Genomic DNA, 224,353 nt, shown 5'->3' with positions numbered 1-224,353 from the left:
GGCCGAAGAACCGCTTCCGCTGGAACGATGCACCCGAATACAAGGAGCTGCAGAAGCAGCTGGACGCGGCCATCCAGACCGATGATTCGAACAAGGCCATGGCGGCGTGGGGCAAGGCGATCAACATCGTCGCCGACCAGGCCCCGCTCTACCCGGTGCTGCACCGCCAGCTGCCATCGGCCTGGGACGAAAACGCGCTGGAAGGCTTCGCACCGCTGCCAACCACCGGCATCTCCTTTGTCGGCGTGAACCGCAAGGCCTAGCTGGCCCCGGCCCCGCGCAGCAGGCCGGGAGGCACGGCACCCACGCCGTGCCGCCCGGCCCGCACAGCGCAATGACCTGCACACTTCGATACTCGACGGAGCTACTCCATGGGGAATTTCCTCAACCTGCTCTTACGCCGCCTGGCCGCGCTGCCGGTGATGGTCCTTGGCATCTCCGCCATGGTCTTCATCATCATGAAGCTGGCCCCGGGCGATGAAGCCACCTCCGCGCTGGGCGAGGGCGCCTCCGAGGCCGCCAAAGAGGCCTACCGCGAGGAACGCGGCCTGAACGACGCGCTGGTGGTCCAGTACATCAGCTTCATCGGCCGGCTCATCCGCCTGGACTTCGGCCTGACCACCCCGCCGGCCCAATCGGTCTCCCAGATGATCGCCGGCGCGTTCCCGCTGACCTTGCAGCTGACCTTCCTGGGCGTGGTCATCGCCGTGGTCATCTCGCTGGCCTTCGGCCTGCTCGGTGCGCTGTACCGCGATGGCTGGCCGGACCAGCTGGTCCGCATCTTCTCCATCGCGGCGATCGCCACCCCGTCCTTCTGGCTGGGCATCCTGCTCATCCAGTGGTTCGCCCTGGGTTCCAGCCCGCTGTTCCCCTCCGGGGGAGCGGCCCCCGAAGGATCGGGCCCGGGCACCTGGCTGCTGCATATGGCGCTGCCGGCCCTGGCCCTGGCCATCCCGGTCTCCGCCTCGCTCACCCGCGTGGTGCGCACCTCGATGGTCGAGGAACTGGACCGCGACTACGTGCGCACCGCCATCGGCAACGGCGTGCCGCGCGGCGAAGTGATCTCCAAGAACGTGCTGCGCAACGCCCTGGTCACCCCGGTGACCGTGCTCGGGCTGCGCATCGGCTACCTGCTGGGCGGTGCGGTGGTCATCGAGATGATCTTCTCCCTGCCCGGCATGGGACAGCTGATCATGAACGGCATTACCAACAAGGACACCAACCTGGTCCAGGGCGTCACGCTGACCATCGCGATCACCTTCGTGCTCGTGAACATCATCGTCGACTTGCTCTACCTGCTGATCAACCCACGAATTAGGACGGTGTAGGGATGAGCATCATGGCCCCACGCAACAACCTCGTGAACCGCCTTTCCGAGTCCGGCGCCCGCTTCAAGGCGCTGCCGGCAGGCTCCAAAATCGCCTTGGCCTTCCTGCTGGCCATTGCCGCGGTGGCCCTCTTCGCCCCGCTGATCGCCCCGCACGACCCGCTGGCCACCGGAATCCCGGCGCAGAAGCCGAGCGCCGAGCACTTCTTCGGCACCGACCGGCTGGGCCGCGACATCTACTCGCGCCTGCTCTTCGGCGCCCAAGCCTCGCTGCTGGTCGGCCTGGGGTCGGTGGCGCTGGCACTGGTCATGGGCGGGCTGCTCGGTGCGTTGGCCGCCACCAGCGCCAAATGGGCCAATGAGACGATCATGCGCATCATGGACATGGTGATGGCCTTCCCGGGCATCGCCCTGGCCGCCGCGCTGCTGGCTTCGCTGGGCAACACCTTGCCGGTGATCATCTTGTCCATCGCGATCATCTACACCCCGCAGATCGCCCGGGTGGTCCGTGCCAACGTGCTGGCCCAATGGGGCGAGGACTATGTGCGCGCCGAACGCGTGATCGGCGCCGGGCGCTTCTACATCCTGGGCACCCACGTGCTGCGCAACTGCGCGGCCCCAGTGATGGTCTTCGCCACCGTGATGGTGGCCGACGCCATCATCCTCGAAGCATCCCTTTCCTTCCTCGGTGCAGGCATCCAGGATCCGGCCCCGAGCTGGGGCAACGTGATCTCCTACGGCCGCACCCTGGTGCTCAACGGCGCGTGGTGGGCGACCACTTTCGCCGGCCTGGTGATCCTGCTGACCGTGCTGGCGCTGAACATGCTGGCCGAAGGCATGACCGATGCGCTGGTGAACACCAAGGGCTCGGCCAGGAAGCAGGCGAAGAAGAACGGCGAACCTGCGCTGGCCAAGGCCAAGGCGGCCGCGGACCCGCAGGCCGCCGAGCGGCTGCGCGGGGAACTGGACCTGCTGGCAGCGGCCGAGGCCCAGCGCACCGACCGCCTGGTGCTCGATACCTCCCAGGGCGCGCCGCGCACTATCCTGGAGGTCAAGAACCTGTCCATCCGCTTCCCGGAGCGCTACGGGGACACCCCGATCGTGCAGGATGTCTCCTTCGCGGTACGCGAGGGCGAAACCATGGCGCTGGTGGGCGAATCCGGCTGCGGCAAGTCCATCACCTCGCTGGCCATCATGGGGCTGCTGCCGGGCAGCGCCCAGCTCTCCGGTTCCATCACCTTCGAGGGCAGGGAACTGCTGCCGGCCACCTCCGATGGCGGCACCCGGGCCGGGGACGACAAGGTCTACAAGGGCCTGCGCGGCCAGCAGATCGCGATGGTCTACCAGGACGCGCTGTCCAGCCTGAACCCCTCGATGCTCATCGGCGACCAGTTGCGCCAGCTCACCCGCCGCGGCGGACGCAAGACCCCCGAGGAATTGCTCGCCCTGGTCAAGCTGGACGCCAAGCGCACCCTGCGCTCCTACCCGCATGAGCTCTCCGGCGGCCAGCGCCAGCGCGTGCTGATCGCCATGGCCCTCTCGCGCAGCCCCAAGCTGGTGGTCTGCGACGAGCCGACCACCGCGCTGGATGTCACCGTGCAGAAGCAGGTGGTCGACCTGCTCAACGAGCTGCGCGAGCAGCTGGGCTTCGCGATGGTCTTCGTCTCCCACGACCTGGCACTGGTGGCCTCGCTGGCCCACCGGGTCACCGTGATGTACGCCGGCCAGGTGGTGGAGTCCGGTCCGATCAGCGAGGTGCTCTCGGACCCGCATCACGAATACACCCAGGGCCTGCTCGGCGCGGTGCTCTCCATCGAGTCGAAGGCCGAACGCCTGCACCAGATCCCGGGCACCGTCCCCAGCCCGTACGATTTCGCCGCCGGCGACCGCTTCGCCGAGCGTTCGCAGCGTGCCGGCGCCGACCCGGACCAGCACCTGTCCTTCGTCCCGGTGGACGCCGGCAGCGAGCACCGCTGGGCCAGCCACCAGGGCAATGGCAGCCACCTTCAAGGAGCCAGCAAATGAGCAACGCGATCATCGAGCTGCAGGATATCCATGTGCACCACAAGATCCGCGGCGGCAAGCTGTTCTCCCCGCGCCTGATCAAGGCCGTCAACGGGGTGGACTTCGCGGTGCGCCGCGGGCAGACCGTGGGCATCGTGGGCGAATCCGGTTGCGGCAAGTCCACCCTGGCCTCGGTGCTGGTGGGACTGCAGGAACCCACCAGCGGGCAGGTGCTGTTCAACGGCAAGCCGGTGGGCAAGCGCAACGCCGCAGGCCGCAAGGAGTTCGGGCGCAGCGTGGGCGTGGTCTTCCAGGACCCGGCCACCGCGCTGAATCCGCGCATGTCGATCATGGACACGCTCACCGACCCGCTGCGCGTGCATGGCATCGGCAGCGATGCTTCGCGCAAGGCCAAGGCGCTGGAACTGCTTGAGGTGGTGGGCCTGCCGGCTTCGGCGGCCTCGGCCCTGCCCAGCCAGGTCTCCGGCGGCCAGCGCCAGCGCGTGGCCATCGCCAGGGCGCTGGCCCTGGAACCTGCGGTGATCGTGGCCGATGAGCCCACCAGCGCGCTGGATGTCTCGGTGCGGGCGCAGGTGCTGAACCTGCTCACCGACCTGAAATCAGAGCTGAACCTGGGCATGGTGTTCATCTCCCACGATATCCAGACCGTGCGCTATGTGTCGGACACCATCTGCGTGATGAACTCCGGGCAAATCGTCGAGCGAGGCGATGCCGCACAGGTATTCGACGCGCCCACCAATGACTACACCCGCACCCTGTTGGGTGCTGCCCCGGCACTGCTGGAGCACTAACCAATCGCCGCACTTGCGGCACCTAGAGAAAGACCGAATCCCCGTGGCTTACACGAACAACCCGAAGTACTCCGGCGTCATCCCGCCGGTCATCACCCCGCGCACCGCCGATGGCGCCATTGACACCGCCGGCCTGGACGCCGTGGTGGAACACCTGATCGACGGGGGAGTGGCCGGCCTGTTCGTGCTCGGTTCCTCCGGCGAGGTGCCCTACCTGGCCAATGCCGAACGCGACGCGGTACTCGCCCGGATCGTGGCCGCCAACGCTGGCCGCGTGCCGGTGCTGGTCGGTGCCAGCGAGCAGACCACCGCCCGCGTCATCGACGAGGGCCAGCGCCTGATCGCCCTGGGCGCCGACGCGCTGGTGGTCACCACCCCGTTCTATGCCATCTCCAACGGCCCGGAGATCGAAGCGCACTTCACCGCCATCCACGACGCCCTGCAGGTCGACATCTTCGCCTACGACGTGCCGGTGCGCACCCACCACAAGCTGCCGCTGGATGTGGCCATCCGGCTGGCGCAGTCCGGCGCCATCGTGGGCGTGAAGGACTCCTCGGGCGACGACGTGTCCTTCCGCCAGCTGCTGCTGGCCACCAAGGACATCGAGGGCTTCTCGGTGTTCACCGGCCATGAGGTCGTCGTCGACGGGGCACTGCTGGGCGGAGCCCACGGCGTGGTCCCGGGCCTGGGCAACGTTGACCCAGCGGGCTACCGCCGCCTGTTCGACCTGGCCGTGGCCGGCGACTGGACCGGCGCCGCGGCCGAGCAGGACCGCCTGGCCCGCGTCTTCGACATCGTCTACACCCCGGATGCTTCCCGGGTGTCGCCAGGGGCTGCAGGCCTGGGCGCCTTCAAGACCGCCCTGGTGGAACTGGGCATCATCGCCAATAACGCCATGAGCGCCCCGATGGCGTCGCTGGATGCCTCCGAGGCCGCCGCGATCCGCGGGATCCTGGCCGAAACCGGCCTGCTGCCGGTGGCCGCCAAGTAGGCCCTGGCCCAGTGCAAGAACAACTAGCAGGCGCCGGCGAGGTGCTCGCCCTGGATCTGGGCGGCACCAAGATCGCCGGCGCCGTAGTGCGCCGCGATGGCACCATCACCGCGCGCAGCCAAGCACCCACACCGGCCCGCGAAGGCGCCGCCGCAATCATCGCGGCCATGGCCGGCGTGGTGCAGCAGCTGCGCGGTGCATGCTCGGCGCAGCCGGCCGGATTGGGTATCGGCGCCGCCGGGGTCATCGACCCGGAAACCGCGAAGGTGGTATCGGCCACCGATACCCTGGCGGGCTGGGCCGGCACCGACATGGCAGCCGAACTGGGACGGCTCACCGGTTTAGCGGTGCGCGCGGTCAATGACGTGCACGCCCACGGTTTGGGCGAGGCCCGCTTCGGCGCAGGCCGGGGAACCGGCCAGATGATGCTGTTGGCCATCGGCACCGGAATCGGCGGAGCCTACCTGCACGGCGGTCAGCTGGTCACCGGCTTCCACCACGTGGCCGGGCATATGGGGCACATTGATTCGGCCTACGCCACCGGGCTGGAATGCTCCTGCGGACGCACCGGGCATGTGGAGGCGATCGCCGCCGGGCCGGCGATCCACCGGCACTACCAGCGATTGGCCGGCAACCCGAAGGTGCGCGACACCCAGGCGGTCACCGCGCTGGCCGAAGCCGGCGACGCCTTGGCCTATCGGGCAGTGCATACCGGAGGCCTGGCCGCAGGCGCCGCCGCCGGATCGCTGGCCAACGTGCTGGACCCGCAGAAAATCGTCATTGCCGGCGGGATGGCCGGGGCGGGGAAGATCTGGTGGGAGGGTGTGCGCGAGGGCTTCGCCTCCAGCGCCATCGACCTGGTGCGCGGCACCGCGCTGGAACCTGCCCGTTTGGGAACCGATGCCGCCCTGATCGGGGCGGCCAGCCTATTCTGGCCACAAAACTAGAGGAGAAAGACATGTTGCTTTCGGCAGCAGCACTGCAAGCCCTGCGCGGGCGGCTGATCGTTTCGGCGCAAGCCTATCCGGGGGAGCCGATGCGCCACCCGCAGACCATGGCGCAGGTGGCGGCCTCGGCGGTGATCGGCGGCGCCGGCGCGGTGCGCGTGCAGGGCATCGCGGATATCCAATTCACCCGTTCCGTCGTCGAGGTGCCGGTCATCGGGCTGTTCAAGGACGGCCATGAGGGCGTGTTCATCACCCCCACCATCCACCACGCCTTGGCGGTGGCCAACGCCGGGGCGCACATCGTGGCCCTGGACGGCACGCGCCGCGAACGGCCCGACGGCAAGAGCCTGGAACAAACCATTAGCGCGGTCCACGAACGGTCTGCCGCCTTGGTAATGGCCGACTGCGGGTCGCTGGACGACGCGCTGGCTGCCGCGCAGGCCGGAGCCGATCTGATCGGCACCACGCTGGCCGGCTACACCGGGGAACGGGACAAGACCGAGGGGCCGGACCTTGAGCTGCTGGAGCAGATCGCAGCAGCGGGCCTGGAGCCGCCACTGATTGCCGAGGGCCGGATCCACACCCCGGCGCAGGCCAAAGCCGCGCTGGATGCCGGCGCGTTCGCCGTGGTGGTGGGCACCGCGATCACCCATCCGGCGAGCATTACCGGATGGTTCGACGCCGCCCTGCGAGGCTAGGCGTTTTCTTCGTGGCTGGCAACTGGCCTACGATTAAGCGCAGAACCTAATTCCTGCAGAATCGGAGAATCACCCCGTGGACGTCTTTATCAAGGGCCCTTCCAAGCGCGATGTAGCCGGCATGAAAGCGGCCTTCGGCGAGGTGGAAGCCGGAGACGTGATCTCGGTGCTCTACAAGACCGCCCGCTTCGGCAACTTCCTGATCTCCGGTGCCGCGCACGCCACCGTGCTCGATGACGTCATGGTCGGCGGGCTGAACGCGGCCGCTGCCAAGAAGAAAGCCAAAGACGCCGACGGCGGCGAAACCATGGCCCGCCAGCCTGATAAGGACGTGCGCTCATTCCCCGCAGTCTTCGAAGGCGAGTTCGCCCCGGAAGACGTTGAAGTTTCCGAGCTGTCCCACGGCGATTTGGTTGCCGCATCCTTCAGCCAGGAACCCTACGGTGATTTCGTGATTACCGGCGTGGTCACCGAGGCCGAAAATGATCGCGGCTACCTGATGGTCGGTCCGTGGATCCTGCAAACCGCCGACGGCGCGCCGCCGCGGTTGCTGTCGGTTCAGCGCGTGGCGGCCAACGGCACGCACGTGGCCCCGGTGCCTACGCGCCGCGGCCTGGTCGAGGTAGACGGACTGTAGCCAGCAAAGAGTTCAACAGGCCCCGGTGAATGAAATTATTTTTCATTCACCGGGGCCTTCTTTCTACTTCCGGAAAGGAGGCGGGTTCTCACGGTCGTTGCAACACCTTGATCAAACAGGAGTTGCAACGACCGTCAGAACCCGCCTTGTACGACTTGGTCCGGCATTTATCACTCCACGCGTGCACGACTAGGAGAAGGGCAGCACTATCGATGGTGTTTCAGGTCGTATCTGTGGCTCCCATGGTACTGGGGTCAATTTGCCTTGGCGGCGGTATGCCGTCTCAAGCGGGATTCTTATAGACCCAGGCACCGCTAGAACTTACTATGGTAGATAACATCTTCCGGAAGATATAACCGACACAGGTGGGTTGAGATATGAGTACATCTCCCCACCTGCCAAATGTGAAAGTGTACCTTGCGATCAAAATCCATAATTCTGGTGCTCGCGTTTGCCGGATTGTTGCTGTTGTTGGATCTAGCGATGCTGTCTTATCGCGCCATACAGGCTGCCACCCTACAGGAGGCAAACTCACTATATACGAACAGAGCTATCGAGTTGAGCGGTGATCCATCGACAGCAATCGATTACGCTCGGGGCGATGGGTTGGATGTAACCATCTTCCAACCGCTCGCTGACGATGATCATATTCGTGCCGTATTTTCGACAACGGACGTGTCTGGATCTTTACCACTGCACGATATCCGTTGGAATGTATCCGATAGTCGTCCGGGGGCATTAGTAGGGGCCAACCTCCAAGCTGTGGGCGCCGAGATCGTAATACTGGGAAAAGAATATGAAGTTGCTGGTTTATTAGGGGCACGGGACAAGAGCCTGTTAGCCGACGAAATCGTTATTTACGATCCACAGTTGTTTGAGGAGCCAGGTGAGCGTCGATTCGTCGTTGACGGACCAGACGCCGATCGGATTACTGAACGTTTCGAGAATACGCGTGCGATTGAATCAGGTCTCTCCAGGCGAACTAATATTGATTTCATTTCTCCCATCATGAATATGCTTACTGTGGTTTTGCTAATCACTGGGACAGGTATTTTAGGGTATCTAACGCATACCTGGGGTGCAGCGCGTGATTCGGTAGATCGGTTGTGGGGACGCACCCGCGCATTTTTGTTGTCACGACATATTCTCTCGTACACGACAGTCTGGATCGCGGCGGCAATAGTACCGACGCTAATTCTATTTAGTGCGGGTCGAGCTAGCTTATTGTTTCAAGATTTTCTCTACTCGCATGTGCTTCTGACATCTATGTTCATTCTCTCTTTCACGACGTCGTTTGTGGTTAGGAACGGAGGAATGAAATGAACGAGTTCATTTTTGATCTACGTCGAAACTGGCTTGCTATTGCAACAAAAGCTGTTATCGTAGTGCTGTTTTTAACGGGTTTATACAGCACTATCAGTTTCTCAGCGTCAACGCAGAACGCGATTATCAAAAGCTTTAGTGATGGAAACAATCAAGATCTCTACCGTGTGACAGATACTTTTACCGATGCCAATGAGTTCACAGAAATTCGTCAAAGCCCAGAAAAACTAGATCAAATTGGAGAGTTTTACGAGAAACTCAATGAGAGCAAGCTCGTGAAGTTATTGTCGTCTTTTAATCAACCTATACCGATTGCTGATTTTAAAGGCAGTGAGTCTTTCGATGCTTGGGCTGGGGGAGACTATGTTAATGGCGGCGTTTACGTCGATCAGCTGACAGGGCGCGAGACACTGGAGGTTCGGTCAATGCAGATGAGTAAGGAAGCGTTTGAATTTTCGCATTTGACGGTCGACGAGGGGCAACTTCCTGATTGGGAGAATATTGACTACAGTTCTGGCCAGATCCCAGTGTTGCTTGGTGCGGACTACAGGGGTATTTACAGTGTCAATGACACACTTGACGGCATGTTCTACATGGAACCGTTCTCACTCAAAGTTGTTGGATTCCTTGAGCCGCACTCTTCGATGTTCTACCAAGACGATATAGACCACTTCCTTGATGACACTATTGTCATCCCGTATCCAAAAACACTACGTGGGATAGCGAAGACGAATCTAGATTTTGGTGGGATATTGTCCTTCGCAATGATCAACAGCGATTTTACTGCGTCGAAAGAAATGTCCAGTAACGATATCCTCAAGCATCTTGACCAGATCGGGCGGGAAACTGGATTCACGAACTATGCACTTATAGGTGTGCCTCAATATTTAACTCAATATTCCCTGATGCGAACAATGCTATTTGATAATGTATGGCTAGTCGCCTTCCTTCAAGTTGCTTTAGGAATAGTTGGCGGACTCGTGGTTTGCGCGCTGAGTTCATTCAATTTCCGTCGTCGGCGTACTGTCCTCAATTTACGGTGGATAATTGGAACTTCTTGTTTGGAGTTGCAGAAGTGGATGGGGATGATTGTGCTCATCGAATGGGCCGCAATCGGACTGTTGTTCCTCACTGTTTATCAAGTTTTACCCAATGAGGGTTCATCAGCCGTCGGCTGGATTATTCTAATTTTTGCCGTTGCTGCTTGTGTTGATATTGCTGCTGCTACCAGGTCGACCAAACTGTACTTTCAAAGAAAGATTGCATAGAGACATGACAAGAATCGAACTTCGAGGCCTATCCAAAGGGTTTCGTGAGGCTAACGGCACACCCCATACACTGTTCCAGAACACGAACTTTGAAGCAGATGAGAACGATGCTTCAATTGCCGTCCTCGGACGCAGTGGTTCGGGAAAAAGTACCTTACTTAAAATTTTGGCCGGTCTTGATACTCATTATATGGGGGAATTTCGCTTTAACGAAGAAATTCTCCAGCATAAGGAATCGAGGATGGCGGCCTTTCGCAAGGCGAACGTCGGCGTAATTACGCAACGCTATGATCTGCTACCTGAGCGGACCGCCTTGCAAAATGTCATGTTGGGACTAGGCGGGAATAAGAACGCCTTCCGCGACCCGGCAGCAGACGCACTCGGTCATGTAGGTCTTAGTAAGTACGAAAATCATAGAGTCGGCAGACTCTCAGGTGGCGAAGCTCAGCGTGTGGCGATTGCCCGCGCAATCGTTAAATCTCCAGCAATTCTAATTGCGGATGAGCCAACCGGGGCGCTCGACGAGCAGACGGAAAATGAAGTGTTGGATCTATTCGACATTCTTCGCGCTCGTGGAAGTTTGCTCGTTATTGCAACCCATAGTGAACGAGTAGCTCAACGTTGCGCCAGGCAGGTAGTTATCACAGGTAAGAAATTAGTTGAAGTCTAGTGTCGATTCTAATCGATAATCCTAGGCTAAAGAACTATTCTGATTAAAAAATTCCTAAAACATCACGGCATTATTCCGATGCATAAAACTAGATTGGTTTATTTGAGATTTCCGTATCTGATTTCTCGCGGTCGAGTCTCTTCTCTGGGCTTATTTCTTGTCAGAGAATTTATCTTCTTGCATCGAAACAAATGCTTTCAGTTCATATTGTGTTATTTTCAAGCTAATTGACGGCTGGAATATTCATATATAACCAGAAATGCAACACTTATGTATCAATCTGAATGCTGCAACGGTGGCGAATGCCTTGCAGGACTTGTCGCTTTGATGATCGCTGGAGCCCTATAGGCACCCCACGGCCCTCGCACAGCCCTACGAAGACCAGGTATGTTGGTTAGCCCTTCGCATTGGACCTAGGCGCGCAGCACCTGGCCGATGATCTCGACGCCCTGGTTGAAGGCTCCAGGGTTCGGGCCGGCAAAGTTCAACCGCAGAAAGCGTCCGGTCGGTTCCGCGGGGAACCAGCTGTCTCCGGCCGAGATGGCCACGCCGCGCATTTCGCAGTCGCGGACCAGCTGCACCAGATTAGTGGCATCCGGCAACCTTGCCCAGAGGTTCAGCCCGCCCAGCGGGACCTGCTCGACATGTGCTTCGGGCAGATGCTGCGCCAGGGCGTCGAGCACCAGATCCCTGCGCGTTGCCAGCTGCTGGCGCACCGAGCGCAAGTGGGTGCGCCACCCGGGCTGGGTGACCACGTCAAGCGCGACGGATTGCAGCGCACCACTGACATACATGGATTGGGCCTGGTTATCGGCCAAGATCCGTTCCCGTGCTGGCCCTCTGGCAATGACGCCGGCAACACGGACCGCCGGGGACACGCTTTTGGTCAGGGAGCGCAGATACACCACATGGCCGCTGTCATCTCTGGCGGCCATCGGTGAAGACTCGGCATTGATCCCCAAATCCTTCGCCCAGTCATCTTCCACCAGGAAAGCGCCACGATTCTTCAGGATTTCCAGCACCCGCTGGGAAACTTCGGGCGACCACTGGGCCCCGGAAGGGTTGGCAAAATTCGGGTGGGCGTAGAAGGCGCGGGCCCCGGTTTGCTCGAAAGCGCGATCCAACTGCCCGGTGTCCGGGCCGTGGGGACCGGCGGGAACGGGGACGAGCTGCACGCCGACTTGCGCGGCCGCGAGGATAGCACCCCAGTAGGTGGGCGATTCGATGAGCATCGGCTTGCCGGCCCCAACCAGTGAGCGGAAGATCGAGCCCAGCCCGCTTTGGCTGCCGGGCAGGACGACGACGTCGCTGGCCGCCGGCGCGCTCAGCCCAGGGGCGGTGATGGCGCCGAGCTCGGATGCGAACCAGCTCTGCAGATCAGGCAGCCCCGCGGCCGGGGTGCGCTGGAGCACCGCATCGCTGCGCGCGACCCGCGAGAAGGCGCTGCGCACCAGTCGTTCTGGCAGCAAGTCTCGATCCGGATAGCCCGACTGCAGGGATATGACGTCATTGGGCGTAGCGCGCTGGGCGGAGGCGAGTTCAGGCAGGGGCCGTTGCACAACGCCCAAGGCCGCGGTTTGCCAGGCACGGTCGTGCGCCCTGGCCACCGGGTGGCTGCGAACGAAGGTGCCGATACCCGGACGCGATTCAATGATGCCCTGGCCGGTGAGGATCCGCAGCGCTTTCTGCACGGTGACCGGGCTGACTTCATAATCCGCCACCAGAGTACGGGTGGAGGGCAGCTGGCTCCCGGCGGGGGCTGTCGCAATCCATTCGCGCAGTACCGCAACCAGGCGCTCACTGCTACTGTTAAACATGAAACTAGATAGTACCGCTACTCTCATTTCGCGGCAACCGCTATCCTCGGGCGTTACCGGGCTGATCTGGGGCTTGCTGGGAGTGCTCGCCTTCTCCTTCACCGTGCCCTTCACCCGCATCGCCGTGGAAAGCGGCCATCTGCAACCGCTGTTCGTCGGCGCCGGGCGATCCGTTATCGCCGCAATGCTGGCTGTTGCCGTGCTATGGAGCACCGGCCAGAAACTTCCGACACGGTCGCAATGGTGGCGTCTGCTGGTCGTCGCCGGGGGAGTCATCGCAGGTTTCCCCCTGCTGACATCCTTTGCGATGACCACGGCTCCGGCCAGCCATGGCGCGGTAGTGATCGCCATCCTGCCTGCAGTGACGGCCGCAGCCGCTGTTCTGCGAACCAGGGAACGACCCAGTGCCAGATTCTGGATCGCGGCTGGTTCTGGGGCATTGGCAGCCTTGGCGTTTGCCGCTTTGCAAGGAGGCGGGCTGGGCAGCTTGCACGGGGCCGACTGGTTGCTCTTCGGGGCGGTGCTCGCTTGCGCTATCGGCTACGCCGAAGGCGGACTGCTCTCGCGGGAGCTCGGTTCATGGCAAACGATCTCATGGGCGCTGGTCCTGGCCTCACCGGTAATGATCACCCTCACGACCGTCTCGGCGCTCCAGCAACCGCCCACGGCAACATTCAGCGAGTGGGCGGCATTCGCCTATCTTGGCGTCGTGAGCATGTTCCTCGGCTTCATTGCGTGGTATCGCGGATTGGCCATCGGCCCGATGGCGCAAGTGAGCCAGGTGCAGCTGGCGCAGCCGGTGATGACGATCTGCTGGGCCGGGATGCTGCTGCACGAACAAATCGGTTGGCCCACCGTGGTTGGCGGCTGCGCGGTCATCGCCTGCGCGCTGCTGGCCGTAAGATCGAGGAACCAGCACATGAGACAGGATGACGCATCATGAAATCATCAACGAAAACTGGCGCAGTGCCAGTCACCGCTTTGACCGGGCTCAGCGCCTTCCCGCTGACCCCAATGAATGATGACCAACTCGATGAACCTGCATTCATCGGATTGGTGCAGCGACTGGTTGCGGCCGGGGTGGATTCAATTACCGTCCTGGGCTCGACCGGTTCGTACATGTACCTGGACCGCGCGGAGCGCGAACGCGTCATCGGGTTGGCGGTGCAGCATGCAACGGGGATCCCGGTGCTGGCTGGAGTCGGCGCCATGCGCACGGCCCACGTCCTGGCGCATATTGACGACGCCAAGGCCGCCGGTGCGGCCGGCGTTCTGCTCGCCCCGGTGGGCTACCAGCGGCTGGACGATGATGAAGTCTTCGCACTGTTCAGGGCGGCGACCGAACGCAGCGACTTACCGGTCGTTGTCTATGACAACCCTGGGACAACGCATTTCACCTTCAGCAACGGGCTTTATGCGCGCATCGCGCAGTTGCCGGGGATCATTTCCATCAAGATTCCGGGGGTTCCGGCCGATCCGGTGGATGCGCTGGCGCATGTCGCGGCGATTCGGGCGGTGCTTCCCGATCACGTAGGCATCGGGGTATCGGGCGATGCGTTCGGGGCAGCCGGACTCATCGCAGGATGCGACGCGTGGTTTACCGCGGTGGGCGGAACGATCCCGGCCCCGATGCTTGGAATTACGCGTGCGGTGCAGGCCGGAGACCATCAGAAGGCGCTAGCGGTTTCCGAGGATCTGCGGCCGTTGTGGGACCTGATGGCGCAATGCGGCGGCAGCTTGCGCGTCAGTGCCGCCATTGCCGAGCACCTGGGCCTGGCAGCACCCAATTGCCTGCCCTTGCCGGTCCAGGGACTTAACCGGGAGCAGCGGGCAAGGGTGGCGCTGGTGCTCGATGGACTGGGGCAGGCAAGTCTCTAGCTGGGTGGCCAGCGGCCCTGTTCGGCCAGTGCGAGGCTTCGATTTCGATTCATGATCGTGAAGCCGGCAGATTCGAAACTGGCCAAGATGCCGGAAAATAGGCCCTCTCTGCCCTTGTAGGTGATTCCGGTATCGGTGGGGCGGGCATGCTCGACCGCGGCAGCAGGCAACTGCCCTGAAATGATCCGCCCGCGGAATGCGGGGCGGATCACGAGACAAATCAGCACCCAGGCGGATTCCGCCCCGCGGTTCCATTCTTCATCCTTGAAGTACTGGCATTGGCACCACTAGGGATCGCACTGCTGGCCGGATTCCAAGTTCCATGGAGTCTTCTTCGCGGGCTGGTTCCGGGCGCGCGGTGGGCGTACCCTGTGGCTAACCAGCGAACTTGGCCATCTTTGCCTGGCCATCTAGGAGCGAAAGGGTGCCTACCACCATGCCGCGAATCATCCGTTTTGACCATATCGGCGTCACCGTTGCAGACCTTGAGCTGGTGACTGGCTTCTTCATCGGCTTGGGCTTGAGTGTCGAGGGCAGGGTCGACGGGATGGAAGGGGAGTTCCTGGAAACCGTGTGCGGGGTCAAGGACTCGCGCACGAATGTCGTCATGCTCAAGTCCGCGGATTCGGAGGTCGGCATCGAGCTGGCCAGCTTCGAGAAGCCTGCCCATGAACCGGGCAACCCGCACGCCATGGCCAACGAACTGGGACTGCGCTCGATCGCCTTCGAGGTAGATGACCTCCAGGGGATGGTCGCCGGCCTTGAAACCCGGGGCTATGGACTGATCGGCGGCGTCGGGGAATACGAAGGCGCCTGGAAAATGGCTTATGTGCGGGGCCCCGAAGGGCTGACGGTAGCCCTGGCCCAGCGGCTGGGAAACTAGGCGAAGCAGTCGTTAACCAGCAGGTGCCCGGGCCCGGGGGAAATCCCCCTGGTCCGGGCACCTGCTCGTTGGCTCTAGCGCTTGGCCTTCTGCAAGGACTTCTCGCTGATTGGCGCATTGTCGCTGGCGCGCAGCTTGCGGAAGTACTCCATGGCCTCATCCTGGCGCTCGGCTTCGCCGCCCGAGGAGATATCGGCACGCAGGTGGTCCTGGGTGTAGCCGAAGGCTTCCACCAAGTCCTGGGCATGCGGGCGCAGGCGGGCAAGCAGGCGGTTGATGTAGCCGGACAGGGTGCGGGCACGCTGCATCGAGAGCAGGCCGTTGGCCAGGTACCAGCCCAGGTCATCCTCGATCAGGGTTAGCGCGAAGACATCGCGCAACCAGGTCAGCACCTCCTTGGTGGTCGGATCCCCGGTCTTCTCCAATGCCGCGGTGAATGCTTCCCAGCGCAGCAGCTGGCCGTGGTCGCGTGCCGCGGAGATCAGCAGGTCCTGGTTCTCGTTGAATGCGGCGGCAGCCTTGGCCTTGTTCTTCCCGGCACCGCGCAGGGCGTTGGCCACCTCGGCGACCTTGGCGTTGATGCGGTCGGTGAACAGAGCGCGCTGGTTCTCCGGGTCCTTGAAGAAATTGGCGCTCTTGCGCTCATCGGAGATATCCGCGAACGCCTGGCCGACGCTGCGCAGGCCCGAGCGGTGCAGGGCAGTGGTGCCCACCTGCTTGGCCACGTACAGGGCCATGGCCCCGGTATCGAGCTTGCGGAATTCGGCGGCATAGTCGGTGAGCAGGCGCTTGCCCACCAGCTGCAGCAGCACATTGTTGTCTCCCTCGAAGGTCACGTAGACATCGAGGTCTGCATAGAGCTGGGTGAAGCGGTTCTTGGCGATGAACCCGGCTCCGCCGCAGGCTTCGCGGCATTCCTGCAGGGTGTCCAGCGCGTCCCAGGTGCTCAGCGGCTTGAGCGCCGCGGCGAGGGTTTCCAGATCCTGGCGGTCCGTGTCGCTGTCCTCGCGCCCGGAGAACACCGCGTCGAACTTCTCCAGCAGCCCGTCGTGGGCGAAGGAGGACGCATAGGTGCGGGCCAGCCGGGTGAGCAGCCGGCGCTGGTGGCGCTGGTAGTCCAGCAAGGTGGTTTCCTCGGTGTCCGAGACGGAGTTGAACTGGCGGCGCTGATTGCCGTAGGTCACCGCGATCTGCAGGGCGATCTTCGAGGCGTTGGTGGCGGCGCCGTCCAGCGAGACGCGGCCCTGGACCAGGGTGCCGAGCATGGTGAAGAAGCGGCGGCCCGGGGAGGCGATCGGCGAGGAGTAGGTGCCGGATTCATCCACGTTGCCGTAGCGGTTGAGCAGGTTGGTGCGGGGGACGCGCACGTTGGTGAAGTGCAGCCGGCCGTTGTCGATGCCGTTCAGCCCGCCCTTGAGCCCGTCGTCCTCTCCGCCGATGCCCTCCAGGAAGTTGCCCTGCTCATCGCGGATCGGCACGTAGAAGCAGTGCACGCCGTGGTTGACGCCCTTGGTGACCAGCTGCGCGAAGACGGTGGCGGCCTTGCCGTGCAGGGCGGCGTTGCCCAGGAATTCCTTCCAGGCCGCCTTGAAGGGGGTGTGGATGACGAATTCATCGGTGGCCTCGTCGTAGGTGGCGGTGGTGCCCACCGCGGCCACGTCGGAGCCGTGGCCGATTTCGGTCATGGCGAAGGCGCCGGGGGTGTCCAGGTTCATCGCGCCGGGCAGCCATGCCTTGTGGTGCTCTTCGGTGCCCAGGTGCAGGATCGCCCCGGCAAACAGGCCCCACTGCACGCCGGCCTTGATCTGCAGCGACGGGTCCGCGGCGACCAGTTCCTCGAAGGCGGCGATGGATCCGCCGTGGTCGTTCTTGCCGCCGAATTCGGTGGGGAAGGCGCGCTGGACGGCTTCCTGCTGCACCAGGATGCCCAGCTGGCCCAGAACGCGTTCGCGGTGCTCGTCCATGCCCAGCAGCGGGTCGCGCTGCAGCTGCGGATCGGCGGCGCGGGCGCGAGAGGCCTTGCGGATTTCGGCATAGGGGCCGAAGAGCTGTTCGGACAGGGCGTTGACGTTGATGCGGTTCTCGCTCATGACGTGTCTTTCTATTCGGTGGTGAGTCGGGTTGGGAGTGCACCTGGGTGCTTCAGTTGGTTTTCGGGGTCCGGGTGGAGGCGATGCCATAGGCCAGCCAATTGGTCAGTTCCGCGGCCAGCGACGGCAATGCCGGCTTGTTGGCGGAATCCGGTTGGCGCAGCCACTGTTCGCCGGCCGCGCGGACCATGCCCAGCGCCGCGCGCGGCCACAACTCCAGGGTCGCGGAAGTGGCGCGCTGGTCATAGAGCTTGAGCAGGCGTTCGCTCATCAAGCTGGATGCCTCTTCGAAGAAGGTGCTCAGGGCGCCAGCGGATTCATCGTCGGCGCAGCGCGGGGCCGATGTCACGAAGAAGTACAGGTTCGGGCTGTTGGCTGCCAGCTCCAGGTAGGAGGAAACCATGGCGTGCAGGGCGCTGATTTCGTCTTCCTTGGCCAGGCCTGCGGCGATGACGCGTTCGCGGAAGTCGTTGATGACCATGGCGCTCAGTGCCTGGCGCAGGCCCTCCTTGTCGCCGAAGTACCGGTAGTACACCGGTTTGGAAGTTTTCGCGTGATTGGCGATGTCTTCCATGGAGACCTGCGGGCCGAGTTTGTGCACGGCCTTGCGCGCCAGCTTGAGCAGTTCTTCGTGGCGCGCGGTGCGATGCGCTTGCCAGCGAGCTGCCCGGCCGTCGGTCTCGCGGTCGATTTCCCCAGTGATCTTGTTCACGTAACTCACAGTATCATGTACTCTTGGTTACAGTAATACTTGTCACACCAGAATATTTGTAGGAGTTCAACGAACATGAGCCAGCCCTCTGTGCGCAATGCCGTGATCATCGGTGGCAACCGCATTCCCTTCGCCCGTTCCAATACCGCCTACGTCAATGCGTCCAACCAGGACATGTTCACTGCAGCACTCGAGGGCCTGGTCGCCCGCTTCGGCCTGCAGGGACAGCGCATCGGCGCCGTCGCCGGCGGCGCGGTGCTCAAGCATTCCAAGAACTTCAACCTGATCCGCGAATCGGTGCTCGGCTCCTCGCTGGATCACGCCACCCCTGCCTATGACGTGCAGATGGCTTGCGCCACCGGCATGGAAGCCATCGGCTCGCTGGCCAACAAGATCAAGCTGGGACAGCTCGATTCCGCCATCGGCGGCGGCGTGGACACCACCTCCGACGCGCCGATCGCCGTCTCGGATGCGCTGCGCGGCATCCTGATGGAGCTTTCCCGCGCCCGCAGCACCAAGGCCAAGCTCGCCGCGCTGGCCAAGCTGCGCCCAGGCCATCTGGCCCCCGCAGCCCCCGGCACCGGCGAACCGCGCACCGGCCTGTCCATGGGCGACCACCAGGCAATCACCACCAAGAAGTGGGGCATCACCCGCGAGGCCCAGGATGAACTGGCCCTGGCCAGCCACCAGAACCTGGCCGCCGCCTACGACCGCGGTTTCTTCAACGACCTGGTCACCCCGTTCAACGGCCTGTCCAAGGACAACAACCTGCGCGCCGACTCCACCATGGAAAAGCTGGGCAAGCTCAAGCCCGCCTTCGGCAAGAACCTGGGCGATGCGGCGACCATGACCGCCGGAAACTCCACCCCGCTGACCGACGGCGCCTCGGCCGTGCTGCTGGGCAGCGAAGACTACGCGCAAGCCAACGACCTGCCGATGCTGGCCAATTTCGTGGACTTCGAAGCGGCAGCAGTGGACTTCGTGCACGGTGCCGAGGGCCTGCTGATGGCTCCGGCCTACGCCACCGCCCGGATGCTGGAGCGCAACAACCTCACCTTGCAGGACTTCGATTTCTACGAGATCCACGAGGCCTTCGCAGGCACCGTGCTCTCGACGCTCAAGGCGTGGGAGGACGAGGAATTCTGCCGCGAGAAGCTGGGGCTGGATGCCCCGCTGGGCGCCATCGACCGGTCGAAGCTGAACGTGAACGGCTCCTCGCTGGCCGCAGGGCACCCCTTCGCCGCCACCGGCGGGCGCATCATCGCCAGCACCGCGAAAATGCTGCATGAAAAGGGCTCGGGCCGCGCGCTGATTTCGGTCTGCGCCGCAGGTGGCCAGGGCGTCGTCGCAATTCTGGAGGCTCGCAGCTAATGGCGGACAAGTACATGGAACTGGTTAATTCCGGGATCACCAAGAAGCTGGCCACCCTGCTGGGCTTGCCGCGTCCTCCGCGCTTGCGCCGCTACAGCCCCGATGCGCCACTGCTGCCCGGCCCGGTGCTGGTGCTCGGTGCCTCGTCCAAGGCCCAGGACCTGAGCGACACCCTGGTCGCCTGGGGGCTGGATGTGCGCCGGCACGACGCCGGCGATGCCAAGCTCGGCGGGCTGGTGCTGCTGCTCGATGAACTCGAGCACCCCACCGAGCTGTCGCCGCTGATGCTGGCGGCCGGCCAGGCATTGCGCAAGCTGCTGCCAGGCGGCCGCGTGGTGGCCTTCTCCCGTCCCGCCAGCGATGACGATGCGCCGGAGCTTTCCGCCGTGCGCCAGGGCATCGACGGCATCGTGCGCTCGATGGGCCGCGAAATGCGCGGGGGAGCCACCGCCAACGGCATCGTGCTTGCCCAAGGCACCAGCGTTGCCAGCCCTAGTGCGCTGGCCGCGCTGCGCTTCTTCTTCTCCGGGCGCAGCGCCTACGTGGACGGCCAGTTCCTTTCCGTGCGCACCAATGATGGCGTGCTGCCTGCCGACTTCGCCAAGCCGCTGGCCGGCAAGGTCGCGGTGGTGACCGGTGCCGCTCGCGGCATCGGCGCGGCCATCGCCAAGACGCTGTCCCGCGACGGCGCGCAGGTGGTTGTGGTGGATATGCCTGCTGCCGGCGAATCGCTAGCCAAGGTCGCCAACTCCATCGGCGCCACCGCCTTGCAGCTGGATGTCACCGCCCAGGATGCCGCCCAGCAGATCATGGACCATGCGATCGGCCGCCATGGCTCGCTGGATCTGGTGATCCACAATGCCGGCATCACCCGGGACAAGCTGCTGGCCAATATGGATGCCGGCCGCTGGGACTCGGTGATTGCCGTGAACATCGCTTCGCAGCTGCGCATGAATGAAGCCTTCCTGGCAGCCAAGCTGCCCGGTTTGCGCATCGTTTCGCTGGCTTCCACCTCCGGCATTGCCGGGAACCGCGGCCAGACCAACTATGCAGCCTCCAAGGGCGGGGTGATCGGCATGGTGCACGCCAGCGCCAAGCTGTTTGCAGAAAATGGTGGCTCCATCGCCGCTGTGGCTCCGGGGTTCATCGAGACCGAGATGACCGCGAAGATCCCGCTGGGTACCCGCACCGTTGCCCGCATGGTTCTGCCTTCGCTGATGCAAGGCGGTCTGCCGGTAGACGTTGCCGAGGCGATTAGCTTCCTCGGGTCGGACGCCGCGGCCGGGTTGAACGGCCAGGTGCTGCGGGTCTGCGGCCAATCGCTGGTAGGTGCCTAGATGGGTGCGCAGATCGTCACCTCGATTCCCTCGATGGCCTCTGTCTATGCCAAGGCCGTGAAGACCCTGAAGCGGAAGCCGAAGAACCCGGTGCTGCCCGAAACCGTCCTGGTCTTCCAGGGCGCCAAGGCCGATCCGGTGAAACTCGCCGAGTTCCGCCAGGCCGTAGGTGCGCCGATGAACGGCGTGCTGCCCAGCCTCTACCTGCACTCGCTGGCTTTCCCGCTGGCGATGTCCTTGATGGTGCAAGATGATTTCCCCTTGCCGCTGCTGGGCATGATCCACCTGTCCAACCAGGTCGATGTGGACCAGCCGCTGGGGGAGCACGAAGCATTCGATATCGAGGTGCACAGCGAGAACCTTTCGGCCCATCCCCATGGGGCGACCTCCGACTTGGTGATGCGCCTCGTCGTGGACGGGCAGGACCGGGTGCTGCTGCGCAGCACGTTCTTGGCCAAAGGCGTGCGGCTCGAGGGCCGTACACCGGAGAAGAGCGCGCATCCGGCCTTTGCCGCACCGCAACGTACCGCGAGCTGGAAACTGGATCAGGGAACGGGACGTCGTTGGGCCGCAGTAGCCGGCGACTACAACCCGATTCACCTGTCCGCGCTCAGCGCCAAGGCGTTGGGCATGCCAGCGGCTATTGCCCACGGCATCTACCTGGCAGCCCGGGCATTGGCGGGGATCGAACCAGCCAACGGAACGTACCACTGGAGCATCGAGTTCAAGACCCCGGTAGTGCTTCCGGCATCGGTTGACCTGGCCTTCCAGCCGCAAGCCGATGGGTACAAGGTCCACGCGTGGAATGCACGCAAGTCCAAGCCCCACTTCGAGCTGGATCTGGTGCGCAGCTAGGCTCCACCGCTAGTGCCTTGGCCTTCAATGGAATTGCCTTGAAGGCCAAGGCACTATTGCGTTCAACGTACTTGGCGCTCGGACTGGGCGACACGGTAGCTGGCCAGGGTGGCCACGGCCGCGCGTTCCCAGGTGAAGAGGGCCGAATGTTCCAGCGCCCCATGTCCGGCAGCGGTAATCTGTTCAGGATCCCGGGCCAGTTCAAGCAGCTTGGCGGCCCAAAGCTGGGCATCAGGCTCGGTCATGAGCCAACCGGATTCGCCGTCATTGACGGCGTAGGCCAACCCTCCCACCGCATTGGCCAACACCGGCGTGCCGCAGGCCTGCGCTTCGGCGGCCACCAACCCGAAAGTCTCGGAAAGGGACGGTACCGCAACGACATCGGCATTGGCGAAGACGAGCGCCAGCTTCTCGGGGGAGAGCGGATCGAAGAACCGGACGACGTCCTCCAAGCCGTGGCGTTGGACTTGCGCTGGCAGGTCGTAGTCCGTTGCCCCGGACAGCGCACCGAACAGCGATGCGGTAATGCGCAGGGTTGGATCCTCGTGACGCGCGATGCCCATGGCTTCGAGCAGAAGATGGGCTCCCTTCAGCGGTTGCATGCGCCCGGCGTAGACCAGGTGCAGGTCATCGTCTCCCAGAGGCCGGCGCAGCTTGTCCTGATCCGGGTGGAAGATGCGGTGGTTGACGCCGGGCAGGACGATGTCGAGCTTGTTCGAGTCCACGGCGTAGAAGCGCTGCAGCTGTTTCGCCTCGACAGGCGTGTTCGCGATGATGCGCGCGCAGTCGGCGAGCAGCTGCTTCTCTGCTTCCTTTCGCTTCCCAGGCTCGGGGAGACCTGATTCGTGTTCCTTGGCCGCGGCCGAGGTGTGCATCGAGACCAGCAAGGGAGCGGACCAGCGCTGCGCCAGTTGCAGCCCCACCATTCCGGAGAGCCAATAGTGCCCGTGGACGACATCGAACTTCATGCCGTGCAAGTGCGTTGCGATTTCCTCCGCGGCCTCGTCGATGATCGCCGGGAGCTGTTCCTTGGCAAGGTTCCGATGGGCAGCGATCTGCACCTGATGCATCCACACGCCCTCGCTGACCTGGAGCGACTCGGATTCGTTGGCGGTGCGCGTGAGCATGTGGACTTCGTGGCCCAGGGCGCCCAGCGCATAGGAAAGGTTCTGGATGTACACGTTCATGCCACCTGCATCGCCGGAGCCCGGCTGCTGCATCGGTGAGGTATGCAGGGAAAGCATGGCTATGCGCATGTTCAGTACTCCAGTAGTGCTGTGCTAGTGACGGAATTTTTCGTTCAAAACTCCGCCTCTGATGCTATCAAGAAGCCAGGTCCAGCATCTTCGCGTTCGCCGACGTCCAGTGATCGACCATTTCTGCTCCGCCGTGGCCATCGGTCTCGCAGATAACCAGTGAGGAAGCTGGCCAGAGCTGGTGTAGTTTCCATGCCGTCATTGACGGTCCGGAAACATCGGCTCGTCCGTGGATCAAAACGGCCGGCAGGTGCCGGATCCCAGCCATATTCTCGATGATCGGCGGCCGGCAGAAACCATCATGGGCCCAGAAATGAGTGGTCAGCAGTGACATTGAATGCCGGAAGCGGCGGTCATGCCAGCGCGGATCGCGGATTACCTGCTCCGATCCGAGGGAAATGTGGGTATCCTCCCACAGCGCCCATTCGCGGGACGCCGCATCGCGAAGTTCCAGGTCGGTGGAGCCGAGCAGTTGTGCGTAGGCCTCGACCAGTCGCAGTTCACCCGCCGCGTAGGCCGGAATGTGGCTGCTGGCGAATCGCGAGAAGCGGTCCCATGCTTCCGGGAAGAGTGCTCCAACAGTTTCGGTGATCCATTGGACTTCTTCACGGCTCGTTGTCGTGACGGCGAAAAGCACCATGCCGACGACGCGTTCGGGATGGGCCTGTGCGTAGGCGAGAGCCAAGGTCGCGCCCCAGGACACGCCATTGATAATCCATTTCTCGATACCCAGCCCGACACGCAGCGTTTCGATATCGGCTATCAGCCGCTGGGTAGTGAATTCTCCGATGTCCGTATCCGCAGCGGCTGCCGAGGGGAGAGAACGTCCGCAACCGCGCTGTTCAAAACCAATGAGGCGAGTACGGGACAGATCCCAGCGGTTCCGGTAGCCGCTCGCGCCGAGTGTTCCTCCTGGTCCACCGTGCAGGTGCAGTGCCGGGATTCCCCCGGGACTGCCGAACTCTTCCCAGTACAGCTGGTGGCCGTCATCAGTTGGCATGAGCCCCTGCTGGGCGGGGACGTTGCCCGGGGAAGAGTCAGTCATATAAGCACTTTACGACAGCGCACGTGCAAGCGCGGGGGAGGCATGCGCCGCATCCTCAATCGAGGGCGGGGAGTCGTTCGGATTAAATAAAGAAATCCCCGGTTGACCGAAGTCAACCGGGGATTCTACCTGTGCGCGAAAGGGGACTTGAACCACTATTTCGCCTTGTCAGACCGGTTACGACTCTATTTAGTTGTTGCTTCCTCGCGGGAAGTGTTGGTGTGCGTTGCTCTTTGTTGCGTTTCTCGTTGACAGGGTCAACACCGGAAAACAAGGTGTAATTACATGCCGGACTCCAAAGCTTCCAAATGCGAAAGGCGAGCGATGATCGCCTCTGTTCCCTTGGGCTTAACATTGGGCCGCTCTGGCGGCCAGGCTTCTACCCATCGGCGCAGTACCCGGATCGCATCTTTGCGTCGTCCGAGCTTTCGGTAAATCGAAGCTGCTTTTTCTGCGTAATACGGTTGCGGCTCCCGGGAGTCGTATTGGACAAGGGAGTGCGTGACGTCGATGATCCTTTCCAGCAAGACCACCATCTCCTCGTACTTCTTGTCGGCTTCCATCTCGACCAGATCCTGCACGTGGTCAGCCAAGTCTTTTCCCTCTAGCTTGCGCAGTTTCCAGAGGTGTTCCATGTTGATCGCATCAATGATGCGCTGGATCTGGTCGGGCTGAGGCGGTGGAGTGTATTCAAGCCGCATTCGCGCTGATGAACTCACGGACAACAGAAACGACGGCTGTTTTCTGGCCCTTGGTCATCTTCTCTGCTCCGAGCGGGAGCTGCAGGGCGCCAGTCGAGAATGTTTCAACCGTCCATAGCCCCAGGCTGACTCCGCAGGCCTGGACGACGGTCTGTGGGCTTACGCCAAGGCCCTTGGCTAGCCCGGTGATGGTGGTCAGGTTAGGGAATCCGCGTATGCCGCTGTGGGCCATTCCGCTGATGCGTCCTATTGTCGGCGTGCCGCCACAGTCTTTGCTTAACTGTTTGAGGGTTCGTCCGCCAAGCATAGAGTTGATGAGTTCTTCGATTCCGCCTTGCATTTCTTCCCCGCTCGTAGTGTGTCAAGTGACTTTTGTTATGTCAGCCAAGCTAAGTGCTTTTCTATACTGAGACTTTTTGCTGATAATGCTGAATCTACAGTGCGCGAGATGAAATGTTCAACACGGTTGAAACTGTTTCGTATACATGTTTTCAATTAGACTGAACGAATCAGCTAACGGATTGAATTGCTTGGGAGGGGGAATTTCGCATACTCTCGGAGGAAGCATGCTGGAACTCCCAAGGACGGAAATATGAAACTCCGCAATCCGATGCTTCTACGGGCCATCACCAAGCCCGGCGAAGCTCAGCTCATCTCCATTACGACCCTCGCGGCTCGCTGCGCGGTCACGCCAGGGCATCTCTACCATTTGATGACCGGGCGCAGGGAAGTAGCTCCCGAAGTTGCGCAATGCATCAGCGAGACCATTAACGAGGAGCTTTCGACGGCACTATTCGAGCAGAGCGACAGCAAGTGAACGTTGCCCTGTATTCGCCCGAAGAAGTAAGTGTCGAGCTGCGCCGCAAGGTCTCGCCGTGGACGATCCGCAAATTGGCACGTGAGAAGAAGATTGAACATACCCGGGTCGAGCACGGAAAGATTCTTTTCACCGAGGCGCAGGTCAAGGCATTCTTGGAGAGTTGTGTGCGGCTGGCGGATTCGGCGCCTGAGGTAGAGTCGGAAGCTTTGGCGTTCCAGGGGACTTCGAGATCACGCAGGGCTCGCGCTGGCGCTGCAACAGTCTAGTTAAAAGCGAAGTGCGGCGTCGGAAACTCCCAAGTCCCAACAACGCCGCACTTCTGCCAGCTGGGTACCACCCCGTGCTGGCTGATGTGGTCGATTACCAGTCGGCCACAGTGGCGCCTGTGGCGCCTTGTTGCAGGCGTGAGATGGAGATCAAAACGCCTGCGGTGTGGGGAGACTCTACAATCCACCCACGGGCAATAACCTTATCAGTTTGATCTGATCATTCAGGGCGTGAGCTATTCTGTCAGTGGACTTAGGTTTAATGAAATAGTAAAAGTTCTTGCCAGATTGAATGAATGTGTGTACGCTGATTATTACGGGGTTAAAAACCACAACACCGTGACTCCCAAGTCCCACCCGCGGCCACCAACCGCAACCGGCCACCAACCGGATTCCTCAAAGGAGACTCTACAAATGGGCAAGCACACCCAAAAACTCGTTATCACTTCACGTGGCGAACGGGTACTCCACACTCTCGCAGGTCTCACCATCCTCGCCGCTATCATTCTCACCGGCTTCCTCGACGGGGCGTCGCTCTAATGACTGCCACCCCAGCAACCATCGAACGCGGGCTGACATTCAAAGAATCAAGCCACCGCTACAAACTCGACGGCCAGCCAGTCAGCGGCGTAACGACGATCATCGGCGGAGGCGTGCCAAAGCCAGCCCTCGTCTGGTGGGCCGGCACCGTCGTAGCGCAGTGGGTCCTTGACCCGAACAATTCCACCCATCTGACAGGGCTGCAATCCGGCTACACAGGCGAGAAGGATGACCCGTCACTGAAATTCCTGCAGCTCCTCCCGAACCGTGAACGCGACGCAGCAGCGAAACGCGGCACGGCAGTGCACGACCTCGCCGAACAAATCAACCTCACCGGCGGAGCCGACGTGCCTGAGAACCTCGAAGGGTTCATCGAGGGATACCTGGCATTCCTCGAAGAATGGCAGATCACCCCAGTACTGGCTGAAGTCATCGTCGGAAGCCGCGAGCATTGGTACTCCGGCAAAGTTGACCTCTTCGCCCAGTCGCCACTACTGCAAACTGCTGAGGAAATCGCAGCTGGCTGGGTCATCGAAGTGGATCTGAAAACGTCCAAAGGCGTCTACATGGACACGGCCCTGCAGACCGCGGCCTACGCCAGAGCCGAGTTCTACATGGACGGGGAAATCGAAAAGCCGATCCCGCCCGTCTCCAAAGCATTCGTAGCCCACGTGACACCCATGGACCGCGAAGGGGAGAACGCCAGGTACGGAGACGAGCCGTTGGGCAGCAGCTTGTACCTGCTGTCGGATAGCCCAGAAAAAATTGACGAGCACTTCCAGCACTTCCTCCACGCCAAGGCCGTCCATGAAGACGCCAAAGTGCGGGGAAAGATCAAGCTTGAACCGCTCACCGTCCCCGCCCTCAACGCTGCCTAACTAAAAGGAAAGAGAAGAATCATGAGCATTCAGCCAGCAAACCCTGCACCGACCAGCGCAGAACTAGCCATGCCAACGATGCCCGGCGCCGCCGGCATCGCAGGCCTCGAATCATGGGTCAACGCCCTCAGCCACGCGAACAAGATCGCCAGCTTCATGGCCCAGTCCAACTTTGTCCCGACGCCTCTGCGTTCGAAAGGCAAGGGCAGCTTCAAATCCCTGGACGAGCTGACCCTGGACGTCACCGCAATCATCATGGCCGGCGCATCGATCGGCTATGACCCATTCCAGTCCGTCCAGCAGATGTTCATCGTCCACGGTTCTCCGGCAATGTACGCCCGCTCAATGGTTGCCTTGGTCAAATCCCACGGCCACAAGCTCGACCAGGCTTCATCGACACCGGAAGCAGTAACTGTCCGGGCCCGGCACCGCGACGAAAGTGAATGGCACGAGTTCACCTGGACTATCCAGCGTGCGGCGACGGCCGGTTACACCAGCAACCCCAAGTACAAGTCCAACCCTCAGGAAATGCTGTACGCCAAGGCGGCAACTGAAGCATGCCGCCGAATGTTCCCAGAAGTGCTCTCCGGCATTTCACCGTACTCGGTTGAAGAATCGGAACTTGAGGACCTGGGTGAGCAGCCGACGGCTGGCAGCGCGACAGAAGCACCAGTGAAGACCCGCAAGATGTCACGCAAAGCGCCAGCAAAGTCCGCTGCACCAGCTGCCGCGGCGCCGGCCGCAACCGTAGAACCGGCACAAGCCGCACCAACGACCTTGCCGCCAGAGCCTGAAGAGGTCGGCGCCAACGTTGATACGCAGACCGGCGAGGTCCAGGACGAAGGAACACCTGCTGCCTTGGAGCTGTCCTGGGACGAGAAGATCGAACAGCGTGAAGGTGATGCAGTAGCACTCCGAAGCCTCTACAACGAAGCCCAGGCATGGGGCGCGGACCGCGAAACCCTCGATCGCATCGTCACCGCAGGGCAGAAAGCCTCCCAGTCGTAACCAACCCCCGACCCCGGTGGCCAGCCTCACCAGCTGGCCACCAACACCACCCAATTTAGGAGACTCCCATCATGGCTAAGACCCAAGAAATCACCCTCAACGGATTCCAGCGCTTGGACTACGTGCAGATTGCACCGAAAGGCTCCCTCGTCGCCATCAGCGGACGAAACGCCCAAGGCAAGTCCAGCGTCCTCGACGGGCTGGAAGCAACCATCATCGGCCACAACAAACGCGACGTGCCACGCCCAGTCCACGAAGGCAAGAAGGCTGCAGAGAACATCCACGTCCTCGACAACGGGATGCAGCTGATCCGCAAATACAAAGCAGACGGATCCTCCACCCTGACCGGCAAAACTGCTGACGGAACGAAAGTTGCCCAAGCAACCCTGAACGGCATGCTTGGCGCCCTGGGCATGGATGCCGGCGCATTCCCGCTGCTCGATGACAAGAAGCAGCTGGCCGCGGTCCTGAATCTGGTCGACCTGCCCTTCGACCCAGCTGAGCTTGCGCTAGATCGGAAGCAGATCTTCGAAGAACGCACTCGCGTCAACACGCGAGTTGGCGACTTCGAAGCTCAGCTGAAGCAGTACGAGGAATTCCCGGACGACCTGCCAGCTGCCGAGGTGAGCGTTTCCGAACTGCTCGACCAATACCGGGCAGGGCAGGAAGTCAACACGAAGATCTCGAACACCGTCCGCAGCGTCCAGCATTGGGAGAGCGAAGCCGAACGTCTCAAACGAGAACTCGCAGATGTCGAGAGGAAAGCGGTCGAAGCTTCGGAAGATGCATCCAAGCTGCCCGAGGAAGTGGACCTCGCTGAGATTCAGTTGAAGATCGACGGTGCAGAGGAAACCAACCGGCTCGTACGCAAGAAGCAAGAACGCGGATCCCTGCAGTTCCAATACGAAGCGACCGCGGAACAAGCCAAAGCGCTCACTCAGAAGATCGCCGACATCGACAAGAAGAAGAGCGACGGCCTCGCCGCAGCAAACTTCCCAGTCCCCGGCATGAGCTTCGACGACGAAGGAGTACTGCTCCACGGCCGCCCATTCCGTAAGGCATCCACCCGCGAACAGACCATCGCATCCGCCCGACTGATCATCGCCTCGAAACCCGAGCTGAAGGTCATGATCATCCGCAACGGATCCGACCTGGACAACGACGGCATCCAGGAACTCCAAAACCTCGGAGACGAGAACGGATTCCAGATCTGGGTCGAATTCGTCGACGAATCCGGCGAATTCGGCTGGACCATCGAAGACGGAAAGATCGCCTAAACGGCAAAAGAGAAGTGGCGGGGCAAACGCCCCGCCACTTCCAGCACCAACTCCCTGGTACGTCCGCCCCCTCATGCGAGTAACCAGCTCGCGGCCGAACACCACCACCCTAAAAACTTTCAGCCCGTAACTGTGGGACCTACCAACCCAAAGACATTTACCGGCAGAGATGGAGAACCCTCATGGATAGAGTCATCGATCCAAGCGGACAAAACGCCACCATCAGCTTCGCCGACGCACTCATTCCGGTGATCTACGACCACGGCAAACCACGCATCATCATGAAGCACATCTTCACCGACCTCGGACTGGACTATTCCAGCGCACTCGCGCACCTGAAGAGCAATGCCTGGGCTGAAGTCGACCTGCACCTAGCGCGCGGCGCCGACGGACGAAAATTCCGGATGCAGACAGCCACCCCCGGCACGTTCCTAATCTGGCTCACCAGACTCACCAAGGTCCCCAAGCAGACCGAACCCCGACTCCGCCGGTACCAAGCCGAAACCATGCTCGCACTCACCGAACACGCCAACCACGCGTTCGCATCCCCGGAAAGGAAACTCCCATGACGACCCAAACCTACGGAATGCCGCCCACACCCGAAGAGACACTCAGCAAGGGAATCCGCCTCTTCGAATACTCAGGCCACGACGTCCGCACAGTAATGGTCGACGGCGAACCTTGGTTCGTGCTCAACGATTTGTGCGCAGTGCTCGAAATTTCGAACCCGCGCGACGTCGCAACCCGCATCGATCCAGTGACCGTCGGAAAAACCTACGCTGAGAATTCGCGAGGGCAGCTGCGCGAAACAACGATCGTCAACGAGTCCGGCATGTACGAAGTCGTAATCCGGGCCAATGGCGAAATCGCACGCACCTTCCGCCGATGGATCACCAACGAGGTTCTCCCCGCAATCCGCAAGACCGGCACCTACAGCACCCAAGCCGCCGACGAAGACGAGTTCATGGCTCTGGCCGTCGTCAAAGCGCAAAGCATCATCGCCAGAAAAAACCTTGAGCTCGCCGCCAAAGACGAAAAGATCGCAGTCCTGGAACCAAAAGCATCCGCGTGGACTGACCTCGTCTCATCCACCGGCTCACTGTCCTTCCGGGACGCAGCCAAAGTCATCAGCGAAGAAGGCGGCGTGACGATCGGGGGAGACCGGCTGATCAAGAAGCTCCTGGACTGGGGATGGTGCTTCCGGCCCGCAGCCACGGTCGAAGAAAGATCCAAAGGCAAAGTTCGTTCGGTCCGTGCATACCAAACCCAGATTGACGCGAAAACGCTCACCGAAAAAGCCAAAACCTACACCGACCAGCAAACCGGCGAGAAGAAGCTCTCCAACAACCCGCAGACCCGCGTCACCGGTAAAGGGCTAGACCGGATCCGCACACGCCTACTCAACGAAAAGGAAAGCAGCGAATGATCGCCATCGAACCAGGAATGACTTGTCGCCTGGGCAAATCCAAGACCGCCGTCCAATGGGAAGTCATCGACTTCAACGCACAATCACTGGCAGTCCAGCTGTCGAAGCTGGGCGGAGACGGGTACGTCAACAAGTGGAGCCGAGTAGAGGAACTGATCGACCTGCAGCCCCGGCTGCTGCCAGTCACCCTGGCCAGTGTCCTCGAATGGCAAAGAAAAGTCCGTACCCTCGGGGCAAGCCTCACCGACACTGGACGATTCTTCGCCAACAGCGCCAAGTGCGTCGACCTGGCGAACAAGATCAACGCTCACACCGAAGCATTCCATAAGGCTGTTGCCGGCTACCAAGCAGGAATTCAAGAGCACTACCCACACCTCATCCAGAAGGAGAACTAAGCATGGCAGGCGAGACCGTAATCACCGTCATTGGAAACCTGACCGCGGATCCGGAACTGCGCTTCACCCCGGCGGGGGCCGCGGTTGCGAACTTCACGATTGCTTCGACCCCGCGAGAGTTTGACCGGCAGTCGAACGAGTGGAAAGACGGGGAAGCCCTGTTCCTCCGCTCTAGCGTCTGGCGCGAAGCCGCCGAGAACGTGGCCGAAACACTCACCAAGGGCATGCGAGTCATCGCCCAGGGGCGCCTGCGCTCACGTTCCTACGACACCAAGGAAGGCGAACGACGCACCGTCATGGAACTGGAAGTCGACGAGATTGGCCCGTCACTGCGCTTCGCCTCTGCCAAGGTCACCCGCACTCAGCGGGGCAACGGTGAAGGCGCTGCAGGCCGCGGCAACGCCGGTAGCGGAAACGGTGGCTGGAACAACGGGTCCACGGCTGGCGGAAGCTCCGGTGGCGGCTGGAACAGCCCTCCAGTCAGCGGGGGATGGGGCAACCCGCCGGCCAGCGAGCCACCTTTCTAAACTCCTTCCCACCTGCTGAACCGGGTGCGTGTGACTATGCAACGGTTACGCGCACCCATCAGGAGGAAGTTTTGCAGAAAGAGCTAGCGATCCCACGCTACAACCGCCCGAACGCGGAGTGGCCACGCCACCGGGCCAAGAACCGCAAGCGCAAAAGCATGCGATCGCGGCTCGCCCGGGAAGCGCAGCAACGAATTGATAAGACCACGATGAAAGGGGTTGTGTGACCTTGCCCATCCCAGTGATTGCCTTGAAGCCGCCAAAGCCACGCCTGACACCGGCCAAGGTGCGAACCGACCTCTGCGGTTCGTGTGACCGGCCCGTGTCACAGACCGGCGAATGCGGCGGCTGCAGCGACTAGTTGTCGGATCAACAAGTGATGATTAGTGAGGCCCAAGTGGGTCTCACTAATTATTTCCATCCACTCCACTTTTTGAAAGGCCACCACTCGCAATGGAAAACCACGATAACCAGGCCACCGAAGCAACGCCAGCCGACTCGGAATTCATCGAGAACCTAGCCGACGTAGTTGCACAAATGATCCCCGGCGTAAGCCCTGCAGAAGCGACGCACAAGCTTGAACATGTAGGCCTGGCTTTGGCTCGCGGTGACCTCTACAAGCGCGCCATTGAGATCGTCCAGGGCGTCCCCGGCCCCTGACATTCTGCGGTTAGCTGCTTCGGGTTACCAGGTCGAAGCAGCAAGCCGGGAGACACCAGCACCACCTGCACTACCTGCACCACGAGATGGAGACCCCAGCATGAGCCACCGAACAGGTAGCATCCTGCGATGACCAAGGACAAGAAACTTGACCAACGCCCCTATATCGCCTTGGCCAACGAGTACCACCGGCACCGTAAAATCCGTGGCCTTTCAGACGCCGCATTCCGTATCCACGTGACCCTGCTGCTGATCGCCAACGAAGAAACCACCGACGGGATCGTAGCAAAATCGGACCTGTTCGCCCGCGGGACCAAGGTCGGAAAAGAGCTCATTGAAGCCGGCTTAGTGCACGAAAAAAACGGCGTGTATATTCTGCACGACTATTTAGAGCACCAAAAGTCCAAAGCGCAGATCCAGGAGCTCAGTGCCGAGCGCGCCAAGAACGGTTCCAGCGGAGGCAAAAAGGGCATGCATCTGCGGCACCACGTGAATAAAGGCGTGCTGAACGACCGATGCGAACTCTGCCAGGAGCACGGTCTGAACCCGGATATTCCGTAAGCAAGTTGTAAGCAAACACTTAGAAATTGGTTAGCAAGCTTAGAAACATGAAACTGCTGGTCAACCCAACTATGACCAGGTTATCCACAGGTAAGAAGCTAAGCAAAAACACGGCAAACCAAAAACAAGACACCCAAGTCACAGCCCGAATATCACGAAAAAACCTAAGCAAACCTAAGTGAATCTAAGCAAAAAATAAGCACCATTTAACCACTACTTACTTACGTAAGTAGGCACGCTCAGTTTCGTAGTACTCATCTTTTAAAAGATCCATCTAAAAAAATCGTCGAATCGTCTAGGACTTAAACGCGAAGCACCACAACGATCGACGATCAAATAATCCCCATCAAAAAACCAACGGCCACCAACCAGCGGAAAGAAACTCCCACCATGCTCACCGAACGCCAAGCGCAACTCATCGCCGCCACCCTCGAAGAACTCCGCCCCAAAGACTGGCGCGCCCAGCAAACCCTCGACGTCCTCAGCGTCCACCACCAGCCCTACGACTTCAAAACCCTCCTGCAAGTCGCAATCAACGCCGCCCTCAATCCCAGCATCAAATCACCCAGCAGCATCTTCCTCGACGGCAAGCACTGGAACCTCCCCGAGCCACCCAAGCAACGCCCGGTGAACCCCAAGTGCCCCGACCACGACTGGTACGACGCCCACGCCTGCCACGCCTGCGACGCCGACATCCGAGAAGGCAACCGCCCCGAACAATTCCGCGGCCACAAAATGCCAAAAACCCCAGCACCCCGACCAGCGAACTGGAATGAACTAACCCAAGCCGGCACCTGACCAACCAGCGCCAACACCCCACAGCAAGCCCAGAACGTCCCGCAGGGCGATTTCAACCATGCTGAATAAGCAACCAATCACCTGGAACATTTCTAACCCCGCAAAACGGCTCACAGCACCTTGGCTCAAAACAAGCGCATCCCACACCATCACCCATACAACGAGAACGATCAACCCAACAGACCAAACAACCCAGGAACCCAAATGCCAACCCGAACCACTCTCATCGCCCTCGCCCTAATCCTCCTCGGGATCTTCTTGCCCAACCTCGCAGGCTCCCTAGCGTTCATGGCCGGCGCATTCCTCCTAGCTGTCATCAACTACATCGAACGCCAGCAGTACATCGGCACCGGCTGGATAGCGTTCGCTACGGCTGAAATCCTCGGACTGCTCGGCGCACCAGACCTGGCGGTATTCATCGCGGCAAGCGTCGGCATAGGCCTCATCGTGTACGGCATGGGGAGGTCTGCCGGCGAACAGCGAGCGTGGCGAAACCTGCTGCGCGTCCTGGCCAATGATTCTGAGAACCAGGACGCCATTCGGCGGGCTCGGAACATTGCGAAGGGCCGGTACTTCAGTGAGTGAGCTGCATGACGAACTGGTTATCCCGTTGACGCCGGCCCAGTGGAATGCAAATTTCTTGTCGATGAATCAGCGGTTGTCGCATCATCCGAAGAATGACCGGACCCAGTATTGGCGGCAGTTGCTGGGTGCTTTGGCCAGGAGCCAGCGGGTGTTACGGGTGCCTGGTCGTGGTCGTGTGGAGATTTGGTTCCGGTTTCCGGTGGCGCAGCGACGCGAGGTGGCCAACCTGCAGCCTACGTCGAAGGCGATTGTGGATGGGCTGGTTGATGCTGGTGTTTTTGAGGATGATCGGGACGAGTTGGTGGTTGGGCCGGATAATCGTCGGACTTGGCCGAATGGTCCTCATGAGGTGCGGGTGAAGATCTTCAAGGAGGGGTCGTGATGACTGTGGAACTGCCGGATTATGTGGTTGAGGAGAATGTTGTGCAAGAGGTTCAGAAGGTGACTCGGGTGGGTTTGCGCCTGCCGGATGGTTCGGTGATTTGGGCTGATGGTGATCAGGTGATCGAGTTGCCTGTGGGGACGGCTTTGCATCGGTATTCGTTGGTGAATGATCCGGAGGTGCGTGGCCTGTTGGTGGCGGCGTTGTGCCGGCGTGCTCAGGGGGTGGGGTTGCCTGAGGCGTCGTTCGTTGGTTTGCATGCGGTGGTGATGCAGCAGCGTGTGACTGAGGTTTCGGTGCCGGTGGTGGTTGATTCTTTGGTTGTGTGATTTTTTTAGTTTGATGTGAATTTTTCTTGTGTGGTTGTTGCTCGACCAGCCCATAACGTGTAGTCTGATGTTATCAACTTGTGGTGTACCAGCCACAAGGACAAAGGGCCTCACCAACCCCGAGATGGAGCACCAGCAATGACCTACCTGATCAAGTCGCACCACCACGACGCGACCCCAATCAAATACTCAGAAATCACCGAAGGCGACACCGTCGCCCGGCCCGTCAAAGACACCTACACCGTCGGAATCGCCACCAAAAAAGGCGTCCGGAAGTGGGTCACCGACAAAGGCGAACTCGTCGCCACGCCCAGCCACCGCGCGTTGTTCCGCATCAACCGGAACCACCCGGTGCCGGACATGGAAGAGAACCCGCTGATCCTCGCATACCGGGTCACCGCCGGCATCGACAGCGGATTCCACACGAACGCGAAAGGCTGGCAGCTCCGAGCTACCGGCAACGGATACGCGTCCGTCGATGACGAACCAATCCACGGGGAAAGCTACTTCCTCCCCGAAGAAGTGCACGACTGGGCACCAGCCCAAATCAATCCGGCCTAACCAGCCGGCAACAACCCACACCGTTCCTCACCAGTTCGGCTCCCACCAAAGGAAACTCCCACATTGAGTCATTTCAAGATCCTCGTTATCGGCGACAACGTTGAAGAACAGCTCGCGCCCTACGATGAAAACCTCACCATCGAACCACAGGTAGACGCCGGCTGGGACTACCTATCGAACCTGAAAAACGCGCGTAACTTCTACGCTGAACACCCAGAACACCTGCCGAAGAAGCCCAACGGCGATACTCACACGCTCTTCACGATCAACGACCTCGATCTCCTCCGTGACTACAACGAAGGCGACGATATTCGAGAAGAAAACGGCAAGTACGTTCGATACACCACCTACAATCCCAAGTCCAAGTGGGATTACTACGTGATTGGCGGCCGCTACAACGCATGGTTCAAGATCAAGCCCGGCGCCAACACAGAGGACTATCACCCCAGCGAGCCCCACTGGTCAGAGAAATTCGGTAACGCCTCCAACCATGCCAACGCCTCCGACCAGGCGATGAAGCGAGCCATCGATTTCCCAGCCATGGTCACCGCACGTCGAGCCGCCGCCGAAGCTGAATGGGCAAAGCTCACCGAAGCCACCAACGGGATCGTGCCGCCAACCTTCGGCTGGGCGGAATGCCTGGACAAGCACGGCCAGGAGAACATCGACGCAGCCCGCACAGAGTGGAACACGCACCCCTGGAACATGGCAGCACGCAAAGCCGGATTCTGGGATGCCTACGAAGATTTCCACATGCGCGCTGATAACCCGCGCGCCGCATACATCTCCGCCCAGGAGGACTTCGCCGCGACTGGCTTCTACGGCGTAGTCAAAGACGGCGTCTGGTTCGCACGCGGCGACATGGGCTGGTTCGGGATAAGCAACGACAAGGTCAGCGATGACGAATGGCGGGCCCAGGTCCGTGAACTGATCGAAGGCCTTCCGGATGACACCTGGCTGACTAACGTCGACTGCCACATCTAAGCAGCCGACCATGACTAGCCAAACCATCGGCTCGCCTGCAAGCATCACCGCCAACCAACAGGCCGGCGGCCGACACCAGGCCTTGCCCCACCCCATCCCCGTCACCCAGCACGCAAGCATCAAGGAGACCCGCCATGAACGTCATTGACCACTTCCCAGACGCCCACCTGATCGAGACCAAGGACCTGCGCGAGGGCGACGTCATCGCCTACACCCCAGTAGGGCAAGCCAACAGTTTCTGTGTTGCCGTGTACGACCATTACGGCCCTGGTGGACAGAAATACACCAGTGACGGGTCCATCATTGGCCCCACTGCCAGTGGGTTCCACCTGATCCACCGACCAACCACGCCACTGCCCAACGCAGTTGGCGACATGGTGCGCATCATCAGCCCCGGCGCATACAGCAGCCTGAAGCCTGGTGACGTGCTAACCCGCAACGAATACGGGGACTTCGTGAACCGGCGGTTCGGTATCGGCAATGACGTGTTCAAGGAATGCGGCATCATCTGGGAACAGGTCTGGTTCACCAACATGGGACCGGACATGGACGTAGTGGACGCTGAAGTGCTGCCAGCCGAGGACGAACCAGAACCCGCACCAGCGCCAGTTGCGCTGCCGGTAGGCCCCGTTCTAATCCACATCGCCAGCGGCAGGTACAAGGGTGCGATCGGGCGCCGGAACTACACCGACCGGTTCGGCACCTTCAACTTGATCACCGAGGAAGGTGAACACTTCCAGATCGAAGAATCAGAAGTGCAAGAGTCCACCTGGGAAGCCGTCACCCTAACCCGTGACCGCGACTTCTACTTCAACCCGCCGTTCTAGCCAGCCGCCGCACACCGGCCGCCCCGCGTCTTGGGGGCACGGGGCAGCCCCACGACCGGGTGTGCGCTGCGGTAACTCTCGCAACCGCAGCGCACACCCCACCCACCAGGAGAAACCATGAACACCCGCGCCGAAGTCATCGACGCCCTCGTGGCCAAGATCAAAGCAGGACAGACAGGCAACCTCGACACCTTGAACCAGGTCTACGTCACCGCCGGCGGCACCTACGTCTTAGCCAGCCGAGGCATCTGGAACGACAGCGGCAAGCCCCACGACCTCGTCGCCATCGTTCCCGGCCTCCTCGGCAGTGGCCGCGTCGTACCACTCGATTTGTCCGTCAACGACGATTTCGTTACCGCACTCCGGGAGGCATTCGATGGGTGACCTTTTCCCCGCCCCGGGGCCGAAGCCGTGGAACCTGGACGCGTTCGGACAACCACGCTGGGAGAAACCAATCGTCAAACGAACCGTGCAGGTGGAGCGTCGGCCCGATGACCTCGGACTCGAACTGGCCCGCCTCGCCGCGTTCAACGACCGGCTCATTGGACAGCTGCGCGAACTCGACCAAACCCACGTCATCGACCCCGCCAGCCTCACCCTCGAAACCACCACATTCGACGGCCAGCCTGTTTTCCGGGCCACCTTCGACGCCAAACCAAGGACCACCATTGACTGAACAGTTTCGCACGAAGCGCCGGTACGCGCACGAATTGTACCCACACAACCCCGACGAAAACACGCCACGGGAACTTGAGGTAGAGGTTCCATACCTGTATGCACGCACCATCGGCCTCGACGTCTTAGGTACTAGCTGGATGGAGGCAGACCCCAGGCTGTCCGGCGCACGCACCCAGCAGCTGGTCGAGACACGCCAGCTCGCATTCATGGCCGACGCTCTACTGCAAGGACTCACCGGACAGGAAGCCTGGGACTGGGCCGACACCCGCGCATCCGACGAGACAGGCGAATGGGCACATGTACGCGCCAAGCATTACGGGGTCGATAACTCAAAGATCAAGCCGTACCCGTGCGGCCCCGAACCAGACAAGCACGAGCACCTGAGTGAACCAGGCGTGCGTGGCTGGCAAAGTGTCGCGTTTGTGCATGGCAAAGAATCCGAATGCCCCGACTGCACCGAACCTGTGGAGGAATCCCATGACTAACCTGCACCGGCTCACCGCCGCCGACGTCGACTACACCGACCACGGGGCCACCCTGCTGCGCCGCTTCAATAGCGCCACAGAGGATCACCAGCTAACCGTCCTGCACGACGACGGCCTATACCGGCACCTGAGCTTCCGCGCCCCAGGCTCTAGCTTCTACTGGTTCGACCTGATCACCTGGCCCGGCAACCTCACCATCACCGGCGACATGGGCACCTGGACGTTCCGCCGGGTGGAGGACATGTTCACCTTCTTCACCGGGTATATCAACAGCGGTTACTGGGCGGAGAAGCTGCAGAACGGCGACACCGGCGGCCAGGCCACCGCCCGTGAATATGACGAGGACCTGTTCATAAAGTGGCTTGGAGAGGATTTCTGGGAAACCAGCCGCAACCTGGACCAGAAAACCACCACCATCTGGTGGAAGGCTATCAAGGATTACGTGCTGGACGACTGGGTGGACACTGGCAGCGCCAACGCGGCGCTGTCCGCCATGAGCAGCATGAGCGACGCGCTCAACGGGGCTATGGCCGCCCACTACGCGGACGTCTGGGAAGCGGCGGAGGGCTGGGAGCAGTACACCATCCACTTCGAGTGGTGCCTGGCTGCCATCGTCACCGGCATCCGCACCTACAAAGCACACAAGGCCGCCGACCCTATTGGCAAAATGATGGCTGCTCTTACCGAGCAGAAGGACATCCTCATGCCCACCAAGGCGCAGGTCGAAGCGCTGCACAAAGAAGCAATGGAGCGCGGGTTCGGCCTGTCAGTAATGAAAGGCAGGCCCGGCACGCTGCGCCTCGCACCGGGTGCGGTCCCTGGCGAACTGCTGGTCATTGACCCGGCGGCCCTGGCATGAGCCGCCCGAACCTGCGGGACGCTACACCTCGCACCCATGCAGAGACTTGCGTGGGGGAGCCGCCCCTATCGCAACCGCGTCCAATGGTAGGCGACGTGCGCGAGTGCCCTCACGGCAAAATCCAGGTTGCGGAGCAGCCCTGGCGGCATATGCCAGGAGTGCGCGTTTGGCGTGACCTGAGTCCGTTCTGGGACCGCCGGGCGTACCGGCTGGCCAAGCAGCTGCTGCAGGACGCCACACCAAGGCCCGGCACCTCCACGACCACCACCAGAGCAGCCATTGACCGGCTCGAAACAAACTACGGAGACCACGAATGAGCAACCTATTCGACCCAATCGCAGGAGAGAACTTCGGTGAATGCACCACCTGCAACCAGCCAATGGCGACCGAGAAGGACATGCACGACCACTGGGCCTCAAACGAAGGCAAAGGCCACCGCGTGCGCGTCATGAACCCACCCAGGGCGCAGCAGATCCGCAACCACGTCCAGCGGAGCGTGGACGAAGCAATGAGCAGCTTCTACTCCGAAATGGACAGCCTGATCGCCCAGGGCCACCTCACCGAAGAAGAAGCCAAAAACGCCATGAAAACAGCTTTCGTAGACGTCGCAGACGGTTGGGAGGAATACAGCAGTGCTTAATCTACATCCATATCCGGAGACGAACCGAGAGCTACCTGGTCCGAAATTAGCTCTTCAAGATACCCACTAACAATAGATGGGCTTTGAGAGTTACCCGGGCAATGTGTGGTCCTCGGGCCTCTGGTTAGAATGATTGTTTCGGGAGTTTCAAATCATTAGCCATGGAAGTCACAATACGTTCGAAATCTGAATTCTCGATGAGAGCCGCAAGGCGCCGGGGCTGCTGCGCTAAATCTGCTATCAAGAGCGATTCCGGCTGCATGTATAACCAATCATATTGTTCGACGAAGTCGACTGCTCCTGGGCTGTGAAGCTCGACAACAGACATATAGTGGTCACCGAGTCCGGACTCTTCAAGATGACTCTTCAACGCGCTCTCGATATTCTCCCGATCGTCCTCGGAATATCCCTGCAAAAGGGTGAAGAAGAGACCCTCAGGGCGAGCTGGCGTTGAATAATTTTTGGTCAGGGAGCGAAACAGTTCATTCACTTTATTGAATTTGCCTGATTCGACGCGCTCTTCATAGTTGGATACATCACTAATCAACGAGCTCACCTCCTCATCAAACAACTCCGCAAGGGCAATTAAACGTAGCACTCGCCTCTGTAAATTGTCAGGGAGATCAGTCGGATTCTTGTAATTGAGACGGTGATCAATGATGTACCAAGCATCACTCACGGCTGTTCTTACCTGAACCTCGATCTTTAGGGCATCTCCCCGGGAATCCAGAATTTTCGGGTCAGACAGATCGAACTGGTCTGCACTGTACTCTAATTTGTCTGGTTCTGGTCTCCTGCGATCAAGATGACAATAGAAATTATTCTCTTTGGCGTGTGATTCAAGTAGATCGGTAAACTCTCTCGCACCAGATTGGGTTGGAAAAATTGCTTTCAGTGCAACCAAATCATGGAATGTGTCCCACTGCCTTGGATTGGTCGGATTCTTCTTGTAAGCCTTGGCTAGCAAACTCGGTAGCTTTTTATAGCGTCCATCAACATGAACGTTGGGGTCAACGGATTTTGCCAGCTGCTCAAGGTTACTCTGCCAGACAACGAGTCCAGATTTTAGATACTCAATCTCTTCCTCGTAACGACTTGTCAGCTCATTCGCAGACATTACTGGCTACTCTTTGGTACGGATCCGAACCCAATTTGCTTCAATTGCCCGTTCAACTTGATTACTGTCGAACCGTCCTCAGATTTCGTAACACGAATGTTACCTGCTGCAAGGGACTCTTGACTGGCAACCAAAGTGAAACCTTGACCGATGAATTTGACTCCATGACCTCCGCCGGAAATCAGCTTGAGGTCTTTTCGGATAACGCTATCGCCCACGGTATGCGGGATTGAATCTAGATAGTGATCGCGGTCCTCCACATCGAGATAAGTGTCGGCAAAAACGCTGGATTGAAAATCTTTGCTAGGTGTCTGCATGTAACTCGTCAGCGCGGACGCGTAGCGTGCAGCCTTTACAGGATCTTCTATGTCATTAAAATGCTTCATCGAAGATTCCATGAATATTTTAGTTTGGACTTCGGAACGATCTGCGAGTGTGCAACCTAGAAATTTAGTAAGAAAGAAGTCGGCATATGCGACTCCGTTCTGTCGGTCAACCATGACGCCAACTAGTGACTCCTCATCGGAAAGATTGAGGAGTGCAACCTTGTATATTTTTGAATTGTGACCAACGATCAGCTCATTTAGGTGTTCGAGGTCCAATCGGCCAGTGCTTTCGTCGTGGCGCAAGCGCATACCCTCTTGATGTTCAGCCTTCATCAGCAGAACTTTGTCCTGGGCATCTTGTTTGATTGTTGCCACTACAAGAATGCCTGACGGGCTTGTAGCTGTTTGACTGCGATAGAGGACTTGCGCAATTTCCTGCGACGCCTCAACGAATGTTTTATCTGCGTTCTTGAAGATCGCTGAAACCAGACCAGGAGTCTGTGAAGTAGCGTCAGGGTCTTCCTTGATGTCACGCGGTTCTTTTAGGGCGACATTGAGAATGTTGTCGACGATAAATCGTCTTGTCTCAGCCTGAAGTGGTGTGAGCTGGGTACTGAGAGTCACCTCACTGTCGTCTTTGGACGAATGGGCCCCCTTGGGGATCTCGTGAACGATTGCTTGGGAAATGGTAATTGCCACAACTGGCTCCTGGTTGAGTGCGATTCATACTGCCCCTAACGAAGATTCTCGATAAAACAACGACGATATGGGAGTTAACTTTTCAGTTTTTGCAAAATTCTATACCGATGAAACAAATATTATTTGAAGTTCCAGCGGTGAGTCGAATAAAAGTACTTACTTGAGGTTATGGGTATCAAGTCAGCGGGAAGCTAGAAGGAATTTTCGTGGCTAGCTGTCCTATACATGTTGAAAAATCTTGTTTACGGAAAGTTTCACGAACTGCTAGGCCGGATGTCGACTCACTTGACGACATTCTTGCCTGAAATCAGCCGTGGATCGACTTACAGCCCAAGTTTCATTGCATCTTTGCAAACGGCTGATTGCGGGTAGTTGATGCAGGCGACCTGCAGATCGGTCACGGAAGGTATATAACCGTCGACCATTCCCATAACACCGGGATATTTCTGCAAGGCGCTCATCCACTCGTTCACGGTCGAGCAATTTTCCAAGGTTTTCTCAATCAGGACCTCAGCTGCATCCGCGTCGATTACCTGCGCCGCACGGGCGGCCGGGGTTTCACATGCCTCCGATAAATCGACGCTTTCACCTCCCGGAACTCCGATCCAGGCACTATCAGGATCGACGGCGCCGCGCTGGGCATCCGTTCGCTCCGATGACCGTGAAAAGCAACCGATGTTGCGCATCTCGGCCTGAGCCTGTTCCGACTGCGGAGTGTCCGCGGGGATCGCCTTCAGCAATGGGAAAAGCCCAGGGCAATCCGTTCCGGAATCGATCCCAGTCAACAATGCGTCCAGTTGCGTTTCAGGTGCCTCAGAAGTGGCAGGTTCTAGACTGTTAGTTGAACTGCTGCTGGGCGTGGAACAGCCCGCAAGAACGATTGAAACGGCAAGTGCGACACCTGTCGCATAGATTTTCTTCAACATATCGAATCCCTCAATTAGCAGCGCCGCTCTAATACCTGATCGGTCGCGTCATGTTCGGCCTTGGTCATCCACAGGTCGTACTTGTGCTTCACTTCGATCTGACGCGTGACGTACTCGCACCAGAAGCCGCGGTTCGGTGGAAGCCAGGTTGCGGCGTCACTATCGCCCTTGGACGCATTCGATGGGCCGTCCACTGCCAAGAGATTCAGTGGATCGTTCGAGAAAGCCACACGACGTTCAGGAGTGAGCTGCTGCGCCCCCTTCTGCCAAGCATCCGAGAGCGCCACGACATGGTCAATTTGCACCGCGTTGCTGGTGCCCTGGCCGCGCTGGAACTCAATAGTTTTCCCAGTGAAAGGGTCGAGTAGAGTTCCCGTGAGAACAACACATTCACGAGTCCCTGGCTTGTACGAGTGGACGGTAAGATCCCGGGCGAGGATGTCGTTGCGGGCATCGCATCCGTTCCGGTCCGGGTCACCCCAACCATTGCCGAACAGATCACGGTCGTAGCCGGTCTTTGGTGCGCGGCCCTTGATGGGAATCTCCTTCAAGAGCTCGGATGCTTTCGTGGTTTTAGCGCTGGTACCGGCGGCCGATTCGAGCGTGGCCTCCGGCGACGGCGGTACCGTTGGATGAGGCTCGTTGACATCGGGTTGCTCTGACGGTGGCTCCGTGCTGATCGTAATCGGGGGAGCCTCTGAACGAATCACGATGGGTGGCGGCGTCTCCGAAGTAACCTGTGTGCCGGCAGCAGCGCCAAGCGAGTCAGCCGGTGCGGGTGCGGCACCGCTTGCAGTTCCGCACCCGCACAGAACCAGCACCATCATGATGGCGCCAGAGACCTTTGGGGCTAAGCGTCGCAACCGATCCCGTCCCCATCGCGATCAAGATGCGAAGCGTAACCAGGTTCGCCGCGGCTGATCGGTGCCGCACCTGCTGCGCGGGCCTCTGTACAGTTCGCATAAGAGACGCTGGCCGGCGCAGGAGCTTCGTAGGCTTCTTCAATTGCTTCCTGCTCAGCGATCCTGGCAGCCTCTTCTTGTTCCGCTATGCGCTGCTGTTCAGCCTTCTTGGCTGCGGCAGCTTCACGTTCGGCCTTTTCTTGGGCAGCCTTTTTCTCGGCAGCTTTCTTTTCAGCCAGTGCTTTCGCTTCTGCTTCTTTCTTTTCGGCAGCAGCTTTTTCTTTCGCCGCTTTTTCTTCGGCTGCTTTCTTGGCGGCCAGAACATTCTTGTCGTGGTCTTCCTGGTTGGCCCAGAGGAGAACTCCGTCGCTGCTTTCATCGCAGTAAAGCTTTTCCGCACCTTGTTCCATGACCAGCTCGTCACCTTCACATTCCTGGCCTACGAAATCTGCAATAGCGGTTGGCGAAGGCGATTCTGAGGGTGTCGGGGTTGGCGACTCGGTACTGGTGAGAATCGGGTCGCCGCTTGCGGAAGCTGCCGGCGGAGGAGTGGTCTCAGTAGGTCCCATGATGGAACCGCTGATGAACATCATGATGATCATGCCGAATCCGAACCATCCGGACTTGCTGCGTCCCTTGATCGGGAGACCAGGGACTTTACCTTTCACCATGCCAATAATTGCAAGGATTACGCCAAGGAGTGCGATCAAGACGAATAATTCTGGGATCAAGAAAAGCAGCAGAACGAGCACAGCCAGGATCGCAAGTATCACCCAAAGAAATTTACGGTTCTTTGGCTTCCGGGTCGGAGGTCGGTCGGGCGCAATGGGGCTAGGAAAGTCGGTCATGGGTCCTTCTAGAGAAGTTGCGAGTGTATACCGATACTTAGTTTGACGAACCCCGTGATTAAAGGCAATTTAAAGGTTTACTGTTAAATTTCGGCTAAAATTATATACAGGCGGCAGGCGATTACTACGTGTCGGATGAAAGGTATGTAGCTAGTCGATGGCGGTCGATGGATTCCGCTGGTCCGCCCATGGTTTCGGAGCGATGAAAAGGAACTGGTAATGGTTGAAGGATCTAGTCCGTTCATCATGCCGAACGGCAATAAAGAGCCCGCAGTCGATTATGACTGGACTGCGTTCGATCAGATCTGGGAACCTCTAGACCAAAAGCTCTCAGGGATTTATGCCGATTTTCGGAGTATCCTTACGGACATCCGAGCTCAACGTCGAATTCCTATGGATAAAGTTAGGTTCTCGATCTACGAGTGCACGGGGCTGAATCAGGAAATAGGGAAGGCAAAGATCATCGGAGAGGTGGACTTCAATGAGCTGAAGGGGCGCCATGTGAACGTCAGTAAATCTCTCACCTACTTGAATGACGTGGCGACCCTGTTCAGGGTGCCGACTGCAGCGGAGACCCGCAAAATAGTCGGTGGCTACCAAAGTGAGACCAATGCAGCGGAATGCATTCAACAGCTTGAATTGGAGCTGTGGCTGATTCTACTTGCGCGTCCGAAGGGCAAAGAGTTCTGGGACCTCGTGCGGGCGCTTTGGGAACGACTTCAGTCAGTGACCGGCCCTGGGGATGCCCGAACGATCAAAAAACTCGGAGACCTCCGCAGAATTCTGAGATGGGTAGCACCCTCACAAATCTTCAAAGAAGAATCGGAATACTACCCCAGCAATAGGTACGGTCATCGAACAACAAATGTTGAATGGATCGTGCCGGCTGGTGCGCCTGGTCTGGGGAAACGTGCGTAGGAACAATGACGCATACCCAAGTCAAAAACGCGAACGAACTCGACAAATGCATGCCGGAATTGAAGCGAGCATGCCATGAAATTTGCGGAACAATTTAGATGCGAAATACCTTCACCTGACGCGATCAAAGAGGGTGTTCTTTACTGCTCCACAAACGCGACTAATGCTGTGGATCTTTGGGTTGCAGCGGGCACCATCGGCTCCGCGGTAGCTGCGGTAGGCCTGGCTGCTTGGACCGTTTATGACACTCGCAGACGCTTCCATCATGACACTCAAACTACCCTCGACAATAAGAGGGAACGCGAGTGGACTAAAAAAAGCATGACTCTTCACGAAGAAGGGGATAAGGTCAGCGCAGCGTTCACCAAGCTAAACGTAGGAGCGCCGGAGGAATTACTTAGCAACGCCAAGGGGTTCATCGATGCTGTTACGAGATACCGTACCCGTACAGGAGACTTCGGCGAGCCAGAGCGTAAATTCGGTGAATCTCTAGGTGACTTGGCGCAGATGTTGGGCATGAAGATTTTCAATCTGACACAGCACTATGAAATTGACAGCGACCTACCGAAACCAAGCCCATTTGATCTTGAAGTTCGCCTTGGATTCACGCTGATGAATATCAAGGGAGTTCTGCAGCTGACCCTTCTTGGTTTGGCTCAGGCGAAGAGCGAGGAAGAATCTCGGGAGCGAGCCGCGTCGTTTATCGGTCGGGTCGAAAAATTGACCGACGAAATCGAATCATCGCTTCCATAGTCGATCGGCGTTGACACGCCCATTCAAAGCGTCCGATTGATAATATAGAGTTATCAATGTAGGGCTTACCACCCTGCTGAGTAGCAAACCATTTCCCTCGTCTTACCAGCGAGGATTACCCATTAGAAGGAAACTCCCATGTCGCATTTGTCGACCCCGCGCACCCAAGCACTGCCGGCACCAGTCTCGGCCATCGCCCACGCGAGTATGCCCGAGCCACCCAGCCCTCAGCCGTTGCACTACAAGCCGAACTGGCCATTCGCCGCCGGCGCCACCACTCAGGAAATCGAGAACGTCACCTGCCGCGCCTGCCTTGAAGCGATCCAGACGGAACTCGACGTCACCTGCCACCACCAGCTCTCGAAGAACACGTTGTTCGAGCCGGGGGAGTACTGCGACCTGGTCGCCCTCCCTGCCGCCGAGTACTGCTTCCAGCACGCGGCAGACCACGGCGCGCACGATGCCCTGGCCCAATGGGAAGAGGCAGTCTGATGGCCGGCGACATTGAATACCTCCTCACCCTCGGACTCACTATTGACGAGATAGCCCAACGGGCAGGACGAACGCCCACCGCCATCCAGCACGAGCTCGACGAACACCGGGCAGCAGTCGAAGAAGAAAGGTGTGTTTCACCAGATTGAAAGTAATTCAATATGGGTAGAATAGGTAGTGGACTCACCACCACTCGCACACAGGGGGACCGTTGCGGAAAATCTGCCCAGCCTGCCACACCCGAACAGACCACATCATCCACCCGGACTGCGTTGTCTGTGAAGGGAACGGATATATCGTTCTCGGCGAAGGAGCAGTCAGCCTTTGCACGCCAGAAGCAGTATCCCAAGCCGTGGAACTAGGCCTCGAAGCCGTGGCACGAATCGCTGATATGACGCTCACCCTGTCAGACGACCGCGCAGCTTGCATCCGCTCAGCAATCGAGAAGATGCAAGTTGCCGGCCTGCTCTGTGCGGAAGAATCGCCTTACATCAACAAGGCCTGGTGGAGTAAGCCGAGGGCTAAGCAACCCCGTGACGAGCACGGCAAGTTTGCGTCATTCATCGACGCGGGGGAGCTAGCCGAACAAGCCGTACAAGAAGCGCTGATCCCGATGGACTTCGTTCTCGCGACTGCTGCACCCTACGAATACCAGGAAGGCGAACGCCCTAACGCGCGCGGCCTGCCGGTACTGTCAGCCAACGGGCACCCATCGCACCTCGCCCGTGTCACGGATCCCCAGGAGCCGGGCCGGGACACCACGGAATGGGTTCGAGAGCGGAAGCTGAACGAGCGCCGGGCGATTATCCTGGAAGAAGCCGCCATCAAAGCTGCGCAGAAGAAATTACGCAGAGCGGCACGAGTGTAAAGCATGTGGTCATCTGACAGGTAAGAGTTCCGAGCCGAGAATGAACCCGGCGCATTGACGCAGATGCAGCGGAACCACCATAACCCTAGGCCATCACTGGACCCCAACCAGTGGTGGCCTTTCCTTTTGCCTTCCCACAAGGTGGTGGGGTTCAAAGCCACAATATGTTTTCCGTTCACCCACCAAAGGAAAACAACCATGACCATCCCCACCCTCAACATCAACCACACCACCGTCCACGTCAACGACCTCAAACCCTACGCCGGCAACGCGCGCCAAAGCGACATGGACAGCATCCGAGAATCAGTCCAAACCCACGGACTCTACAGATCCATCGTCGTGCGCAAAACCACCATGGAAATCCTCGCCGGCAACCACACCTGGCAAGCCGCCAAGGAACTCGGCGTCAGCCACATCAGCGTCGGAATTATCGACGTTGACGAGCACACAGCCCTCAAAATTGTCCTCGCCGACAACGGCACCAACGACAAAGCAACCTACGACGACCAAGCCCTAGCCGAACTGCTCGAAGCCCTTGACGGCGACCTGACCGGCACCGGCTTCATCGACCAGGACTACGACGACCTGCTCGACGCACTCAACGACGCCGACCTCGCCACCCAAGACACCGACCTCCTCGGAGACCCCGACGACGCACCAGAACCACCCATCACGCCACTATCCAAGCTCGGCGACGTGTTCACCCTCGGCCGGCACCGGGTCATCTGCGGCGACTCCACGGATCCCGACACCTTCACCCAACTCATGGACGGCGCCACCGCAGCATGCATGTGGACAGACCCGCCCTACGGCGTCGAATACACCGGTGGCACCGCGGACCAGCTGACCATCCAGAACGACGGCGCGGAAGACCTTGACCAGCTCCTGCACGCCGCGTTCGCTGCAGCGCTCCCAGCACTCAAACCCGGAGCGCCTGTCTACGTCGCCCACTCCGACACCCGCCGCATCAGCTTCGAAACAGCCATGACCAGCAACGGGTACCTGGTGCGCCAGAACCTCGTGTGGGTGAAAAACACGCTCGTCATGGGCCGTTCCGACTACCACTACAAGCACGAGCCGATCCTTTACGGATTCACCCCGGGCGGTGAAGGGCGGCTGGGCCGCGGCGGAGAACGCTGGTACGGCGACGACAAGCAGACCACCGTCATCGAAGTTGATAAGCCACAGCGCAACGGGATGCATCCGACCATGAAACCGACAGAGCTGATCCTCAAAAACCTCGAGAACAGCCTGCAACCAGGCGATACCGTGCTGGACCCATTCGGCGGTTCCGGATCGACGCTGATCGCCGCGCACCAGCACGGGTCAAGCGCGCGCCTGATCGAACTCGATCCGCGCTACGTCGACGTCATCTGCCTGCGCTACCAGATGCTCACCGACGACCTGCCGCAAAGAAATGGTGAGCCACAAGATTTTGTGGCCCACCATAACGTCTAACGATTCTGCGTGTTGCGCCGCCCAGGGTCCGGGCGCGCAGCAACCCATCGCTCAATAGTTGAACGCAACCACAAAGGGCTGCGCCCCTTGTCAATGTCGGGGTCGGGTACATCACTAGGAGTGAGTGTGCCCGGCTTGCCGGCCAAACGCTCAGCGGCAACACGGCTGTTAGTTCGGGCTCGCTTCACACTCAACGCACGCGTGGTGATGCCAATCGTTTCCGCAACTTCAGCACTGTCGATGTACTCGTCTTTACTCATGATCCAATCCGTTCAAGGTAATCCCATGTTATCAACATGAGTCGACGAAACGCCCCTGATCCCACAAAACCAGCACCAACTCACGCATGCTGACGATTCCAGAAGAAAGGCGGACCAGTGGCGCAGAAAACCAGCCCAAGCGACGTGAAAGCGCACGCACGCCGAATCAAGGCACTCCAACTCCGAGCCGCACGCCTCACCTACCAGCAGATCGCCGACCGGCTCTACAACGGCGACCGTGGCAACTGCTGGCGGGACATTCAAAAAGCAATCTCTGCCCAAGAAGCGGAAGCCGTCAACGAAGTCCGCGCCCAGGAGGTCCTCCTCCTCGACGAGCTCGCACGACCACAAATCAAAAAAGCGTTAGAGACCGGCGACGACAAAGCCGTGATGGCCGTCCTGCGCATCATGGAACGCCGCGCCAAATACCTTGGCCTGGACGCACCAACGCAAGTCGAGCAGACCGGGACCGGCGGATTTGCGGTCATGGTCAGCCCTGACATGCTCCCGCCCGGCGCTGACCTCAGCGCACAAGAAGCCAGCGGAGTAGTTGCTGAGGGGGAAGAAGTCACCCAATGACCGCCCCTGCCGTCAAGGTATGGCAGTACCCGTTCAAACCGTATGCAAAGCAACGCCAAGCACTCACGTCACCCGCGGATGAAGTGCTCTTTGGTGGTTCCCTCGGCGGCGGTAAATCAGAAGTGCTCCTTGCTGCCTGCGTGACTGTGTGCACCCTCGTGCCCGGCGCCAAAGCTCTTCTTGTACGCCGAAGCTTCGGCGAGCTGTCAGAGCTCGTAAAACGTCTCCGCGAACGCCTGCCCGCAGAAATTGCGAAGTACAACAAGTCTGAGCACGTGTTCCACTTCGCCAACGGTGCCGAACTGCACCTCGGCTATCTGGAACGCCCCGAGCACGCGACCCGCTACCAAGGGCACGAATTTGTTCTCGTAGCCTTTGACGAGCTCACCCACTACGACAAAGAGTCCTACGTGCTGCTCATGTCGCGACTGCGCGCCACAGGTCGTGTAGCTGAGCGGATGAAGCAACTCCGGTTGCCGTTACGCACCCTCTCCGCATCGAACCCTGGCTCCAAAGGCCACGGTTGGGTGAAAGCGCACTTCATCGACCCATCACCACACAACACGCTGTTCACGGATGAAGAATCTGGTGCGCGGCGTATCTTCATCCCGTCAAGCCTCTACGACAACCCCTACATTGACCACGCTGAATATTTGAAAAAACTGGGCGCCATGGACCCAGACCTGAAACGCGCCATGGTTGATGGTGACTGGGACATTATTTCCGGCACCAGGTTTAACCAGTGGCGTACGAAACATCATGTGATCAGCCCGTCGCAACTGCCTATCCCTGCGCTCACTGGGCGCAAGGTGATCGCGGTCGATTATGGTTTCTCTGCGCCGTTCGCCGCGGTCTGGCTGTGCCTCCTGCACGATGGGCTGGTGGTCCAGTACCGGGAAGAATACGCCACCGAGCTAACTGCCCGGCAGCAGGCTAAGCGCATTCTTGAACTGTCAGCTGAGGAGGAAGCGATAACGGGGGAGAAGATCCCCATTGTGATGGACAAGGCCATGTGGCGACGCAACGACGCGACCACGAAGAAGAACCTGAACTCGGATTTACCGCCCGTCGGGTCGCCGGCACACGACTACATGAAAGTACTCGGGCGGGTTCCACATAAGGGTGTGAACGATCGTGTTCATGGGTGGGCTCAGCTCGATGAGAAGCTTCTTGTTCGTGAAGATGGGTTTGCGCGGTACATGGTCTATGACACTTGCCGGGACACGATCCGTACTTTGCCCGCGTTGCCGCGTGATAAGCGGAACCCGGAAGATGTGGATACTCATGCGGAGGATCACCTGGCCGACGGGATCCGTTATGGGCTGATGTATTTGGCGGGCAAGCGGGTGGGACAGAAGACGGCTGATCACCGGCGCAAGCCGTTGTCTCCGATTACTGGTGGATTGCGGTCGAACGAGTTCTGAGGGTTGCGCCCAAACACGGTAGTTGATAACATCAGACTACACGTTCAGTTCTTACCAAACTGAACAAAACACTTGTACGATTGAACCACGGGCCACCAACCCAACGACGACTTACCACCGTCACCACCCACCAAGGAAACTCCCACATGATCAGCATCCGTGCAACCAAATGCACCCCCACCAGCAACTCAGCCAACGTCTGCCACCGCTGCGGCATCGACCACCAGCCCCGCTCCACCATCACAGGCGAACGCGCCAACTACTGCAGCGCCTGCCGCCCAGAAGCAGTACGCCTTGGCTGGTGCGAACCCACTGAGCGCCAAGCCCAGGCCGCCGCCAGCCAGCTCCAAGCAGCATAGGAGGGCGTCATGACCCTGACCATCGAGGGGCAGACCGACGCGCTGGCCTTGTTGGCGGAGGTGAACCGTCCAGCATCCCGCGCGGACGGGGTGCGCAGGTCAAGTGCTGCGGCCCGTCAGCTTAACGGTCTCCTGCCGTCGCTGGAGTACCCGACGCACTGCGCGATGTGCGGTGCTGAGCAGACTAACTATGCGGACGTGAAGATCAATCATTGCCCGATGGGGTGGATGGCCGGACAGCGCATGTGCACAGGCATGAATCTGACCAGGAACCACGTCGTGTACTCGGTCGGCCAGATCGCCAAGGCGCTTGCTGGTGAGCCAGCGTATCAATGCTGCTGGGACAAGCACGGGCTGCATGGCAAAGCTGTCCGGAAACCCACCGTTATGCAATTGGCTGATCACATGCGCTGGCAGATTGACCACTCACGCACCACTTGGGGTATCCGGGGCGGCCTGTTCGACGAATGGGTATCCGCATACCTACTCGATCATGGCGTGCTGAAGTACTCGCTCGACCCGGTCGAATACCCCTGGGAATACGAGAACAAGGTATGAGCGTCGCCGATGTTCAGCAGTTCCGTGCCGAACGACGGCACCGGATCCGCGAGAAAGAAGCACGCGACGCACGAACCGTCCTCGACAAAGCGCACGTGCGGGCCCGGCACATCATCGAGGACGCGACCAGAGAAGCGAAGCTTCAGGCCAAGGCGATCATCCTTCAAGCCGAACGCCAAGCCGCCCTTGTCACCGAGCAAGCCTACAACCGTGGCATGGCAAAAGCGGACGCCAAAGTCATCGCGAACGAGAAGCGTCGGAAGTCCCTCGACGCCAACAAGAAACGGACAACCCAATGAATCTAGATCACTTCCGCAAGGAAACGCACGTCACTGAAGACCTGGTGGAGCAGCTGGCCATTGTTTCCTGGGAGGACATTCGCAAGCGCGCGAATGCGCCACTGCCGTCCTGGGAAGTTGCACCAGCTGATGAAAAGAACCAGAACCGCGCCAACGTCCTGGCCGTGCTGAACATGATCGTTCCCGTTCTGATCGAGCAGGGCTGGATTCCACCCACCGTGAACGATGCCATTCGGGAGGCAGTTCGTGACTTCAGCATCCACGATCTGCACAAGTCCCTCATGAACCCGTTCATGATTGACCGGGAAGCCAGTGGCCACACCACCCAAGAGGGCCTAGCCGGGTACTCCGAAGGCGTGGAACACGGCATTCACACCCTCGCCATGCGTATCAGGCACGCACTGAACGGTGTGCCGTCAACCGTGGCGCAGGACATTGCCGAAGCCAACGCAGCCAAGGTGCGCCGCCTCGAAATTCTGCGTGACCAGCTGGACGCCGAAGGCATGAACGCGAGCGTCGTAGGCCGCATGTGGGAAGCCTTGGACGGCGCCAAATGAGCAACCTACCCGGCAACCCGCACGCTGAGGCAGTGCGGGAAGCATACAAAAACGCGGCGAACCACCGGGCGCAGATCGAAGCCACCCTTGCCCTCGCATACGAGCATCGCTTGGCTACCTTGGCAACGCTGTTCAACCTCCCCGATGACAGTGCGATTCCCGGCGTGGACTACGCCGAAGCCGCCCGACAGCTTTCTGAAGGACTGGGAATGAGGGCCGAGAAGTGAGCGAATACCAGCTAGGCGACCGGGTATCCATGACCGGCACGGTGCGGAAGGTCAAGGACTATCCGAAGGTGTTCTACAAGGAATCGGGTCTGCCTTACCGGGAGAACTACCCGGAGCGAAAGACCTACACCGAGGGCGTTGTGGTTGGCAGCAGGACTGTGCAGGAAGGCCGCTGTGAATACGACGAGGGGTACATGTTCTGGCCCACCAAAGGAACAGCGGAACGTGTCTGGCTTATCGCTTTTGACCTTCGCATGAAGCCGGTCATGTGCTTCGGCCACCAGATCAGCAAGGCGGCAGAGAAGTGAACGCCTCCGACTACGGGCCGCCTTGCTGCATCGGCGGGTGCTGCGGCCCCGGAACCTACTGCTGCACACACCCCGAAAACAACCACCACGGACACGACTCGGAGACCAAGTGAGCATCGAGAATTTGCAAGTCGCTCCCGGCACGGTGAATCCGAAAGCCCTGATGGAGCACAGGTACAAGACCATCGGCCCCGGCATCCCCGCGTGCACCTGCGGGAGCACGTTCGAATGGAGCTACGAGTTCGACGACCATGAGCGGTTCTACGAAAGGGCAGAGAAGTGAGTGGGCACATCACCAAGGTTGAGAACTTCGACAACGGTGTCAAAGCGTCCTGCACCTGCGGGTGGATCGACCGTTGGCCCGTTGCCGACGGATCAGCCCAGCAATCAGCCTACGCACACAAGGAACGGAACCAAGCCAATGCCTAACCAGCCCCCGCTAAACCCGGACGGCGTAATTGCCGCGAAAGAAGCGATGCGCCGAGTCCTTGAACTCGACAGTAACGAAGCGCGAACCCTCGCATGGGAGGCCATTGCCCCCGCTGATTATCCGGATGCTGTAGCTAAGCCCATGGTCACCGCCTACCTCGCCGTCGCCCAACCGGTAGTGACTGGTGAGCAGGTCAACCTTGCAGGCTGGACTTGTGACGGTATCCATGAGCCGGGTAGTTACGTCACCTGTGAGGACTGCCGGGGAGCTTGCGACGACCTGGCAAACTTCTACAACAACATGATGCAGCAACCGAAAGCGGATCGGTCGTGGACGGGCCGCCCGGAGGTGAACGATGCCTAGTCAAGAAGTAATCGACGCTGCGTGGGGGTGGGCGGTTGCCCTGGTTGTTCTCACTTGGCTGACTGGCCTCGTCATGACGTGCTCTTACCTTATTCGGAAATGGGGCAGGTACTAATGCCTAAGCTACAGCCGCCGAGCGAAACGAGGGCGCGCGCGTTGGAGGACGCCGCGGACGCTTTCAGCTACCTGCAGGACGCGCCGCTTATCGCGTGGGACGGCCTGGTGAACGTGGCCCAAGTGCAGGGGAAAGCCGACGAAGCGCTAGAGGACCCGGCTGAGTGGCTGCGTAGCCAGGCCCGGATGATTAGGGAGAACCAGCCGTGAGATTGCAGTTGTTACCGTGGGTGCACGCCCAGGAAATTAGCCAGGTGCTGCGGAAGGCAGACTGGTGGTGCCGCCACCTGACCATCGGACGGCTGGTGATCATGTGGGACGCACCGAAGCACCGGAAACCACCACCACGTGAAGCCAATATCTGGGGAACCGAGCCAGCACGGCTGAAGGTCCCCGACAAGGAGCCAGAAACGCCGCAGTGTGTTTGTTGCCCGACTCCGGGAACAGGACGGCCATTGTTTTGCGAAGTGCACGACCAACCAATGGGGACAGGAGAGTGACCGTGGCATCTGTTAGGCGGCCCGTGTGGGCGAGAGCATTGCCGTGGCCGATCAGTGAGATGGCGAAGCAGCAGGAGGCGCTAACAACCCTGTTCGGGGCTGATCTGCACATGACCCAACACGGCCAGCACATCGTGCTCTACACCCCGGGCAAGGATTGCAGCTGCCGACGCTGCTCCTACGAGCTGGACAAGGTGAAAGAGGTGGCCCGTGGTGAGGAGTCCTGGATACCTGCTCTGCAGATGTATGTCTGCGCGAGGTGCGGCTCCAAACGATGCGGCCAGGCCGACGACCACCGGCTGGCCTGCGACGAGGACCCGGACGTGAAAGCACTATTCGAAGGGCCCCAGTGAGCAAGAGCCAGGGCCACCCGGCCAAGCAGGCAGACCCGGCGAAGAAGCTGGAACGCCGGGTCAACGACCTGATGCGGCAAGTGGTTTACCTGAATCAGGAAATCCAGACCAACCACGACCTGCCACAAGACATTATCGAGCACGCCCAAGCGAGCGCAGCCAGCCTCATGGCCATCTACTCTCACCTCACCGGCCTACCAGCGCCATGGGACATACGCGCAGCCGAAATGGGCTGGAACAAAATCTAAGGACACACCATGCCAATCAACCGTCAAGCAAAATACCTGTCAGTGAACGACTTCGGGAAACCAATAACGATCCAGGGGAAAGAAACAGCCATCACCGGCGTGCTCGTCGGAATCGACGCCCTCGCCGACTTCGCAATTGAGCGCAGGAGTGCATCGGAAACCAGCACGATCCTCGGCCACTCGGACATTTCCCTGGTCATCCTGCTCGAAACCGGATGCATCAACGTCCCAGTCAAGCCGAACACGCAGATCACCATCGATGGCACGCCCACCCCACCCGGGCTGAACCTCCACCAACCTGTCACACAACAGGACCATGGAGGCCAAGGTGGGTAGGCGCCGGCACACCACGCAGCGCGCGGCCCGGGAAGACAAGTTCTCCTACGCCGGTCGCTGCATGACCACCGGCAAAGTCATCTTCATCAGCCGGCGTGCAGCCAAACAAAACAGAGAGTTCTACAAAGACGCAGGATCCAGACCGTACCGGTGCCAACACTGCAACGGCATCCACCTCGGCCACGAAGGCGGATACGACCGACAACAACACCGAGAATGGAACAAGGTGGAGCAGCACTAGTCGGCACCCAACTGCCATGGAAGAATTGGTACATGCCAAAAAAAGGGGATAAAGCGAGCAAACTCAAAAGTTCTTGGACAGGCGTTCAATTGACCCTGAGCCGCATTCCTTTCGATCGCAAAACGATTTGGGGCGTGATTTTCATTCTAGGGATAATCGTCATCGTTCCAATCGCTAGAGCTGCAGGGTGGGAAAATTCATTGCTCGCTGCTGGGGTACAAGCTGCCCTGGGCGTAGGTGCAGCATTGCTTATCTCTCCTGCCCCGAACGAGAGAGATTTGTCCGCTCAAGCACAAGTGGCGATGCAAAGAGTGCTTGACACTTACGCGCATGTCGAAGAAGCTCGCAGGATGTTGACCGAGACTTCAAAAGAGTTGGGTGATACCGGAAATGATTACATTTCGAGGCAGCTTATAGGACCTCAGAACCTGCTACTCCAGCAAGGCGAGAATTTTGCGCGAAGTATGGCCGATTGGGAAGAAATAACGCCGGGAACCAAGGACAAAGTGATCGAGATGCAGCAGAAGGGCCGTAGCACTCTCGAAGAACTTATGAAGGAGAAGAATTTTGGAAAATAATAGTCCGATAACTGGCAGCGTCGCACAGATCGCCAGCAGCACCGAGCTGATTATCAATCGAGGCTCTGACCATGGTGTCGAAGAAGGCATGTACTTCAGGGTTTTAGACGATCAGGTTAAGGCAATTACCGATCCTGAGAGTAAAGAAGAATCCGGCGCTGTGAGGCATGTGAAAGTTGCAGTCCAAGTAGTTGAAGTCGCGCCCAAAATGTCCCTAGCCCGGACTTTCAAGACGGTTTCAGTGAATGTAGGTGGTACTGGCCCAGATGTTTCCAGCCTTATGGGATTCGCCAAGGCGCCAAAGTATGTTCAGGAACTCGAAAGGATTGTTCCGGAATACGATGAGAATCTTTTGGATAGTCCGAAAGCTTCTAAAATCGCGATCGGTGACGAAGTTCAAGAAGCAGCAAATCGTGAAGATGCGTTGAGAACTCTAGTTTTTGATATGTAAGTGCACCCGCTCAGCCCGGTTCCCACATGGGGGCCGGGCTTTCCCGCACCCTGTGGAGTATGGCGAACAACGAGACAGCTCCGGTGGCGAATGTAAAAGAGGCCGGCAACCCGGGCGGAATAATCACGGTCAAGCGTGGCAACACAAGCGTCACTACGGTTGAGCCGCTAGAACGCAACGGGGAACTCGCGTTCCCTAACAGCATTGCCGTGTATGACAGGGTGCGTACTGATGCCCAGGTGGAGTCTGTCCTCAACGCAATCAGCCTGCCTATCCTCTCCGCCCAATGGGACTTGAATGTTGAAGGCGTCGACGACAGCGTTGTCGCACTGGTACGCACCGAAATAGGGCTACCAGAACCCGGCAAAGCCATGGCCGGACGGCAGCGCCGCCAAGGAATCTCCTGGCTCGAACACCTAGAACAAGTCCTCACCATGGTGTGGGCCGGTTTCATGTGCTTCGAGCAGGTCTACGAAATCGCCCCAGCACGACCCGACCAAACAGACATCGGCCTTGCGGAGATCATCCACCTGCGGAAACTCGCGCCGCGCTTGCCACGCACCATCGCCGAGATTCAGGTTGAAAAAGATGGTGGCTTGAAAGCTGTAGTGCAGCAAGGTGACGGGAACGAGAAAGACATCAAAATCCCGGCTGAGAACCTGGTCATGTACACGCACCGCAAGGAAGGCGCCGACTGGTCTGGCCGGTCGATTCTTCGTGCAGCGTACCGGCCTTGGTTCATCAAAGAAACACTCGTGAAACTGGACGCGCAAGCGGGCGAGCGTAACAGCATGGGCATCCCTGTAGTCACCTACGATGACAACTCAGAGGGCAACGCAGACGAAGCCGACCGCATCGCCCGCAGCATGCGCGCAGGAGAAACCGCAGGCCTCTCATACAAGAGAGGGCAGTACTCCGTGGAGATTCTCGCCATGAAAGGCAGCGTCGTCGACCTGCTGCCAAAAATTAATTACCATGACCAGCAAATCGCCAAGTCCGCGCTGGCCATGTTCCTTGACCTCGGACATGATGCTGGCGCACGCTCCCTCGGTGAGACACACCTGCAGCTGTTCATCCGGTCCATCCAGCATTTGGCCAACAAGCTCGCAGAAACAGCAACCGAGCATATTATCCGTGACCTGGTCGAACTGAACTTCGGCGAAGGCACCCCATACCCTGTGTTGACTCCCGGCAATCTGGCCGCGAACGAGGGAGTCACCGCTGAGGACCTTGCCTCCTTTGTCAATGCCGGGGTCATCAGTGTCGATGAGAAGCTCGAAGACTACATTCGCGCCAACAACGGGCTACCCGTCTCAGACCCGGCCACCCGCCGTGAGACCAGCAAGAGTCCACTCTCGGATCTAGGCATGAGCCTGAAACATGAAGAGAACATTGACGCGTTGGTGAATCGGGTCGCTATCGTCCGTGCCCGTCGCGCCGCGGCAGGTGATGAGAGTGTGTGAGAACTGCACCGAGCTGTTGGCCACACTTGCTATTGAGCAGCTCACTGACCAGCTCATTGCGGAGGAACAAGCCGCCGGCCTCTCACCCCGCGTAGCCACGCGCGCATTGTTCGAGCATGAATACCGGGCGCAGGCTCACTTCGGCGAAATGGAAGACAACCTCGATCAAGCTGTCGGTGAAGTGACTCGAATTGTCGAAACCACGCACACCAACCTGCTCACCAATCTCTTGGCACTCATCTTTGGAACACGGTCTACCGTCACCGCAGGCGAAGCACTCGAAGAACTCTCGGCCATGATCGCAGAAACCCCAGAGCAGATCCGCAAGCTCCTTGACGACGCCGCCACCGAACTGCGCGAAGCGCTGCAGGCCGTGTTTGCTATATCCGCTGGTACCGCGTACCAAGAGTACGTCCGACAAGGCGGTGGCAAAGGGCTACCAGTGTTAGAGCTGGGACCGCGCGCCGACCTGCTCGCCGCCCCACCTGTCAACCGGTCTTGGACGTGGATCACCCAGAAAACTCAGGAACACCTCGCGCAACCTGCCATCGCCCTCGGTGGGCGACTGACCAAAGAAGGACTGGTCGAGGAACTGGTGGAGAAGATCAAACCGGCGGGTGCGGTCGATCAAGCACGCCAGTCCGTTCACGCGGCCACCGGCATAGCCCGGAACGAAACCGGCACCGATCTGGAAGCGTCAGAGTGCTATGCCTCGGAACTCCTAGACGGCGCCACATGTCGTCGTTGCGCCGCAGTCGATGGGAAGAAATACGAGTCGCTCGAAGAAGCCACCAACGAGTACCAGTTCGGGTACTACGGTGCCTGCCAAGGCAGCGGACGGTGCCGCGGAAGCCTGCTCTTTATCTACGACGTATCCACCGAATAACCACCCAGCCCGCGCATCCCACACAGGGAGCCCGGGTTTTCCCATGCTCGTCCCATGGCTAAGACAGAGACCACCAAAACTTACACAACGGTCACAGACGTGCCCTTGTTCCGTGTCGGTCAGTGGCATCCCATCCAAGGTGATGGAACAGTCACGCTCGAACTCCTGGAAGCGATCTACGCCGCATCGCAAGACGCGCGCCTGGATCCGGGAGTGATCAAACTCGGACATGCTGACAACCGATTCGACAACCCCGACTATTTCGCAGGCGATGGTGAACCAGCCTACGGGCAGGTCAACAACTTGCGCATCACCGATGACGAGGGCGGCACCCTGCTAGGTGACTTCATCAACGTTCCCGAAGAGCTCGCCACCGTCATGGCATCCGCGTATCCGTTCCGTTCGGTGGAGATCACTCCGGCTGTGGTCCTGCAGGAGGCAGAAGGTGATGTGATCGCGGAATTCCCGTTCGTGCTGACCGCGGTTGCCCTCCTGGGGGAGTCGCCGCCGGCAGTGTCCGGACTCGGAGCAATCCATCAAGCGTTCTCCGGGAAACACAAAGTCATCCGGCACGTAGTGGACGCAACAGGACACTACGCCCTAGCCGGTGGCCACACATTCGAATCGTTGCGCAACCAGCTACGCACCGCGCTGGACAGCCGGGTAGGAGCCAACGAGTACGTGTGGGTCGCTGACCTAGATGACTCGATGGTGATCTACGAGAACGAAACCACTGAGGGTTCCGCATACCTGCGTGAGACGTTCACGATCAACACCGACGGCACCGTGACGCTCTCCGGACAGCCTGAGCAAGTAGTTCGGCGCACCAGTTTTGAGCCAGTTGCGCAAAGCAGCACCCTCCCACACTTCACCCGCACTAAAAAGCAATCTGTGAGCGTACAGAAGCCAGCGGCCGTCGTGGTGGCAGGCAAACGCATTACCGACACCCCAAGCAAGGAGGACATCATGACCCCAGAGCAGATCAAGAAGCTGCGCGAGCAGGGCCTGATTTCCGCAGAAGTCACCGACGATGCCGTCCTGGCAGCCCTAACCCCAGCCGACGAAGCTGAGGTCGAAGCAGGCGACACCTCCGACAACGGTGAAACTGCGGCGACAGAGGAAGCCCCGGCAGGTGCAGAACCGATCGCAGCAGCCAAGGCAACCCCGGCAGCATCCGCACCAGAAACCGTGCAGATGAGCGCCGCGCAGTTCGCAGATATGCAGGCACGCCTGACCGCCGCAGAACGGACAATCCAGGCAGGCGCAAAGGTTGAAACCAGCCGTCGCCACGACGCGATTATCGCCACCGCGAAACGTGAAGGTCGCATCCACCCCAAGGACGAAGCCAACTACCGCACCCTGCTGGCGTCCAACGAGGAACAGACCACCGCGTTGCTGACCACTTTGCAGCCAGTAATCCACACCACCGAATACGGTTCCGCCACCGCAGATTATGCGGCCGGCACCGAGAACGCAGTACTCGAAGCGCAGATGAAAGTCGACGCTGAATTCCTGAACGGAGGGACCAAGTAATGCCAGTCGCACGCCCACTCTTCACTAATCCCGACCATGTCACCGGCACCGTGACCGGTGGCCCGGTACTCGGCAAGCGTTTCGTCAAGTACGCCGCCGGCGGCACCATGTCGCAGCTGAGCATCGCCCCAGCCGGGGCAGGTGAAACTCCTGCCGGTGTTGCCGCACACGATGGCGCCGTTGGAGAAGTCATCCACCTGATCACCCACGACCACATCCCAGTGGTCGCCGCCGTTGACCTGGTCGTAGGCGACCTCGTCAAGGTCGGTGCCGAAGGCAAAGCTGACAAAGCTCTCGTCGATGACCGCCCAGTCGGCATCGTAGCCGTCGCCGCCGCCACCGGCGCCGACGCTGGCATTTTTCTCTACTAGGAAGGAGGGACAAACCCACCATGTACCCAGATCAGCCGGTCAGCCCTAATTACCTTAAGGGCCTCATCACCAACGTCACTCGCTTGAAGAACGCTTTCACGCCGAACATCGACGGTAAGACCCTTGCCGACTACGCACTAGGCAGTGGAGACGCAGTCGGCGGCGCAGTGATTTACAACCGTGTCACCGGCCGTCATGAGCCGTTGGACGGTCGCGACGTGGCAGAAGTTGCCTACGGTGCGTCGTTCCCGATCCTCGACTTCGGTGAAGGCGCCGACCTGATGGAGAAGGTCAAGCAGCGCGGTGCGGCCATCGAAATGACCGATGCCGCGATTCGCCGCAACGAAACTTCCACTTGGAAGGAAAAGCAGCAGTTCCTCGAAGCGTCATGCCGCCGGAAGAACACTGCGGTTGCGTTGAATGCAATCGTTACTGACCCGGACATCAACGTGTTCACGCCTACCTCCCCTTGGGCTGCTGGTGCGGACAAGATCGGTGACGTGTACTCCGGTGTCAGCCTCGTCAACGACACCTTCGAAGAGTACGGCTACGCCGCTGACTCCGTTCTGATCAACCCCCTGGACGCGTTGGAGCACTTCCTGCGTGACAAGGAAATCCGTGAACAGTTCCCACGCGAAAGCAAGGAACTGAACCCGGTCCTCTCCGGTGACATGGACGGCATTGCGAACCTGCACTGGATCAAGAACAGCAAGGTCAAGCGCGGTGAAATGTTCATCTTCCAGTCGAAGATCATCGGCTCGCTACGCGACGAAATGGGCGGCCTACAGGTCAAGTCCTACGCCGTGGAAGAGCGCAACGTTCAGCGTGTTCAGGCTTGGTACGAGAACGTACCGGTCATCACCAACCCGAAGGCGATCACCAAGCTCGTCTTCTCCTAGGAGGAATTGTGGCCACCACGAAGCGTAGTACTACGAAGCCTGCGGACACGAAGGCTGAGGCTGATTCGACCGAGGCAAAACCTGCCGATGGTGTGAGCGCGGATTTGCTTCAGTTCGTCAATCCGGATTTGGCTGCCAAAGCGGTCGTTGACGCGGAAGGTAAGAAAGCAGATCTTCCAGTGGTTCCCGAGGGCACCGGAGAAGATGAGGGTAAGGGGACTTCGGATAGCGACCCAAAGGTCGTGCCGGAGGCTGAAACCGATCCTGCATCCGAACCACAGGCGGAAGAACCAGCACCTGCAAGCGAAACCGTTGACGGCGCTGAGTCGAGCGGAGCTGAATACATCGTGCTGGCCACAGCCCTGGGCGGTGCCGACGGCCGGATGCACTCAGCCGGAAGCATCGTCACCTTGGATGAAAAGCAAGCGTCATGGCTGCTCAGCCGTGGCATGGTGAAGCCAGCCTAATGGCAACCATCGGTGAAGGGGTCAGTGTCAGCCGTGTGCTGGGGCTGGCCCCGCACGTCCGTCTCAATACTGAAACACCAGAGCAGGTTCCTGTGCCACCTGCGGGTGTGGATACGTGGGCCAACCGTGCGGAGGATGCCACGGTCACAGAGGCGATGGTCACGCACTACATCGCTGACGTGATCGGCATTGTCGACGGCCGCTTATTGCGCCGTCACTATCTGAAGAATGAGGACTCGCTGTCCAGTGTCCTGGCGACATGCAACGGCATCGTCACGGTCGGCGCGGCCGCAACACTGATCAGCGCCGTGTTCCCCACGAAAGCCGGGATAAACGATCAAGCATCGTACTCCGCGGAGCTTTGGGACCGATTCAATCGTGATTTGGAAGCGCTCGCTTTGATGATCGACAAGCTCCTCAAAGATGAAACCGACCCGAACACCGGCGGTGCTGGTCGAGGCGGATCCATCCGGGGCACATTCCGCGAAGCATCGATAACCGACGATTTGGAGTGGTAACCAATGGGGACAGGGCTGATCTTCGCCGGCGACGGGTTCAAAGCGTTCGGCATGGTGCTCGAACGATTCTCGCAACGCATCGAAGACCCCACACCCGTCTGGGACGGGCTGGCTGACCGGTTCGTGGAACTGCAGAAGAAGAACTTCTCTTCGCAAGGTTCCACCATGTCTGGCGGCTGGTCACCCCTGTCTCCAAAATACGGGGCATGGAAAGCAACCCACTATCCGGGCCGCCCAATCCTCGTTCGCACCGGTGAGCTGAAAGATTCGCTCGCCGGGAAGTTGGGTATCCGGGAGTTCAACCGGAAGTCCATGACGGTCGGTACGCAGGTCGCTTATGCGGCATTCCATCAGAACGGGACACGGCACATGCCTGCCCGCCGTCTCATCGGGGATATTCCTGTTGATGAACAGCGCGAGTGGGCGAAAGTCCTCCAGCGATACCTAATTGAGGGGAACACTTAATGCTCGGCCACGAAGCCATCACCACACTGCTACATCAGGCGGTTGCCACTCGTTTGCGCCCATTCATGGAGTACATGATCCGTGAAGGGGGAATTCCGGCCGGTGAGCTGCGCATCCCGGCAGTCGACAACATTTATCCTTCGGTGGTTGATGCGGTCGCTTTGAACGCATTCCCTGCAGCGATGATCGAGGAACTTGAGACCGGCCCGCGCAGTTCTACCCGGCAGATTTCCTCCGATGGGTTCTTTGACGAATACGAAATTCGGTACCAATTCAGAGTGTGGCTGTACGTGACCGGCGCGAATTACACGGCCACGTCCTTGGCCCAGAAACGAACTGCAACGGCTTTGCGAGGCGCATTGCTGATGCACCGGGGCCTGTATGGGAAGAACGGCGAATCAGCGGTTATTGACCCGGCAACTTTCCGTGAGTCATTCAGCGATATCACCGGCAACGACGGCGGGTCCAAATACATTGCTGGCAGCTACGCCGAATTTGAAGTACTCGTCATCGAGAAACTACCGATCACCCTGGACCCGAATACTTTGCCAGGCAAGCTGAACCTCTGGGTGGGGCTGCTGGACCGGGGAAGCGAAGAAGGCGACCCTCCCACACAGGTAATCGGAGAGGAAGCACCCTGAACCCATGAGTGACACGATTCGAGTCCATAATCCTCAGCCTTGGCCGGTGATTTTCACCAGCGAAGGCCACCAGCTAGACGGCAACGCATCCGCGCAGGGAAACCTGTCCGACCCCGTCACGAAGGGATTAGTTGATTCCGGGCGGATCATCATCCCAACGGTAGGGAAACCGCGCGACCCGATCCTACCCAAGCCAAGCAAGCCAGCCAAGATGAAGGAGGCAACCGATGAGTAAGATCGGTGTCGAAATTTCCACGACCATCCGCTCAGGCCCTGTCAATGACGGCCCGATTTCTGGACGATTCCAGATGGCAGCGATCACCACGACCGGCCCCACGGATCGAGCACTACTGGTCCGCTCCATCGCGGACTACGAAGCCTTGTACGGTGCACGCACCTCGTACAGCGCGACCGGCTACGACACTGCACGCCTGTTCTTCGAAGAGGGCGGCTCTGAGCTGATCGTGTCCCGTGTGGTTGGCCCTGCCGCTATGAAGGACGTCCTGAAGCTTGTCGATGGCGCGGCGGCGGACACGTTGCAGATCAGTGCTGTTAGCCCAGGTTCCTACAACGGTGCCTTGACTGCTGAAGTTACCACTGCTGGCGCAGGCGTGAACATCACAATCCGCCTGGACGGTGAAGTGATGGAAATCCTTACCGGCACCACGCCTGCAGAACTGGTTTCGGCATCGGCGAAATCCCCGCTGGTCAACATCACCGACCTGGGCTCCGTTTCCGAAGCGCCAGTCAACATACCGGCAGTGATCGCTGTGACACCGCTTGCTGGCGGATCGGATGACCGCGCATCGGTCACTGTCGAGCACGTGATCAGCGCCTTGGCGCTAGCCGGCGATCTGGGCGAAGGCGGATCGGTAGCTGCGCCGGGTTATCCCGCGAGTGTGATCGGTGCGCAGCTGATCGGCTATGCGTCCGCGAATAAGCGCGTGGCTATCCTGGCGCCAGCTATCGAGACTACCGCCAACGACCTGATCCTTGAAGCGGACAACTATGTGAGCGGCGCCGGTGACAGCGCAGGGTTGTTCTACCCGCACTTGGTGATCCCTGACGGCTCGGGTAGCCGCACCATCAGCCCTGAGGGATACGTGGCTGCGGTTCGTGCGCGAGCACATGACCAGGTCGGCTACTGGCGTAAGCCGTTCGGTGACATTGCCCAGTTGCAGTGGGCGATCGGCACCAACGTACCGGTGAATACTGCGTTGAATAACCGGCTGAACGATGCGAAGGTCAACGGCATCGTGACTACCGGCACCAAGGTCCGCTTGTACGGTTGGGCATCGCTCGCGACTAACCCGGAGATGTCCGCCATTTCGGACCGTGACGTGCTGAACAACCTCGGCCGCGAGCTGAAGAATCTCCTAGAACCTTACGTCGGCGAACCAATCGACGGCCTTGGCCATCTGATGGGCCGCGTTGAGGGCGAAGTGGAAGGATACGTCGCGAACATCGCCGACGCTGGAGGCCTGTTCGCCCTGGTGCGGGACGGCGACGAAATCGACCCGGGCTACCAGGTAACCGTGAACCAGTCGAACAACCCTCTGTCGTCCCTGGCCGCGAACATCCTGAACGTGACCGTCATGATCCGCCTGTCGCCGACGGCGGACTGGATCCGCGTCGAAATCATCAAGGTCCCGCTGCAGGGCGCCTTCTAACGAGATAAGGAGATTTGACCTGTGACTACATCAACAAAGAACCAGTTCATTGTCACTATCAGCGGCATCAAGGGGAACTGGAACACCAAGACTGGTGGTAACGGCTCCGGCACCCCGGTGAAGTACCGCAACGGTGGGTCGCTGCGCGAAGAGATCATCGGTACCCCGCCGACCTTCGAGGACCTGGTCCTCACGCGTGGCTTCAATCCTGCGTTCTTCGAGGATTACAAGAAGCTGTCGAAGAACATCAACAAGTCGTACCACCTGATCACCATTCAGCCGACTGACACAAACCTGATGAAAAAGGGCAAGCCGATCATCTACAAGATGTGCCTGCTGACCGGTGTCACGTTCCCGGACGTGGATTCCAACGCGACCGGTGACCGTGCAGAAGTCACCCTGACTTTCGCTACTTCCGGTCCGGCGTAAACGGTGCGCCCTGGGACGGTAGTCGCTTAGACCAGTCATCCCACACGGACACCCCCACAAATCACATGGTGGGGGTGTCCATTTTTTATGCACACACAACTCTCATAGGGGAAAGCATGACCAGCAACCAGGTTGACGAAGAGTACGGTTTCGAAGCTGACGAGGAGAACGGCGCCGCGGCTGAGGAGGTGGCTTACCAGGATCAGGAAGAAACCTTCGACCACTCCGATGACCTTCTGGGCAAGTTCCTCGATGCCGCATCCGAAGTTACCGACAACATCGTGTCCTACCCAGTGACAAACCGCCCTGGCGACTGGTCGCTGGAATTCAACGCGCTCGTCACCGAAGCCGAAGTGAAGGCCTACGACAAGTTCGCGCGCGGCAATCGTTCCGCACGCCGTGCAGGTGCAAAGGGCGGCGAGTTCTCCAACGCGAAGATGTCCGCCCGACTGCTCGCTGAAAAGAACACCGCGATCTACAAGGGCACCGGCAAGGACCGCAAGCAAGTCTTCGACCAGGACGGCGAACCACTGCTGCTGAACAGCGACGAATTGCTTGAAGCGACCGGGCACCCTGACGACGTCCAGGCCTCCATTCGCGCGTTCCTCGGTGACGCCGGCACCTCAACGATGGGCGGCGCCGTCCTGCGTGAGGCCGGTTGGGCGGAGGATCTGACTCCGCTGGACCCTACCGACCGCTAGTCGAGTACCTGCGGGAGAGCGCCCAGTTCAAGCACTACGTGCGGATAGCCAAGAATCTGCGCATTGATCCGGCCGTACTCCTGTTAGAGCGCGACTGGCGGGTAAACGCCGCAAGGGAAGCCGCCGCGTACGTCATCTCTGACGATGCGGAAGCGGCACAGAAATAGTAATCGCCGAAAGGGGGCAGAGCATTGTCTGTCAGTAGCAAAGTAACACTCACCGCAGAACTGAAAGACGAAATCTCTGCCCCTTTGGCGAAGGTCGACAAGAACTTCGAGCAGACTTCCAAGCGAATCGAAGACGCAAATAAGCGTCAAGGCGAGTCGGCCGAGTCCGCTGCCGCTGTCATTGAAAAAGCCACGGCCCGGGCCACTGGCGCTCAATCGGATATGGAGAAAGCTGTTGAGCGCGCCACTGGCAAGCGCTCGGATGCCCTGCATAACTTCGAGCAAGCTTCGGCACGGGCCACGATTGCTGAGAAGCGACTGGAAGAAGCCCGCGCCCGCGCCGATGGTGGTTCTGCAACGGTACTGACTGCTGAGAAGAACTTGGAAGCGGCACGGTACCGGCAAGAGAAAGCCCTGCACGCGGTGGCCACGGCGACCGGCGATCTTGAAGAGGCGCAAGCTGGCCTGCTCACTCAGAACGAGGAACTCGCCAAGGGGCCCACGGTTAACTCTAAGCAGCGCAACGAGGGCCTAGACAACATGGCACCCGCTGTGACGGCTGTTGGCGGTGCCATGAGCTTAGGTTTCGGCAAGATGCTGAACACCTACGCCGACTTCGACAAGGCCATGTCTCAGGTGAAGGCATTCACCCAGGAATCCGACGCCAACATGGCGTTGCTGCGTGAAGCAGCTATCAGCGCAGGCGCGGACACCGCGTACTCCGCTGAGGAAGCTGCCGGGGCGATCAACGAGCTCGGCAAGGCTGGCGTGTCCACGCAGGACATTCTCAACGGTGGCCTGAACGGTGCCATGTCGCTGGCCGCTGCTGGCGAGCTAGAGGTGAGTAAGGCCGCGGAGATCGCTTCCACCGCAATGACGCAGTTCAAGCTGTCCGGGGACCAGATCCCGCACCTAGCTGACTTGTTGGCCGCCGGCGCCGGTAAGGCCATGGGCTCAGTAGAAGACCTCGGCATGGCTCTGGGGCAAGCCGGACTTGTTGCCTCGGCCACCGGTCTGAACATCGAGGAGACCACAGGTACTCTGGCGGCTTTCGCGTCCAACGGCCTGCTCGGCTCTGACGCGGGCACCTCATTCAAGACCATGCTGCAACGGCTCACCCCGCAGTCGAAGGAAGCCAAGAAGGAAATGGAAGCCCTCGGTATTAGCGCTTACGACGCTAATGGCGAGTTCATCGGCATGTCCGAATTTGCGGGCATCCTCCAAAACAGCATGAAAGACCTCACCGCTGAGCAACGCATGGCGTCCATGGGCATCATGTTCGGCTCCGACGCGATCCGTGCAGCCAACGTCCTCTACGAGCAGGGCGCAGAAGGCATCAGCAACTGGACGAAGGAAGTCAACGACTCAGGGTACGCCGCTAAGACCGCTGCAGACTTGCAGAACAACTTGGCCGGCGACCTCGAAAAGCTCGGCGGTTCCTTCGATACGGTCTTCCTGCAGTCCGGTTCAGGGGCGAATGACGCGCTGCGTGGCCTAGTCCAAACCGCGGAAGACTTCGTAGATATGGTCGGCACCATCCCGGGCCCAGTGCTCTCCTTCATCGGTGTGCTAACCGGCGTGACCGGCGGTGCACTGCTCTTGGGTGGTGGCTTGGTCCTGCTCATGCCAAAGATCATGGACACCATTGGCGGGTTCCGAGACCTGCAGGCCAGCGGTAGCCGAGTACCAGGCGTCATGGGAAAGATTGGGAAGGGCGTTGGATTGGCTACGGCTGCGTTCATCCTCCTACAGGCTGCGGTATCTGCGAACAATTCCCAAGCACCGGATGCACGTGGTGTCGAGGACTTCGTAGATGTGTATTTGAAAGCACGTGACAAGGTTGCCAACGTCGGTGACTCGTTCAAGAACATGGATTTTGGCGATAAAAGCAATCTCACCGGCCAGATTGATAACGTCGGCGACGCGCTATCCAAGCTGGATCCCAAGTTCGGCAACATTCGCGGTCACCTGGCCTCGTTCGGCGCCACGCACTTGGGTGCTGAAAACGGTTTGCCAGCATTGAAACGCGAACTTGAAGGTATCTCCGATGTCATGGCTACGGCTGTGAGCGACGGGGACTTTGAGGGTGCGTCCTCCGTATTCCGGCAGATGGTTGATTCTGCCGAAGCCGGCGGCAAGAGCATTTCGGATCTGACGCCATATATGGGCGCTTACCTCGACTCGCTGCGCAATGTCGCTCACGGCGTGGGGGAGACAGTCACTGAGCAGGAACTTTTGAACTGGGCTATGTCCGGTGTCGAGCCTGTGGCTGTTACTGCAGCGCGAGCAACACAAGATGCCGCCGATAGTACCGGTGCACTTGGTGAAGCCGCCGGGCCAACTGCTGAGCAGATCGCGGCCATGGAAGAAGAGCTAGCCGAAGTGGGTCTCACCCTTGACGGCGTGATCGTCGGGATGGAGCAATTCCTTGACTTGCTGTTCACAACCGGTCTAGCGACGATGTCGTCTCGTGATGCTCAGGCCAGCTACCAGGAAGCGTTGCGTGGAATCGATGAGACCGTAGACGAGCTGATCGAGAAGAACGGCAGCCTGTCCGGGGTGCTGAACCAGAACAAGAATGATTTCGATCTGACCACGGTCGCTGGCGCCGCCGCGAATAGTGCCTTCCAAGACTTGGCGCGCGGCGGCATGGACCAGGTGAAAGCCATGGCCAACGAGGGGCTTGGGCAGGACGCACTGCAAGCCAAGCTCAGTGGGACTTACACGGACTTGGTCAACGCAGCTGACGCATTCGGTATTACGGGCAAGGCTGGTGAAGATCTTGCGCGGAAGATTCTCGGCATCCCTGATGGCGTGTCGATTGATTCGTGGATGTCCGAGACGGCGAAGCGCACCGCAGAGGACACCCGCGGTGCGATGGACAAGATCGATGGAAAAACCGTCAATACCTACGTCAACAACCATGTGAACACGCACAATACGCAGACTGTCTCGATCCAGCGTCAGATCACCGAGTCCATCACGCAGATCGATAACGGGCCGATCACTTCCCAGTTCGGTGGGCCACGACAGAACGCTGGCGGTGGGGTCTACCTTGCCGGCGGCGGCGTCATGCCCGGTTACGCGCCGGGTGTCGATGACATTCCTGCCGTGTTGTCTCGCGGTGAGGCGGTCTTGGTGCCTGAGCTCGTGCGTGCCATGGGCCCGTCGAACATCATGGCGCTCAACCATCTCTATTCTGGCGGCCGGCCTGCCGGTGGGGGACCTGCACGGGCGTCCATGGCTGATTTGGTGGCACGGTTTGCCGGCGGCGGCATCCCTGACACGGTACCTGGCGCGTGGGTCGACGAGTTCAAGCCGAACACGGCTCCTGCTTCTGCACCACCTTCGTTGGCGCCGTCCCCTTCTAAAGGCAGCTCTGGAGGGAACATAACCCTCAACGAGGGCGCAGTTCAGGTGACCGTACCTGCTGGTACCGGAATGGACCCGGACGAGCTGGGCCGCATCGTACAAGAAGCCGTCCTTGCTGCGATGGAAGCCAAGCAGGAGCAGATGGAGCAAGCGTACTGATGTCAGTGAAAATCCGGATTCTCTACAACCCGACGGTGCGTCCAGCCAAGCAGATGATGGTCATCGGGTCCAAGGGTCAGAAGATCTCGTTGTGGACCACGCCTGAGCAGTTCAGTTTCGAGCACGTTCCGTCGTTCGGTGAAGTGACTCGTGAAGGGAAGCAGCCATTCACGCGGATGACGGCGCCAGGGCTGAGGGAAGTTTCGTTTTCGCACCCCGTGGCCAACCTGAATTTTCAGCGGAACATCAACGCCCCGATCTGGAAGCTGCAGAAGCTGATTCGAACCGGGCAGAAGGTGCGTTTCATCAACGGTCCGAACTTGTTCGCGTCAACGGTGTGGTTCAACGTTACGGGCTTCCGCATTGAGATCAAGCAGCTGTCGGGTCATAACCAGATCAGCTACGCGGTGCTTCATTGGAAGATCAAGCAAGCTGTGGATTCGCCTGCGTTGATCAAGAAGAAGTCGGCCAAGAAGCCTAAGCCGAAGCCGCGGAAAACTACGAAGAAGAAGGCCAAGAAGCAGGTTCAGAGGACCTACAAGATCAAGAAGGGCGACAGCCTGTTCAAGATCGCCGCGAAGCAGCTGGGCCGGGGATCCCGTTGGCCGGAGATTTGGAAGCTGAATAAGAAGGCCATCCCGAACCCGAACCGCATATCGGTTGGTAAAACCATCAAGCTACCGAAGAAGTAAGGAGAATCCTGCATGTCATCGACCATGGATGGGTCAAAGCTGAATAAGCTGACCATCAGCGGTGCAGCGTTCTCCAACGTCTCTGAAACGTGCGTGAGCGCCAGCCTGGACGTATCCACATCGTCGGTGTCCCAGATGAAGTTCGTTTTCAATGACACGCCAAGCATGCAGTTATTCCGATCAGGTTCATTGAAGCGGGGAACCACGATCCGGTATGGCACCTGGTCTGTGACTATCGATGATGTAGGTACCAAGGCGGACCCAGCAGGGCCGCAGGTGACAGTTACAGCCCTGTCGTCGTTCGTCACGAAGCTCCGGAAGCAAACGGGTGCAAAGAACTGGGGCAATCAGGACGTTTCTGCGTGGGTTCGCTCCCAGGCCAAGGCGGTCGGCATGACGTCGTATTGGATTCAGCCGGGGCTGGGGAAGCGCAAGATTATGCGGGAGAAGCCGGAAGGTTCCCGGCGTGAGTCGACGTGGGACGTGATGACGGTCCTCGCACGGGAACTCGGTGTCTGGCTTTTCGAGTATGGTGGGCGGCTGGTGTTCGCGCGGCCTACATGGATGATGGGCCAGTCCGGTCGTTCAACATGGCAGCTCACCTGGAACTCGTGGAGCGATTACTCGGCTTCCATGAGCGGGTTGCCTAAATATAATGGCGGTTCGGAGGGCCGCAAGGATGAGCGTCTAGAGGTGGGGTTGGTCGCGGCGAATGGTGACACCGTGCGCCCGGGTGACGAGATAGCTCTGGGCGGCAACGTGGGCGAGATGGGCGGCCGGTGGATTGTCGTGTCTTGCTCTTACCCGATGACGGTTTCAGAGACGGTCAAGGTCGTTTGTGAGCGTCCGGTGAACCCTGAGAAGCAGGCGAAGGCCGGCGCGAAGAAGACAGCTTCGACCAAGCGCAAGGAAGCGAAGGGCACGACGAAGAAAAAGACGACGACGAAATCCAAGTCCTCATCGTCTTCTTCATCGTCGACCAAGCAGAAAACCAGCCAATCCCTGGAAGGGAGCCTTTGGTTCCGCCGGTGGGTAGTGAATAAGCACGGCGGCAAATGGGGCGTCGAGGGGTACGGCGTGCAATGCGTCGGCTTGACGAAGCAATACGCCAGGGACCTCTTCGGAGTGTGGCCTCGCGGAAACGGAAACCAGTGGTACGGGGGCAGCGTGCAGCGCCGGTACTTCACCCCGATTAGTAAGCATTCAACTGCTCGCGCGGGTGATATTGCGTGCTGGGGTGCACCATACGGAAAGATCGGCGGACGGTATTACGGCCACGTCGCTGTCGTGATCCGGGATAACGGTTCCACTGTTTATTGCTTGTCCCAGTCGGGTACTCGTGGATTGGGTGCCCACTACGCGACGTTCAACAAGGTTGGCCTGCAGGGTTATTTGCGGCCTAAGGGGCAGACTGCGAGGAACCAGCTGAAATGACGTGGATTTGGATGCTGGTTGCCCGGGTGACCGCGACGTGCGAGCTGACTGTTGATTCTCGTACTGATGTTCTTCTGGAACGGGCCGTGGAGGATGAGGGGACGGCTGAGCTGGCTGAGATTATTTCTTCGGCTGCTGCCGGGTTAGCCGAGTATGCTCCGGACACTGATCGGTTGCTTTTGGCGGTGACTGCCCGGGACGGTGTGAAGGTTCCGGTGAATGGTTTGCTCGATGCCGGCCTCCTGGTGGTGGACGGTGACGGCGGGCTTGGTTTCACCGTTGGCCGGGGGATACTCGCGATGATGTTGACTGGGGATCTGGTCACGGTGCGGCGCCCCGATCCGTCTGACTATGCTGCGGCGTATCAGCTTCCTGGTTTCAAGTATTGGAGGGCGTGATGGGTTCGCAGTCCGCTGGCCAGGTTTGGCGTGGCACGGTCACTCGGGTTCTTGAAGATGGTTTGGTGTGGGTGGTTGTTCCGCAGCTGATGGGCTCGGAGCCGTTAGGCCCCATGCCCTCGCACGGGTTGACTGCTGTCGATTCTCCGGTCCTGGTGGTGTTGCTGGGTGGTTCGCGGCAGGACATGGTCGCGGTCCCGGATCCGGACGCGCGTTTTGCCGAGGTTGAGGCGACGTTGGCGAAGATTCGTACGCCGGCGAAATCTTGGTGGCCTTCGGGGCATCCCGGCGTCGAGGCCATATCGAATGAGTGGGATCCCGATCGCGGGTGGGTTTCGTGGATTGATCTGGCCAAGCTGGGAAGCACTGGTGATTTGGCGTTCGTTTATCCTTTCGCAGCGGGTGTGGCGGCTGTTTCTCGTCCTTCTGGTTGGCAGATGACAGTATTGCTGTCCGGTGTTTCTGGGGTTACGGGTCTGCAGCCGCGGGTAGATTACATGAACGGGGCAACCCGGGACGGTTCCAATGCGATGCTGTCGTTGGCTGTTTGGCCGGATTGGGCTTACCAAGTGGAGCATGACTTCATTCTCCCGGCTGGCCGTGCGGCGCGTCCCACTTTCGTTGCGCTCGGGGTGACAGCATCAGCGGTGGGCCGGATCGGTTTGACCGCCCCTGCGATCGCGGCCAAGTCAGAACGGAGCCAGTAATGATTGATTTACCGATTCTGGACGCTCAGCCGTATCCGTCTAAGTACCCTTGGTATGACGTTTCGCAGTACTTGCGCAAGGGACTTTCGCCTTTCGCACCGGGGTCGGTCGCTGCTTCGGTAGACGGCAACTTTGTTCACTACAGTTTCATGGTGCTTGTAAATCGGGTTGACCCGGATCTGTCGGTTCACTATCTGATGAACGCGATTCATCCGTCGTTGCGGGTGGCCGCAAATGGTTCAACGACTGGATGGTTTAGCAAACCGGACGGCACCGATCAATCGCACCGTATTGAATTCGGGCGTGTGGGGTGGGTAGCCGCTATCCGCTTCCCAAGCATGGGAATCAAAATGGCTGACTTCCATTTAGTTTCGCTGACGATGACCGGGCCTAGGAGCAAGCCATGACTCTTATTCCGAATCAGCCTTACCCGGACTTGCCTGCATGGGAAGATCTCGAATCCATTCTCAGGAATGGGTGGGGTGTTCCTGGTGCTGCACAGTCGTTCCAGGGGTACGCGGAGAAGAACTCGGTGACGGTGTTCGGGCGTGTGCAGATTGGCGCTAGCCACGTTATCGGCGACCTGCCTCAACACTTTCGTGCGATTCGGCACCTGTCGGTTCAGGCTCTGATCTTGGGCGGTCCGTCTTGCCTGGTCGAGTTGCAGGGCGGCACTGCATCCGGCGGGTGGCAGCTGGTCATGTCGGCCTATAGCTTGGGGCTGACCAACGCTCAGATGATGGCACCATATGGCGGAAAGTATCTCTCCATTGCCGGCAGCTACCCGCGAAAGGCAGTGGCATGACCGAGCTTCCGCGTCTCGCGCAGCCGTACCCGGATAGCAAGCCGTGGGTTGATCTCATGGCTTTCGTTGAACCGTCTTGGCTGTTGGGCATGAACACTTCCTCGTTTCATTTCAATGGGCTGATCGAGGGCAACACGGCGCACCTGCATTTGCGCACGCGCCGGGGAACGAACTCGATTGTTGCGCTGAATCTTCCGGAGATGTTCGTACCTGAGGGGAACAAGATGCTTCTGGCGTTTTCGCCGTGGCATGACTTCAGTATTGGAATGCATCTGCGCACGGATGGAACGCTACGGCTTTATACGCCGGGGCGAACGCTATCCGACGGCTCACTGGAGGACCTGTCTTTCCATTACTCCTACATGCGAAAGGCGGCGTGATTGTGGCTGATATTGCGCCGGTCGCGACGATTCAACCGTATCCGTCCAAGTCTCCATGGTTCGATATTTCGCAGTATCTAACCGCTGGATTATCTCCACGCTATGACCAGTCTTGCCTTGCTTGTCCTGACGGGAACTTCATTCATTTCGTGCTGATGTTTTCTATCGACAAGAATGACCCCGGGCTGGAAGATATGTGGGTTCTTCGTAATCTGCCGAACGTCTTCCGTGTGGCAGTGAACTCGGTAGCGAATGGTTGGTTTACTAGCCCGTCTGGCGTTTCAACGGCCTATCAAGTTGAGTTCTCATACGGTGTAGCTGGGGCAATTCGTTTCCCTGGCCTTGGCGTGAAGCTAGCCGATTTTAGTGGGGCTTCACTGTCTCTGACTGCGCCGAGGAGGAAGCCGTGAGCCCTTCCACCATCCCTCAGCCGTATCCTGACCGTGAGCCATGGCTGGATCTGCACGCGTACGCAATCAATAACTGGTACATGCTCGGCGCTAATTCGTCCTTCAATTTCCTGGCAAAGGTCACGGCCAACGAAGTCACGATACAGCTGCATACTCGCGGTGGCACGGCACGGCAAATCACCTCGCCGTTGCCTGCCGAGCTGTTACCCGAGGTTGGCGGCTCAGCGGTGCGCTACTGGACGCTCCCAGCATTCCAGAAGGACGTTGGCGCGGTAGTGCTAGAACTCCACTCGGACGGAACATTGCACTTGCCATATTGGGGCAACGGAATCGCAGACGGCACGAACAAGAACGTTGTCTGCCAAGCAACCTACGTTCGGAGGGCAGCATGACCGAGCTAGCAACGCTGAACACGGCGTACCCGGAAACTAACCCGTGGTTCGACCTGCGCGAGTACCTGGTCAATGGGTGGCGTTCAGCCGGTTCGCAAACATGCGGAGTCTCGGCGTTGCCAAACCTATTGTTCTGGTCCATGCGACTAGTCGGAGACGACGCAACGAGCAACCAATTCTTGGCCAACATCCCTCTAGCATTGCTGCCACCTCAAAATCTACCGTTGCCCATCTACATGCCGGTCGGTGCATCTTACTGCTATGTGAACCGCACGAGTCGGCTCATAAGCTATTCGTCAAGCACCATGGCCGGACTGCCTTCTTGGGATCGCAAAGGTGAACTAATCGTCACCGGGATGACACCCAGAGGGACCCCCGTCTAACTCCTCCCACACGCGGCCGCCGGTTTCTTGCACCCTAGGCGCATGGCTGTTGAAGAGACCACGCCCCACGGGCTGAAAAAGTACACGGCGGGTACTGACCCTATCCCGGGGCGTACCGGCCACAACCAAATGATCGACAAGATCAACCAAATCCCCGGACTCGGTATCGGGCCGCTATCATCGCGTCCAGCACCGTCCGCCGGGCTACGATTCTGGGTCGAAGAATCCACCCGGCGACTTTCCGTAAACATCGGCACCGAATGGGCCGAACTTGGTAGCGTCGGCGCCGTAACACCGTCCAACGTAGTAGCCGCGGGCACAGCATCAGAAGGCACTAGCCAGCGTGCAGCACGCGCCGACCACACCCACAACCTTCCCGTCGCCACAAAAACAGCTGCAGGCGCAATGTCCTCCACAGACAAAACATTTCTCGACGAAGCAACAGCCGGGACAACAACAAGTGACTCCGCGAACAGGCTCGTCAAACGAGACAGCGTCGGCTCCGTCTACTTCGAAAGCGTCAGACTCCAAGGTATCTATAGGCAAAACGGGCACGCAGTACGCTACGAAACGATGATGGAGGAAATTGCTACAGTAAGCCCCGGCGCCTGGACTGACCTCATCCTTGGAACCGGCTGGACAACCGCAATAAGCGGCACTGGCCGGGCACAAGCACGCATCAACAACGGCATGATCGAGCTCAAAGGCTACATCAGCATCTTCGAAGCCCCAACAAACATGGGGACCGTTTTCACGTTGCCGTCCGGCATGAGCATCGGGCAATACACAAAAACTCTCGCCGTGACCGCCAGTACCTTCGCGGAGGCTCCTCCGGGTGGCGCCGGCTCCGTAGCCCTTGGCGCGGACAGCGCTGGAACGAAGATCAGGAACCTGCAAACCGTAAACAAAATTGTTCATCTTGACGGTATACGGTTCGCGAAAAGATGAGTGACCTATTACTGGGTACCATCATCGGTGGCCTTATCGCCCTCGTAGGGGTGATCTACGGGCACTGGGTGAAGCGCAAAGGCGACAAAGGTCAGCACAAAGTCCAGCTAGTTACCGAGCAAAACGATAGTGAAATTGAGAAGAAGAAGTTGGACTTTGAAGTACTAAAAACCACTGTCGAAACGCTCCGCACCGACCTAGCATCTCTCCGTACCCGCGTCAGTGACCTCGAAGCACGACTCGAAGTGATCACCCGCAAATACTGGCGACTCGTCCACGTCGTCCGAGCATGGGTCAGCCGATACCACATCGACCCCAAAGAAATCCCTGATGATATTCGTGAGGACCTATGAGCGGCACAATCCGATTCCCATTCCGACTCACACCTTCCGGACAGGTGGCCACTGCAGCGTATGGATCTGACCAAGAAATCAATGATGCTATCGCCGCCATAGTCCTCACTGATATTGGGGAACGGCCACTATCGCCCGGGTTCGGTGTCACTGACCCTGTGGGCCTCGCAATCGGTGACGTAGCCATAGACGCTGATATCCAGTCAGCACTTACCACCTATGGGTTCGAAGACATCATGATTACCGATACGACCGTGCTGCCGGAACCTGGCGGGCGCGCGGCAGTCCAAGTCGAATGGGAACGCGAAGAACCAGACACTGACCCGCTGGAAGAGGAAGGGGACGACGAATAATGAGCATTGAATTCCCAGAAGATACGAGCATCCCCGAACTTGAGAACCTTTCCCTGCTCGAATACGGGGGAGAGCAGGACCTGGTGAACACGGCTGTTGCTCACGCGCAGGTCGCTTTGCCGGAGTGGCTGCCTCGCGAATCGAACACCGAGCTCGTGTTGCTCGAATCATTGGCGTTGATCTTGGGTGTGGAAGCGCTTGCGTTGCAGGTCCTGCCGTCGCAAATCGTCGAACAGCTCATGGGCCTATACGGTGTCACCCGGCACAACGGCTACTTGGCCGAAGGGCAAGTACGGTTCCAAGTATCCTCGTCGGCACCGTTGCAATCCATTCCCGCAGGTACTCGCCTCCGGTACACGTTGGAGGACACGGATGAGACCGTGGATTTCCTCACCATCGAACAGGTGGAGATCGTCACCCAGGAATCCTTATTCGGTACTGCGAGGATCGAAGCGGAAGAGTCCGGAATTGAAAGCAACGGCATTCCCGAAGGCGCAGTGTTGGAAGTGGTTGACCCGCTTGCGTTCGTTGATGAAGTGACCGTGTCGATGGCCACTAGTGGGGGTGAAGGCGAGGAAGAGGACGAAGACTTCCAGGCCCGTGCTGCAGCTGTCTTGTCGCGACTGAATTCGACACTCGTCATTCCGGACAACTTTACTGACTCGGTCCTATCCGATCCGCGTGTGGAGCGAGCAATCACCTTGGATTTGTTCGACCCAGCAGGCTCACCGAAGTCGCCAGTTGCGGGGCACGTCACGGTAGCTGTGGTGGGCGACCTTGGTGATCCGTTGTCCGCGGAGGTGATGGAATCCATCCGGGAGGATCTTGAAGCTCAAGCGTTGGCGTCGCTGAGCATCCACGTGATCCCTCCAACGATCACCACGGTGAACATCACGTGCACGGTCCGGCGGGCGCCAGGGTATCTTGCGGCCGCTGCGACCGCTGAAATACAGGCGGGCCTTGCAGATTGGCTGAATCCAACGAGGTGGGACTGGTCGCCCACTGTGGATGCCAACGCGATCATCGGCAAACTCTACGAATTCCCAGCGGTGAGGGCGGTCATCTCCACTAATCCGACTATCAATTTGCCTGGCGATGCGCCCCTTCCGCGACTTGGAACTGTGACGGTGAACTTCCAATGAGCTACCCAGATAACATTCACTCGTGGACCATCGACTGGTTTGAGACTCTTCCGCAGGCGTACCAGAACCTGGATGCCGCCCAGAAAAACCCACTACTGAAGGTTTGGGACGGACTCAACGCGTCACCTTTTGACATGACCGAAGCCGGCGGCTGGACAAAAAACTACGATGGTCCAGCAATAACAACCGTTTTCCAGCAATTCGAAAGCCCTCCAGGGCTGAAAGTCCACTACCAGATTTGGTTGGAGGCGGGCGCGGTTCCCGGCGGTGAAGTCGGCATCGGCGTGCAAGAGATTACTGAGCATGGCTACGGCGGGTATATCCCGCTAAACGGTGAAGATGCAGCTACGGTAGATGGCCCGATACTTGTCGAAGGCTGGTTCTACCCGCCCCGAACCGGGCAATTCATTGTTGTTAATCAGACGGTTCTGAAGGGTCACTTTGCAGGCGATCCGGTGCCCGACAGCAAGCCCATCATCAAGGCAATCAACGTCTCGCGCCGTCAAATTACCTACGAGGAACTCCCTGGCGCCAACTTGACCGGAACGTTCCACCCGCTGCTGCGGTTCATGGACGGCATCGGGCAGATCGGCGGTCAGTACCGTCAACTCTCCGACGACCTCTGGGACGGGCATTACACGAACCCCGAGATCTGCCCAGACGATTCCCTGGCATGGCTAGCGCAAATGGCCGGCATCAACCGAAACGTGTACCGAATCCTGCCGCCAGCCGACCTGCGTGAACTCATCAAAAACACGCAGGAGAATGGTCTTGCCGGACTCGGGTCTCGCAAAGCCATTGCCGGAATCGTGCGCCCCTGGCTTTCCGGCGACAAAACCGTGCTCGTCAGCCCACACCCCGCCAAACCACATACCATCCTAATCCGTGTGAACTTCACCGAGGTTCCCAACAATGACCTCTCCGCGCTGGCAGCGAACATCAGGCGAACCCGAGTGATTCCCGCCGGGCACGTCATCGAGATCGTTGAGCTCGTCGCTACATGGGACCAATGGGAAGCGGCCGCCGGCAGCACATGGGGCGAACTTGAAGCTAAGGCCAAACGATGGGGCGAACAAGACACCTTGGGCGTCACGCACAGCTGACCCTTCCCACAAACTAACCCCGATATGGCGCACCCTCCTAGTGGAATCCAACCACGAAGGAGGGTGCTTCCGTTTTGAAGAGCCAATTGGTCGAACATGACGACAGGATTTACGACGGCATCAACTCGTGCTTGAGCGTGACCGTCCACGAAACAGCCAATACGGATCCGGGCGCTGACGCTGAAGCCCACGCCAACCTGCAGAGCAACGGTGGTGCACGGCAAGCGTCCTGGCACGTGCAAGTAGACGACACTGAGGCGATCCGCTCATACCCGGACACTGCCCAGTGCTGGCACGGCGGAACCCGCGAACCCAACGAGACCTCGCTGGCCGTTGAGATCTGCGTGAACGAGGACGGCGACTATGACGCAGCGTTCAAACGTGCTGCCGGCGTTGTCCGTGACTGGCGGATCAAGCACAAACTCTCACGCTCGGACGTGAAACAGCACTTCGAATGGACCGGTAAGAACTGCCCGTCCGAGATGCGTCTCGCAGGTCGGTGGGAAGAATTCCTCGACCTCACCGAACCGAGCAGCAAGCCAACAGCGAAGAAGAAGGAGAAGAGTACCGTGACCAAGTTTTCCAGCCCCCTGCCGGTGGGCGTTTACCGAACTGACGGATTCGACGGCATAGGCCGCGGACGGCAGCACATGGGCACCGACTGGGCAGGCCCGAACGTAGGCGACAAGACCGAAGTGTACGCCGTCGCTGACGGTGTCGTCGAAGAGACCGGCGGCCCAGGCCGCGGGGCGGTCCTTGCTGGGCACTCCGGGATGATCATCGTCCTGGACCACGGCATCCTCAAGGACAAGAACGGCGCCGACCGGATCCGCACAAACTACGGGCACCTGTCGAAGATCTATGTGAAGGAAGGCCAGCGGGTCAAGGCCGGCCAGCTGATCGGGCGCACTGGCGATACCGGCAACGTGACTGGTGTGCACCTGCACTTCGGTGTCCGTGAGAACGGCACCGGGTACGGCAACTACTTCGACCCGGAGGGATGGCTCAAGGGCAAAGGCGTCATCGTGGGCAAGACCAAGCCGCTCACCAGCGACTCGGTAACCCCCGTTGCATCCACTCCCAAGCCGAAGCCGGCCAAGAGCGGAAATTCGAAAGCGGACAACGAGGCGATCCAGCTCGCGCTCACCACGATGGGCCTAGACGTGGGATACGCAGACGGCGTGGACGGACCGAAGCAGGAAGCCGGCGTCAAGGCTTTCCAGAAGCACCACGGACTTGACCAGGACGGATACTGGGGCCCGCTCACCCAGGACGTCTACGAGTACAACAAGCGCCTGCAGCGTGCTTTGAACAGCATGAAGCACAGCGCCGGCATCACCGATGTCAAGGCGGACGGCTGGATTGGCAAAGCCACCAACCGTCTCAAGGCGGACGTGCTCAAGCGCAACCGCTGGACCGAGAAGAACCTCATTAGCAACCTCAAGAAAGTTGGTGCATGGTAATGTCCCAAGCATTCGCGGCCCTGTGGGCCTCCATCGTCCGGACCGTCGTGCCAATCATCGTCGGCGCAGTACTCGGATTCTTCGCCAGCACCAGCATCCCGCTGGACCCGGAGTTCGAGGGTCTGCTCAACACCGTGCTGACCCTGCTGCTGACCACGGCCTATTACGTGGCCGTGCGCCTCTTCGAGACGTACGTCAGCCCGAAGATCGGCTGGCTGCTCGGCTGGGCCAAGTCCCCGGATTCGTATTCCGCTGGTAACGCGTCTGACCTGCAGGTGTCCAAGTCGGGTATTTACCACGTCGTTACCGAACAAGACCCCGACCCGAACGGCCAGCAGGAATAACCCATGTCACCATCATTTTCGTGACGCCAGGAAAATGATCAACCGTCCCACCTTGCATAGGGTGGGATGGTTTTTCTATTCTTCGAGTCCAAGCACCCTACTTGCTGTCGGAGCCCAATTTTCGCTTGTCGACCAGACTTTCCAATAGCCTTGCTCATTATCGAAGAGGAGGGTAATGACTAGGAAGTTATAAAGCGGTGCATCGCTGAATGCCTTCATGTTTTTGCCTGTATCGGGGATCATTTTGGCATAGGCCACTACGCCAGGATGGGTTTCACTGTCAATAATGTTGCTCATCAGCGCCCAACCCTTCAAGAGTTGGGGCAGCTCGCTAATCTCGCCCCACACGTCTGGGTCGAAGGCCAGATACTGGAAATTTGAAAGAGCAATTTCTCGTTCAGCTTCTTCGTCATTTTCTAGATTAAGAATCGCAGATTGCCACAGCAGAGCTGTGCCGAGAGGGGTTTCAGGTGTTGGCCCGCCATCAGGGAAAATGTGCGCGATGAGGTCGGCTTCGTCAGCTTCAACGAGGGGCAATGGAAGCTCACTCTTTGGCAGCGGGCGTTCTGGATCCAGCTGGCCTGAAATGCCCCATACAGTGCAGTCACGCAGGCGAGGCGCAGGGTGAAGCTTCACCCAACCGTTTCTTTTGATCAGGCCATGGCTTTCGGCATTGCTGTCATGGACGGTTGCCGTGATTTCTATCCGTGTGCAGCCGAGGTTCCGCGCCCGATTGCCGAGGTCTTCGAAGAACCTTTCAAGCGTGTGTTGTCCCAAACGTCGTCCTTGGTGTTTAGAGCCAACGCCTATGAGGTTCAGTGCTGCGAGTAGTGTCTGGTTTTCCCACGATAAGTCTGTGGCATGGTAAATCGCGGCTAGATCGCCATCGCCTTTTGTGCGCCCCAGAAGGATGGTGTCTGAGTCGGAGGCTGGCGGACGGAGGTTCCGGATACATCCTTGGACGAAGGAGGCCCAGACCTTGATGCCAGCCGCGTCGATACTCCCAGTCCTTTTTTGCTCCTTCTTTGCTTTTTGCAGTGTGAAAGGAGCACAGGTGAATTTTTGCAGATCAGCGTGATGCTTGAATTCTGCGTCATACCAAGTCAGCATTCAGGCAGCGGTTAGAACTTGAACTTAGGTTCGAGCCTGGCCAGCTTTTCACGGGTTTCGGAAGACAAGGTGTTGGCGTGGGTGATTTTCAGGAAGTCATTGAAATTCTCTGGAACACCGTCGACATTGTTGTCCTGCTCTGCTTCAGTTGAGCGACGTCGATTCTTCGAGACGATTGCAGGGCGGGACAGCGAAGTCGTGAATCCGAATTCGTTTCTACGATTTTTCATGCCATTCCTTCCGCTTGCCACGTGTAGTTGGAAACTTCAGCATACCAACCGAACCTTGGAATTTGACCAGCATGGGCTATACGCCACAATCATTCCGTGCCGACCGGCGAGTTCTTATCCCCGATTCGAGAACTTGACTCGTTGCGCGCCAGGGTACGCCTACCATCAATTGAGGATAGGGCGTTTCTGGCTTAAATAGGCAACCCGCCAGCACTTGGGGGATGCTGACGGGTTCGACTAGTATAAATCCATTCTTGGGGGAAAGTGATTTATCGCCTGACTAGTCGTTAGAAGGTAGAAATCGTACCAGTGCAGACTCTATCTACAGCACCAGCCGAAATGCAACCCCTTTTCGAGGATTGAATCCGGATTGAATAAATGATCCATATTCATGGATTATCACGAAAAGCCTATGCATAAACGGGTATAACGTTCTAGCATGTGTTTAGGTTTCACGCTGGACTTAAGTTTTTTGGGGAAACGAAAGTCCTTGGGGCTATGGATGGGGATCCATGGCCCAGCGCAAAACTCGCAACCAGCCCTGCCGAAATGCACCTCGGCGGGGCTGGCCATTTTTAAGAGACAATCGTTTGGTGGACTACTACGAAGATTCTTACGCGCCGGGGCTGTTTAGGTACGCGACCAACCGTTACCCTTACGTCGAGGTCTCCTTGGACGGCGAAACGTTCCACGCTCGCGCTGAAGCATGGCGAGGTAACCAAGTCATGATCGCCCGGATCACCAATCAGCTCGGCCGAGTAGACAACGGGACCAGAACAACACTCTGGGTGCCCGCCTCAGCTTCTACTCGCATCCGCCGTGAAGACTCCACATGGGTCACCACGGAAGACGACCACGACTGGCACGAAGACCAGGACCAAACGATCGATTACCGGCCACGCACAGCGCGCGACTAGAATTCGCCTTATGGAAGTGACCATCACCTACGAGCAGGACGGCGCCATCGGGGAAGTCTCCGTCCAAGGGCCCGACTACTACGCGGCCCGCGACGAAGCCACCAACCTAATCCCCGACGGTGCGGTGAAACTGAGCATCCGCGTCAACCGCGACGCATAGCAAGACGCCCCGAGCCGATTAGGCTCGGGGCGTTCTAGGTTGGCTTAGATTACTGCTTAGTCCAAGTTCCGCACTCTTCCTCTGCGACAAAAGTTTCCCCGGACCGGACCGTCACAAGCGCGCCGGCTGATGCATGCGTGATGAAGTCATTGGCGATAGTGTTGCCGCTGGGTGAAGTGCGTTCCCAATAGCAATCGGAAACCTTCTTTGAGCTCCGGTAAGTTCCGGCAGGAATCTCATCGCCGACTACATAGGTGCCGTTATCGAATTTCTCGCCACGGGCCCATTGGCCCATTTCTTTCGCGAAGGGAGCGTCAGGGCAGAGTTCCAGTGCTGCCTTAGCCATGGTCCGGCCCATGTTGCTTGACCACGAGGCAAGAGCATCCTCGCTGTGGGGAATGCTGCAGTACTCAACTGCGGTCCCGAAAGCGATTTCAGGTTCTTCACGGCCTTCCCAGTGGGTCTGAGCAATCTTTTCTACAGATTTTTCGAGCTTATTTGGAGACCATTCGGACCCGATAAATTCTGGTTCGCAGGTGGTGAATTCCTCATAGTTTTTGCTCTTCCACACTTGCTTGTATGTCAGGAAAGAATCCTTTATGCCATCCGAGGAGTAAGTGCCGTCGTGGCACGTGATGATCCAGGCAAGTTCGTCGTTTAGGAGCTCTTCCGACGCTTCCGCTTCGAGCGTGGAAAATTTTTCTGTCGACGAGTTTTCCTGGGAAGTGATCTCGAACTTGTTGGTTATTTTTTCGCTGAGCTCGAATTCTTCTAGTTCAGTCGGCACGGTCAGACTTACGCTAGACATGAATCCCGCGTCGCGAAGTTTGTTTTGACCTTCTGCGACCGTTTCGCCCAGCACATCGGGCGCAACGGTCGTTGGGGAGGGAGTAGGGCTCGCGCTTGTAGATTCCAACGCCTGGGCTTGTTCTGTTGCTTCCGTTGGCGCCGTAGCTGGAGCCGAGCATCCCGCGAGAGGCAGCGCGACGACCACTGCGAATGCGAAGATAGACTTTTTCAATTTTCCTCCGGGAGTGTGTGCGAGTGATGACCCGCTGGTGAGGCGGATATTCACAGTCTACGTTCAGGTTCGGACGTTTCGCCCATGGGTTACAGGGCATCTGCTGCGCGCTGGTCGGCATCGGTCGCCAAATGCCCGTACACGTCTACAGTTGTCGCTATGGAGGAGTGCCCGAGGCGTTTCTGAATGACTGGAAGCGGTACGCCGGCATCGATGAGCCAGGAAGCGTGCGTGTGGCGAAGGTCGTGGATCCGCGGCCTGGCGAAGATCGCGCCAGTGTCGAGCAGGTGGGTTAGTGCAGGTTCCCAGTGGTACGTGTAGAAGTAACCAGGGCGGAGGTACTCGCCATTCGGCTTGGTGAAGACTAGTTCCTCGTATTTCAAAGATCGCAGCAGTGGTTTGATTTTTGCGCTGAGCGTGGTGCTCAGAGTTACTTGGCGTTGGGAAGTGCGAGTTTTAGGGGATCCGATCTGGAAGCCGTGGGCCGTATCCTTCCAGGCGCGGGTGACGCTGATAGCTAAGTGATCCGCGTCTGCTTGGATGAAATCGCGACGGCGAAGTGCGGTCGCTTCGTTGTATCGTAGCCCGGCGCCGGCGAGAAGTTCGACGAACGGTCCGTACTCTCCGATTTGGATGATGATCTGGTCGACTTCTTCACGACTGAGAAATACAGCTTCACGTGGACGCATGCTTCCTCGCGGTGATGAGACTCCGACAGCTGGGTTCTCTTTCATGTGGCCTTCCTCGATGGCCCATTTGAATGCGCTGGATAGTACCGCGTGAACGTTTTTCTTGGTTTTGGGGGATCGGTTGATGGCTTCGAACCATTTGATTACCGCGGCCTTGTCGACGAATTCAATCTTTTTGGCGCCAATTGAGTTGTGAATGTGGTTTTTCCACATGCGTTCGTAGTCGCGTTTGGTCGCTGATTCGATGCCTGTCAGGTCGCCTAAGTATCCCTCGATGACCGTGTTTACGGTGGGGGATTGGGATTGAGATTCGAGGACGGCTTGATTTGCCAGTTTGAACGACTGGCCGTTGGCGTTGAGTAGCCGTTTGATCAGTTCTGCTTCATCTTCGGAATCCGTGGTGAAGCTGCTCTGTTTTTTGGTTTGCGCGTCGCGCCAGATGATTTTGTGGGCAATGGTGCCGTCGGCGCGCTTGAGTAGGCGGATGGAGGCCATGGGAGTTTCCTTATCTAGTTATCCCTGCGTGGTGAATGCAGAGTCGTGATCCGGGCTGGTGAGGCCGTCGTGGTGTCAACGCTTGTCAACGGATTGGCGGTTGCTGTCAACAGGGATAGTAAAAACCCCCGATCGACCGTGGTCAATCGGGGGTTACCCTGTGCGCGAAAGGGGACTTGAACCCCTACCCTCTTGCGAGGACTAGCACCTCAAGCTAGCGCGTCTACCTATTCCGCCACCCGCGCAGGTTGTCTGTTGTTCGCGTTGTTATCGCTGGCAACGAAGTAAAACTTTACCACCCCCAGCAGGGGATTTCCAATCGGGAAACTCCTCGCAACTGGAGGGTGAAAACCCCGGAATTCCGCGGGAAAACCGGGATTGAGTAGAGGTTTAAGGTAAAAATTCAGAAAATCAGTGTCGAGCGTCACAGGAATGTCATGCGATCTGCCTAGTGAAATCCGGGTTTAGCGGCTCTACTGCGCAGGTGGGCCGAGCCTGGCGGACAGCGTTGCCGCATCGATTACTTCGTTGAAGATCGCGCCACCAGGTTCCAAGCCGCGGCCCGCGGCCAAGTTGGGCAGGAGGACCGGAGAGAAGCCCAAGGCGAGGGTAAGTTCCGAAACCGTCTGGGCATCCTGCTTGTTATCCGATGCGACGCCCAGGGCGCGTTGCGCGGATTGCTTGGTTGCCCGATCCGCGTCCATGTCCCAGTGGCTGATGTGATTGAGCGCTTTGACCACGCGAGAGCTCTTGAAGTGGGTTGCAATGCCTTCGGAGCTGGACATGCCGGCCTCAAGTGATGTTTCCAGCCAGTCGGGAAGCGGCTCGTCTTCCCAGCGATTGGTTGCATCCACCAGCAAGATGCCCGCCAGGGATGGGACATCAATGTCGTCGAGTTCCTCTTGCGGCACCATGAGCACCACCAAATCGACATCCTCGGCGATGTCTTCGGCCAGTACGGCGGTGGCATGCGATGCGTACTGCGCCAGGTGGTACTTCATCATCCGTGGAGGCCTGGAACCTGCGATGCGTACGTCGATTCTGGCCGATGCTGCTGCGCGGGCGAGGGCTGTGCCGGCTCGTCCCGCTCCAAGGATTCCAATCCGCTTGATGCTCATAGCCTCCAGCCTAAACGCGAAAGCCATGGTGGCATGCAATTCATTGCATGCCACCATGGCTTTTGCCTAGCGAAAGGCCATCAGCTCCAGAGCGGTGCCAGTGACTTGTACAGCTGCTGTACGCCCAAGACGATGAACAGCGCAGCGGTAATCGCCAGTGCGGTGTTGGTATGCCAGCGGTTGGCCCATGCCTTGGGGATGCGCTTGCCGTTGAGCAGGCCCAGGAGGGTGACTGCCAGGAATGGCATGAACAGCGCACCGAGGACGCCATAGGCCAGAATCAGGGCAATTGGCTTGTCCAGCAGGAACAGCACCATTGGCGGGAAGGTCAGCCACAGGACATAGAACTTGAAGTACTTGCCGCCGGTCAGGGTATCCGGGTGGTTTGCCGGCTTCTTGCGCATATGGCCCCAGAAGTCGGCGAACATCAGGGAAACGCCGTTCCATACGCCGATGATCGACGAGAAGGACGCGGCCCAGAAACCAATGAGGAAGCCGTTGCCTACGACATCGCCGTATTCGGCCTTCAGCACGTCGCCCAGTTCCAGCAGGCCCTTGTCGCCACCGGAGATGCTCACGCCGGCGGCGCGAACAACTTCCGCGCCAACGATCAGCATGGCCAGCACGAAGATGCCGGTCATGACGTAAGCCATGGAGTTGTCGATGCGCATGACCCGCATCCACTTAGGGGTGTACCAGCCTTTTTCGCGCAGCCAGTAGCCGTAAGCGGCCAAGGTGATGGTACCGCCGACGCCGCCAGCCAACGCCAGGGTGTAGACCACGCCGCCTTCTGGGATCATCGGGATCAGGCCCTTGAGCATTTCCGGAATATTGGGCACAGCGATGAAAGCCAAGCCCACCACGGTTACGAACATGATGCCCACCAGTACAGCGGTGATCTTCTCGAAGAAGCTGTACTTTCCGAACCAGACCATCACGAAGCCCAGCAGGCCCATGATTACTGCCCAGATTTTCAGATCCACTGCCGGCATCAAGGCTGCCAGCGGCAATGCAGCGGAACTCATCGCTGTAGCGCCGTAAACGAAGCCCCAGATGATGATGTAGGGACCGAAATACCAAGTGGTCCACTTGCCCAGGGTCTTCCAACCCTCGAAAATGGTTTTGCCAGTTGCCAGGGTGTAGCGGCCGGCGCCTTCAACCAGAACAATCTTCAGGATCACGCCGACAATCACTGCCCAGAGCAGCGCATAGCCGTACTGGCTGCCGGCTACTAGTGTGGCAACCATGTCGGCGGCGCCAACGCCGGTCGCCGCAACGACCAGTCCCGGGCCAATGACTTTCCAGCGCGGCGGGCCGCCACCGTCTAGGTCGGCGCGTTGCGCCTGGATGTTTTCGCTCATTTGATTTTCCTTTTGCCACAGTGCGATGCCGCCGCGGAGTCGCATCGGCAGTGACGCGGACCACGGGGGTGTGAGATCGTATTCAATCTTGGTAGTGATCTTTCTTACTGGCAAACTCACAGTCAAGTACTAACACTTTCTTAGGAATGCAGTGACCTGGAGAACACTGCGTGCCCCGATTGGTAGAATTGAGCAGTTACCCATGGGCGCCGAGCCCGGATCTGAACGTCGAGGATGATGCCGTGCAGCTGTTGATCGTCGAAGACGACCACGCCGTCGCTCGCGCCCTGATCGATGCTGTGAGTGCCGCAGGCCATCAGGCCGAGCATGTCAGCCGCGGTGCTGACGCGCTCTTGAAGCACCACAATGCACAGATGATCCTGCTGGATCTGGGCCTGCCGGATATGGATGGACTGGAAGTCCTGCGCAAACTGCGCCAAATCAGTGAAGTCCCCGTGGTCATCCTCTCGGCGCGCAATGACGAGCGGAGCGTTGTCCGGGGACTGCGCCAGGGTGCCGACGATTTCCTGGTCAAGCCCATCGGGCTGGCGGTTCTTCTCGCACGCATCGATGCGGTGGCCCGCCGCGCCAAGGTCCAATCCAATGACAACGGCGGTGTGCTCATCGCCGGCGGATTGCGTGTGGACACCGGGAAGCACGAAGCAATTCTGAATGGACGGCACCTCCAGCTGACCGCCAAGGAATTCGAGCTGCTGGCATTGCTGGCCCAGCATGACGGAGCGGTGGTTACCAGGGAGCAGATTCTTGACCGCTTGTGGGGCGACGCGTTCGTGGCGGTGTCGCGCTCCTTGGATGTGCACCTCACCGGTTTGCGCTCCAAGCTTGCTGCGCCCGGGATGATCGTGAACGTCCGCGGAGTCGGCTACCGGCTAGAGACGCCAAACCCGTGAGGCTGCGCGTACTGGGCATCTTGGGCACGGCGCTGCTTGCAATCGTCGCCATCGTCAGCGCGATGCTGTTGCAGAGCGTCAGCCGTGATGCCACCGCTGAAGTCCAGCTGAACCGGTTATCGGCATTGAACCGCTTTGTCCAGCTTGCCGCCCATGCTGATCTGGCAAATGACATGTCGCTGCTCCAGCTGGAGATGGACACCTATAGCGACCTCTATGGCGAAGGGCTGCTGATCAATCTGGGCCAGCGGCAACTGGTCTCGGGCAGTATCGATCCTGCGGATCCCGAGGTCGCTGGCACCGTGCGCGATTCAGAGCTGAATCTGGGACTGGTCCAGATCCCGCCGATCGATCCTCTCTCGGATGCCACCGCCTTGCTCTCGCAGCCGTTCGGCAATTCCGCCCAAGTGCTCGGCTCTGTCACGATGCAAGTGAACTTGGAAACTGCACGCGCCAAGGTGCTGGAAAAGTCCAGCCTGCTGTGGCTTGTCGTCATTTCCATTGGCGCTGGACTCCTGCTCTTGGCCGACCGCCTGACCTTCTGGGTGCTCCGTCCGGTGCACCAGCTCAATGATGCCGTCAATGACATTGCGCGGCATCAGGCACCGGTTCTCCTCGAAGAGCAAGGCCCACCGGAACTGCGCCGGCTATCGCGGTCGCTGGGCAGCATGGCCCGAACTATGGCCGAGAGCCTGAAGCAGCAGCAGGAGTTCATTGCTGAAACTTCCCATCAGCTCCGGAACCCCGTTGCCGCCTTGCGGTTGCGCGTGGATCTTTTGAAGATGCGCATGGGCGACCAAGCGGATCCCGTCGGAGTGCACGCGGTGGAAAACGAACTGCATCGGGTGGAAACCTTGCTGGACGGCGTCATGCGCTTGGCCAGCGCCGAGCATCGGCTAGCCGAGCAAAATGCGGGGGAGTCCTTGCCCGAGACAGCCGTGCACGGCCAACAAGTCGACGTCGGGCAAATGCTCGCCGAGGAAGTCGAACGCCAATCCGAGGTTGCCCGGCAACGGGGAAACCAGCTGGTGCTCGATGGCAGTGCCACCTCGGGGCCGACCGCCATGGTGTGGTGCAACGGATTCGATTTGCAGCAGATGCTCGCAGAACTACTGGAAAACGCCTTCAAGTACGCCCCTGGCAGCAAGATCGTCCTGGGCCTGCGGCTCGATCCGGGAACTGCCAGCATCCAAATACAGGATCACGGAGCCGGAATGAACACTGCTGAACTCGCGAATGCAGGCGAGCGGTTCTGGCGTGCAGAACGTGTGCGGCACAGTCCGGGAACAGGTTTGGGACTGGCTATCGTGGATCGCTTGGCGCGCGCGAATGCCGGTGAGCTCACGCTTGAATCGGCTCCGGGCGAAGGGCTCAAAGCAACGATCAGCCTGCCCCTGCATGGCGGCAAGCCCGAGGTGCCCGATGAATCCTGAGCCCATGCCGTCGCGGCGGAACTTGCTTCGATATCTCCTGGCAGCCCCAGTCGCCGCCGGACTGCCAGCGCTGAGTTCCTGCAGCTCGTTGCCCGCTGCGCATCGATTGGATATCGCCTCCGGTGAAGACGGGGGCATGTACTTCCAATTTGCCTCCTTGCTCTCCAACGCCTTGGTGGACCACGGCGTCGCCGAGCATTCCGCAGCCCTCAATACCCAGGCCAGCGCCCAGAATCTGGCGATGCTCGCAGAAAACAAGGCCGGGCTGGCTCTTGCCCTGGCCGATACGGTGGACCAGTACCGGAAGGACAGTGCTCCACAAGCGCAGCCGCTGGCCCTGGGCCGCGTCTACCAGAACTATTTCCATTGCATCATCCGCACAGCAGCCGGGATTAGCTCGCTGCAGGATCTGGCAGGACGCACCATCGGCACCGGCGCGCCAGGGTCAGGTACGTGGGTGACCGGCCAGCGCATATTGCGGGCAGCGAAGCTGAAGAATAGCGGGATCGCGCCCAAGGAGCTGCAGTACGGGTACGTGGCAGGGCTGGAGGCGCTGGGCAAGGGAAGCATTGACGCGTTGTTCCTTTTCGGCGGCCTGCCGGTTGCTTCGCTGAGCCGGCTCGCTTCAACCATGGACTTGGGCCTGCTCGATGTTTCAGCGGTGCTGCCGCAGCTGCGCGAGCAGTACCCGGATCTCTACGACGGGGTAGTCATCCCGGAGGGAACCTACCGCGGAATCAAGTCCGTGGAGACGATCGGGGTTGGCAACCTGTTGATGGCGCGCGCGGACATGCCCGAGGAGCTGGCCGGAGCCGTCGTCAAGCTCCTGGTCGCCCATGCCGATCAGCTGGTGCCAGAATCCAGTGCCGGCATCCAGTTCTTGACCCCCGAAACCTTGGTCAGCACCGGAGGCCAGCCCCTGCACCCGGGCGCGAGGAAGGCCTACCAGGAACTTCACGGCTAGAAATTGCGCACGTGCGCACACGACGGTGAGGGCTTTGCCCACTAGTGTGTATTGCAAAGCACTGCTACGAGAGGATCATTGGCGATGTCCACTGCTGGCGACATTCCACTCATGGAAAATGAAGCCGTAGAGATCTGCAGGAAACTGATTCAGATCGACACGACGAACTATGGAGGCAACAAGGGCGCGGGGGAGCTTGAAGCCGCCCGCTATGTCGCTGGGCTGCTCGAGGACGTCGGCCTGGATACCAAGATCTATGAATCCGCTCCCGGGCGGGCCAACGTGGTCACCCGCATCCCGGGGGCCGATCCGTCATTGCCGGCCCTGGTCGTGCACGGCCACCTGGATGTCGTGCCGGCCATCGCCGAAGACTGGAGCGTGGATCCTTTCGGGGCCCGGATCATCGATGGGATGATCTGGGGACGCGGAGCGGTGGACATGAAGAACATGGACGCGATGATTATCGCCGCCATCCGGCACCTGCAACGCGAGAACATCACCCCGCGGCGCGATCTGGTCATCGCCTTCTTCGCCGATGAGGAAGCTGGCGGGGACTATGGCTCCGGCTGGATGGTGCAGAACCATCCCGAACTCTTCGCCGGGGCGGCCGAGGCCATTAGCGAAGTCGGCGGGTTCTCGGTCGAAATCAACGGCCGCCGGGCCTACATGCTGCAGACTGCGGAAAAGGGCATCGCCTGGCTGAAGCTGGAATCCAAGGGCATGGCCGGCCATGGCTCGCAGCTCAACACCGATAATGCAGTCACCCATCTGGCAGGAGCCGTCCATCGCATCGGGGAGCATCAATGGCCGCTGTCCTACACCAAAACCACCCGCGCATTGCTTGAGCAGGTGGCCGAGCTGTCCGGACTGGACTTCGATGAAGCCGATCCCGCCCCGCTGCTCTCGGCCATGGGCAATGTCTCGCGCTTCGTCGGGGCTACCTTGCAGAACACCGCGAATCCCTCCGCCCTGGAGGCAGGCTACAAGCACAACGTCATTCCCGGGCAGGCCCAAGCGCTGATCGACTGCCGCACCCTGCCCGAGCAGCACGAAGCCACCTTGCAGACCCTGCGTGAACTGGCCGGGGAACACGTCGAGCTGTCCATGGTGCATGAGCAGGAATCCCTGGAGGTGCCCTTCGCCGGTGCGCTGGTGGATTCCATGATCGCGTCGTTGCTGGCTGAAGACCCGGATGCCGTGGTTCTGCCCTATATGCTCTCTGGCGGAACCGATAACAAATGGCTGGCCAAACTGGGGATCACCGGCTACGGATTCGCGCCGCTGCAACTTCCTGCCGAGCTGGATTTCACCGGAATGTTCCATGGCGTCGATGAACGCGTGCCGGTGGACTCCATCAAGTTCGGCGTGCGGGTGCTGCAAAACCTCTTGCAGGAATACTAGAACCAGCGTTGGCCCAGCCAGCACAACAGAATCCAGGAGCAGAATCCTTGACCATCGAATCCATACTGAGCGACGAGCTGCTTGAGCGTTTCCGGGACCGGGCCGCCGGCTACGACGAGTCGAACTCGTTCGCCATCGAAGACTTCAACGAACTGGTTGAACTGGGCTACCTCAAGGCACTGGTGCCGGCAGAGCGCGGGGGACTGGGGTGGAACTTCGAGACCTTGGCCCTGGCCCAGCGCCGCCTGGCCACCGCGGCACCCGGCACGGCCCTGGCGATCAACATGCACCAGGTATGGGCAGGCGTCTCGTATTTGCTGCAGGCCCGCGGGGACCGGCGCCTGGATATGGTGGCCGATTGGATTGCCGAGGGCGAAGTGATGGCGTTCGGGATTTCGGAGCCCGGCAACGACGCAGTGCTCTTCGACTCGAAAACCAGGGCGAGAACCGCTGCCGATGGCTCGGTGGAGTTCAATGGCGTGAAGATCTTCACCTCGCTGGCACCGGCGTTCACCCGATTGGGGGTGTTCGGCAAGGATGAGGAATCCGGGGAACTGGTTCACGGCTTCGTCGCCAGGGGCGAGGGCGTGCATTCCCTGAACGACTGGAACACCCTGGGCATGCGGGCCAGCCAGTCGCACACCACGAAGCTGGAAAATGCGGTGGCCCCGCGCGAATGGGTGCATAGCCGGCTGCCGGCCGGTCCTAACCAGGACCCGCTGGTCTTCGGCATCTTCGCATCCTTCCTGCCCCTGACCGCAAGCGTCTACGTGGGCATCGCAGATCGTGCGGTGACCCTGGCCCAGGAGGCCCTGGGCCAGCGGGTGCACCAGGACGGGACCCGGTATGCGCAGGATGTGCGTGCCCGCGGGCTCTTGGCCGAAGCGGCGATGCGCCTGCTGGCCCTGGATGCCCTGCAACGCTCGGTGGCCGGTGACCTGGAGGCGAAGGCGGATCACCAGGGCGCGTGGTTCCCCAAGCTGGTGACGCTGCGCACCTTGGCCGGGGACACTGCACGGGAGAACATCCAGGTGGCCGGACAGCTGCTGGGCGGTGGCGGATATTTCCGGGGATCGGAGTTCGAACGGCTCTACCGCGACGTGCAGGCCAGCTGGTACCACCCGTCCAATGCCGCCTCGGCAGCCAATACCGTGGCCTCGTGGCTGGTAGGCCCGCTCGATAGCTGAGGCAAGGACCCGCGATTGCCGTGAGGGCCAATCGCGGGCATGGAGCCATGTGCCCAGTTGCCGGTTCAGGGAGCCAGGGTGCTGCGAATGCGCATCACCCGGCGGCGCAGCCAGTATTTTTGGGCGCCGCCTTCATAGCGGCAGGTGCGCATGAGCTCCCATTTGCCGTTATCGGCGTGCTCCCGCAGGGCGGCGCGGGCGACATGTTTTGGTTCGCCCGGGAAAGAAGTTATGACCAGGTATTCAAAGCGCTGGTCATCGGGATGATGCAGCGGTGGCTTAATTCTTTCTTCGAGCATCCTGCCCCCTATCTAAAGAACGCCGTGCGTTGTAGCCTCATGCTATGAGTACTGAACCGAGTTTTGCACTGCAAGCATTTATTGCACGCCTGGAGCAGCACCTGGCAATTGTGTCGCAGAGCCGCGGTGCTGGCGAGGCATCCGTCGACGCGGCTTTTGGCGCGCTGGCCGATGCCTTCGAAGACTATGAAGACGCCCTCTACGATCAGTATTCCGAGTTATTGCCCTTCACCATACCCTCGGATGATGCGTGAGTACGACCACGGAGTGAATTTTTCCTATTCCGTGTTTCTGAGTCCGGATAGTCGCAATCGGTGAAGTAATGTCGAGGGGTGAATTGGTTTGAAGCAGCTTTCCTAGGATTGATCCAGGGCCTGACCGAGTTCCTCCCGATCTCGTCCTCAGCCCACTTGCGTATCGTTGGCGAACTCCTGCCCAACGCCCAAGACCCCGGAGCGGCATTTACCGCCATTACCCAGCTGGGTACCGAAACCGCAGTGATCGTCTTCTTCTGGCGTGACATCGTGCGGATCATCGGCGCCTGGTGCAAGGCACTGGCCGGCAAGATCCCGCATTCGGATCCGGATGCCAAGATGGGCTGGCTGATCATTATCGGCTCCCTGCCGATCGCGATCCTGGGCCTGCTGCTGGAAGACTACATCGATACGAACTTCCGTTCGCTGTGGATTGTTGCGACCACACTGGTGGTCTTCGGCCTGATCCTGGCCATCGCCGACCACTACGGCAAGCAGCAGCGCACCTTGGACAAGCTGACCGTCAAGCACGGCATCTTCTACGGTTTCGCCCAGGCCATGGCCTTGATTCCGGGCGTCTCGCGTTCGGGCGGCACCATCACCGCGGGTTTGCTCATGGGGTACACCCGTGAAGCCGCAGCCCGCTACTCGTTCCTGCTGGCGATCCCGGCGGTGTTCGCCTCGGGCCTGTACAAGCTGGTCAAGTCCTTCGACGAACCAGGTGTCTACACCCTGGCGCAGACCGGTGTCGCTACCGTCGTGGCCTTCGTCGTCGGCTTCCTGATTGTGGGCTGGTTCCTGAAGTTCGTTTCCACCCACTCCTACCGCTTCTTCGTCTGGTACCGCATCCTGCTGGGCCTGGCGCTGTTCGTCGCTCTGGGATTGGGCTGGATGGCCGCCTGATCCAGGTTTTCCAAGATGTCCGTGGACTGCTTCACGGGCATCTTGCAGTTAACGGGAATAAACCTCGCCTTGCTTCACTTGGAGTTAAAGGAAGAAATACGTCGCATCTGCGAAAGGATGTCCATAAGTGCACGCGTGGAATAACCCTGAGGTACCTCAGGTGGCTGGTTCAGCACCAACACTGGAACTTTTCAATACCGCCACCGGAGCCCGACAGGCCACTGCGCCAGCGGATGAAGCTATTGCGCCGGCCAGCATGTACGTTTGCGGTATCACCCCCTATGACGCCACCCATATGGGCCACGCCGCCACATATGTCACCTTCGACCTGGTGCAGCGCACCTGGCGCGATGCCGGTCGCACCGTGGCCTACACCCAGAACATCACCGACGTGGACGACCCGCTGCTCAAGCGCGCCGCAGCAACCAACGTCGACTGGCGCGAACTGGCCGAGTCGCAGATCCAGCTCTTCCGCGACGACATGGAAGCCCTGAACGTCATTCCGCCGCAGAACTACATCGGCGCGGTGGAATCCATCCACTGGCTGGTCCCGGTCGTCGAGCAGCTGCTCGATGCGGATCTGGCCTACCGTGTGCCGGCTGGTGCCGATGGGGTGGAAGGCGACGTGTACTTCGACACCCTGGCCGCCCAGAACGATGCCTGGAAACTGGGCGCCGTTTCGAACTACGACCGCGAGACCATGCTCGGCTTCTTCGCCGAACGCGGCGGGGATCCGGATCGTGCCGGCAAGCGCGATGCGCTGGACCCGCTGCTGTGGCGTGCCGCCCGCGAGGGCGAGCCGTCATGGGATGGCGGCAAGCTCGGTTCCGGCCGCCCGGGCTGGCACATCGAATGCTCGGTGATTGCCCGCAAGACCCTGCCGGCCCCCTTCACTGTCCAGGGTGGCGGCTCGGACCTGATCTTCCCGCACCACGAATTCTCCGCGGCCCACGCAGCTGCTGGCGATAACGCGGAACTCGCGCAGACCTACGTGCACACCGGCATGGTGGGCCTGGACGGCGAAAAGATGAGCAAGTCCCTGGGCAACCTGGTGCTGGTTTCCAAACTGCGCGAAGCCGGCGTCGAGCCGGTAGCGATCCGCGCCGTACTGCTCTCCCAGCACTACCGCAGCGACTGGTTCTGGACCGAGCAATTGCTGGCCGCAGCCCAGCAGCGGGTGGCTGCCTGGCGCCAGGCCTTGGCCACCACCAGCACCGAGGACGCAGCCAAGGTAGTGGAAAGCATCCGCAAGCACATGGCCGATGACATCGATGCGCCCTCCGCGCTGGAGGCACTCGACCGGTGGGCGGCGCAGCCGGCCGGCTCGAATGGCGACGGCGCCGAAGCGTTGCGCCACGGCATCGACGCGCTGCTGGGGCTCAAGCTCTAGGCAGCACCGCGCCAAGCATCCCGGGGTCCGGCTTCAGATATCGAAGTCGGACCCCGGGCTGTCTTTGCGGTACTTTCCCCGGCGGCGCAGATAGCGCTCGAATTCCCGGGCAATGGACTCGCCGCTGGCCTCGGGAAGCTCGCTGGTGTCCGTTGCCTGCTCCAGCTGTTCAACGTACTTGGCCACATCCGGATCCGCTGCCGCGAGCTCATCGACCCCATGCTTCCAGGCCAGCGCATCCTCGCGCAGTTTCTGGTCCGGCACGGAGACCGGGATGACTTCCTCCAGCAGCTCGATGATGGCCAGTTGCACCCGCGGGCTGGGGGACTGCGCAACATAGTGGGAGAGCTGCGCCCACAGCGACAGGCTCGGGATCCCGTACCGTTCGAACTCCACGCCGAGCACCGAGGGGATTCCGGTGGGCCCCTCGTAGGTGGAGGCGCTGATCCTCAGGTGCTCCTGGAATCGCGGATCGTCGCTGGCCAGCGAGGTCGGCACCGGCCGGGTATGCGGCACATCGGCCAGCAAGGCGCCCAGGGTGAGCACGGCATGGGCATTGTGTGATTGGGCCACCTTGATGATCCGCGAGCAGAAGGTCTGCCATTTGAATGTCGGCTCGACACCCAGCACCACCAGCAGGTCGGCGGCCGCCTGGGGCAAATGGATCTTGAAGATCTCGGTGCACGGCCAGTCCACTACGCGCCCGGTCCCGGTGCGCCGGGTCTTGGGCCGGGTGAACTGGTAGTCGTAGAAATCGTCCTCGCCCACGGTGGCCAAATGCTCATGGGCGTTGGACTCGAGCAGCAGGCGGACGGCGTCCGTGGCCGCCGAACCGGCGTCGTTCCACCCCTCGAAGGCAGCCAAGACGATGGTGGGGCGAATCTCATGCTGGGTCTTGGCAATATAGCTATTCAGCGTCGGGGCGTGGTATTCCTCGTTCATTGAAGACTCCTTGGCAGCACTCGATGCTCTCGGCGTGGCTCGCCGAAGCGGCTTAGCCCCACTCTTCCATCTAGAATGGACTCATGCCAAGCACCAGTTTTGACTTTGCCGCCGGAACCGAGCCCGCAACCCCGCAAGCTGTCCTGTGGGATATGGACGGTACGCTGATCGACACCGAACCCTATTGGCTGGCTGCCGAAGCTGAGCTGGTGGCTTCCCATGGCGGCTCGTGGAGCCATGAACAAGGCCTGGCCCTGGTCGGCAACGCCTTGCCAGATGGCGCCCGGGCCCTGCAGCAGGCCGGGGTCAAGCTGGAGATCCGCGAGATCATCGACTGGCTCTCTGCCCGGGTGGTTGCCGGCATCCGCCGCGAGATACCCTGGCGGCCAGGAGCCCGCGAATTGCTCGCGGCGTGCAAGCAGGCAGGCATCCCGCAGGCCCTGGTGACCATGTCCGAGCGCAGCATCGTCGATGAACTGATGCTCAGCATCCCCGAAGGCACCTTCCAGGCCAGCGTTACCGGTGAAGAGGTCGCCAACGGCAAGCCGCACCCGGAACCTTATCTGGCTGGACTGCAGCTGCTTGGCCAGTGCACCGGGAAAGAACTGGAAGCAGCCAGGTGCATTGGTTTCGAGGATTCCGTGCCGGGCATCGCCTCGGCGTCCGCGGCCGGGCTGCATGCGGTGCTGGTCCCCAACGCCACCGACCCGGGCGAAGGCAATTGGCGCCGGATCGACAGCTTGGCATCCGTGGATGTACATGAAATGACTCGATGGTTGGTGCAGGTTAGCGCGTGAGCGACACTCAGGAAAAGTCCCCTGGAATCAAGCTGGGGCGTATCGGCGGCGTCCCGGTCTACCTCTCCAGCTCGTGGTTCATCATCACCGCGGTCATCACCTTCAGCGTTGGCATCCAGCTTTCGCGCGGCGGAATCATCCCGCCGCTGAACGCCTACCTGATGGGCCTGGCCTGCGCGGTGGCTATTGCCGTGGCCGTGCTGATCCATGAGGTCGCGCACGCGATGACCGCGCGCGCCTTCAAGTGGCCCGATGCGCACATCGTGTTGACGCTGATGGGCGGGCACACCCAGTTCGGTTCCTTCAAGGCCAAGCCCGGCGCCTCGCTCTGGGTGGCACTCTCCGGACCGCTGTCGAACTTCCTGCTGGCCGGACTCGGCTGGCTGGTGATCGAGAACGCGCCCATGGGCGTGTACCCGAACCTGCTGCTGGACTTCTTCGTCTATGCCAACCTGCTGCTCGGCGCCTTCAACGCGCTGCCCGGGCTTCCGCTCGATGGCGGGCGGCTGGTCGAATCGATCGTCTGGAAGGCCACCGGATCCCAGTTCAAGGGCACCATCGCCTCGAGCTGGGTGGGCCGGGCAATCGCCGTGGGCCTGGTCTTCTACTTCGTGATCTATCCTCTGGTACGCGGCGAGCAGCCCCAGATCATCACGGTGGTGGTCGGCATCATGGTGGCGATGTTCATGTGGCAAGCCACCACGCAGCTGATTGCGCACTCCAAGATGATGCTGAACCTGCCCACCGTGATCGCCACCGACTTGATGCGCCCGGCTTCGGCCATGGTTTCGCACGCAACCGTTGCCGACGTGCTCTCCCGCCAGAACGCGCGCGGGGGAGAGATCATCCTGGTCGACCCGAAGGGGATGCCGGTCGGGGTCATCGATGCGCAGGCGCTGTCCCGGGTGGACCCGAACCAGGCGGCCCAGGTTCCGGCCCTGGCCGTGTCCCGTGCCCTGGGCCAGGGCGCGATCGTGGCCGAGGATTCCGATGGCCGCGCATTGATCGACTACCTGGCCAGCGTGGACAGCGCCGAATACGCGGTGATCAGCGCCACCGGGCAGGTGGTGGGCCTGCTGCACCAGCGGCAGATCGTCAACGCCGTCACCGGACGCCGCAAGTAAACTCTATACAGACTGAAAAGCACCAAGAAAAGGATCACATCAGTGAGCGAAGCTAAGAGCCAGGCGCCGCACGGCGCGGCAGCCCGTCGCGGCCCCTTCCGTGTCGGCGACCGCGTGCAGCTGACCGACGAGAAACGCCGGATCAACACCATCACCCTGCAGCACGGTGGAGAGTTCCACACGCACAAGGGCGTGCTGCCGCACGAGGCCATCATCGGCCTGCCCGAAGGCTCGGTCATCGAGAACATCGACGGCTTCCGCTACCAGGCCCTGCGCCCGCTGGCCAAGGATTTCGTGCTCTCCATGCCGCGCGGCGCCACCGTGGTCTACCCGAAGGATGCCGCGCAGATCGTGCAGTTCGGCGACATCTTCCCGGGCGCGCGCGTCGTCGAAGCCGGTGTCGGTTCCGGCGCGCTGTCCATCTCGCTGCTGCGCGCGGTCGGCGATGAGGGCTTCCTGCACTCCTTCGAGCGACGCGAGGAATTCGCCGATATCGCCCGCGGCAACATCTCCACCGTCTTCGGTGGCGAGCACCCGTCGTGGCAGATCTCCATCGGCGACTTCCAGGACAGGGTCGTCGAGCTGGAAGAACCGGGCAGCATCGACCGCGTGGTCCTGGACATGCTCAGCCCCTGGGAGTGCCTGGATGCGGTAGCTACCGTGCTGGCGCCAGGCGGCGTGTGGACCAACTACGTGTCCTCGGTGACCCAGATGTCCCGCGTGGTCGAGGCCATCCGTGCTTCGGGCCAGTTCACCGAGCCAGAGTGCTTCGAAACCCTGGTGCGCGGCTGGCACGTCGACGGCCTGGCCGTCCGCCCGGATCACCGCATGGTCGCGCACACCGCATTCCTGATCACCTGCCGCCGTCTGGCCGATTCCGCCGATGGCATCCCGAAGGCCAAGCGCATCAAGGAGCATTCGTACTCCGATGAGGACCTGAGCGCATGGACGCGCGATCACGCCGACGGCGAGTGGACCCCTGAAGCACTGGGCGAGCGCGGCTTGTCGGATAAGAAGCTGCGCCGGGCCGCCCGCGATGCCAACCAGTCCGTGCGCGTGCGTGCCGCTGAAGAAGACGCCGAAGGCGCTGGCGGCGAAGCCTGAGCTGCAACCATATATTGAGATATTGCGTCTCATTATGTGACATTGGGCCCCGAGTGTTCTGCACTCGGGGCCTTCAGTTCCTAGGATGGAAGCAAGACGGTGCGCCAAGCACCGGAAAAAACCTCATCAGGGCGCACGAACCGCCCCGGTGACGTTGGATGTTGGAGGTTGGAACGTGAACGATAATCGCGAGGCAGAACAATTGGCCGAGCGGCTGCAGATGACCGAACGCCAGGTCAACGTGCTGCGCGACAAGAATCGCAACCTCGACAAGCAACTCGCCGGGATCAGCGGCAATAACAAGCGCCTGGTGGCCCTGCTGGAAACCACCCGCGAGCAGATCATCAACCTGAAGTCGGCGCTGGAAAAAGACGGGGACACTCCCTTCAGCCACGGCACCATCGTGGCCAAGCACCCGCGCAAGCACCCCGAACCCGGGCTCGGCATCGAATCCACCGGCGCCCAGTCCGCAGATGTCATCTACTCCGGGCGCAAGATGCGCGTGGCCGTCAGCCCGCTGCTGGATTTCGACAAGCTGGTCATCGGCCAGCAGGTGCTGCTCAATGAAGCACTGGTGATCGTCGCGGCCCTGGGATTCGAGGAGACCGGTGAACTGGTCACGGTCAAGGAACTGCTGGAAAATCACCACGCCGTAGTCATGGCCCGTGCCGATGACCAGCGCGTCGTTGAACTCGCTGGCCCGCTGCGCGAGATGCACCTGCGCGTGGGCGACCAGCTGGCCATCGACTCACGTTCGGGCATGGCGGTATCCCGCGTCCAGCTCACCGACATGCAGTCCCTGGTGCTCGAGGAAGTCCCGGACATTGCCTACTCGGACATTGGCGGGCTGAACTCGCAGATCGAAGCCATCAAGGACTCGGTGGAGCTGCCCTTCACCCACCCTGAGCTGTACCGCGAACACGGGTTGAGCGCGCCAAAGGGGATCCTGCTCTACGGCCCTCCGGGCTGCGGCAAGACCCTGATCGCCAAGGCGGTGGCGCACTCCCTGGCCCAACGTGTCGTCGAGCGCAAGGAAGGGGCCAGCAACCGCAGCTACTTCCTGAACATCAAGGGACCGGAGCTGCTGGACAAGTACGTGGGCGAAACCGAGCGGCACATCCGCCTGATCTTCGCCCGCGCCCGGGAGAAGGCGCTGCATGGAGATCCGGTGGTGGTGTTCTTCGACGAGATGGAAGCGCTGTTCCGTACCCGCGGCACCGGTGTCTCCTCGGATGTGGAAACCACCATCGTGCCGCAGCTGCTGGCCGAAATTGACGGCGTCGAGCGCCTGGATAACGTGATTGTCATCGGCGCGTCCAACCGCGAGGACATGATCGACCCGGCGATCCTGCGTCCGGGACGCCTGGACGTCAAGATCAAGATCCGCCGTCCCGATGCCGAGGGCGCCACAGAAATCTTCAGCAAGTACCTGACGACCGAACTGCCGCTGCACGCCGATGAGCTCGATGCCGATGCCGGGGATGCCGGCGCCACCATAGCGCGCATGATCCGCGGAGCCGTCCAGGCAATGTACTCCACCGAGCGGATCAACGAATTCCTCGAAGTCACCTATGTTACCGGTGCCACCGAAGTGCTCTATTTCAAGGACTTCGCCTCGGGCGCGGTCATCCACAACATCGTGGACCGCGCCAAGAAGCATGCCATCAAGGCGCTGATTACGCAGAACGAGCGCGGACTGAAAATGGAGTACCTGCTGCGTGCGGTGCGCGAAGAGTTCGCCGAGCACGAAGACATGCCCAACACCACCAACCCCGATGATTGGGCCCGGATTTCCGGCCGCAAGGGCGAGCGGATCAGCAACATCCGTTCCCTGGTCCAACAGCAGGCCGGCAAATGAGCGCCCGTCGCCTGGTCGGCCTGGAAACCGAATACGGAATTATCCGCCCGAACATGCCCAAGGCCAACGCCACGGTGCTTTCGGCGCAGATCGTTGACGCCTACGCGCAATTGGTCGCCGAGCAGGATTCGGCGGCCAAGGCAGCACGCTGGGACTACAGCGACGAATCTCCGCTGCAAGATGCGCGCGGATTCGCCATGGACCGGGCCCAAGCGCATCCGAGCCAGCTGACCGACCTGGAGCCGGGGCTGGACGACGAGGGCATCTGGACCGCCGAATCCATTGCGCTGGATGGCAATGACGTGCATCTGGGTTCCACGCTCTATCAGGAGAAGGAATCCACGGATGTCGTGATGAATATGGTCCTGGGCAATGGCGCACGCCTGTACGTCGACCACGCCCACCCGGAATACTCCAGCCCCGAATCGATGACTCCGCGTGATGCGGTGCTCTGGGACCAAGCCGGCGATGAAGTGATGCGCCGCGCCGCGGCCGCCGCCCAGCGCCTGGGCAGCGGGGAACTGCTGCTGTACAAGAACAACACCGATAACAAGTCGGTCTCCTACGGCTCGCATGAGAACTACCTGATGCCGCGCGGCATCGAGTTCTCCTCGATTGTCCGCGGGCTCACCCCGTTCTTTGCCAGCCGGCAGATCTTCTGCGGTGCCGGCCGGGTGGGCCAGGGCATGCTCAACGAGCGCGCCGCCTTCCAGGTCTCCCAGCGTGCCGACTTCTTCGAGGCGGAAGTGGGCCTGGAAACCACGATCAACCGCCCGATCATCAATACCCGCGATGAACCGCACGCGAACTGGGACAAGTACCGCCGCCTGCACGTGATCATCGGGGATGCGAACCTCGGGCAGATTTCCACCCTGCTGCGCGTGGGCACTACCAACTTGGTGCTCTCGCTGATCGAAGCGGGGATGGCCCCGCAGCTGGAACTGGTCGAGCCGGTCCTGGCCTTGCAGCAAATCAGCCACGACCCCACGCTGAAGGCCAAGGTGCGGTTGCGCGGCGGGGTCCAGCTCACCGCCATTGAAATTCAGCGCCATTACCTGCATGCGGCAGAAAACTACTGTGCGGCACGCGGGATTGATGATCCGGACACCACCGAGATCCTCAGCCGTTGGGCGCAGATCCTGGATTTGCTCGAGCGCGACCCGATGGACGCGGCAGATCAGATTGACTGGATCGCCAAATACCAGCTGGTCAACGGCTTCGCCCAGCGCCACCAGCTTGAGCTGTCCGATCCACGCGTGGCGATGCTGGACCTGCAATGGGCTGATCTGCGGACCGACAAGGGCCTGTACTACCGCATGGCCGAACGCGGGGCCATCCAGAGGATCTTCAGCCAGCAGGAGATCAACCAAGCCGTGGGCGCCCCGCCGGAGGATACCCGCGCCTACCTGCGCGGCATGACCCTGCAGCGCTATGCGCCCTTCGTCGTCGCAGCGAACTGGGATGCGTTGTCCTTCGCCGTCCCCGGGGCGCGCAAGATCAGCCGCTTCCACATGCCCGAGCCGCTGGGCGGAACCCGTGCGCAGGTTGGCGAGCTGTTCGACACGCAGCTGGAGATTGCGGAATTTATCGACGAATTGGCCAGGCGTCGCTAATCGGCGCAGAATAGGTATGAGTCTCGGCGCGTAATTCCGGGATTCACGACGACTTAGGAGAAAACGATGACTCAGGAAAGCTTCTCGGCCCGCCGCAGCACCCAGAACCAGCAGGCCGAAACGGAACAGGTCCAGGTGAACACCACCGGCCAGTCCGCCGGCGTGGATGACCTGCTGGACGAGATCGACTCGGTGCTGGAATCCAACGCTGAAGAGTTCGTCCGCGGATTCGTGCAAAAGGGCGGCCAGTAAGCCCCAACGGGCACACAGCTTTGGAAGTCGTGTTCTGGCCAATGTGGCGGAACCGCAGTTGAGGGGAAGTAGCTTCGCGTGGATCGCAGAATCTTTGGTCTGGAAACCGAGTTCGGGCTGAATTATGTCCCGTCGGATGGGCGCCGGCTCACCCCGGAGGATGCCGCACGGCACCTGTTCAAGCCGGTAGTCAGCTGGGGGCGCAGCTCGAATGTGTTCCTGGAGAACGGCTCGCGCCTCTACCTGGATGTGGGCTCGCACCCGGAGTACGCCACCGCGGAATGCGACCAGCTCAAGCAGCTGATCGCCCACGACCGCGCAGGGGAGGCGTTCATGCTGGACCTCGTTGACCAGGCAGAGGACCAGCTGGCCGAGGAAGGCCACGAAGGCCGGATCTACATGTTCAAGAACAATGTGGACTCCGCCGGGAACTCCTATGGCTGCCACGAGAACTACCTGATTCCACGCAAAATCGAGTTCAAGCGCCTCGCTGACATGCTCATCCCTTTCCTCGTCACCCGCCAGCTATTGTGCGGTGCCGGGCATCTGATCACCGATGAAGAGCAGACCAAGTACGTCTTCTCCCAGCGCGCCGATCACATGTGGGAGGGGGTCTCCTCGGCCACAACGCGCTCGCGTCCGATCATCAATACCCGCGACGAGCCGCACGCCGATGCCGAGTACCACCGCCGGCTGCATGTCATAGTGGGCGACTCGACGATGAGCGAAACCACCCAGCTGCTGAAGATCGGCGCCACCGACCTGGTGCTGCGCCTGATCGAATCCGGGGAAATCTACCACGATCTGCGACTGGAAAACCCGATTCGCTCCATCCGCCAGATCTCCCACGATTTCACTGGCCAGACCGTGGTGCGGCTCATGGGCGGCGACGAGCCGACCGCACTGCAGATCCAGTGGATCCTCTTCGAATCCGTCAAGGAATTCATCGCCCGCCACGGCGCGCACCACGACCAGGTGGATACCGTCCTGGAATTGTGGGAACGCACGCTGAACGCAGTGGAAAGCCAGGACTTCTCGCTGATCGACCGGGACATCGACTGGGCGATCAAGCACAAGCTGCTCACGGGCTATGCCCAGAAGAACTCCCTGGAGCTCTCGGCGCCACGGATCGCGCAGCTGAACCTGACCTACCATGACATCGACCCGCAGCGCGGCCTGTTCCACCTGCTCAAGCGCCGCGGCCTGGCCAGCGCAGTCGTCTCCGACGCTGAAATCGATCAGGCTGTGAGCAATCCGCCAGCCACGACACGCGCGGCACTGCGAAGCAAATTCATTCGCGCCGCCCGCGCCAATGGGCGACGCTATAGCGCCGATTGGGTCCACATGAAGTATGAGGATGGCCCGGGCGGAATTGTGCTGTGCAAGGACCCGTTTGCAACCACCAATTCACAGATTGACGAGCTCATTGAGCTGATGGGCCAGCAGCTTTAGCTAGCTGGAAACAAGTATTTACACAGCAAAAACCTCTAAGCTGGACGCAGATCATTACGGGCCTTGCCCTGTGCAAGCCCGCAATGCATGACCAGCTAGTCCAACCGGAAAGAAGATTCGTGCGAAAAGTTTTGGCAGTATGCGCCACCGCGTCCATCCTTGCCCTGGCCTCCTGCGGTTCGGGTTCGTCATCCCTGAGCGGCATCGACGTCAAGCCAGCAGAAGATAGCAAGACCGCACCCGAGGTCAAATTCGATGCGCCGCTCCTGACCGAAAAGTCAGAAGCAGTCACCGTGGTGGAGGGCGAGGGTTCCGACATCAAGGAAGGCGACACCATCCAGATCCAGTCGGGCCTGTACAAGACCATCGACGGCCTGCTGACCAATGAGAACTTCACTGCTGATCCGGCTCCCATGAAGGTTGACGAGACGCTCAAGGAGCAGATGCCCGAGCTCTACGAAACCCTGCTGAAGTCCCAGATTGGCGATTGGATCGCTTATGCAGCCATCGAAGGCGTGCAGCAACCGGACGGGTCCATTGCCGAACCGGCCGAAGGCTCGCGTGCCGAACGGCTGATCGTGATCAAGATTGCGGACTCCAAGAGCCCTAGCCAGACGATGGGCAAGGAAGAAGTCCAGCAGCTCAAGGACGACGGCAAGCTCCCCACCGTGAAGACCGGCAAGGGCGATCCGCAGATCACCATCCCCAAGGACACCGAAGCCCCAGCAGGCCTGGCAGTGGACGTCCTTGAAGAAGGCGACGGCCCAGCCGTTGGCCAAACGTCCAAGGTCACTGCCCACTACCACGGCGTGCGCTGGGAAGATGGCAAGAAGTTCGACGGCAACTTCGGCAACGAAGAAGGCTTCGAAGCCGATATGGCCGGCGGAGTCATCCAGGGTTGGCTGCAGGGCTTCCAGGGCCTGAAGGAAGGCAGCAAGGTCTTGCTGACTGTCCCAACGGACTTGGCCTACGGTGAAACTGCTGAAGCCCAGGGGCGTCCTGCAGGACCACTGGTCTTCTACGTAGAATTAGACAAGGTAAGCGAAAGCAAGTAACAGAAAGGCCGTGACTATGTCGTTCGGAGAACGCAACTACGACCGCACCAAGCCGGAGATCGATTTCCCGGGCACCGACGCTCCTGAAGAACTGGTCGTCACCGACCTGGTCGAGGGAACCGGCGCCGAGGTCACCCCAGGCACCACCGTTGAAGCGCACTATGTAGGCGTTGCCTGGTCCACCGGCGAAGAGTTCGACTCTTCCTGGGGCCGCGGGCAGACCCTCGACTTCCCAGTGGGTGTCGGAATGGTTATCCAGGGCTGGGACCAGGGCCTGCTGGGCATGAAGGTCGGCGGCCGTCGCCGACTGGATATCCCATCGCACCTGGCCTACGGCGAGCGTGGCGCCCCAGGCGCCATTGCGCCTAACGAAGCACTGATTTTCGTTGTGGATCTGATGGGCACCAAGTAATTCCAAGTGCTGGCAATGGCCCCGATTAAATAATCGGGGCCATTGCTGTCCCAGAAGTCATCCTTATCGGCGAAAGTTGGTTAGTCTAGGCACGTGAGCACAAAGCAATCCCCGGGACCCAGCAAGGCAGAACGCCTGACCAGCCTCATCTATGCGCTGGCAACTAAATCACGGAAGTTCAACGCCGACCGCATTGGATCCTATTTGGTGCCAGGCGGTACCAAGGAGACCCGAGAGAAGGCGCTGGATCGCCTCAAGGACGACATCCGCAATGACTTCGGGCTGCAGCTGGACAAAGAAGTAATCGACGATGTTACGTACTACAGCATCGACACGACCGAGTGGTTCTTGCCGCCGGTGGAATTCAGCCCCGCAGAAGCCGGCCTGGTCGCATTGGCCGCGAGCCTCTGGAAAGACACCAAGCTCCAGTCATTGGGGCTCAATGCCGCGGCCCGAGTCACCGGCCATGATGGCGTGGCCTCGCCGGTTGCTCCGTTGGCCGGCTCATTGGTCCCACGCCTTTCAATGGATGAACCGAACTTCCGCGAATGCGCCCTGGCAGTCTTCAACCGCAACACGCTCAAGTTCGCCTATACGTCCTCTGGAGGTGCGCAAAGCGAACGGATTGTTGATGTGTGGGGGATCGGGCAGCGCTACGGCAACTGGTACTTCACCGGCTATGACCACACGCGGAAAGATACCCGTGTCTTCCGCCTCTCGCGGGTTCAGGGCAAGTTCACGAATTACCGGCATGGCGGCGCTAACGCCGACGGGCAGTACCACGCCCGCCCCCAGGATTTCGACATGACCCAGGTCTTGCAGGATTTCGACCTGCAGAATCCGGGACTGGTGGCAACGGTGCGGCTCTTGGGCGATGAAGCAATCCCGCTGCGCGCCCAGGCAGTAAATGGCCGCAGCGATCAGGACGAGCTGCAGATCGGCTATGCGGATCCGCATTCATTTGCCCAGCAGCTGGCAGCTTATGGCCCGGCCGTGAAAGTCCTGGGACCCTCCGAGCTGGTGGCCCAGGTGCGCCGGATCCTGCGCGACGCGCGCAGCTCCCAGACCAGCCAGGGCAACCAGGATGCCTACGCAGAGGTGAAGTTCCGTCCGCATCGCGCCACCGGCCGTGGCACCACTACGACTCAGGTCATGCGAAATATCGACATGATCCAGTATGTGCACGCCCATGGTGCCGTAGAAATCGAAGCGCTGGCAGAACGCTACTCCATGAGCGTTGCCAAGGTTCGTGAAGAGCTGGCCATGATCATGATGTGCGGTGTCCCGTACGGCCAGCATGACGAACTGATCAACGTCAATGACGGCGACGTTGAATCCGATACCGTTACGATCTCCAATGCAGCCCTGCTGGCCGAGCCGCAGAAGCTGGCGCCGCTGGAAGCAGTAGCCGTGCTCGGCGGGCTCAACGCCCTGGCAAGCATTCCCGAGTTCGAGCACCAGCAGGTGCTCGACGCGGCACTGGCCAAGGTGAATTCCGCGGTGGCCCGTTTTGACGGCTGGAGCGGGGCGCTGGGCTTCGCACTGTCCAAGGCGCGCGAGAACGATATTCCGCAGCAGCTGATTCAGGCGATTCGTTCCCAAGACGTCGTGCGCATCGATTACTACTCGGCCCGTTCGCGAACTCACCAGGTTCGCGATGTGGAACCGATCCGGCTCATTGAAGACGGAGCGGTGCAGTACCTGCGGGCTTGGTGCCGAAAGCGCCAGAGCCTATTAACTTTCCGGGTGGACCGGATGTTAAGTGTGGAAACTGCCGGTGAACAATTCGAGCTGGCGGCTCGGCATGAAGACCAGCAAGATGTCCAGATCCGGTATGCCTCCAGCGACGATGACTTAGAGGTCATGGTCTATGTAGATGCCGAGATCTTGCCGGTTATCGAAGCTTTCCATCCTCTTTCCTGGTCCACGGGAAAGGTCGGTACCGGGTATCTGGCCAATGTCCGGTTCTCGGATCACCAGGTAGCTGCGCCGCTCGTGGCTCGCCATAGCGGTAAACTGACTGTGGTCTCTCCTGACGCTACGCGCGAACAGGTAGTGCACTGGTTGGACGAGGCTATCGCAATGTATGAGGATTAATAGATGCTTCCTTGGTGGTTTTGGGTACTTTTGTGGACTGTGCTCGTTTTGGCGACAATACTTGTTGCGGCACTTGCCGGCTTCCGTTTGTTCAAACGGGGAATGGCTGTCGTCGAGGGCCTGGGCGACGCTGCGGATCACATCAGCACCAGTTTAAGCCAGGAGGGCACCGTCGTCGAGTACGCTGCGAACCCTCGTCGCTACCCGCACGGAACCGATGCCACGCACGCGGATCCGGAGAAGATCAAAAAGCTTCGCGATAAGGGCAAAGCTGAAAGAATCGAGGCGCGTCGAGTTCGCCGCGTCGCACGTCGCGCACAGCGCGGCCAAGCTCAGAACATGCGCGATCTTGGCTTGTTCTGACGTAGACTTTAGATAGAGAGAAGGGAATCCACATGGGTGGCTTACAGGGATGGCATTTGGTCATCATTATCGTGCTTGCACTGCTGCTTTTCGGCGCTCCAAAGCTTCCAGGCTTGGCTCGCTCGATGGGCCAGTCGCTGCGCATTTTCAAGTCCGAGGTTCGCCAGATGAAGGATGATGATCCTAAATCTGAAACCGTTGATGGCACCATCAATGATCCGAACCCCAACGAAAAGAACAACTCGTAGACCTCTTCAGTGGCAACAAATAAAGACAAGAACCCGCGCAGCAAGAAGAAGCGGGCCAAGGACGCAGAAGGTCGGATGGCTCTCAAAGAGCATCTGATTGAAGCACGGAACCGGTTATTCAAGTCGCTCATCGCGCTGACCTTGGGCACGGTAGCCGGTTTCTTCGTATACGACTGGCTACTTGCCTTGCTGATCGCACCCGTGAAAGCTGCCGGCGGCTCGGTAGTGTTCACCGCGGTGATGTCACCCTTCGACATCATGATCAAGGTGGCGCTGTTCGTCGGCCTGATCGTTTCCTCGCCGGTGTGGCTCTACCAGCTGTGGGCATTCATCGTGCCGGGACTGAAAAAGAACGAGCGCCGTTTGAGCTACAGCTTCGTAGCAGCCGCGGTTCCGCTGTTCCTCGGCGGCGTGGCGATGGCCTACTTCGTTCTTCCGTTTGCGCTGGAATTCTTCATTAGCCTGTCGCCGGAGAACTCGGATAACCTGCTGAACATTTCCGAGTACCTGCCGTTTATCTTCCGCCTGCTCCTGGCATTCGGCTTGGCCATGCTGGTACCTGTACTGATGGTTGGCCTGAACATGGTTGGCGTCCTGCCAGCCAAGCTCATCTTGAAGAACTGGCGTATCACCGTCTTCCTCATCGCCCTGGTTGCCGCTATGGCAGCACCAGGCGGCGATGCAATCACCATGTTCGCGTTGGCTGGACCGTTGTTCCTCACCTTCGCCGTTGCCACCTTGATCTGCCACTTCAACGACAAGAAGCGCGCAAAGAAGCTGGCGGCACGGGAAGCCGAGAATGAACGCCTAGCAGCTGGTGAAACTTCTGGCATTGAAACCCCTAGCTCGATTGACGAACCTAAATCCCAGCTCTGAACCAGGGCAAGAAAGTGAACGACCACAAGTGACTTCACCCGCGGAACGCTACGCGAATTCCAAGGCACGGCAGGTCGAAAACGGCACTGCACTTCCTGAATTCCGGGCAAGCATCTCCTTCGACCTGGATCCATTCCAGGCCGAAGCTTGCCAGAAGGTCGCAGAAGGGCACAGCGTACTGGTCGCTGCGCCCACCGGCGCCGGAAAAACTGTTGTTGGCGAATACGCCATCTACCAGGCTCTAGGCGAGAACCGCAAGGCTTTCTACACCACGCCCATCAAGGCGCTGAGCAACCAGAAGTATTCGGAACTGGTCAACCGCTATGGAGCGCAGAAGGTCGGGTTGCTGACCGGCGACACCTCCATCAATTCCGAAGCGCAGATCGTCGTCATGACCACCGAAGTGCTGCGCAATATGCTGTACGCGGATTCCCAAACCCTCGACGGCTTGGGCTACGTGATCATGGATGAGGTCCACTACCTCGCCGATAAATTCCGTGGTGCCGTATGGGAAGAAGTCATCATCCATCTGCCGTCCAACGTGCAGATCATTTCACTCTCGGCAACCGTGTCCAACGCCGAGGAATTCGGTGGCTGGCTGGATACCGTCCGGGGCCAGACCGACGTCATTGTCTCCGAGCATCGCCCGGTGCCGCTCTTCCAGCACGTCATGGTCGGCCCTAACGTGGTCGACCTGTTTGCCGAAGACGTAGCCTTCGACAAGGTGGCTGAAGACGATTCAAAGGCCTCGGTCAACCCCGAACTGCGAAAACTAGTACGCTCCCACAGCCCTGGCGGCCGAGTGCAGCGCGGCCGGGGTCGCGGCGGCCGTGGCCCCCAGCGCAGTTCCGGCATGGGGCACCGCATCAACCGTCCGGCGGTTATCGGGAAGCTTGACCGTGCTGCTCTGCTGCCAGCTATTTTCTTCATTTTCTCCCGCAAGGGCTGCGATATGGCCGTGCAGCAGTGCGCCATGGCTGACCTGCGCCTGACGACCAATGAAGAAGCCGCCGAGATCGCGCAAGCGCTGGACGAAGTCGCCTACCGGATCCCCAGCGAAGACCTGGACGTTCTGGAATTCTGGTCCTGGCGCGATGGTCTGGTTCGCGGCTTCGCTTCCCACCACGCCGGCCTGCTCCCGATCTTCAAGGAAATCGTTGAAGACCTCTTTGCGCGCAACCTGATCAAGGTGGTGTTCGCAACCGAGACCCTAGCCTTGGGAGTGAACATGCCAGCACGTTCGGTCGTGCTGGAAAAACTGGTCAAATTCAACGGCGAATCCCACGTGCAGATCTCTTCGGGGGAATACACCCAGCTCACCGGCCGTGCCGGGCGCCGCGGCATTGATGTCGAGGGCCATTCGATTGTTGTCTGGAACCCCGACCTGGAACCGGAATCCTTGGCAGGACTCGCTTCGAAGCGTACCTATCCGCTGAATTCCTCGTTCCGTCCGACCTACAACATGTCCACCAACTTGCTGGCGCAGTTTGGCCGTGAGCAGACTCGTCAAATCCTCGAAACCTCCTTTGCCCAGTACCAGGCGGACCGTTCGGTGGTGGGCATGGCGCGCCAGGTGCGTTCCAAGGAAGAATCCCTGGCCGGCTACGCCAAATCGATGGAATGCCATCTCGGAGATTTCACCGAGTACCTGAAACTCCAACGAAATCTGGCCCAGGTCGAGAAGAACGCTGCGAAGGACCGCCGCCACGAGCGCCGTTCGGCAGCTGAGCAGTCCCTGCAGGCCGTGATCCGCGGCGACGTGGTGGACCTGCCAGGTGGCCGCCGCTTCGGCCGCGCCGTGGTCGTCGAGCTTGATAAGGCCATGTACAACCCGCGACACACCGTGCTGACCGAAGAAGCGCAGCTTCGCCGGCTCTCGGTGGAAGACCTCAACGGTCCAGTGCAGATCATTTCGCGGATCAAGATTCCCAAGGGGTTCAACGGGCGCACACCGAAGGAGCGCCGGGACCTTGCTTCATCCTTGCGCAACGCGATCTACGAGTCGCGTCCTCCACGCCAGGACGCACAGAGCTTCGATTTCGAAGGCTCGGATTCCTTCGAGCGTGAAATCAACGCGCTGCGCCTGGAGCTCAAGGACCATCCTTGCCACGCCTGCTCGGAAAAGGACCAGCACATGCGCTGGGCCGACAGGTACTGGAAGCTGAAGAAGGACACGGACAAGGCCCGTCGCGCCATCCGCGGGCGAACCAATACCATTGCCACGCAGTTCGACAAGGTCTGCAAAGTGCTCGAGCAGTTCGAATACCTCGTGCCTTCCGAGGGCGGCGAAGATTTCGCGCTGACCGACTCGGGCCGCCGCCTGCGCCGCATCTATGGCGACCGCGATCTGCTCACCAGCCAAATCCTGGAGACCGGCAAGCTCACGCAGCTCAATGCGGAAGAACTCTGCGCGGTTGTCGCCAGCCTGGTCTACCAGGCACGCCGCGACGGGGACCGTGCCGATCCGAAAATGCCAACGGGCAAGATCGATGACATCTGGAATAGCACCATCAAGATTTGGGGCGAGCTATCGGACGCTGAAGAGGCCTTGGGCCTTGACCCGACCGCTCCACCGGAATCCGGTTTGATCTGGCCAATGTACAAGTGGGCCCGCGGTTCGAGCCTGAACAGCGCGCTGCGCGGTACCGATCTGGCACCGGGTGACTTCGTGCGCTGGGCCAAGCAGGTCATCGACACCTTGGACCAGTTCGCAAAGAATAGCGACCTTCCGCCATTGCTGGTTCGCAATGCCTACAAGGCAGTAGACCAGATCAAGCGCGGTGTAGTGGCCTACTCGAACGTGCTGGACTAGCCAGCAGGTCCAGCCGAAAATCTTATTAGCCAGTGCACGAGAAAAGGGAGACGCTGATGGCAAAAACACTCTACCGAAACGGGTCCATCTACTCAGCGGCCGATCCATTTGCTACCGCAATGGTGGTGGACGGCGACACCATTTCATGGTTGGGCGGCGAGGACGCCGCCGAGCGCCATGCGTCTGCCGTCGACGAAGTGGTCGACCTCAATGGTGGTTTGATTACCCCGGCGTTCGTCGAATCCCACACGCACCTTGCCGCCTTGGGCCGCACCCTTTCGGGAGCCGATTTGGGTGCAGCAACCTCGGCTTCTTCGCTGCTTTCCCTCGTCGCCGAGCAGGCGCAGAAGTCGACCAAGCTGGTCCTGGCTCAGGGGTGGGACAACTCGAACTGGGCTGACCAGCAGCTGCCCGCGGAAACCGACCTGACCAGTGCCGCGGAAGGCCGCGGCTATTACCTGGCGCGTCGCGATGTGCACAGTGCCCTGGTCAATCGGGAACTGCTGGATCTGCTGGACCTGGGCCACCTCGCCGCTGGCATCATTTCTGGTGCGGATCACGACGCCGTGCGTGAAGCCCTCACCAATACGCAGAAGGCCGAACAGGAATACCAGCGCCTGGCACTGGAGCACTACGCCTCGCGTGGTTTCGCCAGCGTTGTGGAGATGGCGGCCCCGCATATTGAGGGCCGAGAGGCGCTGGAGCAGTTGCTGGCCATCGACAACCCTGAACTGCCGCAAGTCCATGCCTACTGGGGCGAACTGGTTAGCGATGCAGACATCGCCCAGGAGCTGGTCGCATCCTTCCCAACGGGAAAGGTGCTGGGCTTGGGTGGCGATCTTCGCGTGGATGGTTCGCTAGGCAGCCACACGGCGTACCTACGCGAAGACTACAGCGATCAGCCGGGCGAACGCGGCACCCTGTACCTGAAGCGTGACGAAATTGCGGCCCACCTGGTCGCTTGCAGTTCCCGGGGGATCCAGGCCTCGTTCCATGTGATCGGAGACGGCGCCCTGGACGAGGTGTTGGCAGGTTTTGACCTGGCTGCTGAGCAGATTGGGGCAGCTAAGCTGCAGATGTGCCGGCACCGTCTGGAGCATGTCGAGATGGTTGATGAAGACTCGCGGGCCCGTTTGCTGCAGTACGCCATCATGGTTTCGATGCAGCCGGTCTTCGACCAGGCGTGGGGCGGCTCGAACGGCATGTACGCGCAGCGCCTGGGGGAGCGCGCAGCATCGATGAACAACCTCTCCGCTATGCTTTCGGCTGGTGTGCCAATGGTGCTTGGCTCTGATGCTCCGGTAACGGAGGTTGATGGCTGGCAGGTTGTTCGCGCCGGCATGAACATGACGAATGCTGAGGCTCGCATTTCGGCTCGTGCGGCCTTCTTGGCTCAAACCCGATCCACCTACCGCGCCATGGGCGAGATGAACCCGTTCGCCGGGCAGCTCGTGATCGGCGCGCCGGCGACTTTTGCAGTGTGGACTGCCTCTGAACTTGCTGTGCAAACTCCGGACGTCCGAATCAGTTCTTGGAGTACCGATGCACGAGCTGGAACTCCGATGCTTCCGGTCGTTGATGAGGAAATTCCGCAGTGCCTGCGTACAGTACGCGCTGGAATCACGCTTTTCAATACCCTTGAGCCAAGCGAATCGGCTTAAAGCGAAACAGATGCTCAATAAGCAGAATGAATTCGCAAAATTTGCCCTGACTAGTGGTGTCTAGGTAAAGAGTGAAGTCATTTGATGGTTGACAGCCTAGGTGGGGTACCCACTAGGCTGGTCTAAGCGCCTCTTCGAGATGCACATGCATTGCGTTGGAAACTACGCAATTTAAACAACGATCCTCAGTGACCTTAGATAACATTCTCTGTGCCTTTCGGCGTGGAGAATAGGGCCGAAGTCACTGAGGATCGTTCGTTAATGCGGTGTCTCCAGCGCGCTGATTGGCAAATGATGACTATACTTTGAGTTTGGATTAACTCTTTTCGACCCGGTGTCCTGCATAAGCGATGCAGTCGACGCCGAGCAGGCAAGAGGCTTTGTGTTGTATACCCAGAAAGGTGCCGCCGCGTGCGCGTCATTACAATCATTCCGACTTACAACGAACTGGAGTCGCTCCCGCTGACCGTAGGACGCTTGCGTACCGCAGTTCCTGACTCGGATGTATTGATCGTTGATGATAACTCGCCTGACGGCACCGGAGAACTAGCAGACAAGATGGCTGCTGAGGACTCGAATATCCACGTATTGCACCGTACCGGCAAGGATGGCCTGGGAGCCGCCTACATTGCAGGTTTCGAATGGGCGTTGGCTCGCGACTACGACGTACTGGTAGAGATGGATGCCGATGGCTCGCATATGCCAGAGCAGCTTCCCCGCCTTTTGGAAGCCAGTGCCGCGGGCGCAGATCTCGTAATCGGTTCGCGTTGGGTCAAGGGCGGCGAAGTCGTGAACTGGCCAATGCTGCGCAAGATCATCTCGCGCGGCGGCAGCTTCTACTCGCGCACCATGCTGGGCTTGCCTCTGCGCGACATCACCGCAGGCTACCGCGCCTTCAAGCGCGAAACCCTGGAAGCAATCGATTTTGACGCCGTTGAGTCGCGCGGCTACGGCTTCCAGGTGGACATGACCTTCCGCGTGGCCATGCTGCGCAAGACGATCGTTGAAGTTCCCGTGACCTTCGTAGAGCGCGAACTGGGCGCGTCGAAGATGAGCGGCAACATTGTGTTCGAAGCAATGTGGAATGTCACCCGCTGGGGCCTGGGTGCCCGGTGGAAGAAGCTGACTTCCAAGAAGTAATTCCCGTGGTTAAGCGAACTGGCGTGCAACGATTGATCGTTGCACGCCAGTTCGTTTAACCAGGATTCATCATCAGGTCTCGGGCAGGCAGTGAAATACAAACCAGCCCGCCGCCCCAAAGGCGGACTGTGCAGGATGAAGATAGCTTCTACGAAGCTGCTTAGGCCGGCGGCGCTGGCCGCGCAATTTCATGCAGGCTCTTTGACGCAGTTGAAAATACTGGGCGTGGCCATTGAGCCCCATAGCAGCCAGGCAAAAGAGTGAGAGCTGGGTTTGATAACCAACGGTTATCAAACCCAGCCCTCAACCAAGCCCCTACGGCCATGCTAAGGCAGCATGGAACCGTGCGTGGGGGAGATTAGGCAGTTTCCCCGCGAGCAGCGCGCAGCTGCTGGAGGCGGTCTGCCAGAGTCTTTTCCAGTTCTTCTTCGGAACGGCGCTCAAGAAGCATGTCCCAGTGGGTACGGACAGGCTTTTCATTGCCCGGTTCTTCGGCCTTGGCTTCGCCGTGGACGAGCTTGGCTTCCTTACCGGTCTTGGTGTGCCAGGTTGCTGGAATTTCAGCTTCGGCAGCAAAGACGACGAAGACGGTCTCGCCCTCTTCGGTACGGTATTCCACACGCTGACGGGCAGCCGGCTCCACACCTGCCTCAGATTCCATGCTCTGTGCACCCAGGCGCATGCCTCGTAGGCTGCGATCGCTCATGTTTTCCCTCCGCGATGATTGAAGAATTCGCTACACGTACCAACGTTTGGCACTCGGAAATAATTCCCTCCGACTAGAGGTGAAGATAATTCTTGGTGCCAAAACATCCATTATACGCGTCTGCGGCGAGGTGCATTGTATGCACCTCGCCGCAGACGGCTAATCGGTTCTAAACCAGCTGTTGCTACAGGTTGCTACCTGGGGCCGATGGCGATTCCGGAGTGGCAGGCTTGCTGCCCGATCCGTTGCCGCCCAGCGCTCCGCCGATGCCCTTGAGTGCTTCGGTCAGTTCGCTTGGAATCACCCACAGGGTATTCGAAGTGCCTTCGGCAAGCTTCGGCAGAGTCTGCAGGTACTGGTAGGCGAGCAACTCATGGTCCGGCTTGCCGGCGTGAATTGCATCGAAGACCTTCTGGATGGCCTGGGACTCGCCGTCAGCGCGCAGAATTGCGGCCTGGGCATCGCCCTCGGCTTCGAGGATGGAAGCCTGGCGTGCGCCTTCGGCAGTCAGGATGGAGGACTGCTTGGTGCCCTCAGCGGTCAGGATGGCAGCACGGCGGTCACGCTCGGCGCGCATCTGCTTCTCCATCGAGTCCTGGATGGACAGCGGTGGATCGATAGCCTTCAGCTCGACACGGGAAACACGGATGCCCCACTTGCCGGTTGCCTCGTCAAGGACACCACGCAGCTGGCCGTTGATCTGGTCGCGGCTAGTCAGGGCCTCTTCCAGATTCAGGCCACCGACGACATTACGAAGCGTAGTGGTGGTCAGCTGTTCTACGGCCTGGATGTAGTTAGCGATTTCATACGTCGCCGCACGCGGCTCGGTGATCTGGAAGTAGACCACGGTATCAATCGAAACTACCAAGTTGTCCTCGGTAATAACTGGCTGCGGCGGGAAGGAAACAACTTGTTCACGCAGGTCCAGCAGCGGCAGCAAGCGATCCACAAAGGGGATCAAAATCGTCAGACCGGGATTTAGGGTTCGGTTGTACTTGCCGAGGCGCTCAACGATGCCAGCACGTGCCTGCGGCACGATGCGCACGCTGCGCAGCAGGACGACAATCACGAAGATTGCCAGAACGACAAGCACAATAGTCAAGCCAAAACCATCTGAATTCATGGTTCGTACTCTCTTTCCTTGTGCAGTAGTGATGAATTTGGGGGCGTCAGGCTAGCTAGCCGTTTGCAGGGTCAGGGGACTTCGCGGTGAGGTATGCAGTCGCCCCGTCGATACGTGAAACCACGGCATAGGTGCCGGGATTCATGGTCGGAACGCTGGATTCAGCACGGGCGGTCCAGATCTCTCCACGGATCTTGGCCGAACCCGACATGCGCGAGGTCGGCTCGAGAATAAGTGCATCCGCACCGATTAATCGCTCGATATTGGTGCGGAAGCCCTCGGGCGATTTCCGTAAATGTTTGACCGCAATAGGTCGAACCAGGAAGATCATCAACAATGAAATGACGCAGAATACAAGGACCTGCAACCACATGGGTCCACTGAGCAGTGCGACCGCTACACCACCAAGGGCACCTACGCCAAGCATGATGAAGTAGAGATCAAGAGAAAGCATCTCGATGATCGCCAGCAGCAAGAACAGTGCCAGCCAGATCACCCAAGCGTTGCTGATGATCCATTCGGCTGTTGTCATGGCATTCACCTAAATTCTGTTAGGACATTGACCAGTCGTAACTGGTCTTTCCTACATTCTGCCGTAGAAGGCAGATAAAAGGTGTAGTCATTTTGGGGTATCTTCTAGCCCTGCGTGACGAATGCGTGTACTCCAAAGGAAGCTGTTACAGGCTGGGAACCCAACGCCAGCGTCTGCTGATGAAGGATCTCAGGGGAGAGGTGGTGCCCGGACGGACCCATGAATGCAAGGTTATAGAGATCGTCCGCATTCAGGTTCATCCGATATGTCAGATTCTTGGATCCGAGATGATTAAGGCCTTCAGCCGCAAATTTTTCCACCAAGGCGGCTTGCTTGCCCTGTCCTACGGTGAGCATGCCCAGCGGGTCGACGACCTCGTTGAGATGATCTGGTTCGCCGGTCACGACAACGCATAATCCACCAGTACGCAGTACACGTTGGAACTCTGCCGGGTTATGCGGTGCGAAGCAATTGATCACCACATCGCGTGATCGGTCGGCAGTAGGCAATTTGCGCCAGACATCCCAGACCACAGCGAGCGTGCTTGGAACCTTCGCGGCACGACGCATGGCAAAGCGGGAGATGTCCAGAGCCAAAGCATCAAGTTCAGCAGCAGGAGAGTTCTCTAGAATCTTCCCCAGGTAGTAGCCGGTACCCGCGCCCGCATCCAGCACGTCAAGCGAATGTCCGTCGTGATGATCATTGATCAGCTCGGACAGCGCGCGCGCCAGAGGCTCATAATGTCCCTTTGACTGGAAAGCATCGCGGGCTTGGACCATGGCCGAGGTGTCTTCGAGGAAGTTCGTTCCTTTGCCAGTAAGGAAGTTGAAGTAACCCTGTTTGGCAGCATCAAAACGATGCCCGGCTTCGCAACTCAGGGTTCTATCCCGAGATTCCTCGAAGCCAAGGGGTTGCTCGCAGACCGGGCAAGTAACGTTCGTGGTGCCGGAGAACATTAGAATTTCAGAACCTCTTGTGCCGTTGCAACGTCCATGCTTTCATGGCGCCACAGTTCGGATTCGTTAATCAAGGAGCGGGTAAGTGCTTTGTCGATATAGACAGTGCCCGACAGATGATCAGTTTCGTGCTGGACAATGCGGGCCTGCCAACCGGAGAAGCTTCGAGTTATTTCCTGGCCGTCCCGATCTTTATAAGTGGCGGTGATATCGGCGGCCCGGCTCACTACGCCTTGGAATCCTTTGAAAGACAGGCAACCTTCGTAGAAGACTGCCGCGCGCTCTGTTGATGCCGTATATACGGGGTTGAAGATCTCGAAGTACTCCAGCGGCTCACGCTCTCTGTGCGAGGCAGCTTCCTCCGGAATGGGATAGAGATCTTCGAGCACGGCAATCTGCAGGGGGATACCCACCTGAGGAGCGGCGAGTCCTACGCCAGGGGCGTCGTACATGGTCTGGCGCATTGCTTCAAGGAGTTCTTCGAGCAGTTCCTGCGGAAGCTGCTGCTCGTAGGCCACCGCCTGCTGGCGGAGAACGGGATGTCCCAGCTGGACAATAGGCAGTATGAGGTTCTCATCTGCAGTCTCCAGGACTTCTCGAACTATATTCTCGATGTCCTGTGCGGTGTACTCGGTGTTCATCGGCAAGCGCTAGTCCGTTCGTATTCGTTGAGCTGAAGTTGAGCCAGGCGCGAGGTGAGTCGGGCCTTTTCAGTGTCATGCAGCATGTGTCCAAGATTGCCCAGATTGTCTGCGGCGTACAGATGGACTTCCACGTTCTTGTCGTAGAAGATATCGATAAGATTCGCCAATCGGCGTTCCTCATCCATTGGCATGGTGGCACTAGCTGGGATGCAGGTTATATGCCAGCGCGAATACCGGCTTGCCAAATCCAGATAGTCGGCAGTGTTGCGGCGGGTTCGGCAGATCTGATCGAAGCTGATCCAGATCTCATACGCATTCACGTGGACTGGCCCGATTTCGTCGTAGCCGATCTGGATCATCGTATCGTGGACCGGCAGTTCTCCTGGTGCTTCGAAGAGATTTAGCGTGCCTCTCCGATACCCGTCCAAGACCTGCTCGGGATCGGCGGCGAGCTGTCGGTAGTCCACCGAATGATCCAGTGAGAATACAGTGAAGTCCCGTTGGATCCGGTCAATAATTGGCTGAACCAGGTGATGGAAAGTGTCATCGTCAAGCAGCTTCTCCGGCCCGTAGTTCGACGTAGTGACCAGCTGGATCTCGTGTTCCGTGCAATGCCGAATGAGCTTGGCCATGAACATCGCGTCGCCAGGTTCGGTGCAATGGAACTCATCGAAGACCAGCAACTGCAGTCCAGCGAGCTCGCGCTCAAGCCCTTGCGAGAAAATCGCGCCCAGCGGCTGGCCCGGGACACGGTTGACCGGGGAATTTACGCGCTGGAAGAACTCGTGGAAATGGAAGCGCGCTGTCGTGGTTTCAGGCAGCACCGAGACCAAGGTATTGATGATGAGGGTTTTGCCTCGACCAGGAGGGCCATAAATGTAGACGCCAGGGTGCTTTGCCGTCATCGTCGTACGCAAAGTACGTCCTAGAAGGTCGATCAGATCACTCTGAACCGGGTCAACTTCGATACCTTGCAGCTTGAGAGCTTCGCGGATCTGAAGAGCGTACTTATTCCCGTGGGGAATGCGCAGCAACGGATTAGCCATATCTAAATTTTGCCACTGAGCGCAGACGCGGCCAATCTTCTGTGATGCAATCGCCACCATTCCAGCTTGCAGGGATGCCTTGCGGTGCCGAGGCGACGTTAAAGTGCCTAGTCAAGAAGCCTTCGATTTATTTCGAAACGGATGATTTAAATAGGGGAGTGCTCCCAAAGATGGCTACGAGCCTGTTTAGTCTTGTGAATTTTGAGCATACCTATCGCTTTATCTTGATCCGTGGCCATAATGGACACACCCACAGAGCTGGGTTGAAGCAGTTGAATCGAACCAGGGCGGGCGAAATGCGGAGAGGGAGCGCGTGAGATGACCAGCGAATTCATTGTCCCAACGGCTGAAGACGAGATCGTCTCCAGCGATCTTTTGGACATGTCGGCAACGGTACTCAAAACCTTGTCGGATCCGGCAAGGCTCCAGATGCTCTGGGCGCTGTCCATGGACGATCTTTCCCTGTCCGATTTGGCTCAGTTGATCGGCGTTAGTCCAACGGTTGCCGGCCAATTGCTATCCAAGCTGCGAGCAGCCGGTGTATTGCAAACGAGGAAGTCCGGCCGCCATGTCATCTACTCGATGCATGATGAGCGATCGCGCGAGTTCATTCGGCAGACCCTGGACTTCGCGAGGCATCGGCTGGATTTGCAGGATCAGCGTCAACAAGCTGAGCAGTAAGCGGCCTTCGAAATCCGAGGCGTAAATGGACGAATAAGGCTACTTCCAGCGACATTGCGAATAAGCCGATAATCTACATTATGTAAAGTAATGGAAATCCACGACTCCCCACGCAGGGTCTCACTGCAGCCATTTGTGCTGGCTGCCCCGTATATCGAAGCAGACTCTTTTCATGCCCATCATTCGAAAGTTCGCGGACGCTTCGGCGGGATCTGTGGATCTCAGGTGGTCCTTCGGCGTATCGACCGACAGGCTTTGGCACGCAATGATTGATCGTCAGGCATTGCCACTCTGGCTGGGAACTCACGTCGCTGGAAGCCTTGACGTGGGTTCTACTGTGCAGATCGAGCATGCGGAAAACTACATCTGCGAAAGCCGGATTGAACAGGTCGAGCCAGCATCCGCCCTCGTGATGTCCTGGAAGTTTCCGGAAGAATCTGTGTCGGAGGTTAGTTTGACTCTGCAGTCGAGCCTCTTCGGAGCTGAACTTGCGCTGAGCCACTCCAAACTCAGCGTTGGCGTCTCGAATTACCTGGCGGTATGGGAAACGCATCTCATGTATCTGGAGGCCGTCCTGCTTGGGGCTCCGCGCTCGATGGACCAATTCTGGGACGTTTATCAGGAGGTATTCGAGAACTAGGGCGCTTTCCTCTTGCCACTCCCCTTGATGTTATTCCAAACGATGATCGATCCGGCTAGAGTACACCGCGCCCGGTCAATGCCGACCTCAAATCCGCAGCGGAAGTAAAGTGATGTGTGTGGATCCCGAGATCGGTCGCCCCGACAAGTTTCCCGGCGGAATCGTCGGTAAAGAGGATCTGGTTTGCACACAGGTGCAGAGCATTGATTACGTGCAGAAATGCTCGTCGGTCTGGCTTCGGATAACCGATTTTTGCTGAATTGAATACTCGGGCGACGTGGGTGGCGATTCCTTGCCGCTTAAGTTCGATGTCAATGGTGTCGCTGCCGTTCGTGAGAATGGCGGTGGTGATACCTGCACGTTGTAGATCGTCGAGTAGCTGCAGCACATCGCGATCTACAACGGGCTCTATGAGACCCCATGCGTTGGCGGCTTCCGTGGATCCAACGCTCTTCCCAATCTCCTTGATCCATGTCAAACGAGATATTTTACCTGTAGTGAGTCGTTCCAGGCGAGCAGGGTCGAAAGCCGCCGCGTTCAAAGTGCCTGATGGCAACCCATATTCCATTTCAACGTCAGCAGTGGCGGCCTCGGGAAAATTGCGGATCACTCCGTCCAAATCGAAAACTACTGCGTGGATCATGGGTGCCATCCTGCCAGATTCAGGCGCATTGGGGCATCTGGGTCCAAGTGCATCCGGTGCTTTTCCTGCAGCAAGGGCCTGCCTAGAAATCAAGTAGGTGCTGCGTCAACCGGGAACTCCATGCTCCAGGGCAGGATGTCGGCGGTATCCCTGGAGCCAGATAGGCTAGTACTTGACCGAGTTCCCGGACTACTCCCCTATCTACCTTCAAGGACAGAAAACACCCTATGTCTCCAAGCGCCCTGTACCGTCTAGTTGCCCGCGCTGAAGCTGTCACATGGACGATGCTGATCATTGCATTGATTTTGAAGTACGTCGTCAAGGTTGGTGATTGGCCTGTTTCCATTGCCGGCTTCATCCACGGCTTTGTCTTCCTGACTTATGCAACGATGGCTGTGCTCATTGGCATGAATCAGCGCTGGAGGAAGTCGCTGATCATTGGAGCTGCCGCGACCGCCGTCGTCCCATATCTGACCATTCCTTACGACAAGTGGCTGGAACGCAAGGGAAAGCTGGAAGGTACCTGGCGTACCGAGGCAACCGATCATCCAGATGATCGCAAGTGGACCGACGCGACGATGCGTTGGCTTGTTGCCCGCCCGGCGCTGACCACGGTCCTGCTATTCGTCGTTATTGCCGGTATCTTCTCGACCATGCTTTTCATTGGCCCTCCAGGTGGCGAGCACTAATCATGGATTCTATGAGGAGCAGGCTGCTTTCGCCTGGGCATCACTGAATGCCCTGACTCCTCAATCCAATTTGCCTGGCCCGGTCACTTCCATGTGTTCTTGGCCAGGCAAATTCTGTTTAATCCGGACATAGCAGGGTAAGGCTCGAACTACTTGGTGGTGCGTTGCTTCGGTGCGTAGTGAACCATCACCAACATTCCAATTAGCTCTACCAAGGTCTGGCTAACGACCACGGCAGAGGCTAATTCCAGCTCCGCGGGCAAAGCCAGGGCCAGGGGAAGCACCACCAGAGAATTGCGTGTGACGCCACTGAAAGTAACTGCCCGCCGCGAGGCGGTGGGCAGCTTGAAGAGTTTCCCCGCGGAGTATCCAAGGACATTCATGATGCAGATAAACAGAGCGAAAACCATAATGGCCAGCCCTAATTGACCCAGGCTTGCTCTCACCGTGAAGATCTGCGAGCCCACCACGCTAAATAGCGTTCCCATCATCAACGGAACCATTAGATAGTCGGCCCAATCCCCGATGGGCTCTGCCCAGGTAAATCGTTTGGCGAGTGCCTGGGTGAGTGCTGCTGCCAGCAGTGGGAGCACGATCAGTCCCAGCAGTGCCCCCAGGAAAGGAGCTGGCACGATCACGTCGATCGCCGAGGGTCCAGCAAATATATAGAGGTATGCCGGCACGAGCAGCATCTGCAAGATCAACAAGAGCGGTGTGGCCGCCAGCAACCGTTGGCTGTCTCCCCCGGCTAAGCCGGTAAAGACGATAACGTAGTCGATGCAGGGCGCTAGCAAGACCAGCAGCACGCCGAAGAGCAGTGCCTGGTCCCCCGCCACTATTCGCGATAGCCCGAAGGCCACGAGCGGCACCACGGCAAAGTTGACCGCGCACAGTGCACCCATGAAGCGAGTGTCCCGGAAGGCCTCCGGAAAACGGGTCAGCGGCATGCCCAGGAAAGTAGCGTAGAGCAGCAACCCAAGGAACGGGTTAACCGAGTTCTCGAGACCCTTGCTTGCGGCAGGCAAGGCCAGGCCGAGAACGCAACCGGCAGTGATCGCGGATAAATAGAGGGCGATCTGGTGCGTTTGCATCCATGCATTGCCAGGCCAGATCTTCATAGGACTAATGCTAGAACAATAGCTGCGGCCACCATGGCCGTGAGCTCATTCGGGCGAGCCTCGATGGCGACCTTCTGTGTCTGAACCGACAACGATCCAGCCAACGCCGAATTACTCACGGACACCGGGGTAAACCTATGATGAGTACATGAAGGATTCTATTCGTAAGTGGCCGCTGTGGATGGCTGTCGACGTTGTTCTCATTGTTCTATTCGCCCTGCTCGGTCGACGTGAACACGAGCATGCCTTGAGCATTGGCGGCATCCTGATGACCGCCCTGCCGTTCTTGGTTGCCTACGTCGTCGTGACCTTGCTGTCCAAGCCTTGGACCACGATCAACAAGCTCTTTCCTGTTGGCGTACTGGTCTGGGTGGTGACCGTAGCAGCGGGCCTTGCGCTTCGCGTTGGCATGGATTCCACTGCGGCACTCCCCTTCATCATCGTCGCGACACTGGTTCTGGGCGCATTCTTGATGGGGCGTCGGCTGGTTACCTCAATGGTGGCTAAGCGGCTAGGTAAATAGCAGGCCGAGCCCGTAGGAGCCGGCAGCGACGAGACCGCTGGCGAAAGTCCCCAGAATAAACTGTTCGGCGGCGCGATGGTTTTTCAGTTCAGAGAACCGACCAAGACCCTTGACCGCCAAGACGACGGCAATGCCTTCTGGCCAACCGGCCCAGAGGCTTCCAACGATGGCCGTGCGCTCCAGGAGTCCGATCCACAGCCCGCCTCGAAGCGGTGAAGGGTCGGACTCCTCCTTTTGGAGCTCGACATCATTCTTCGCAGCAAGCCGGAAAACAAGTTCCGTAAACGGACCGCCGAAACTAATGGCAAAGATGGAACTCAGGACGATCGCGTACACCGGCGAAAGCCCGTTCTGCTCCAACGAAGTTTGAGAAGCAACTGCCAGCAGGGCCGAGAGAATGGCGAACAGGGCAGAGCCCACAACTAGCCAGTCGCGGACACGAGCTCGTTTGCCCATGGCATAGCCAAGGTAGGCAGCTATGCAAGAGACAAACGCCGCCAGGCTCAGACTCCCCCAAGCGATCCAAAGCATTTACTGCTCCTTTAGCATCTTCAGCTGTCGGTTCAGCGATTTGGCAGCTTCATCCATCATTCGGTTCGCCTCAAACCATAGCGCGGCCGACAGACGAGAAGAGACAGCCTGCTGGGTGATTCCTAATTCTTTGGCAATCTGCTGCTGGGTCAGGCCTTCGTCGGCCAGAGTGCCCGCTTCCCATGCCGTGGCCCGTCGCTTTGAAACTATGCAGGCAGTCAGCTGGAGCTCGGCTTCCAGACGGGTGGCTTCATGCGACGGTCCATGAACAGCTAGATGCGCATTGGTGTTCTTTGCCCGCTCAACTGCGACACGAGCATATTCAAAGGCAGGTCCCCTGCCGGCACGGGTTTCTTCGGGCAGTGGCGTTTCGACTTGCCCAAAGCCAATGCCGACACTCCAGTCCCCTGAAGCTGCCATCATCACTGCCAAGCGAATAGCTTCGTTGGCGTTATCCAAGACAGCTTGAACTTCATCGCCGGCGGTTCGCTGGAAGGGGCGAACCACTGGAACGGTAGCATTAGCTTGCTTGACTAGAGCCTCCACCTTATCTTCGGTGGAACGTGAACGCCGCTGGTCAATGGTCAACACAATCATGGAACAATTGTAAAACTTTGTATCTGAATCTACAAATTAAAATCATTGTACTATGCGAAGCGGGGCGATGCGCCCATGCCTCTCATTCGCTGCTTTTCGACTAGAGTTGATTCCAGATCAGCCGCCTCCTGGCAGGCGATAAGTTAGAACCGAAAGGCACAGTGATGGTCACCGCATTCGTCATGATCCAGACTGCAACGGACAGTATCCCTGAATGCGCTAAGCAGATCTCCGCAATCTCGGGCATCAGCGAAGTCTATTCCGTAGCAGGCGACTGGGACTTGATTGCAATTGCACGAGTCAACAAGCACGAGGACCTCGCCGAAGTCATTGCCAATAAGCTTTCCAAGATTCCAGGCATCCGCGGCACCCAGACCCACATTGCATTCCGCGCATATTCGGAACATGATCTTGAAGCAGCCTTTTCCCTTGGCCTAGGCGACTAAGGACTTTTCAAGAACAAAGCCGGCCTTCGGTTCAGCGATTGTAAAATCGCGAACCAAAGACCGGCTTCGTTGGCATCTGACGGTGCTACGCGCCTACGATCGCCTGGGTCGTTGAGGACCAGGCTTCCAAGGTCGCCTTCGCCGCACCGGAATCGATGGAATGCGCCGCTTTCCCAATCGCCGCCCGCATGCGATCTTCGAAACTGCCTTCAGCGGTATCGCTGTAAGCCACCATTCCGGCAGCCGCGTTCAGGAGGACCGCATCTCGAACGGGTCCGGGAGTCCCGGAGATGACATCTCGTACAACCCCTGCGTTATGTAGTGCATCTCCACCGCGCAGATCATTAAGCGTCGCACGGGCAAATCCCACGTCCTGGGCATCGAACGTGAACTCGGTGACCGTGCCGTTGCGCACTTCCCAGACGCGGTTAGCTGCAGTGGTGGTTAGTTCATCCAGTCCGTCATCCCCGCGGAAGACCAGGCCACGCACGCCACGGCTTGCAAGAACGCCCGCCATGATTGGTGCCATGACCATGTCGGAGCAGCCGATGGCGGATGCGCTGGGCAATGCGGGATTGGTCAAGGGGCCCATGAAGTTGAAAGCGGTTGGTATGCGCAATTGACGGCGTGCTCCGGCAACGTGGCGCATCGAGGGATGGAAGACGTTGGCGAAGCAGAACGCAATCCCAACCTTGTCGTACACCTCTACAAGGCGCTCGATTGGTACCTCCAGGCGGACGCCCAATGCTTCAAGCACGTCGGCGGAACCCGAGGACGAAGAGGATGCGCGGTTGCCGTGTTTAACTATGCTCACGCCGGCGCCAGCGCACACCAGTGTGGCCATCGTTGAGATGTTGACGGTGTTCTGGCGATCGCCACCGGTCCCAACAATGTCCAAAGTTTGTGCATCGATAGTCAAGGGGCGCGCATTGGCGACCATGGAGTCCACCAAGCCGGTCAATTCGGCCACGGTTTCACCCTTGGATCGCAGTGCTACCAGGAACCCGGCAATCTGAACGTCGCTCGCCTCGCCGGACATGATCTCATTCATTGCCCAAGCGGCCTGTTCGCGGCTGAGATCGCCACCGTTGATCAGGGTGGCCAATAGATCTGGCCACGTCGGGAACTTTTCGTTTACAAGGCTCGTTGACACATGGGAAAGCCTATCCAGACACCGGGGCGCTACCCAATTCATGTCGTTAGATGATGTGGCTCAGGTCGCTAAAAATGCCTAGTTTCTGGGGTTAAATACGAAACACTTTCGTTGCATAAATGATTGTTTCGTGAGACTCGCCGGATGAAGCTCTACGAATTGTAGAAAGAGTTTTCTCTGTACTTCCGCATGTTTCCGCGGATGTTGCCAAGATGTGGCGCAACAAACCTCTGCCAACCCGCTTTTGCATTGGTATCTGAGGGGCATTTAGAGACATAATGTCAGTGTGACAACTGCGACTCATGCCCCAAATACGACGGCGCCACATGCGCCGAACCGCCCAAACATGGTGTCGGTGGGAACGATGGTGTGGCTCTCCAGCGAGCTCATGTTCTTCGCCGCCCTCTTCGCCATGTACTTCAGCCTCCGAGCTGCCGCGCCCGAACTATGGGCGACTGAAACTGCCAAGCTCAACGTACCGTTCGCGCTGGTTAACACCATCATCCTGGTGTCCAGCTCGTTCTCGTGCCAGCTAGGCGTGTTCCGTGCCGAAGAATTCAAGCCTCGCCGTTCCGGTGGGCTTTTCAACTTCAAGGAATGGGGAATGATTGAATGGTTCATTCTTACCTTCATCCTTGGCGCGATCTTCGTTTCGGTTCAGGCCTACGAATACGCTGTCCTCGTTAGCGAGGGCGTGGCATTCGACTCGAACTCCTACGCTTCGGCCTTCTACATTACGACCGGCTTCCACGGCATTCACGTCGCTGGTGGTCTGATTGCATTCTTGCTGATCATTGGTCGTGCGATGCTGGCTAAGAAGTTTGGTCACTTCGAAGCAACCGGCTCCATCGTCGTGTCCTACTACTGGCACTTCGTTGACGTTGTTTGGATCGCCCTGTTCGCGATCATCTACTTCTTGAAGTAGCAACTTAAATTCATTAGTTGCCTCAACAAGAAGTACGGCAACACCACACCAAAGAAACTAAGTGAGGAACCAGCAAGTGAAGGCTCTTTCGAAAAAGCGCCGCCACCCGCTCGCCGCTGTGGCCCTGCTTCTGTTCGGATTGCTGATTACCGGCAGTCTTTACACTGCAGCCGGTAACATCAGCGAAGCGAAGGCAGCTGAGACTACTTCTGCATCGCAGGCCGATGTAGAAGAAGGTCAGAAGCTTTTCGTCGCCAACTGCGCTACTTGCCACGGCATGAATGCCGAAGGCTCTGACTCCGGTCCATCGCTGATCGGCGTTGGCGCGGCTTCTGTTGACTTCCAGGTCGGCACCGGCCGTATGCCGATGCAGATGCAGGGCCCGCAGGCCCAGGTCAAGCCAGTACAGTTCGACGACGAGCAGATCTCCCAGCTGGCAGCGTATGTTGCAAGCCTGGGTGCAGGCCCAGCGATCCCTGATGAGGAATACTTGGATACCACCCAGGGCGACGCCGCCCACGGTGGCACCGTCTTCCGTGTGAACTGCGCAATGTGCCACAACGCGGCTGCTGCCGGTGGCGCGTTGACCCGCGGCAAGTTCGCACCAACCCTGACCGGTGTATCCGAGAAGCACATCTACGAAGCGATGGCTACCGGCCCACAGAACATGCCAGTGTTCAACGACTCGAACATCACCCCAGAAGAGAAGCGTGACGTTATCACCTTCCTGAAGACCATTGAAGCAAATGGTTCCGCTGGCGGTGCAGCCCTGGGCTCCCTGGGTCCAGTTGCTGAAGGCCTGTTCACCTGGACCGCAGGTCTGGGTATCATCATTGCCTTCACCATTTGGTTGACCTCGCGTCCTTCCTAAGGCAAACCCGCGGCCTCGGCCGTAACCATCACTACGTACATAAATTCCTAACAGAAGGATGAGAGAGAAACATGGGCGACCATAGTCACGGCAGTCCCGAAAACTCGGGCACCGTTGCTAAGGCTGACGATGTAGCTCAGGATCGATTCCCAGATCCGGGCTTACCACCCCATCGTCCGCGTCTCGCAGACCGCGATCCGCGCGCAGCCAAGCGACATGAGCGTCAAGTAGCGCTCCTATTTACCATCTCCATCATCGGCACGCTCTTCTTCTTCGTGGCCTACTTCGTCCTGGGCCACCTGGGCGAGATGACCTTCGCTGAACTGCGTGTGCAGAACGCTGCACTGGGACTGGGCACCGCTTTCGCGATGCTCGGTATCGGTGTGGGTATTGTTCACTGGGCCAAGACCCTGATGCCGGATCACGAGCTCATGGAAATGCGCCACGAGATCCGCTCGGAAGAAGATCGCCAGGATGCCGTCGAAATCATCGATACCGTGCTCGAAGAGTCCGGCATCAAGCGTCGTCCGCTGATCCGCAATACCCTGATCGGTGCCATCGCCTTGGCGCCAATCCCAGCAATCTTCATGTTCCGCGACCTGGATCGCACCGGTAACACCGCGAACGAGATGATCGATTCCCTGCGCCACACCATGTGGGACAAGGGCATCCGTCTGACCCGCGACCCATCTGGTACCCCGATCAAGGCTTCGGATGTGCAGATCGGTTCCGCATTCCACGTGATCCCAGAAGGCCTCAACGAGACCGAGCACCCGCTGAACGAAAAGGCCAAGGCCGTCGTTCTGCTGATGCGCATGGATCCAGCAGAAATGCAGATCTCCGAGGGACGCGAAACCTGGAACGTCGACGGCATCGTCGCATACTCCAAGATTTGCACCCACGTGGGTTGCCCGATTGCTCTGTACGAGCAGCACACCCACCACTTGCTGTGCCCTTGCCACCAGTCGACCTTCGACCTGACGCAGGAATGCAAGGTCATCTTCGGCCCAGCTGGCCACGCACTGCCACAGCTGCCAATTACCGTGGACTCCGAGGGCTACCTGGTAGCTCAGAGTGACTTCCACGAACCAGTTGGCCCGTCCTACTGGGAGCGTGGTTAATCATGACGACGACTAACGAATACCAGGCATCGACCGCTACCGGCCGCATCGCCAACTTCGTGGACTCCCGCGTCGGCGCTTCGGGCATGGTCAAGGAATTCGGTCGCAAGATCTTCCCGGACCACTGGTCGTTCATGTTCGGCGAAGTGGCAATGTACACCTTCGTACTGCTGCTGCTCTCGGGCACCTTCCTGACCTTCTTCTTCGATCCGTCGATGGCTCACGTCGTCTACGACGGCTCGTACGTACCGATGAAGGGTATCGGCATGTCGACGGCTATGGCCTCGACCATGGATATCTCCTTCGACGTGCGCGGCGGCCTGTTCATGCGACAGGTACACCACTGGTCGGCGCTGCTGTTCGTCGCTTCCCTGTCCGTGCACATGCTGCGCGTATTCTTCACCGGCGCATTCCGTCGCCCACGTGAACTGAACTGGGTTGTCGGCGGCGTGCTGCTGATCATGGGTCTTGCTGCCGGCTTCACCGGCTACTCCCTGCCAGATGATCTGCTGTCCGGTAACGGCCTGCGCATTATCGATGGCGTCATGAAGGCACTGCCGATCGTCGGCACCTACCTGTCGATGTTCTTCTTCGGCGGCGAGTTCCCTGGCGATACCGTGATTCCGCGACTGTACTCGTTGCACATCATGATTGTTCCTGCGGTCATCATCTTGCTGATCGTTGTGCACCTGTTCATGGTCGTGACCCACAAGCACACCCAGTACCCTGGCCCAGGCCGCACCAACGACAACGTTGTTGGCTTCCCGGTTGGTCCGGTATACGCAGCCAAGGCCGGTGGATTCTTCTTCATCGTCTTCGGCATCGTGGCTTTCATTGCTGGCCTGTTCCAGATCAACCCGGTATGGAACTACGGTCCATATGACCCATCCCCTGTTTCGGCTGGTACCCAGCCGGACTGGTACATCGGTTTCGTCGATGGCGCGCTGCGCTTGATGCCAGGTTACCTGGGCAACTTCAGCTTCGAATGGATCATTCCATTCCCATGGGGCGATAACACCCTGGTGATGTCGGTACTGCTGCCAGCACTGGTTCCTGCAGGCGCACTGTTCGCAGTGATGTTCGCATGGCCGTGGATCGAACGCTGGATCACCAAGGACAACCGCGAGCACCACCTGCTCGACCGTCCACGCAATGCTCCATTCCGTACCGCAGTGGGCGCTGCCGGCGTAGTCTTCTACTGCGTCATGTGGGCTGCTGCATCCTCGGACTTGATCGCGACCCACTTCCACGTGTCGCTGAACGATGTCACCTACTGGCTGCGTACGCTGTTCTTCCTGGGCCCAATCTTCGCCTTCTGGTTGACCCGCCGTATCTGCCTGTCGCTGCAGCGCAAGGATCGCGAGATCGTCCTGCACGGCCGCGAAGCTGGCATCATCCAGATGTCGCCTGAGGGCGGCTTCTCGGAGAAGCACGAGGAAGTCGACGTCTACAAGCGTTACCTGCTGACCAACTACGTTGATCGCCAGTACATCCCGGCTCAGCCTGACGCAGCAGGACACGTCTCCGGTTCGGAGAAGCGTCGTGCAGCAATCTCGAAGTTCTTCTTCGAAGATCGCGTCGCCCCGGTAACCCCATCGGAGCTGGAAGCTGCTCATGCAGCCCACGGCCACCATGAGGTTGAGGGTGACACGCAGGACTCGATCGCCAAGTAATAGCGACCTGAGTTAGTCACAAAAGGAGGGACACACCGCAAGGTGTGTCCCTCCTTTCGTTAACCCGGCATTCCCAGGGGTCCCAGTGAGTCTAGCGCCGGTGAGCGCTCCGAAGACGCATGGGTGGACGCCCATCGAAATTCCAGTGGCTTAGAACGCCATCTGGCACTGCCGGGTGCTCAGGGTGGAAAGCCCGTTCCTGCTCCCCTAGCCGCGTATCGAGCTGCGCTCCCCAGTGCGGAGAAGAATTGGCCATCCTGTTTGGCACTTCAGTCAGAAATGCCGTTCGGGGCTGAATGCTACTGCCGGCCTGCAGCGCAGCCATTCTGGATTGGCTGGAATCGAATGCTGCACGCCAATGCCAGTTGCGACTGGCGCAGCTGCCCGGTGTCGTCCCGGGCCGAACCGGAGCGGAGAGCTGCTCAGTGCATTCGTCTTTCCAGCGAAGGCGCTCCAGACTGGGGACGAGCTCAGTTCCGCAATCACGTTCGCCAAGACTTCGGATGCAGCAGTTTCGACTCCCGTTTTGGCGCTCGGCATGGCCGAGCCGATATCCAGAGCGCTCTTCCAAGGCTGCTCCCCTGCCAGAAAGAATGCCCGGCAGGCACCATGACCTCCAGTCCTGCTTCAGAATCGTTTGAATTGGATGACGGAATAACTCTGGACGCATCGACCGGATGGCAGAATCACGCTGCAAACAAGACTGTGTGATCTAGGGATATATTGGATCTTCGCTACGGCCTATCGCACCAGTGTGGCTGGTTTCCCACTGGACAGGGCGGTTGGAGTGTCCACTTTTCAACTTCCGTCGACATTCCATGTCCTGCTGCCTTGAAGCGGCTTTGAGCTTGCGCCGCGATCTTCTTCCGTGTGCGGGAGACCTGCTTGCTCCTGCTATAGCTCCATACCGGCGGACCAGGCTGCGGGAGTGCTTATTCAGTAGTTGATGCCCGGAACCATTTTGAACGGCAGATATGGCATCCTTGGGCATGGTTGACGGGTTTGACTGGTACTTGCCCGTTGAAATCGAAGTAGCCGGCCGCCTGGCCAGGCCAGGCCTAGAAAGTATCGGTGTAGCGAGGCGTGCGTGTGCCCACTCGCTGCAACGGCACGAAGAGCTTGTAGCGGTCTGAGCGGTAGAGCGAAACCGAGTAGTCGGCTAGCCGATCGCCGATGTAGGCATACCGGGTGATCTGCAGGAGCGGGAAGCCTGGTTCTACGCCCAGGAGCACGGCTTGCCGCTTGCTCGCCGCAGTGCTTTCCACCTGGTCCTCACCCCATTCGAGCAAGATGCCATAGCGCTCGTGCAATGCCTGATAGAGCTTTGACGGCGGCTCGCCATCCACAAAGCCAGGCACGAGATCGGCAGGCATATAGTTCTCGTCCAGGCTCATGGGGGTGCCATCGGCCAGCAGCAGGCGCTTGAACTGGACTACGGCAGTACCCTCCTCCACCATCAGCTGCGAAGCCAAGGTGGCGCTGGCTTTGATCTCCGCGAATTCGAGTACATGGGCATCGGGAACCATGCCGCGGCGCATCATATCTTCGGAGTAGGAATGCAGGCGGACACGAAGGTCCAATTTTTCGGGCACGACGAACGTGCCGATTCCCACCACGCGTTTGAGCACTTGTTCATCCACCAAGGCATCGATGGCTTGGCGGATGGTCTTGCGGGCCACGCCGAAGTGCTCTGCCAGCACGCGTTCGGGCGGAAGCTTGTAGCCGGGTTTGCAGGCCTCGCGCGCATGGGTCTTGAGAATCTCTCGGATTTGCCGGTATTTGCTTTGCCGGCTGGCCGGATCAAGGTGCGCCTGGACATGTGGCTGCGGTGCGTGGCGCATGCTGCTTCTCCTTGATCCAAATATCCTGACGGCCTATCGCCATCGAGGAACCCCTATTAAAAGACTAACGGGACGACAAGCAAAATTGCTTGTCGTCCCGTTAGGGTTACTGCCTAGTGAGCATGATCGCCACGGCTGTATTCGTAAACCCAGCCGGTCACGCCAACGACGGCCAAACCGGCGCCGATGAAGAAGACCCACCAGCCCACAGCGAGGCCAAGGAAGCCAATCGCTGCAGCCGAAGCCAGGACCAGTGGCCACCAGCTCCATGGGGAGAACATTCCGATATCGCCGGCGTTCTCGTGGATTTCGCCATCCACGCGGTCCTCGGGCCTGTTGCCAACGCGCTTAGCGGTGAATAGCAAGTAGCCACCTACCATCGCGGACAATGCGACCAGCATCAGCAATGCCAGGAATCCGACCCATTCGCTCCAGTTGGTCATGTAACCGTAGACAATCGCTACTGGGGTGAAGAAGAAGACGCCACCCAGGAAAATCCAGGATTCAACTTTCATCGTTACACGTCCTTCTGGTCAGCCGAGCCGAAGATCTTCGCAACCGGAGTTTCGGGGGTTACCCGTCCACTCAGTTCCGGGTGGTGCAGATCCAGTGCCGGACGCTCGGAACGGATGCGAGGGATCGAGTGGAAGTTGTGGCGTGGTGGAGGGCAAGAAGTTGCCCATTCCAGCGATGCGCCGAAGCCCCATGGATCATCTACTTCGACCTTCTTGGCGTTTCGGTGGGTTACCCACACGTTCCAGAAGAATGGAATCATCGACGCACCCAGAATGAATGCGAAGACGGTCGAAACCTGGTTCATGGTGGTGAAGCCATCTTCAGGCATGTAGTCGGCGTAGCGACGTGGCATGCCCATAACGCCCAGCCAGTGCTGGATCAGGAAGGTGCCGTGGAAGCCGATGAACAGCAACCAGAAGTGGATCTTGCCGAGACGCTCGTTGAGCATCTTGCCGGTCCACTTCGGCCACCAGAAGTAGAAGCCAGCGAACATCGCGAACACAACGGTACCGAAGACTACGTAGTGGAAGTGAGCCACAACGAAGTAGGTATCCGATACGTGGAAGTCCAGCGACGGAGCCGACAGGATAATACCGGTCAGACCGCCGAACAGGAAGGTGATCATGAAGCCCATGCTCCAGAGCATTGGGGTTTCGAAGGTGATCGAGCCGCGCCACAGGGTTCCGATCCAGTTGAAGAACTTCACACCGGTTGGAACTGCGATCAGCATGGTCATGAAGCCGAAGAACGGCAGCATTACCGAGCCAGTGACGTACATGTGGTGTGCCCACACGGAAACCGACAGTGCAGCAATCGAGATGGTCGCGAAGACCAGGCCCTTGTAGCCGAAGATCGGCTTGCGGGAGAACACTGGGAAGATCTCGGAGACGATGCCGAAGAACGGCAAAGCAATGATGTAGACCTCAGGGTGCCCGAAGAACCAGAACAGGTGCTGCCATAGTACGGCACCGCCATTCTCTGGGTCGAAGATGTGGGCACCGAAGCGGCGGTCTGCACCCAGTGCGAACAGCGCAGCTGCCAGTGGCGGGAAAGCCATCAGGACCAGCAACGAGGTGATCAAGGTGTTCCACGAGAAGATCGACATGCGCCACATGGTCATGCCAGGTGCACGCAGGCAGATGATCGTGGTGATGAAGTTGACGGCGCCAAGGATGGTACCGAAGCCCGACAGTGCAAGGCCGAAGACCCAGAGGTCTCCGCCGATTCCTGGCGAGAAGGTGGTGTTCGACAGCGGAGCGTAAGCGAACCAACCGAAGCTAGCTGCACCCTGGGGGGTGAGGTAGCCGGCCAGAGCGATCAGCGAGCCCAGCGAGAAGAACCAGAAAGCCAATGCATTCAGACGTGGGAAGGCCACATCCGGGGAACCGATCTGCAGGGGCATCATGACGTTGGCGAAACCTGCGAACAGCGGGGTTGCGAACATCAAGAGCATGACAGTGCCGTGCATGGTGAACAGCTGGTTGTACTGTTCCTTGGTCTGCAGGATCTGCATGCCTGGTTCGAACAGCTCTGCACGAATCAGCAGCGCCATAACGCCACCGACACAGAACAGGATGAACGAGCTGATCAGGTACATGTACCCGATCTTCTTGTGGTCGGTCGAAGTAATGTAGTCGACGAACAGACGACCCTTGGACTTCGGCACTACGGCTGGAGCAATCGACTTCACGTCGTCAGTTGCATATTCAAACGTTGTCATGATTACTCTCCTTCCCCGTGCTCTACTACGACGCCGTTAACAACATCTGGCTTACGGTCGTACTCTTCACCAATGTGTCCATCTTCCATCTTTGCCAGCTGAGCCTTGAACTCGGACTCATTGACAACCTCGACGTTGAAGAGCATCTCGGAGTGGTACTCGCCGCAAAGCTCGGCGCACTTTCCGTCGTAGCTGCCTTCAACCTGTGGAGTCAGGTAGATGTAGTTGGTCTTGCCTGGGATCATGTCCAGCTTCTGCAAGAAGGCTGGTACCCAGAAGGAGTGGATGACATCGCGGCTATTCAGCTCAAGGGTTACCGACTTGCCCGCTGGCAGGTACAAGGTTGGCAGTTCTTCGCGAACGCCTTCCGAGCCATCGGTGTTCAGGTGAGCCTGTTCGCCGGCGTAATACTTCTCGGTGCCCTGGTAGCTGTAGTTGAAGTCCCACGACCATTGCTTGGCTCGGACGTCGACTACGACCTCAGAATCAACAGGGGCGTTGATCTGCTTTTCCAGGGTGTTGTTGAAGCTAAAGAAGACTAGAACAAGGACCAAAGGAATGGCCGTGTAGAAGATCTCCAATGGCAGGTTGTAGCTCAGCTGACGCGGGTAACCCGTATCGTTCTTGCGGCGGCGGTAGGCGATGACGCACCAGAGCATCAATCCCCAGGTCAATACGCCGACGACAATAACAGCGATCCACGAGTTAACCCAGAAATCCTGGATTGCCCCGGTGTGGTTGGTGGTGTCGCGCTCCACGTTTGGGAGCCAACCGCGTTTTGCCTCCGCTGTACATCCCGTCAACAGCAATGCGCCAGTGCCGACTAAAGCCAGTACTTTGGCTTTAGCGGACCCGCGACTGCCGGTTCGGTCTTGCGAACTCACAGACGGCCCTTCCTCTTTGTTGGTGCAGAATGTGGTCTTCATAAGTCACCTCGTGGTTTAAACGAGTTGCACGGTGAGGTGGCTCACGAAGGGAAACATAGTTTTACTACTTAATGTAGAGCTTACCCTCTTTGGGGTCAGAATGCCGAAAAACGCCGCTGTGCTAACGAGAAATTTCTTCAACGTTTGAACAGCGGCGTTTGTTCCCTACGGCCTAGTGGAAGGAATCTCCACAGGCGCAGGAACCCGATGCGGCCGGGTTGTCGATGGTGAAGCCCTGCTTCGAGATGGTGTCCTCGAAATCAATGGACGCGCCAGCGAGGTACGGGACGCTCATCTTGTCAACGATGACCTCAACGCCATCGAAGTTGCGTACCGCGTCGCCGTCGAGCATGCGCTCATCGAAGTAAAGCTGGTAGATAAGGCCCGAGCAGCCACCTGGCTGCACGGCGATGCGGAGACGAAGATCATCCCGGCCTTCCTGTTCCAGAAGCGAGCGAACCTTGTCCGCCGCCACGTCGGAAATCTCTACCTCATGGGTTGGCACCTCAGTTGGATCGCCCTTGGTCTGGTCAACAGATGCAGTCATGATTTTCCTCCCATACTGCTCGATGCGGCACCAAGCTCCAGATTTGTTACTGGAACCGGCACCTCTGTTCTTGCTTCTATCCTACGTCGCTACGCTGAAGAATTCTTCCCCTGCGTCTCTCCGTATGACACGGTTCATAGTCCCTTGGCGTTGATCCTCGCCAGCATGAGGGCTTCAGCCTCAATTGCGTGCTGGAAGTCGCCTAGATGCAGCGACTCGTTGGCCGAGTGCGCACGCGAATCGGGATCCTCGACACCGGTCACCAGGATCTGCGCCTTCGGGAAAACTTCCAGCAAATCTGCGATGAATGGAATTGATCCACCCAGGCCCATATTCACTGGTACAATGCCCCAAGCTTGTTCAAGCGCCCAGCGCGCAGTGTCATTTGCCGAAGCGTCCAGGTTCGCCTTGTAGGCGTTGCCTGCTTCGGTGGCGACAAATTCAACCTCGGCGCCGCGAAGGTCAACGTTTTTGACGTGTGCCTCAAGGGCCTTGAGCGCATCTGCAGGATTCTGCCCTGGGGCCAGACGCATCGAAACCTTGAAACGCGTTGCCGGCAACAAGGTATTCGACGAGTGGTCGACACTCGGGATATCCATTCCAATCACGCTCAGTGCTGGTTTATTCCACAAGCGGTCGGTGATCTTGCCGGTGCCGGCAAGCTGGAAGGATTCCAGAACGCCGGAGTCCCTGCGGAATTCGGCTTCGTCGAAGTCGACTTCAGCGATGTCGTTGGCAACCAGGCCGGCAACGGCAACAGAACCGTCTTCGTTGTGGAAGCTGGAGATCAACTTGGCGGCGAGGATCGGGCCATCGAGAACTGGTCCGCCAAACATGCCCGAGTGAACTGCATGGTTCAACGAGCGAACGGTGATCTCCGCTGCGCACATGCCGCGCAGCGAGCTGGTCAGTGCTGGGGTTCCAACCGACCAGTTGGACGAGTCGGCAACTACGATCACATCTGCTGCCAACTTGTCCTGATGGGCTTCGAGGAAGTTGCGGAATGATGGGGATCCTGCTTCTTCCTCCCCCTCGAAGAAGTAGGTTACGCCGACGCCGAAATCGCCAATGAGGTCCAGCACGGTGCGCATCGCCGCGATGTGGACCATGATGCCGGCCTTGTCGTCAGCGGCACCGCGGCCGAACAGCCGGTCCCCTACCTTCGTGGCTTCGAATACCGGGGTGTTCCAGTCCGCCTCGTTGCCAGGAGGCTGGACGTCGTGGTGTGCGTACAGGAGCACGGTTGGCTTTCCGGGTGCCGCCTTGCGCTGGGCTACCACGGCAGGCGCGCCCATAGCGCCGTTCTGCGCAGGCTCGCGCAGGATTTCCACGGTCTCCATCCCGGCCGACTTGGCCAATTCGGCCACTGCCGCAGCCGATTTTTCCAGGTTCTGCGGGTCGAAGGATTCCCATGCGATGCTCGGGATCGCGACCAGGGAAGTGAGCTCTTCGAGGATCTTCTCGAAGTTCGTGTCGATGTGGCTTTTTAGCGCGGCAATATCGACGCCGCTTGCAACAGCGTCGAAGGTAGTATTTTCGGTCATGCCTTCAGCCTAGCAATTCCTCGCGTATCGAATGTCACGCCGCTAACTATTTCCGGCTAGAATAGAGGGGTGTTTGGACGTAAGAAGGATGAACCTCAATCCCCCGTAAATGTGGAGTCTGCCCAGCAGGCCCCGGAAACAACCGACGGCCGCAAGACTGGTCCAACGCCCAAGCGCAATGCGCAGCAGGCGAACCGTCAGCGCCCGTTGGTTCCTACCGATCGCAAGGCCGCTAAGGAAGCCCAGCGTCAACAGCGTGTTGAAGCGCAGAATCGTTTGCGCTTAGCCAACGAAACTGGCGATGAACGCTACCTGATGCCACGCGACAAGGGTGAGCAGAAGCGCTACACCCGTAACTTCATTGACTCTCGCTGGATGTTCGGCGAGTTCATGATGTTCATCATCCTGGCCTTCTTGGTTGTCTCGCTGGTGTTCCAGCGCAACCTGCAGATCCAGATGTTTGTGCAGGCAGCCCTCTGGGTTGTTATCGCACTGATCATCATCGAAGCAATTGTGACGACCATCCTCTTGAAGAAGCGCCTGGTCGCCAAGTTCGGCCACATGGAAAAGGGCGTACGCATGTACGCGGCAATGCGTGGAATGCAGTTCCGCAAATTGCGCCTGCCAAAGCCACAGGTCAAGCGCGGCGCAAATATCGACTAGTCGATACCGCTAGACCGCAAAGGGGCAAGCTCGCTGAGCTTGCCCCTTTCTAGTTAATTGCTTGGTTGAATAACAATGTTCAAAATTTGTGGAGCCAACTACAAGGTGATGCAAATTCTGCGATAGGAATATCGTTGCCGCGACGCATTTCTGCCAATCACTGTCCGTGCTCGCAGCATGCGGCCTTGTTGGCTCCGATACAAGGATTCGTCCCTTACGGCATCCGTTATTGCCACCTTCTCCCCTAGCGCGGCTGACCTTGCCTAGTCCCCTGATCCAAGTTGCGTTCAAAGCTGTTGCAGGAAGAACGTACGCAGAAGATGGGCCCAGTTAACGCGGAATGGCTCCGATTCTTCGCGAATCGGAGCCATTCCGGAGGATTTGGGACATTCCACTCCAAAGAACTAGAGCATGCGCTCCAGGTCCTTATTGATCGAACGTGCCCAGAACGGACCCTCGTAGAGGAATGCGGTGTAACCCTGTACCAGGTCAGCGCCTGCGTCCAGGCGTTCCTTCACATCCGCGGCATTTTCCACGCCGCCGACGGCGATCAGAGCCATTTCGGCCGGAACGAGTGAACGCAACTGGCGAAGAACTTCAAGTGATCGCTGCTTGAGCGGAGCGCCAGATAGCCCGCCGGCGCCAATCTCTTCAACCTTGGACGCATCGCTGGTCAAGTTCTCGCGACCGATGGTCGTATTGGTGGCAATAATGCCGTCGAGTTCAAGTTCCATGGCCAAGCGTGCAACGTCAGCGACATCCTCATCGCTAAGATCGGGAGCAATCTTGACCAGCAACGGAATATGGCGGCCGGCAACCTTGTCAGCCAACTGGCCGACTTCCGAAAGCAGCGGACGAAGAGAGTCAACGCTCTGGAGGAGGCGCAGACCCGGGGTGTTGGGGCTCGAAACATTGACGACCAGGTAATCTGCGTGGATCGCCAGCTGGCGGGTGGACGCGAGGTAATCCCCTACCGCGTCTTCCAGCTCTACGACCTTGGTCTTGCCGATATTCACGCCGATGACCGGGCGGGTTCCAGCGTAACCAGCCTTGAGCTCTTGGCGAGAACTGGCGACACGGGCAGCGACAGTTTCGGCGCCTTCGTTGTTGAAGCCCATCCGGTTGATTACCGCGCGGTCCTCGACCAAGCGGAAGAGCCGCGGTTGCGGGTTGCCGGACTGGGCCTGTCCGGTGACGGTTCCGATTTCAACATGGCCAAAACCGATGTCGCTCAACGCCAGGATTCCGGTGGCGCCCTTGTCGAAGCCAGCAGCCAATCCGAATGGGGACGGGAAGTCGATGCCCATAACGGTGCGCTTCAGCTTGGGTGCCGGAGCGAAGAACTTGCGAGCTGCCTTAGTGAGCCCTGCGCGTTGCGCAATCTTGATCGCGTTGAATGCAAAATGGTGAGCCTGCTCAGGATCCATCTTGGTGAACACGTGCTTGAAGACCAGTGGGTATATGCGCATGGAACCATTTTCCCGTGAAGAACCCGAAACAGACAACTTGAGATGGGTAGTATTCAAGATATGAAGCACTTCGTTGTTCCAGAAAGCAGCAGTTGGCCAGACTTTATGTCTTCAACTAGGCCGGGGCAATGGGTTGAAGATCCCCTCGGGCCTGATTTTGAGCACCAAACCTTGGATTTCGGCGTCGATGCGGAAGGACCGGCCGTCGCGACCTTGGTCCGCTATTGCCCGGCTGGATTCAGGAATCGGCTCGGACGACGAGCCCAGGGAATTGTGCTGAGCGTGCATGGCTGGAGCGATTATTTTTACAACCGCGAACTGGCAGCTTTCTGGCATCACCATGGATATCACTTCTACGCACTTGATCTGCGCAGGCATGGACGCAGTCTGAGAGCCGAACATGCTTTGCCGGGTTATGTCGATGACTTGGCGGACTTCGATGAGGAGCTCAATGCGAGCTTGGAACTGCTACGTAATGAGCATCCTCAATTACCGGTGGTTGCCCAAGGGCACTCGACGGGCGGCTTGATCCTGAGCTTGTGGCTTGCGCGCCAAGCGCCGGGCATTAAAGCTCTGGTCCTGAATGCTCCATGGCTTGAGTTTCAGGGAACGGCGTTCCTGCGCATTCCTTTTCACGGCCTTATGGAAGCGATCACCCGCACGAATCCGCGCAGGAAGCTCAACGGACCAGAATTCGATCATTACTGGCAATCGTTAAGTACTGGTAGCCATGGCCAGTGGGACGTTCATCGGTTATGGCGACCACGGATCGCTTTTCCGAACACCGCGGGATGGCTGAAAACGATATTTGATGGCCATGCCCTAGTTGCGAAGGGGCTGAAACTTCAACAGCCGATCTTCGTCCTCACCTCGGATCGCACCCATATCGGCACGAGCTACTCCCCTGACATGCAGCACTGCGATTCGGTACTCGACGTTCAGCAAACGCGCTTGCGGGCGTTGAAACTAGGCAGTTTCGTTACCTTGTCCGAAATTCCGGGCGCAATGCACGATGTATTCACCTCCGCTGAGCCCGCCAGATCCGCAGCATATCGAGACCTAAGCCTCTGGTTGCGCTTGGTGGGAACAGCGCTGAAAACGTCCTAGGTCTGTGGCTTGTCGATAGCTCCGCCGTAACGGCGATCGCGTTTGGCATATTCTTCTACGGCGGTAAACAGTGTTCGCCGGTCGACATCCGGCCAAAGCTGGTCGAGGAAGACCATCTCTGCGTATGCCGACTGCCAGAGCAGGAAGTTGCTTGTGCGTTGCTCGCCACTGGTTCGGAGGAAAAGATCCACATCTGGCAGTTCGGGAGCATGCAGGTATTTGGCGATAGTCTTTTCGCCAACCGAGCTAGCGCGAAGCCTGCCGGCTGCAACATCCTGGGCAATCGCGCTGACAGCGTCGCCTAGTTCTGCGCGCCCGCCGTAGTTCACGCACATGGTCAGCTGGCAACCCAGGTTGTCTTTGGTGAGTTCTTCGGCTTCCTTGAGTTCATTGATAACCGATTTCCATAGCTTGGGTTCTCGCCCCGACCAGCGTATGCGGACGCCCCATGAGTTCAACGTATCGCGTTGGCGGCGCAGAACATCACGTGAGAAGCCCATCAGGAAGCGCACTTCCTCAGGGCTGCGCTTCCAGTTCTCGGTTGAGAACGCGTAGACAGAGACGTACTTGACGCCCAGCTCCACGGCTCCGGCCACCACATCAAGCAAAGCTGCTTCGCCTGCACGGTGCCCCTCGGTACGAGGCAATCCCCGCTGGTTCGCCCAACGTCCATTGCCATCCATGACGATAGCTACGTGTTCAGGGATGAGTTCCTGCGGAATGGCGGGCATCTGCGGATTATCCGGATGCGCATAAGGAGCAACGGGGCCTTGGCGGCCGGTGATCTTAGGAAGCTTCTTCAATTTCTCTCCACAAGACGTAGGGAATTCACGGCACGCTCAAGGTGCCACTGCAAGTAGTTGGCCACGATATCTGCTGCTTGCTTGCGCGCTCGAGGTCCTGCTTCTGCCACGGTGGACCAGTCGCCTTCCAGCAGCGCCTGCAGATATTCAATGGTGACGGGGTGCGGCGATAACGATCCAGAGGGGCGGCATTCGGGGCAGACGACGCCGCCAAGCTGGACGTGGAGCGCTTGATGCGGGCCAGGCTTGCCGCAGCGCACGCAGTCGGTAAAGGACGGCGCCCAACCAGCAACCGAGAGGGCCCGCAAGATGTAGGAGTCCAGCACGGCTCCGGAATCGACTCGCTGCTTGGATAACAGGGCGATCGCACCGTGAAAGAGCTGATATTGCTGGAGGGCTGAATCGCTTTCTGTTTCCAGCAGTTTTTCAGCGATCTCCGACATGGCGTTGGCCACCGTGTAGCTCGGGTAATCCATGACCAGCAATTGGCCGTATGGATTTCGAAGCTGTGCCTGCGAGACGATATCGAGATTGCGGCCCATCACCAGAAGCGCGTCGACTTCCATGAACGGTTCCAGCGTGGCGCCCATCCGCGACGACGTGCGGCGTACGCCCTTCGCCACCGCACGGACAATCCCATTGGGTGTCAGCAGGGTGATGATGCGATCGGCTTCTCCCAGCTTGTGGGTACGCAAGACCAAACCACGGGTGTGGTAGCTCTTGGAAGCGAAACCTGATCTGGACACGGACAATATTCTCCCACTTCAACTCCCAAAACTCTGAATCCATCGATTCCTATGGGTATCGATTCGTCCCTGGGCGCGGTAGCTGCAGGAGCAATCCGGCATCTACCGGGCCCGAGGAAATGGGGTTCAAGACTTCTCTTGATTTGAATTCAGCGGGAACGCCGACAGCACGCAGTAGCCAGTTCCTTTTCTTCGTCGGCGCTTGCTTGCCAGCCGCCCTGGCAGTACCGAGAAGGCAAAACGCCACGGCCAGCGTGGTGAGGCTGGCCGTGGCGTCGAGCTGGCAACGAGGTGGTGCCGCAGACCTACTTGCTGTCGCGGATTGCGCGGTTGACGGCCGAAACTACGGCCTTCAGTGCTGCAATGTTGGTGTTGGTGTCCAGGCCAATGCCCCACAGGATGCGATCGCCCACGGCGCATTCGACGAATGCGGCTGCACGGGCGTTGCCACCTTCGCTCATGGCGTGCTCGGAGTAGTCCAGCACGCGCAGATCCACGCCATCATCGTTGAGCAGCTTGACCAGCGCGGAGACCGGACCGTTACCCTGGGCACTGCGCTCATGGGCCACGCCGTCGATGATCAGCTTGGTATCCAGGCGGAAGCTTCCGTCCTCCGCCGAAGCCGCGGTCGCCGAAGCAATCTGGTAGTAGCCCCAGGGGTTCATGCCCGAATCTTCGCTGACCGGCAGGTACTCATCCTGGAAAACGTCCCAGATGCGCTGCGAGGAGATCTCGCCGCCCTCGGTATCGGTCTTGCGCTGGATGACGCCGGAGAACTCGATCTGCGCGCGGCGCGGCAGGTCCAAGTTGTAGTCGTTCTTCAGCAGGTAAGCAACCCCGCCCTTGCCGGACTGCGAGTTCACGCGGATCACGGCCTCGTAGGAACGGCCGATGTCCTTCGGGTCGATCGGCAGGTACGGAACAGCCCAGACCAGGTCGTTGATGTCCTTGCCTTCAGCCGAAGCCTTGGCTTCCATCGCTTCCAGGCCCTTCTTGATTGCGTCCTGGTGCGAACCGGAGAAGGCGGTGAAGACCAGATCTCCACCGTACGGGCTGCGTTCAGCCACTGGCAGCTGGTTGCAGTACTCGACGGTGCGGCGGATGTGGTCCATGTCCGAGAAATCGATCTGCGGGTCGATGCCCTGGCCGAACATGTTCATGCCCAAGGTCACCAGGTCGACGTTGCCGGTGCGTTCGCCGTTGCCGAACAGGCAGCCTTCGATGCGGTCGGCGCCGGCCAGGTAGCCCAGTTCGGCCGCGGCCACTCCGGTGCCGCGGTCGTTGTGCGGGTGCAGCGAGAGAATGATCGAATCGCGGTTGGCCAGGTTGCGGTGCATCCACTCGATGGAGTCGGCGTACACATTCGGGGTAGCCATTTCCACCGTGGCCGGCAGGTTCAGGATCATCTTGTTCTCCGGGGTCGCTTCCAGGACCTCGGCTACGGCCTCGGAAATGCGCTTGGCGAAGGCCAGCTCGGTCCCGGTGTAGGACTCTGGCGAGTACTCGTAGGTGATCTTGGTGCCGGTCAGCTGCTCTTCGTACTTCTTGCACAACCGGGCGCCCTGGACGGCGATGTCCACGATGCCGTCTTCGTCCTGGCGGAAGACGACTTCGCGCTGCAGGATCGAGGTGGAGTTGTACAGGTGGACAATGGCCTGCTTGGCGCCCTCCAGCGCTTCGTAGGTGCGCTCGATCAGGTGCTCGCGGGACTGGGTGAGCACCTGGATGGTCACGTCATCGGGAATGCCGCGCTCGATCAGCTGGCGGACAAAGTCGAAGTCGGTCTGCGAAGCCGACGGGAAGCCGACCTCGATTTCCTTGAAGCCCAGTTCGACCAGCAGGTCGAACATCTTGTGCTTGCGCTCCGGGCTCATCGGATCGATCAGCGCCTGGTTGCCATCTCGCAGGTCGACCGCGCACCAGCGCGGGGCCTTGGTGATGTACTTGTCGGGCCAGGTGCGATCGGGCAGATTGACCTCGATCTGATCCTGGAATGGAACATACTTGTGGATTGGCATGTTCGAAGATTTCTGCATGTTCTGCATTTCTGTGGGTCCCCTAGACAAAATTAGTGCTTAGTTTGTGGGGCCAGACAAGAGCTACTCCGCGACGAGGGGTCGGCCTGTAGACCACTAGCGGTCCTTTGGATCCTCGCAGCGGCTAAGTAGTAGTAGAAGCTCGAAATGCACGAAATGAGCATAGCACCGCGCTTTGGAGGCAAGTGAAACTTATGTCACTTGCGTGTCACATAGTGGACGTCCGCCTTGCGCAAGGCGGCGGACAGGATGCCCAAGCAGGCGAACAATGGGACTCATGGAGCTAAGCGCCAGGGAGGTCCATGGATGGAGACGATCCGCATCGGCGCTGGAACCCATGGGCTGCGTACTGGCGTTTCTCCCGCGGAAAGGCTGGCCCGGGAGATCCAGAGTGCGGGCCAAGCAGCCGGTTAACCAGCTCGTCCCCCAAAACCGGTCTGGTCTTGAGGGACGAGCTACGCATTTTCCAGCGCTGGGGTGCGCAGCCTAGAAGCCGAGGCGTCCAAGCTGCTTCGGGTCGCGCTGCCAATCCTTGGCAACCTTCACGTGCAGGTCCAGGTAGACCTTGGTGCCCAGCAGCTTCTCGATGCCCTGGCGGGCGTTGGTGCCGACCTCGCGCAGGCGCGAACCGCCACGGCCAATGATGATGGCCTTCTGGCTGGAGCGCTCAACGAAGAGCGAGACGTGGATGTCGATCAGCGGATTGCTTTCGCTGCGTCCTTCGCGGGGAACCATCTCTTCGACGACGACGGCCAGCGAGTGCGGCAGTTCGTCGCGCACGCCTTCAAGGGCGGCTTCGCGAATCAGCTCGGAAACCATCTTGGCTTCCGGCTCGTCGGTCAGCTCGCCGTCCGGGTACAGCGGCGGGCCCACTGGCAGGTGCTCTGCCAGCACGTTGGCCACCTCTTCGACCTGGAATTCCTTGACAGCCGAGACCGGAACGATTGCGGCGAAGCCGTTCTCGCCGAAGTTCTGGGTACCCATCTCGGCCACCGCAACCAGCTGCTGCGCGAGCTGTTCGCGGTCCACCAGGTCAGCCTTGGTGACCAGGGCGATGATCGGCTTGCGCTGCAGCTGAGCCAGCTGCGTGGCGATGTAGCGGTCGCCCGGGCCGATCTTCTCATTGGCCGGGATGCAGAAGCCGATCGCGTCCACCTCGGAGAGGGTGTCGGCGACCAGGTCATTCAGGCGCTGGCCGAGCAAGGTGCGCGGACGGTGCAGGCCCGGGGTATCGACCAGGATCAACTGCGCATCCTCGCGGTGCACGATACCGCGGATGGTGTGGCGGGTAGTCTGCGGCTTGGCCGAGGTGATGGCCACCTTCTGGCCCACCAGCGCATTGGTCAGGGTGGACTTGCCGGCATTCGGGCGGCCTACGAAAGAGGTGAAGCCGGAGCGGAAGCCCTCAGGCCATCCGCTGGATGCAAGCAGGTTGTGGTTTTCACTCATGTGAGGAATCCTCGTCGTTCTCAATATGGTCGGATGCATCTATTTCCAGACGCTCTACATGGATTTTGCCGATACGGTTGCGGCGGCCCGCGAGGGCCACCACGGTCAGGCGCAGGCCGTGCACTTCAGCGGTGGAACCGAGTACCGGCACCGATTCCAAGGCCTTGGAGAGCAGGCCGCCGACGGTGTCGACGTCCTCTTCCTCGATGTGCATGTCGAAGTGGTCGGCAATATCGTCAATGGATGCCGCCGCCACGGCGAAAATCGACCCGTCAGGGTTCTGGATCAATTCGGCCCTCGAACGATCATACTCGTCATCGATTTCGCCAACGATTTCCTCAAGCAGGTCTTCCAGGGTCACCAGGCCCGCGGTGCCTCCGTACTCGTCGATGACGATGGCCAGGTGGATGGATTCCTGCTGCAGTTCCTGCATCAGCTCTGCTGCCGACTTCGATTCGGGAACAAAGCGGACCTTGCGCGCCAATTCGGCCAGGGTCCGGGCCTGCTGCAGGCCGTGGATCTCGCGGATCAGGTCCTTGAGGTAGATGATGCCCTGGATATCATCGGTGTCCTCGCCGATCAGCGGGATGCGGGAGAAGCCCGAGGCGATGAACAGGTCCATGGCGCTGTGGAAGGAATGATCCGCATCCAGCACCACCATGTCGGTGCGCGGCACCATCACCGAACGAACGCTGGTCTCCTCCAAGTCGATCACCGAGGAGATCAGTTCGGCCGATTCCTCATCCAGGTCTTCGCCTTCGGAGGCGCGATCCACCAGATCACGCAGTCGTTCCTTGCCCAGGTAGCCGTCTCCATCCACGCCGCCGGGGCTCAGCGCCTTGGCGATGGATGCCAACCACGTGGTGATGGGTCCGAGAACCAGGCGCAGGAAGCGGACCAGGGTGGCGGTGGACTGCACGACGTTCTGGGCGTTGGAACGCCCGTAGCGACGTGGCGACACGCTGACCAGGACGAATCCCAGGGCGGCCATCGCAATAGTGGAGATCATGCCGATCAGCCACACATTCTCGATCCACTGCGAAACGAGCAGGGCTACAGCGACAGCGGAAGCGGTCTCGAACCAGATCCGCCAGAACTTCACTGCCTGGGCGTGGGTTTCTGTTTCATCCAGAATTGCCGACAGCGATTTGGAATTGGACTCGGCGCGCAGGCGTTCAGCAGCGTGCCGTGATAATGCGTAGAAGGCTGAGTCTGCGGCAGTCAGCACGGCCGAGAAGGCCATGAAAACAAGGGCGAGAATCAGCAAAATTATTTCCACGGGGTTATTCCACCGTTTCCTTTGGCGCGGGGCGGCCGGTGTAGCTCTCTAGGAGCTGACGCTGCAGCGCAAACATCTCTTCCTTTTCTGCTGGCTCCATGTGGTCGAAACCCATGAGGTGCAGCAGGCCGTGGGTGGTCAGCAACAGGATTTCATCGTGGGTGCTGTGGCCCCCGGCCTTGGCCTGTGCTTCGGCGACGGCAGGGCAGATGACGATGTCGCCAAGGATGCCGCTCTCCCCCGGCGCACCGGCAGTTCCGGGGCGCAGCTCATCCATCGGGAAGCTCATCACATCGGTGGGGCCTTCGAGGTCCATCCACTCGACGTGCAGGGCGCTCATGGCATCCTCGTCGATGAAAACGATCGATACTTCGGTTTCCGGGTGCAGGAACATTGCCCGCAACACCGATTCTGCCAAGGCGTTGACATCCTTGAGATCGACGTCGTATTCGGTTTCGTTATTTACTTCAATGCTCATTTGCTGCGGCGTCCCCGGTTGTGGTCTTTGCGTCGGGTGTCATCCCAACGGTCGTAAGCAGTAACGATGTCGGCAATCAGGCGGTGGCGAACCACATCCGAAGAGTCGAGTCGGCAGATGCTGATGTCGTCGATGCCTTCAAGGACATCGCTGGCCATGCGCAACCCGGAGGTCGCATTGTTGGGCAGATCCACCTGGGTGACATCCCCCGTCACTACCATCTTGGAACCGAATCCCAGGCGGGTCAGGAACATCTTCATCTGTTCACTGGTGGTGTTCTGCGCTTCGTCCAGGATCACGAAGGCGTCATTGAGGGTGCGTCCACGCATATAGGCCAGCGGAGCGACCTCAATGGTTCCGGCTTCGAGCAATTGCGGAATGGTTTCCGGATTGATCATGTCGTGCAAGGCATCGTAGAGCGGGCGCAGGTACGGGTCGATCTTCTCGGTCAACGAGCCCGGCAGGAAGCCCAGCTTCTCCCCTGCCTCAACGGCAGGCCGGGTCAGGATGATGCGGTTGACCTGCTTGTCCTGCAAGGCGGCGACGGCCATGGCCATGGCCAGGAAGGTCTTGCCGGTACCGGCTGGGCCAATGCCGAAAGTAATTGTCGAATCCTCTATGGCGTCGACATAGCTCTTCTGGTTCACGGTCTTGGGGCGGATGGAACGTCCGCGCCCCGAGAGGATCTTCAGGCCCAGGACGTCGGTGGGTGCATCCGGATTGCCGGTGCTGAGCATCTTGATGATCTGCTCGATCGTTTCGGCGCTCATGCGCGAGCCGCGAGTAGCCAGCGAACGGGCTTCTTCGGTGACGCGCTGGGCCTTGCGAACTTGCTGCGGTTCACCTACCAGAGCCAGGGATTGGCCGTTGGGGCGGAAGCTCACCTGCGGGTAGGCGCCGGAGAGAATACGCAAGAGCTCGTCATTGGGACCGAGGGTGGCAATCATGAGCTCAGCTGTATCGAAACTGATGGTGAGCGATGCGGATCCGTTCTCCGCTGTCGCCTTATTCTGTTCAACCTGCATGCAGTGCGCGGCGCCCCTTTGCGAGCTTGGTGGTGATCGTGATTTGTCCTGCTTGCCATTCTATCGAGTCGCAGGCCAATCCGGAGAAAATTCAGGTCTCAGCGTAAGCAGTAGAACCTGAAAGTAGTCTTGAATGATGCTAATCGGGGCAAGTGGCGAACATATAGATTTGGTTACGGATTAGTAGGTTGGGCCATTTTTCTGCAGTTAGCCGCTTCTGATATGGCAAGCTTGAGAGCGGTTCCAATACGGCCAGGAGCCGCAACAGCTAAAATCACCACGGATTGGTACGCAGTGCAATCAAGGATCTTGCGGAAGATTCCACGCCGATTCGGCGTTTTGGGAATCACTGCCGCTCTCGTCGTCGCCGCAGGATGCGGTCTGACGAATCGCGAGAGCTCCTATGAGATGCCATCGACCGCCGTGGCTGAATCGCTGAACCTGCCGAACGCCACCGACGCTGGCGAGGATGTCGGCATCGCGGCTAGCCTGCCCATCTACTGGCTGGAAAACACCGATACCGGCGTGTTCCTGTACCGCGAGTACATCGAGGACACCCGCCATCAGGAACCCATCGGCGACGCGATCTGGACGCTGCTCTCAGCCGACCCGATGAAGCCGAAACGCTATACCCATTTGAAGCCCACCGATGAAATCGGGGTTTCAATCAATAATGCGAATGTCATCACCTTGGATCTGCCGGCCAAGGTCTTCAGCGCCAATCTCGACCAGGGCCTGTCGGAGCGCGCCATCCAGCAATTGGTCTTCACCGCTACGGCAGCTGCCGCCAGCGCTGGACTGGTCGTGGGCGAGCTTCCCGCAACGGTCCGCATCCTGGTTGATGGCCAGGCAAATGCCACAGTCTTCGACGGTTTCCGGCTCAAGGATGTCTACGAGCGCGATGCGGCGTTCATTGCACCGATCTGGATCATCGATCCGCAGTTCAACAAGACCTTGGCGGATGGCTCGATCAAGATTAACGGCCGAACCACCCAGTTCGACATCGGCACCTTCTACTCCTTGCAGCGCAAGGACGCCGACGGCAAGCTCACGGTGATGACCGCTCAGAAGCAGGTCAACCCCGGGCAGATCAATGCCGACGGTTCATTCACCCTGACCACCGATCTGCGTGCCGGCTCATACCGGCTGACTTTCTGGGGCGTTGAGACCGGATCGGACCATCTGGTCGGCAAGGTCACCAGCGACTTCCGCGTCGAGTAACGCAGCATCCAGCGCTGCAGCCCCCTGCCGGAAGTCCTGGACATGAACCTGGGCGCCCGTTGTCCGGGCCAGCTCCTGAACTGGTGGCGGCTGAGCATTCTTGGCCTGCTGGCAGGATTTCCAGTGCCGTTGCCTAGGACAGCGTCCTTATCCGATCGGCTGCCGCATTCGCGGATCTGACCCGCAGCGGCTTCGCGTTCCCCGTCCCGAGGCCTTTTCTCGGCTCGAACCCGTTGCGCCGGCCGGAGACGAAATTGCTCCGCAGATCCCGGCAGGCATATGCCTGCCGGGATCTGCGGAGCAATTCACCTGCTAACCGGAATTCTGGAATCTAGATTTCGCCGATCAAATGGCGGATCAAGACCAGGGCCGCGGGGCCTGCGGTCGAGGCACGCAGCACATGCTGGCCCAGCAGGGCTGGTTGGGCGCCGGCATCGACGAAGGACTGCAGCTCCGTTTCGGAGATGCCTCCTTCTGGCCCGACGATCATGATGACCTCCTGGCCGGCCCGCGCATCGGCGAGCCACGACTGCACATGCCGGGCCACCGAGTCCGCGGCCTGCTCGTGCAGAACCAGAACCAGCGCGCCATTTGCGGAATCGGCCGCGATGGCCTTGGCCAGTTCCTTGGAACCCAGCGGGTCCAGCACCTCCGGCTCATAGGCGCGGCGCGACTGCTTCTGCGCCGAGCGCACCTGGGCGCGCCACTTGGCCATGGCCTTGTCGACCTTGGCCGCGTTCCAGCGCACGATCGAGCGGTCGGCCTGCCAGGGGCGTACCGACAGCACGCCCAGTTCCACGCCGGACTCGACAGCTTGCAGGTCGCGATCCCCCTTGGACAGCGCCTGGACCAGGGTGACCGGGTGATCGCTGACAGCTTCCTCGGCACGGCGCAGGACCTTCACGCTCAGCAGGTCCTTGGCGGTGCCGATGACCTCCACAGTCAGGCGCAGCCCCTTGCCATCCAGCAGGTCCAGGTGCTCGCCCGCGGAGACCCGTTTAACGGTGACCGCGTGGTGCGCTTCGGAGCCATCCAGTTCAAGAATGTCCCCGACCGATGCGTCCCGGCCCTGCTGGGCGTCGATGACGAAGCTGTGGTTGCTCATGCCTAGCGCTGGTTCAGCTTGTCGCGCAGGCGGGAGAACATGCCGCCGCTGTGCTCCACGCGGCCGGCGGAGAGTTCTTCGCCACGCAGCTTGGCCAGCTGCTCGAGCAAATCGCGCTGGGCAGCGTCGAGCTTGGTCGGGGTCTCCACCTGCAGGTGCACGGTGATGTCCCCGCGCTTGCCTCCGCGCAGGCGCGGCACACCGAGGCCCGGCAGGGTGACGGTGTCGCCATCCTGGGCGCCTGGCTCCACATTGATGGACTGGCCGCCGTCGAAGGTTTCCAGCTTCAGCTCGCAACCCAGTGCGGCGGCGGTCATTGGCAGGCTCATCTTGGCGTGCAGGTCGGTGCCGGCGCGCTCGAAGACCTTATGGCGGCGCACGTCGATCTCGACGAACAGGTTGCCGTTAGGCCCGCCGCCCGGGCCGGCTTCGCCCTGTCCGCGCAGCTGGATGCGGGTGCCGGAGTCGACACCTGCAGGAACGTTCAGCGACTTGGACACATGCTCGCGCACCCGGCCTTCGCCGTTGCACTCCAGGCAGGGGTCCGGGATGGTGGTGCCGAAACCGCGGCAGGCCGCACAGGTTTCCACGGTCATCATCTGGCCCAGGAATGAACGCACTGGACGCTGGACCTGGCCTGCGCCATGGCAGATATCGCAGGTGACCGGGCTGGTGCCTTCGCGCGTGCACGAACCGTTGCACGTTTTGCAGGTGACAGCTGTTTCCATCTCCAGCGGGTAGACCGTGCCCTTGACCGCGTCTTCCAGGTCGATGGTGATGGTGATCAGCGCGTCGCGCCCTGGCTGGGTGCGTGATGCCGGGCCCTGGGCCTGGCCGCCACCGAAGAACTGCTCGAAGATGTCGCCGAAGCCGCCAAAGCCCTGGCCGCCACCGCCGAAGCCCGGGTGGCCGTTGCCGTTCTCATCGCCGGTGGCGTCGTAGTTGGAGCGTTTGGTCTGGTCGGAAAGGACTTCGTAGGCTCGGGTGACCAGCTTGAACTGTTCTGCAGCGTCATCGCTAGGGTTTACATCCGGGTGCAGCTTACGCGCCAACTTGCGGTAGGCACTCTTGATTTCCTGCGGGGTCGCGTCCTTGGCGACGCCTAGGGTCTCGTAATGCGAGCTCACGTTATTCGCCGTGTCCTTTCCTGAGAATCTTGAAATTCGGTAGTGCCGGGCGGTGCCCAGCGAGGCTAGTTAGCCAAAATCTTCGACAGGTACCGTGCCACCGCACGAACCGAGGCCATGGAGGTTGGATAGTTCATCCGGGTGGGGCCCAGGACCCCGAGCTTGTTGCGCAGATCGGTGCCGTAAGTGGTGGCGACCACGGCGGCTTCCGACAGCTGCCCGTAGTGGTGCTCGGTGCCGATGGCCACGGCCACGCCGCGCGAATCGGCTTCCAGCTCGGAGAAGAGCTTGAGCAGCACTACCTGCTCCTCGAGCGCCTCGAGCACCGGGGTTATGCTCAGCGGGAAGTCCCCTTCCACGCGGGCGAGGTTCGCGGTGCCTGCCATGATGATGCGCTGCGCGTTGGCCGCCTGGGCCATTTCTTCCAGCGCACCGATCACCTGGTCCACCAGGGGGTCGGCCTGCTGCGTCGAACTGCGCTCGATGCGGGTGAGCCGTCCGGCAAGTTCGGCAAGCTTCACTCCCCCGAAATTGTTGAGCAGCCACAGCTTCAGGTCGTCCAGCTCATCATCGCTGTAGGAACGCTGGACCGGCATCATGCGCTGATCCACCGTGCCATTGGAAGCGATCATCACCATCAGCACCTGGGCCGAGCCCAGTCCGACCAGATCGAGGTTCTTCAACGAAGCGGTGTCGTAGTGCGGCACCTGGATCATTGCTACCTGGTTGGTCAACCGCGCCAGGAGGCGAACGGTGCTCTTGAGCATCTCGTCCAGGTCCGTGGAGCTGTCCAGGATCTTGTTGATGGCGTCGCGTTCAGCCCGCGACAGCGGCTTGAGCTCGCCGATCTCATCGACGAAGCGGCGGTATCCCTTTTCGGTGGGGATCCGTCCGGAGGAAGTATGCGGAGCGACTATGAGCCCCTCTTCTTCCAGCATAGCCATGTCATTGCGGATCGTCGCGGCGCTGACACCGAGGTTGTGCCGGTCGAGGAGCGCTTTGGAACCCACTGGCTCACGGGATTGGACGTAGTCCTCCACGATGGCACGCAGAACGTCTAGGCGTCGCGGCTCTGTCACAACAGCACCTCCTTGGATTCCCTGTGCCCGGCTTTGGCACTCTAACCTGTCAAGTGCCAAGTCTAATACGTTCAGCAGTTGCTAGCATTGGATTTCGAGCGTATTCGATCACAGCGAAAGGCAGTACGTGACTAATTACTCCTGGGGACCACGGGATCTGAGTGCACCGGCACCGAAAAAACTCCGCCAGGTCCCTGTTGAACGTGGCATGATTCTGGAAGATGCCACCTCAGGATGGGTAGGAGAAGTCATCCGTACCGAGAAATCCGGTGGCATGCGCGTGATCGTGCTCGAGGACCGACACGGCAAGACCCGCTCCTTCCAGGCGGGCTTCGGGTTCTTCCTCGAAGGCGAAGCGGTGGAGATCATTGATCCCGTTGCCAAGGCCGCACCGCCCCAGAAGCTGGTCTCGGCTTCGGGTTCGCGTGCCGTTGCCGGACTGAAGGCCCGGGAAGCCAGGGCAAGCCGCATCTGGGTAGAAGGCAAGCACGACGCTGAGCTGGTTGAAAAAGTTTGGGGCCACGACCTGCGTGTTGAAGGCATCGTCGTTGAACCGCTGCATGGCGTGGACGATCTTGCCGGGGCTATCCGCGACTTCGCCCCCTCCGCGCAGCGCCGCCTGGGAATCCTGGTTGACCACCTGGTTGCCGGAAGCAAGGAATCGCGCATCGTTGCCGAGGCGATGAAGGTCCCCGGTGCAGCGCAAAACGTGCTGATCCTCGGCCACCCGTACGTGGATGTATGGCAGGCGATCAAGCCTGCGACACTGGGCATCAAGGCTTGGCCGGTGATCCCCAAGGGCACCGATTGGAAAACCGGTGTGCTCCGGGCCTTTGGCTGGCCGCACTCCACCGCGGAAGACATCGGCATCGGATGGCAGCGGCTCTTGTCCACGGTGCAGCATTACGGGCAGCTTGAACCACAGCTCTTGGGCCGGATTGAAGAATTGATCGATTTTCTCACGACCGAAGATTACGGTTTCCTAACGATTGACTAATAGTTGGAGATTAGTCTGCGAATCTCCCCGTGCGCCCAGCCGCGGTCGCTATGATAAGAGGAACCACACTTAGCAAGACAAGGAAAAATAGTGACATCACGCCAGACGAAGCCATCGGAGAATTCCCGCTTCGAAGGTTCCAGGACCTCTGCGCTGCCGCTGACTCCTTCAGAAGATCGCCAGTGGGCAATGATGGCCCACTTCGGTGCCATCTTGGGTTGCGTTCCTTCGGCAATCGTCTTTGCCGTATTCCGGGACCGTGGCCCGTTCACTGCACAGGAATCGAAGGAAGCGTTCAATTTCACGTTCCCGCTGACCATTCTCGCCATCGTATTCAATGTGCTCATGGTCTTGCCGGTGATCGGTTGGCTTTTCGCAGTACTCGCCGTGGCCCTCTGGGTCTTCATGACGGTCTCGGGCGCCCTTGCTGCCATCCAGGCCAACAAGGGACGCCCTTACCGCTACCAATTCAATCTGCGGCTGATGAAGTAGCAGCGGTTTCCCAGTCTTAGAAATCGAGCAGTTCACGCACCACGAGGTCGGCCAGGAGCCGGCCTCGCTGCGTTAACACCAATGTGCCGGCGAACGCGGCCTTGGCATCAATCAGCTCGTCGGCGATCAAGCCGGCGACTTTCTTGCGTCCGGTTTCATCGAGCTCGCTAATCTTCATGCCCGAACCCAGCCGGGTCAACAGCATCGTGCGCTCAAGCTGCACGGCCTCGGCATCCGGGTATTCGCGGCCGTGGCCCGGGGAGATTCCAGCATCGATCCGTTGCTGATACGCGGCTGGATGCTTCACATTCCACCAGCGCAGCCCGCCAACATGGGAATGCGCGCCGGGGCCTGCGCCCCACCAGTCGCCGCCCTGCCAGTAAGCGATGTTGTGCTGGCAGGCATTCGCCGGGGTCTTCGCCCAGTTGCTGACCTCGTACCAGGAGAAACCGGCCGCGGCAAACATGTCGTCGGCCAACTGGTACTTTTCGGCATGGTCGTCATCATCGATGTTCGGTACCTCGCCACGGCGAATCTGGGCCGCCAGCTTGGTGCCTTCCTCGATGATCAGCGCATACGCCGAAATGTGATCAGGTTCGTAGCTCAACGCGGCTTCGATGCTGGTGCGCCAGTCTGCCAGGCTCTCCCCCGGAGTGCCATAAATCAGATCGACACTGACATCCAGGCCGGCCTCGCGCGCCCACGCAACGGCTTGCGGAACGCGCTTCGGATCATGGGTGCGCTCAAGCACCTTGAGCACGTGGGGCACCGCGGACTGCATGCCGAAGGACACGCGGGTGAACCCGCCGTCGGCCAGCTCCTGCAGGCTTTCGCGGGTCACCGAGTCCGGGTTGGCCTCCGTGGTGATTTCCGCGCCCGGCTTCAGGCCGAAGTCGTCGCGGATCCGGCCGAGCACCGCGACCAGGTCTCCGGCGGGCAGCAGCGTGGGAGTTCCGCCGCCGAAGAAGACGGTTTCAATTTCGCGGTGCGGTTGGCCCGAACGGTCCATCACCTCGCGGGCGAAGCTGATTTCCTTGCTGACGGTGGCAGCGTAGGTTGCTTGGCTGGAACCGGAGCCCAGCTCCGTGGCGGTGTACGTGTTGAAATCGCAGTAGCCGCAACGGACGGTGCAGAACGGAATATGCACATAAAAGGACATGGTCCGCCCCTGTGCCTCATGCGCGCATGAGGCAGGGAGTAGACCATCGGCCGGAGCCGGATCGCCGTCAGGCAGTACTGAAGGCATCTACTTCTTTTTCGGCTCGTCGGTGGACAGTGCGGCAATGAAGGCTTCCTGCGGAACCTCCACGCGGCCGACCATCTTCATGCGCTTCTTGCCTTCCTTCTGCTTTTCCAGCAGCTTGCGCTTGCGGCTGATATCGCCGCCATAGCACTTGGCAAGAACGTCCTTGCGGATTGCGCGGATGTTCTCACGGGCAATGATGCGCGAACCGATCGCGGCCTGGATTGGAACTTCGAACTGCTGGCGAGGAATCAGCTCACGCAGCTTCGAGGTCATCATGGTCCCGTAGTTGTAGGCCTTGTCGCGGTGCGTAATGGCGCTGAAAGCATCCACCTGCTCGCCCTGGAGCAGGATGTCGACCTTGACCAGATCTGCCACCTGCTCGCCGTCGGCCTTCCAGTCCAGCGAAGCATAGCCGCGGGTCTTGGACTTGAGGTGGTCGAAGAAGTCGAACACGATCTCAGCCAGCGGAAGGTGGTAGCGCATTTCGACACGGTCCTCGGAGAGGTAGTCCATGCCGCGCATGGTGCCGCGGCGGGTCTGGCACAGTTCCATGACCGAGCCGATGAATTCGCTTGGCGCCAGGATGGTGGCGGCAACCATTGGCTCGTGGACTTCCAGGATCTTGCCATCCGGGAATTCCGAGGGGTTGGTCACCGTAATCATCTGCTTGTCTTCGCCCATGACCTCGTACACCACGTTCGGCGCCGTGGAAATCAGGTCCAGATTGAATTCGGATTCCAGTCGCTGGCGGGTGATTTCCAGGTGCAGCAGGCCCAGGAAGCCCACGCGGAAGCCGAAGCCCAGGGCCACGGAGGTTTCCGGTTCGTAGGTCAGCGCAGCATCGTTGAGCTGCAGCTTATCCAGCGCATCACGCAGTACCGGGTAGTCGGTGCCGTCCATCGGGTACAGGCCGGAGAAGACCATTGGCTTGGCCTCTTCGTACCCGCCCAGGGACTCGGTGGCCGGCTTGTGGAAGTTGGTGACGGTATCGCCGACCTTGGACTGGCGCACGTCCTTGACACCGGTGATCAGGTAGCCCACTTCGCCAACGCCCAGGCCCTTGGTGGGCTCGGGGTTCGGCGAGGATACGCCGATTTCCAGCAGTTCGTGGGTGGTGCCGGTGGACATCATCTGGATCTTCTCGCGAGGAGACAGATTGCCATCGACAACTCGAACGTAGGTCACCACGCCACGGTAGGTGTCGTATACGGAGTCGAAGATCATTGCGCGAGCCGGAGCCTTGGCATCGCCGACAGGCGGCGGGAGCTGCTTGATGACCTCATCGAGCAGTGCTTCAACGCCTTCACCGGTCTTGCCCGAAACCTTCAGCACGTCTTCTGGCTCGCAACCGATCAGGTTGGCCAGCTCGGCAGCGTACTTTTCCGGCTGCGCGTTGGGCAGGTCGATCTTATTGAGCACAGGGATGATCGTCAGATCGCCCTCGATAGCCAAATAGAGGTTGGCCAGGGTCTGCGCCTCGATGCCCTGGGCGGCGTCAACTAGCAGGATCGCGCCTTCGCAGGCTGCCAGCGAACGCGAGACTTCGTAGGTGAAGTCGACGTGCCCGGGGGTATCGATCATGTTCAGTGCATAGGGGGTGCCATCTTCGGCTCCCCACGGCATGCGCACAGCCTGGGACTTGATGGTGATGCCGCGTTCGCGCTCGATGTCCATGCGGTCGAGGTACTGTGCCTTCATGTCGCGGGCAGCGACAACGCCGGTCAGTTGCAACATCCGGTCGGCCAGGGTCGACTTACCGTGGTCGATATGGGCAATGATGCAGAAGTTACGGATGAGCGACGGATCGGTCGCGGCAGGCACCGGAGCGGTGCGGGCCAATGGAGACACCTAAACAGACCTCACTAGCTGACTAAAAGACATAGTTGGATTAGCTTCCATTCTGTCATGATTTCCGCGTCTTCTCATATTTCGACAGCCTGAAACTGATAGTTTGTCGTCCATGGCACTGAATCCAGAGAAGATATTTAGCATCGTCATGCGCGCGCTGAAGGAAATCAGCAAGGTCCGCGCAAATTCGGCAAGCAAGCGCCCGGCCAGCAACCGCGGGGCCAGCGGGTCCCCGAGCACTGCCGGAAGCCGCTCTCGTGCCAACTCCATGCAGGATTCTCCAGCGGGTGCCGGCTACCCGGGTGATTACCGTGGGAAGATTCACTACGAGTACAACCCGGCGAAGGACGGCAACGCCGATCCGGGAGAAATTGTCTGGACTTGGGTTCCCTATGAAGAGGATTATTCGCAGGGCAAGGATCGCCCGGTGCTGATCGTCGGCCGTGATAGTGGCTGGCTGCTGGGGTTGATGCTCACCAGCAGGGACAAGAACAACACGGATCACCGCGACCGCAACTACATGGACATCGGTACCGGGGACTGGGACCGCGAGCGGCGTCCGAGCGAGGTCAAGCTCGATCGCATTATCCGAGTCGGCGAGCAAGCCGTCCGCCGCGAAGGCGCCATCCTGGATCGCGAACGCTTCTCAAATGTGGTGAACGCCCTAAACGAACGCGCATAAGCACTCGTTGTCAGGCTCCCTATCTGATAAAGTTAATCTTTGTGTGTTGCGCAGGTTGGGCAACACGCCCCCTTCGGGTCGCCATAGGTGCCCCACACCGCTCAGTCGATGGCCTGAAGGATGAACCCTCTACCGACCGTATAAAACGATAAACGAGAGAGTTTATTAAAGTGGCTAACATCAAGTCCCAGAAGAAGCGTATCCTGACCAACGAGAAGGCACGTCTGCGTAACGTAGCTGTCCGTTCCGAGGTCAAGACCGTGATCCGTAACGTCAACGAGGCAGTAGTCTCCGGTGACAAGGAAAAGGCAACCGAGGCACTGCGCCTGGCTGGCAAGAAGATCGACAAGGCTGTAAGCAAGGGTGTTCTGCACAAGAACAACGCTGCTAACCGCAAGTCGGCTATCGCCAAGAAGGTTAACGCCCTCTAAGCCGAGCTTAGACTTCATCAACTCCCCCGCACTCATCGAGTGCGGGGGTTTTGTTTTGCCCGGAACTGCTCATCGAAGCTTCCAGGCAGGCACGCGCTGATGGCTAGCCTTAATTAAAGAGCAGTGGGAGCGCGCACGAGTGCATCGTGCCCGCCCCCACCTGGAACCTCAGCGGCTAGCGTCCCGGAGCCTTGCCTGCAATGAACATGATGGCGTGTTCCAGCGCGTAGCCCGGTGAACGGCTGCCGCCCTTGACCATGCGGTCGGTATTCGCTATTTCTTCGACGCACAGGGCAAGATCGCTGCGTTTCCAGCCGCGAGCCTGCTGCTGCGCCTGCTGAACTTGCCACGGCGCCATCCCCAACTCGGATGCCAATGAAGCTGCGGGTTCATTCACGCCGGCGACCTTGGCGATCTGGCGGACTTTCATCGCCAAGGTGGCCACAATGGGAATCGGGTCGGTTCCAGTACCCAGCGCATGGCGCAAAGTGCGAAGCGCCATCTGGGCGTTGCCGGAAATTGCGGCATCGGCCACCTTGAACGCAGTTGCTTCAACCCGGCCGCCGTAGTACCTGTCGACCGTATCCTGGTCAATGGTTCCCGTGGTGTCGGCAATCAGCTGGGAGCAGCTCGATCCAAGCTCTGCCAGCGAGTTGCCTACCGCCGCTACGAGGGCTTTGACCGCGTCATTGGTAATCCGGCGCTTGGCGGCTTTGAATTCGGACTGGACGAAGTCGATCTTCTCGGAGTCCTTTTTCACCGGTTGGCAATTGACGATCAGGGCACCGGCAGCTTTGATTGCGTCAATCAGCTTCTTGCCGCGCGTACCACCCGAGTAATGCATGATGAGCACATTCTCGGGAGCCTGGTCTTTCAGGTAGGCCAGGGCGTCCTTGAGGAAGTACTCGTTCATGTGGGCCAGTTCGTGGACCTCGACCAGATTGGCGCTGGAAAACAGCGAAGAGCTGGTGGCCATGAGCAGCTCTCCTGGCTCGTACTTTGCCGCGTCAAGACGCGTGTGCTGGATATCGTCCCGCTGGGATGCCTGGGAACGCAGCAATTCGAAGGCGCGCGAAGCGAGGTAATCCTCTGAACCGGTCAACAGGATCAGTGGTTGCGGGCGCAGTTCCCGCCATGAGATACCCGGATTTGCTTGGGCGCGTGCCATCGAACTCCTTAGTGCATCGGTCGATATAACGATCCTACCGAACTGGCGTACCCAGGGCGGTACCCAGAACGCCCTGGCTGGTAAATGTGAGCAGTACGGTACCCGATTGGTCGGTGCGAATCACCGTCGCGCCGACCTGCTGCGCCATCTCCAGGGTTTCGGGGTGCGGATGGCCATAGGAATTATCCTTCCCGGCGGAGACCAGCAGGATCTGCGGACGGATCTGCTCGATGATTTCGGTTCCGCCGTTGCGTGCCCCATGGTGCGAGGCTTTCAGGATCGCTGCATGCCCTTGCGGATGCAGGCGCAGCAGGCGATCCATGGCTTCGGTTTCCATGTCCCCGGCCGTGAAGAGATCGATGGTCCCGGACCCGGTGGAAAAGCTGAACCGGATGACCAGCGACGTATCGTTCGGTTCGGCGTATTTCGCGAAGCGCGCCTCGGGGCCCACGACTTCGAAGCCCACCTCCCCTGCAGCCTGCCGCGTACCGGGCTCCAAGGCACGCGCACCTGGCCATAGTTCAAGGTCGAACCCGGTCGAGACCAGGCGTTCACCAATCTTTACGTGCGAATTCTCCAGCTCGCCCACGGCCCCGAAATGGTCGCTGTGGGTGTGCGTGATGAAGACCTTGCTCAAGTTGCTGATGCCCAGCCGCTCCAGGCACAGCAGCAACCCGCTCTCCGGTGGTCCGGTATCGATCAGCCAGCCCTCTGAATCCCCCAGATTGATGACGAAGGCGTCGCCCTGGCCCACATCGCACATGGCAATGCTCCACTGCGGGGCAAGATCTTCCCGGTAGAACAGCGTCGCAGGCAGAACGAGCGCTACGGCGAATACCATGATCGCTCCCAGCACGCTTAGGGACACCTGCCTGACCCGGAGCCTCTCGGTTTCCCGGCCCAGCACCAGCAGGGTGCACAGCACCAGGGAGAGCATCACTGCCAAGACGATTCCGGGTAGGCCCTCGGGCCACGGCCGGGCGGCACCGGGGAGCCCGGAAACGAAATGGGCCACCTGGCCAATGGCTTCTGCCGGCAGCCCCGGAACCCAGATCAGCACCGATTCCAGCGCTGGCCACGGCGTGCACAGCATCAGGCAGGCCATGCCGAGCGCAGTAATCAAAGGCAGCAACGGCGCGACCACGAGGTTCGCGGGCAGCGAGTACAGGCTGAAATCCGAATTCAACGCGATGACCACCGGCAGGCAGGTGAACTGCGCCGCGCAGCAAATGGCCGTCAGCTGCGCGAACCAGGCCGGGAATATGTGGAGAAGGATTTCGGTCAGGGCCGGGGCGAGCATGATGATTCCCAGGGTCGCCAGCATCGACAGGGCGAAGGCCGGTTCGGCACCCAGCGAGCGATCGATGGCCAGCAAGGCTGTTCCGCTCAGGCACAGTATTCCCAGGGAGCCTTGGCCACGGCCCAGCAGCACCGAGATGACCGCAATGCTGCCCATCAGGCTGGCGCGCAGGACACTGGGATCCGGCCCGGCAAACCAGGCGAAGAGCCCGACCACGCCAATCATCAAGATCGCGCTGGGTGCCCGTGGCACCGAAAACAGCCGGAACAGCACCAGCACAATGGCCCCGATCAGGGCAATGTTCGATCCGCTCACCGCTGTCAGGTGGCTCAACCCGCTGGATCTCATCGCCTCGCTCAACGCTTCGTCCTGTCCGGAACGATCGCCATAGAGCATGCCAGGCAGCAGTGCCTGGGCATTGTCCGGCAGGCCGCGCAGGCCCTGGGTGAACCGTTCCTTGAGGTAATCCGCGGCGGTAGGCTCAACCCAGGAGCTCACCTGCGGTTCACTGGCGGCATGCGCCCACCAATCGAAGGCGCCGGCAGCTGCTGCTTCCAAGTCGAGGATGGTCTCGAACTCGCCCGCAGTGGCCGGCACCCCGAAATCAATGGTGAGGAAGACCGGCACCCGGCATGGCACCCATTGGCCGTTGGCCCAGTACCGCTGGATTTCCGCCCGGCCGGCGGCAGCCCCCTGGCCTTGGGCGGTAGCCGGGTCCTCGAAGCGGACCACGGCGCGGCGCTGTTGCTCGCCGGCGCCCGGCAGCTGGCACTGGGGGTCGGTGAAGGCCAGGCTGCTGACGGCCACCACCCCCAGGAGCAGGATAATGGGACCGGTAAACCATGGCGCCGCGTAGGCGCGGTCGTGCCGGGGCCGCAATAGCAGGAACAGCAGGATAGCCATCAGCGCGGAAAGTACCCAGAGCAACCAGACTGGGAGGGTGAAGTAGGCGGCGGTCCACGCGCCGCCCAGCAGCCACAGGCCGCGGAAATCGGTGTTCACGGGATCACCAGTTCGCTCAGCTGGCCCAGCAGCGCCGGACCGATGCCCGGTACCGCATCCAGCTCTTCCACGGAGCTGAACGGGCCGTTCTCGGTGCGGAAGTCGATGATCCGGGCTGCCAATGCCGGACCGATCCCCGGAAGCTCCTGCAGGGTCTGGGAATCGGCACTGTTGAGCGAAATCTTCCCGCCCGCCGTCGCGCTCGGTGCCGCGGCTAGTTCCGTGGCCGTTTCGGCGCCCGGAAGGACCACCTGCTGGCCGTCGACCAGTTTGGCCGCCAGGTTCACCATCTGCGCACGTGCGCCTTTGGCCAGCCCGCCGGCGGCGTCCACCGCGTCGGCAATCCGCGAATCCACGGGCAGCTGGTAGACGCCGGGCTTCTTCACCGCGCCGACCACGTGGACCGTGACCTCGGGTGCGGCCGGGCTCGGGGACTGGTGGTCCGCCGGCGCCGAAGCGGACGGGTCCGATACCAGCGGAACTGTTTCAAGCTCCTGGGCGACCGGCGGTGGCGCGAGCAGGATGGAGATCGCAATCCAGGCGAGCACCACGATGACCAGCACCAGCACGGCCACGCGCGAGATCGCGAATCTCAGGCGACCGGGACGTGGCGCGTATTTGTTGAAAAAGTCGTGGCGGCCCATGGGCCACAGTCTGGGCTATGGCGCCGGCGGCCGATCCAGGATGGACTCCGACTGTGGATAGCTGGGGGCGACGCACACGGCGATCACGCCCAGGCCGGTATGCGCGGCCAGCACCGCCGGAAGGGACTCGACCACGACCGGCATGGCGCTGAACGGTGCCAGTTCGGTGGCGATTTCCTCGGCCAGTTCCTCGGCGCCGAAATGCATCACCCCCAGCCGCACCTCGCCACTGGCGTCGCGGGCGTCGCGCAAGGCCAGGGCGACCAGCCGTGCGGTGGCGCGCGCGAAGGAGCGGGGCTTTTCCAGGGCGACGATCGAGCCCTCGGCAATCCCGAGGATCGGCTTGAAATTCAGCAAGCTGCCGACCACGGAGGACAGCGCGCTGATCCGGCCGCCGCGGCGCAGCTGCTCAAGGCTTGGCACCGCGAAGTACACGGTGTTGGCGGTGGCCGTGCCGGCGATCTGCTCGAGCATTTCCAGCGGGGCGCCGGCGGCGCGGGCAGCCAGCACATCGGCCACGGCAAATCCCTGGGGCAGGCACACGGTGCGCGAATCGACCACGGTGATTGGTGCGTCAAAGCTGCGGGCCGCCAAGCGGGCCGCCTCCACGGTGCCCGACAGCGCCCCGGACATGTGGATCGAGATGATCGACTCGCAGCCGGCGTCGAGCAGCTGCCGGTAGGCGCGTTCGAACTCGCCTGGCGCCGGGCGCGAGGTTTTCACCGCCTTGCCCATGGCCAGGCCCATCATCAGCGCCTGCAGGTCTTCGCCGTGCACATGGTTGTCCACGATGATCGGGATCGGCACTTCGATGAAGTCCGGATGCGGCCCGAAATGCCCGGGCAGGCAGGACGCCGAATCGGAGACGACCCCGATCCGGGTACGCGAAAGCCCGCGCGGGGCCAGCCACTTGGGCAGCCAGCCCGCGCGCGAGCTTTTCTGGCGTTCAGTCATGAGCCGAGCTTACGGGGCGGGAACCACGTTCACGAGCTTCGGCGCACGCACGATGACCTTCAGCGGCTCCTTGCCATCGAGCATCCGGATCACCGACTCGTGGGCCAGGGCCTGGGCGCGCAGCTGCTCCTCGGTGATGTCCACCGGAACCTCCAGGCGGGCACGGACCTTGCCCTTGATCTGCACCACCGCGGTGATGGTGTCATCGACCAGCAGCGACTCGTCCACTTCAGGCCAGGCGCTGGTGACCACGGAGGGCGCATAGCCCAGCGCTTCCCACATGTCCTCTGCGGTGTACGGGGCGAACATGCTCAGCAGCTGGGCGGTCACCGTGGCGGCCTCGCGCACTGCCGGGTCCGCTGCCCCGGCACCGGAGTCGATGGTCTTGCGGGTCGCGTTGACCAGCTCCATGGTCTTGGCGATGACCACGTTGAACTTGCCCGAATCCAGCAGCGCGGCGGATTCATGCACGGTGCGGTGGGTGACCTGGCGCAGCGCCTTGTCCCCTGCCGCGTAGTCCACGCCGGCCTCGCTGGTGGTGTCCTGGGCGATGCGCCAGGCGCGGGCCAGGAACTTCTGCGAACCCGATGGGGAGACATCGGCCCAGTCCACGTCGTCCTCCGGCGGGGAGGCGAAGACCATGGTCAGGCGTACCGCGTCGACGCCGAACTTGTCCAGCTGCTCGCCCAAATCCACGCCGTTGCCCAGCGACTTGCTCATCGCCTTGCCGCCGTTCAGGACCTGGCCCTGGTTCAGCAGCGCGGAGAACGGCTCGGTCGCGTCGATCAGGCCCAGGTCGTGGATGACCTTGGTGAAGAAGCGCGAGTACAGCAGGTGCAGGATCGCGTGCTCGACCCCGCCGACGTACTGGCCTACCGGCATCCAGTCGCGCACGGCCTTCGGGTCGAAAGGGCCCTGCGTGTACTGCGGGGAGACGAAGCGCAGGAAGTACCAGGAGGAATCCACGAAGGTGTCCATGGTGTCGGTGTCGCGCTTGGCGGCGCCGCCGCACTGCGGGCAGGCCACGTTGACCCATTCCTCGGCGGCGGCCAGCGGGGAGGTGCCCTTCGGGGCCAGTTGCTCGCCGCGCAGGTTATCGGGCAGGCGCACCGGCAGCTGGTCGTCGGGAACCGGGACCTCGCCGCAATCGGCGCAGTGGATGATCGGGATCGGGGTGCCCCAGAAGCGCTGGCGGGACAGCAACCAGTCGCGCAGGCGGAAGTTGATGGTGTGCTTGCCGGTGCCGGCAGCTTCCACGATCTCAATGGCCTTGGCGATCGCCTCGGTCTTCTCCAAACCGGACAGCTGCCCCGAATTGACCAGCTGGCCTTCGCCCGCGGTGGCGGTGCCGGTTTCGTTCGGGTCTTCCAGACCGGTTTCGACGACCACGCGTACTGGCAGGTCAAAGGCCTTGGCGAAGTCCAGGTCGCGCTGGTCGTGCGCAGGCACGGCCATGATGGCTCCGGTGCCGTAGTCGGCCAGCACGTAGTCCGCCGCCCAGACCGGCAGCTTCTCCCCGGAGAGCGGGTTGATCGCGTAGCGGCCGGTGAATACGCCGGTCTTCTCGCGTTCGCTGGACTGGCGCTCGATCTCGGACAGGGCCTTGACCTGCTCCTGGTATTCCTCCAAGGCGGCGCGGTGCTCATCGGTGACCAGTTCGCCAGCCAGCTGCGCGTCGGCGGCGACCACCATGAAGGTAGCACCGTACAGGGTGTCCGGGCGGGTGGTGAAGACCGGGATCTGCAGCGCAGGCTTGTCCTCGTGCGCTTCGATCCCGAAGGTGACCTCGGCGCCTTCGGAACGGCCGATCCAGTTCTTCTGCATCAGCAGCACGCGCTCAGGCCAATGGCCCTTGAGCTGCTCCATGTCCTCAAGCAGGCGGTCAGCGTATTCGGTGATCTTGAAGTACCACTGGTTCAGCGACTTCTTGGTCACCGCAGTGCCGCAACGCTCGCAAGCGCCATTGACGACCTGCTCGTTGGCCAGCACGGTCTGGTCCTTCGGGCACCAGTTCACCGGGTGGTCCTTGCGGTAGGCCAGGCCCTTCTCGTAGAACTTGTTGAACAGCCACTGGGTCCAGCGGTAGTACTCCGGATCCGAGGTGTGCAAGCGGCGATCCCAATCGGCGGAGATCGCGTAGCGCTTGAAGCTGGCGGCCTGGGTATCGATGTTCTTGTAGGTCCACTCGGCAGGGTGGGCATTGCGCTTGATCGCGGCATTCTCTGCGGGCAGGCCGAAGGAGTCCCAGCCGATCGGGTGCATCACGTCATAGCCGCGCAAGCGCCAGTAGCGCGCGACCACATCGCCCATGGCGAAGGCCTCGGCGTGGCCCATGTGCAGATCGCCCGATGGGTAGGGGAACATGTCCAGCACATAGCGGCGTTCGCGGCTGCCATCATCGGCGGGCTTGAACACCTGTAGTTCGTCCCACACCGGAAGCCACTTGGACTCGATGTCCTTGAAGTCGTAGGTCCTGGATTCGTTCGTCGATGATGTCACGCTGCTCTTCTCACACGCTTTGCGGAAAATTTCCGATAGGAAAAACTTGTTCTTGGTTCCAGACACAACAAAAGCCCCCAAATTTCCACTCGGGGGTACGGCCAACGGGCCGTGCTCAGGCTAGGTTGCGCTTCGGATTCATATCGCGATTCTATCGCATATCCCCTGCCCACGCGCGCATCGATGAAGCGCAAGATTGCACACAGCGGCAAACGCGGCGCCACCGCAGTTATCCACATCCCGCAGCTGCCCGCAGGGGCAGGAGCTTCCAGCGCCCGATCATGGAGCCATGAACGCGCCAGCCCTGATCGCCGCATTGCGCACCGCATGCCAGGCCCCGATGCACCTCGGACCGGCCTTGTCCGGTGCCATGGTGCTGCGCCTTGGCTACCTGTGCCTGGCCCTGTATGCCGCGCTGGGCAAGCTGGTGCGCGATGCGGGCGACCCGCGCCTGGTCCTGGCGCATCTGCAGCTCACCGAAAGGTTCGCCCAGCAAGTCCATTGCGAGCAACACGCCGGCGCACTGCATGCCGAGGCCACCGGCGCCCGGGCGCTGGCACTGGACAGCTACGCGGCCCTGCGTTTGCCTGCGGATGACCCCGACGCCATCAGCGACGGGCTCTTTGCCGGGGAACCGGACCTTGCCCCGGGGCGCTGCTGCTACAAGGACACCGCCCAGCTGCTGGCCGCATGGCTGGGCATCAGCTACTTCGAAGCCCAACGGCGCATTGCCGACGCGCACCTGCTCATTGGCCGGCGCACCCCCGATGGCGGCATCTGCGCGCCGCGTTTCAAGCATCTGGCCGAACTCTACGGGCAGGGCGCTGCCAACCGCCGGGCCATCGCTTCCGCCGCGCGGCGCCTTGAACGGCTCGAACCGCAGGACACCATCTTTGACGGCGTGCCCGTGCCGCTGCTGGCGCATGGCACCGATGGCCGCAGCCTGGACCAAGCCGCGGCCCACTCCCTGCGGGAGCTGGGCCCCGCCGCCGCGCAGAAGCAGATCAGCACCTCAATCAGGACCTACAAAGAACTGCACGGCAAGCAGCTGCCTCCCAAGCTCGGCATGTTCATCGGCCCGGTGAAAAACGGCGTGCATTTCTTCTCGCTGCGCACCGATGCCACCGATGCGCAGCTGGTTCATTCGGTGCTCACGCAGGCCGGCAACCCACGAACCAAGGCCGGCCGGGCCGATCGCGATCCCCAGCAGCAGCGCCCGGCGGGTTCGGGATCCAGCGCCAGCGGCGGCCCGCGAGAGGGCCAGGACTCCCAAGCGGACCAGGAGTCCACGGCAGGCCAGAACGCTGGCAACGGAAGTGGAGCCGCACCCGAGCCGCCGTCGTGGCTGCGCAGCGATCAGCCCATGCCGCCGTGGGCCGAAGAGGAACCAGAAGCTCACGATGGCCAGAACCCGGACGGCGGCCGCACCGCAAAGCAGGCAGAGGCCCAAGGCGAACCGCAAGACGGGGCGCAAGACGAGCCGCACCTGCAGGACTCCCCCGCCGGGCAGCCCGATGTGCATCGTCGCCGGCTCAACGCGTTCATGGCGCTGTTGCGCGCACCATTTGCTGGCGGCGATCGAAAAGTCGTCATCCCGAAGTTCGTGGTCTACCTGTGGCTCGCGGATCTGCAGAACCTGGCGGACGCGCACGGCATGACCGCAAATGGCATCGACATCCCGCCCGGAGAACTCCGGCAGCTGCTCGCCAGGGCGAACATCATCCCGATGGTCCTCGGCGGCAACAGCCAAGTGCTGGATATGGGGCGCAAGATGCGCTACCACAAAGGCCGGATCCGCGAAGCGATCATGGCCCGGGATCGCGGCTGCATCGTGCCCGACTGCACCGCGCCGCCGGATCATGTCGAAACCGACCACTACCAGAAGCCCTGGTCCGAAGGCGGCGAAACCAGTGTCTGGTCCGGGGCGGGAATGTGCACGTCCGATCACCACAAGCGCCATGCCGGACAGCTCGAGGTCGTCGATGTCGATGGGCTGCCGCACGTGGTCATGCCTGCACATGTCGATCCGGAGCAAAAGCCCCGCCGCAATACCTATTGGGACGCCCGGCAAGCCGGCGAGTCCCCCGCGCGCCGCAGACCCGCCGCGCAGGAAACCGCGCGTCCAGGCCAGGAGGACACCATTGAGGCCGCATCGGGCGATTGAGGCGATTGAGCTGCCCCGCGGGTTAAACCGGCAACGCCCGAACCACCCATCCGGGTGATTCGGGCGTTGCCGGTTGCGGCCGGCTCGGAACCGGCCAAGCCACGGTTGCGCTTAGGCCTTGGTATCTTCGTCGACCCAGTCGAAGGTGCGGGTGACAGCCTTTTTCCACAGGCGCAAGCTGCGCTCACGCGTAGCCTCATCCATGGTTGGCTCCCAGCGCTTGTCCTCGGCCCAATTGTCTTCCAGTTCGCCCAGGTCCTTCCAGAAGCCAACGGCCAGGCCAGCAGCGTAGGCTGCACCCAGTGCGGTGGTCTCGGTGACCTTCGGGCGAACCACTGGCACGCCGAGGATGTCAGCCTGGAACTGCATCAGGGCTTCGTTGGCCACCATGCCGCCGTCGACCTTCAGTTCGGTGAGCGGAACCTCTGCGTCGGCGTTGACCGCATCCAGGACTTCGCGAGTCTGGAATGCGGTGGACTCCAGGGCCGCACGGGCGATGTGGTTCTTGTTCGCATAGCGGGTCAAGCCCACGATCGCGCCACGGGCATCCGAGCGCCAATATGGTGCGAACAACCCGGAGAAGGCCGGAACGATGTACACGCCGCCGTTGTCCTCCACCTTGGCTGCCAGTTCCTCGATCTCCGGAGCGGTAGCGATCATGCCGATATTGTCGCGCAGCCACTGGATCAGCGACCCGGCCACGGCAATGGAACCTTCCAAGGCGTACACCGGTGCGTTCTCGCCCAGCTTGTAGGCCATGGTGGTCAGCAGGCCGTTGGTCGAATTCACGATCTCTGTGCCGGTGTTGAAGATCAGGAAGCAACCGGTGCCGTAGGTGTTCTTCGCGGTACCTGCGGTGAAGGCCGCCTGGCCGAAGGTCGCCGCCTGCTGGTCGCCCAGGATGCCTGCAACGGGCACCTCGCGCAGCAGCTGGTTGGTGTGCACGGAGCCGTAGACCTCCGAAGAAGAGCGGATCTGCGGCATCATCGAGCGCGGCACGCCGAAGTCAGCCAGGATCTTCTCGTCCCAGTCCAGGGTCTTGAGGTCCATGAACAGGGTACGTGATGCGTTGGTCACGTCGGTGACGTGCACGCCGCCGTCCACGCCGCCGGTCAGGTTCCACAGCACCCAGCTGTCGGTGGTGCCGAAGAGCAGGTCGCCTGCTTCGGCACGCTCCCGGGCACCTTCGACATTGTCCAGGATCCACTTGATCTTGGTGCCGGAGAAGTAGGTCGCCAGGGGCAGGCCAACGGTCTGCTTGTAGCGTTCCAGGCCGCCATCGGCTGCCAGTTCGTCGACGATGTCCTGGGTACGGGTGTCCTGCCAGACGATCGCGTTGTAGACGGCTTCGCCGGTGTTCTTATCCCACACCACCGCGGTTTCACGCTGGTTGGTGATGCCGACGACCTCGATGTCGTGGCGGGTCAGGTTGGCCTTGGACAGGGCCTGGCCAATCACTTCGCGCACGTTGCTCCAGATTTCGGCTGGATCGTGCTCGACCCATCCGGCAGCCGGGAAGATCTGCTCGTGTTCCTTCTGGCCTACCGAATGCACCTCACCGGCGTGCGTGAAGACAATTGCGCGGGAGCTGGTCGTGCCTTGGTCAATGGCGATGACGAATTTTTCACTCATGATTCACTGCTCTCTTTCTAGAACATTGGCGCGGCGGCAAGTCCGCCAAGGATACCGCCGATGGCTGGACCAGCCAACGGAACCCACGAGTAGGACCAGTCGGAGGAGCCCTTGCCCTTGATCGGCAGGATGGCGTGGGCAATTCGTGGACCGAGGTCGCGGAACGGGTTGATGGCGTAGCCGGTGGCTCCACCCAGGGACAGGCCGATGGCAACAACCAGCAGGCCGACAGCCAGCGGGCCAAGCTCGTGAGGAGTGTGCCCCAGTCCGGCGATCACGAACACCAGGACGAAGGTGCCGAAGATTTCCGAGACCAGGTTCCAGCCGTAGGAGCGGATGGCCGGTCCGGTGGCGAAGACGCCCAGCTGCGTGCCCGCGTTCTGCGGATCATCCAGGTGCTTCTTGTACGACAGCCAGGTGCCCACGGCACCCAGGAAGGCGCCAATGAACTGCGCCGCGAAGTAGAGCAGCGTATTGGCCATGGTCTTGGCGACGCCGGGGGCGTACTCGGCAACGTCCGGGTTGACCAGCAGGCCCAGGGTGACTGCCGGGTTCAGGTGGGCTCCGGAGATCCCAGCTATCCAGACGCCGCAATAGACGCCCAGGCCCCAGCCGAAGCTGATGGCTACCCAGCCCGCGGCGCTGCCGAGAGTGCCTTTCAGGGCGACGTTCGCGCAGACGCCGCCGCCCATCAGCAGGAGAATGAAAGTGCCGGCTAATTCGGCGAGAAACACGTGAGTGGACAACGTTGACCTCTTAGTGGTTTCGAGTGCCAGCGGCGCCTTGCCGCCGGCCTGGATGCAGGTTAGACCAGGGTGACTCCGTGGGTTTCTGCGAGTACCGAGAGCGAATGGTCGATCTCGGCTTGGGTCTGGGACTGGTCCCAACCCATCGGCTCTGCAAGGCAATTAGCTGCCTCGATTACCAAATCCTTCGTGACCAGGCCGCGGAAGGCCAGGTTGGTGCGGCGGATGAAGACATCGATCAACCGGCCCACCTGCTCTTGGTTCGCCATGTAGGCCAACTCCTGGCAGGACAGCTCGTTGGTGTGCTCTAGCATGGTTTCGTTGCCGCCGATGATTTCCAGCAGGGCATCGGCTCCGGTGCCGTAGCGTTCGAGCAGCACGCGCAAGCGTTCGCGGCCGGCCTTGGACTCGCGCGCGGCATACCAAGCGGCGAGTTCGCCCTCGTTGGCCGGGAAGTTCTTTCCGCCACCGATGGCTACGCCGGCGGTGGACTTCACTTCACGGGCGCCGAGGAATTCCAGGGCCTTTCCGCCGAGGTTCTCGCTCAGTGCGCGGAAGGTGGTCCACTTGCCGCCGATCAGCGAGAGCATGGTGGTCGCGTCGGTCAGGCGGGTTTCCTTGATCTGGTAATCGCGGGATACGAAGCCTGGCGCGGTGTCGTCATGGCTGGGCAGGGGGCGCACGCCGGAGAACTTGTAGACGATCTGTTCCCTGGTGGCCTTGATGCCCGGGAAGACATGGTGGACCAGCTCGAAGAAGTAGTCGACTTCCTGGTCGGTGCATACCGCTGGCTCGTTCATGTCGTGCTCGAGGTCGGTGGTGCCGACCAGCACGCGGCCGAGCATCGGGTAGATGAGCACGATTCGGCCGTCTTCATGCTCGAAGAAGATTTCGCGGCCTCCGGTAGCGGCGAGCAGTTCCGGGTGATCCAGCACGATGTGCGAACCCTTGGTGCCGCCGGTCCACTTGGTATCGCGGCCCAGGTCCTTGTTGGTCAGATCCACCCACGCGCCGGTGGCGTTGATGATGACATCGGCGTCGAAGTCGAATTCTTCGCCGGAGAGCATATCGCGCAGCTTCGCGGTGCCGCCGTCGACGCCGGCCAGCTCAACGTAGTTGCTGGCGCGGGCCTCGTCGTTGGCGTTCAGGCCTTCACGCAGCACATCCAGGGTCAGCCGCTCGGGGTTGTGCACCGAGGCGTCGAAATAGGTGGCGGTGTACTTGACGTCATCGCGCAGTGCTGGCAGATCCTGGCGGGCAGCCTTGCCGGCCTTGAAGTTATGCCAAGGGGTGTTGCGTCCGCCGATCCCTGCGAACACGTCGTACATGATCAACCCGGCCTTGATCAACGCCGCCCCGCGTTCGGTTGGCTTGCCCGACTTGTGGGACAGGAAGCGCATCGGTGCGCTGAGGATGCCGGAGAAGGTGGAGAAGATGGGAATGGTGGTCTGCAGCGGCTTCACGTAGTGCGGAGCGATCTCCAGCAGCGAGTTGCGCTCCTGCACCGACTCGTGAACCAGGCGGAACTCGCCGTTCTCCAGATAGCGGATTCCGCCATGGATCATGTGCGAGCTGGCACCCGAAGCGCCCTGGCAGTAATCGCCGCGCTCGATCAGGGCTACATCAATCCCCTGCATGGCCAGGTAGCGGAAGGTCGCTACGCCGTTGATGCCACCGCCAACAACCAGAACCTGCGCCTGCGGACGTTCGCGCAGTTTGGCTAGCTGTTCCCGAATCACGATTTGTGCCCCTTATGTAAATATTGAATGAGTCTGAAGCTAGTCTTGTTACTGAACGGCAAAGCGGTCAAACAAAATGCACAAACGTGCAGAAGTGGTCTGAATCATGATGAAATCCTCGTCCGGGGGCACCTACAAGCGGGCAACGACTGGCACATCTGTGCACAGCACCCCCAAGGCGAAGGATGCGCTGCGCGCCGCCCAGCTGTATTACCTTCAGGATATGAAGATGGAAGTGATCGCCAAGGAGCTGGGCACCTCGCGGTCCACGGTCTCCCGGTTGCTCACCCACGCCAAGCGCACCGGCATGGTTTCGATCAGCATCTCCCCCAGCGCCAACATGTCGGCGCTGCTGGGAAACCAGCTCTCCGAGCACTACGGGATCAGCTTCAACGTCGTACCCACCGATGGCAACATGGATGACTCCGAGCTGCTGGCCCGGGTCTCTGCGCACGCGGCCTACCTGCTCGGCGGCATGGTTTCCTCCTCGATGACGGTGGGTGTTGCCTGGGGATCGACCATGCAGTCGGTGTCCACGGCGCTGGGCTCCCACCCGACCCATGACACGAAGATCGTGCAGCTCAATGGAGCGGCTAATCCGGTGACCAGCGGCGTGCGCTATGCCAGCGACATCCTCACGCGTTTCGGCCAAGCCTTCACCGCCCGCACCGAGCAGTTCCCGGTCCCGGCCTTCTTCGACCGGGCCTCCACCCGCGACGCAATGTGGGAGGAAACATCGATCCGCCGGGTACTGCAGGTGCAGAAGGAGATGAGTCTCGCGGTATTCTCCCTGGGCTCGGCCGGCTCCGCCGTGGCTTCGCAGGTCTACCGCGGCGGCTACCTGACCAAGGCGGAAACCCAAGAGCTCAACGAGATCGGCGTGGTCGGCGACGTGGCCACGGTGTTCTTCGACAAGGACGGGAACAGCTCGAACATTTCGCTTAATGCCCGCTCCACCGGCCCGAACCTCGATGCCCTTCGCAAGGTGCCGACCCGTTTCTGCGTGGTCGCCGGCCGCGGCAAGCTCCAGGCCGTGCGTGGTGCGCTCAAAGGCGGGCTGATCACCGATCTGGTGATCGACGAGGGCACCGCCCTGGCGCTGCTGGACGGGTAGGGTTAAAGCCATGGCCCCACGACAGCAGCTAGTGACCACCCATCATTTGAACGGTGCAGAAATCCGGGTCTACACCCACCCGGCCCAGCAGCCCTCCCGCGGGGTGATCTACGCCGTGCATGGTTTCCGCGGAGACCACCACGGGCTGGCGCGCATCGTCTCGCACCTGGAGCACTACACGGTGATCGTTCCCGATCTTCCCGGCTTTGGCACTTCGACCTCGATGGCGGATCTGCCCCATGACGTCGAGGGGTACGCTGCGGTGCTCAATCAGCTGGCCGAAGAGCTGCAACTGGAATCCTCCGTGCACCTGCTGGGGCATTCCTTCGGCTCGATCGTGGCCGCCAAGCTGGCCACCGTCCGCGGCTTTGCCTCGCTGGTATTGCTCAACCCGATCTCCGAGCCGGCGTTGGAGTCCGACCAGGCGCTGCTGGCCAAGCTCACCAGCGGCTACTACGAGGTGTGCGCCAAGCTTCCGGCCCGCATCGGCGAACCGCTGCTGCGTTCCAAGCTGTTCAGCGATGCCATGAGCCTGGTGATGACCAAGAGCAGGGACCCGGAAATCCGCCGCTACGTGCGCGAGCAGCACCGCGCCTACTTCGGCGGCTTCCACTCGCGGGCCACCTTGGCCCAGTCGTACCGCGCCTCGGTCAGCGCAACGGTCGGGGACTACTCCCCTGCGCTCGGCTTGCCGACGCTGATGGTCGGCGGCCTGCAAGACGAACTGGGCACCGCGCAGACGCAGGAGGCGCTGCGGGCCAGCTTCGCCAACGCCCAACTGGTCATGCTCGAGAACGTCGGGCATCTGATCCACTACGAGAAGGCTCCCGAAACCGCCGCCGCCATCGATGGCTTCCTGCAGCTGCTGGCAACCGGCCAGGCCGAGGATCCCGCGGCGGGCTCCTAGAGCGCGTCGTCCGGGTCGATAGCGATATTCACGACCGGGTCCTTGGCCGCGGACATGCTCGCGCGCAGCTGGCGCAGGGCCATGGTCACCGCCGGCCCGTCGGAGTAGGAGAAGAAGAGCACGTAGCGGTGCTGGGCCGGGGGCCCGTCTATCACCGTCGGGCCGTGGATTTGCACGCACTGCCGGGTCTGCGGATCCAGGTTCGCGACCAGCCGTTCGGCGCCCAGGCCCGAAATCACTGCGCTGCGCACTGCCGGAGGCAACCCCACCTCGCGGCGCTCGGCCAATTCGCGTTCGGCAAAGCTCGCCGGGTCATAGCGCACCAGCGCGGCCCCGGCGGGGCTCGGATTGCCGGTGAGCACCACTACCCCGTCGGCACGCGCCATGGAAGCAGCGGTGAACCAGCGGGAGATGACTTCTTCGGGGTTGCGCAGCGAATCGTGGGCCATCATCTTGTCGGCATCGAGCAGCAGAACCGCGGCGTAGCCGGATTCGGCAAATGGTTCGACCCCTGGCGTAGCGACCACCAGCGCCGGTTTGCCGGGAATCTTGTCCACGGGTTTTGCTCCGGTGGAAGAAATAACGCTGACCTTGGGGAAGGCCAGCCCGAGTTCTTCGGCGGTGCGGTCGGCGCCGATGCTGGCGGCCCGGATCCTCGGTGAGGCGCAGTGCACGCACCGGTAGTCGTGGTACTGCTCGCCGCACCAGCGGCAAGCCACATGCGAGCCTTTGCCGGCGATGTGCAGCGGGCCTTGGCAGGCAGTGCAGCGCGCCGGGGTCCGGCAGTCCTGGCAGGCCAGCGCCGGCATGAACCCGGTGCGCGCCACTTGCACCAGCACCGGGCCGGATTCCAGGGCCTTGGTAGCTTCCCGCCAGGCCAGCGAAGGGATGCGCGCCCGGGCGAGCACCGGGTCGCGCTCGAGCTCGAAATCGTTTGTGGTGGCCACAATGCGGGCGGTTTGCGCACGCAACAGGTCGCGGGGAACCTTCAGTTCGGTGGCCCAGCCGGTCGCCACCAGGCGCTGGGCTTCGACCGAGCGCGATGGCGATGCGATCAGCAGGGAGATGCCTGCCTGCTGGCTGCGCAGCAACGCCACCTCGCGGCTGTGCTGGTAGGGTGCGCGCTGTTCGCGGTGCGATTGGTCCGCGTCCTGCCACACGATCATCAGTTCCAGCCCGGGCACGTGGCATAGCGCCGCCGAACGGGTGCCGATGACGATCTGCACATGCCCTCCGATGGCACGCAGGAAGTTGCGGTAGCGCGGAGTCGGCCCGTCGTCGGCCTGCAGCCGCGCATAGGATTCGGCGCCGAAGTGCTCATCGAGATAGCCACCCAGCAGCCGCAGGTCGCGCGCGTCGGGCACGATCAGCAGCACGCGCTTGCCGCGCTCAAGCACCGGACGGGCCGCATCCATCAAGAAACCTGGCCAGGCACCGTGGAAATTCGGCACCCAGGTGGCAACGGCGCGCAGGGTTTCGCCGCTTCCCCAGGCGTCAAGCGCTTGGGCGCCGTGCTCGTAGCGGGAGAGCTGGTTCGGGGCGTCGGGCAGCAACGGCGCGACGGTGGCCAATTCCTCTTTTTCGACCTTGGCCGCGCGGGCGGGCACCGCAAGACGCACCACATCCCACAGGGTTCCGGCATAGCGGGTCGCGATCTCCTGCGCGGCGGCCACAATTTCCGGGTACAGCGCCACCTGGGTGCTGACCAGCTTGGCCAGCGGCCGCAGTTTCATCTCTGGGGCGTGGTCCTCGAGCACCGCGACGATGAATCCGGAGAGCAGCTGCGGCCCGAAGGGCACCTTCACGCGCACCCCCGCCACGGCATCCTGGGCCATCGAGGGAGGAATCTCGTAATCGAAGAAGCGGTCCAGGTGCGGGACGGAAGAATCAATCAGCACCCGGGCAACCCGCTTGAGGCGGGCCGGCTCGGGTGCTGAGATGAGGGCGTCTTGCTGCACGCTCAGGTCCTAGGCGTTGAACCAGCTGCGCAGGGCCTCGACGCGGTCCAGCTTCTCCCAGGTGAAGTCATTGTCCTCGCGGCCGAAGTGGCCGTGGGCAGCGGTCTTGCGGTAGATCGGGCGCTTCAAGTCCAGGTCTTCGATGATGCCCAGCGGGCGCAGGTCGAATACCTCGTTGATGGCCTTGGTGATCTTGGCCGGATCAACGGTTTCGGTGCCGAAGGTCTCCACATACAGGCCCACCGGACGGGCCACGCCGATCGCGTAGGCCACCTGGACCTCGGCACGGCGTGCCAGGCCGGCGGCGACCACGTTCTTGGCCACCCAGCGCATCGCGTAGGCAGCCGAGCGGTCGACCTTCGAAGGGTCCTTGCCCGAGAAGGCGCCTCCGCCGTGGCGGGCGAAGCCGCCGTAGGTGTCCACGATGATCTTGCGGCCGGTCAGCCCGGCATCGCCGACCGGGCCGCCGATGATGAACGGGCCCGATGGGTTCAGGATGATCTTGGTGTTCGAGATGTCCAGGCCCGAACGCTCCAGGATCGGGGTCACAACCTCTTCATGCAGGTCGGCCTTCAGGGTCGCCAGCTCGTATTCGGCGGCGTGCTGGCTGGAGACAACCACGGTGTCCACAGAGACCGGCTTGTCGCCGTCGTAGCCAATGGTGACCTGGGTCTTGCCATCCGGGCGCAGCAGCGGCATGCGGCCGTTCTTGCGGACCTGGGTCAGGCGCTCGGACAGGCGGTGCGCCAGGAAAATCGGGGTCGGCATCAGCGAGTCGGTCTCATCCGAGGCATAGCCGAACATCAGGCCCTGGTCGCCGGCACCCTGCATGTCGCGGGGATCCTTGGCCGTTCCTTCGCGCGACTCCAGCGAGTTGAAGACGCCGTCGTGGATCTCCTGGGACTGCTGGCCGATCGACACGGACACGCCGCAGCGCGCACCGTCGAAGCCGTTGGCCGAGGAGTCGTAGCCGATATCCAGGATGGTCTTGCGGACGATCTCCGGGATCTCCACGTAGCCATTGGTGGTCACCTCGCCGGCAACGTGCACCAGCCCGGTGGTGGTCAGGGTCTCGACGGCGACCTTCGAGTCCGGATCCTGCGCCAGCATGGCGTCGAGGATCGCGTCGGAAATCTGGTCGCAAATCTTGTCCGGGTGGCCCTCGGTCACGGATTCCGAGGTGAAAAGACGAAGTTCAGGGGTTGTTGAAGTCACCGTATAACTCTATCTGGTCTCTGGGACCGGTAAGCAGATCTGGTACGTTTCGTGAACAAGCACCGTATGGCGCCACTCACTTTGTTACATCTGCATGACTTTTTGTTGCATTCGAAATCTGTTCGATGACCACGCGGGCCACCTCGAGCTTGCTGCCCGAGGCCTGCACCGAGTCGGCGCCATCGGCGAAAAGAACCTGGATGCTATTGGTTTCCTGCCCGAAGGTCAGGGATGCGCCCACCTCGTTGACCACGAGCATTTCGCAGCCCTTGCGGTTCAGCTTGGCCTGGCCGTACTCCAGCACGGTCCCCTGCTCATCGCCGGTCTCGGCGGCAAAACCGACAATGAACGGCGGCAGTTGCGGATTCTGTCCGCGCGCGGCGACCAGCTCGGCGAGGATGTCCGGGTTGCGCACCAGTTCGATGACCGGAGCCGAATGCTCATCGCGCTTCTTGATCTTCGAGTTCTCGATTCTTGCCGGGCGGAAATCGGCGACCGCGGCATTCATGATCAGCACGTCTTGGCCCTCGGCGCAGTCGAAGACCGCCTCGCGCAGCTCCAGTGCGCTGGAGGCGTGCACCAGCCGCACGCCATGCGGCGCGGGCACTTCCAGATGGGTGGCGATCAGCGTGACCTCGGCACCGGCATCTCTGGCGGCCTGTGCCAGCGCGACACCCTGGCGGCCCGAGGAGCGGTTACCCAGGAAGCGCACCGGGTCCAGCGGTTCACGGGTGCCGCCGGCGGTGATCAGCACCTTGGCTCCGGCCAGCACCGGTTCGGCGAGCAGGTCCTGGATTGCGGCGAAAATTTCATCGGGTTCTGGAAGCCGGCCCGGTCCCGAGTCCTTGCCGGTCAGCCGCCCGGAAGCGGGTTCGATCACCCGCACGCCGCGATCCCGCAGGGTCTGCACATTCGCGGCAGTGGCCGGATGCTGCCACATTTCGGTGTGCATGGCCGGGGCCATCACTACCGGCGCCCGCGTGGCCAGCAGGGTTCCGGTGAGCAGGTCGTCAGCCAATCCCGCAGCGGCCTTGGCTAAGACGTCCGCGGTGGCCGGGACTACCATCACCAGATCGGCCTGCTGGCCCAGGCGCACGTGATTGACCGAATCCACCGCGTCGAACACGTTCGAGGTGACCGGATTTCCGGACAGGGCCTCCCAGGTGGCGTTGCCCACGAAGTTGGTGACGTTCCGGGTAGGGATCACGTCGACGTGGTGCCCGGCTTCGCGCAGCAAGCGCAGCAGGAGTACGGACTTGTAGGCGGCGATACCAGCGGAAACGCCTAGGACAATTCGCTTCACGAAGTACTTCCTCGAGGATTTGGTGCGGCAATGAGGTGGGTGCGGGAGAAAAAGGAGCTTAACGAAAAAGAAGGCGCCCGCTCAGGGGCGCCGACTTTTCGATTAGTCTTCGATGACCTCGGCTGCGGTTACCTTCAGCAGGTTATCGTCCAGCTCGCGCAAAGCGATGGTCAGCGGCTTCTCGTTCAGCTTGGTTTCCACCAGTGGGCCTACGTACTCGAACAGGCCTTCGTTCAGCTGCGCGTAGTAGGCGTTGATCTGGCGTGCACGCTTGGCCGAGTTCAGCACAATGGCGTACTTCGAGTCGTTGGTCTCAAGCAACGAGTCGATCGATGGGTTAATGATTCCCTCTGGGTTGGACACAGGACTCCCTATTTGTCGTTCTTTAGCCCCATGAGGGCTACAAGCTCTTCGGCGGCACGTGCGACATCGTCGTTGACGATGGTCACGTCGAATTCAGATTCCGCTGCAAGTTCTAGTTTAGCGGTTTCTAGGCGGCGCTGCTGTTCCTCGGCCGTTTCAGTGCCGCGTCCCACAAGGCGGCGCACCAATTCCTCCCATGATGGCGGTGCCAAGAAGACGAATTTTGCCTCGGGCATCGACTCCTTGACCTGGCGCGCACCTTGCAGATCGATTTCCAGCAGAACCTTCTTGCCATCTGCCACTGCATCTTCAACCGTCGATCGAATCGTGCCGTAGCTGTTCTGGCCATGGACAACAGCCCATTCCAGCATCTGGCCTTCCTCGACCAGGGATTGGAAGCGTTCGGGGCCCACGAAGAAGTAGTGGACTCCATCCTGCTCCCCTGGCCGGGCGTTGCGGGTCGTTGCGGACACCGAAAGCCAGACATCTGGATAGTTATCGCGGATGTAGGTAGAGACGGTGCCCTTGCCTACTGCCGTGGGGCCGGCTAGAACAGTTACCGACGCAGCGGTCATTGACTACACTTTCGTTTTTGGCGGGCTTTGCTTGAAGTGCTCGGTGATTGCGGTGCGCTGCTTGCGTCCCAGTCCGCGCAGACGGCGGGAAGGGGAAATGCCAAGTCGCTCCAGCAAATTTGCCGCGCGTACTTCACCTACGCCCGGTACCGATTCCAGAAGGTCCATGACACGCATGCGTCCCACGGCTTCATCTTCGTATACCAAGTCTAGTACCTCGGTGATGGAAATTTTGCCGGCACTGAACTCGGCCTTGATTTCTGCACGACGAGTGCGTGCGGCGAGTGCCTTGGCGCGGGCGCGGATACGATCTTCGTCAGAGAGTTCTCGCAGTACCATCGTTCAGCCATCCTTCAGTTGTAGTGGACTAAGGCTTATGTTGAGAAACATAGCGAGCTAACGCTGCTTTTGCAAGACTAAACGCGTTGTGGCTACTAGAAACTCTAATAGCCACAACGCGCCTATGTCACTTATTCGAATTTTTTGCTAGCGAGCTGCCAGCAATTCGTCCCTAACCCGCAGGGCTTTTTCCCTGAGAGCGGCCTTAGTCGGCCCCTCTTTGAGGATGTCCCTGCTGCTCGTGCCCAGTACCTGGCCGTAGCTTGAGGCGAATGACTTGGCAATATCCGCGGCCGTTGCACCCTGGGCGCCGAGCCCTGGTGTGAGCAGCGGAGCCTTGGAAGCTGCCAGATCGATTCCGAGCTTGGACGGTGCATCCCCGATGGTCGCACCAACAACCAGCCCGACATGTCCTAAATCTCCTGCGTATGCATTATCCGCAGTGACTTGGTCAATAATTGATTTAGCAACCGAGTTTTCCCCGCCTACGTGCTGTACCGATGGCCCCTCGGGGTTGGAAGTCAGTCCGAGAACGAACACTCCCCTGCCGGTTCCAGCAGCCAAATCCAATGCCGGACGCAGCGATTCATAACCCAGGTACGGGCTCAGAGTCACGGCATCAGCGGCCAGCGGAGAAGCATCATCGAGCCATGCGCTCGCGTACGCTGCCATGGTCGAACCGATATCCCCGCGCTTGGCGTCGGCCAGCGTGAGCAGTCCAGCGGACTTCGCAGCACTCAAGGTTTCTTCCAATGCGGCAAATCCCTTGGACCCGAAACGCTCGTACAGAGCCACCTGGGGCTTGAGGATTGCCGCCGCACCGGCCATCGCTTCCACGACGGTCAGTGAGAAAGATCGCACGCCCTCGGCCGTATTTTCCAGCCCCCAGGCTTCCAGCAGCGCCGGGTGGGGATCAATCCCCACGCACAGCGGGCCGGAAGCCTGCATGGCTGAACGAAGCCGCTGACCGAATGGGGTCGGCTCAGGCATTGCGCGCTGCGTTCAGGTTGGCGTCGTGCACCTGCAAGCTGGTGACATCCCACTCGTACTCGCGCAGGGCATCGATCGCCTGGACCGAAGCGTTGAACTCCGCCACGGTGGTGATGACCGGGGTGCCGACAGACGTCGCGGCGGCGCGGATCTCGTAGCCATCGCCACGTGCATCCGAGCCCGACGGGGTGTTCAGGATCAGGCCGATCTGGCCGGCTACGATCAAATCGACAATGGACTCCCCGCCTTCGTGCAGCTTGCCGACCACCTGGGTCGGGATGCCGTTGCGGCGCAGCACTTCTGCGGTGCCGCCGGTGGAGATGATCTCGAAGCCCTGGTCAGCAAGGTGCTTGACCGGCAGGACGATCGAGCGCTTGTCGCGGTTGGTGACCGAGACGAAGACCTTGCCGCCGGTTGGCAGCGGGTTGTTCGCTGCGGCCTGCGACTTGGCGAAAGCGGTGTCGAAGTACTTGTCGATGCCCATGACTTCGCCGGTGGAACGCATTTCGGGGCCGAGCAGCGAGTCGACGACCTTGCCCTCCGGGGTGCGGAAGCGGGCGAACGGCATAACTGCTTCCTTGACGGCGATCGCCGCCGATTCCGGCAGGTGCGCGCCATCGCCGGATGCTGGCAGGTAGCTGCCGCGCATTTCGGCCAGGGTACGGCCCACGCCGATCAGCGCGGCGACCTTGGACAGCTGCACGCCGGTAGCCTTCGAGGTGAATGGCACGGTGCGCGATGCACGCGGATTCGCTTCGATCACGTACAGGATGTCGCTGGCCAGGGCGAACTGGATGTTGATCAGGCCACGCACGCCCACGCCTTCGGCGATCGCACGGGTTGCCGCGGCAACGCGGTCGCGCACGTCGGCGCCCAGGGTGATCGGAGGCAGGGTGCAGGCCGAGTCCCCGGAGTGGATGCCGGCTTCCTCGATGTGCTCCATGATGCCGCCGACGTACAGGTCGGTGCCGTCGAACAGGGCGTCGACATCGATCTCGATGGCGTCTTCCAGGAAGCGGTCCACCAGTACCGGGTGGTCCACGGTGATTTCGGTCGCGTTGGTGATGTAGCGCTCGAGGTTGGCCTCGTCGTACACGATCTCCATGCCACGCCCGCCCAGCACGTAGGAAGGGCGAACCAGTACCGGGTAGCCGATGGAGTCGGCGATGGTCTTGGCATCGGCGAAGGACACCGCGGTGCCGTTCTTCGGCGCTACCAGCCCGGCGTTATCCAGTACCTGCTGGAAGGCGCCGCGGTGCTCGGCCAGGTCGATGGCCTCGGGCGAGGTGCCCAGGATCGGCACGCCGGCAGCCTTCAGCTCGGCGGCGAGCTTCAGCGGAGTCTGGCCGCCAAGCTGGACGAACACGCCCAGCACGCCGCCGGTTTCCTCTTCAGCGTGGATGACCTCCAGGACATCTTCCAAGGTCAGCGGCTCGAAGTAGAGGCGGTCGGAGATGTCGTAGTCGGTGGAGACGGTCTCGGGGTTGCAGTTGACCATGACGGTCTCGTAGCCCTCGGCGCGCAGCGCCATCACCGCGTGGACGCAGGAGTAGTCGAACTCGATGCCCTGGCCGATGCGGTTCGGGCCCGAGCCCAGGATGATGACCGACTTCTTCTCGTGGCGCTCCAGCTCGGTCTCTTCGTCGTACGAGGAGTACATGTACGGGGTGAAGGCCTCGAATTCGGCGGCGCAGGTGTCCACGGTCTTGTAGACCGGGCGCACGCCCAGGGCATGGCGGATGCCGCGGATGACCGATTCGGCCTTGCCGGTGAGCTGGGCGAGCTGGACATCGGAGAAGCCGTGGCGCTTGGCCTCGCGCAGCACGTGCTCCGGCAGGTGCTTGTTCGCGGCCACCAGCTGCGCGACCTCGTTGATCAGCTGCAGCTGGTCCAGGTACCAAGGGTCGATCGCAGTGGTCTCGAACAGCTTCTCGATGGACACGCCGGAGAACAGCAGGCGCTGGACCAGCGACAGGCGCTCGGTCGAGCCCTTGACGATCGAGGCCAGCACGGCCTCGTGCTCGGATTCCGGGATCGGCTCGAAGGACAGCTCGGAGCCCTTCTGCTCCAGGGAGCGCAGCGCCTTTTGCAGCGCTTCGGTGAAGTTGCGGCCCAGGGCCATCGCTTCGCCGACCGACTTCATGGTGGTGGTCAGGGTCTTGTCCGCTGCCGGGAACTTCTCGAAGGCGAAGCGCGGGACCTTCACGACCACGTAGTCCAGGGCCGGTTCGAAGGAAGCCGGGGTCTTCTGGGTGATGTCGTTCGGGATCTCATCCAGGGTGTAGCCCACGGCCAGCTTGGTGGCGATCTTCGCGATCGCGAAGCCGGTGGCCTTGGAGGCCAGTGCCGAGGAGCGCGAGACGCGCGGGTTCATCTCGATGACCACGACGCGGCCGGTGTCAGGCTCGATGGCGAACTGGATGTTGCAGCCGCCAGTGTCCACGCCGACTTCGCGGATGACCGCGATCGAGATGTCGCGCAGCTTCTGGTATTCGCGGTCGGTCAGGGTCATGGCCGGGGCCACGGTGATCGAGTCGCCGGTGTGCACGCCGACCGGATCGAAGTTCTCGATGGAGCAGACGACCACGACGTTGTCGTTCTTGTCGCGCATCATCTCCAGCTCGTATTCCTTCCAGCCCAGGATGGACTCCTCCAGGAGCACCTCGGTGGTTGGCGAGTACTGCAGGCCGGCGCCCGCGATGCGGCGCAGGTCCTCCGGGTTGTAGGCCATGCCCGAACCCAAGCCGCCCATGGTGAACGACGGGCGGACGACCACCGGGTAGTTCAGTTCCTCGACGGCGGCGAAGGCCTCGTCCAGGGTGTGCACGATGACCGAGCGGGCCGATTCGGCGCCGCAGCGCTCCACGACGCCCTTGAACTTCTCGCGGTCCTCGCCCAGCTCGATGGCTTCGATGTTCGCGCCGATCAGCTCGACGTCGTACTTCTCCAAGGCACCGGACTTGTCCAGGGCGATGGCGGTGTTCAGCGCGGTCTGCCCGCCCAGGGTCGGCAGGATCGCATCCGGGCGTTCCTTGGCAATGATCTTCTCGACGACCTCGGGGGTGATCGGCTCCACGTAGGTGGCGTCGGCGAATTCCGGGTCGGTCATGATGGTGGCCGGGTTGGAGTTGACCAGGATGACCCGCAGGCCTTCCTCCTTGAGCACACGCAGTGCCTGGGTGCCGGAGTAGTCGAACTCAGCGGCCTGGCCGATGACGATCGGACCCGAACCGATGACGAGAACTGATTTCAGATCGGTGCGCTTAGGCATTACTTGCTGTCCTTTTCTGCGGCGGAATCCAACGCGGTCATGAAGCGGTCAAAGAGGTAGGCGGCATCGTGGGGGCCGGATGCTGCCTCTGGGTGGTACTGCACGGAGAAGGCCGGGATGTCCAGGCAGCTCAGGCCTTCGACCACGTGGTCGTTCAGTGAATAGTGCGAGACTTCGACCTTGCCGAAGCGTTCGACCGGAGCGGTGACGGCGCCCTCGATGGGCGCGTCGACGGCGAAGCCGTGGTTCTGGCTGGTGATTTCCACGCGGCCGGTGGCCTTGTCCATCACCGGCTGGTTGATTCCGCGGTGGCCGAAGCGCAGCTTGTAGGTGTCGAAGCCCAGCGCGCGGCCCAGGATCTGGTTGCCGAAGCAGATGCCGAAGTACGGGATGCCGGCATCGAGCACCGAACGGACCAGTTCCACCTGGGCGGTGGCGGTGGCAGGGTCACCGGGGCCGTTGGAGAAGAACACGCCGTTAGCACCGGTGGCCTTGATATCTTCCAGGGTGGCGTTGTACGGCAGCACGTGCACGCGCAGGCCGCGCTCGGCCAGGCGGTGCGGGGTCATCGACTTCATGCCCAGGTCGATCGCGGCCACGGTGTGCTTGGCCTCGCCGTCGTAGCCGTGGTCCGCTGGCTCGACGATGTAGGCGGCGTCCACCGAAACCTCGGCGGAGATGTTGCGGCCGGCCATCGACGGCTGCGCCTTGACCAGGGCCACCAGCTCGGCGTCGGTCTTCGCGGCGTCATCGCCGGAGAAGATGCCGGACTTCATCGCGCCGGCGTCGCGCAGGTGGCGGGTCAGCGCGCGGGTGTCCACGCCCTGGATGCCCACGATGCCGTACTCGACCAGATCTGCATCAAGGGTGCGCTCGCTGCGCCAGTTGCTTGGCCGGCGGGCGGCGTCGCGCACCACGTAGCCGGCAGCCCACATGCGGGTGGATTCCGGATCTTGCGAGTTCACGCCGGTGTTGCCGATGTGCGGGAAGGTCTGCACGATGATCTGGTGCGCGTAGGACGGGTCAGTCAGGGTTTCCTGGTAGCCGGTCATGCCGGTGGTGAATACTGCTTCACCCAGGGTGGTGCCCACGGCGCCATAGCTGCGCCCGCGGAAGATGCGGCCATCTTCAAGTACCAACACGGCTGGTAGGTTGCTCAGGGAATTCACTTATTTGTCTCCTGCTCGGCTTACGTCGTTGTGCGACGCCAGCAACTGATAGATCTTTGGGGTGTCCTCGTGGTAGCGGGGACGGAATCCGGTGTCGAAGGTGAAGCCGTCCTTGTTCCAGGTGATGACGATCAGGCCGTTCTTCTCCACGACCTTGCCGATCATCCCGTTGCTGCGCTTCACGTCCTCGTAGTGCTCCCACGGGATGTGCACGTCGCGCGCTCCGGAACGGATCAGGTGCAGCCCTTCGCGTCCCAGTTCCAAGGTGGCGTTGGTGCGCACCCCGAGCTCATGGACCGCGATGCGCGCCAGCCAGTCGTCGAACCGGGTGGTGACCACGTACATGCCTGCGAAATGGTGCTCCACCTCATCGGCGAAGTCCTCGAAGGGCTCGGGAATCGCTGACTGCCGGGCCTTGAGGTTCCGCCAGCCGAAAAGGATCAGGCCCACGCCTGCGACGATCGCGACAATCGTCCAGATCAACGGGGTCAGGGCTCCCTCAGGCATTGGCCGTCCTCGGGGTAGCCAGCTGGCCATCGAGCACGGTGGCATGGCCGTGGAAGAAGGTGGCGCGCACCGATCCTGGCAGCTCCATGCCGGCGAACGGCGAGTTGCGCCCCTTGGTGGCCATGGCGGCCGGGTCGACGATCCAGCGGGCTGCCGGATCGACCAGCACCAGGTTGGCAGGCTCGCCGATGGCGATCGGTCGGCCCTGGTCGGCAACGCGGCCGATCTGCGCGGGCACCTGCGAGGTAATGCGGGCCACGCCCTCCCAGCCCATCAGCCCGGTGTCCACCAGCGTGTGCTGCACGATGGACAGAGCGGTCTCCAGGCCGGTCATGCCCATGGCGGCCGCTCCCCACTCGCAGTCCTTGGCCTCGGAGGGGTGCGGGGCGTGGTCGGTGCCGATCACGTCGATGGTGCCGTCGGCAACGCCCGCGCGCAGCGCCATCACGTCTTCTTCGCGGCGCAACGGCGGGTTGACCTTGAAGACCGGGTCGTAGGTGCGGACCTTCTCATCGGTGAGCAGCAGGTGGTGCGGGGTGACCTCCGCGGTGACCTGGATGCCGCGGGCCTTGGCCCAGCGGATGATCTCCACCGAGCCGGCCGTGGACACGTGGCACACGTGCAGGCGGGCGCCGACGTGCTCGGCCAAGAGCACATCGCGGGCGATGATCGATTCCTCGGCGACCGCTGGCCAGCCGGGCATGCCCAGGATGGCGGAGACTTCGCCCTCGTTCATCTGGGCGCCTTCGGTCAGGCGCGGTTCCTGGGCGTGCTGGGCGATGACCCCGTCGAAGGCCTTCACGTATTCCAGGGCGCGGCGCATCAGCAGCGGGTCCCAGACGCAGATGCCGTCATCGGAGAACATCTTCACCTGGGCACGGGAGTCGGCCATTGCGCCGATTTCGCTCAGCTGCTTGCCGGCCAACCCGACGGTCACCGCGCCGACCGGGCGGACATCCACCCAGCCTGCCTTGCGGCCCAATTCGTAGACCTGCTCGACGACGCCGGCGGTATCGGCTACCGGGGTGGAGTTGGCCATGGCGTGCACGGCGGTGTAGCCGCCGCGGGCCGCTGCCTGCGAACCGGTTTCCACGGTTTCGGCGTCTTCGCGGCCTGGTTCGCGCAGGTGCGTGTGGGTGTCGACGAGCCCGGGCAGGAGCACGAGATTCCGCGCGTCGATGACCTGGGCATCACCGGCGGCAGCAATGCTGCCCAGCTGGGCGATCTTGCCGTCGGCAATCAGCACGTCGACCGGTTCGCCGCCGAGGATGGAGGCCTGCTGGATCAAGTAGTTCATGGGTTCTTCCTTCAGATCAGGTCGCCGGAGAGGAGCATGTAGAGGCTGGCCATGCGCACGGCCACGCCATTGGTGACCTGGTCGAGCACGGTGGAGCGCGGCGAATCCGCGGCAGCCGAGGAGATTTCCAGGCCGCGGTTCATCGGGCCCGGGTGCATGATCAGGGTTTCGGCGCCCGAGGCGTCCAATTGCGCCAGGCGCGCATCGTCCAGTCCCCAGTAGCGCGAGTATTCGCGGGGGTTCGGGAAGTAGGCGGCGTTCATCCGCTCGCCCTGCACGCGCAGCATCATCAGCGCGTCAACGCCCGAGGCGATCACTGCGTCCAGGTCGTAGCTGATGGCGCAGGGCCAGGAGCCGGCGCCGAAAGGCAGCAGGGTCGGAGGGGCCACCATCGTCACTTCGGCACCGAGGGTGTTCAGCAGCCACAGGTTGGAGCGGGCCACGCGCGAATGCAGGATATCCCCGACGATCGCGACCTTCAGTCCGTCCAGGCCGCGGCCTGCCGGGCTGGTGCCATCGCGCAATGCCACCTGGCGGCGCAGGGTGAATGCGTCCAGCAGCGCCTGGGTGGGATGCTCGTGCGTGCCGTCGCCTGCATTGACGATGGGCAGGCCAATCCAGTCCGTGGCCGCTAGCCGGGCCGGGGCGCCGGAATCCGGGTGGCGGATGACCACTGCGTCGGCACCAATGGCCAGCAGGGTCTGGGCGGTATCCTTCAGGGACTCGCCCTTGGAAACGCTCGAGCCCTTGGCCGAGAAATTGATGACGTCGGCGCTCAATCGCTTGGCGGCGGCTTCGAAGGAAATCCGGGTGCGGGTGGAGTCCTCGAAGAAGAGGTTCACCACGGTGCGACCGCGCAGGGCCGGAAGCTTCTTGATGGCACGGGTCGAGGACTCGCGCATCTCTTCGGCAATATCAAGGATGGCGATGGCTTCTTCGCGGGTCAGGTCCGCGGTGGATAGCAGGTGTTTCACGCGGCGCCCTCGATCACGACTTCGTTTTTCCCATCGATTTCCGCCAAGTGCACGCGCACCTTTTCGCTCTTGGCTGTCGGCAGGTTCTTGCCCACATGATCGGCGCGGATCGGCAGTTCCCGATGCCCGCGGTCAACCAGGACGGCCAGCCGCACGATGCGGGGGCGGCCCCAGTCTGCCAGGGCATCCAGGGCGGCGCGGATGGTGCGTCCGGAGTACAGGACGTCGTCAACCAGGACCACGACCTTGCCTTCGATGCCGCCTGCTGGCAGGCGCGTCGGCGACGGGGTACGGGTGGTGGAGTGGCGCAGATCATCACGGTACATGGTGATGTCGAGCTGGCCTACCAGGGATGCCGGGTCCAGGTTGCCCGGGGCGGTGGCCGCGATTCGGGCTGCCAGCCGCTGTGCCAGCGGGAAACCCCGGCTGGGAATGCCCAGGAGCACCAGATCGTCGGTGCCCTTGTTGGCCTCGATGATCTCGAAGGCTACGCGAGTGAGTACACGTTCGATGTCGTCGCCGGTTAATACCGTGCGGGCAGCATCTGGCACTGAATTTTCATTCATGCTGTGCACCTCTCCCTTCTCCGCCTCACGGGACGGGATTTAAAGGAATATTGCTAACTCAAATTATCACGAGCGGGAGCTGATTCCCTAGCGGAAACCTATGCATGACACTGAATAGGGCATGGGATCGGTCACAGCGATCGGCCGGCGGCTTCATGCGACCGGCAGAACCACGCAGATCCCTGCGCTTGGCCTTGGCCCCGCGCGCAGATGTGTTGCGATCGACACACCCGCGAAGTGGCGTGGGCCCGGGATTCCTCGTGCATGATCGGCCCGCGCGTCCGGGCAAGGCATTCGCGCAGCAGATCTGCAGGCCCGCTATGCCGCGCGTACTGCTCGTGCAGGATTTGCGCCGCTCCGTCGAACTCGGATCCCGGCGGACCCGAGTTCCAGCCCGCCGGATCAGCCCGGGAGATCCAGGTACGCCAGACCCGCTCCCTTCACCCGGATGGTGCGGCAGGACAAGCAGTCCGAGCGTGGATGGCAGGACCGAGCGCCTGGACAGCAGCAAAGCATCCAGCCCCCGGCATTCGAGCCCGTGGCCAGCAGGTCGCCGTGCAGGTAGCCCGCTCCGCCTGCTTCGCCGTGATCCTGCCCGGGGCCGAGCCGCGACAGGCAACGGCTTAACGCAAAAAAAAAGCCCGGGCCGGAACCCCATGAAAGGGGTTCCGGCCCGGGCTCGGAATGATGAGGATCGAATTAGTCGACCAGGGTGTCCTTGACGCTCTGGATGCGACCCAAAACGCCATTGACGAACTCCGGCGATTCATCGGTGGACAATTCCCGGACGTTCACCACGGCTTCAGCCACGGCTACTGCATCGGGAACGTCATCGTTGTAAAGCAGCTCCCACACGCCGATGCGCAGTGCGCTGCGGTCAACCGCTGGCATGCGCTCGATGGTCCAGTCCTTGACGTAGCTCTCGAGAACTTCGTCAATGCGGTCCAGGTGTGCGGTAACGCCTTCGATGATCGTCAGCGAGTACTCGTTGAGTACGATATCCGAGTTTTCCCGTCGTGCGATGGCTACGGCCAGCGGATTGACATCGCGGGCTTCGGCTTCGAACAGGAACTCAAGAGCTCGGCGACGGGCTTTGGCGCGGGCTCTCACTAGTTGACACGACCCAGGTAGTCGCCGGTGCGGGTGTCGACCTTGACCTTGGTGTTCTGCTCAACGAACAGCGGAACCTGGATTTCCTTGCCGGTTTCCAGGGTTGCCGGCTTGGTGCCAGCCGACGAGCGGTCGCCCTGCAGGCCTGGCTCGGTGTAGGTGATTTCCAGGATGACCGAAGCTGGCAGTTCCAGGTACAGCGGGCTGCCATCGTACATGGCGATGGTCAGTTCCTGGTTCTCCAGCAGGAAGCCTGCTGCATCGCCAACGGTGGTGCCGGACACGGTGATCTGGTCGTAATCTTCCAGGTTCATGAAGACGTAGTCTTCACCATCCTGGTAGAGGTACTGGTAGTCGCGGCGGTCAACGGTGGCCAGCTCGATCTTGGTGCCAGCGTTGTAGGTCTTGTCCAAGACCTTCCCGGACATGACGTTGCGCATCTTGGTGCGAACGAATGCGCCGCCCTTGCCTGGCTTGACGTGCTGGAAGTCAATGATGGTCCAAAGCTGGCCATCGATCTTGATGACCTGTCCATTCTTGATGTCAGTTGTATCCGCCACGGTTCCTCAATCCTCTATTTTCGCCAGCTAGCGCCGGCATTATCAAAAATCCATCTCCAAGTTTACCCTACGCACCATGCGGTACAAAGGGTTTCACACGGTGGCGCGCATTACTGCGCGGCGCGCTCCTCGGCAATTTGCATGCAGGTGCTTGCGGCGTTGACCAGGTACGCGTCGTCGTCCAGCGCGATGCGCAGATCCAGGGCCTTGCGGAAACGGGTTGCCGCCGCCTTGAAATCGCCCTTCGCGAAGAAGGACAGGCCAGCGTGGTGGTGGATCAGCGGCTCGTATGCGGTGCCGGCGAATTCCTCGGCCAGCTTGCGCAGTCGGTTGATCGCGCGATCGAAGTCGCCCTGCATGCGGGTCAGCTCGGTGTCCAGCACGCGCAGGTGGGCGTTGGTTGGATCCACGAAACGCGATTCAGCGATCAGCTCGCCGGCTTTCACCAGCTCGCCACGCGCCAGCAGCACCATGACCTGGTCGGTAGGGGAACCGACCAGCAGCTGCTGCTCGGCCGCGGCCTCGTCGGCGATGTAGGGCTTCAGCGTTTGGGGGTCGATCAGCACGCCCTCTACGGCGGTGCCGACACCTTCGCGGTTTACCGATGCGACGTCAATGGCGTATGCGGTGTAGTCGACCATGTAGTTACTCCCCGATTTCCTGGTAGGCGGCGAAGAGCAGCGAGTTATCGGGGACTTCGTAGATGCGCGGCTTGCCGATTTCTTCCAGCACGACGAAGCGCAGCTGGCTGCCGCGGGCCTTCTTGTCGCGCTTCATGCCATCGAGCAGTGCAGCCCAGCGGTCATTGCGGTAGGTGGTCGGCAGGCCAAGGGACTTGAGGATCGCGACGTGGCGATCGGCCACCGCGTCGGAGGTGTACCCTACCGAGCGGCCCAATTCGGCGGCGAAGGCCAGCCCGATGGACACGGCGGCACCATGGCGCATCTGGTAGCGTTCGGACAGCTCGATGGCGTGGGCCAGGGTGTGGCCGTAGTTCAGGAATTCGCGGTCGCCGGCTTCCTTCAGGTCGCGGGAAACCACGTCGACCTTCACCGCGATGGTGCGCTCGACCAGTTCGCGCAAGCGGTCGCTGGCCGGGTCGATGGCATCGGCCGGATCTTCTTCGATCAGTTCCAGGATGCGCTCGTCGGCGATGAATCCGCACTTGACGATCTCGGCCATGCCGGTCACCAGCTCGTTCTTCGGCAAGGTGGCCAGCGCGTCCAGATCGGCGAGCACGCCTGCTGGCGGGTGGAAGGCGCCAACCAGGTTCTTGCCTTCGGCGGTGTTGATCCCGGTCTTGCCGCCTACGGCAGCGTCGACCATGGCCAGCAGCGAGGTAGGGATATGGATGACCTTCACGCCGCGCAGCCAGGTGGCTGCGACAAAACCAGCGACGTCGGTGACGGCGCCGCCGCCCACGGAGATCACGGCATCGGAACGGGTGAAATCGTTCTTGCCCAGCACTTCCCAGCAGAAGGAGGCGACTTGGATGTGCTTGCCCTCTTCGGCGTCCGGAATCTCTGCGGTCAATGCTTCCAGGCCGGACTTCGCCAGCTCGTCGCGCACGACGTCGCCGGTGGCGCGCAGGGCCCGCGGGTGGATGACCAGGACCTTCTTGACCGCGGGGCCAAGCAGTTCGGGCAAGTGGCCCAGCAGGCCGTTGCCGACCATGACAGGGTATGACTCCCCTGGGGTGCTTCCGGTGACCTTCAGAGTGGTCGGTGCGATAGGCATCAGTCTAGTTCCTCCTGATGGTGGTGATTTTTCTAGCGTACGCGTGCGTTCGGCCAGAAGTTGCATCTCGTGAGGCTAATCACAGCGCTTCCAGCTGCGGCAAAAGCTCGTCGATAATTTGCGGAACGGACTTTCCATCCACCAGAACGTGCACGTCAGCGAGCATTTCGTAGATGGGGCGGCGTTTTTCGTAAACGGAGATCCAGCTGTTGAGGGCTTGGTCACCAGCCAGCAGCGGGCGGTGCCCGTCGCCCTTGATGCGCTCGGCGGCGGCCTGTTCACCCAGCTCCAGGTAGATCACCGTCCCGCGCGAAAGCAGCTGCTGGTTCTCTTCGCGCAGCACTGCGCCTCCCCCGGTGGCGACCACGCCGGTACGCAGCCGGCACAGCGCCTGGACTTCCAGGTCGCGGAAATGCGCTTCGCCGTGCTCGGCGAAGATCTGCGCGATGGTTCCATGGTGGGCGACGATGGCCGCGTCCGAATCCGCAAAGCTCGTAGAAAGGGCCGTGGCCAGTGACTTGCCCACGGTGGACTTGCCACTGGCCATCGGACCAATGAGGTAGATCATTGAAGCGCGCTTCCTAGACGCCGGTCGAACCCAGGTTGCCCGGGATGTTCGCCAAGTAGGACTCGATATTGCGCTTGGTTTCGGCCACCGAGTCGCCGCCGAACTTCTCCAGCAGGGACTGGGCGAGCACCAGGGCGACCATTGCTTCTGCCACGACGCCGGCTGCCGGCACCGCACAGACATCCGAACGCTGGTGGTGCGCGGTGGTGTCCTCGCCGGTGGCGGTGTCCACGGTGCGCAGGGCGCGGGGCACGGTGGCGATCGGCTTCATGCCGGCGCGCACGCGCAGCACCTCGCCGATGCTCATGCCGCCCTCGATGCCGCCGGCGCGGTTCGAGTCGCGCTTGATGCTGCCGTCTTCGGCGTGCACGATCTCGTCGTGGGCGGCCGAGCCGCGACGGGCGGCCGTGGCGAAGCCGTCGCCGACCTCCACGCCCTTGATTGCCTGGATGCCCATCAGGGCCGCGGCCAGGCGTGCGTCCAGGCGGCGGTCCCAGTGCACGTAGGAGCCGATGCCCGGAGGCAGGTTGTAGGCCAGGACCTCGACGACGCCGCCCAGGGTCTCCCCTGCCTTGTGCGCGTCATCGACTTCGGCGACCATCGCCTCGCTGGTTTCCTGGTGGAAGCAGCGCAGCGGGTCGTTATCCAGCGCCGCAACGTCGGCGGCCGTGGGAAGCGGCGCATCGGCTGGGGCAGCCACGGAGCCGACGGCGGTGGTGTGCGAAACGAGCTGGATGCCCAAGTCGTTCAGGAAACGGGAAGCCACGGTGCCCAAGGCGACACGGGCCGCGGTCTCGCGGGCGCTGGCGCGCTCCAGGATCGGGCGGGCGTCCTCGAAGCCGTACTTCTGCATGCCGGTGAAATCGGCGTGCCCCGGACGCGGCCGGGTCAGTGGCGCATTGCGCGCCATCGAAGCCAGTTCATCCAGGTCCACCGGATCCGCGTTCATCACGCGTTCCCACTTGGGCCATTCGGTATTGCCGATTTCAATGGCTACCGGGCCGCCCTGGGTCTTGCCATGGCGGACACCGCCAAGGAAGGTGACCTGGTCCTTTTCAAACTTCATGCGCGCGCCGCGGCCATAGCCGAGGCGTCGGCGCGCCAGTGCCTCTCGCACTGCTTCGCTATCCACCGATACTCCGGCGGGTAGTCCTTCGAGAATTCCAACAAGTGCCGGGCCATGCGATTCGCCCGCGGTCAACCAACGCAACATGTCATCTATTTTGCCATGGCACGAACTGATTACTGGTGTCGGGCCAGACCCAAAGAGTCATACATCGCATTTGTGACGTCCATGCGACGCGATTCCTCCCATGCACCGGCGCTGAAGAGCCGCACTTGTTCCACCGCCTGGTGCACCAGCATATGCAGCCCGCTGATCACGGTTCCCTGCCAGGCCTGGGCCAAGGCCGAAGGCCACGGATCGTAGGCGACATCCAGCAGGATTCCGGTGCCTGCGCCGATCGCCGGCACCCAGTCATCGGCCGCGTGCGGCGGCAGGGTGGAGAAGACCAGCGGAATCTCGTTGAGCGTGGCGGCCAGCTCCTGGCCGATGCCCGAAATCTCGTGGACGGACGTTTCCATCCCGAGCTCGCGGGCCAATTCGACGGCGCGGGTGGCACGGGAGGCTGCGCGCACCACCAGCGTCAGCTGCCGGGCGCCGACTTCTGCGGCGGCCTCGATGGCGGCCAGCGCGGTGTTGCCCGAACCCAGGACCATCGCTTGCGCGCTGCGGGCGAGCCCGAAATCCACCAGGGCCTGGACCAGGCCGTCGATGTCGGTGTTTTCCCCGTAGAGGGTGCCGTCTTCGCGGACCACCACGGTGTTCAGCGCACCAAGGCGTTGCACGCGGGCGGACAGCTCATCCATCTGCGGCACGAACGCATCCTTCAGCGGCATGGTGACCGAGCAGCCCGCCCAGTTTCCTGCGCGCAGCTCGGCCGCGTGCCCGGCAGCATCCCCCGGTTCCAGATCGATCGCGCTGTAGCTGATCGGCACGCCGAGCAGCTGGTAGGCGGCGCGGTGCAGCACCGGCGACTTGGAGTGGCTGATGGGGTGGCCGAGAACGGCTGCCTGCTTCATGGCTTCATGGACTTTCTGCTTGTGGCTGCCCGCACAGCGGCAGCAGTGCGGCTGGCAAGCACGGGAATCCGCGCTAGCAGACTCCTGGATTCTGGTTGCACCAGGCGCGGAATTCTGCCTGGTTCTGCCGGTGCTCAGCGTAGGTCGAGGCGAATTTGGTTTCACCGGTTTCGATGTTGACCGTCACCCAGTAGTAGTAGCCGTTGCTTTCCGGATGGGCAGCAGCCTCGATCGCGGAATTCGCCGGCGAGCCCAAGGGGGTTGGCGGCAGGCCGGTGTGCACATAGGTGTTGTACTTGTTCGACGCGTCCTGCTTCTCCTGGGCGCTGAACTGCAGCGAGTAGCGGTCCAGCCCGTAGATCACCGAGGAGTCGACCTGCAGCAGCCCGTGGGTTTCGCGGTTGCCCGGGTCCAGGCGGTTCTCGATCGCGCCGGCGACCGTGGCGTAGTCCGGGGTGCGTGCCTCGGCCTGCAGGATCGAGGCGACCTTCAGGGTGCGGTAGCCCTCTTCGAGGTCGGTGATACCGGCCTGCTCCAGGGAAGCCTTGGTGGCCTTGACCAGTTCGCCCAGGACTTCTTCGGCGTCGGCGTTCAGCGGGAAGCGGTACTCCCCCGGGTGCAGCCAGCCTTCGAGGCTCGGCACCGAGGCAGGCAGGCCGAATTGCTGCGGCTTCTTGGCCAGCTCCTGCAGATCCTTTTCCGCCAGGCCCGAGCCCTTGGCAATCTCCTTGATCGCCGCGTCCAGGCGCATATTGGCCTTCAGCCCGATGTAGAAGACCTTGTCCGGACGCTGGTTCACGAGGATATCTGCCGCGTCGGCCGCTGGCATCTGCTTCTTGAGCAGGTAGGTACCGGGGTGGATCAGCTTGCTCTGCGCTTCGGAGTCCGCGACGGCGTCGGTGAACAGGCCGTCGCTGGAGACGACATCGAGCTCCTCGAGCTTGCGCGAAATGATCTTCAAGCCCCAGCCATCTTCCACGGTGAATTCCACCGCGGCGCCGCCTGGGCCTGGATAGTCGTCCGGGTTGAACTGCTTGAGCACGGACTTGACGAAGTAGACCGAGCCGGCGACCACCAGTGCGAAGATCAGCGCGGTGGCCAGCATGACCAGGTTGCGCTTACGCTTGGTGCGCTTGCGCCGCTGGGCCTTGCCGGCGGCGGCCTGGGCAGTTTGGTCATCGTGGGGATCGCTGCTGAGCACCGCGGCCTGCTGCGCGGCGTCGGCCTCGTGCGGGTAGTGCTCCTGGGCGGCATCCTCGTGCCCGGCAAATGCTGGCGCATCGGAGGCGGCGGCTGCCTGGGCGGGGAGGAACCTGGTGTCGGTTCCTCCCCCGTCCGGAGCTTCCTGGTCTGCGGGCTCCTGCCAGCTGTCCTCGGCCGCCGCCAGCGATTGGCGGTAATGCCCGGTGCCGGTCAGTTCCGGTTCTGAGGGTTGTTCGATCGGCAAGCCAGTGCCGGCGGCAAAGCGTTCGTATAGCGCGCGATGCGTTTCGCGTTGCCGTTCATGGCGGGCTTCTTCTCGCATCAACTCTCATCTCTCGGGTCTTTGTGGTGCCCTAGCGGTTGTGGGCTAGCGCAGCACAATCCGGCTGGCTTGTACGCGCACATTGTTGCGTCGCATTTCCAGCACTTGCTGCAAGATCTCAGTGGCCGCGACCTGGTCGACCACCTTGCGGTGATCTTCCATCTTCTTGCCCGAGGCGTGCAACGAGCGATGCGCGTTCACGGTGCTCAGGCGTTCGTCGACCATGAAAACCTCAAGCTCGATATTAGCGCTTGCAGCTTCCTGGGCCAAGGCAATCGCGTAGTCACGTGCCATTTTAGTGGATTCGGTCGCGTTGCCAGCCAGTGATTTCGGCTCCCCGATGAATACCTCGGTGACGCCGCGATCGGCAATGATGCGCAGAAGCATCCGCAGATCCGAGTTCTTCTTCGCATCCCGGCGCAGGGTCATCACCGGAGTGGCGAGGATTCCGGAGGGATCAGATGCGGCGACGCCGACGCGGGCCAGGCCCACGTCGACGCCGAGAGCGGCATTAGCCATTGGCCAGTGCCGCCTGGATTGCAGCCAGTGCGTCATCGATCTTCGATGCGTCCTGGCCACCGCCCTGTGCCATATCGTCCTTGCCGCCGCCTCCGCCGCCGAGCACGCCGGTAGCGGTGCGCACCAGCGCGCCGGCCTTGAAGCCGTTGGCGCGGGCCTCGTCGTTGGTTACAGCCAGCACCAGCGGGCGGCCGTTGGCCACGCCGATCAGCACGATGACTGCGGCTTCGGAACCCAGCTTGGCGCGCAGGTCCAGTGCCATGGTGCGCAGGGCGTCAGCCGAGTCGATCTGCCCGGCGTTGTGGGCCAGCAGTCGGGTGCTGCCGATGGTGGCGACCTTCTGCAGCAGCGCTGCGGACTGGGCCAGCATGGCCTGGCTCTTGAGCTCGGCGATCTGCTTCTCGGCGGCCTTCAGCTTGGCAACGGTGTCGTTGACGCGCTCGGACACCTGGCTGGATGGAACGCGGAACAGGCCCGAGAGCTCGGAAACCAGGGCGCGCTCGGCGGCTCCGTGGCGGAAGGCTTCCATGCCGACCAGGGCCTCGACGCGGCGATTGCCCGAACCGACCGAAGCCTCCGAGAGCAAGGTCAGCTGGCCGATGCGCGCGGTGGTGTCCACGTGGGTACCGCCGCACAGCTCGCGCGACCAGTCGCCGTTCATCTCGACCACGCGCACGTCGTTGGAGTACTTCTCCCCGAACAGGCTCATGGCGCCCAGCTTCTTCGCCTCGGACAGCGCCATCTCATTGGTGACGACCTGGTAGTTCGAGGCGATGGCCAGGTTCACTACCTCCTCGACTTCGCTGCGTGCCCCGGCGGAGAGCGCCTCGGCCCAGGAGAAGTCGAAGCGCAGGTAGCCGGCCTTGTTGAAGGAACCGGCCTGGGTGGCCGTTGGGCCAAGCAGTTCGCGCAGCGCGGCGTGCACCAGGTGGGTGGCGGAGTGCGCCTGCTCGCCGGAGCGGCGGCGCACCGCGTCGACCTGGGTGCGCACCAGTGCCTCGGCTGGCAATTCGCCTTCGCGCACGATGACCTTGTGCACGTTCAGGCCCTTGACCGGGGCCTGCACGTCGGTGACTTCCAGCACGAAGCCGTCGCCGGTGATCAGGCCGCTGTCGCCCGCCTGGCCGCCGGACTCGGCATAGAACGGGGTTTCGTTGAGCACCAGGTCGATTTCCTGGCCCTGCTCGGCGAATGGCACAACCTGGCCATCGCGGATGATGCCGCGGATGGAGGATTCGCCTTCGAGGGTGTCATAGCCGGTGAAGTGCACGTTGCCGGCCTCGGCCAGCTGGGTGTACACCGACAGGTCGGCGTGGCCGGCCTTCTTGGCCTTGGCGTCCTTCTGGGCGCGGGTGCGCTGCTCGTTCATCAGTTCGCGGAAACGCGACTCGTCTACGGACAGGCCTGCTTCGGCGGCGATCTCCAAGGTGAGGTCGATCGGGAAGCCGAAGGTGTCGTGCAGGGTGAAGGCGTCATCGCCGGAGAGGTTCTTGCCTTCCTCCTTGGCGTGGCCCAGTGCCTCGTCCAGGCGGGTGGTGCCCGAAGCGATGGTGCGGCGGAAAGCGCGCTCTTCGGCGTAGGCGATGCGGGCAATGCGCTCGAAATCGGCCTCCACCTCGGGGTAGACGCCCTTCATGGCGTCGCGCGATACCGGGAGCAGCTCGGGGAGCACCTCGGTGTCCACGCCCATCAGGCGCATTGCGCGCACAGCGCGGCGGATCAGCCGGCGCAGCACATAGCCGCGGCCTTCATTGCCCGGGGTGACCTGGTCGGAGATCAGCATCAGCGAGGAGCGGATGTGGTCAGCGATCATGCGCAGGCGCACGTCGGTGGCGTGGTTCGGGTCGGCTGGATCCTCGGTGGAGGTGTAGGTGACGCCGGCAAGCTCGGCGGCCTTGTCGAGCACCGGACGGACCTGGTCGGTCTCGTACATGTTCTCGACGCCCTGCAGGATCATGGCTAGTCGTTCCAGGCCCAGGCCGGTATCGATGTTGCGCTTGGGCAGTTCGCCGGCCACATCGAAGTCGGTCTTGGAACGTACCGCGGAGAGTCGGTACTGCATGAACACGAGGTTCCAGATTTCCACGTAGCGGGTCTCGTCGACCGCTGGGCCGCCCTCGACACCGTAGGCGGGGCCGCGGTCGTAGTAGATCTCGGAGCATGGACCGCCGGGGCCGGGCTGGCCGGTATTCCAGTAGTTGTCTTCCTTGCCGGTGCCTACAACGCGCTCGGTAGGCACGCCGATCTCTTCTTCCCAGATGCGGCGGGCTTCAAGATCCTTCTCGTCTCCGTCTTCGTAGACGGTGACCCACAGGCGTTCCTTGTCCAGGCCGTAGCCTCCGTCTTCGACGGAGCTGGTCAGCAGCTCCCAGGCGAAGTGGATGGCTTCGTTCTTGAAGTAGTCGCCGAAGGAGAAGTTGCCGCACATCTGGAAGAAGGTGCCGTGACGCGCGGTCTTGCCCACTTCTTCGATATCGCCGGTGCGGATGCACTTCTGCACGGAGGTCGCACGGGAGTACGGGGGTTCTTCGCGCGCGGTGAGGTAAGGGATGAACGGGACCATGCCGGCCACCGTGAACAACAGCGAAGGGTCGGCCGAGACCAGCGAGGCACTAGGTACCGCCGTATGGCCCTTCGAGACGAAAAAGTCGATCCAACGACGGGCAATTTCCTGCGTTTTCATCGTGTTACGGATGATCCCTTCACTTAGCGGCGTCCACGCCCAAGGCGGAACGTAATTCTTCTTCGCGGGAGCTCATTCCTTGGCGGAAGGCTTCCCAATATTCCGAGGCGCGGTCGGTGTACTTGCCGACCTGGCGGTTTAGCGCCGCCCCGGATGAAACTTCAGCGTATTTCTTGGACGCGAGCACGCCAACGCCCACTCCAATCGAAACCCACAAGAGCTTTTTCATTCTAGTCTCCTTGGCGGCCACCAGTTGGCCGTATCCTATTCAGCGCGCCGATACGTGTTCGATCAAACAGCGTTGCTTGCTTAGCGGCTGCGGCGAGCCTTGCCGCTTGGCTTGGTGTTCATCGCGACCTTCACGCCTTCGGTGAACGCGGCAACCTTGATCAGCGGTTTGCCAACGGTGGCTGCTACCAGCGAGGACAGCGCGGACACATTGGCGGTGGTGTCAGAAACGTTGCTGGTGATGGCATCGACCTTCTTGAGCTGGTCGTTGGTGGTCGCCACGGTGTTGGCGACTTCGCCGATCAGCGGAGTGGTTCCGTCGGCCAGGTCCTTGATCGATTTGCGCAGCTCGTCGAACACCTTGCCCAACTTCATGATCGGCACTGCCAGCAGCACAACTAGTACAACAAACGCGCCGGCGGCGATGAGCCCTGCAATATCCGAACCCGACATGTGCTTCCTCTTCTGCTTTGGGTTTTTGGTGCCAGTCCACCTTATCGAAGTCAGAGCCCAGATAGGTAGTTAAGCGACAAGCCCGCAACCGTTTCCGGTTGCGGGCTTGGAACTAGCGCACGGATTTAGCGTGCGTAGTACTCGACCACGAGGTTCTCTTCGCAGGTCACTGGGATTTCGGTGCGCTCTGGGGTGCGCACGAAGGTAGCCTGGAGGGCTTCCAGCTTTACGTCCAGGTAAGCAGGAGCGGCTGGCAGCACCTTCGAGTGCTCACCTGCTGCAGCCATCTGGAATGGAACCATCTTCTCGCTCTTCTCGTGTACGTGGATCAGCTGACCCGGCTGTACCTTGAAGGACGGACGGTCTACACGCTGGCCGTTGACCAGGATGTGGCGGTGAACAACCATCTGGCGGGCCTGCTGGATGGTGCGGGCGAAGCCTGCACGCAGAACCAGGGCATCCAGACGGGACTCGAGCAGAGCCAGCAGGTTACCGCCGGTTTCGCCGCCGAGGCGCTTAGCTTCCTTGAAGGCGCTCAGCATCTGAGCTTCGCGGATGCCGTACTGGGCACGCAAACGCTGCTTTTCGCGCAGACGTACTGCGTAGTCGCTGTCCTGCTTCTTACGGGCGCGGCCGTGCTGGCCTGGACCGTATGGACGGCGCTCCATGTACTTTTCAGCTTTTGGAGTCAATGCAAGGCCGAGCGCACGCGAAAGGCGTACGGTGCGGCGGGCACGGGCGTTAGCCATAATGTGTCCCTTTCGATTAGCGACGGTATCTACTGGCCTCCAGGTGGGAGAGTGTGTGGGCGTCGCGTCCCTGCTTCACTTCAACCCTGCCTCCACGCTCGATGACTCGAATGCGGGACAAGGCTTGCCAGCCAAAGATCAAGTTTACACGAAACGGCAGCAGCTTTCGCTGAGGCCTAGCGCACAATCAGCGCTTGCCCTTGGAGCGCTGCGGATCCTTGCCCCGGATGATTTCACGCAAACGGGACAGGCGGGACCCTATGGTTTTTTCCGCACCGTTATTGGTCGGCGTGTAGTAGTCGGTGCCCACCAGATCATCGGGCAGGTACTGCTGGGTTGCGATGGAGTGCGGAGCATCATGGGCGTAGATGTAGCCCACGCCATGGCCCAGCTGCTTGGCGCCGGGATAGTGCGCGTCACGCAGGTGGTCGGGAACCAGCGAACCCTTGCCTTCGGATACGTCGGCCAGGGCGGCGTTGATCGCATTGTATGAAGCGTTGGACTTCGGGGCCGTAGCCAGATGAACCGTTGCCTGCCCGAGCATGATCCGTGCTTCCGGCATGCCGGTGAGCTGCACCGATTGAGCGGCTGCTACGGCAACGGGAAGTGCGGTGGGATCGGCCATGCCGATATCCTCCGAGGCCGAGATCATCAGGCGGCGGGCAATGAAGCGGGGGTCCTCCCCCGCAGAGAGCATGCGCGCCAGGTAATGCAGGGCCGCGTCCACATCAGAGCCACGAATGGACTTGATGAACGCGGAGATGATGTCGTAGTGCTGGTCGCCATCCTTGTCGTAGCGCTGGACCGCCTGGTCCATGGCCAGCTGCACATGGTCGTCCGTAATCAGCACCGGTGGATCGATGCAGGCGCCCGCGGCGTTCCAAGCCACCGCTCCGGCTGCTTCCAGCACGGTCAGCGAGCGTCGGGCATCGCCCTGGGCCAGGCGGACAATGGCGTCGCGCTGCTCCTCCTTGAGGAGCACCTGGCCGTCGAAACCCCGCTCGTCGGCCACAGCGCGCTCGAGCAAGGTGGACAGGTCGCCGTCGGTCAGCGGACGCAAGGTCAGCAGCAACGAGCGCGAAAGCAGCGGCGAGATCACCGAGAAGGAGGGATTTTCCGTCGTCGCAGCTACCAGGACGACGACACGGTTTTCCACGCCGGGCAGCAGTGCGTCCTGCTGGGCTTTGTTGAAGCGGTGGATCTCGTCGAGGAAGAGCACGGTGGTAATCCCGCGCAGATCGCGGTCATCCTTGGCCTGTTCGATGACTCGCCGGACATCTTTGACACCGGCGGTGATGGCCGAAAGTTCCACGAATTTGCGGTCGGTGGCGCGGGCGATCACGTGGGCGATGGTGGTTTTGCCAATTCCCGGAGGGCCATAGAGGATCACACTGGCAGGTCCAGCCAACCCGGTTTCAGGGTTTTCGGCCAGCTGCCGCAAGGGTGAACCCGGGCCTAGCAGGTGTTGTTGGCCGACGAGCTCATCCAAGGTCTTCGGGCGCATGCGCACCGCCAGTGGCGGACGGGGCCGGTTGACTTGGGGCTCACGCGCATCGCGTGGCTCATCGGACAGGGAATCGAACAAATCGCTCACCCCCTAAGCCTACCGATATTCTGGAAGCCCCACCGTCTTTTGAAAGGTCCGCCATATGCGCGCTGTCGTCCAGGTCGCTTCCACCGCCCATGTTGAGGTTGAAGGGCAGATTACCGGCCAGCTCGACTCCCCCGGTTTGGTGATCCTACTTGGGGTGACCCATGAGGATGATCAGGCGATCGCACGCAAGGTGGCCGAAAAGATCTGGCAGCTGCGGATCATGGAGGATGAAACCTCCGCAGCCGGGGTGAATGCACCACTGCTAGTGATCAGCCAGTTCACCCTGTACGGTTCGGTGCGCAAGGGCCGCCGCCCATCCTGGTCCAATGCGGCACCCGGTCCTATCAGCGAACCGTTGTACGACTACTTCGTGGAGCACCTGCGCGAATTGGGTGCGAGCGTTCAGACCGGTGTATTTGGCGCGATGATGAATGTCTCGCTAACGAATACCGGACCGTTCACGATGATCGTAGACTCGGCAGACCTCCCCTAGCGGCCGGTGCTCTGTACCAGTTGGGTCAGTTGGTCGAAGCTGGCTCGTTGCTCGGCTAGTTCCACCCGTCCGGTGGCGGAGAGTTCGTAGACCTTTCGCCCCGGGCCACCTTGGCCTTCTTCCCAGCGGGTTTCAACAAAACCCGAGGCCTCGAGTTTGGCCAATGCGGGGTAGAGCGTGGCTCCCTTGATCGGCCCGAAACCGCGTTCCTGCAGGGATTTCGCCAGTGCATAACCGTGGGCCTGGCCAGCCGAGAGTTCGGCGAGTAAGAGCATCGGCAACATGGCGCGTTGCCAGCTACCCGGAAAGCCTTCGGGCTTAGTCATCGTCGCGCTCCTGCAGTGCCCGGGCATTGGCTGCTCGTTCCTTGAGCTTCTCTTGGACGTAGGCCTTGCGGTCAGCCGGACGCAGCTCGTAAACGCTCACCGCGGCAAACACCAGCACTGCGACCCCAAAGAAAATATCCCCGCCATTTCGCGCTGGATCCATCAGGCCAGCGACCGCGCCGACCGCGAATAAAGCGACTACGGTCAAGGTGGCCATGCGGCGTAGAAGCCAACGACGCTTGAGCGCCTTTTCGGTGTTCACTGCCAGCCCAATCACGAATTCATTGGGCGTTCCGAATTCAAGGTTTGGGTCAGCTTTTTCGCCTCGGGTCGCCGCATCATCGAGATGTTCTCGCGCAGTACTCAGCGACTCGTTGGCTTCCTTGTGACTCATGCCGTAGCGTCCGCGCAGCAGTCTGGTGGTTTCCGCGAACCACTCGTCGGTGCCGAGAAGGATTTGTTGCCCGCCAGCGGCTTTCTGCGCTTTATAGGCAGGCATCAGATAGAAGCAAGCAACCACCAGCCCTGCGCCAAGAATTGGAGCTAACCAATTTGGCAGGGGCAGCAGATTATTGCTTCCTCCTATCTGCACGATTAGAGCGGCAGCTCCAACCGACACGAGGATACCTACCGGTCCCAGTATCCAGGACAGGCCGAATTTCCCCTTCAATCGGTTAAACCACCACAGGTATCCCGATAGTGCGATCCCTGCCCCGGCAGTTAGAGCAGAAAGCTGCCAGTAGTGCCACGAACTCGAGGTCCACCCATCGCGGAACCCGATCCAGATTCCAAATCCAGTGCACAGCAGGCCAACAAGCATCCCAACAACCGCCAATAGCGCAGTACTTGATTCGACGGGAAGTTCCGCGTCCGCGCGCTGCTCTGGCGTCAATAGACATTGAGCCCGCGTCGCACCATATTCGCCCGAATGGCCAAAGAGTTCCTCGGCCCGCTGCCCGCTATCGCGAACCATGCTCAGGGTGCGGTCCAGTTCGAGCGCCACCTGCGCATTGGTGAGGTCGTTCCACACCATTGAAGCGAAAAAGGTTTTAGCCCATTCCTGGTCCGCTTCTGGGTAACGTTCGATGATATCGTGTGGTTCTTCTGCTGGCACGTATCGCTCCAAAGTGGTCGTGAGAACTGGTTCTGCAAACTAAGTCAAAAACAAACCTAGTATTAAAAATACTCATAGTCCACCAAAAGAGCTAATTCCAGGTTAAAAAGAAGCCGGATGGAACGCATTCAAGCGTTCCATCCGGCGTTACGAAGCTGCGTGAACCTACTTGGCTTCGGCCTTGGCTTCGGTCTCTTCGGCCTTCTTCTTCTCAGGCTTGAAGTCGATGCCGGCTTCCTTGCGCTGCTGCGGGGTGATTGGCGCAGGAGCCGCGGTCAGCGGATCGAAACCGCCACCGGTCTTCGGGAAGGCGATCACGTCGCGGATGGACTCCGAGTTGGTCAGCAGCTGCAGCACGCGGTCCCAACCCAGGGCGATGCCGCCATGCGGTGGGGCGCCGTACTTGAAGCCCTCGAGCAGGAAGCCGAACTGGGTGTCAGCCTGCTCCTGGGTTACGCCCATGAGCTTGAAGACGCGTTCCTGGACGTCGCGCTGGTGGATACGGATCGAACCGCCGCCGATTTCGTTGCCGTTGCAGACAATGTCGTAGGCGTAGGACAGGGCCGATGCAGGATCAGTGTCGAAGGTGTCCATGAACTCCGGCTTGGGGCTGGTGAACGCGTGGTGCACAGCGGTCCAAGCGCCAGCGCCCACGGCCACGTCACCCGAGGCGACAGCGTCGGAGGCAGCTTCGAACATCGGTGCGTCGACGATCCAGACGAAGGCCCAGTCGCCTTCCTTGATCAGGCCGGTGCGGTGGCCGATCTCGACACGGACCGAACCGAGCAGTGCACGGGATTCGTTCTTCTTGCCGGCGGAGAAGAAGATGCAGTCTCCGGCGGCTGCGCCGGTAGCTGCGGCCAGTCCGGCCTTCTCTTCCTCGGACAGGTTCTTGGCCACTGGGCCAGCCAGCTCGCCATCTTCCTTGATCAGCACGTAGGCAAGTCCCTTGGCACCGCGCTGCTTGGCGAATTCCTGCCAGGCATCCAGGGTGCGGCGCGGTTGCGATGCGCCGCCAGGCATGACCACGGCGCCGACGTACTCGGACTGGAAGACCTTGAAGGAGGTGTTCGCGAAGTACTCGGTCATTTCGGTCAGTTCCAGGCCGAAGCGCAGATCCGGCTTGTCCGAACCGTACTTGGCCATGGCCTCCGAGTACGCCATGCGGCGGATCGGGGTCGGGACCTGCACGTCGATCAGGTTCCACAGTTCGGTGACCAACTTTTCGCCGAGCTCGATGATGTCATCTTCCTCGACGAACGATGCTTCGATGTCCAGCTGGGTGAACTCCGGCTGGCGGTCCGCGCGGAAGTCCTCATCGCGGTAGCAGCGGGCGATCTGGTAGTACTTCTCGAAGCCGCCGACCTGTAGCAGCTGCTTGAACAGCTGCGGGGACTGGGGCAAGGCGTACCAGCTGCCCGGGGTCAGGCGGGCCGGCACGACGAAGTCGCGGGCGCCTTCCGGGGTGGAGCGGGTCAGCGTCGGGGTTTCGATCTCGATGTAGCCCTGGTCGTGCAGCAGGTTGCGTGCCACGCGGTTGGCCTCGGAGCGCAGGCGGATGTTGCGGGCCGGGGTCGGGCGGCGCAGGTCCAGGTAGCGGTGGCGCAGGCGGGCTTCCTCGCCGACCTCGACGTGCTCGTCGACCTGGAATGGCAGCGGGGCCGCGGTGTTCAGCACGGTCACGGTCTCAGCGATGACCTCGATCTGCCCGGTAGGCAGATTCGGGTTCTCGTTGCCCTCCGGGCGGCGTTCGACGGTGCCGAGAATCTGCAGCACGAACTCATTGCGCAGCGGATGGAAGTCCTCTTCATCGCGCACGACGACCTGGGCCACGCCCGAAGCATCACGCAAATCCAGGAAGGCGACACCACCGTGGTCGCGGCGACGCGCGACCCAACCGGTGAGTGTGACCTGCTGTCCAATGTGCTCGGCGTTCAAGACGCCCAGCTGATGAGTGCGTAGCACTACGATCCTTTCGGTCGGTTGGGAAAGTTTCTTCCCATGAAGTTTAGTGCACCGTGATTGGTGCGCGGGCGGGCGATGGAGCCCGAGAACTAGCTGATGGCGATCTTCAGGTCCGCTTCGGCCGGCATCCAGGTGGACGGATCCGCGGCGACCTGCTCGCCGGAACGGATGTCCTTGACCTCGTGGGCGCCATCGGCATGGGTGAACCAGACGAACGGAATCCCGCGTCGATCAGCGAATTTGATCTGCTTGCCGAACTTCTCCGCGCTGGCTGCTACCTCGCAGGCGATGCCGCGCTCGCGCAGCTGCGAGGCTACATCCTGCGCTTCGTGCCAGGACTCGTCGTTGGCCAAGGTGACATATACCACCGAAGGCACCGAACGGCTTGCGGTCACGGACTCTTCTGCAAGGATGCGCGAGACCAGGCGGGTGACGCCGATGGACAAGCCCACACCCGGGTAGTTCTTCTTGCCCTTGGAAGCCAGCGATTCGTAGCGCCCGCCCGAGCAGATCGAACCCAGGGATTCGTGGCCCACCAGCACGGTTTCGTACACGGTGCCGGTGTAGTAGTCCAGCCCGCGGGCGATGGACAAATCGGCCATGACCTTGCCCGGTGCGCGCTTGGATGCGGCATCGATGACCTGCGAGAGCTCATCCAAGCCGGTATCCAGCAGTTCGTGGCTGACGCCCAGTGCGCGGACCTGCTCCACGAAGGACGTGTCCATGGTGCGGATCTTGGCCAGGGCCAGGGCGGCGGAGGCCTGCTGCGCGGTGGCGCCGACTTCTTCGACCAGGATCTTGGCGACGGCATCATCGCCGATCTTTTCCAGCTTGTCGATGGCGCGCAGGACTGCATCCGGATCTTCCAGGCCCAGGCCGCGGTAGAAGCCCTCGGCCAGCTTGCGGTTATTCACCCGCAGGCGGAAATCACCGATCGGCAGGGCGGAGAGCGCGTCGGCAATGGTCAGCGCCAGCTCCACGTCGTAGCTGAAGGGCAACGTGCCATCGCCCACGACATCGATGTCGGCCTGGGTGAATTCGCGGAAGCGGCCATCCTGCGGGCGTTCGCCACGCCAGACCTTCTGCATCTGGTAGCGGCGGAAGGGGAAGGCCAGGTGGCCTGCATTCTCCACCACGTAGCGTGCGAAAGGCACGGTGAGGTCGAAGTGCAGGGCCAACGCGTTGGGATCGTTCTTCTCATCCTCCGCGGCCAGCCGTGACAGTCCGTAGACTTCCTTGTCGATTTCGCCCTTGCGCAGAAGTTGCGCTCGGGTTTCCACCGCACGGGTCTCGATGTTGGCGAATCCATGCAGTTCGAAGACGTGGCGCAAGGTATCGAGCACATGCTGTTCAACTGCCCGTTCGGCGGGAAGCCATTCCGGGAAACCTGATAGTGAGGCCTTGCGTGCCATGAAACTCCTTAGTGCAAATTGGGCTACCTACCCATCTTATAGCCCGAAACCCGAGAAACCTGTGCACGTCGGCTTACTAAGAAGCGGAGGTCACAGGTAGAGTTGGCTAAAGCAAGTGCTCGTAAAGTGAAAGAGTTTCAGCGGTGACCACCAGTCAGCAATCCGACGACAGCCAGAAGACCCCATTGCCACAGGCCCAGAAGCCTGCCGCAAAGCCGGTTGTAGCGCCAAGCGTCGCACATACCACTCCCCTCGACGAAGCGGCAAAGTTCGCCCGTGTGACCGAGGACGGCCACGTCTTCGTGATCATTGACGGCGCCGAATTCCCAGTGGGCCAATACCCCGACGCAACCCAGGACGAAGCCCTGGGCTACTTCGTGCGCAAATACGACGACGCGCTCTCGCAGCTGATGCTCCTGGAGCAGCGCGTCGTTGCCAAGGCCCCGGCCGGCGAGCTCAGCAAGGCTGTGCAGGCGCTCTCGGCCACCGTTGCCGAACGCCATATGGTCGGCGACATCCCGGCGCTGGAAACGCGCCTCGAGAATGCCCGCGTAGCCGTCGAGGCATTGACCAGCGAACAGCGCAAGGCCAACGACGAAGCTCGCGCGGAACAGCTCGCTGCCCGCGAAGCCATCGTCGAACAGGCTGAAGAGCTGGCCGGCAAGCGCCCGGAGCAGATCCAGTGGAAGACCGCTTCGGCGGCGATGAACGAGCTGTTCGACGCCTGGAAGGGTTCGCAGCGTTCCTCGGTGCGCCTGCCACGGTCCACCGAAGATGCGCTGTGGAAGCGATTCCGCTCCGCCCGCACCACCTTCGACCGCCATCGCCGGGCCTACTTCTCGCAGCTGGATTCGACCAACGCGGCCGCCAAGGAAGTGAAGGAAGAGCTGATCGCTCGCGCCGAGGTGCTGCAGGGGTCCACCGACTGGACCGCTACCGCCGCCGAGTACCGCAAGCTCATGGACGAGTGGAAGAAGTCGCGCCGTGCCTCGCGCAAGGACGACGACCAGCTCTGGAGCCGCTTCCGCGCCGCCCAGGATGTCTTCTTCCAGGCCCGCGCCGCGGCCAACGCCAAGATCGATGAAGAGTACTCCCAGAACCTCGTGGTGAAGGAAGCCCTGCTGGAAGAAGCGCGCGCGCTGCTTCCCATCAAGGATCTGGCTGTTGCCAAGAACAAGCTGGATTCGATCCGCACCCGTTGGGAAGCTGCCGGCAAGGTGCCGCGCAACGACCTGCAGCGCATTGAATCGGCCCTGCGCCAGGTCGAGGACGCGGTCAAGGGTGCCGAGGACGAGCAGTGGCGCCGATCCAACCCGGAGACCAAGGCCCGCTCCAACTCGATGCTCTCGCAGCTGCAGGACACCATCTCCGCCTTGGAAGATGATCTGGCAGCAGCACAGGCCAAGGGCAACGCCAAGCAGATCGCGACAGCCCAGGAAGCCCTGGATGCACGCCGCATGTGGCTGAGCACCTTGGAGAAGTCGGCTGCCGACTTCCAGTAAGTAATCCACAGATCGCTTGCACACCGCCAACGCGGCGGCGCGAACTGGTTCAGTAGCTCTATGGAAACGAGAAATTCCCCAGCTACCGGACCTCGCGCCGCCGCGTTGCGCATTCCCGGGGACCTGTGGATCGCTGGTGAGATGTTCACCCGCAACGAGCTGCACGCCATGGCCCACAACGGCCTGCTGATCGAGGTCCTCGGTGATTATTTTTTGCCCAGCAGCATCCGAGTCAACGCGTCGGTGCGGGCACGGATTGCAGGTTTCGCCTGTGGCCGCGAGCTGGCCCGCGATGCGGTGCTAGCTCGCCAAACTGCAGCCTGGATCCATGGGCTCTTGCCGTCAGTGTCCACATTGTGCATCTACACCAAGAGCTACCATCGGCCGTTCTACCCCGGGCACGGGCTGAGGGCGGAATTCGCCCAAATGCAGGTGCCGGATACGGACATGGTGTTCCGCAGCCGCATCAGGGTGGCCACCGCATTGCGCAGCGCCTGCGACTGCGCGAAATACGATCCATTGCCCATTGCCAGCCGCGTTCTGGGCACAGTCGCGGCGCTGGCAGATCCCTACCTGACTTTGGACGCCATCAAACAAGCCCTGGCATCGGAGGTTCCCTCACCCGAGCGCTCCCGGGCCCTGCGCCTGGTCCAGTCCTTCTCCGATACGGCGCAAGCGGCCTAGGCTGCCGCCGCGGGGTGCACCGCGCTATTAGCGGCGGGACCCTGCGGTGGTGCGGTAGACATCGTAGACGCCATCGATGCGGCGTACTTGGTTCAGCACGTGGCTCAGGAACTTGGGATCGCCCATTTCGAAGGAGAAACGGGAAATTGCCACACGGTCCTTGCTTGTCTGCACACTGGCCGAAAGGATGTTCAAGTGGCTTTCGGAAAGGATCCGGGTGACGTCGGAGAGCAGCGACTTGCGGTCCAATGCTTCGACCTGGATCTCCACCAGGAACACGCCATGGTGCTTGGTGGCCCACGTGACATTGACCAGTCGATCCGGCTGCTCGGCGAGCTGCGTCAGATTCAGGCAGTCGGTGCGGTGCACCGAGACTCCGGCGCCACGGGTTACGAAACCCTGGATTTCATCTGGCGGCACCGGAGTGCAGCAACGCGCCAGCTTCACCAGCACATCCCCCAGGCCCTCGACGATCACGCCGGCGTCGTTGCCCGTAGCCGGGCTGGGAGCCATTGGGCGGACTACCGCTTCCTCATCGACCTGTTCGGCTTCTGGAGGGCCAATCAGGGCCGTTAAATGCTCAATGACGTTCTGTGCACTGGTATGGCCGTCGCCCACGGACTGGTACAGGGCCGAAATGTCCGTGTGGTGCAGTTCGTTGGCTACCGCCGTGAGCAGGTCGTGAGTCATCAATTTCTGCAATGGCAGCTGGTTGCGACGCAGTTCCTTGGTCAGCAGCTCCTTGCCCTTTTCGATGGCCTCCTCGCGGCGTTCCTTGGAGAAGTAACCGCGGATCTTTGCCTTGGCACGAGGCGAGCGGACAAAGTTCTGCCAATCCTGGGATGGGCCAGCGCCTTCGGCCTTCGAGGTGAAGACCTCCACCACATCGCCCTGCTTGAGCTCGGTATGCAGTGGGACGAGCTTGCCATTGACGCGGGAGCCGATGGTGCGGTGGCCGACGTCGGTGTGGATCGAGTAGGCGAAATCCACCGGTGTGGCACCAACCGGCAAGGACATGATGTCGCCCTTGGGGGTGAACACATAGACTTCAGCGGAGCTGATCGTGTAGCGAAGGCCGTCCAGGAACTCCTCGGAGTCGGCGGTATCCGCCTGCCACTCCATCAAGGAACGCAGCCAATCCATATTCTGTTCCGGCGAAAGCATGGAGTTATCGGTCTGCCCATGCTTGTACTGGAAGTGCGCTGCTACGCCGTATTCGGCGCGTACGTGCATATCGTGGGTGCGGATCTGGATCTCTACCGGCTTGCCTTCAGGACCCATCACCGTGGTGTGCAGCGACTGGTAGAGGTTCAGCTTCGGGATCGCAATATAGTCCTTGAAGCGGTTAGGCAGTGGATTCCACTCCGCATGCACGACGCCCAGGGCGCCGTAGCAGTCCTTGACGGTATCCACCAGGATGCGCACGCCCATGAGGTCATGGATATCGTCGAAGTCCTTGCCGCGCACGATCATCTTCTGGTAGATCGAGTAGTAGTGCTTGGGCCGGCCGGACACCGAGGCATGGATGGCGACATCGCCGAGATCGCCCGAAAGGGTCTGGCGGATCGAGGAGAGGTACTTTTCACGTTCCGGAGTGCGATCGCCCACCATGCGGACGATCTCCTGGTAGACCTTCGGGTGCAAGGCAGCGAAGGACAGGTCCTCCAGCTCCCACTTGACGGTGTTCATGCCCAGACGGTGTGCCAGCGGTGCGAAGATCTCCAGGGTTTCCTTCGCCTTGCGCGAGGAAGATTCCGGGGATACGTAGCGCCAGGTACGGGCATTGTGCAGGCGGTCGGCCAGCTTGATCAGCAGCACGCGGATGTCGCGGGACATGGCCACGACCATTTTGCGCACGGTCTCTGCCGGGGCCGCATCGCCATAGGTGACCTTGTCCAGCTTGGTCACGCCATCGACCAGCATGGCGATTTCCTCGGAGAATTCCTTCTTAACCGACTCCAGGGAGTAATCGGTGTCTTCAACGGTGTCGTGCAGCAAGGCGGCGGCAAGAATCGAGCCGGTCATCCCCATCTCCGCCAGGATCGTGGCGACGGCGACCGGGTGCGTTATGTACGGGTCGCCGCTCTTGCGCTTCTGGCCTTCATGGTACTTTTCGGCGACCTCGTAGGCGTGGACCAGCAGGTCCAGATCCGCCTTCGGATGCTTGGACTTGACCGTGCGCAATAGCGGTTCAAGGGTCGGCGATGTGCTCGGGGTGCTCCCCCGGCCAGCAAAGCGCACCAAACGAGAGATAGAGCGTCGTTTCGAATTGTTCAGGTTAGGCGTATTCGCCATGCCCCGCTCCTTCCCGTTGCCGTTGGATTCTTTCCCGAGCCTGCGTGAAGCCCGACGGAATCCAACGGTAGTTCCGGGCCACCAGATCACTGGTAGCCGTGCACTGAAAAAACACCTTCTTTAGTTCAAACGTTATAGCACGTTCGGGCGGTGACAACTAATTACGCATCTTCCCGCTTAAGCGAATTGGTGCCCCCAGCAAATGCTGGGAGCACCAAATTCAGATCTTCGGATCGGTTTAGGCAGCAGCCATCTTCTTATCGTGCGCTACCACGTCGTCGTCCTTGTGGCGGAGCCAATGGAACATTGGCGCCTGCACGAACAAGGTCGACAGGGCCGAGACGATGATACCGACGAACAGCGCCAAGGACAGGTCCTTGAGCGTACCGGCACCCAGCAGGTAGGAACCGATGAATAGGATCGCGGCCACTGGAAGCACGGCAACGACCGAGGTGTTGATCGAGCGAACCAGGGTCTGGTTCACAGCGAGGTTCACCAGCTGCTCGAAGGTGCGCTTGGACTGCTGGGTGTAGTCCTTGGTGTTTTCGCGGACCTTGTCGAAAACCACCACGGTGTCATACAGCGAGTAGCTCAGAATGGTCAGGAAGCCGATGATCGCGCTGGGCGTGATTTCGAAACCGGACAGCGAGTAGATGCCCGCAGTCACGATCACCACGGTAATCAGTCCGACGATCGCTGCCAGCGACATCTTCCAGGTTCGGAAGTAGGCAGCCATCAGCAAGCCCACCAGGACCACGAAGACTACCAAGCCAACCAGTGCCTGGCGCGAAACGTCTTCACCCCAGGTTGGGCCGATGAAGTTACTGGTAACTTCATCGCTGGAGACGCCGTAGTTCTCCGCGAGCTGGCCGGCGATGGCCAAGGTCTGGTCATCGCTCAAACGCTCAGTCTGCACGCGCATGGTGCCCGGAGCAATGTTGGTGACCGTTGCCTCGGAACCCGAAGCCACCGAGCTAACAGTTTTTTCACCAATCGAGATATCAGTGTTCTGCACATCCGAAACGGTGAATTCAGAACCACCGCGGAAGTCGATGCCCAGGTTGAAGCCGCCCTTGACCACTGGAAGCAGGATCGACAGCATCACCAGAATACCGGCGATCAGGAACCACAACCGGTACTTGGAGGTGAACGGGTAGGAACGCTTGCCGGTGTAGAGCTCGTTGCCCCAAGTGACTAGCTTATTCATTGTTCTCCTCCTGGGCCTTGGCCTGCGTGCTGGCTGGCTGTTCGGCCTGTGCACGGCGACGCTCGGCAATGGTCATGCGCTTGGCGGCCTCAGCCGAGGCCTTCGCATTCTTCTTGCCGCGGTTTGCCACAACGTTTTCATCGAAGCGGCGAACCTTGCCTGCACCTTGGTACAGCGGCTTGACGCCAAGCAACGATGGATCCATGCCCGAGAGCGGGTGGCCGTTGGCGAAGAACTTGGTGCGTGCCAGCAGGACCAAGGTTGGATGGGTCAGTCCGTACACGACCACGAGGTCAACGATTGCGGTCAGGCCCAAGGTGAAGGCGAAGCCTCGCACGTTGCCCACGGCAACGATGTAGAGCACTACTGCAGCCAACACGTTCACGGCCTTGGAGGCCAGAATGGTGCGCTTGGCACGCTTCCAGCCGATATCCACGGCGCTTGCCAATGGCCGTCCTTCGCGCAGCTCATCTCGAACACGCTCGAAGTACACGATGAACGAGTCCGCGATCAGGCCGATCGCCACGATCAAGCCAGCCACGCCCGCCAGCGACAGGCGGTAGTTCATGCCCCAGCCAAGCAGGACCAGGCAGAGGTAGGTCAGCACACCGGCGACGAGCAGCGAAGCGATGGTCACCAAGCCCAGGGCGCGGTACTGGAACAGCGAGTAGATGAATACCAGGACCAGGCCGATAACACCGGCAATGAGGCCCGCGGTCAGCTGGTCAGCACCCAGCGTTGCAGAAACCTGGCGCTCTGACTGGATGTCGAAGCTGATTGGCAGTGCGCCGTACTTCAGCTGCTCGGCCAGCGCCTGCGAGGTGTCCTGGGTGAAGCCACCGGAAATCTGCGGACGGCCATCGGAGATCACGGCATTGGTGGTTGGCGCCGAGATGGTTTCGCCATCAAGCACGATCGCGAACTGGTTCTGCGAACCCTGCAGGGCAATCAGACGCTGCGTGGTGTCGGCGAAGATCTTGGTGCCTTCGGCATTGAACTCGATCACGACAACCCATTCGCCGGTGACCGAACCATTGACGCCGCGAGCGAGCTGCGCGTATGCGTCCTTGATCTTGTCGCCGGAGATTTCCTGTGGGCCAAGGATGTACTTGACGCCCATGTCCGTATCGCAGGAGATCATTGGCTTGGCTGGGTCCGCAGCGTCCCCGCCGCGGTCCTTGAGCTCGGTTTCGCAGTCGTAGCCTTCAAACTCCTGGAAGAGCTCTGCGGTGATCCAGTTGGTGTCCGATGGGTTCTCTGGCTTGCCCTCAGGCTTTGGCAGGTCTTCCTTGGGAGTGCGATCTTCCTCAGGGGTGGCTGCGTAGCCGCCGGTGATCAGCACCGGGCGGAACTCCATGTTGGCCGAAGCCTGGATCAAATCGCGAGTGGTCTGGTCCGGGGTGCCCGGCATCGAGACCACAACGTTGCGACCGGACTGGGTGGTGATTTCCGATTCGGTTACACCGGAACCGTCCACACGCTGGCGGATGATCTCCACCGCTTGGTCCAGCTGCTCTTGGTTGATCGCTTCGTCGCCCTGGACCCGAGGGGCCAGGATCATCTCGGTGCCGCCTTCGAGGTCGAGGGCGAGCTTCGGTCCCCATCCGGTTTTACCGTTCGCCGCACCACCCACCAACACGCCGGCTGCGATGATGAAGACGATCAGCAACCACAGCAACGCTTTGCGCGCCTGCTTAACAGGTCTGATTGATGACATCTATTGTGCTTTCTCGTTTGAGTGGCTTGGCCTTCAGGCCACCGCTATGCTGCCCGGGACTTAGGCGTTGCGCTCGTCCTTGCCCTCATCGTTCAGGCGACGCAGGGACTCTTCCGGGGTTTCGGTGGTGCTGGTGGATTCTGCTGCGCCGTCGGCCACGGCCGGGGTTGCTGCATCCTTGTCCAGGAAGGTGGCAATGGCCTGACGGTGCAGGTTCAGCACTACGCCCGGTGCGACCTCGACCTGGACGCGATCCTCTGCGTCAACGCCGACGACGGTGCCGAAGATACCCGAGTTGGTCATCACTTTGGCGCCTGGCACGGTGTTGTTCTTCAGCTTCTCCTGCTGGGCGGACTGCTTCTTGCGGCCACGGAACATCATGAAGATCAGCACTGCGAACAGCGCGACCATCAGGATCAGCGAAGGGTTGAAGCCGCCACCAGCGGCCTGAGCGATTACGAGGGGATTCACGTATTTACCTGCTAACGAATTGTTGCGATTTGATCTGAAGTTCTGGGATGCTGTTGCGGCTATTTCTGGCGTAATACAGCAAAGACGCCCCACCTCGCCCCGAAACGGGCATAGGTCGGGCGTCTTTAGTCTAATGCGTCACGGTGAACCGGCAGACCATTTACGCGGGCAGTGAAGTAATGCTTGCCTAATCCTCATCGTTTTCATAGCTTTGCGCACTGGCGAAGATCGCATCCTTTGGCATCGCCAAGCCCAAATGCGCCCAGGCTCCGGGCATGGCAATACGACCGCGCGGGGTCCGGCCCATCAGCCCTTCGCGCACCAGGTATGGCTCTGCGACGGTCTCGACGGTTTCGGTTTCTTCACCCACGGCGATGGCCAGGGTCGATAGCCCCACCGGTCCCCCGCCGAATTTGGTGCATAAGGCTTCGAGCACACCCCGGTCCAGGCGATCAAGGCCACGTGCATCGACCTCGTACATGTCCAAGGCGGCCTCGGCCGCTTGGGCATCGATCTCTTCGAGCTTATGCACCAGCGCCCAGTCACGCACGCGGCGCAGCAGGCGGTTGGCGATACGGGGCGTACCGCGGGAGCGTCCGGCGATCTCGGTGAACGCGGCCGAAGTGACGCTCAGATCAAGCATCATGGCCGAACGGCGCAAAACCAGTTCAAGCTCCTTGACCGCGTAGAACTCCAGATGGCCGGTGAAGCCGAAGCGGTCACGCAACGGGCCGGGCAATAGTCCGGCGCGCGTGGTTGCGCCAACGAGGGTGAAGGGCGGAAGCTCCAGCGGAATGGCCGTGGCGCCGGCGCCCTTTCCGACGATGATATCTACGCGGAAGTCTTCCATGGCCATGTAGAGCATTTCCTCGGCCGGCCGGGACATGCGGTGGATTTCATCGAGGAACAGCACCTCGCCTTCGGTCAACGACGAGAGGATCGCGGCCAAGTCACCGGCATGCTGGATGGCTGGGCCGGAGGAAATGCGCAATGGCGCGTTCATCTCGGCGGCGATAATCATCGACAAGGTGGTCTTGCCCAGGCCCGGCGGGCCAGAGAGCAGAACGTGGTCCGCGGTGCGTTCGCGGATTTTCGCTGCTTCAAGCACCAGCGAGAGCTGCTGGCGCACTCGGGACTGGCCCACGAAGTCGTCGAGGTTCCGCGGGCGCAGGGCCGCTTCGATTACCCGTTCCTCGGGTTCGCTGCCGGCATTCGTGAGCCCGGTGGAGTCATTCATGATCAGTTGATCCTCTCGCAGACCGCTTAGGCGCGGGTTCCGCTGGACATGCTGCGCAGTGCAGCACGCAAGATTTCTGCGACGTTGCCGGTGGCAACGACATCTGGATCAGCCTTGGACAGCGATTTCAGGGTGCTGGTTGCATCCTTTTCGCTCCAGCCCAGGCCGGTCAGCGCCTCGATCACCTGCGGTTCCCAGACGCTCGCGTTGCCGCCGCCGGAAACCGGGGCCACTGGCGCGCCAGTCGGGATCAGCTTGCCGTTCAGTTCCAGCACGATGCGGCTCGCGCCCTTGGGGCCAATGCCCGATACCTTGGTGAAAGCGGCGGTGTCCTTGGTGTTCGCCGCGATGCGGACTTCCTCCGGAGAGTGCACCGCCAAGATGGCCAAGCCTGTGCGCGGCCCGATGCCCGATACGGAAACCAGGACCTCGAAGACATCGCGTTCCTCAGCGGTGGCGAAGCCGAAGAGGGTCATCGAATCCTCGCGGACCACCATGGAGGTGAATACCGTAGCCTCGCGTCCTGCCTGCAGGGTGGACAGCGTCCCGGGGGTGGCATTGACCAGCATCCCGAAGCCGTTAACGTCAATTACCGCGGTGTTCAGGGCTACCGCCTGCACGGTGCCGGTCAATGAGCTGATCATGCCACTCCTTGGGATATATGTTCGATCGAACCCAGTTTATCGAAGATACCTACGAATATCGATCCGCCGCGTTCCCCGGTGGGTCGGGGCCGCTGCCGTGCTGGCCGGCTAGCGGCGCACTGCACGGCGCTTGGCCGACGCCTCGGCGGCAATCCACGCCTGCTGCGCACCGGTCAGCTGCGACGAACCACCGGCATTAGCCGCGGAGGCCGAGGCATTCGAGCCGGTGGCCGCACCGCGCCAGCCGTGGGTAATCGCCAAGGCCACCGCATCAGCGGCGTCGGCAGGCTTAGGCGGTTCATCGAGCCGGCAGATCTTGGCAACCATCTTGCCGATCGCCGCCTTGGTGGCCTGTCCCGAACCGGTAACCGCCGCCTTGACCTCGGTCGGCGTGTGCAGGGCCACGGGTATTCCGCGTCGCGCTGCCGCGGTGATGACAACACCGGTGACCTGCGCGGTGCCGATGACCGTGGAGACGTTCGCCGATGCGAACACGCGTTCCAAGGCGAGCACATCGGGCTGATGCAGATCCAGCCATTCGTCGATGGCGTTGGCGATCTTCAAGAGCCGGGCATCGAGCGGAGTGCCCGGAGGGGTGCCGGCGACGGTGACGTCGACCAGCGAAACTTGCCTGTTTGCAGCGACGTCGACCACGGCAAGACCGCAACGGGTCAGGCCGGGATCGACGCCAACAACACGTAAGGCCAAGCCTTACTGCTCTTCGTCCAGCGCGGCGCGAACCTCGTCGGACAGATCAGCGTTGGTGTAGATGCCCTGGACATCATCCAGTTCTTCCAGCGCGTCGTAGAGCTTGAGGAACTTGCGAGCTCCTTCAACGTCCAGGTCGACCTTCATCGATGGAATGAATTCCATTTCGTCGGACTCGTAGGCGATGTCCGCTTCATCCAGCGCAGCGGCCACAGCGCGCAGGTCCGAAGGGTCGCAGACGATGGCGAAGTTCTCGTCCTCGTCCATGATCTCGTCGGCACCGGCGTCCAGCACGACCATCAGCAGGTCGTCTTCGGTCAGCTCGCCCTTGGGCAGGCGGACAACGCCCTGGCGGTTGAACAGGTAGGCGACCGAACCCGGGTCGGCGATGGTGCCGCCGTTGCGGGTGATGCCCACGCGCACCTCGGAGGCTGCACGGTTCTTGTTGTCGGTCAGGCACTCGATCAGCAGGGCCGAGCCCTGCGGGCCGCGTGCTTCATAGATGATCTCGGTGTAGTCGACGACCTCGCCGGTCAGGCCTGCGCCGCGCTTGACGGCGCGGTCGATGTTGTTGATCGGCACGGAGTTCTTCTTGGCCTTGCTGACAGCAAGTTCCAGTGCCGGGTTGCCGGCCATGTCGGCGCCGCCGGCACGGGCGGCAACTTCAATGCCCTTGATGAATTTTGCGAAGGCCTTGGCGCGCTTGGCGTCGATCGCGGCCTTCTTGTGCTTGGTAGTTGCCCATTTGGAGTGGCCTGACATGCTTTAAGCGTCTCCTCGCGTGAGATTGATGAAAAATTGGTGGATAGCGGTGCTGCCGGTGACTTCCGGGTGAAAGCTGGTTGCCAACAATTTTCCCTGGCGTACTGCAACAATTCTACCCTGTTCGTGATCCGTCCCCGCTTGAACGGTGCTGATCACTTGCACGTCCGGGCCAATTTGCACGGCTTCCGGTGCTCGGATGAACACCGCTTCGAGATTTTGCCCGTTGAAGTCCAGCTGGTGCTCGAATGAGTCGATCTGGCGCCCGAACGCGTTGCGCTTGACCGTCATGTCGATGCCGCCGAAGCTTTGCTGTACCG

General features: G+C 60.6%; 244 protein-coding genes and 1 tRNA gene (2 of these 245 running past the window's edge). 144 read left to right on the top strand and 101 right to left on the bottom strand.

Going from position 1 to position 224,353, the window contains the following annotated elements; genetic code table 11:
- The 11 genes from ACP3TE_RS17265 to ACP3TE_RS17215 all read left to right on the top strand — a co-directional run.
- Positions 1-263: the final stretch of an ABC transporter substrate-binding protein gene (locus ACP3TE_RS17265; RefSeq protein WP_426734494.1), read on the top strand. Its footprint begins 1,348 nt before the window's first position; only the last 263 of its 1,611 coding nucleotides appear in the window; its start codon lies beyond the left edge, outside the window; its stop codon occupies positions 261-263.
- 108 nt (positions 264-371) lie between these two features.
- The gene (locus ACP3TE_RS17260) at positions 372-1,328 is read left to right on the top strand and encodes an ABC transporter permease (protein WP_332488901.1); all 957 of its coding nucleotides are present in this window, start codon (positions 372-374) and stop codon (positions 1,326-1,328) included.
- A 2-nt stretch (positions 1,329-1,330) separates the two neighbouring features.
- The gene (locus tag ACP3TE_RS17255; RefSeq protein WP_402734855.1) at positions 1,331-3,352 is read left to right on the top strand and encodes a dipeptide/oligopeptide/nickel ABC transporter permease/ATP-binding protein; all 2,022 of its coding nucleotides are present in this window, start codon (positions 1,331-1,333) and stop codon (positions 3,350-3,352) included.
- Positions 3,349-4,143, top strand: coding sequence for an ABC transporter ATP-binding protein (locus ACP3TE_RS17250; RefSeq protein ID WP_105657809.1), 795 nt, complete (start codon positions 3,349-3,351; stop codon positions 4,141-4,143). Before ACP3TE_RS17255 ends, ACP3TE_RS17250 begins: the two co-directional genes overlap by 4 nt.
- Positions 4,144-4,186: 43 nt before the next feature.
- Complete coding sequence (locus tag ACP3TE_RS17245) at positions 4,187-5,134, top strand: dihydrodipicolinate synthase family protein (RefSeq protein ID WP_426734493.1); 948 nt, start codon at positions 4,187-4,189, stop codon at positions 5,132-5,134.
- Positions 5,135-5,145: 11 nt separating this feature from the next.
- A complete protein-coding gene (locus ACP3TE_RS17240) occupies positions 5,146-6,081 on the top strand; it encodes an ROK family protein (RefSeq protein WP_426734491.1) in 936 nt (311 codons plus the stop codon).
- A gap of 11 nt (positions 6,082-6,092) precedes the next feature.
- The gene (locus ACP3TE_RS17235) at positions 6,093-6,779 is read left to right on the top strand and encodes an N-acetylmannosamine-6-phosphate 2-epimerase (RefSeq protein WP_426734489.1); all 687 of its coding nucleotides are present in this window, start codon (positions 6,093-6,095) and stop codon (positions 6,777-6,779) included.
- A 76-nt stretch (positions 6,780-6,855) separates the two neighbouring features.
- Positions 6,856-7,416 carry a hypothetical protein gene (locus tag ACP3TE_RS17230; RefSeq protein ID WP_105657813.1) on the top strand — a complete coding sequence of 187 codons (561 nt, stop codon included), beginning with the start codon at positions 6,856-6,858 and terminating at the stop codon, positions 7,414-7,416.
- 441 nt (positions 7,417-7,857) lie between these two features.
- Positions 7,858-8,739 (top strand): hypothetical protein, encoded by an 882-nt coding sequence (locus tag ACP3TE_RS17225; RefSeq protein WP_402741319.1) that lies wholly within the window; start codon positions 7,858-7,860, stop codon positions 8,737-8,739.
- Positions 8,736-10,007 (top strand): hypothetical protein, encoded by a 1,272-nt coding sequence (locus ACP3TE_RS17220; protein ID WP_426734486.1) that lies wholly within the window; start codon positions 8,736-8,738, stop codon positions 10,005-10,007. Before ACP3TE_RS17225 ends, ACP3TE_RS17220 begins: the two co-directional genes overlap by 4 nt.
- Positions 10,008-10,011: 4 nt before the next feature.
- Entirely contained in the window at positions 10,012-10,677 is a 666-nt protein-coding gene (locus tag ACP3TE_RS17215) for an ABC transporter ATP-binding protein (protein WP_402741317.1), read from the top strand.
- A 413-nt stretch (positions 10,678-11,090) separates the two neighbouring features.
- Here ACP3TE_RS17215 and ACP3TE_RS17210 read toward each other — a convergent pair whose 3' ends face one another.
- A complete protein-coding gene (locus ACP3TE_RS17210; protein WP_426734485.1) occupies positions 11,091-12,494 on the bottom strand; it encodes a PLP-dependent aminotransferase family protein in 1,404 nt (467 codons plus the stop codon).
- On the opposite strand from ACP3TE_RS17210, the gene ACP3TE_RS17205 reads away from it, so the two are divergent.
- Both ACP3TE_RS17205 and ACP3TE_RS17200 read left to right on the top strand, forming a co-directional pair.
- Positions 12,493-13,437 carry a DMT family transporter gene (locus ACP3TE_RS17205; protein ID WP_426734483.1) on the top strand — a complete coding sequence of 315 codons (945 nt, stop codon included), beginning with the start codon at positions 12,493-12,495 and terminating at the stop codon, positions 13,435-13,437. The genes ACP3TE_RS17210 and ACP3TE_RS17205 overlap by 2 nt on opposite strands.
- Complete coding sequence (locus ACP3TE_RS17200) at positions 13,434-14,372, top strand: dihydrodipicolinate synthase family protein (protein ID WP_105661257.1); 939 nt, start codon at positions 13,434-13,436, stop codon at positions 14,370-14,372. The genes ACP3TE_RS17205 and ACP3TE_RS17200 overlap by 4 nt, the downstream gene beginning before the upstream one ends.
- On the opposite strand, the gene ACP3TE_RS17195 is transcribed toward ACP3TE_RS17200, so the two are convergent.
- On the bottom strand, positions 14,369-14,584 hold the full coding sequence (locus ACP3TE_RS17195) for a hypothetical protein (protein WP_105661258.1): 216 nt from the start codon (positions 14,582-14,584) through the stop codon (positions 14,369-14,371). The genes ACP3TE_RS17200 and ACP3TE_RS17195 overlap by 4 nt on opposite strands.
- Before the next feature lie 212 nt (positions 14,585-14,796).
- Here ACP3TE_RS17195 and ACP3TE_RS17190 point away from each other — a divergent pair, with 212 nt between their 5' ends.
- Positions 14,797-15,255, top strand: coding sequence for a VOC family protein (locus tag ACP3TE_RS17190; protein ID WP_332595119.1), 459 nt, complete (start codon positions 14,797-14,799; stop codon positions 15,253-15,255).
- 74 nt (positions 15,256-15,329) lie between these two features.
- Here the strand turns inward: ACP3TE_RS17190 and ACP3TE_RS17185 are convergent, their stop codons facing one another.
- Together ACP3TE_RS17185 and ACP3TE_RS17180 are read right to left on the bottom strand one after the other, a co-directional pair.
- Entirely contained in the window at positions 15,330-17,435 is a 2,106-nt protein-coding gene (locus ACP3TE_RS17185) for an acyl-CoA dehydrogenase (RefSeq protein WP_426734480.1), read from the bottom strand.
- Positions 17,398-18,057 carry a TetR/AcrR family transcriptional regulator gene (locus ACP3TE_RS17180; RefSeq protein ID WP_105661260.1) on the bottom strand — a complete coding sequence of 220 codons (660 nt, stop codon included), beginning with the start codon at positions 18,055-18,057 and terminating at the stop codon, positions 17,398-17,400. The genes ACP3TE_RS17185 and ACP3TE_RS17180 overlap by 38 nt, the downstream gene beginning before the upstream one ends.
- A gap of 75 nt (positions 18,058-18,132) precedes the next feature.
- Here ACP3TE_RS17180 and ACP3TE_RS17175 point away from each other — a divergent pair, with 75 nt between their 5' ends.
- Genes ACP3TE_RS17175 through ACP3TE_RS17165 form a run of 3 tightly spaced genes read left to right on the top strand, consistent with a single transcriptional unit; the run spans position 18,133 to position 21,620 of the window.
- Positions 18,133-19,428 (top strand): acetyl-CoA C-acetyltransferase, encoded by a 1,296-nt coding sequence (locus tag ACP3TE_RS17175; RefSeq protein WP_105657820.1) that lies wholly within the window; start codon positions 18,133-18,135, stop codon positions 19,426-19,428.
- Positions 19,428-20,765 (top strand): 3-oxoacyl-ACP reductase, encoded by a 1,338-nt coding sequence (locus ACP3TE_RS17170; RefSeq protein ID WP_332486288.1) that lies wholly within the window; start codon positions 19,428-19,430, stop codon positions 20,763-20,765. Before ACP3TE_RS17175 ends, ACP3TE_RS17170 begins: the two co-directional genes overlap by 1 nt.
- The gene (locus tag ACP3TE_RS17165; protein WP_332727069.1) at positions 20,766-21,620 is read left to right on the top strand and encodes a MaoC family dehydratase; all 855 of its coding nucleotides are present in this window, start codon (positions 20,766-20,768) and stop codon (positions 21,618-21,620) included.
- 62 nt (positions 21,621-21,682) lie between these two features.
- On the opposite strand, the gene ACP3TE_RS17160 is transcribed toward ACP3TE_RS17165, so the two are convergent.
- The 4 genes from ACP3TE_RS17160 to ACP3TE_RS17145 all read right to left on the bottom strand — a co-directional run bounded on the left by ACP3TE_RS17160 (position 21,683) and on the right by ACP3TE_RS17145 (position 24,854).
- Positions 21,683-22,876, bottom strand: coding sequence for a glycosyltransferase (locus ACP3TE_RS17160; RefSeq protein WP_426734477.1), 1,194 nt, complete (start codon positions 22,874-22,876; stop codon positions 21,683-21,685).
- A gap of 67 nt (positions 22,877-22,943) precedes the next feature.
- A complete protein-coding gene (locus tag ACP3TE_RS17155; protein ID WP_426734475.1) occupies positions 22,944-23,921 on the bottom strand; it encodes an alpha/beta fold hydrolase in 978 nt (325 codons plus the stop codon).
- A 281-nt stretch (positions 23,922-24,202) separates the two neighbouring features.
- Positions 24,203-24,622, bottom strand: a complete 420-nt coding sequence (locus tag ACP3TE_RS17150; RefSeq protein WP_426734474.1) for a hypothetical protein — start codon at positions 24,620-24,622, stop codon at positions 24,203-24,205.
- Positions 24,612-24,854, bottom strand: a complete 243-nt coding sequence (locus ACP3TE_RS17145) for a hypothetical protein (RefSeq protein WP_426734472.1) — start codon at positions 24,852-24,854, stop codon at positions 24,612-24,614. Before ACP3TE_RS17145 ends, ACP3TE_RS17150 begins: the two co-directional genes overlap by 11 nt.
- A gap of 360 nt (positions 24,855-25,214) precedes the next feature.
- Here ACP3TE_RS17145 and ACP3TE_RS17140 point away from each other — a divergent pair, with 360 nt between their 5' ends.
- From ACP3TE_RS17140 to ACP3TE_RS17015, 26 genes are all read left to right on the top strand, one after another.
- Complete coding sequence (locus ACP3TE_RS17140) at positions 25,215-25,439, top strand: hypothetical protein (protein ID WP_426734470.1); 225 nt, start codon at positions 25,215-25,217, stop codon at positions 25,437-25,439.
- On the top strand, positions 25,436-25,708 hold the full coding sequence (locus ACP3TE_RS17135; protein WP_426734469.1) for a helix-turn-helix domain-containing protein: 273 nt from the start codon (positions 25,436-25,438) through the stop codon (positions 25,706-25,708). Before ACP3TE_RS17140 ends, ACP3TE_RS17135 begins: the two co-directional genes overlap by 4 nt.
- Positions 25,709-26,122: 414 nt before the next feature.
- Positions 26,123-26,248 (top strand): hypothetical protein, encoded by a 126-nt coding sequence (locus ACP3TE_RS17130; protein ID WP_426734467.1) that lies wholly within the window; start codon positions 26,123-26,125, stop codon positions 26,246-26,248.
- On the top strand, positions 26,248-27,126 hold the full coding sequence (locus ACP3TE_RS17125; RefSeq protein ID WP_426734465.1) for a hypothetical protein: 879 nt from the start codon (positions 26,248-26,250) through the stop codon (positions 27,124-27,126). Before ACP3TE_RS17130 ends, ACP3TE_RS17125 begins: the two co-directional genes overlap by 1 nt.
- A gap of 21 nt (positions 27,127-27,147) precedes the next feature.
- Positions 27,148-28,134, top strand: coding sequence for a hypothetical protein (locus tag ACP3TE_RS17120; RefSeq protein ID WP_426734464.1), 987 nt, complete (start codon positions 27,148-27,150; stop codon positions 28,132-28,134).
- Positions 28,135-28,205: 71 nt separating this feature from the next.
- The gene (locus ACP3TE_RS17115; RefSeq protein ID WP_426734462.1) at positions 28,206-29,411 is read left to right on the top strand and encodes a hypothetical protein; all 1,206 of its coding nucleotides are present in this window, start codon (positions 28,206-28,208) and stop codon (positions 29,409-29,411) included.
- A gap of 182 nt (positions 29,412-29,593) precedes the next feature.
- Entirely contained in the window at positions 29,594-29,980 is a 387-nt protein-coding gene (locus ACP3TE_RS17110; protein ID WP_426734461.1) for a phage antirepressor N-terminal domain-containing protein, read from the top strand.
- The gene (locus ACP3TE_RS17105; protein WP_426734459.1) at positions 29,977-30,837 is read left to right on the top strand and encodes a BRO family protein; all 861 of its coding nucleotides are present in this window, start codon (positions 29,977-29,979) and stop codon (positions 30,835-30,837) included. The genes ACP3TE_RS17110 and ACP3TE_RS17105 overlap by 4 nt, the downstream gene beginning before the upstream one ends.
- On the top strand, positions 30,834-31,232 hold the full coding sequence (locus tag ACP3TE_RS17100) for a hypothetical protein (protein WP_426734458.1): 399 nt from the start codon (positions 30,834-30,836) through the stop codon (positions 31,230-31,232). The genes ACP3TE_RS17105 and ACP3TE_RS17100 overlap by 4 nt, the downstream gene beginning before the upstream one ends.
- Before the next feature lie 2 nt (positions 31,233-31,234).
- A complete protein-coding gene (locus ACP3TE_RS17095) occupies positions 31,235-31,759 on the top strand; it encodes a single-stranded DNA-binding protein (protein WP_426734456.1) in 525 nt (174 codons plus the stop codon).
- A 453-nt stretch (positions 31,760-32,212) separates the two neighbouring features.
- Positions 32,213-32,419, top strand: a complete 207-nt coding sequence (locus tag ACP3TE_RS17090) for a hypothetical protein (RefSeq protein WP_426734455.1) — start codon at positions 32,213-32,215, stop codon at positions 32,417-32,419.
- A gap of 129 nt (positions 32,420-32,548) precedes the next feature.
- Positions 32,549-32,980 carry a hypothetical protein gene (locus ACP3TE_RS17085; protein ID WP_426734453.1) on the top strand — a complete coding sequence of 144 codons (432 nt, stop codon included), beginning with the start codon at positions 32,549-32,551 and terminating at the stop codon, positions 32,978-32,980.
- Between the two features lie 390 nt (positions 32,981-33,370).
- The gene (locus ACP3TE_RS17080; RefSeq protein WP_426734451.1) at positions 33,371-33,778 is read left to right on the top strand and encodes a hypothetical protein; all 408 of its coding nucleotides are present in this window, start codon (positions 33,371-33,373) and stop codon (positions 33,776-33,778) included.
- Positions 33,779-33,982: 204 nt separating this feature from the next.
- A complete protein-coding gene (locus ACP3TE_RS17075; RefSeq protein ID WP_426734449.1) occupies positions 33,983-34,363 on the top strand; it encodes a hypothetical protein in 381 nt (126 codons plus the stop codon).
- Positions 34,356-34,745: a hypothetical protein gene (locus tag ACP3TE_RS17070; RefSeq protein WP_426734447.1), complete on the top strand. Its 390-nt coding sequence runs from the start codon at positions 34,356-34,358 to the stop codon at positions 34,743-34,745. The genes ACP3TE_RS17075 and ACP3TE_RS17070 overlap by 8 nt, the downstream gene beginning before the upstream one ends.
- Positions 34,745-35,074, top strand: a complete 330-nt coding sequence (locus tag ACP3TE_RS17065; RefSeq protein ID WP_426734445.1) for a DUF7316 family protein — start codon at positions 34,745-34,747, stop codon at positions 35,072-35,074. Before ACP3TE_RS17070 ends, ACP3TE_RS17065 begins: the two co-directional genes overlap by 1 nt.
- 138 nt (positions 35,075-35,212) lie before the next feature.
- Positions 35,213-35,635 (top strand): hypothetical protein, encoded by a 423-nt coding sequence (locus ACP3TE_RS17060; protein ID WP_426734444.1) that lies wholly within the window; start codon positions 35,213-35,215, stop codon positions 35,633-35,635.
- 63 nt (positions 35,636-35,698) lie between these two features.
- On the top strand, positions 35,699-36,619 hold the full coding sequence (locus tag ACP3TE_RS17055) for a hypothetical protein (protein ID WP_426734443.1): 921 nt from the start codon (positions 35,699-35,701) through the stop codon (positions 36,617-36,619).
- Between the two features lie 10 nt (positions 36,620-36,629).
- Positions 36,630-36,767 carry a hypothetical protein gene (locus tag ACP3TE_RS17050; protein ID WP_426734441.1) on the top strand — a complete coding sequence of 46 codons (138 nt, stop codon included), beginning with the start codon at positions 36,630-36,632 and terminating at the stop codon, positions 36,765-36,767.
- Positions 36,754-37,446, top strand: a complete 693-nt coding sequence (locus ACP3TE_RS17045) for a hypothetical protein (protein WP_426734439.1) — start codon at positions 36,754-36,756, stop codon at positions 37,444-37,446. The genes ACP3TE_RS17050 and ACP3TE_RS17045 overlap by 14 nt, the downstream gene beginning before the upstream one ends.
- A 117-nt stretch (positions 37,447-37,563) precedes the next feature.
- Positions 37,564-37,830: a hypothetical protein gene (locus ACP3TE_RS17040; protein ID WP_426734437.1), complete on the top strand. Its 267-nt coding sequence runs from the start codon at positions 37,564-37,566 to the stop codon at positions 37,828-37,830.
- Entirely contained in the window at positions 37,823-38,122 is a 300-nt protein-coding gene (locus ACP3TE_RS17035; RefSeq protein WP_426734436.1) for a hypothetical protein, read from the top strand. Before ACP3TE_RS17040 ends, ACP3TE_RS17035 begins: the two co-directional genes overlap by 8 nt.
- A gap of 139 nt (positions 38,123-38,261) precedes the next feature.
- Positions 38,262-38,609, top strand: coding sequence for a hypothetical protein (locus ACP3TE_RS17030; RefSeq protein ID WP_426734435.1), 348 nt, complete (start codon positions 38,262-38,264; stop codon positions 38,607-38,609).
- On the top strand, positions 38,602-39,468 hold the full coding sequence (locus tag ACP3TE_RS17025; protein ID WP_426734434.1) for a hypothetical protein: 867 nt from the start codon (positions 38,602-38,604) through the stop codon (positions 39,466-39,468). The genes ACP3TE_RS17030 and ACP3TE_RS17025 overlap by 8 nt, the downstream gene beginning before the upstream one ends.
- Positions 39,469-39,626: 158 nt before the next feature.
- On the top strand, positions 39,627-39,785 hold the full coding sequence (locus ACP3TE_RS17020) for a hypothetical protein (RefSeq protein ID WP_426734432.1): 159 nt from the start codon (positions 39,627-39,629) through the stop codon (positions 39,783-39,785).
- On the top strand, positions 39,782-40,108 hold the full coding sequence (locus ACP3TE_RS17015) for a hypothetical protein (protein ID WP_426734430.1): 327 nt from the start codon (positions 39,782-39,784) through the stop codon (positions 40,106-40,108). The genes ACP3TE_RS17020 and ACP3TE_RS17015 overlap by 4 nt, the downstream gene beginning before the upstream one ends.
- A gap of 124 nt (positions 40,109-40,232) precedes the next feature.
- On the opposite strand, the gene ACP3TE_RS17010 is transcribed toward ACP3TE_RS17015, so the two are convergent.
- The 5 genes from ACP3TE_RS17010 to ACP3TE_RS16990 form a co-directional block, all read right to left on the bottom strand.
- Positions 40,233-41,225, bottom strand: coding sequence for a hypothetical protein (locus ACP3TE_RS17010; protein WP_426734429.1), 993 nt, complete (start codon positions 41,223-41,225; stop codon positions 40,233-40,235).
- Positions 41,225-42,250 (bottom strand): nucleoid-associated protein, encoded by a 1,026-nt coding sequence (locus ACP3TE_RS17005; protein WP_426734427.1) that lies wholly within the window; start codon positions 42,248-42,250, stop codon positions 41,225-41,227. The genes ACP3TE_RS17010 and ACP3TE_RS17005 overlap by 1 nt, the downstream gene beginning before the upstream one ends.
- Positions 42,251-42,573: 323 nt before the next feature.
- Complete coding sequence (locus ACP3TE_RS17000; RefSeq protein ID WP_426734425.1) at positions 42,574-43,176, bottom strand: hypothetical protein; 603 nt, start codon at positions 43,174-43,176, stop codon at positions 42,574-42,576.
- Positions 43,177-43,190: 14 nt separating this feature from the next.
- Entirely contained in the window at positions 43,191-43,727 is a 537-nt protein-coding gene (locus ACP3TE_RS16995) for an HNH endonuclease family protein (RefSeq protein ID WP_426734423.1), read from the bottom strand.
- 299 nt (positions 43,728-44,026) lie between these two features.
- Positions 44,027-44,749: an excalibur calcium-binding domain-containing protein gene (locus tag ACP3TE_RS16990; protein ID WP_426734421.1), complete on the bottom strand. Its 723-nt coding sequence runs from the start codon at positions 44,747-44,749 to the stop codon at positions 44,027-44,029.
- A gap of 396 nt (positions 44,750-45,145) precedes the next feature.
- Between ACP3TE_RS16990 and ACP3TE_RS16985 the strand changes: the two genes are divergently transcribed.
- The 5 genes from ACP3TE_RS16985 to ACP3TE_RS16965 all read left to right on the top strand — a co-directional run bounded on the left by ACP3TE_RS16985 (position 45,146) and on the right by ACP3TE_RS16965 (position 49,415).
- Positions 45,146-45,844: a hypothetical protein gene (locus ACP3TE_RS16985; RefSeq protein WP_426734419.1), complete on the top strand. Its 699-nt coding sequence runs from the start codon at positions 45,146-45,148 to the stop codon at positions 45,842-45,844.
- 75 nt (positions 45,845-45,919) lie between these two features.
- The gene (locus ACP3TE_RS16980; protein WP_426734417.1) at positions 45,920-46,597 is read left to right on the top strand and encodes a hypothetical protein; all 678 of its coding nucleotides are present in this window, start codon (positions 45,920-45,922) and stop codon (positions 46,595-46,597) included.
- 138 nt (positions 46,598-46,735) lie between these two features.
- Positions 46,736-47,089 (top strand): hypothetical protein, encoded by a 354-nt coding sequence (locus ACP3TE_RS16975; protein ID WP_426734416.1) that lies wholly within the window; start codon positions 46,736-46,738, stop codon positions 47,087-47,089.
- Between the two features lie 352 nt (positions 47,090-47,441).
- Positions 47,442-47,957, top strand: a complete 516-nt coding sequence (locus ACP3TE_RS16970) for a hypothetical protein (RefSeq protein WP_426734414.1) — start codon at positions 47,442-47,444, stop codon at positions 47,955-47,957.
- Between the two features lie 198 nt (positions 47,958-48,155).
- Positions 48,156-49,415: a DNA methyltransferase gene (locus ACP3TE_RS16965; protein WP_426734413.1), complete on the top strand. Its 1,260-nt coding sequence runs from the start codon at positions 48,156-48,158 to the stop codon at positions 49,413-49,415.
- On the opposite strand, the gene ACP3TE_RS16960 is transcribed toward ACP3TE_RS16965, so the two are convergent.
- A complete protein-coding gene (locus tag ACP3TE_RS16960) occupies positions 49,412-49,675 on the bottom strand; it encodes a hypothetical protein (protein ID WP_426734412.1) in 264 nt (87 codons plus the stop codon). The two genes, ACP3TE_RS16965 and ACP3TE_RS16960, sit on opposite strands and share 4 nt — an antisense overlap.
- A 117-nt stretch (positions 49,676-49,792) precedes the next feature.
- Here ACP3TE_RS16960 and ACP3TE_RS16955 point away from each other — a divergent pair, with 117 nt between their 5' ends.
- From ACP3TE_RS16955 to ACP3TE_RS16725, 47 genes are all read left to right on the top strand, one after another.
- Positions 49,793-50,254: a hypothetical protein gene (locus tag ACP3TE_RS16955; protein ID WP_426734410.1), complete on the top strand. Its 462-nt coding sequence runs from the start codon at positions 49,793-49,795 to the stop codon at positions 50,252-50,254.
- Positions 50,251-51,678 carry a phage terminase large subunit gene (locus tag ACP3TE_RS16950; protein WP_426734409.1) on the top strand — a complete coding sequence of 476 codons (1,428 nt, stop codon included), beginning with the start codon at positions 50,251-50,253 and terminating at the stop codon, positions 51,676-51,678. Before ACP3TE_RS16955 ends, ACP3TE_RS16950 begins: the two co-directional genes overlap by 4 nt.
- A 146-nt stretch (positions 51,679-51,824) precedes the next feature.
- Positions 51,825-52,037 (top strand): hypothetical protein, encoded by a 213-nt coding sequence (locus ACP3TE_RS16945; RefSeq protein WP_426734407.1) that lies wholly within the window; start codon positions 51,825-51,827, stop codon positions 52,035-52,037.
- Between the two features lie 9 nt (positions 52,038-52,046).
- Positions 52,047-52,595 carry a hypothetical protein gene (locus tag ACP3TE_RS16940; protein WP_426734406.1) on the top strand — a complete coding sequence of 183 codons (549 nt, stop codon included), beginning with the start codon at positions 52,047-52,049 and terminating at the stop codon, positions 52,593-52,595.
- Entirely contained in the window at positions 52,592-52,894 is a 303-nt protein-coding gene (locus ACP3TE_RS16935; protein ID WP_426734405.1) for a hypothetical protein, read from the top strand. Before ACP3TE_RS16940 ends, ACP3TE_RS16935 begins: the two co-directional genes overlap by 4 nt.
- Complete coding sequence (locus ACP3TE_RS16930; RefSeq protein ID WP_426734403.1) at positions 52,891-53,451, top strand: hypothetical protein; 561 nt, start codon at positions 52,891-52,893, stop codon at positions 53,449-53,451. The genes ACP3TE_RS16935 and ACP3TE_RS16930 overlap by 4 nt, the downstream gene beginning before the upstream one ends.
- The gene (locus ACP3TE_RS16925; protein ID WP_426734401.1) at positions 53,448-53,678 is read left to right on the top strand and encodes a hypothetical protein; all 231 of its coding nucleotides are present in this window, start codon (positions 53,448-53,450) and stop codon (positions 53,676-53,678) included. The genes ACP3TE_RS16930 and ACP3TE_RS16925 overlap by 4 nt, the downstream gene beginning before the upstream one ends.
- A complete protein-coding gene (locus ACP3TE_RS16920) occupies positions 53,675-53,986 on the top strand; it encodes a hypothetical protein (protein WP_426734399.1) in 312 nt (103 codons plus the stop codon). Before ACP3TE_RS16925 ends, ACP3TE_RS16920 begins: the two co-directional genes overlap by 4 nt.
- A 109-nt stretch (positions 53,987-54,095) precedes the next feature.
- Positions 54,096-54,269 (top strand): hypothetical protein, encoded by a 174-nt coding sequence (locus ACP3TE_RS16915; protein WP_426734397.1) that lies wholly within the window; start codon positions 54,096-54,098, stop codon positions 54,267-54,269.
- Positions 54,270-54,407: 138 nt separating this feature from the next.
- Complete coding sequence (locus ACP3TE_RS16910; protein ID WP_426734395.1) at positions 54,408-54,779, top strand: hypothetical protein; 372 nt, start codon at positions 54,408-54,410, stop codon at positions 54,777-54,779.
- A gap of 114 nt (positions 54,780-54,893) precedes the next feature.
- Entirely contained in the window at positions 54,894-55,103 is a 210-nt protein-coding gene (locus tag ACP3TE_RS16905; protein ID WP_426734393.1) for a hypothetical protein, read from the top strand.
- A 400-nt stretch (positions 55,104-55,503) separates the two neighbouring features.
- Positions 55,504-55,746, top strand: a complete 243-nt coding sequence (locus ACP3TE_RS16900; RefSeq protein WP_426734392.1) for a hypothetical protein — start codon at positions 55,504-55,506, stop codon at positions 55,744-55,746.
- Positions 55,743-55,994, top strand: coding sequence for a hypothetical protein (locus tag ACP3TE_RS16895; protein WP_426734390.1), 252 nt, complete (start codon positions 55,743-55,745; stop codon positions 55,992-55,994). Before ACP3TE_RS16900 ends, ACP3TE_RS16895 begins: the two co-directional genes overlap by 4 nt.
- A gap of 9 nt (positions 55,995-56,003) precedes the next feature.
- A complete protein-coding gene (locus ACP3TE_RS16890; protein WP_426734389.1) occupies positions 56,004-56,330 on the top strand; it encodes a hypothetical protein in 327 nt (108 codons plus the stop codon).
- Entirely contained in the window at positions 56,311-56,571 is a 261-nt protein-coding gene (locus tag ACP3TE_RS16885; RefSeq protein WP_426734387.1) for a hypothetical protein, read from the top strand. Before ACP3TE_RS16890 ends, ACP3TE_RS16885 begins: the two co-directional genes overlap by 20 nt.
- A 32-nt stretch (positions 56,572-56,603) precedes the next feature.
- A complete protein-coding gene (locus ACP3TE_RS16880; RefSeq protein ID WP_426734386.1) occupies positions 56,604-57,149 on the top strand; it encodes a hypothetical protein in 546 nt (181 codons plus the stop codon).
- On the top strand, positions 57,139-57,600 hold the full coding sequence (locus ACP3TE_RS16875; protein ID WP_426734384.1) for a hypothetical protein: 462 nt from the start codon (positions 57,139-57,141) through the stop codon (positions 57,598-57,600). The genes ACP3TE_RS16880 and ACP3TE_RS16875 overlap by 11 nt, the downstream gene beginning before the upstream one ends.
- A gap of 59 nt (positions 57,601-57,659) precedes the next feature.
- The gene (locus tag ACP3TE_RS16870) at positions 57,660-59,063 is read left to right on the top strand and encodes a phage portal protein family protein (protein WP_426734382.1); all 1,404 of its coding nucleotides are present in this window, start codon (positions 57,660-57,662) and stop codon (positions 59,061-59,063) included.
- Positions 59,026-59,949 (top strand): hypothetical protein, encoded by a 924-nt coding sequence (locus ACP3TE_RS16865; RefSeq protein ID WP_426734380.1) that lies wholly within the window; start codon positions 59,026-59,028, stop codon positions 59,947-59,949. Before ACP3TE_RS16870 ends, ACP3TE_RS16865 begins: the two co-directional genes overlap by 38 nt.
- 54 nt (positions 59,950-60,003) lie before the next feature.
- Positions 60,004-61,482: a hypothetical protein gene (locus ACP3TE_RS16860; RefSeq protein ID WP_426734378.1), complete on the top strand. Its 1,479-nt coding sequence runs from the start codon at positions 60,004-60,006 to the stop codon at positions 61,480-61,482.
- Positions 61,482-61,853: a hypothetical protein gene (locus ACP3TE_RS16855; protein WP_426734376.1), complete on the top strand. Its 372-nt coding sequence runs from the start codon at positions 61,482-61,484 to the stop codon at positions 61,851-61,853. Before ACP3TE_RS16860 ends, ACP3TE_RS16855 begins: the two co-directional genes overlap by 1 nt.
- A gap of 20 nt (positions 61,854-61,873) precedes the next feature.
- A complete protein-coding gene (locus tag ACP3TE_RS16850) occupies positions 61,874-62,752 on the top strand; it encodes a hypothetical protein (RefSeq protein WP_426734374.1) in 879 nt (292 codons plus the stop codon).
- Between the two features lie 92 nt (positions 62,753-62,844).
- On the top strand, positions 62,845-63,219 hold the full coding sequence (locus tag ACP3TE_RS16845) for a hypothetical protein (RefSeq protein ID WP_426734372.1): 375 nt from the start codon (positions 62,845-62,847) through the stop codon (positions 63,217-63,219).
- The gene (locus ACP3TE_RS16840; protein ID WP_426734370.1) at positions 63,219-63,737 is read left to right on the top strand and encodes a hypothetical protein; all 519 of its coding nucleotides are present in this window, start codon (positions 63,219-63,221) and stop codon (positions 63,735-63,737) included. Before ACP3TE_RS16845 ends, ACP3TE_RS16840 begins: the two co-directional genes overlap by 1 nt.
- A gap of 3 nt (positions 63,738-63,740) precedes the next feature.
- On the top strand, positions 63,741-64,202 hold the full coding sequence (locus ACP3TE_RS16835; RefSeq protein ID WP_426734368.1) for a phage virion morphogenesis protein: 462 nt from the start codon (positions 63,741-63,743) through the stop codon (positions 64,200-64,202).
- Positions 64,202-64,843: a hypothetical protein gene (locus tag ACP3TE_RS16830; protein ID WP_426734367.1), complete on the top strand. Its 642-nt coding sequence runs from the start codon at positions 64,202-64,204 to the stop codon at positions 64,841-64,843. Before ACP3TE_RS16835 ends, ACP3TE_RS16830 begins: the two co-directional genes overlap by 1 nt.
- 4 nt (positions 64,844-64,847) lie before the next feature.
- Positions 64,848-65,078, top strand: a complete 231-nt coding sequence (locus tag ACP3TE_RS16825; RefSeq protein ID WP_426734365.1) for a hypothetical protein — start codon at positions 64,848-64,850, stop codon at positions 65,076-65,078.
- Complete coding sequence (locus ACP3TE_RS16820) at positions 65,071-66,513, top strand: hypothetical protein (RefSeq protein ID WP_426734364.1); 1,443 nt, start codon at positions 65,071-65,073, stop codon at positions 66,511-66,513. Before ACP3TE_RS16825 ends, ACP3TE_RS16820 begins: the two co-directional genes overlap by 8 nt.
- Positions 66,514-66,534: 21 nt before the next feature.
- Positions 66,535-66,942 (top strand): hypothetical protein, encoded by a 408-nt coding sequence (locus ACP3TE_RS16815; protein ID WP_426734362.1) that lies wholly within the window; start codon positions 66,535-66,537, stop codon positions 66,940-66,942.
- 116 nt (positions 66,943-67,058) lie between these two features.
- Positions 67,059-67,643: a hypothetical protein gene (locus ACP3TE_RS16810; RefSeq protein WP_426734360.1), complete on the top strand. Its 585-nt coding sequence runs from the start codon at positions 67,059-67,061 to the stop codon at positions 67,641-67,643.
- Between the two features lie 191 nt (positions 67,644-67,834).
- Positions 67,835-71,341: a phage tail tape measure protein gene (locus tag ACP3TE_RS16805; protein ID WP_426734359.1), complete on the top strand. Its 3,507-nt coding sequence runs from the start codon at positions 67,835-67,837 to the stop codon at positions 71,339-71,341.
- Positions 71,341-72,033: a LysM peptidoglycan-binding domain-containing protein gene (locus ACP3TE_RS16800; protein ID WP_426734358.1), complete on the top strand. Its 693-nt coding sequence runs from the start codon at positions 71,341-71,343 to the stop codon at positions 72,031-72,033. Before ACP3TE_RS16805 ends, ACP3TE_RS16800 begins: the two co-directional genes overlap by 1 nt.
- A gap of 12 nt (positions 72,034-72,045) precedes the next feature.
- The gene (locus ACP3TE_RS16795; protein WP_426734356.1) at positions 72,046-73,467 is read left to right on the top strand and encodes a CHAP domain-containing protein; all 1,422 of its coding nucleotides are present in this window, start codon (positions 72,046-72,048) and stop codon (positions 73,465-73,467) included.
- Positions 73,464-73,865, top strand: coding sequence for a hypothetical protein (locus ACP3TE_RS16790; protein WP_426734354.1), 402 nt, complete (start codon positions 73,464-73,466; stop codon positions 73,863-73,865). Before ACP3TE_RS16795 ends, ACP3TE_RS16790 begins: the two co-directional genes overlap by 4 nt.
- Positions 73,865-74,572: a hypothetical protein gene (locus tag ACP3TE_RS16785; RefSeq protein WP_426734353.1), complete on the top strand. Its 708-nt coding sequence runs from the start codon at positions 73,865-73,867 to the stop codon at positions 74,570-74,572. Before ACP3TE_RS16790 ends, ACP3TE_RS16785 begins: the two co-directional genes overlap by 1 nt.
- Positions 74,572-74,979 (top strand): hypothetical protein, encoded by a 408-nt coding sequence (locus ACP3TE_RS16780; RefSeq protein ID WP_426734351.1) that lies wholly within the window; start codon positions 74,572-74,574, stop codon positions 74,977-74,979. Before ACP3TE_RS16785 ends, ACP3TE_RS16780 begins: the two co-directional genes overlap by 1 nt.
- Positions 74,976-75,377 carry a hypothetical protein gene (locus tag ACP3TE_RS16775; protein ID WP_426734349.1) on the top strand — a complete coding sequence of 134 codons (402 nt, stop codon included), beginning with the start codon at positions 74,976-74,978 and terminating at the stop codon, positions 75,375-75,377. Before ACP3TE_RS16780 ends, ACP3TE_RS16775 begins: the two co-directional genes overlap by 4 nt.
- Positions 75,374-75,757 (top strand): hypothetical protein, encoded by a 384-nt coding sequence (locus ACP3TE_RS16770; protein WP_426734347.1) that lies wholly within the window; start codon positions 75,374-75,376, stop codon positions 75,755-75,757. Before ACP3TE_RS16775 ends, ACP3TE_RS16770 begins: the two co-directional genes overlap by 4 nt.
- A 2-nt stretch (positions 75,758-75,759) precedes the next feature.
- Positions 75,760-76,167, top strand: coding sequence for a hypothetical protein (locus tag ACP3TE_RS16765; RefSeq protein ID WP_426734346.1), 408 nt, complete (start codon positions 75,760-75,762; stop codon positions 76,165-76,167).
- The gene (locus tag ACP3TE_RS16760; protein ID WP_426734344.1) at positions 76,164-76,559 is read left to right on the top strand and encodes a hypothetical protein; all 396 of its coding nucleotides are present in this window, start codon (positions 76,164-76,166) and stop codon (positions 76,557-76,559) included. Before ACP3TE_RS16765 ends, ACP3TE_RS16760 begins: the two co-directional genes overlap by 4 nt.
- A gap of 425 nt (positions 76,560-76,984) precedes the next feature.
- Positions 76,985-77,890 (top strand): hypothetical protein, encoded by a 906-nt coding sequence (locus ACP3TE_RS16755; protein ID WP_426734342.1) that lies wholly within the window; start codon positions 76,985-76,987, stop codon positions 77,888-77,890.
- Positions 77,887-78,243: a hypothetical protein gene (locus ACP3TE_RS16750; RefSeq protein WP_426734340.1), complete on the top strand. Its 357-nt coding sequence runs from the start codon at positions 77,887-77,889 to the stop codon at positions 78,241-78,243. Before ACP3TE_RS16755 ends, ACP3TE_RS16750 begins: the two co-directional genes overlap by 4 nt.
- 158 nt (positions 78,244-78,401) lie before the next feature.
- Positions 78,402-78,596 (top strand): hypothetical protein, encoded by a 195-nt coding sequence (locus ACP3TE_RS16745; RefSeq protein WP_426734338.1) that lies wholly within the window; start codon positions 78,402-78,404, stop codon positions 78,594-78,596.
- Complete coding sequence (locus ACP3TE_RS16740; RefSeq protein ID WP_426734337.1) at positions 78,596-79,738, top strand: baseplate J/gp47 family protein; 1,143 nt, start codon at positions 78,596-78,598, stop codon at positions 79,736-79,738. Before ACP3TE_RS16745 ends, ACP3TE_RS16740 begins: the two co-directional genes overlap by 1 nt.
- The gene (locus ACP3TE_RS16735) at positions 79,735-80,841 is read left to right on the top strand and encodes a hypothetical protein (protein ID WP_426734335.1); all 1,107 of its coding nucleotides are present in this window, start codon (positions 79,735-79,737) and stop codon (positions 80,839-80,841) included. Before ACP3TE_RS16740 ends, ACP3TE_RS16735 begins: the two co-directional genes overlap by 4 nt.
- 74 nt (positions 80,842-80,915) lie before the next feature.
- Positions 80,916-82,304, top strand: a complete 1,389-nt coding sequence (locus ACP3TE_RS16730; protein WP_426734333.1) for a peptidoglycan DD-metalloendopeptidase family protein — start codon at positions 80,916-80,918, stop codon at positions 82,302-82,304.
- Positions 82,304-82,648, top strand: a complete 345-nt coding sequence (locus tag ACP3TE_RS16725; protein ID WP_426734332.1) for a hypothetical protein — start codon at positions 82,304-82,306, stop codon at positions 82,646-82,648. Before ACP3TE_RS16730 ends, ACP3TE_RS16725 begins: the two co-directional genes overlap by 1 nt.
- A gap of 75 nt (positions 82,649-82,723) precedes the next feature.
- On the opposite strand, the gene ACP3TE_RS16720 is transcribed toward ACP3TE_RS16725, so the two are convergent.
- Together ACP3TE_RS16720 and ACP3TE_RS16715 are read right to left on the bottom strand one after the other, a co-directional pair.
- Entirely contained in the window at positions 82,724-83,758 is a 1,035-nt protein-coding gene (locus tag ACP3TE_RS16720) for an N-acetyltransferase family protein (protein ID WP_426734330.1), read from the bottom strand.
- 11 nt (positions 83,759-83,769) lie between these two features.
- Positions 83,770-83,988, bottom strand: coding sequence for a hypothetical protein (locus ACP3TE_RS16715; RefSeq protein WP_426734328.1), 219 nt, complete (start codon positions 83,986-83,988; stop codon positions 83,770-83,772).
- 593 nt (positions 83,989-84,581) lie between these two features.
- On the opposite strand from ACP3TE_RS16715, the gene ACP3TE_RS16710 reads away from it, so the two are divergent.
- Positions 84,582-84,905, top strand: a complete 324-nt coding sequence (locus ACP3TE_RS16710) for a hypothetical protein (RefSeq protein WP_426734327.1) — start codon at positions 84,582-84,584, stop codon at positions 84,903-84,905.
- Positions 84,906-84,915: 10 nt separating this feature from the next.
- Positions 84,916-85,065 (top strand): hypothetical protein, encoded by a 150-nt coding sequence (locus ACP3TE_RS16705; protein ID WP_426734325.1) that lies wholly within the window; start codon positions 84,916-84,918, stop codon positions 85,063-85,065.
- Positions 85,066-85,114: 49 nt separating this feature from the next.
- On the opposite strand, the gene ACP3TE_RS16700 is transcribed toward ACP3TE_RS16705, so the two are convergent.
- The 5 genes from ACP3TE_RS16700 to ACP3TE_RS16680 form a co-directional block, all read right to left on the bottom strand.
- The gene (locus ACP3TE_RS16700; protein WP_426734323.1) at positions 85,115-86,086 is read right to left on the bottom strand and encodes a hypothetical protein; all 972 of its coding nucleotides are present in this window, start codon (positions 86,084-86,086) and stop codon (positions 85,115-85,117) included.
- 89 nt (positions 86,087-86,175) lie between these two features.
- Positions 86,176-87,270: a tyrosine-type recombinase/integrase gene (locus tag ACP3TE_RS16695; RefSeq protein WP_426734321.1), complete on the bottom strand. Its 1,095-nt coding sequence runs from the start codon at positions 87,268-87,270 to the stop codon at positions 86,176-86,178.
- Between the two features lie 161 nt (positions 87,271-87,431).
- A tRNA-Leu gene (locus ACP3TE_RS16690) sits at positions 87,432-87,515 on the bottom strand.
- A gap of 228 nt (positions 87,516-87,743) precedes the next feature.
- Positions 87,744-88,388, bottom strand: coding sequence for an NADPH-dependent F420 reductase (locus ACP3TE_RS16685; RefSeq protein ID WP_332486280.1), 645 nt, complete (start codon positions 88,386-88,388; stop codon positions 87,744-87,746).
- Positions 88,389-88,468: 80 nt separating this feature from the next.
- Positions 88,469-89,749 (bottom strand): Nramp family divalent metal transporter, encoded by a 1,281-nt coding sequence (locus ACP3TE_RS16680; protein ID WP_133833386.1) that lies wholly within the window; start codon positions 89,747-89,749, stop codon positions 88,469-88,471.
- Between the two features lie 242 nt (positions 89,750-89,991).
- Here ACP3TE_RS16680 and ACP3TE_RS16675 point away from each other — a divergent pair, with 242 nt between their 5' ends.
- From ACP3TE_RS16675 to ACP3TE_RS16655, 5 genes are all read left to right on the top strand, one after another.
- Entirely contained in the window at positions 89,992-90,660 is a 669-nt protein-coding gene (locus ACP3TE_RS16675) for a response regulator transcription factor (RefSeq protein ID WP_133833501.1), read from the top strand.
- Positions 90,657-92,093: a sensor histidine kinase gene (locus ACP3TE_RS16670; RefSeq protein WP_133833385.1), complete on the top strand. Its 1,437-nt coding sequence runs from the start codon at positions 90,657-90,659 to the stop codon at positions 92,091-92,093. The genes ACP3TE_RS16675 and ACP3TE_RS16670 overlap by 4 nt, the downstream gene beginning before the upstream one ends.
- Before the next feature lie 4 nt (positions 92,094-92,097).
- The gene (locus ACP3TE_RS16665; protein WP_426734317.1) at positions 92,098-93,057 is read left to right on the top strand and encodes a TAXI family TRAP transporter solute-binding subunit; all 960 of its coding nucleotides are present in this window, start codon (positions 92,098-92,100) and stop codon (positions 93,055-93,057) included.
- 111 nt (positions 93,058-93,168) lie between these two features.
- Positions 93,169-94,458 (top strand): M20/M25/M40 family metallo-hydrolase, encoded by a 1,290-nt coding sequence (locus ACP3TE_RS16660; protein ID WP_388022010.1) that lies wholly within the window; start codon positions 93,169-93,171, stop codon positions 94,456-94,458.
- Positions 94,459-94,505: 47 nt separating this feature from the next.
- Positions 94,506-95,645 (top strand): acyl-CoA dehydrogenase family protein, encoded by a 1,140-nt coding sequence (locus tag ACP3TE_RS16655; RefSeq protein WP_426734315.1) that lies wholly within the window; start codon positions 94,506-94,508, stop codon positions 95,643-95,645.
- A 65-nt stretch (positions 95,646-95,710) separates the two neighbouring features.
- Here ACP3TE_RS16655 and ACP3TE_RS16650 read toward each other — a convergent pair whose 3' ends face one another.
- Positions 95,711-95,944 (bottom strand): DUF5703 family protein, encoded by a 234-nt coding sequence (locus tag ACP3TE_RS16650; protein ID WP_105657828.1) that lies wholly within the window; start codon positions 95,942-95,944, stop codon positions 95,711-95,713.
- A gap of 44 nt (positions 95,945-95,988) precedes the next feature.
- Here ACP3TE_RS16650 and ACP3TE_RS16645 point away from each other — a divergent pair, with 44 nt between their 5' ends.
- The 3 genes from ACP3TE_RS16645 to mshC all read left to right on the top strand — a co-directional run bounded on the left by ACP3TE_RS16645 (position 95,989) and on the right by mshC (position 98,491).
- Positions 95,989-96,198 (top strand): hypothetical protein, encoded by a 210-nt coding sequence (locus ACP3TE_RS16645; protein ID WP_105657829.1) that lies wholly within the window; start codon positions 95,989-95,991, stop codon positions 96,196-96,198.
- A 78-nt stretch (positions 96,199-96,276) separates the two neighbouring features.
- Entirely contained in the window at positions 96,277-97,101 is an 825-nt protein-coding gene (locus ACP3TE_RS16640) for an undecaprenyl-diphosphate phosphatase (RefSeq protein ID WP_105657830.1), read from the top strand.
- A 127-nt stretch (positions 97,102-97,228) separates the two neighbouring features.
- Positions 97,229-98,491: a cysteine--1-D-myo-inosityl 2-amino-2-deoxy-alpha-D-glucopyranoside ligase gene (mshC, locus tag ACP3TE_RS16635; protein ID WP_426734313.1), complete on the top strand. Its 1,263-nt coding sequence runs from the start codon at positions 97,229-97,231 to the stop codon at positions 98,489-98,491.
- Between the two features lie 33 nt (positions 98,492-98,524).
- Here the strand turns inward: mshC and ACP3TE_RS16630 are convergent, their stop codons facing one another.
- Positions 98,525-99,433: a PAC2 family protein gene (locus ACP3TE_RS16630; protein ID WP_426734311.1), complete on the bottom strand. Its 909-nt coding sequence runs from the start codon at positions 99,431-99,433 to the stop codon at positions 98,525-98,527.
- Positions 99,434-99,516: 83 nt separating this feature from the next.
- On the opposite strand from ACP3TE_RS16630, the gene ACP3TE_RS16625 reads away from it, so the two are divergent.
- The 16 genes from ACP3TE_RS16625 (at position 99,517) to ACP3TE_RS16550 (ending at position 118,297) form a co-directional block, all read left to right on the top strand.
- Positions 99,517-100,230, top strand: a complete 714-nt coding sequence (locus ACP3TE_RS16625) for an HAD family hydrolase (protein ID WP_105657833.1) — start codon at positions 99,517-99,519, stop codon at positions 100,228-100,230.
- On the top strand, positions 100,227-101,354 hold the full coding sequence (locus ACP3TE_RS16620) for a site-2 protease family protein (RefSeq protein WP_426734309.1): 1,128 nt from the start codon (positions 100,227-100,229) through the stop codon (positions 101,352-101,354). The genes ACP3TE_RS16625 and ACP3TE_RS16620 overlap by 4 nt, the downstream gene beginning before the upstream one ends.
- A gap of 42 nt (positions 101,355-101,396) precedes the next feature.
- Entirely contained in the window at positions 101,397-102,458 is a 1,062-nt protein-coding gene (locus tag ACP3TE_RS16615) for a tRNA (adenine-N1)-methyltransferase (RefSeq protein WP_426734307.1), read from the top strand.
- 220 nt (positions 102,459-102,678) lie between these two features.
- Positions 102,679-104,316: a proteasome ATPase gene (gene arc, locus ACP3TE_RS16610; RefSeq protein ID WP_426736249.1), complete on the top strand. Its 1,638-nt coding sequence runs from the start codon at positions 102,679-102,681 to the stop codon at positions 104,314-104,316.
- Positions 104,313-105,929: a depupylase/deamidase Dop gene (dop, locus tag ACP3TE_RS16605; protein ID WP_426734306.1), complete on the top strand. Its 1,617-nt coding sequence runs from the start codon at positions 104,313-104,315 to the stop codon at positions 105,927-105,929. The genes arc and dop overlap by 4 nt, the downstream gene beginning before the upstream one ends.
- 66 nt (positions 105,930-105,995) lie before the next feature.
- The gene (locus ACP3TE_RS16600; RefSeq protein WP_105657838.1) at positions 105,996-106,181 is read left to right on the top strand and encodes a ubiquitin-like protein Pup; all 186 of its coding nucleotides are present in this window, start codon (positions 105,996-105,998) and stop codon (positions 106,179-106,181) included.
- A gap of 78 nt (positions 106,182-106,259) precedes the next feature.
- A complete protein-coding gene (gene pafA, locus ACP3TE_RS16595; RefSeq protein WP_426734304.1) occupies positions 106,260-107,633 on the top strand; it encodes a Pup--protein ligase in 1,374 nt (457 codons plus the stop codon).
- Positions 107,634-107,752: 119 nt separating this feature from the next.
- On the top strand, positions 107,753-108,688 hold the full coding sequence (locus ACP3TE_RS16590) for an FKBP-type peptidyl-prolyl cis-trans isomerase (RefSeq protein ID WP_332486254.1): 936 nt from the start codon (positions 107,753-107,755) through the stop codon (positions 108,686-108,688).
- Between the two features lie 16 nt (positions 108,689-108,704).
- Positions 108,705-109,100, top strand: coding sequence for an FKBP-type peptidyl-prolyl cis-trans isomerase (locus tag ACP3TE_RS16585; protein ID WP_332727058.1), 396 nt, complete (start codon positions 108,705-108,707; stop codon positions 109,098-109,100).
- Between the two features lie 93 nt (positions 109,101-109,193).
- Positions 109,194-111,197, top strand: coding sequence for a helix-turn-helix transcriptional regulator (locus ACP3TE_RS16580; protein ID WP_426734301.1), 2,004 nt, complete (start codon positions 109,194-109,196; stop codon positions 111,195-111,197).
- 102 nt (positions 111,198-111,299) lie between these two features.
- The gene (locus ACP3TE_RS16575) at positions 111,300-111,560 is read left to right on the top strand and encodes a hypothetical protein (protein ID WP_426734299.1); all 261 of its coding nucleotides are present in this window, start codon (positions 111,300-111,302) and stop codon (positions 111,558-111,560) included.
- A 32-nt stretch (positions 111,561-111,592) separates the two neighbouring features.
- A complete protein-coding gene (tatA, locus tag ACP3TE_RS16570; protein ID WP_105657843.1) occupies positions 111,593-111,808 on the top strand; it encodes a Sec-independent protein translocase subunit TatA in 216 nt (71 codons plus the stop codon).
- Positions 111,809-111,817: 9 nt separating this feature from the next.
- Positions 111,818-112,684 carry a twin-arginine translocase subunit TatC gene (gene tatC, locus ACP3TE_RS16565; protein WP_105657844.1) on the top strand — a complete coding sequence of 289 codons (867 nt, stop codon included), beginning with the start codon at positions 111,818-111,820 and terminating at the stop codon, positions 112,682-112,684.
- A gap of 28 nt (positions 112,685-112,712) precedes the next feature.
- Complete coding sequence (locus ACP3TE_RS16560) at positions 112,713-115,496, top strand: DEAD/DEAH box helicase (RefSeq protein WP_332594755.1); 2,784 nt, start codon at positions 112,713-112,715, stop codon at positions 115,494-115,496.
- A gap of 56 nt (positions 115,497-115,552) precedes the next feature.
- Positions 115,553-117,157 (top strand): amidohydrolase, encoded by a 1,605-nt coding sequence (locus tag ACP3TE_RS16555; protein WP_332727055.1) that lies wholly within the window; start codon positions 115,553-115,555, stop codon positions 117,155-117,157.
- Positions 117,158-117,568: 411 nt separating this feature from the next.
- Positions 117,569-118,297 (top strand): polyprenol monophosphomannose synthase, encoded by a 729-nt coding sequence (locus tag ACP3TE_RS16550; RefSeq protein WP_105657847.1) that lies wholly within the window; start codon positions 117,569-117,571, stop codon positions 118,295-118,297.
- 358 nt (positions 118,298-118,655) lie between these two features.
- Here the strand turns inward: ACP3TE_RS16550 and ACP3TE_RS16545 are convergent, their stop codons facing one another.
- From ACP3TE_RS16545 to zapE, 6 genes are all read right to left on the bottom strand, one after another.
- A complete protein-coding gene (locus ACP3TE_RS16545) occupies positions 118,656-119,003 on the bottom strand; it encodes an RNA polymerase-binding protein RbpA (RefSeq protein WP_105657848.1) in 348 nt (115 codons plus the stop codon).
- A 184-nt stretch (positions 119,004-119,187) separates the two neighbouring features.
- Positions 119,188-120,126 (bottom strand): SPFH domain-containing protein, encoded by a 939-nt coding sequence (locus ACP3TE_RS16540; protein WP_105657849.1) that lies wholly within the window; start codon positions 120,124-120,126, stop codon positions 119,188-119,190.
- A gap of 55 nt (positions 120,127-120,181) precedes the next feature.
- Positions 120,182-120,658 carry an NfeD family protein gene (locus ACP3TE_RS16535; RefSeq protein WP_105657869.1) on the bottom strand — a complete coding sequence of 159 codons (477 nt, stop codon included), beginning with the start codon at positions 120,656-120,658 and terminating at the stop codon, positions 120,182-120,184.
- A 104-nt stretch (positions 120,659-120,762) separates the two neighbouring features.
- On the bottom strand, positions 120,763-121,614 hold the full coding sequence (locus ACP3TE_RS16530; RefSeq protein ID WP_426734294.1) for a putative RNA methyltransferase: 852 nt from the start codon (positions 121,612-121,614) through the stop codon (positions 120,763-120,765).
- Positions 121,614-122,255 (bottom strand): peptide deformylase, encoded by a 642-nt coding sequence (def, locus tag ACP3TE_RS16525; protein ID WP_332731442.1) that lies wholly within the window; start codon positions 122,253-122,255, stop codon positions 121,614-121,616. The genes ACP3TE_RS16530 and def overlap by 1 nt, the downstream gene beginning before the upstream one ends.
- Complete coding sequence (zapE, locus tag ACP3TE_RS16520; protein ID WP_166650693.1) at positions 122,252-123,304, bottom strand: AFG1/ZapE family ATPase; 1,053 nt, start codon at positions 123,302-123,304, stop codon at positions 122,252-122,254. The genes def and zapE overlap by 4 nt, the downstream gene beginning before the upstream one ends.
- 318 nt (positions 123,305-123,622) lie before the next feature.
- Between zapE and ACP3TE_RS16515 the strand changes: the two genes are divergently transcribed.
- Complete coding sequence (locus tag ACP3TE_RS16515) at positions 123,623-123,985, top strand: ArsR/SmtB family transcription factor (RefSeq protein ID WP_105659237.1); 363 nt, start codon at positions 123,623-123,625, stop codon at positions 123,983-123,985.
- Positions 123,986-124,157: 172 nt separating this feature from the next.
- Positions 124,158-124,625, top strand: a complete 468-nt coding sequence (locus ACP3TE_RS16510; RefSeq protein ID WP_426734291.1) for an SRPBCC domain-containing protein — start codon at positions 124,158-124,160, stop codon at positions 124,623-124,625.
- Positions 124,626-124,680: 55 nt separating this feature from the next.
- Here ACP3TE_RS16510 and ACP3TE_RS16505 read toward each other — a convergent pair whose 3' ends face one another.
- The gene (locus ACP3TE_RS16505; protein WP_332594752.1) at positions 124,681-125,268 is read right to left on the bottom strand and encodes an HAD family hydrolase; all 588 of its coding nucleotides are present in this window, start codon (positions 125,266-125,268) and stop codon (positions 124,681-124,683) included.
- 227 nt (positions 125,269-125,495) lie between these two features.
- Here ACP3TE_RS16505 and ACP3TE_RS16500 point away from each other — a divergent pair, with 227 nt between their 5' ends.
- A complete protein-coding gene (locus ACP3TE_RS16500; protein ID WP_332486229.1) occupies positions 125,496-125,957 on the top strand; it encodes a DUF3817 domain-containing protein in 462 nt (153 codons plus the stop codon).
- A 149-nt stretch (positions 125,958-126,106) separates the two neighbouring features.
- Here ACP3TE_RS16500 and ACP3TE_RS16495 read toward each other — a convergent pair whose 3' ends face one another.
- Positions 126,107-127,075 (bottom strand): arsenic resistance protein, encoded by a 969-nt coding sequence (locus ACP3TE_RS16495; RefSeq protein ID WP_332594751.1) that lies wholly within the window; start codon positions 127,073-127,075, stop codon positions 126,107-126,109.
- A 148-nt stretch (positions 127,076-127,223) separates the two neighbouring features.
- On the opposite strand from ACP3TE_RS16495, the gene ACP3TE_RS16490 reads away from it, so the two are divergent.
- Complete coding sequence (locus ACP3TE_RS16490; protein WP_105658356.1) at positions 127,224-127,598, top strand: DUF3054 domain-containing protein; 375 nt, start codon at positions 127,224-127,226, stop codon at positions 127,596-127,598.
- Here the strand turns inward: ACP3TE_RS16490 and ACP3TE_RS16485 are convergent.
- Both ACP3TE_RS16485 and ACP3TE_RS16480 read right to left on the bottom strand, forming a co-directional pair.
- On the bottom strand, positions 127,587-128,129 hold the full coding sequence (locus ACP3TE_RS16485) for a hypothetical protein (protein ID WP_208294227.1): 543 nt from the start codon (positions 128,127-128,129) through the stop codon (positions 127,587-127,589). The two genes, ACP3TE_RS16490 and ACP3TE_RS16485, sit on opposite strands and share 12 nt — an antisense overlap.
- Positions 128,130-128,726, bottom strand: coding sequence for a sigma factor-like helix-turn-helix DNA-binding protein (locus tag ACP3TE_RS16480; protein ID WP_332486221.1), 597 nt, complete (start codon positions 128,724-128,726; stop codon positions 128,130-128,132). It abuts the gene before it with no gap.
- Between the two features lie 164 nt (positions 128,727-128,890).
- Between ACP3TE_RS16480 and ACP3TE_RS16475 the strand changes: the two genes are divergently transcribed.
- Positions 128,891-129,172 carry an Lrp/AsnC family transcriptional regulator gene (locus ACP3TE_RS16475; protein WP_105658354.1) on the top strand — a complete coding sequence of 94 codons (282 nt, stop codon included), beginning with the start codon at positions 128,891-128,893 and terminating at the stop codon, positions 129,170-129,172.
- An 85-nt stretch (positions 129,173-129,257) separates the two neighbouring features.
- Here the strand turns inward: ACP3TE_RS16475 and trpD are convergent, their stop codons facing one another.
- Positions 129,258-130,325, bottom strand: coding sequence for an anthranilate phosphoribosyltransferase (gene trpD / locus ACP3TE_RS16470; RefSeq protein WP_332594750.1), 1,068 nt, complete (start codon positions 130,323-130,325; stop codon positions 129,258-129,260).
- A 286-nt stretch (positions 130,326-130,611) separates the two neighbouring features.
- Here trpD and ACP3TE_RS16465 point away from each other — a divergent pair, with 286 nt between their 5' ends.
- The 4 genes from ACP3TE_RS16465 to ACP3TE_RS16450 all read left to right on the top strand — a co-directional run bounded on the left by ACP3TE_RS16465 (position 130,612) and on the right by ACP3TE_RS16450 (position 134,915).
- Positions 130,612-131,250: an aa3-type cytochrome oxidase subunit III gene (locus ACP3TE_RS16465; protein WP_105658353.1), complete on the top strand. Its 639-nt coding sequence runs from the start codon at positions 130,612-130,614 to the stop codon at positions 131,248-131,250.
- Positions 131,251-131,326: 76 nt separating this feature from the next.
- Positions 131,327-132,121: a cytochrome bc1 complex diheme cytochrome c subunit gene (locus tag ACP3TE_RS16460; protein ID WP_105658352.1), complete on the top strand. Its 795-nt coding sequence runs from the start codon at positions 131,327-131,329 to the stop codon at positions 132,119-132,121.
- Between the two features lie 71 nt (positions 132,122-132,192).
- Positions 132,193-133,242: a cytochrome bc1 complex Rieske iron-sulfur subunit gene (locus ACP3TE_RS16455; protein ID WP_105658351.1), complete on the top strand. Its 1,050-nt coding sequence runs from the start codon at positions 132,193-132,195 to the stop codon at positions 133,240-133,242.
- Positions 133,243-133,244: 2 nt separating this feature from the next.
- Entirely contained in the window at positions 133,245-134,915 is a 1,671-nt protein-coding gene (locus ACP3TE_RS16450; RefSeq protein ID WP_105658350.1) for a cytochrome bc1 complex cytochrome b subunit, read from the top strand.
- Positions 134,916-135,973: 1,058 nt separating this feature from the next.
- Here ACP3TE_RS16450 and ACP3TE_RS16445 read toward each other — a convergent pair.
- The 6 genes from ACP3TE_RS16445 to ACP3TE_RS16420 form a co-directional block, all read right to left on the bottom strand.
- On the bottom strand, positions 135,974-136,756 hold the full coding sequence (locus tag ACP3TE_RS16445) for a GntR family transcriptional regulator (RefSeq protein ID WP_105658348.1): 783 nt from the start codon (positions 136,754-136,756) through the stop codon (positions 135,974-135,976).
- A gap of 113 nt (positions 136,757-136,869) precedes the next feature.
- Positions 136,870-137,271, bottom strand: a complete 402-nt coding sequence (locus tag ACP3TE_RS16440; protein ID WP_105658347.1) for a cytochrome c oxidase subunit 4 — start codon at positions 137,269-137,271, stop codon at positions 136,870-136,872.
- Between the two features lie 2 nt (positions 137,272-137,273).
- Positions 137,274-138,992 (bottom strand): aa3-type cytochrome oxidase subunit I, encoded by a 1,719-nt coding sequence (gene ctaD, locus ACP3TE_RS16435; RefSeq protein ID WP_105658346.1) that lies wholly within the window; start codon positions 138,990-138,992, stop codon positions 137,274-137,276.
- Between the two features lie 2 nt (positions 138,993-138,994).
- A complete protein-coding gene (gene coxB / locus ACP3TE_RS16430; protein WP_286134304.1) occupies positions 138,995-139,918 on the bottom strand; it encodes an aa3-type cytochrome oxidase subunit II in 924 nt (307 codons plus the stop codon).
- A 172-nt stretch (positions 139,919-140,090) separates the two neighbouring features.
- Entirely contained in the window at positions 140,091-140,465 is a 375-nt protein-coding gene (locus tag ACP3TE_RS16425; RefSeq protein WP_105658344.1) for a HesB/IscA family protein, read from the bottom strand.
- Between the two features lie 134 nt (positions 140,466-140,599).
- Positions 140,600-142,009 (bottom strand): dipeptidase, encoded by a 1,410-nt coding sequence (locus tag ACP3TE_RS16420; protein WP_426734285.1) that lies wholly within the window; start codon positions 142,007-142,009, stop codon positions 140,600-140,602.
- Positions 142,010-142,078: 69 nt separating this feature from the next.
- On the opposite strand from ACP3TE_RS16420, the gene ACP3TE_RS16415 reads away from it, so the two are divergent.
- Positions 142,079-142,672: a DUF3043 domain-containing protein gene (locus tag ACP3TE_RS16415; RefSeq protein WP_105658342.1), complete on the top strand. Its 594-nt coding sequence runs from the start codon at positions 142,079-142,081 to the stop codon at positions 142,670-142,672.
- Between the two features lie 404 nt (positions 142,673-143,076).
- On the opposite strand, the gene ACP3TE_RS16410 is transcribed toward ACP3TE_RS16415, so the two are convergent.
- Entirely contained in the window at positions 143,077-144,141 is a 1,065-nt protein-coding gene (locus ACP3TE_RS16410) for a quinone-dependent dihydroorotate dehydrogenase (RefSeq protein WP_426734284.1), read from the bottom strand.
- Positions 144,142-144,183: 42 nt separating this feature from the next.
- On the opposite strand from ACP3TE_RS16410, the gene ACP3TE_RS16405 reads away from it, so the two are divergent.
- Positions 144,184-145,248 carry an alpha/beta hydrolase gene (locus tag ACP3TE_RS16405; RefSeq protein WP_426734282.1) on the top strand — a complete coding sequence of 355 codons (1,065 nt, stop codon included), beginning with the start codon at positions 144,184-144,186 and terminating at the stop codon, positions 145,246-145,248.
- Here ACP3TE_RS16405 and ACP3TE_RS16400 read toward each other — a convergent pair.
- The 7 genes from ACP3TE_RS16400 to ACP3TE_RS16370 form a co-directional block, all read right to left on the bottom strand.
- Complete coding sequence (locus ACP3TE_RS16400) at positions 145,245-146,051, bottom strand: isoprenyl transferase (protein WP_388022052.1); 807 nt, start codon at positions 146,049-146,051, stop codon at positions 145,245-145,247. The two genes, ACP3TE_RS16405 and ACP3TE_RS16400, sit on opposite strands and share 4 nt — an antisense overlap.
- Positions 146,048-146,797: a DNA repair protein RecO gene (recO, locus tag ACP3TE_RS16395; RefSeq protein WP_105661281.1), complete on the bottom strand. Its 750-nt coding sequence runs from the start codon at positions 146,795-146,797 to the stop codon at positions 146,048-146,050. Before recO ends, ACP3TE_RS16400 begins: the two co-directional genes overlap by 4 nt.
- A gap of 305 nt (positions 146,798-147,102) precedes the next feature.
- On the bottom strand, positions 147,103-148,842 hold the full coding sequence (leuA, locus tag ACP3TE_RS16390; RefSeq protein WP_426734279.1) for a 2-isopropylmalate synthase: 1,740 nt from the start codon (positions 148,840-148,842) through the stop codon (positions 147,103-147,105).
- Positions 148,843-149,319: 477 nt separating this feature from the next.
- A complete protein-coding gene (era, locus tag ACP3TE_RS16385; protein WP_105658337.1) occupies positions 149,320-150,282 on the bottom strand; it encodes a GTPase Era in 963 nt (320 codons plus the stop codon).
- Entirely contained in the window at positions 150,275-151,561 is a 1,287-nt protein-coding gene (locus tag ACP3TE_RS16380) for a hemolysin family protein (RefSeq protein WP_426734277.1), read from the bottom strand. Before ACP3TE_RS16380 ends, era begins: the two co-directional genes overlap by 8 nt.
- A 4-nt stretch (positions 151,562-151,565) precedes the next feature.
- On the bottom strand, positions 151,566-152,039 hold the full coding sequence (gene ybeY, locus ACP3TE_RS16375; RefSeq protein ID WP_332594746.1) for an rRNA maturation RNase YbeY: 474 nt from the start codon (positions 152,037-152,039) through the stop codon (positions 151,566-151,568).
- Entirely contained in the window at positions 152,036-153,064 is a 1,029-nt protein-coding gene (locus ACP3TE_RS16370; protein ID WP_133833356.1) for a PhoH family protein, read from the bottom strand. The genes ybeY and ACP3TE_RS16370 overlap by 4 nt, the downstream gene beginning before the upstream one ends.
- A gap of 309 nt (positions 153,065-153,373) precedes the next feature.
- Here ACP3TE_RS16370 and ACP3TE_RS16365 point away from each other — a divergent pair, with 309 nt between their 5' ends.
- The gene (locus tag ACP3TE_RS16365; RefSeq protein WP_105658333.1) at positions 153,374-154,285 is read left to right on the top strand and encodes a GerMN domain-containing protein; all 912 of its coding nucleotides are present in this window, start codon (positions 153,374-153,376) and stop codon (positions 154,283-154,285) included.
- Between the two features lie 331 nt (positions 154,286-154,616).
- Here ACP3TE_RS16365 and ACP3TE_RS16360 read toward each other — a convergent pair whose 3' ends face one another.
- From ACP3TE_RS16360 to hrcA, 3 genes are all read right to left on the bottom strand, one after another.
- A complete protein-coding gene (locus ACP3TE_RS16360; protein WP_388022058.1) occupies positions 154,617-155,390 on the bottom strand; it encodes a 16S rRNA (uracil(1498)-N(3))-methyltransferase in 774 nt (257 codons plus the stop codon).
- A 2-nt stretch (positions 155,391-155,392) separates the two neighbouring features.
- Positions 155,393-156,517 carry a molecular chaperone DnaJ gene (gene dnaJ / locus ACP3TE_RS16355; RefSeq protein ID WP_388022060.1) on the bottom strand — a complete coding sequence of 375 codons (1,125 nt, stop codon included), beginning with the start codon at positions 156,515-156,517 and terminating at the stop codon, positions 155,393-155,395.
- A 65-nt stretch (positions 156,518-156,582) separates the two neighbouring features.
- Complete coding sequence (gene hrcA / locus ACP3TE_RS16350) at positions 156,583-157,596, bottom strand: heat-inducible transcriptional repressor HrcA (RefSeq protein ID WP_332594744.1); 1,014 nt, start codon at positions 157,594-157,596, stop codon at positions 156,583-156,585.
- A 127-nt stretch (positions 157,597-157,723) separates the two neighbouring features.
- Between hrcA and ACP3TE_RS16345 the strand changes: the two genes are divergently transcribed.
- Both ACP3TE_RS16345 and ACP3TE_RS16340 read left to right on the top strand, forming a co-directional pair.
- Positions 157,724-158,593 (top strand): DUF3097 domain-containing protein, encoded by an 870-nt coding sequence (locus tag ACP3TE_RS16345; protein WP_105661288.1) that lies wholly within the window; start codon positions 157,724-157,726, stop codon positions 158,591-158,593.
- Between the two features lie 90 nt (positions 158,594-158,683).
- Positions 158,684-159,085, top strand: coding sequence for a DUF4870 domain-containing protein (locus tag ACP3TE_RS16340; protein WP_105658328.1), 402 nt, complete (start codon positions 158,684-158,686; stop codon positions 159,083-159,085).
- Positions 159,086-159,101: 16 nt separating this feature from the next.
- On the opposite strand, the gene hemW is transcribed toward ACP3TE_RS16340, so the two are convergent.
- Positions 159,102-160,331: a radical SAM family heme chaperone HemW gene (gene hemW / locus ACP3TE_RS16335; RefSeq protein WP_388022063.1), complete on the bottom strand. Its 1,230-nt coding sequence runs from the start codon at positions 160,329-160,331 to the stop codon at positions 159,102-159,104.
- Entirely contained in the window at positions 160,332-162,179 is a 1,848-nt protein-coding gene (lepA, locus tag ACP3TE_RS16330) for a translation elongation factor 4 (RefSeq protein ID WP_105658326.1), read from the bottom strand.
- A 112-nt stretch (positions 162,180-162,291) separates the two neighbouring features.
- Between lepA and ACP3TE_RS16325 the strand changes: the two genes are divergently transcribed.
- Together ACP3TE_RS16325 and rpsT are read left to right on the top strand one after the other, a co-directional pair.
- Positions 162,292-162,861 carry a type II toxin-antitoxin system PemK/MazF family toxin gene (locus ACP3TE_RS16325; protein ID WP_388022065.1) on the top strand — a complete coding sequence of 190 codons (570 nt, stop codon included), beginning with the start codon at positions 162,292-162,294 and terminating at the stop codon, positions 162,859-162,861.
- 170 nt (positions 162,862-163,031) lie between these two features.
- Complete coding sequence (gene rpsT, locus ACP3TE_RS16320) at positions 163,032-163,292, top strand: 30S ribosomal protein S20 (RefSeq protein WP_105658324.1); 261 nt, start codon at positions 163,032-163,034, stop codon at positions 163,290-163,292.
- A gap of 175 nt (positions 163,293-163,467) precedes the next feature.
- On the opposite strand, the gene holA is transcribed toward rpsT, so the two are convergent.
- From holA to leuS, 5 genes are read right to left on the bottom strand one after another with little or no spacing between them, the layout of a single operon-like run.
- Entirely contained in the window at positions 163,468-164,460 is a 993-nt protein-coding gene (gene holA, locus ACP3TE_RS16315; RefSeq protein WP_105658323.1) for a DNA polymerase III subunit delta, read from the bottom strand.
- 34 nt (positions 164,461-164,494) lie between these two features.
- The gene (locus ACP3TE_RS16310; RefSeq protein WP_426734271.1) at positions 164,495-166,762 is read right to left on the bottom strand and encodes a ComEC/Rec2 family competence protein; all 2,268 of its coding nucleotides are present in this window, start codon (positions 166,760-166,762) and stop codon (positions 164,495-164,497) included.
- A complete protein-coding gene (locus ACP3TE_RS16305) occupies positions 166,759-167,406 on the bottom strand; it encodes a helix-hairpin-helix domain-containing protein (protein WP_402696162.1) in 648 nt (215 codons plus the stop codon). The genes ACP3TE_RS16310 and ACP3TE_RS16305 overlap by 4 nt, the downstream gene beginning before the upstream one ends.
- A gap of 15 nt (positions 167,407-167,421) precedes the next feature.
- Complete coding sequence (locus tag ACP3TE_RS16300) at positions 167,422-168,360, bottom strand: DegV family protein (RefSeq protein WP_105658320.1); 939 nt, start codon at positions 168,358-168,360, stop codon at positions 167,422-167,424.
- 9 nt (positions 168,361-168,369) lie between these two features.
- On the bottom strand, positions 168,370-170,859 hold the full coding sequence (gene leuS / locus ACP3TE_RS16295; protein WP_402696160.1) for a leucine--tRNA ligase: 2,490 nt from the start codon (positions 170,857-170,859) through the stop codon (positions 168,370-168,372).
- A gap of 289 nt (positions 170,860-171,148) precedes the next feature.
- Here leuS and ACP3TE_RS16290 point away from each other — a divergent pair, with 289 nt between their 5' ends.
- Entirely contained in the window at positions 171,149-173,023 is a 1,875-nt protein-coding gene (locus tag ACP3TE_RS16290) for a hypothetical protein (protein ID WP_426734268.1), read from the top strand.
- 111 nt (positions 173,024-173,134) lie between these two features.
- Here ACP3TE_RS16290 and glpK read toward each other — a convergent pair whose 3' ends face one another.
- Genes glpK through ACP3TE_RS16275 form a run of 3 tightly spaced genes read right to left on the bottom strand, consistent with a single transcriptional unit; the run spans position 173,135 to position 177,140 of the window.
- Entirely contained in the window at positions 173,135-174,655 is a 1,521-nt protein-coding gene (glpK, locus tag ACP3TE_RS16285) for a glycerol kinase GlpK (RefSeq protein WP_105658318.1), read from the bottom strand.
- Positions 174,656-174,672: 17 nt separating this feature from the next.
- Positions 174,673-175,401: an MIP/aquaporin family protein gene (locus ACP3TE_RS16280; protein ID WP_105658317.1), complete on the bottom strand. Its 729-nt coding sequence runs from the start codon at positions 175,399-175,401 to the stop codon at positions 174,673-174,675.
- Positions 175,402-175,460: 59 nt separating this feature from the next.
- Positions 175,461-177,140 (bottom strand): FAD-dependent oxidoreductase, encoded by a 1,680-nt coding sequence (locus tag ACP3TE_RS16275; protein WP_426734265.1) that lies wholly within the window; start codon positions 177,138-177,140, stop codon positions 175,461-175,463.
- 106 nt (positions 177,141-177,246) lie between these two features.
- Here ACP3TE_RS16275 and ACP3TE_RS16270 point away from each other — a divergent pair, with 106 nt between their 5' ends.
- Together ACP3TE_RS16270 and ACP3TE_RS16265 are read left to right on the top strand one after the other, a co-directional pair.
- A complete protein-coding gene (locus ACP3TE_RS16270; RefSeq protein ID WP_332486174.1) occupies positions 177,247-178,254 on the top strand; it encodes a sugar-binding transcriptional regulator in 1,008 nt (335 codons plus the stop codon).
- Positions 178,255-178,264: 10 nt separating this feature from the next.
- Positions 178,265-179,161, top strand: a complete 897-nt coding sequence (locus ACP3TE_RS16265) for an alpha/beta fold hydrolase (RefSeq protein ID WP_388022082.1) — start codon at positions 178,265-178,267, stop codon at positions 179,159-179,161.
- On the opposite strand, the gene ACP3TE_RS16260 is transcribed toward ACP3TE_RS16265, so the two are convergent.
- From ACP3TE_RS16260 to pyrR, 13 genes are all read right to left on the bottom strand, one after another.
- Positions 179,158-181,119 (bottom strand): primosomal protein PriA, encoded by a 1,962-nt coding sequence (locus tag ACP3TE_RS16260; RefSeq protein WP_388022084.1) that lies wholly within the window; start codon positions 181,117-181,119, stop codon positions 179,158-179,160. The two genes, ACP3TE_RS16265 and ACP3TE_RS16260, sit on opposite strands and share 4 nt — an antisense overlap.
- A gap of 9 nt (positions 181,120-181,128) precedes the next feature.
- Positions 181,129-182,334, bottom strand: a complete 1,206-nt coding sequence (metK, locus tag ACP3TE_RS16255) for a methionine adenosyltransferase (protein ID WP_105658312.1) — start codon at positions 182,332-182,334, stop codon at positions 181,129-181,131.
- Between the two features lie 76 nt (positions 182,335-182,410).
- Positions 182,411-183,637 carry a bifunctional phosphopantothenoylcysteine decarboxylase/phosphopantothenate--cysteine ligase CoaBC gene (gene coaBC, locus ACP3TE_RS16250; RefSeq protein WP_388022086.1) on the bottom strand — a complete coding sequence of 409 codons (1,227 nt, stop codon included), beginning with the start codon at positions 183,635-183,637 and terminating at the stop codon, positions 182,411-182,413.
- A gap of 102 nt (positions 183,638-183,739) precedes the next feature.
- The gene (gene rpoZ / locus ACP3TE_RS16245; protein ID WP_286134300.1) at positions 183,740-184,000 is read right to left on the bottom strand and encodes a DNA-directed RNA polymerase subunit omega; all 261 of its coding nucleotides are present in this window, start codon (positions 183,998-184,000) and stop codon (positions 183,740-183,742) included.
- An 8-nt stretch (positions 184,001-184,008) separates the two neighbouring features.
- Positions 184,009-184,575: a guanylate kinase gene (gene gmk, locus ACP3TE_RS16240; protein WP_105658309.1), complete on the bottom strand. Its 567-nt coding sequence runs from the start codon at positions 184,573-184,575 to the stop codon at positions 184,009-184,011.
- Positions 184,576-184,578: 3 nt separating this feature from the next.
- Complete coding sequence (gene mihF, locus ACP3TE_RS16235; protein WP_013349055.1) at positions 184,579-184,914, bottom strand: integration host factor, actinobacterial type; 336 nt, start codon at positions 184,912-184,914, stop codon at positions 184,579-184,581.
- Positions 184,915-185,061: 147 nt separating this feature from the next.
- Entirely contained in the window at positions 185,062-185,904 is an 843-nt protein-coding gene (gene pyrF / locus ACP3TE_RS16230; RefSeq protein WP_388022089.1) for an orotidine-5'-phosphate decarboxylase, read from the bottom strand.
- Entirely contained in the window at positions 185,897-189,175 is a 3,279-nt protein-coding gene (gene carB / locus ACP3TE_RS16225; RefSeq protein ID WP_133833340.1) for a carbamoyl-phosphate synthase large subunit, read from the bottom strand. Before carB ends, pyrF begins: the two co-directional genes overlap by 8 nt.
- Positions 189,175-190,344 carry a glutamine-hydrolyzing carbamoyl-phosphate synthase small subunit gene (carA, locus tag ACP3TE_RS16220; RefSeq protein WP_105658306.1) on the bottom strand — a complete coding sequence of 390 codons (1,170 nt, stop codon included), beginning with the start codon at positions 190,342-190,344 and terminating at the stop codon, positions 189,175-189,177. The genes carB and carA overlap by 1 nt, the downstream gene beginning before the upstream one ends.
- Positions 190,345-190,851 carry a hypothetical protein gene (locus tag ACP3TE_RS16215; protein WP_105658305.1) on the bottom strand — a complete coding sequence of 169 codons (507 nt, stop codon included), beginning with the start codon at positions 190,849-190,851 and terminating at the stop codon, positions 190,345-190,347.
- Complete coding sequence (locus tag ACP3TE_RS16210; RefSeq protein ID WP_105658304.1) at positions 190,844-192,148, bottom strand: dihydroorotase; 1,305 nt, start codon at positions 192,146-192,148, stop codon at positions 190,844-190,846. The genes ACP3TE_RS16215 and ACP3TE_RS16210 overlap by 8 nt, the downstream gene beginning before the upstream one ends.
- 11 nt (positions 192,149-192,159) lie before the next feature.
- Positions 192,160-193,122 carry an aspartate carbamoyltransferase catalytic subunit gene (locus ACP3TE_RS16205; RefSeq protein ID WP_105658303.1) on the bottom strand — a complete coding sequence of 321 codons (963 nt, stop codon included), beginning with the start codon at positions 193,120-193,122 and terminating at the stop codon, positions 192,160-192,162.
- Complete coding sequence (gene pyrR, locus ACP3TE_RS16200; RefSeq protein WP_105658359.1) at positions 193,119-193,688, bottom strand: bifunctional pyr operon transcriptional regulator/uracil phosphoribosyltransferase PyrR; 570 nt, start codon at positions 193,686-193,688, stop codon at positions 193,119-193,121. The genes ACP3TE_RS16205 and pyrR overlap by 4 nt, the downstream gene beginning before the upstream one ends.
- A gap of 480 nt (positions 193,689-194,168) precedes the next feature.
- Here pyrR and ACP3TE_RS16195 point away from each other — a divergent pair, with 480 nt between their 5' ends.
- A complete protein-coding gene (locus ACP3TE_RS16195) occupies positions 194,169-194,315 on the top strand; it encodes a hypothetical protein (RefSeq protein ID WP_181148996.1) in 147 nt (48 codons plus the stop codon).
- A 72-nt stretch (positions 194,316-194,387) separates the two neighbouring features.
- Here the strand turns inward: ACP3TE_RS16195 and nusB are convergent, their stop codons facing one another.
- The 14 genes from nusB to ACP3TE_RS16125 form a co-directional block, all read right to left on the bottom strand.
- A complete protein-coding gene (nusB, locus tag ACP3TE_RS16190) occupies positions 194,388-194,798 on the bottom strand; it encodes a transcription antitermination factor NusB (RefSeq protein WP_105658302.1) in 411 nt (136 codons plus the stop codon).
- Positions 194,798-195,358 (bottom strand): elongation factor P, encoded by a 561-nt coding sequence (efp, locus tag ACP3TE_RS16185; protein WP_013349066.1) that lies wholly within the window; start codon positions 195,356-195,358, stop codon positions 194,798-194,800. Before efp ends, nusB begins: the two co-directional genes overlap by 1 nt.
- Before the next feature lie 110 nt (positions 195,359-195,468).
- On the bottom strand, positions 195,469-195,999 hold the full coding sequence (locus tag ACP3TE_RS16180; protein WP_105658301.1) for a tetratricopeptide repeat protein: 531 nt from the start codon (positions 195,997-195,999) through the stop codon (positions 195,469-195,471).
- A gap of 4 nt (positions 196,000-196,003) precedes the next feature.
- A complete protein-coding gene (gene aroB, locus ACP3TE_RS16175) occupies positions 196,004-197,095 on the bottom strand; it encodes a 3-dehydroquinate synthase (protein ID WP_105661293.1) in 1,092 nt (363 codons plus the stop codon).
- A 79-nt stretch (positions 197,096-197,174) separates the two neighbouring features.
- The gene (locus ACP3TE_RS16170) at positions 197,175-197,663 is read right to left on the bottom strand and encodes a shikimate kinase (RefSeq protein ID WP_105661294.1); all 489 of its coding nucleotides are present in this window, start codon (positions 197,661-197,663) and stop codon (positions 197,175-197,177) included.
- Positions 197,664-197,676: 13 nt separating this feature from the next.
- A complete protein-coding gene (gene aroC, locus ACP3TE_RS16165; protein ID WP_426734257.1) occupies positions 197,677-198,876 on the bottom strand; it encodes a chorismate synthase in 1,200 nt (399 codons plus the stop codon).
- Between the two features lie 29 nt (positions 198,877-198,905).
- Positions 198,906-199,745: a shikimate dehydrogenase family protein gene (locus ACP3TE_RS16160; protein ID WP_426734255.1), complete on the bottom strand. Its 840-nt coding sequence runs from the start codon at positions 199,743-199,745 to the stop codon at positions 198,906-198,908.
- A 73-nt stretch (positions 199,746-199,818) separates the two neighbouring features.
- On the bottom strand, positions 199,819-201,270 hold the full coding sequence (mltG, locus tag ACP3TE_RS16155) for an endolytic transglycosylase MltG (protein WP_426734253.1): 1,452 nt from the start codon (positions 201,268-201,270) through the stop codon (positions 199,819-199,821).
- A gap of 45 nt (positions 201,271-201,315) precedes the next feature.
- On the bottom strand, positions 201,316-201,789 hold the full coding sequence (ruvX, locus tag ACP3TE_RS16150) for a Holliday junction resolvase RuvX (RefSeq protein WP_219844133.1): 474 nt from the start codon (positions 201,787-201,789) through the stop codon (positions 201,316-201,318).
- Positions 201,782-204,472, bottom strand: coding sequence for an alanine--tRNA ligase (gene alaS / locus ACP3TE_RS16145; protein WP_426734251.1), 2,691 nt, complete (start codon positions 204,470-204,472; stop codon positions 201,782-201,784). Before alaS ends, ruvX begins: the two co-directional genes overlap by 8 nt.
- Before the next feature lie 19 nt (positions 204,473-204,491).
- Positions 204,492-204,701, bottom strand: a complete 210-nt coding sequence (locus ACP3TE_RS16140) for a hypothetical protein (RefSeq protein WP_105658293.1) — start codon at positions 204,699-204,701, stop codon at positions 204,492-204,494.
- Positions 204,702-204,781: 80 nt separating this feature from the next.
- Positions 204,782-205,153, bottom strand: coding sequence for a DUF948 domain-containing protein (locus tag ACP3TE_RS16135; protein ID WP_105658292.1), 372 nt, complete (start codon positions 205,151-205,153; stop codon positions 204,782-204,784).
- Between the two features lie 125 nt (positions 205,154-205,278).
- Positions 205,279-205,905 (bottom strand): 30S ribosomal protein S4, encoded by a 627-nt coding sequence (rpsD, locus tag ACP3TE_RS16130; protein WP_105658291.1) that lies wholly within the window; start codon positions 205,903-205,905, stop codon positions 205,279-205,281.
- A 184-nt stretch (positions 205,906-206,089) separates the two neighbouring features.
- Positions 206,090-207,496 (bottom strand): replication-associated recombination protein A, encoded by a 1,407-nt coding sequence (locus tag ACP3TE_RS16125; RefSeq protein WP_426734248.1) that lies wholly within the window; start codon positions 207,494-207,496, stop codon positions 206,090-206,092.
- A 55-nt stretch (positions 207,497-207,551) separates the two neighbouring features.
- Between ACP3TE_RS16125 and dtd the strand changes: the two genes are divergently transcribed.
- On the top strand, positions 207,552-207,989 hold the full coding sequence (gene dtd / locus ACP3TE_RS16120; RefSeq protein ID WP_105658289.1) for a D-aminoacyl-tRNA deacylase: 438 nt from the start codon (positions 207,552-207,554) through the stop codon (positions 207,987-207,989).
- Here the strand turns inward: dtd and ACP3TE_RS16115 are convergent.
- The 4 genes from ACP3TE_RS16115 to hisS all read right to left on the bottom strand — a co-directional run bounded on the left by ACP3TE_RS16115 (position 207,986) and on the right by hisS (position 212,806).
- The gene (locus tag ACP3TE_RS16115) at positions 207,986-208,315 is read right to left on the bottom strand and encodes a PadR family transcriptional regulator (RefSeq protein ID WP_105661361.1); all 330 of its coding nucleotides are present in this window, start codon (positions 208,313-208,315) and stop codon (positions 207,986-207,988) included. The two genes, dtd and ACP3TE_RS16115, sit on opposite strands and share 4 nt — an antisense overlap.
- The gene (locus ACP3TE_RS16110) at positions 208,308-209,429 is read right to left on the bottom strand and encodes a hypothetical protein (RefSeq protein WP_146112899.1); all 1,122 of its coding nucleotides are present in this window, start codon (positions 209,427-209,429) and stop codon (positions 208,308-208,310) included. Before ACP3TE_RS16110 ends, ACP3TE_RS16115 begins: the two co-directional genes overlap by 8 nt.
- A 165-nt stretch (positions 209,430-209,594) precedes the next feature.
- Positions 209,595-211,394 (bottom strand): aspartate--tRNA ligase, encoded by a 1,800-nt coding sequence (gene aspS, locus ACP3TE_RS16105; protein WP_105661363.1) that lies wholly within the window; start codon positions 211,392-211,394, stop codon positions 209,595-209,597.
- Positions 211,395-211,483: 89 nt separating this feature from the next.
- Positions 211,484-212,806 carry a histidine--tRNA ligase gene (gene hisS, locus ACP3TE_RS16100; protein WP_426734245.1) on the bottom strand — a complete coding sequence of 441 codons (1,323 nt, stop codon included), beginning with the start codon at positions 212,804-212,806 and terminating at the stop codon, positions 211,484-211,486.
- Between the two features lie 143 nt (positions 212,807-212,949).
- Between hisS and ACP3TE_RS16095 the strand changes: the two genes are divergently transcribed.
- Both ACP3TE_RS16095 and ACP3TE_RS16090 read left to right on the top strand, forming a co-directional pair.
- On the top strand, positions 212,950-214,308 hold the full coding sequence (locus tag ACP3TE_RS16095; RefSeq protein ID WP_133833327.1) for a DUF349 domain-containing protein: 1,359 nt from the start codon (positions 212,950-212,952) through the stop codon (positions 214,306-214,308).
- A gap of 60 nt (positions 214,309-214,368) precedes the next feature.
- A complete protein-coding gene (locus ACP3TE_RS16090; protein WP_133833326.1) occupies positions 214,369-214,992 on the top strand; it encodes a hypothetical protein in 624 nt (207 codons plus the stop codon).
- 27 nt (positions 214,993-215,019) lie between these two features.
- Here ACP3TE_RS16090 and ACP3TE_RS16085 read toward each other — a convergent pair whose 3' ends face one another.
- From ACP3TE_RS16085 to pdxT, 9 genes are all read right to left on the bottom strand, one after another.
- Positions 215,020-217,287 (bottom strand): RelA/SpoT family protein, encoded by a 2,268-nt coding sequence (locus ACP3TE_RS16085; protein WP_105658282.1) that lies wholly within the window; start codon positions 217,285-217,287, stop codon positions 215,020-215,022.
- 238 nt (positions 217,288-217,525) lie between these two features.
- Positions 217,526-218,494 carry a protein translocase subunit SecF gene (gene secF, locus ACP3TE_RS16080; RefSeq protein WP_105658281.1) on the bottom strand — a complete coding sequence of 323 codons (969 nt, stop codon included), beginning with the start codon at positions 218,492-218,494 and terminating at the stop codon, positions 217,526-217,528.
- Positions 218,487-220,211, bottom strand: coding sequence for a protein translocase subunit SecD (secD, locus tag ACP3TE_RS16075; protein WP_426734242.1), 1,725 nt, complete (start codon positions 220,209-220,211; stop codon positions 218,487-218,489). The genes secF and secD overlap by 8 nt, the downstream gene beginning before the upstream one ends.
- 60 nt (positions 220,212-220,271) lie before the next feature.
- Positions 220,272-220,682 (bottom strand): preprotein translocase subunit YajC, encoded by a 411-nt coding sequence (gene yajC / locus ACP3TE_RS16070; RefSeq protein WP_105661369.1) that lies wholly within the window; start codon positions 220,680-220,682, stop codon positions 220,272-220,274.
- Between the two features lie 187 nt (positions 220,683-220,869).
- Complete coding sequence (ruvB, locus tag ACP3TE_RS16065; RefSeq protein ID WP_105661370.1) at positions 220,870-221,919, bottom strand: Holliday junction branch migration DNA helicase RuvB; 1,050 nt, start codon at positions 221,917-221,919, stop codon at positions 220,870-220,872.
- A 26-nt stretch (positions 221,920-221,945) separates the two neighbouring features.
- Positions 221,946-222,563, bottom strand: coding sequence for a Holliday junction branch migration protein RuvA (gene ruvA / locus ACP3TE_RS16060; RefSeq protein ID WP_105661371.1), 618 nt, complete (start codon positions 222,561-222,563; stop codon positions 221,946-221,948).
- A 108-nt stretch (positions 222,564-222,671) separates the two neighbouring features.
- Positions 222,672-223,271: a crossover junction endodeoxyribonuclease RuvC gene (gene ruvC, locus ACP3TE_RS16055; protein WP_105658276.1), complete on the bottom strand. Its 600-nt coding sequence runs from the start codon at positions 223,269-223,271 to the stop codon at positions 222,672-222,674.
- Between the two features lie 3 nt (positions 223,272-223,274).
- Complete coding sequence (locus ACP3TE_RS16050; protein WP_105658275.1) at positions 223,275-224,033, bottom strand: YebC/PmpR family DNA-binding transcriptional regulator; 759 nt, start codon at positions 224,031-224,033, stop codon at positions 223,275-223,277.
- A 3-nt stretch (positions 224,034-224,036) separates the two neighbouring features.
- Positions 224,037-224,353, bottom strand: partial view of a pyridoxal 5'-phosphate synthase glutaminase subunit PdxT gene (gene pdxT / locus ACP3TE_RS16045; RefSeq protein WP_105661372.1) — the 3' portion only. Its footprint extends 295 nt past the window's final position; only the last 317 of its 612 coding nucleotides appear in the window; its start codon lies off the right edge, out of view; the stop codon is at positions 224,037-224,039.

Source organism: Glutamicibacter sp. 2E12 (assembly GCF_050030965.1).
In the GTDB taxonomy this organism is placed as follows: domain Bacteria; phylum Actinomycetota; class Actinomycetes; order Actinomycetales; family Micrococcaceae; genus Glutamicibacter.
Note: the sequence above shows the minus strand (reverse complement) of the source record. Positions and strands in the feature narration are given on the sequence as shown.

Excerpts from the sequence above, each read along its gene's own strand:
- ACP3TE_RS17260 (WP_332488901.1), top strand. The coding sequence starts at position 372 with ATGGGGAATTTCCTCAACCTGCTCTTACGCCGCCTGGCCGCGCTGCCG.
- ACP3TE_RS17255 (WP_402734855.1), top strand. The coding sequence starts at position 1,331 with ATGAGCATCATGGCCCCACGCAACAACCTCGTGAACCGCCTTTCCGAG.
- ACP3TE_RS17250 (WP_105657809.1), top strand. The coding sequence starts at position 3,349 with ATGAGCAACGCGATCATCGAGCTGCAGGATATCCATGTGCACCACAAG.
- ACP3TE_RS17235 (WP_426734489.1), top strand. The coding sequence starts at position 6,093 with ATGTTGCTTTCGGCAGCAGCACTGCAAGCCCTGCGCGGGCGGCTGATC.
- ACP3TE_RS17220 (WP_426734486.1), top strand. The coding sequence starts at position 8,736 with ATGAACGAGTTCATTTTTGATCTACGTCGAAACTGGCTTGCTATTGCA.
- ACP3TE_RS17215 (WP_402741317.1), top strand. The coding sequence starts at position 10,012 with ATGACAAGAATCGAACTTCGAGGCCTATCCAAAGGGTTTCGTGAGGCT.
- ACP3TE_RS17205 (WP_426734483.1), top strand. The coding sequence starts at position 12,493 with ATGAAACTAGATAGTACCGCTACTCTCATTTCGCGGCAACCGCTATCC.
- ACP3TE_RS17210 (WP_426734485.1), bottom strand. The coding sequence starts at position 12,494 with ATGTTTAACAGTAGCAGTGAGCGCCTGGTTGCGGTACTGCGCGAATGG.
- ACP3TE_RS17200 (WP_105661257.1), top strand. The coding sequence starts at position 13,434 with ATGAAATCATCAACGAAAACTGGCGCAGTGCCAGTCACCGCTTTGACC.
- ACP3TE_RS17185 (WP_426734480.1), bottom strand. The coding sequence starts at position 17,435 with ATGGCATCGCCTCCACCCGGACCCCGAAAACCAACTGAAGCACCCAGG.
- ACP3TE_RS17175 (WP_105657820.1), top strand. The coding sequence starts at position 18,133 with ATGAGCCAGCCCTCTGTGCGCAATGCCGTGATCATCGGTGGCAACCGC.
- ACP3TE_RS17170 (WP_332486288.1), top strand. The coding sequence starts at position 19,428 with ATGGCGGACAAGTACATGGAACTGGTTAATTCCGGGATCACCAAGAAG.
- ACP3TE_RS17165 (WP_332727069.1), top strand. The coding sequence starts at position 20,766 with ATGGGTGCGCAGATCGTCACCTCGATTCCCTCGATGGCCTCTGTCTAT.
- ACP3TE_RS17160 (WP_426734477.1), bottom strand. The coding sequence starts at position 22,876 with ATGCGCATAGCCATGCTTTCCCTGCATACCTCACCGATGCAGCAGCCG.
- ACP3TE_RS17155 (WP_426734475.1), bottom strand. The coding sequence starts at position 23,921 with ATGACTGACTCTTCCCCGGGCAACGTCCCCGCCCAGCAGGGGCTCATG.
- ACP3TE_RS17150 (WP_426734474.1), bottom strand. The coding sequence starts at position 24,622 with ATGCGGCTTGAATACACTCCACCGCCTCAGCCCGACCAGATCCAGCGC.
- ACP3TE_RS17145 (WP_426734472.1), bottom strand. The coding sequence starts at position 24,854 with ATGGCCCACAGCGGCATACGCGGATTCCCTAACCTGACCACCATCACC.
- ACP3TE_RS17140 (WP_426734470.1), top strand. The coding sequence starts at position 25,215 with ATGAAACTCCGCAATCCGATGCTTCTACGGGCCATCACCAAGCCCGGC.
- ACP3TE_RS17130 (WP_426734467.1), top strand. The coding sequence starts at position 26,123 with ATGGGCAAGCACACCCAAAAACTCGTTATCACTTCACGTGGCGAACGG.
- ACP3TE_RS17125 (WP_426734465.1), top strand. The coding sequence starts at position 26,248 with ATGACTGCCACCCCAGCAACCATCGAACGCGGGCTGACATTCAAAGAA.
- ACP3TE_RS17120 (WP_426734464.1), top strand. The coding sequence starts at position 27,148 with ATGAGCATTCAGCCAGCAAACCCTGCACCGACCAGCGCAGAACTAGCC.
- ACP3TE_RS17115 (WP_426734462.1), top strand. The coding sequence starts at position 28,206 with ATGGCTAAGACCCAAGAAATCACCCTCAACGGATTCCAGCGCTTGGAC.
- ACP3TE_RS17110 (WP_426734461.1), top strand. The coding sequence starts at position 29,594 with ATGGATAGAGTCATCGATCCAAGCGGACAAAACGCCACCATCAGCTTC.
- ACP3TE_RS17105 (WP_426734459.1), top strand. The coding sequence starts at position 29,977 with ATGACGACCCAAACCTACGGAATGCCGCCCACACCCGAAGAGACACTC.
- ACP3TE_RS17100 (WP_426734458.1), top strand. The coding sequence starts at position 30,834 with ATGATCGCCATCGAACCAGGAATGACTTGTCGCCTGGGCAAATCCAAG.
- ACP3TE_RS17095 (WP_426734456.1), top strand. The coding sequence starts at position 31,235 with ATGGCAGGCGAGACCGTAATCACCGTCATTGGAAACCTGACCGCGGAT.
- ACP3TE_RS17090 (WP_426734455.1), top strand. The coding sequence starts at position 32,213 with ATGGAAAACCACGATAACCAGGCCACCGAAGCAACGCCAGCCGACTCG.
- ACP3TE_RS17085 (WP_426734453.1), top strand. The coding sequence starts at position 32,549 with ATGACCAAGGACAAGAAACTTGACCAACGCCCCTATATCGCCTTGGCC.
- ACP3TE_RS17080 (WP_426734451.1), top strand. The coding sequence starts at position 33,371 with ATGCTCACCGAACGCCAAGCGCAACTCATCGCCGCCACCCTCGAAGAA.
- ACP3TE_RS17075 (WP_426734449.1), top strand. The coding sequence starts at position 33,983 with ATGCCAACCCGAACCACTCTCATCGCCCTCGCCCTAATCCTCCTCGGG.
- ACP3TE_RS17065 (WP_426734445.1), top strand. The coding sequence starts at position 34,745 with ATGACTGTGGAACTGCCGGATTATGTGGTTGAGGAGAATGTTGTGCAA.
- ACP3TE_RS17060 (WP_426734444.1), top strand. The coding sequence starts at position 35,213 with ATGACCTACCTGATCAAGTCGCACCACCACGACGCGACCCCAATCAAA.
- ACP3TE_RS17050 (WP_426734441.1), top strand. The coding sequence starts at position 36,630 with ATGACTAGCCAAACCATCGGCTCGCCTGCAAGCATCACCGCCAACCAA.
- ACP3TE_RS17045 (WP_426734439.1), top strand. The coding sequence starts at position 36,754 with ATGAACGTCATTGACCACTTCCCAGACGCCCACCTGATCGAGACCAAG.
- ACP3TE_RS17040 (WP_426734437.1), top strand. The coding sequence starts at position 37,564 with ATGAACACCCGCGCCGAAGTCATCGACGCCCTCGTGGCCAAGATCAAA.
- ACP3TE_RS17035 (WP_426734436.1), top strand. The coding sequence starts at position 37,823 with ATGGGTGACCTTTTCCCCGCCCCGGGGCCGAAGCCGTGGAACCTGGAC.
- ACP3TE_RS17030 (WP_426734435.1), top strand. The coding sequence starts at position 38,262 with ATGGAGGCAGACCCCAGGCTGTCCGGCGCACGCACCCAGCAGCTGGTC.
- ACP3TE_RS17025 (WP_426734434.1), top strand. The coding sequence starts at position 38,602 with ATGACTAACCTGCACCGGCTCACCGCCGCCGACGTCGACTACACCGAC.
- ACP3TE_RS17015 (WP_426734430.1), top strand. The coding sequence starts at position 39,782 with ATGAGCAACCTATTCGACCCAATCGCAGGAGAGAACTTCGGTGAATGC.
- ACP3TE_RS17010 (WP_426734429.1), bottom strand. The coding sequence starts at position 41,225 with ATGTCTGCGAATGAGCTGACAAGTCGTTACGAGGAAGAGATTGAGTAT.
- ACP3TE_RS17000 (WP_426734425.1), bottom strand. The coding sequence starts at position 43,176 with ATGTTGAAGAAAATCTATGCGACAGGTGTCGCACTTGCCGTTTCAATC.
- ACP3TE_RS16990 (WP_426734421.1), bottom strand. The coding sequence starts at position 44,749 with ATGGTGAAAGGTAAAGTCCCTGGTCTCCCGATCAAGGGACGCAGCAAG.
- ACP3TE_RS16985 (WP_426734419.1), top strand. The coding sequence starts at position 45,146 with ATGGTTGAAGGATCTAGTCCGTTCATCATGCCGAACGGCAATAAAGAG.
- ACP3TE_RS16980 (WP_426734417.1), top strand. The coding sequence starts at position 45,920 with ATGAAATTTGCGGAACAATTTAGATGCGAAATACCTTCACCTGACGCG.
- ACP3TE_RS16975 (WP_426734416.1), top strand. The coding sequence starts at position 46,736 with ATGTCGCATTTGTCGACCCCGCGCACCCAAGCACTGCCGGCACCAGTC.
- ACP3TE_RS16965 (WP_426734413.1), top strand. The coding sequence starts at position 48,156 with ATGACCATCCCCACCCTCAACATCAACCACACCACCGTCCACGTCAAC.
- ACP3TE_RS16960 (WP_426734412.1), bottom strand. The coding sequence starts at position 49,675 with ATGAGTAAAGACGAGTACATCGACAGTGCTGAAGTTGCGGAAACGATT.
- ACP3TE_RS16950 (WP_426734409.1), top strand. The coding sequence starts at position 50,251 with ATGACCGCCCCTGCCGTCAAGGTATGGCAGTACCCGTTCAAACCGTAT.
- ACP3TE_RS16945 (WP_426734407.1), top strand. The coding sequence starts at position 51,825 with ATGATCAGCATCCGTGCAACCAAATGCACCCCCACCAGCAACTCAGCC.
- ACP3TE_RS16940 (WP_426734406.1), top strand. The coding sequence starts at position 52,047 with ATGACCCTGACCATCGAGGGGCAGACCGACGCGCTGGCCTTGTTGGCG.
- ACP3TE_RS16935 (WP_426734405.1), top strand. The coding sequence starts at position 52,592 with ATGAGCGTCGCCGATGTTCAGCAGTTCCGTGCCGAACGACGGCACCGG.
- ACP3TE_RS16930 (WP_426734403.1), top strand. The coding sequence starts at position 52,891 with ATGAATCTAGATCACTTCCGCAAGGAAACGCACGTCACTGAAGACCTG.
- ACP3TE_RS16925 (WP_426734401.1), top strand. The coding sequence starts at position 53,448 with ATGAGCAACCTACCCGGCAACCCGCACGCTGAGGCAGTGCGGGAAGCA.
- ACP3TE_RS16910 (WP_426734395.1), top strand. The coding sequence starts at position 54,408 with ATGCCTAACCAGCCCCCGCTAAACCCGGACGGCGTAATTGCCGCGAAA.
- ACP3TE_RS16905 (WP_426734393.1), top strand. The coding sequence starts at position 54,894 with ATGCCTAAGCTACAGCCGCCGAGCGAAACGAGGGCGCGCGCGTTGGAG.
- ACP3TE_RS16900 (WP_426734392.1), top strand. The coding sequence starts at position 55,504 with ATGACCCAACACGGCCAGCACATCGTGCTCTACACCCCGGGCAAGGAT.
- ACP3TE_RS16890 (WP_426734389.1), top strand. The coding sequence starts at position 56,004 with ATGCCAATCAACCGTCAAGCAAAATACCTGTCAGTGAACGACTTCGGG.
- ACP3TE_RS16885 (WP_426734387.1), top strand. The coding sequence starts at position 56,311 with ATGGAGGCCAAGGTGGGTAGGCGCCGGCACACCACGCAGCGCGCGGCC.
- ACP3TE_RS16880 (WP_426734386.1), top strand. The coding sequence starts at position 56,604 with ATGCCAAAAAAAGGGGATAAAGCGAGCAAACTCAAAAGTTCTTGGACA.
- ACP3TE_RS16870 (WP_426734382.1), top strand. The coding sequence starts at position 57,660 with ATGGCGAACAACGAGACAGCTCCGGTGGCGAATGTAAAAGAGGCCGGC.
- ACP3TE_RS16860 (WP_426734378.1), top strand. The coding sequence starts at position 60,004 with ATGGCTAAGACAGAGACCACCAAAACTTACACAACGGTCACAGACGTG.
- ACP3TE_RS16855 (WP_426734376.1), top strand. The coding sequence starts at position 61,482 with ATGCCAGTCGCACGCCCACTCTTCACTAATCCCGACCATGTCACCGGC.
- ACP3TE_RS16850 (WP_426734374.1), top strand. The coding sequence starts at position 61,874 with ATGTACCCAGATCAGCCGGTCAGCCCTAATTACCTTAAGGGCCTCATC.
- ACP3TE_RS16840 (WP_426734370.1), top strand. The coding sequence starts at position 63,219 with ATGGCAACCATCGGTGAAGGGGTCAGTGTCAGCCGTGTGCTGGGGCTG.
- ACP3TE_RS16835 (WP_426734368.1), top strand. The coding sequence starts at position 63,741 with ATGGGGACAGGGCTGATCTTCGCCGGCGACGGGTTCAAAGCGTTCGGC.
- ACP3TE_RS16830 (WP_426734367.1), top strand. The coding sequence starts at position 64,202 with ATGCTCGGCCACGAAGCCATCACCACACTGCTACATCAGGCGGTTGCC.
- ACP3TE_RS16825 (WP_426734365.1), top strand. The coding sequence starts at position 64,848 with ATGAGTGACACGATTCGAGTCCATAATCCTCAGCCTTGGCCGGTGATT.
- ACP3TE_RS16820 (WP_426734364.1), top strand. The coding sequence starts at position 65,071 with ATGAGTAAGATCGGTGTCGAAATTTCCACGACCATCCGCTCAGGCCCT.
- ACP3TE_RS16810 (WP_426734360.1), top strand. The coding sequence starts at position 67,059 with ATGACCAGCAACCAGGTTGACGAAGAGTACGGTTTCGAAGCTGACGAG.
- ACP3TE_RS16800 (WP_426734358.1), top strand. The coding sequence starts at position 71,341 with ATGTCAGTGAAAATCCGGATTCTCTACAACCCGACGGTGCGTCCAGCC.
- ACP3TE_RS16795 (WP_426734356.1), top strand. The coding sequence starts at position 72,046 with ATGTCATCGACCATGGATGGGTCAAAGCTGAATAAGCTGACCATCAGC.
- ACP3TE_RS16790 (WP_426734354.1), top strand. The coding sequence starts at position 73,464 with ATGACGTGGATTTGGATGCTGGTTGCCCGGGTGACCGCGACGTGCGAG.
- ACP3TE_RS16785 (WP_426734353.1), top strand. The coding sequence starts at position 73,865 with ATGGGTTCGCAGTCCGCTGGCCAGGTTTGGCGTGGCACGGTCACTCGG.
- ACP3TE_RS16780 (WP_426734351.1), top strand. The coding sequence starts at position 74,572 with ATGATTGATTTACCGATTCTGGACGCTCAGCCGTATCCGTCTAAGTAC.
- ACP3TE_RS16775 (WP_426734349.1), top strand. The coding sequence starts at position 74,976 with ATGACTCTTATTCCGAATCAGCCTTACCCGGACTTGCCTGCATGGGAA.
- ACP3TE_RS16770 (WP_426734347.1), top strand. The coding sequence starts at position 75,374 with ATGACCGAGCTTCCGCGTCTCGCGCAGCCGTACCCGGATAGCAAGCCG.
- ACP3TE_RS16755 (WP_426734342.1), top strand. The coding sequence starts at position 76,985 with ATGGCTGTTGAAGAGACCACGCCCCACGGGCTGAAAAAGTACACGGCG.
- ACP3TE_RS16750 (WP_426734340.1), top strand. The coding sequence starts at position 77,887 with ATGAGTGACCTATTACTGGGTACCATCATCGGTGGCCTTATCGCCCTC.
- ACP3TE_RS16740 (WP_426734337.1), top strand. The coding sequence starts at position 78,596 with ATGAGCATTGAATTCCCAGAAGATACGAGCATCCCCGAACTTGAGAAC.
- ACP3TE_RS16735 (WP_426734335.1), top strand. The coding sequence starts at position 79,735 with ATGAGCTACCCAGATAACATTCACTCGTGGACCATCGACTGGTTTGAG.
- ACP3TE_RS16725 (WP_426734332.1), top strand. The coding sequence starts at position 82,304 with ATGTCCCAAGCATTCGCGGCCCTGTGGGCCTCCATCGTCCGGACCGTC.
- ACP3TE_RS16720 (WP_426734330.1), bottom strand. The coding sequence starts at position 83,758 with ATGCTGACTTGGTATGACGCAGAATTCAAGCATCACGCTGATCTGCAA.
- ACP3TE_RS16715 (WP_426734328.1), bottom strand. The coding sequence starts at position 83,988 with ATGAAAAATCGTAGAAACGAATTCGGATTCACGACTTCGCTGTCCCGC.
- ACP3TE_RS16705 (WP_426734325.1), top strand. The coding sequence starts at position 84,916 with ATGGAAGTGACCATCACCTACGAGCAGGACGGCGCCATCGGGGAAGTC.
- ACP3TE_RS16695 (WP_426734321.1), bottom strand. The coding sequence starts at position 87,270 with ATGGCCTCCATCCGCCTACTCAAGCGCGCCGACGGCACCATTGCCCAC.
- ACP3TE_RS16685 (WP_332486280.1), bottom strand. The coding sequence starts at position 88,388 with ATGAGCATCAAGCGGATTGGAATCCTTGGAGCGGGACGAGCCGGCACA.
- ACP3TE_RS16680 (WP_133833386.1), bottom strand. The coding sequence starts at position 89,749 with ATGAGCGAAAACATCCAGGCGCAACGCGCCGACCTAGACGGTGGCGGC.
- ACP3TE_RS16665 (WP_426734317.1), top strand. The coding sequence starts at position 92,098 with ATGCCGTCGCGGCGGAACTTGCTTCGATATCTCCTGGCAGCCCCAGTC.
- ACP3TE_RS16660 (WP_388022010.1), top strand. The coding sequence starts at position 93,169 with ATGGAAAATGAAGCCGTAGAGATCTGCAGGAAACTGATTCAGATCGAC.
- ACP3TE_RS16650 (WP_105657828.1), bottom strand. The coding sequence starts at position 95,944 with ATGCTCGAAGAAAGAATTAAGCCACCGCTGCATCATCCCGATGACCAG.
- ACP3TE_RS16645 (WP_105657829.1), top strand. The coding sequence starts at position 95,989 with ATGAGTACTGAACCGAGTTTTGCACTGCAAGCATTTATTGCACGCCTG.
- ACP3TE_RS16630 (WP_426734311.1), bottom strand. The coding sequence starts at position 99,433 with ATGAACGAGGAATACCACGCCCCGACGCTGAATAGCTATATTGCCAAG.
- ACP3TE_RS16625 (WP_105657833.1), top strand. The coding sequence starts at position 99,517 with ATGCCAAGCACCAGTTTTGACTTTGCCGCCGGAACCGAGCCCGCAACC.
- arc (WP_426736249.1), top strand. The coding sequence starts at position 102,679 with ATGACCGAACGCCAGGTCAACGTGCTGCGCGACAAGAATCGCAACCTC.
- dop (WP_426734306.1), top strand. The coding sequence starts at position 104,313 with ATGAGCGCCCGTCGCCTGGTCGGCCTGGAAACCGAATACGGAATTATC.
- ACP3TE_RS16600 (WP_105657838.1), top strand. The coding sequence starts at position 105,996 with ATGACTCAGGAAAGCTTCTCGGCCCGCCGCAGCACCCAGAACCAGCAG.
- ACP3TE_RS16585 (WP_332727058.1), top strand. The coding sequence starts at position 108,705 with ATGTCGTTCGGAGAACGCAACTACGACCGCACCAAGCCGGAGATCGAT.
- ACP3TE_RS16575 (WP_426734299.1), top strand. The coding sequence starts at position 111,300 with ATGGCTGTCGTCGAGGGCCTGGGCGACGCTGCGGATCACATCAGCACC.
- tatA (WP_105657843.1), top strand. The coding sequence starts at position 111,593 with ATGGGTGGCTTACAGGGATGGCATTTGGTCATCATTATCGTGCTTGCA.
- ACP3TE_RS16555 (WP_332727055.1), top strand. The coding sequence starts at position 115,553 with ATGGCAAAAACACTCTACCGAAACGGGTCCATCTACTCAGCGGCCGAT.
- ACP3TE_RS16545 (WP_105657848.1), bottom strand. The coding sequence starts at position 119,003 with ATGAGCGATCGCAGCCTACGAGGCATGCGCCTGGGTGCACAGAGCATG.
- ACP3TE_RS16540 (WP_105657849.1), bottom strand. The coding sequence starts at position 120,126 with ATGAATTCAGATGGTTTTGGCTTGACTATTGTGCTTGTCGTTCTGGCA.
- ACP3TE_RS16535 (WP_105657869.1), bottom strand. The coding sequence starts at position 120,658 with ATGACAACAGCCGAATGGATCATCAGCAACGCTTGGGTGATCTGGCTG.
- ACP3TE_RS16530 (WP_426734294.1), bottom strand. The coding sequence starts at position 121,614 with ATGTTCTCCGGCACCACGAACGTTACTTGCCCGGTCTGCGAGCAACCC.
- def (WP_332731442.1), bottom strand. The coding sequence starts at position 122,255 with ATGAACACCGAGTACACCGCACAGGACATCGAGAATATAGTTCGAGAA.
- zapE (WP_166650693.1), bottom strand. The coding sequence starts at position 123,304 with ATGGCTAATCCGTTGCTGCGCATTCCCCACGGGAATAAGTACGCTCTT.
- ACP3TE_RS16515 (WP_105659237.1), top strand. The coding sequence starts at position 123,623 with ATGACCAGCGAATTCATTGTCCCAACGGCTGAAGACGAGATCGTCTCC.
- ACP3TE_RS16510 (WP_426734291.1), top strand. The coding sequence starts at position 124,158 with ATGCCCATCATTCGAAAGTTCGCGGACGCTTCGGCGGGATCTGTGGAT.
- ACP3TE_RS16505 (WP_332594752.1), bottom strand. The coding sequence starts at position 125,268 with ATGATCCACGCAGTAGTTTTCGATTTGGACGGAGTGATCCGCAATTTT.
- ACP3TE_RS16500 (WP_332486229.1), top strand. The coding sequence starts at position 125,496 with ATGTCTCCAAGCGCCCTGTACCGTCTAGTTGCCCGCGCTGAAGCTGTC.
- ACP3TE_RS16495 (WP_332594751.1), bottom strand. The coding sequence starts at position 127,075 with ATGAAGATCTGGCCTGGCAATGCATGGATGCAAACGCACCAGATCGCC.
- ACP3TE_RS16490 (WP_105658356.1), top strand. The coding sequence starts at position 127,224 with ATGAAGGATTCTATTCGTAAGTGGCCGCTGTGGATGGCTGTCGACGTT.
- ACP3TE_RS16485 (WP_208294227.1), bottom strand. The coding sequence starts at position 128,129 with ATGCTTTGGATCGCTTGGGGGAGTCTGAGCCTGGCGGCGTTTGTCTCT.
- ACP3TE_RS16480 (WP_332486221.1), bottom strand. The coding sequence starts at position 128,726 with ATGATTGTGTTGACCATTGACCAGCGGCGTTCACGTTCCACCGAAGAT.
- ACP3TE_RS16475 (WP_105658354.1), top strand. The coding sequence starts at position 128,891 with ATGGTCACCGCATTCGTCATGATCCAGACTGCAACGGACAGTATCCCT.
- ACP3TE_RS16455 (WP_105658351.1), top strand. The coding sequence starts at position 132,193 with ATGGGCGACCATAGTCACGGCAGTCCCGAAAACTCGGGCACCGTTGCT.
- ACP3TE_RS16450 (WP_105658350.1), top strand. The coding sequence starts at position 133,245 with ATGACGACGACTAACGAATACCAGGCATCGACCGCTACCGGCCGCATC.
- ACP3TE_RS16445 (WP_105658348.1), bottom strand. The coding sequence starts at position 136,756 with ATGCGCCACGCACCGCAGCCACATGTCCAGGCGCACCTTGATCCGGCC.
- ACP3TE_RS16440 (WP_105658347.1), bottom strand. The coding sequence starts at position 137,271 with ATGAAAGTTGAATCCTGGATTTTCCTGGGTGGCGTCTTCTTCTTCACC.
- ctaD (WP_105658346.1), bottom strand. The coding sequence starts at position 138,992 with ATGACAACGTTTGAATATGCAACTGACGACGTGAAGTCGATTGCTCCA.
- coxB (WP_286134304.1), bottom strand. The coding sequence starts at position 139,918 with ATGAAGACCACATTCTGCACCAACAAAGAGGAAGGGCCGTCTGTGAGT.
- ACP3TE_RS16425 (WP_105658344.1), bottom strand. The coding sequence starts at position 140,465 with ATGACTGCATCTGTTGACCAGACCAAGGGCGATCCAACTGAGGTGCCA.
- ACP3TE_RS16420 (WP_426734285.1), bottom strand. The coding sequence starts at position 142,009 with ATGACCGAAAATACTACCTTCGACGCTGTTGCAAGCGGCGTCGATATT.
- ACP3TE_RS16410 (WP_426734284.1), bottom strand. The coding sequence starts at position 144,141 with ATGCGCATATACCCACTGGTCTTCAAGCACGTGTTCACCAAGATGGAT.
- ACP3TE_RS16405 (WP_426734282.1), top strand. The coding sequence starts at position 144,184 with ATGGGTAGTATTCAAGATATGAAGCACTTCGTTGTTCCAGAAAGCAGC.
- leuA (WP_426734279.1), bottom strand. The coding sequence starts at position 148,842 with ATGCAGAACATGCAGAAATCTTCGAACATGCCAATCCACAAGTATGTT.
- era (WP_105658337.1), bottom strand. The coding sequence starts at position 150,282 with ATGAGTGAAAACCACAACCTGCTTGCATCCAGCGGATGGCCTGAGGGC.
- ybeY (WP_332594746.1), bottom strand. The coding sequence starts at position 152,039 with ATGAGCATTGAAGTAAATAACGAAACCGAATACGACGTCGATCTCAAG.
- ACP3TE_RS16370 (WP_133833356.1), bottom strand. The coding sequence starts at position 153,064 with ATGCAGGTTGAACAGAATAAGGCGACAGCGGAGAACGGATCCGCATCG.
- ACP3TE_RS16360 (WP_388022058.1), bottom strand. The coding sequence starts at position 155,390 with ATGAGCAACCACAGCTTCGTCATCGACGCCCAGCAGGGCCGGGACGCA.
- hemW (WP_388022063.1), bottom strand. The coding sequence starts at position 160,331 with ATGCCTTCAGTACTGCCTGACGGCGATCCGGCTCCGGCCGATGGTCTA.
- ACP3TE_RS16325 (WP_388022065.1), top strand. The coding sequence starts at position 162,292 with ATGGCACTGAATCCAGAGAAGATATTTAGCATCGTCATGCGCGCGCTG.
- holA (WP_105658323.1), bottom strand. The coding sequence starts at position 164,460 with ATGGCACGCGCCCAAGCAAATCCGGGTATCTCATGGCGGGAACTGCGC.
- ACP3TE_RS16305 (WP_402696162.1), bottom strand. The coding sequence starts at position 167,406 with ATGGGCCGCCACGACTTTTTCAACAAATACGCGCCACGTCCCGGTCGC.
- ACP3TE_RS16300 (WP_105658320.1), bottom strand. The coding sequence starts at position 168,360 with ATGACTGAACGCCAGAAAAGCTCGCGCGCGGGCTGGCTGCCCAAGTGG.
- ACP3TE_RS16290 (WP_426734268.1), top strand. The coding sequence starts at position 171,149 with ATGAACGCGCCAGCCCTGATCGCCGCATTGCGCACCGCATGCCAGGCC.
- glpK (WP_105658318.1), bottom strand. The coding sequence starts at position 174,655 with ATGAGTGAAAAATTCGTCATCGCCATTGACCAAGGCACGACCAGCTCC.
- ACP3TE_RS16270 (WP_332486174.1), top strand. The coding sequence starts at position 177,247 with ATGATGAAATCCTCGTCCGGGGGCACCTACAAGCGGGCAACGACTGGC.
- ACP3TE_RS16265 (WP_388022082.1), top strand. The coding sequence starts at position 178,265 with ATGGCCCCACGACAGCAGCTAGTGACCACCCATCATTTGAACGGTGCA.
- gmk (WP_105658309.1), bottom strand. The coding sequence starts at position 184,575 with ATGACCGCTGCGTCGGTAACTGTTCTAGCCGGCCCCACGGCAGTAGGC.
- mihF (WP_013349055.1), bottom strand. The coding sequence starts at position 184,914 with ATGGTACTGCGAGAACTCTCTGACGAAGATCGTATCCGCGCCCGCGCC.
- pyrF (WP_388022089.1), bottom strand. The coding sequence starts at position 185,904 with ATGCCTGAGCCGACCCCATTCGGTCAGCGGCTTCGTTCAGCCATGCAG.
- carB (WP_133833340.1), bottom strand. The coding sequence starts at position 189,175 with ATGCCTAAGCGCACCGATCTGAAATCAGTTCTCGTCATCGGTTCGGGT.
- ACP3TE_RS16215 (WP_105658305.1), bottom strand. The coding sequence starts at position 190,851 with ATGCCTGAGGGAGCCCTGACCCCGTTGATCTGGACGATTGTCGCGATC.
- ACP3TE_RS16210 (WP_105658304.1), bottom strand. The coding sequence starts at position 192,148 with ATGAACTACTTGATCCAGCAGGCCTCCATCCTCGGCGGCGAACCGGTC.
- pyrR (WP_105658359.1), bottom strand. The coding sequence starts at position 193,688 with ATGAATGAAAATTCAGTGCCAGATGCTGCCCGCACGGTATTAACCGGC.
- ACP3TE_RS16195 (WP_181148996.1), top strand. The coding sequence starts at position 194,169 with ATGGCAGGACCGAGCGCCTGGACAGCAGCAAAGCATCCAGCCCCCGGC.
- ACP3TE_RS16180 (WP_105658301.1), bottom strand. The coding sequence starts at position 195,999 with ATGGTCGACTACACCGCATACGCCATTGACGTCGCATCGGTAAACCGC.
- aroB (WP_105661293.1), bottom strand. The coding sequence starts at position 197,095 with ATGCCTATCGCACCGACCACTCTGAAGGTCACCGGAAGCACCCCAGGG.
- ACP3TE_RS16170 (WP_105661294.1), bottom strand. The coding sequence starts at position 197,663 with ATGATCTACCTCATTGGTCCGATGGCCAGTGGCAAGTCCACCGTGGGC.
- aroC (WP_426734257.1), bottom strand. The coding sequence starts at position 198,876 with ATGTTGCGTTGGTTGACCGCGGGCGAATCGCATGGCCCGGCACTTGTT.
- ACP3TE_RS16160 (WP_426734255.1), bottom strand. The coding sequence starts at position 199,745 with ATGAAGCAGGCAGCCGTTCTCGGCCACCCCATCAGCCACTCCAAGTCG.
- mltG (WP_426734253.1), bottom strand. The coding sequence starts at position 201,270 with ATGCGAGAAGAAGCCCGCCATGAACGGCAACGCGAAACGCATCGCGCG.
- ruvX (WP_219844133.1), bottom strand. The coding sequence starts at position 201,789 with ATGGCTAATGCCGCTCTCGGCGTCGACGTGGGCCTGGCCCGCGTCGGC.
- alaS (WP_426734251.1), bottom strand. The coding sequence starts at position 204,472 with ATGAAAACGCAGGAAATTGCCCGTCGTTGGATCGACTTTTTCGTCTCG.
- ACP3TE_RS16140 (WP_105658293.1), bottom strand. The coding sequence starts at position 204,701 with ATGAAAAAGCTCTTGTGGGTTTCGATTGGAGTGGGCGTTGGCGTGCTC.
- ACP3TE_RS16135 (WP_105658292.1), bottom strand. The coding sequence starts at position 205,153 with ATGTCGGGTTCGGATATTGCAGGGCTCATCGCCGCCGGCGCGTTTGTT.
- dtd (WP_105658289.1), top strand. The coding sequence starts at position 207,552 with ATGCGCGCTGTCGTCCAGGTCGCTTCCACCGCCCATGTTGAGGTTGAA.
- ACP3TE_RS16115 (WP_105661361.1), bottom strand. The coding sequence starts at position 208,315 with ATGACTAAGCCCGAAGGCTTTCCGGGTAGCTGGCAACGCGCCATGTTG.
- hisS (WP_426734245.1), bottom strand. The coding sequence starts at position 212,806 with ATGGCACGCAAGGCCTCACTATCAGGTTTCCCGGAATGGCTTCCCGCC.
- ACP3TE_RS16090 (WP_133833326.1), top strand. The coding sequence starts at position 214,369 with ATGGAAACGAGAAATTCCCCAGCTACCGGACCTCGCGCCGCCGCGTTG.
- ACP3TE_RS16085 (WP_105658282.1), bottom strand. The coding sequence starts at position 217,287 with ATGGCGAATACGCCTAACCTGAACAATTCGAAACGACGCTCTATCTCT.
- secF (WP_105658281.1), bottom strand. The coding sequence starts at position 218,494 with ATGAATAAGCTAGTCACTTGGGGCAACGAGCTCTACACCGGCAAGCGT.
- secD (WP_426734242.1), bottom strand. The coding sequence starts at position 220,211 with ATGTCATCAATCAGACCTGTTAAGCAGGCGCGCAAAGCGTTGCTGTGG.
- ruvB (WP_105661370.1), bottom strand. The coding sequence starts at position 221,919 with ATGAATGACTCCACCGGGCTCACGAATGCCGGCAGCGAACCCGAGGAA.
- ruvA (WP_105661371.1), bottom strand. The coding sequence starts at position 222,563 with ATGATCAGCTCATTGACCGGCACCGTGCAGGCGGTAGCCCTGAACACC.
- ACP3TE_RS16050 (WP_105658275.1), bottom strand. The coding sequence starts at position 224,033 with ATGTCAGGCCACTCCAAATGGGCAACTACCAAGCACAAGAAGGCCGCG.